186 protein-coding genes, 1 tRNA gene, 3 pseudogenes and 1 riboswitch (1 of these 191 only partly in view) are annotated in these 193,034 nt (G+C 63.4%); of the genes and pseudogenes, 95 read left to right on the forward strand and 95 right to left on the reverse strand.

Going from position 1 to position 193,034, the window contains the following annotated elements:
• The 4 genes from recF to HUK73_RS14760 form a co-directional block, all read left to right on the forward strand.
• Positions 1–510, forward strand: partial view of a DNA replication/repair protein RecF gene (gene recF / locus HUK73_RS14745; protein ID WP_176592572.1) — the 3' end only. 561 nt of this gene lie to the left of the window's left edge; only the last 510 of its 1,071 coding nucleotides appear in the window; the start codon falls outside the window, past its left edge; its stop codon occupies positions 508–510.
• A 108-nt stretch (positions 511–618) separates the two neighbouring features.
• Entirely contained in the window at positions 619–1,149 is a 531-nt protein-coding gene (locus tag HUK73_RS14750) for a CHAP domain-containing protein (protein ID WP_176592573.1), read from the forward strand.
• 86 nt (positions 1,150–1,235) lie between these two features.
• Positions 1,236–1,913 (forward strand): CHAP domain-containing protein, encoded by a 678-nt coding sequence (locus HUK73_RS14755; RefSeq protein ID WP_176592574.1) that lies wholly within the window; start codon positions 1,236–1,238, stop codon positions 1,911–1,913.
• Between the two features lie 99 nt (positions 1,914–2,012).
• A protein-coding gene (locus HUK73_RS14760; RefSeq protein WP_176592120.1) for an IS630 family transposase occupies positions 2,013–3,070 on the forward strand; the annotation gives its coding sequence in 2 pieces (ribosomal slippage) (positions 2,013–2,498 and positions 2,501–3,070; 1,056 coding nt in all).
• 76 nt (positions 3,071–3,146) lie between these two features.
• Here HUK73_RS14760 and HUK73_RS14765 read toward each other — a convergent pair.
• From HUK73_RS14765 to HUK73_RS14795, 7 genes are all read right to left on the reverse strand, one after another.
• A complete protein-coding gene (locus HUK73_RS14765; RefSeq protein WP_176592575.1) occupies positions 3,147–3,422 on the reverse strand; it encodes a DUF3297 family protein in 276 nt (91 codons plus the stop codon).
• A gap of 32 nt (positions 3,423–3,454) precedes the next feature.
• The gene (locus HUK73_RS14770; protein WP_369805496.1) at positions 3,455–4,312 is read right to left on the reverse strand and encodes a serine protease; all 858 of its coding nucleotides are present in this window, start codon (positions 4,310–4,312) and stop codon (positions 3,455–3,457) included.
• A 4-nt stretch (positions 4,313–4,316) separates the two neighbouring features.
• Positions 4,317–4,739, reverse strand: a complete 423-nt coding sequence (locus HUK73_RS14775; protein ID WP_176592982.1) for a DUF350 domain-containing protein — start codon at positions 4,737–4,739, stop codon at positions 4,317–4,319.
• Between the two features lie 101 nt (positions 4,740–4,840).
• Complete coding sequence (locus HUK73_RS14780) at positions 4,841–5,134, reverse strand: hypothetical protein (RefSeq protein WP_176592576.1); 294 nt, start codon at positions 5,132–5,134, stop codon at positions 4,841–4,843.
• Between the two features lie 117 nt (positions 5,135–5,251).
• Positions 5,252–6,493 carry a cyclopropane-fatty-acyl-phospholipid synthase family protein gene (locus tag HUK73_RS14785; protein ID WP_176592577.1) on the reverse strand — a complete coding sequence of 414 codons (1,242 nt, stop codon included), beginning with the start codon at positions 6,491–6,493 and terminating at the stop codon, positions 5,252–5,254.
• Positions 6,494–6,524: 31 nt separating this feature from the next.
• Positions 6,525–7,277 carry a molybdopterin-binding protein gene (locus tag HUK73_RS14790; RefSeq protein WP_176592578.1) on the reverse strand — a complete coding sequence of 251 codons (753 nt, stop codon included), beginning with the start codon at positions 7,275–7,277 and terminating at the stop codon, positions 6,525–6,527.
• Positions 7,274–8,032, reverse strand: a complete 759-nt coding sequence (locus HUK73_RS14795) for a cytochrome b/b6 domain-containing protein (protein ID WP_176592579.1) — start codon at positions 8,030–8,032, stop codon at positions 7,274–7,276. Before HUK73_RS14795 ends, HUK73_RS14790 begins: the two co-directional genes overlap by 4 nt.
• Before the next feature lie 292 nt (positions 8,033–8,324).
• Between HUK73_RS14795 and HUK73_RS14800 the strand changes: the two genes are divergently transcribed.
• A complete protein-coding gene (locus HUK73_RS14800; RefSeq protein ID WP_176592580.1) occupies positions 8,325–8,834 on the forward strand; it encodes an outer membrane beta-barrel protein in 510 nt (169 codons plus the stop codon).
• Between the two features lie 307 nt (positions 8,835–9,141).
• Entirely contained in the window at positions 9,142–9,654 is a 513-nt protein-coding gene (locus HUK73_RS14805; RefSeq protein WP_176592581.1) for an outer membrane protein, read from the forward strand.
• Positions 9,655–9,707: 53 nt separating this feature from the next.
• Here the strand turns inward: HUK73_RS14805 and HUK73_RS14810 are convergent, their stop codons facing one another.
• From HUK73_RS14810 to HUK73_RS14820, 3 genes are all read right to left on the reverse strand, one after another.
• Positions 9,708–10,133: a hypothetical protein gene (locus HUK73_RS14810; RefSeq protein ID WP_176592582.1), complete on the reverse strand. Its 426-nt coding sequence runs from the start codon at positions 10,131–10,133 to the stop codon at positions 9,708–9,710.
• 106 nt (positions 10,134–10,239) lie between these two features.
• Positions 10,240–11,499, reverse strand: coding sequence for a 23S rRNA (adenine(2503)-C(2))-methyltransferase RlmN (gene rlmN, locus HUK73_RS14815; protein WP_176592583.1), 1,260 nt, complete (start codon positions 11,497–11,499; stop codon positions 10,240–10,242).
• Between the two features lie 47 nt (positions 11,500–11,546).
• Positions 11,547–12,005 (reverse strand): hypothetical protein, encoded by a 459-nt coding sequence (locus tag HUK73_RS14820; RefSeq protein ID WP_218036613.1) that lies wholly within the window; start codon positions 12,003–12,005, stop codon positions 11,547–11,549.
• 205 nt (positions 12,006–12,210) lie between these two features.
• On the opposite strand from HUK73_RS14820, the gene dnaN reads away from it, so the two are divergent.
• The gene (gene dnaN / locus HUK73_RS14825) at positions 12,211–13,323 is read left to right on the forward strand and encodes a DNA polymerase III subunit beta (RefSeq protein ID WP_176592584.1); all 1,113 of its coding nucleotides are present in this window, start codon (positions 12,211–12,213) and stop codon (positions 13,321–13,323) included.
• A gap of 74 nt (positions 13,324–13,397) precedes the next feature.
• Positions 13,398–16,007, forward strand: a complete 2,610-nt coding sequence (locus HUK73_RS14830) for an EAL domain-containing protein (protein WP_176592585.1) — start codon at positions 13,398–13,400, stop codon at positions 16,005–16,007.
• A 70-nt stretch (positions 16,008–16,077) separates the two neighbouring features.
• Here HUK73_RS14830 and HUK73_RS14835 read toward each other — a convergent pair whose 3' ends face one another.
• From HUK73_RS14835 to HUK73_RS14850, 4 genes are all read right to left on the reverse strand, one after another.
• The gene (locus HUK73_RS14835; protein ID WP_176592586.1) at positions 16,078–17,439 is read right to left on the reverse strand and encodes a methyl-accepting chemotaxis protein; all 1,362 of its coding nucleotides are present in this window, start codon (positions 17,437–17,439) and stop codon (positions 16,078–16,080) included.
• A gap of 96 nt (positions 17,440–17,535) precedes the next feature.
• Positions 17,536–18,450, reverse strand: coding sequence for a DMT family transporter (locus HUK73_RS14840; protein ID WP_176592587.1), 915 nt, complete (start codon positions 18,448–18,450; stop codon positions 17,536–17,538).
• Positions 18,451–18,540: 90 nt separating this feature from the next.
• Complete coding sequence (locus HUK73_RS14845; protein ID WP_176592588.1) at positions 18,541–20,061, reverse strand: fumarate hydratase; 1,521 nt, start codon at positions 20,059–20,061, stop codon at positions 18,541–18,543.
• A gap of 92 nt (positions 20,062–20,153) precedes the next feature.
• Positions 20,154–20,801: a glutathione S-transferase family protein gene (locus HUK73_RS14850; RefSeq protein WP_176592589.1), complete on the reverse strand. Its 648-nt coding sequence runs from the start codon at positions 20,799–20,801 to the stop codon at positions 20,154–20,156.
• Positions 20,802–21,373: 572 nt separating this feature from the next.
• Between HUK73_RS14850 and HUK73_RS14855 the strand changes: the two genes are divergently transcribed.
• The 5 genes from HUK73_RS14855 to HUK73_RS14875 all read left to right on the forward strand — a co-directional run bounded on the left by HUK73_RS14855 (position 21,374) and on the right by HUK73_RS14875 (position 25,920).
• On the forward strand, positions 21,374–23,305 hold the full coding sequence (locus HUK73_RS14855) for a ribonucleoside-diphosphate reductase subunit alpha (protein ID WP_176592590.1): 1,932 nt from the start codon (positions 21,374–21,376) through the stop codon (positions 23,303–23,305).
• Positions 23,306–23,366: 61 nt separating this feature from the next.
• The gene (locus tag HUK73_RS14860; RefSeq protein WP_176592591.1) at positions 23,367–23,798 is read left to right on the forward strand and encodes an endonuclease domain-containing protein; all 432 of its coding nucleotides are present in this window, start codon (positions 23,367–23,369) and stop codon (positions 23,796–23,798) included.
• Positions 23,799–23,861: 63 nt separating this feature from the next.
• Entirely contained in the window at positions 23,862–24,914 is a 1,053-nt protein-coding gene (locus tag HUK73_RS14865; protein WP_176592592.1) for a ribonucleotide-diphosphate reductase subunit beta, read from the forward strand.
• A gap of 138 nt (positions 24,915–25,052) precedes the next feature.
• Positions 25,053–25,259 carry a hypothetical protein gene (locus tag HUK73_RS14870; protein WP_176590060.1) on the forward strand — a complete coding sequence of 69 codons (207 nt, stop codon included), beginning with the start codon at positions 25,053–25,055 and terminating at the stop codon, positions 25,257–25,259.
• 145 nt (positions 25,260–25,404) lie between these two features.
• Positions 25,405–25,920 carry a glycine zipper 2TM domain-containing protein gene (locus HUK73_RS14875; RefSeq protein ID WP_176592984.1) on the forward strand — a complete coding sequence of 172 codons (516 nt, stop codon included), beginning with the start codon at positions 25,405–25,407 and terminating at the stop codon, positions 25,918–25,920.
• Between the two features lie 40 nt (positions 25,921–25,960).
• Here HUK73_RS14875 and HUK73_RS14880 read toward each other — a convergent pair whose 3' ends face one another.
• Positions 25,961–26,494 (reverse strand): thermonuclease family protein, encoded by a 534-nt coding sequence (locus tag HUK73_RS14880; protein ID WP_176592593.1) that lies wholly within the window; start codon positions 26,492–26,494, stop codon positions 25,961–25,963.
• Positions 26,495–26,612: 118 nt separating this feature from the next.
• On the opposite strand from HUK73_RS14880, the gene HUK73_RS14885 reads away from it, so the two are divergent.
• Entirely contained in the window at positions 26,613–27,005 is a 393-nt protein-coding gene (locus HUK73_RS14885) for a globin (RefSeq protein WP_176592594.1), read from the forward strand.
• Here the strand turns inward: HUK73_RS14885 and HUK73_RS14890 are convergent.
• Positions 27,002–27,307, reverse strand: coding sequence for a hypothetical protein (locus HUK73_RS14890; RefSeq protein WP_176592595.1), 306 nt, complete (start codon positions 27,305–27,307; stop codon positions 27,002–27,004). The two genes, HUK73_RS14885 and HUK73_RS14890, sit on opposite strands and share 4 nt — an antisense overlap.
• Before the next feature lie 134 nt (positions 27,308–27,441).
• Between HUK73_RS14890 and HUK73_RS14895 the strand changes: the two genes are divergently transcribed.
• The 4 genes from HUK73_RS14895 to HUK73_RS14910 all read left to right on the forward strand — a co-directional run bounded on the left by HUK73_RS14895 (position 27,442) and on the right by HUK73_RS14910 (position 29,404).
• A complete protein-coding gene (locus tag HUK73_RS14895) occupies positions 27,442–27,822 on the forward strand; it encodes a RidA family protein (RefSeq protein ID WP_176592596.1) in 381 nt (126 codons plus the stop codon).
• Positions 27,823–27,827: 5 nt separating this feature from the next.
• On the forward strand, positions 27,828–28,184 hold the full coding sequence (locus HUK73_RS14900; protein ID WP_176592597.1) for an ArsC family reductase: 357 nt from the start codon (positions 27,828–27,830) through the stop codon (positions 28,182–28,184).
• A 99-nt stretch (positions 28,185–28,283) separates the two neighbouring features.
• Positions 28,284–28,709, forward strand: a complete 426-nt coding sequence (locus tag HUK73_RS14905) for an Rrf2 family transcriptional regulator (protein ID WP_150291242.1) — start codon at positions 28,284–28,286, stop codon at positions 28,707–28,709.
• A gap of 38 nt (positions 28,710–28,747) precedes the next feature.
• Complete coding sequence (locus HUK73_RS14910) at positions 28,748–29,404, forward strand: MBL fold metallo-hydrolase (protein WP_176592598.1); 657 nt, start codon at positions 28,748–28,750, stop codon at positions 29,402–29,404.
• On the opposite strand, the gene HUK73_RS14915 is transcribed toward HUK73_RS14910, so the two are convergent.
• Complete coding sequence (locus tag HUK73_RS14915) at positions 29,401–29,838, reverse strand: MAPEG family protein (protein ID WP_176592599.1); 438 nt, start codon at positions 29,836–29,838, stop codon at positions 29,401–29,403. The two genes, HUK73_RS14910 and HUK73_RS14915, sit on opposite strands and share 4 nt — an antisense overlap.
• Positions 29,839–30,052: 214 nt before the next feature.
• Between HUK73_RS14915 and rpmF the strand changes: the two genes are divergently transcribed.
• From rpmF to HUK73_RS14940, 5 genes are all read left to right on the forward strand, one after another.
• The gene (gene rpmF, locus HUK73_RS14920; RefSeq protein WP_150291245.1) at positions 30,053–30,232 is read left to right on the forward strand and encodes a 50S ribosomal protein L32; all 180 of its coding nucleotides are present in this window, start codon (positions 30,053–30,055) and stop codon (positions 30,230–30,232) included.
• Positions 30,233–30,300: 68 nt separating this feature from the next.
• Complete coding sequence (gene plsX, locus HUK73_RS14925; protein WP_255326369.1) at positions 30,301–31,326, forward strand: phosphate acyltransferase PlsX; 1,026 nt, start codon at positions 30,301–30,303, stop codon at positions 31,324–31,326.
• Positions 31,323–32,291 (forward strand): beta-ketoacyl-ACP synthase III, encoded by a 969-nt coding sequence (locus HUK73_RS14930; RefSeq protein ID WP_176592601.1) that lies wholly within the window; start codon positions 31,323–31,325, stop codon positions 32,289–32,291. The genes plsX and HUK73_RS14930 overlap by 4 nt, the downstream gene beginning before the upstream one ends.
• A 150-nt stretch (positions 32,292–32,441) precedes the next feature.
• A complete protein-coding gene (gene ihfA / locus HUK73_RS14935) occupies positions 32,442–32,738 on the forward strand; it encodes an integration host factor subunit alpha (protein WP_176592602.1) in 297 nt (98 codons plus the stop codon).
• Between the two features lie 78 nt (positions 32,739–32,816).
• Positions 32,817–33,182, forward strand: coding sequence for a MerR family transcriptional regulator (locus HUK73_RS14940; protein ID WP_176592603.1), 366 nt, complete (start codon positions 32,817–32,819; stop codon positions 33,180–33,182).
• Between the two features lie 122 nt (positions 33,183–33,304).
• On the opposite strand, the gene HUK73_RS14945 is transcribed toward HUK73_RS14940, so the two are convergent.
• Genes HUK73_RS14945 through HUK73_RS14960 form a run of 4 tightly spaced genes read right to left on the reverse strand, consistent with a single transcriptional unit; the run spans position 33,305 to position 37,532 of the window.
• Entirely contained in the window at positions 33,305–33,829 is a 525-nt protein-coding gene (locus HUK73_RS14945; RefSeq protein WP_176592604.1) for a GNAT family N-acetyltransferase, read from the reverse strand.
• Positions 33,830–33,833: 4 nt separating this feature from the next.
• Positions 33,834–34,376: a histidine phosphatase family protein gene (locus tag HUK73_RS14950; protein WP_176592605.1), complete on the reverse strand. Its 543-nt coding sequence runs from the start codon at positions 34,374–34,376 to the stop codon at positions 33,834–33,836.
• Positions 34,373–37,123, reverse strand: coding sequence for an ATP-dependent DNA helicase (locus tag HUK73_RS14955; RefSeq protein ID WP_176592606.1), 2,751 nt, complete (start codon positions 37,121–37,123; stop codon positions 34,373–34,375). The genes HUK73_RS14950 and HUK73_RS14955 overlap by 4 nt, the downstream gene beginning before the upstream one ends.
• Before the next feature lie 52 nt (positions 37,124–37,175).
• Positions 37,176–37,532: a PilZ domain-containing protein gene (locus HUK73_RS14960; protein ID WP_176592607.1), complete on the reverse strand. Its 357-nt coding sequence runs from the start codon at positions 37,530–37,532 to the stop codon at positions 37,176–37,178.
• 227 nt (positions 37,533–37,759) lie between these two features.
• Here HUK73_RS14960 and HUK73_RS14965 point away from each other — a divergent pair, with 227 nt between their 5' ends.
• Complete coding sequence (locus tag HUK73_RS14965) at positions 37,760–39,352, forward strand: lysine--tRNA ligase (RefSeq protein ID WP_176592608.1); 1,593 nt, start codon at positions 37,760–37,762, stop codon at positions 39,350–39,352.
• 246 nt (positions 39,353–39,598) lie between these two features.
• On the opposite strand, the gene HUK73_RS14970 is transcribed toward HUK73_RS14965, so the two are convergent.
• From HUK73_RS14970 to HUK73_RS14980, 3 genes are all read right to left on the reverse strand, one after another.
• Positions 39,599–40,069 (reverse strand): RcnB family protein, encoded by a 471-nt coding sequence (locus HUK73_RS14970; protein WP_176592609.1) that lies wholly within the window; start codon positions 40,067–40,069, stop codon positions 39,599–39,601.
• A 167-nt stretch (positions 40,070–40,236) separates the two neighbouring features.
• On the reverse strand, positions 40,237–40,914 hold the full coding sequence (locus HUK73_RS14975; RefSeq protein WP_176592610.1) for a 2OG-Fe(II) oxygenase: 678 nt from the start codon (positions 40,912–40,914) through the stop codon (positions 40,237–40,239).
• A gap of 113 nt (positions 40,915–41,027) precedes the next feature.
• On the reverse strand, positions 41,028–41,954 hold the full coding sequence (locus HUK73_RS14980) for an RcnB family protein (protein WP_255326292.1): 927 nt from the start codon (positions 41,952–41,954) through the stop codon (positions 41,028–41,030).
• Between the two features lie 214 nt (positions 41,955–42,168).
• Between HUK73_RS14980 and HUK73_RS14985 the strand changes: the two genes are divergently transcribed.
• Complete coding sequence (locus tag HUK73_RS14985) at positions 42,169–42,978, forward strand: class III extradiol ring-cleavage dioxygenase (RefSeq protein ID WP_176592611.1); 810 nt, start codon at positions 42,169–42,171, stop codon at positions 42,976–42,978.
• A gap of 3 nt (positions 42,979–42,981) precedes the next feature.
• Here HUK73_RS14985 and HUK73_RS14990 read toward each other — a convergent pair whose 3' ends face one another.
• The 3 genes from HUK73_RS14990 to HUK73_RS15000 form a co-directional block, all read right to left on the reverse strand.
• Positions 42,982–43,518, reverse strand: a complete 537-nt coding sequence (locus HUK73_RS14990) for a (2Fe-2S)-binding protein (RefSeq protein WP_176592612.1) — start codon at positions 43,516–43,518, stop codon at positions 42,982–42,984.
• The gene (locus HUK73_RS14995; protein WP_176592613.1) at positions 43,515–43,991 is read right to left on the reverse strand and encodes a DUF2721 domain-containing protein; all 477 of its coding nucleotides are present in this window, start codon (positions 43,989–43,991) and stop codon (positions 43,515–43,517) included. The genes HUK73_RS14990 and HUK73_RS14995 overlap by 4 nt, the downstream gene beginning before the upstream one ends.
• Positions 43,992–44,133: 142 nt before the next feature.
• A complete protein-coding gene (locus HUK73_RS15000; RefSeq protein ID WP_176592614.1) occupies positions 44,134–45,342 on the reverse strand; it encodes an LL-diaminopimelate aminotransferase in 1,209 nt (402 codons plus the stop codon).
• 143 nt (positions 45,343–45,485) lie between these two features.
• On the opposite strand from HUK73_RS15000, the gene HUK73_RS15005 reads away from it, so the two are divergent.
• The 7 genes from HUK73_RS15005 to HUK73_RS15035 all read left to right on the forward strand — a co-directional run bounded on the left by HUK73_RS15005 (position 45,486) and on the right by HUK73_RS15035 (position 54,216).
• Positions 45,486–47,225, forward strand: coding sequence for an alpha/beta hydrolase (locus tag HUK73_RS15005; RefSeq protein WP_176592615.1), 1,740 nt, complete (start codon positions 45,486–45,488; stop codon positions 47,223–47,225).
• A 143-nt stretch (positions 47,226–47,368) separates the two neighbouring features.
• Complete coding sequence (locus HUK73_RS15010; RefSeq protein ID WP_176592616.1) at positions 47,369–48,241, forward strand: phasin family protein; 873 nt, start codon at positions 47,369–47,371, stop codon at positions 48,239–48,241.
• Between the two features lie 146 nt (positions 48,242–48,387).
• A complete protein-coding gene (gene clpS / locus HUK73_RS15015) occupies positions 48,388–48,762 on the forward strand; it encodes an ATP-dependent Clp protease adapter ClpS (RefSeq protein WP_176592617.1) in 375 nt (124 codons plus the stop codon).
• A 72-nt stretch (positions 48,763–48,834) separates the two neighbouring features.
• Complete coding sequence (locus HUK73_RS15020; protein ID WP_176592618.1) at positions 48,835–50,328, forward strand: glycerol-3-phosphate dehydrogenase; 1,494 nt, start codon at positions 48,835–48,837, stop codon at positions 50,326–50,328.
• Positions 50,325–51,806, forward strand: coding sequence for a glycerol kinase (locus HUK73_RS15025; RefSeq protein ID WP_176592619.1), 1,482 nt, complete (start codon positions 50,325–50,327; stop codon positions 51,804–51,806). Before HUK73_RS15020 ends, HUK73_RS15025 begins: the two co-directional genes overlap by 4 nt.
• A gap of 126 nt (positions 51,807–51,932) precedes the next feature.
• Positions 51,933–53,717: a sensor domain-containing diguanylate cyclase gene (locus HUK73_RS15030; RefSeq protein WP_176592620.1), complete on the forward strand. Its 1,785-nt coding sequence runs from the start codon at positions 51,933–51,935 to the stop codon at positions 53,715–53,717.
• A 121-nt stretch (positions 53,718–53,838) separates the two neighbouring features.
• On the forward strand, positions 53,839–54,216 hold the full coding sequence (locus HUK73_RS15035; protein WP_176592621.1) for a MerC domain-containing protein: 378 nt from the start codon (positions 53,839–53,841) through the stop codon (positions 54,214–54,216).
• A 10-nt stretch (positions 54,217–54,226) separates the two neighbouring features.
• Here HUK73_RS15035 and glpX read toward each other — a convergent pair whose 3' ends face one another.
• From glpX to HUK73_RS15050, 3 genes are all read right to left on the reverse strand, one after another.
• Entirely contained in the window at positions 54,227–55,210 is a 984-nt protein-coding gene (glpX, locus tag HUK73_RS15040; protein WP_176592622.1) for a class II fructose-bisphosphatase, read from the reverse strand.
• Positions 55,211–55,395: 185 nt separating this feature from the next.
• Positions 55,396–56,700 carry a homoserine dehydrogenase gene (locus HUK73_RS15045; RefSeq protein WP_176592623.1) on the reverse strand — a complete coding sequence of 435 codons (1,305 nt, stop codon included), beginning with the start codon at positions 56,698–56,700 and terminating at the stop codon, positions 55,396–55,398.
• Positions 56,701–56,788: 88 nt separating this feature from the next.
• Positions 56,789–57,667, reverse strand: coding sequence for a hypothetical protein (locus HUK73_RS15050; protein ID WP_176592624.1), 879 nt, complete (start codon positions 57,665–57,667; stop codon positions 56,789–56,791).
• Between the two features lie 250 nt (positions 57,668–57,917).
• On the opposite strand from HUK73_RS15050, the gene HUK73_RS15055 reads away from it, so the two are divergent.
• From HUK73_RS15055 to HUK73_RS15075, 5 genes are all read left to right on the forward strand, one after another.
• A complete protein-coding gene (locus HUK73_RS15055; protein WP_176592625.1) occupies positions 57,918–58,577 on the forward strand; it encodes an energy transducer TonB in 660 nt (219 codons plus the stop codon).
• An 85-nt stretch (positions 58,578–58,662) separates the two neighbouring features.
• A complete protein-coding gene (locus HUK73_RS15060; RefSeq protein ID WP_176592626.1) occupies positions 58,663–59,418 on the forward strand; it encodes a MotA/TolQ/ExbB proton channel family protein in 756 nt (251 codons plus the stop codon).
• Positions 59,419–59,529: 111 nt separating this feature from the next.
• Entirely contained in the window at positions 59,530–60,018 is a 489-nt protein-coding gene (locus HUK73_RS15065; RefSeq protein WP_176592627.1) for a biopolymer transporter ExbD, read from the forward strand.
• Between the two features lie 19 nt (positions 60,019–60,037).
• Entirely contained in the window at positions 60,038–60,460 is a 423-nt protein-coding gene (locus tag HUK73_RS15070) for a biopolymer transporter ExbD (protein ID WP_176592628.1), read from the forward strand.
• Between the two features lie 268 nt (positions 60,461–60,728).
• On the forward strand, positions 60,729–61,046 hold the full coding sequence (locus tag HUK73_RS15075) for a PilZ domain-containing protein (protein WP_176592629.1): 318 nt from the start codon (positions 60,729–60,731) through the stop codon (positions 61,044–61,046).
• Here HUK73_RS15075 and HUK73_RS15080 read toward each other — a convergent pair.
• The 3 genes from HUK73_RS15080 to HUK73_RS15090 all read right to left on the reverse strand — a co-directional run bounded on the left by HUK73_RS15080 (position 61,036) and on the right by HUK73_RS15090 (position 64,903).
• Complete coding sequence (locus tag HUK73_RS15080; RefSeq protein ID WP_176592630.1) at positions 61,036–61,656, reverse strand: DJ-1/PfpI family protein; 621 nt, start codon at positions 61,654–61,656, stop codon at positions 61,036–61,038. The two genes, HUK73_RS15075 and HUK73_RS15080, sit on opposite strands and share 11 nt — an antisense overlap.
• Positions 61,657–61,790: 134 nt before the next feature.
• The gene (locus tag HUK73_RS15085) at positions 61,791–63,575 is read right to left on the reverse strand and encodes an ABC transporter transmembrane domain-containing protein (RefSeq protein WP_176592631.1); all 1,785 of its coding nucleotides are present in this window, start codon (positions 63,573–63,575) and stop codon (positions 61,791–61,793) included.
• A 41-nt stretch (positions 63,576–63,616) separates the two neighbouring features.
• Positions 63,617–64,903, reverse strand: a complete 1,287-nt coding sequence (locus tag HUK73_RS15090) for a class I SAM-dependent methyltransferase (protein WP_176592632.1) — start codon at positions 64,901–64,903, stop codon at positions 63,617–63,619.
• Between the two features lie 95 nt (positions 64,904–64,998).
• Here HUK73_RS15090 and dgcA point away from each other — a divergent pair, with 95 nt between their 5' ends.
• Positions 64,999–65,976 (forward strand): N-acetyl-D-Glu racemase DgcA, encoded by a 978-nt coding sequence (gene dgcA, locus HUK73_RS15095; protein ID WP_176592633.1) that lies wholly within the window; start codon positions 64,999–65,001, stop codon positions 65,974–65,976.
• Here the strand turns inward: dgcA and HUK73_RS15100 are convergent.
• The 4 genes from HUK73_RS15100 to HUK73_RS15115 all read right to left on the reverse strand — a co-directional run bounded on the left by HUK73_RS15100 (position 65,970) and on the right by HUK73_RS15115 (position 69,805).
• Positions 65,970–66,362 carry a hypothetical protein gene (locus HUK73_RS15100; RefSeq protein ID WP_176592634.1) on the reverse strand — a complete coding sequence of 131 codons (393 nt, stop codon included), beginning with the start codon at positions 66,360–66,362 and terminating at the stop codon, positions 65,970–65,972. The genes dgcA and HUK73_RS15100 overlap by 7 nt on opposite strands.
• 91 nt (positions 66,363–66,453) lie before the next feature.
• Positions 66,454–67,620, reverse strand: a complete 1,167-nt coding sequence (locus HUK73_RS15105) for a mechanosensitive ion channel family protein (RefSeq protein WP_176592635.1) — start codon at positions 67,618–67,620, stop codon at positions 66,454–66,456.
• Positions 67,621–67,745: 125 nt separating this feature from the next.
• Positions 67,746–68,447, reverse strand: coding sequence for a hypothetical protein (locus tag HUK73_RS15110; protein WP_176592636.1), 702 nt, complete (start codon positions 68,445–68,447; stop codon positions 67,746–67,748).
• Positions 68,444–69,805 (reverse strand): putative O-glycosylation ligase, exosortase A system-associated, encoded by a 1,362-nt coding sequence (locus HUK73_RS15115; RefSeq protein ID WP_176592637.1) that lies wholly within the window; start codon positions 69,803–69,805, stop codon positions 68,444–68,446. Before HUK73_RS15115 ends, HUK73_RS15110 begins: the two co-directional genes overlap by 4 nt.
• Before the next feature lie 199 nt (positions 69,806–70,004).
• On the opposite strand from HUK73_RS15115, the gene HUK73_RS15120 reads away from it, so the two are divergent.
• Positions 70,005–71,231: a TIGR04063 family PEP-CTERM/XrtA system glycosyltransferase gene (locus HUK73_RS15120; RefSeq protein ID WP_176592638.1), complete on the forward strand. Its 1,227-nt coding sequence runs from the start codon at positions 70,005–70,007 to the stop codon at positions 71,229–71,231.
• Between the two features lie 11 nt (positions 71,232–71,242).
• The gene (locus HUK73_RS15125; RefSeq protein ID WP_176592639.1) at positions 71,243–72,097 is read left to right on the forward strand and encodes a hypothetical protein; all 855 of its coding nucleotides are present in this window, start codon (positions 71,243–71,245) and stop codon (positions 72,095–72,097) included.
• Between the two features lie 15 nt (positions 72,098–72,112).
• Here HUK73_RS15125 and HUK73_RS15130 read toward each other — a convergent pair whose 3' ends face one another.
• Positions 72,113–72,460 carry a hypothetical protein gene (locus HUK73_RS15130; protein ID WP_255326372.1) on the reverse strand — a complete coding sequence of 116 codons (348 nt, stop codon included), beginning with the start codon at positions 72,458–72,460 and terminating at the stop codon, positions 72,113–72,115.
• Between the two features lie 20 nt (positions 72,461–72,480).
• Positions 72,481–72,666, reverse strand: coding sequence for a hypothetical protein (locus tag HUK73_RS15135; RefSeq protein WP_176592641.1), 186 nt, complete (start codon positions 72,664–72,666; stop codon positions 72,481–72,483).
• 115 nt (positions 72,667–72,781) lie between these two features.
• Between HUK73_RS15135 and HUK73_RS15140 the strand changes: the two genes are divergently transcribed.
• A complete protein-coding gene (locus HUK73_RS15140; protein ID WP_218036465.1) occupies positions 72,782–73,450 on the forward strand; it encodes a S24 family peptidase in 669 nt (222 codons plus the stop codon).
• Between the two features lie 10 nt (positions 73,451–73,460).
• On the forward strand, positions 73,461–74,378 hold the full coding sequence (locus tag HUK73_RS15145) for an XdhC family protein (RefSeq protein WP_176592642.1): 918 nt from the start codon (positions 73,461–73,463) through the stop codon (positions 74,376–74,378).
• 187 nt (positions 74,379–74,565) lie between these two features.
• Here HUK73_RS15145 and HUK73_RS15150 read toward each other — a convergent pair whose 3' ends face one another.
• The 5 genes and pseudogenes from HUK73_RS15150 to HUK73_RS26800 all read right to left on the reverse strand — a co-directional run bounded on the left by HUK73_RS15150 (position 74,566) and on the right by HUK73_RS26800 (position 77,791).
• Positions 74,566–74,751: a YbdD/YjiX family protein gene (locus tag HUK73_RS15150; protein ID WP_176592643.1), complete on the reverse strand. Its 186-nt coding sequence runs from the start codon at positions 74,749–74,751 to the stop codon at positions 74,566–74,568.
• A complete protein-coding gene (locus tag HUK73_RS15155; RefSeq protein WP_176592644.1) occupies positions 74,748–76,796 on the reverse strand; it encodes a carbon starvation CstA family protein in 2,049 nt (682 codons plus the stop codon). The genes HUK73_RS15150 and HUK73_RS15155 overlap by 4 nt, the downstream gene beginning before the upstream one ends.
• A 138-nt stretch (positions 76,797–76,934) precedes the next feature.
• Positions 76,935–77,357, reverse strand: a complete 423-nt coding sequence (locus tag HUK73_RS15160; RefSeq protein ID WP_255326293.1) for a DoxX family protein — start codon at positions 77,355–77,357, stop codon at positions 76,935–76,937.
• Positions 77,354–77,635: pseudogene (locus HUK73_RS26795) on the reverse strand (pyridoxamine 5'-phosphate oxidase family protein); the annotation flags it as partial. The gene HUK73_RS15160 and the pseudogene HUK73_RS26795, both read right to left, overlap by 4 nt.
• 27 nt (positions 77,636–77,662) lie before the next feature.
• Positions 77,663–77,791: a hypothetical protein gene (locus tag HUK73_RS26800; RefSeq protein WP_255326294.1), complete on the reverse strand. Its 129-nt coding sequence runs from the start codon at positions 77,789–77,791 to the stop codon at positions 77,663–77,665.
• A gap of 126 nt (positions 77,792–77,917) precedes the next feature.
• Here HUK73_RS26800 and HUK73_RS15170 point away from each other — a divergent pair, with 126 nt between their 5' ends.
• On the forward strand, positions 77,918–78,472 hold the full coding sequence (locus HUK73_RS15170; RefSeq protein ID WP_176592645.1) for a 2'-5' RNA ligase family protein: 555 nt from the start codon (positions 77,918–77,920) through the stop codon (positions 78,470–78,472).
• A gap of 6 nt (positions 78,473–78,478) precedes the next feature.
• On the opposite strand, the gene HUK73_RS15175 is transcribed toward HUK73_RS15170, so the two are convergent.
• From HUK73_RS15175 to HUK73_RS15215, 9 genes and pseudogenes are all read right to left on the reverse strand, one after another.
• Positions 78,479–78,781, reverse strand: coding sequence for an alkylphosphonate utilization protein (locus HUK73_RS15175; protein ID WP_176592646.1), 303 nt, complete (start codon positions 78,779–78,781; stop codon positions 78,479–78,481).
• Positions 78,782–78,785: 4 nt separating this feature from the next.
• Positions 78,786–79,448 carry a ribosome biogenesis GTP-binding protein YihA/YsxC gene (gene yihA, locus HUK73_RS15180; protein WP_369805497.1) on the reverse strand — a complete coding sequence of 221 codons (663 nt, stop codon included), beginning with the start codon at positions 79,446–79,448 and terminating at the stop codon, positions 78,786–78,788.
• A gap of 13 nt (positions 79,449–79,461) precedes the next feature.
• Positions 79,462–81,165 carry a membrane protein insertase YidC gene (gene yidC / locus HUK73_RS15185; RefSeq protein WP_176592647.1) on the reverse strand — a complete coding sequence of 568 codons (1,704 nt, stop codon included), beginning with the start codon at positions 81,163–81,165 and terminating at the stop codon, positions 79,462–79,464.
• A 35-nt stretch (positions 81,166–81,200) separates the two neighbouring features.
• Positions 81,201–81,413 (reverse strand): membrane protein insertion efficiency factor YidD, encoded by a 213-nt coding sequence (gene yidD, locus HUK73_RS15190; protein ID WP_176592648.1) that lies wholly within the window; start codon positions 81,411–81,413, stop codon positions 81,201–81,203.
• On the reverse strand, positions 81,410–81,823 hold the full coding sequence (gene rnpA / locus HUK73_RS15195) for a ribonuclease P protein component (RefSeq protein WP_176592649.1): 414 nt from the start codon (positions 81,821–81,823) through the stop codon (positions 81,410–81,412). Before rnpA ends, yidD begins: the two co-directional genes overlap by 4 nt.
• 32 nt (positions 81,824–81,855) lie before the next feature.
• The gene (gene rpmH / locus HUK73_RS15200) at positions 81,856–81,990 is read right to left on the reverse strand and encodes a 50S ribosomal protein L34 (protein ID WP_013848777.1); all 135 of its coding nucleotides are present in this window, start codon (positions 81,988–81,990) and stop codon (positions 81,856–81,858) included.
• Between the two features lie 132 nt (positions 81,991–82,122).
• Positions 82,123–82,893, reverse strand: coding sequence for a DsbA family protein (locus HUK73_RS15205; RefSeq protein WP_176592650.1), 771 nt, complete (start codon positions 82,891–82,893; stop codon positions 82,123–82,125).
• Positions 82,890–84,242: a M48 family metalloprotease gene (locus HUK73_RS15210; RefSeq protein ID WP_176592651.1), complete on the reverse strand. Its 1,353-nt coding sequence runs from the start codon at positions 84,240–84,242 to the stop codon at positions 82,890–82,892. The genes HUK73_RS15205 and HUK73_RS15210 overlap by 4 nt, the downstream gene beginning before the upstream one ends.
• Positions 84,243–85,227: 985 nt before the next feature.
• Positions 85,228–87,237, reverse strand: a pseudogene (locus HUK73_RS15215) (ribonuclease E/G); the annotation flags it as partial.
• A gap of 507 nt (positions 87,238–87,744) precedes the next feature.
• On the opposite strand from HUK73_RS15215, the gene HUK73_RS15220 reads away from it, so the two are divergent.
• The 5 genes from HUK73_RS15220 to HUK73_RS15240 all read left to right on the forward strand — a co-directional run bounded on the left by HUK73_RS15220 (position 87,745) and on the right by HUK73_RS15240 (position 93,737).
• Complete coding sequence (locus HUK73_RS15220) at positions 87,745–88,728, forward strand: N-acetylmuramoyl-L-alanine amidase (RefSeq protein WP_176592652.1); 984 nt, start codon at positions 87,745–87,747, stop codon at positions 88,726–88,728.
• A 50-nt stretch (positions 88,729–88,778) separates the two neighbouring features.
• Positions 88,779–91,316 (forward strand): penicillin-binding protein 1A, encoded by a 2,538-nt coding sequence (locus HUK73_RS15225; RefSeq protein WP_176592653.1) that lies wholly within the window; start codon positions 88,779–88,781, stop codon positions 91,314–91,316.
• Between the two features lie 152 nt (positions 91,317–91,468).
• Positions 91,469–92,596: a peptide chain release factor 2 gene (gene prfB, locus HUK73_RS15230; RefSeq protein ID WP_176592654.1), complete on the forward strand. Its 1,128-nt coding sequence runs from the start codon at positions 91,469–91,471 to the stop codon at positions 92,594–92,596.
• Entirely contained in the window at positions 92,596–93,330 is a 735-nt protein-coding gene (locus HUK73_RS15235) for a class I SAM-dependent methyltransferase (RefSeq protein ID WP_176592655.1), read from the forward strand. The genes prfB and HUK73_RS15235 overlap by 1 nt, the downstream gene beginning before the upstream one ends.
• A 119-nt stretch (positions 93,331–93,449) precedes the next feature.
• The gene (locus HUK73_RS15240) at positions 93,450–93,737 is read left to right on the forward strand and encodes a PilZ domain-containing protein (protein ID WP_176592656.1); all 288 of its coding nucleotides are present in this window, start codon (positions 93,450–93,452) and stop codon (positions 93,735–93,737) included.
• Positions 93,738–93,743: 6 nt separating this feature from the next.
• Here HUK73_RS15240 and HUK73_RS15245 read toward each other — a convergent pair whose 3' ends face one another.
• The 3 genes from HUK73_RS15245 to HUK73_RS15255 are packed head-to-tail and all read right to left on the reverse strand — an operon-like array spanning position 93,744 to position 95,844.
• Positions 93,744–93,899 carry a hypothetical protein gene (locus tag HUK73_RS15245; protein WP_176592657.1) on the reverse strand — a complete coding sequence of 52 codons (156 nt, stop codon included), beginning with the start codon at positions 93,897–93,899 and terminating at the stop codon, positions 93,744–93,746.
• A gap of 18 nt (positions 93,900–93,917) precedes the next feature.
• Complete coding sequence (locus HUK73_RS15250) at positions 93,918–94,628, reverse strand: hypothetical protein (RefSeq protein WP_176592658.1); 711 nt, start codon at positions 94,626–94,628, stop codon at positions 93,918–93,920.
• A 4-nt stretch (positions 94,629–94,632) separates the two neighbouring features.
• On the reverse strand, positions 94,633–95,844 hold the full coding sequence (locus HUK73_RS15255; RefSeq protein WP_176592659.1) for a toxic anion resistance protein: 1,212 nt from the start codon (positions 95,842–95,844) through the stop codon (positions 94,633–94,635).
• A gap of 226 nt (positions 95,845–96,070) precedes the next feature.
• Here HUK73_RS15255 and typA point away from each other — a divergent pair, with 226 nt between their 5' ends.
• The 3 genes from typA to HUK73_RS15270 all read left to right on the forward strand — a co-directional run bounded on the left by typA (position 96,071) and on the right by HUK73_RS15270 (position 100,444).
• Complete coding sequence (typA, locus tag HUK73_RS15260; protein WP_176592660.1) at positions 96,071–97,891, forward strand: translational GTPase TypA; 1,821 nt, start codon at positions 96,071–96,073, stop codon at positions 97,889–97,891.
• A 165-nt stretch (positions 97,892–98,056) separates the two neighbouring features.
• Positions 98,057–99,334, forward strand: a complete 1,278-nt coding sequence (locus HUK73_RS15265) for a NupC/NupG family nucleoside CNT transporter (RefSeq protein ID WP_176592661.1) — start codon at positions 98,057–98,059, stop codon at positions 99,332–99,334.
• A gap of 60 nt (positions 99,335–99,394) precedes the next feature.
• Complete coding sequence (locus tag HUK73_RS15270) at positions 99,395–100,444, forward strand: DUF1176 domain-containing protein (RefSeq protein ID WP_176592662.1); 1,050 nt, start codon at positions 99,395–99,397, stop codon at positions 100,442–100,444.
• Positions 100,445–100,503: 59 nt separating this feature from the next.
• Here the strand turns inward: HUK73_RS15270 and HUK73_RS15275 are convergent, their stop codons facing one another.
• From HUK73_RS15275 to gluQRS, 7 genes are all read right to left on the reverse strand, one after another.
• Positions 100,504–101,586 carry an FUSC family protein gene (locus HUK73_RS15275; protein ID WP_255326295.1) on the reverse strand — a complete coding sequence of 361 codons (1,083 nt, stop codon included), beginning with the start codon at positions 101,584–101,586 and terminating at the stop codon, positions 100,504–100,506.
• Between the two features lie 32 nt (positions 101,587–101,618).
• Positions 101,619–102,575: an L-histidine N(alpha)-methyltransferase gene (egtD, locus tag HUK73_RS15280; RefSeq protein WP_176592664.1), complete on the reverse strand. Its 957-nt coding sequence runs from the start codon at positions 102,573–102,575 to the stop codon at positions 101,619–101,621.
• Between the two features lie 4 nt (positions 102,576–102,579).
• Positions 102,580–103,848: an ergothioneine biosynthesis protein EgtB gene (egtB, locus tag HUK73_RS15285; RefSeq protein ID WP_176592665.1), complete on the reverse strand. Its 1,269-nt coding sequence runs from the start codon at positions 103,846–103,848 to the stop codon at positions 102,580–102,582.
• A 57-nt stretch (positions 103,849–103,905) separates the two neighbouring features.
• Positions 103,906–104,787 (reverse strand): GGDEF domain-containing protein, encoded by an 882-nt coding sequence (locus HUK73_RS15290; protein ID WP_176592666.1) that lies wholly within the window; start codon positions 104,785–104,787, stop codon positions 103,906–103,908.
• Between the two features lie 155 nt (positions 104,788–104,942).
• Positions 104,943–105,512 (reverse strand): cob(I)yrinic acid a,c-diamide adenosyltransferase, encoded by a 570-nt coding sequence (locus HUK73_RS15295; RefSeq protein ID WP_176592667.1) that lies wholly within the window; start codon positions 105,510–105,512, stop codon positions 104,943–104,945.
• A gap of 3 nt (positions 105,513–105,515) precedes the next feature.
• Positions 105,516–105,749, reverse strand: a complete 234-nt coding sequence (locus tag HUK73_RS15300; protein ID WP_176592668.1) for a twin transmembrane helix small protein — start codon at positions 105,747–105,749, stop codon at positions 105,516–105,518.
• Between the two features lie 9 nt (positions 105,750–105,758).
• Positions 105,759–106,655 (reverse strand): tRNA glutamyl-Q(34) synthetase GluQRS, encoded by an 897-nt coding sequence (gluQRS, locus tag HUK73_RS15305; protein WP_369805500.1) that lies wholly within the window; start codon positions 106,653–106,655, stop codon positions 105,759–105,761.
• Between the two features lie 97 nt (positions 106,656–106,752).
• Here gluQRS and HUK73_RS15310 point away from each other — a divergent pair.
• Positions 106,753–107,320 (forward strand): annotated as a pseudogene (locus HUK73_RS15310) (HNH endonuclease).
• 118 nt (positions 107,321–107,438) lie between these two features.
• Here the strand turns inward: HUK73_RS15310 and HUK73_RS15315 are convergent.
• Positions 107,439–108,176 carry a Crp/Fnr family transcriptional regulator gene (locus HUK73_RS15315; protein WP_176592670.1) on the reverse strand — a complete coding sequence of 246 codons (738 nt, stop codon included), beginning with the start codon at positions 108,174–108,176 and terminating at the stop codon, positions 107,439–107,441.
• A gap of 211 nt (positions 108,177–108,387) precedes the next feature.
• On the opposite strand from HUK73_RS15315, the gene murA reads away from it, so the two are divergent.
• Complete coding sequence (gene murA / locus HUK73_RS15320) at positions 108,388–109,671, forward strand: UDP-N-acetylglucosamine 1-carboxyvinyltransferase (protein ID WP_176592671.1); 1,284 nt, start codon at positions 108,388–108,390, stop codon at positions 109,669–109,671.
• Positions 109,664–111,187 carry a sensor histidine kinase gene (locus HUK73_RS15325; RefSeq protein ID WP_176592672.1) on the forward strand — a complete coding sequence of 508 codons (1,524 nt, stop codon included), beginning with the start codon at positions 109,664–109,666 and terminating at the stop codon, positions 111,185–111,187. Before murA ends, HUK73_RS15325 begins: the two co-directional genes overlap by 8 nt.
• On the opposite strand, the gene HUK73_RS15330 is transcribed toward HUK73_RS15325, so the two are convergent.
• The 3 genes from HUK73_RS15330 to HUK73_RS15340 all read right to left on the reverse strand — a co-directional run bounded on the left by HUK73_RS15330 (position 111,126) and on the right by HUK73_RS15340 (position 112,510).
• Positions 111,126–111,569, reverse strand: coding sequence for a response regulator (locus HUK73_RS15330; RefSeq protein WP_176592673.1), 444 nt, complete (start codon positions 111,567–111,569; stop codon positions 111,126–111,128). The genes HUK73_RS15325 and HUK73_RS15330 overlap by 62 nt on opposite strands.
• An 87-nt stretch (positions 111,570–111,656) precedes the next feature.
• Positions 111,657–111,887 carry a DUF2188 domain-containing protein gene (locus HUK73_RS15335; RefSeq protein ID WP_176592674.1) on the reverse strand — a complete coding sequence of 77 codons (231 nt, stop codon included), beginning with the start codon at positions 111,885–111,887 and terminating at the stop codon, positions 111,657–111,659.
• Positions 111,888–111,892: 5 nt separating this feature from the next.
• Positions 111,893–112,510 carry a DNA-3-methyladenine glycosylase gene (locus HUK73_RS15340; protein ID WP_176592675.1) on the reverse strand — a complete coding sequence of 206 codons (618 nt, stop codon included), beginning with the start codon at positions 112,508–112,510 and terminating at the stop codon, positions 111,893–111,895.
• A gap of 77 nt (positions 112,511–112,587) precedes the next feature.
• Here HUK73_RS15340 and HUK73_RS15345 point away from each other — a divergent pair, with 77 nt between their 5' ends.
• Positions 112,588–112,905 carry a 2Fe-2S iron-sulfur cluster-binding protein gene (locus tag HUK73_RS15345; protein WP_176592676.1) on the forward strand — a complete coding sequence of 106 codons (318 nt, stop codon included), beginning with the start codon at positions 112,588–112,590 and terminating at the stop codon, positions 112,903–112,905.
• A gap of 20 nt (positions 112,906–112,925) precedes the next feature.
• On the opposite strand, the gene HUK73_RS15350 is transcribed toward HUK73_RS15345, so the two are convergent.
• Both HUK73_RS15350 and HUK73_RS15355 read right to left on the reverse strand, forming a co-directional pair.
• On the reverse strand, positions 112,926–113,675 hold the full coding sequence (locus tag HUK73_RS15350) for a hypothetical protein (protein ID WP_176592677.1): 750 nt from the start codon (positions 113,673–113,675) through the stop codon (positions 112,926–112,928).
• A gap of 36 nt (positions 113,676–113,711) precedes the next feature.
• Positions 113,712–114,464, reverse strand: coding sequence for an RNA methyltransferase (locus tag HUK73_RS15355; RefSeq protein WP_176592678.1), 753 nt, complete (start codon positions 114,462–114,464; stop codon positions 113,712–113,714).
• Between the two features lie 99 nt (positions 114,465–114,563).
• Between HUK73_RS15355 and HUK73_RS15360 the strand changes: the two genes are divergently transcribed.
• Positions 114,564–114,650, forward strand: a tRNA-Tyr gene (locus HUK73_RS15360).
• 202 nt (positions 114,651–114,852) lie between these two features.
• Here HUK73_RS15360 and HUK73_RS15365 read toward each other — a convergent pair.
• Both HUK73_RS15365 and galU read right to left on the reverse strand, forming a co-directional pair.
• Positions 114,853–116,154, reverse strand: coding sequence for a UDP-glucose/GDP-mannose dehydrogenase family protein (locus HUK73_RS15365; RefSeq protein WP_176592679.1), 1,302 nt, complete (start codon positions 116,152–116,154; stop codon positions 114,853–114,855).
• Positions 116,155–116,191: 37 nt separating this feature from the next.
• Entirely contained in the window at positions 116,192–117,076 is an 885-nt protein-coding gene (gene galU, locus HUK73_RS15370) for a UTP--glucose-1-phosphate uridylyltransferase GalU (RefSeq protein ID WP_176592989.1), read from the reverse strand.
• A gap of 299 nt (positions 117,077–117,375) precedes the next feature.
• On the opposite strand from galU, the gene HUK73_RS15375 reads away from it, so the two are divergent.
• Positions 117,376–117,885 carry a PilZ domain-containing protein gene (locus HUK73_RS15375; RefSeq protein WP_176592680.1) on the forward strand — a complete coding sequence of 170 codons (510 nt, stop codon included), beginning with the start codon at positions 117,376–117,378 and terminating at the stop codon, positions 117,883–117,885.
• A 22-nt stretch (positions 117,886–117,907) separates the two neighbouring features.
• Here HUK73_RS15375 and HUK73_RS15380 read toward each other — a convergent pair whose 3' ends face one another.
• Positions 117,908–118,102, reverse strand: coding sequence for a hypothetical protein (locus HUK73_RS15380; RefSeq protein ID WP_176592681.1), 195 nt, complete (start codon positions 118,100–118,102; stop codon positions 117,908–117,910).
• Between the two features lie 269 nt (positions 118,103–118,371).
• On the opposite strand from HUK73_RS15380, the gene galE reads away from it, so the two are divergent.
• Complete coding sequence (galE, locus tag HUK73_RS15385) at positions 118,372–119,376, forward strand: UDP-glucose 4-epimerase GalE (RefSeq protein WP_255326296.1); 1,005 nt, start codon at positions 118,372–118,374, stop codon at positions 119,374–119,376.
• Positions 119,377–119,410: 34 nt separating this feature from the next.
• Here the strand turns inward: galE and HUK73_RS15390 are convergent, their stop codons facing one another.
• Positions 119,411–120,952 (reverse strand): lipopolysaccharide biosynthesis protein, encoded by a 1,542-nt coding sequence (locus tag HUK73_RS15390; RefSeq protein ID WP_176592682.1) that lies wholly within the window; start codon positions 120,950–120,952, stop codon positions 119,411–119,413.
• A gap of 195 nt (positions 120,953–121,147) precedes the next feature.
• Here HUK73_RS15390 and HUK73_RS15395 point away from each other — a divergent pair, with 195 nt between their 5' ends.
• Positions 121,148–122,371, forward strand: coding sequence for a right-handed parallel beta-helix repeat-containing protein (locus HUK73_RS15395; RefSeq protein ID WP_218036466.1), 1,224 nt, complete (start codon positions 121,148–121,150; stop codon positions 122,369–122,371).
• Positions 122,372–122,414: 43 nt separating this feature from the next.
• On the opposite strand, the gene HUK73_RS15400 is transcribed toward HUK73_RS15395, so the two are convergent.
• A complete protein-coding gene (locus tag HUK73_RS15400; protein WP_369805501.1) occupies positions 122,415–123,419 on the reverse strand; it encodes a glycosyltransferase family 4 protein in 1,005 nt (334 codons plus the stop codon).
• 207 nt (positions 123,420–123,626) lie between these two features.
• Between HUK73_RS15400 and HUK73_RS15405 the strand changes: the two genes are divergently transcribed.
• Positions 123,627–124,652: a glycosyltransferase family 2 protein gene (locus HUK73_RS15405; protein ID WP_176592685.1), complete on the forward strand. Its 1,026-nt coding sequence runs from the start codon at positions 123,627–123,629 to the stop codon at positions 124,650–124,652.
• Positions 124,653–125,188: 536 nt separating this feature from the next.
• On the opposite strand, the gene HUK73_RS15410 is transcribed toward HUK73_RS15405, so the two are convergent.
• On the reverse strand, positions 125,189–125,719 hold the full coding sequence (locus HUK73_RS15410) for a calcium-binding protein (RefSeq protein ID WP_176592686.1): 531 nt from the start codon (positions 125,717–125,719) through the stop codon (positions 125,189–125,191).
• 519 nt (positions 125,720–126,238) lie between these two features.
• On the opposite strand from HUK73_RS15410, the gene HUK73_RS15415 reads away from it, so the two are divergent.
• Positions 126,239–128,239, forward strand: a complete 2,001-nt coding sequence (locus tag HUK73_RS15415) for a right-handed parallel beta-helix repeat-containing protein (RefSeq protein ID WP_176592687.1) — start codon at positions 126,239–126,241, stop codon at positions 128,237–128,239.
• 84 nt (positions 128,240–128,323) lie between these two features.
• On the opposite strand, the gene welK is transcribed toward HUK73_RS15415, so the two are convergent.
• Positions 128,324–129,358, reverse strand: coding sequence for a beta-1,4-glucuronosyltransferase WelK (gene welK / locus HUK73_RS15420; RefSeq protein WP_176592688.1), 1,035 nt, complete (start codon positions 129,356–129,358; stop codon positions 128,324–128,326).
• A 261-nt stretch (positions 129,359–129,619) separates the two neighbouring features.
• On the opposite strand from welK, the gene HUK73_RS15425 reads away from it, so the two are divergent.
• The 7 genes from HUK73_RS15425 (at position 129,620) to HUK73_RS15455 (ending at position 137,964) form a co-directional block, all read left to right on the forward strand.
• Complete coding sequence (locus HUK73_RS15425) at positions 129,620–130,897, forward strand: polysaccharide pyruvyl transferase family protein (RefSeq protein WP_176592689.1); 1,278 nt, start codon at positions 129,620–129,622, stop codon at positions 130,895–130,897.
• Positions 130,894–132,111: a Coenzyme F420 hydrogenase/dehydrogenase, beta subunit C-terminal domain gene (locus tag HUK73_RS15430; protein ID WP_176592690.1), complete on the forward strand. Its 1,218-nt coding sequence runs from the start codon at positions 130,894–130,896 to the stop codon at positions 132,109–132,111. Before HUK73_RS15425 ends, HUK73_RS15430 begins: the two co-directional genes overlap by 4 nt.
• Positions 132,112–132,185: 74 nt before the next feature.
• Positions 132,186–133,388: an outer membrane beta-barrel protein gene (locus tag HUK73_RS15435; protein WP_176592691.1), complete on the forward strand. Its 1,203-nt coding sequence runs from the start codon at positions 132,186–132,188 to the stop codon at positions 133,386–133,388.
• Between the two features lie 35 nt (positions 133,389–133,423).
• The gene (locus tag HUK73_RS15440) at positions 133,424–134,248 is read left to right on the forward strand and encodes a polysaccharide biosynthesis/export family protein (protein WP_255326298.1); all 825 of its coding nucleotides are present in this window, start codon (positions 133,424–133,426) and stop codon (positions 134,246–134,248) included.
• 23 nt (positions 134,249–134,271) lie between these two features.
• A complete protein-coding gene (locus tag HUK73_RS15445; protein ID WP_176592692.1) occupies positions 134,272–135,603 on the forward strand; it encodes a Wzz/FepE/Etk N-terminal domain-containing protein in 1,332 nt (443 codons plus the stop codon).
• A gap of 41 nt (positions 135,604–135,644) precedes the next feature.
• Positions 135,645–136,379, forward strand: coding sequence for a CpsD/CapB family tyrosine-protein kinase (locus tag HUK73_RS15450; protein ID WP_176592693.1), 735 nt, complete (start codon positions 135,645–135,647; stop codon positions 136,377–136,379).
• A 187-nt stretch (positions 136,380–136,566) separates the two neighbouring features.
• The gene (locus HUK73_RS15455; protein ID WP_176592694.1) at positions 136,567–137,964 is read left to right on the forward strand and encodes a sugar transferase; all 1,398 of its coding nucleotides are present in this window, start codon (positions 136,567–136,569) and stop codon (positions 137,962–137,964) included.
• A 76-nt stretch (positions 137,965–138,040) separates the two neighbouring features.
• Here HUK73_RS15455 and HUK73_RS15460 read toward each other — a convergent pair whose 3' ends face one another.
• Entirely contained in the window at positions 138,041–139,756 is a 1,716-nt protein-coding gene (locus HUK73_RS15460) for a type I secretion system permease/ATPase (protein ID WP_176592695.1), read from the reverse strand.
• Between the two features lie 408 nt (positions 139,757–140,164).
• Between HUK73_RS15460 and HUK73_RS15465 the strand changes: the two genes are divergently transcribed.
• The 8 genes from HUK73_RS15465 to HUK73_RS15500 all read left to right on the forward strand — a co-directional run bounded on the left by HUK73_RS15465 (position 140,165) and on the right by HUK73_RS15500 (position 149,377).
• Positions 140,165–141,751, forward strand: a complete 1,587-nt coding sequence (locus HUK73_RS15465; RefSeq protein ID WP_176592696.1) for an O-antigen ligase — start codon at positions 140,165–140,167, stop codon at positions 141,749–141,751.
• A 147-nt stretch (positions 141,752–141,898) separates the two neighbouring features.
• Entirely contained in the window at positions 141,899–142,876 is a 978-nt protein-coding gene (locus HUK73_RS15470; RefSeq protein ID WP_176592697.1) for a UDP-glucuronic acid decarboxylase family protein, read from the forward strand.
• Positions 142,877–143,023: 147 nt separating this feature from the next.
• Positions 143,024–143,287 carry a hypothetical protein gene (locus HUK73_RS15475; protein ID WP_176592698.1) on the forward strand — a complete coding sequence of 88 codons (264 nt, stop codon included), beginning with the start codon at positions 143,024–143,026 and terminating at the stop codon, positions 143,285–143,287.
• Between the two features lie 29 nt (positions 143,288–143,316).
• Positions 143,317–145,383 (forward strand): hypothetical protein, encoded by a 2,067-nt coding sequence (locus HUK73_RS15480; protein ID WP_176592699.1) that lies wholly within the window; start codon positions 143,317–143,319, stop codon positions 145,381–145,383.
• Positions 145,384–145,610: 227 nt separating this feature from the next.
• Positions 145,611–146,906, forward strand: coding sequence for an ATP-binding protein (locus tag HUK73_RS15485; RefSeq protein WP_176592700.1), 1,296 nt, complete (start codon positions 145,611–145,613; stop codon positions 146,904–146,906).
• Between the two features lie 49 nt (positions 146,907–146,955).
• The gene (locus tag HUK73_RS15490; protein ID WP_176592701.1) at positions 146,956–147,579 is read left to right on the forward strand and encodes a CatB-related O-acetyltransferase; all 624 of its coding nucleotides are present in this window, start codon (positions 146,956–146,958) and stop codon (positions 147,577–147,579) included.
• A 2-nt stretch (positions 147,580–147,581) separates the two neighbouring features.
• Positions 147,582–148,454: a glycosyltransferase family 2 protein gene (locus HUK73_RS15495; RefSeq protein ID WP_176592702.1), complete on the forward strand. Its 873-nt coding sequence runs from the start codon at positions 147,582–147,584 to the stop codon at positions 148,452–148,454.
• A 5-nt stretch (positions 148,455–148,459) separates the two neighbouring features.
• Positions 148,460–149,377, forward strand: coding sequence for a glycosyltransferase (locus HUK73_RS15500; RefSeq protein ID WP_176592703.1), 918 nt, complete (start codon positions 148,460–148,462; stop codon positions 149,375–149,377).
• 4 nt (positions 149,378–149,381) lie between these two features.
• Here the strand turns inward: HUK73_RS15500 and HUK73_RS15505 are convergent, their stop codons facing one another.
• From HUK73_RS15505 to HUK73_RS15520, 4 genes are read right to left on the reverse strand one after another with little or no spacing between them, the layout of a single operon-like run.
• Entirely contained in the window at positions 149,382–151,223 is a 1,842-nt protein-coding gene (locus HUK73_RS15505) for an ABC transporter ATP-binding protein (RefSeq protein WP_176592704.1), read from the reverse strand.
• The gene (locus HUK73_RS15510) at positions 151,220–152,236 is read right to left on the reverse strand and encodes a glycosyltransferase family 2 protein (protein WP_176592705.1); all 1,017 of its coding nucleotides are present in this window, start codon (positions 152,234–152,236) and stop codon (positions 151,220–151,222) included. Before HUK73_RS15510 ends, HUK73_RS15505 begins: the two co-directional genes overlap by 4 nt.
• Positions 152,233–155,268, reverse strand: coding sequence for a trifunctional glycosyltransferase/class I SAM-dependent methyltransferase/polysaccharide deacetylase (locus HUK73_RS15515; protein WP_176592706.1), 3,036 nt, complete (start codon positions 155,266–155,268; stop codon positions 152,233–152,235). Before HUK73_RS15515 ends, HUK73_RS15510 begins: the two co-directional genes overlap by 4 nt.
• Positions 155,261–156,409, reverse strand: coding sequence for a glycosyltransferase family 2 protein (locus HUK73_RS15520; RefSeq protein WP_369805504.1), 1,149 nt, complete (start codon positions 156,407–156,409; stop codon positions 155,261–155,263). Before HUK73_RS15520 ends, HUK73_RS15515 begins: the two co-directional genes overlap by 8 nt.
• A 145-nt stretch (positions 156,410–156,554) precedes the next feature.
• Here HUK73_RS15520 and HUK73_RS15525 point away from each other — a divergent pair, with 145 nt between their 5' ends.
• Entirely contained in the window at positions 156,555–157,436 is an 882-nt protein-coding gene (locus HUK73_RS15525) for a glycosyl hydrolase (RefSeq protein WP_176592707.1), read from the forward strand.
• On the opposite strand, the gene HUK73_RS15530 is transcribed toward HUK73_RS15525, so the two are convergent.
• The 5 genes from HUK73_RS15530 to HUK73_RS15550 form a co-directional block, all read right to left on the reverse strand.
• Positions 157,366–158,472: a hypothetical protein gene (locus HUK73_RS15530; RefSeq protein ID WP_176592708.1), complete on the reverse strand. Its 1,107-nt coding sequence runs from the start codon at positions 158,470–158,472 to the stop codon at positions 157,366–157,368. The two genes, HUK73_RS15525 and HUK73_RS15530, sit on opposite strands and share 71 nt — an antisense overlap.
• 9 nt (positions 158,473–158,481) lie before the next feature.
• Positions 158,482–159,699, reverse strand: coding sequence for a beta-ketoacyl synthase (locus tag HUK73_RS15535; RefSeq protein ID WP_176592709.1), 1,218 nt, complete (start codon positions 159,697–159,699; stop codon positions 158,482–158,484).
• On the reverse strand, positions 159,696–159,953 hold the full coding sequence (locus tag HUK73_RS15540; protein ID WP_218036467.1) for an acyl carrier protein: 258 nt from the start codon (positions 159,951–159,953) through the stop codon (positions 159,696–159,698). The genes HUK73_RS15535 and HUK73_RS15540 overlap by 4 nt, the downstream gene beginning before the upstream one ends.
• Before the next feature lie 116 nt (positions 159,954–160,069).
• The gene (locus HUK73_RS15545) at positions 160,070–161,413 is read right to left on the reverse strand and encodes an HlyD family type I secretion periplasmic adaptor subunit (protein WP_176592710.1); all 1,344 of its coding nucleotides are present in this window, start codon (positions 161,411–161,413) and stop codon (positions 160,070–160,072) included.
• 1 nt (position 161,414) lies between these two features.
• Positions 161,415–163,154, reverse strand: coding sequence for a type I secretion system permease/ATPase (locus tag HUK73_RS15550; protein WP_176592711.1), 1,740 nt, complete (start codon positions 163,152–163,154; stop codon positions 161,415–161,417).
• Positions 163,155–163,283: 129 nt separating this feature from the next.
• Here HUK73_RS15550 and HUK73_RS15555 point away from each other — a divergent pair, with 129 nt between their 5' ends.
• From HUK73_RS15555 to HUK73_RS15565, 3 genes are all read left to right on the forward strand, one after another.
• On the forward strand, positions 163,284–164,384 hold the full coding sequence (locus HUK73_RS15555; protein WP_176592712.1) for an acyltransferase: 1,101 nt from the start codon (positions 163,284–163,286) through the stop codon (positions 164,382–164,384).
• 599 nt (positions 164,385–164,983) lie between these two features.
• A complete protein-coding gene (locus HUK73_RS15560) occupies positions 164,984–167,263 on the forward strand; it encodes a glycoside hydrolase family 3 N-terminal domain-containing protein (RefSeq protein WP_176592713.1) in 2,280 nt (759 codons plus the stop codon).
• Positions 167,264–167,404: 141 nt separating this feature from the next.
• Positions 167,405–169,273 carry an ABC-F family ATP-binding cassette domain-containing protein gene (locus HUK73_RS15565; protein WP_176592714.1) on the forward strand — a complete coding sequence of 623 codons (1,869 nt, stop codon included), beginning with the start codon at positions 167,405–167,407 and terminating at the stop codon, positions 169,271–169,273.
• A 6-nt stretch (positions 169,274–169,279) separates the two neighbouring features.
• Here the strand turns inward: HUK73_RS15565 and HUK73_RS15570 are convergent, their stop codons facing one another.
• Together HUK73_RS15570 and HUK73_RS15575 are read right to left on the reverse strand one after the other, a co-directional pair.
• Positions 169,280–170,389: an AI-2E family transporter gene (locus HUK73_RS15570; protein WP_176592715.1), complete on the reverse strand. Its 1,110-nt coding sequence runs from the start codon at positions 170,387–170,389 to the stop codon at positions 169,280–169,282.
• A 43-nt stretch (positions 170,390–170,432) separates the two neighbouring features.
• Positions 170,433–171,665: a YceI family protein gene (locus tag HUK73_RS15575; protein ID WP_176592716.1), complete on the reverse strand. Its 1,233-nt coding sequence runs from the start codon at positions 171,663–171,665 to the stop codon at positions 170,433–170,435.
• Between the two features lie 219 nt (positions 171,666–171,884).
• On the opposite strand from HUK73_RS15575, the gene HUK73_RS15580 reads away from it, so the two are divergent.
• A complete protein-coding gene (locus tag HUK73_RS15580; protein ID WP_176592717.1) occupies positions 171,885–172,322 on the forward strand; it encodes a thioesterase family protein in 438 nt (145 codons plus the stop codon).
• Between the two features lie 3 nt (positions 172,323–172,325).
• Here the strand turns inward: HUK73_RS15580 and HUK73_RS15585 are convergent, their stop codons facing one another.
• Positions 172,326–172,709 carry a DUF983 domain-containing protein gene (locus tag HUK73_RS15585; RefSeq protein WP_176592718.1) on the reverse strand — a complete coding sequence of 128 codons (384 nt, stop codon included), beginning with the start codon at positions 172,707–172,709 and terminating at the stop codon, positions 172,326–172,328.
• 88 nt (positions 172,710–172,797) lie between these two features.
• Here HUK73_RS15585 and HUK73_RS15590 point away from each other — a divergent pair, with 88 nt between their 5' ends.
• From HUK73_RS15590 to msrA, 5 genes are all read left to right on the forward strand, one after another.
• Positions 172,798–173,976, forward strand: coding sequence for an aminodeoxychorismate synthase component I (locus HUK73_RS15590; protein ID WP_176592719.1), 1,179 nt, complete (start codon positions 172,798–172,800; stop codon positions 173,974–173,976).
• Between the two features lie 24 nt (positions 173,977–174,000).
• Complete coding sequence (locus HUK73_RS15595) at positions 174,001–174,624, forward strand: aminotransferase class IV (protein WP_176592720.1); 624 nt, start codon at positions 174,001–174,003, stop codon at positions 174,622–174,624.
• A 191-nt stretch (positions 174,625–174,815) separates the two neighbouring features.
• Entirely contained in the window at positions 174,816–176,018 is a 1,203-nt protein-coding gene (locus HUK73_RS15600; RefSeq protein ID WP_176592721.1) for a pyridoxal phosphate-dependent aminotransferase, read from the forward strand.
• 319 nt (positions 176,019–176,337) lie between these two features.
• Positions 176,338–176,508 carry a hypothetical protein gene (locus tag HUK73_RS15605; protein ID WP_176592722.1) on the forward strand — a complete coding sequence of 57 codons (171 nt, stop codon included), beginning with the start codon at positions 176,338–176,340 and terminating at the stop codon, positions 176,506–176,508.
• Entirely contained in the window at positions 176,495–177,166 is a 672-nt protein-coding gene (gene msrA, locus HUK73_RS15610) for a peptide-methionine (S)-S-oxide reductase MsrA (RefSeq protein ID WP_176592723.1), read from the forward strand. The genes HUK73_RS15605 and msrA overlap by 14 nt, the downstream gene beginning before the upstream one ends.
• A gap of 61 nt (positions 177,167–177,227) precedes the next feature.
• Here the strand turns inward: msrA and HUK73_RS15615 are convergent, their stop codons facing one another.
• From HUK73_RS15615 to thrS, 3 genes are all read right to left on the reverse strand, one after another.
• Entirely contained in the window at positions 177,228–177,563 is a 336-nt protein-coding gene (locus HUK73_RS15615) for a hypothetical protein (protein WP_176592724.1), read from the reverse strand.
• A 165-nt stretch (positions 177,564–177,728) separates the two neighbouring features.
• Positions 177,729–178,262, reverse strand: coding sequence for a translation initiation factor IF-3 (gene infC, locus HUK73_RS15620; RefSeq protein WP_021238112.1), 534 nt, complete (start codon positions 178,260–178,262; stop codon positions 177,729–177,731).
• Between the two features lie 127 nt (positions 178,263–178,389).
• Complete coding sequence (gene thrS, locus HUK73_RS15625; RefSeq protein ID WP_176592994.1) at positions 178,390–180,387, reverse strand: threonine--tRNA ligase; 1,998 nt, start codon at positions 180,385–180,387, stop codon at positions 178,390–178,392.
• 233 nt (positions 180,388–180,620) lie between these two features.
• Between thrS and HUK73_RS15630 the strand changes: the two genes are divergently transcribed.
• The 4 genes from HUK73_RS15630 (at position 180,621) to coaBC (ending at position 184,676) form a co-directional block, all read left to right on the forward strand.
• Positions 180,621–181,058, forward strand: a complete 438-nt coding sequence (locus HUK73_RS15630) for a biopolymer transporter ExbD (protein WP_176592725.1) — start codon at positions 180,621–180,623, stop codon at positions 181,056–181,058.
• A 121-nt stretch (positions 181,059–181,179) separates the two neighbouring features.
• Positions 181,180–182,259, forward strand: coding sequence for a YjgN family protein (locus HUK73_RS15635; protein ID WP_176592726.1), 1,080 nt, complete (start codon positions 181,180–181,182; stop codon positions 182,257–182,259).
• 5 nt (positions 182,260–182,264) lie between these two features.
• The gene (locus HUK73_RS15640; RefSeq protein WP_176592727.1) at positions 182,265–183,338 is read left to right on the forward strand and encodes a M48 family metallopeptidase; all 1,074 of its coding nucleotides are present in this window, start codon (positions 182,265–182,267) and stop codon (positions 183,336–183,338) included.
• 93 nt (positions 183,339–183,431) lie between these two features.
• Positions 183,432–184,676 (forward strand): bifunctional phosphopantothenoylcysteine decarboxylase/phosphopantothenate--cysteine ligase CoaBC, encoded by a 1,245-nt coding sequence (coaBC, locus tag HUK73_RS15645; RefSeq protein ID WP_176592728.1) that lies wholly within the window; start codon positions 183,432–183,434, stop codon positions 184,674–184,676.
• A 64-nt stretch (positions 184,677–184,740) separates the two neighbouring features.
• On the opposite strand, the gene HUK73_RS15650 is transcribed toward coaBC, so the two are convergent.
• Positions 184,741–186,645, reverse strand: coding sequence for a TonB-dependent siderophore receptor (locus HUK73_RS15650; RefSeq protein ID WP_176592729.1), 1,905 nt, complete (start codon positions 186,643–186,645; stop codon positions 184,741–184,743).
• 203 nt (positions 186,646–186,848) lie between these two features.
• Positions 186,849–187,088: riboswitch (cobalamin riboswitch) on the reverse strand.
• Between the two features lie 168 nt (positions 187,089–187,256).
• Here HUK73_RS15650 and dut point away from each other — a divergent pair.
• The 3 genes from dut (at position 187,257) to HUK73_RS15665 (ending at position 188,975) form a co-directional block, all read left to right on the forward strand.
• Positions 187,257–187,724 carry a dUTP diphosphatase gene (gene dut / locus HUK73_RS15655; protein ID WP_176592730.1) on the forward strand — a complete coding sequence of 156 codons (468 nt, stop codon included), beginning with the start codon at positions 187,257–187,259 and terminating at the stop codon, positions 187,722–187,724.
• Positions 187,725–187,860: 136 nt separating this feature from the next.
• A complete protein-coding gene (locus HUK73_RS15660; RefSeq protein ID WP_176592731.1) occupies positions 187,861–188,622 on the forward strand; it encodes a HesA/MoeB/ThiF family protein in 762 nt (253 codons plus the stop codon).
• Positions 188,610–188,975: a DsrE/DsrF/DrsH-like family protein gene (locus HUK73_RS15665; RefSeq protein ID WP_176592732.1), complete on the forward strand. Its 366-nt coding sequence runs from the start codon at positions 188,610–188,612 to the stop codon at positions 188,973–188,975. The genes HUK73_RS15660 and HUK73_RS15665 overlap by 13 nt, the downstream gene beginning before the upstream one ends.
• 7 nt (positions 188,976–188,982) lie before the next feature.
• Here HUK73_RS15665 and ubiB read toward each other — a convergent pair whose 3' ends face one another.
• Positions 188,983–190,524, reverse strand: coding sequence for a 2-polyprenylphenol 6-hydroxylase (ubiB, locus tag HUK73_RS15670; RefSeq protein WP_176592733.1), 1,542 nt, complete (start codon positions 190,522–190,524; stop codon positions 188,983–188,985).
• 6 nt (positions 190,525–190,530) lie between these two features.
• Positions 190,531–191,262, reverse strand: a complete 732-nt coding sequence (locus tag HUK73_RS15675) for a class I SAM-dependent methyltransferase (RefSeq protein ID WP_176592734.1) — start codon at positions 191,260–191,262, stop codon at positions 190,531–190,533.
• Positions 191,263–191,397: 135 nt separating this feature from the next.
• On the opposite strand from HUK73_RS15675, the gene mutM reads away from it, so the two are divergent.
• Positions 191,398–192,210 (forward strand): bifunctional DNA-formamidopyrimidine glycosylase/DNA-(apurinic or apyrimidinic site) lyase, encoded by an 813-nt coding sequence (mutM, locus tag HUK73_RS15680; protein ID WP_176592735.1) that lies wholly within the window; start codon positions 191,398–191,400, stop codon positions 192,208–192,210.
• A 119-nt stretch (positions 192,211–192,329) separates the two neighbouring features.
• Entirely contained in the window at positions 192,330–192,593 is a 264-nt protein-coding gene (rpsT, locus tag HUK73_RS15685; protein WP_176592736.1) for a 30S ribosomal protein S20, read from the forward strand.
• Positions 192,594–193,034: the final 441 nt, after the last annotated feature.

A 193,034-nucleotide genomic window follows, 5' to 3' on the forward strand; every position in this document is an offset into this window, starting at 1 on the left:
ACCGCCGCCCGCGCCGATCTGGTCGCGCGCCTCAGCGCCTCGCTGGAGGGGCGGCCCGACCATCCCTTCGCCCGTCCCCTGTTGGCCATGGAGGGGGAAGAGGGCTGCGACGAGCCGTTGGGGCTTCGCCTTGCCCGCGAACGCCGCCGCGACGCCGCTGCCGGACGCACCCTGTCCGGACCGCATCGACAGGATTTGGCCGTCATCCACGCCGCCAAGGGTCAGGCCGCTGCGCTGTGTTCGACTGGCGAACAGAAGGCGTTGCTGCTCTCCATCCTGCTCGCCCATGCCGCGTTGGTGGCTGATCATCGCGGCCAGCCGCCGGTGCTGCTGCTCGATGAGGTGGCGGCTCATCTCGACCCGTCGCGACGAGCCGCTTTGTTCGAACGGCTGCGCGAAACCGGCGGTCAGGTCTGGATGACCGGAACAGAAGACAGTCTTTTCAGTGATTTACAGGAATCGACGCGATTCACGGTAACGGCTGGCCACGTCTATCGTTCCGCAGGTTGACGCGCCGCAACAACGGCTCGTCGCTCGCTGCTTTTCAACTCGTCTGGCGTCTGCCCTAAGACTTTATCACGGGGTTAGTTCCTAAAAAGAAGTCGGGGGTCGCAACGCATGATCGGTGGTTTTCGCGCTTTTGTCGCAGCGGCAACGCTCGCGCTCGGCGCCCTGATCACGACCCCGGCCGCTGCTGGCGTCCTCCAGTGCGCGCCCTTCGCCCGTCAGGTTTCCGGTATCGATCTGCATGGTAACGCCAACACCTGGTGGGGTCAGGCCGAGGGCCGTTATGACCGTGGCCATGAGCCGCGCGTCGGCGCCGTTCTGGCCTTCGCCGCCAGCCGCACCATGCCGGTCGGCCATGTCGCGATGGTCAGCAAGGTGATCAGCGATCGTGAAGTGCTGCTGACCCATGCCAACTGGTCCTATCGCGGTGGTATCGAGCGGAATGTGCGCGCGATCGACGTCTCGCCGAATAATGACTGGACCGATGTGCGCGTCTGGTACGGCCCGATCGGTGATCTTGGCCTGCGTTCCAACGCCGCCAAGGGCTTCATCTACGCGCACAAGTCGAACGACATGCCGGTGCAGATCGCCATGGCTGACCGTGCGACCGCCGGCAGCGACTCTGCACGCGGTGCTTTCTGACATTTTAACCAGTTTCTAAGAACCGCCGCCTAATCTCATCAGCGGTGGGGCGATTCTGACGCTTTTGGGGTCGCATGAAATTGGGAATGATGCGCTGGGCGGCCTTGCTGCTGGCCAGCCTGACAACGACGCCTGTGTGGAGCGCGACCGTGCTGCAATGCGTGCCCTATGCGCGCATCGTGTCCGGCGTTCAGCTCTATGGTGATGCGCTGACCTGGTGGGACCAGGCGGAAAATCATTACAAGCGCGGCCACGCCCCCCGCAAAGGTGCGGTGCTGGCCTTCCGTCCGGTCGGGCCGATGGTGCTGGGGCATGTCGCGGTGGTCAGCAAGGTGCTGGACGGCCGGCATGTCTTGATCCGCCACGCCAACTGGTCGGTGCCCGGCGCCATTGAGGAGGATGTGCTGGCGATCGACGTGTCGGAGGATGGCGACTGGAGCGAGGTGCGCGTCTGGCATAGCCCGACTGGCCAGATGGGCGCGCGGACCAATCCGACCTTCGGCTTCATCTATCCCGACAAGCCGCAACTGCATCCTTTCCGTTCCGATCCGTCGCTGGGCGGCGGCACGCGCTTTGCCGGCATGGACATGACCGGGGACGATCCGGAAGATGGGGGCGTGGCTTCGGCACGCAAGACGCCTGCCGTCGGCCAGCCGCGCCTTGCCATGGATATGCGCGCCATGCGCTATGCCGATGCGACGCCTTCCGTGCGTTCGCTCGGGGACATTATCGCGGATGTGAAGCGCGACGCAGCGTTGCGTTGATACCCGCCTGTAATACCAACGTCCGGAAAGCCTGACTCATAAGGGGTTGCCATGTCCGAGCGGTGCTGATTCAAGGTGGCAAACGAGCTGGAGTTTGTCATGCCGATCCCGCTTCGCGCCGACTTTGACGCTACCCTGGTGAGGGCCGCGGCCCGTAAATCGAAGGATGGCGCGCAAGCGCGGCGATTACTGGCGCTGGCGGCGATCTATGAGGGGTCGAGCCGTACCGAGGCGGCACGGATCGGCGGGGTGACGCTGCAGATCGTCCGCGACTGGGTGTTGAGGTTCAACGCGGCCGGACCCGATGGATTGATCGACCGGAAGGCGCCGGGCCAGCCCTCGCGCCTGAGCGCTGCCCACCGCGCAGCCCTCGTCGAGATGGTCGAACGGGGTCCGATCCCCGCCGTGCACGGCGTGGTGCGCTGGCGGATCATTGATCTGGCTCAGTGGCTATGGGACGAGTTTTCCGTCTCGGTTTCGAGGCCGACACTGAGCCGTGAGCTGCGGGCGCTGGGCTACCGCAAGTTGTCAGCCCGGCCCAAACATCATGCCCAGGATCCAGAGGCAATTGAGGCCTTCAAAAGGGGGGCTTTGCCGCCGAGCTGGACAAGGTCAAAGCGTGCCTCCCGCGGGGCACACCGATAGAAATCTGGTTCACGGACGAGGCCCGGATCGGACAGAAGAACAAGATCACGCGGCGCTGGGCCAAACGAGGGACGCGACCATCCGCGCCGCATGATCAGCGCACCAGCTCCGCCTATATCTTCGGCGCGATCTGCCCGCAGGAAGGCAAGGCTGCAGGCCTCATCCTGCCGTTCTGCAACACCGACACAATGAACCTGCACCTGGCCGAGATCTCACTGGCCGTCGCTCCTGACACGCACGCCGTGCTGCTCATGGACCAGGCTGGCTGGCATCTGACGCCCAAGCTCAACGTGCCCGGTAATATCTCGATCATCCCGATCCCATCGAAGTGCCCCGAGCTCAACCCGCAGGAGAATATCTGGCAGTTCCTGCGTGACAACTGGCTGTCGAACCGCGTGTTCAACTCCCACGAGGACATCGTCGATCACTGTTGCGACGCCTGGAACAGGCTCGTCGAACAGCCCGGGCGCATCATGTCGATCGGCCTGCGCGATTGGGCCCAGGGGTTCTGATCAGTGAATCTTGGTATAAGAGAAAAAAGGCGCCGCCTCGCCAGAGGCAGCGCCTTTTTCAGCTCAGGCGAAAAGCTTATTCGCCCTTTTCGGCGGCTTCGTCAGCGCCCTCGGCCGCATTTTCGAACCAGGCTTCGACCGGGCCGGACAGCTTGATCGTCAGCGGCTGGCCGTGGCGGTCGCGGGTCTTGCCCGCCGCGACGCGGACCCAGCCCTCCGAAAGGCAATATTCCTCGACATCGTTACGGACCCGGTCCTTGAACTTGATGCCGATGCCGCGCTGAAGCACGTCCATGTCGAAAAAAGGGCTTTTCGGGTTGGTGGAAAGGCGGTCGGGAGGGGTATCGCTCATGATAGTTCTGATCCTGTGAATTTCGTCGCGGACTAGCCCTTTGGTCGCCCCTGCGTCAACACTCCCGGCGTTTTGTCCACGTCGCAGAATATCCGGCGGATCACCCCCTGCGCCAGCCAGGATTCGAATCGCGCCTGCGCATCGGCTGCATCCAGGAAGGGATAGGCGACCGGTTGATCGGCGACGGCATGGCTGGCGGTGACGAGCCGCATCATCGCATCGGGCGCGGTGGTCAGGATTCGCCCCCGCCGGTCGGTGGCCGCGCTGTTGACGCCCACGACATGGCCGTCCTCGGCAAAGACCGGCCCGCCGCTGATGCCGGACAGCGTACCGTCGCCCATCGGGATCCGGCTATGTTCGGCCCAGGCAAGGACTGGCTGCGTCTCTTCCCCGGTTCCCCGCCGGGCACGGGCGGCGCCGATCAGTTCGGATATCACCAGCGTCGGCTCCCCGGCCGGGAAGCCCATATGATATCCGACCGATCCCGCCGGGGGCATGCGATCCGACAGCGGCAGGGCGTGGTCGCTCGCCAATCTGCTGCGCACCACCGCCGCATCGGCTTCACGGCTTTCGATCAGCCGCGAGACGGGCCGGGCAAAGCCGCCCGACTCGATGCCGACGCGGGTGCAGCCATGGGTGACATGCTGGGCGGTCAGCCAGGCACCGCCCCGGTCCACGGCAAAGGTCGTCCCCATGCTGTCGGAAGGGGGTTCGTTCCGTTCCTCGATCACGAAGCTCTCATCGCTCCATTGCGGCATCGGGCGGCGGGGCGAGCGTGGGTTGAAGGTTTCGACTTGCAGTGGCGGCGGCCGGGTGACTTCGCTGATCCACAGCAGGGCAAGGATGATGCCGAGCAGCCCGGGCAGACAGCCGAGGCGCGGGCGGTTCACCGGATCATCCCGCGATCGCGCCTGCGGTGAGGCAGGCGATGGCGGTCTTCATCATCGCCAGGAAGATGGCGGCGGAGCGTTCATTGGCTTCGATCCGGGCAGGCAGTTGGCCCAGCAGAAAATCGACGAAGCGAAAGGCGATAAGTTGCAGGATCAGCGTCACGCTGCCCCAGATCACGATGTCCCAGCTATTGACCGATCCCGCGAGGCAAAAGCCCAGCGGCACCGCCAGGCCGATCGCCGCGCCGCCCAGCGAGATGGCGGCGGCATCATTGCCTGCGCGGATCAGCGCGAATTCGTCATGCGGCGTGATCCACATATAAAGCGCCAGCGCCGCGATCCAGGCCAGTGTCGCGCAGGCCAGATGCAGCAGGAAGATCGGCAGGCCCGACAACAGGCTCTGGATGACGGGCATGGGATCGGTCATGGAACGAAGATGCCGCAAGCCGCCCGCCGGTTCAATCGGCGGACGGCGTAACATATCCATAATCCCCCTATGCGTTGAACACAGGGAGGATTTTATCGCTGTCAGTTACAGACGCGCACCCTCACGCGCCGGTCGCGATAATGACTGTAGCGCCATTCGGTCCAGCAACGCTGGCGATAATGACCGCGCCAACTGCGCCGGTCGCCCCGCCAATAACGGCGATCGTCATCGCGCCAGCCGCGGCGGTCGTCCCAGCGGCGATAGTCATCGCCCCGATAGCCGTCGCGATAGCCATAGTCGCCGCCATAATATTGCGCCTGCGCAGGCGCTGCGCCGATGCCCATGGCCGTGATCGCCAGCCCCAGCGCGGCCGCGCCCTTCCACAAGATGTTCATGTCTGCTTCTCCTCACATGCGCGCCCGTCGCCTGAGCAGCGGGGACATGAAGGGGAAGATGCACCGGGCCGACTGAACCGTCCGGGAACGGTTCCGTCAGCCAATATTCATGGTTAATCAGCGGCCTCGCAGTGCGGCCTCGGCCTCCAGCATATAATCGCGGGTGATCGGCAGGGATCGCCGGTCGCGGACATATTGGACCTGGTAATTCACCATGCCGCCATGTTCGAACACGGTCGCCGCGCCTGCCAGATAGAAGGTCCAGAGGCGGAAGAACCGTTCGTCGTAGAGCGCGACGATATCCGCCTTATGCGCCAGCGTCCGCCTGTACCATTCGCGGATGGTGAGGCCGTAATGCATGCGCAGCACCTCGACATCCGTGACCATCAGCCGGGTGCCTTCGCTGCCCTGGATCATCTCCGACAAGGCGGGGATATAGCCGCCGGGGAAGATATATTTCTGGGTGAAGGCGTCGGTGATGCCCGGCCCGTCGATCCGGCCGATGGTGTGGATCAGCATGACCCCCTCCGGGGTCAGCAGTTCGCGGCACTTGGTGTAGAAGGTGCGATAATCCTTGGTCCCGACATGTTCGAACATGCCGACCGACACGATGCGGTCGAACGGTCCCTCGATATCGCGATAATCGATCAGCTCGAAGCGCACATGGTCAGCCACGCCCGCGTCCTGCGCCCGTTGCCGCGCGACCTTCAGCTGTTCTTCCGACAGGGTGATGCCGGTCACGTCCACGCCGCAGGTGCGGTGCAGATAGAGCGCCATGCCACCCCAGCCGCAGCCGATGTCCAACACCTTCATGCCGGGCTTCAGGTGCAGTTTCGCGGCGATATGCGCCTTCTTGTCCTCCTGCGCCTGCTCCAGGCTGATGCCCGTTTCATTGTCGGCGTCGGGGAAATAAGCGCAGCTATATTGGCGGTCGCGGTCGAGGAAGAGTGCATAGAGCGCGCCCGACAGGTCGTAATGATGCGCCACATTGGCCTTCGACCGCGTGCGATGATTGGCGGCCCACAATTTGTGCCGGATCGTCTTGAAGCCACGTTTCAACGAGCCGAGATCGCTGACCGACTTGCCGGTTTCCCAGGCATTGTTCATGCGAACGAGCGAAATCAGTTCCATGATCCCGCCGCCCTCGATGGCCACCCGCCCGTCGATAAAGGCTTCGGCCATGCCCAGGCGCGGATCCTTGATGATGTCGAACGGCACTCGCGCATCGTGGAACTTCAGTGCCAGCGAGGGGAAGCCCGGTTCGGCCTTCCCGACCGTGATTTTTCTGCCGTCATGATAATGGATGGTAAGCTGGCCACGTGTGACCAGCCGATTGATGACCCGATCGAACAGTTTCATGCTGCTACCCTGTCAGGTCATTCCGTTGAGGTCAAATGCCGGCATACCAGTCATATCCGGCATGGTCCTCCCAGAAGCCGCCCTTGCCGTCGCCAATGCCGTCCAGGGAGGTAACCGCCTCTATCCGCATCAAATATTTCGCCTGCTTATAGCCCAATTGCCGTTCGACGCGCAGCCGCAGCGGTGCGCCGTTGGCGACCCGCAAGGGCTGGTCGTTGAGCGCGAAGGCCAGGATCGTCTGGGGGTGGAAGGCATCCATCAGGTCGATACTCTCATAATAGGCCTTGCCGCTGCCCATATCGTCGGCGCAGTGAAAGACGATATAGCGTGCCCCGTCCCGTAGCCGTGCGGCATCGAGAACCCGCTTCAACGCGACACCCCGCCATTTGCCGATGGCGCTCCACCCTTCGACGCAATCATGCCGCGTGATCTGCTGGCGATGGGGGAAGGCGTGGAGGTCGGCCAGCGACAGAGACAGCGGTCGTTCGACCAGTCCGCTGACCCGCAGCCGCCAATCGGCAAAGCCGTTGCGCCACAGTGCCCTATATTCCGGCGTGTCCGGATTGGCGGTGCCATTGGGCCGGAAGAAGGGGGAAATTTGATCGGGCCGGAATTCGTGGGCCAGTGCGTCACGCGCCATCAGGCTGCGCTGCGCCCATTTGTGGAAATTTTCGGCAGAGAACAGCACGTCCCGAAACGCCTCATTGCGTGCCAGCCGGTCGCAACCCGCCAGCGTCGCGGCGGCGCCCAGCACCAGGGTGCGGCGGGTGAGGATCAGGCTCATTCCCCATTCTCCATGCTTGGTTCCGGCACCCGGTATCGCCCGCTGATCATCGACCGGATCTCGTTCACGGGTCCCGCCAGCAGCACCATGAGGATGTGGACGAGGAAGAAGGCCACCAGCGCAAAGGCGGTGATGAAGTGGATCGACCGTGCCGATTGCCGCCCGCCGAACAGCTCGACCAGCCAGGGCCAGGCCGCGTTCATGCCCGGCGACATGGTAAGGCCGGTCAGGATGATGAGCGGCAGCGCGACGAAGATCACGCCGATATAGCTTGCCTTTTGGAGCACATTATAGCGCAGCGCCGCCTCCCCGGTCGGAAAGCGCAGACGTGCATGGTCGCGGATGTCGCGCCAGACATGACGCGGCGCCAGTTCGCCGCGCCGAAAGGCGAGGTCGCGCGTCAGATGCCGCCCGAACAGGCTCCAGAGCATGTAGAAGAACAGCGCGAAGGCGAAGATCGGCGCGGCGGTCAGGTGCCAGTGCCGCGACATCGCCAGATTATAATGCGCGGGCAGGGTGATCCAGCCGCCGAAGCGCTCCAGCTTCAGCCAGGGATGGTCGAAATTCGCGCCAAATTGGCCCCAATAGAGCCGGGGATGCGCGTTGAATATGCCGAGGCCGCTGGTGAACAGCACGTAGAGCAGCAGGGCATTCAGCCAGTGCCACAGGCGCGTCGGCAACCGGTGCCGCAGCACCAGCCTGGGCTGGGCCGGCTTTCGCTCGACCAGGGTTCGGTCCGATGGCGCGTTGTCCATAAGTGACTGTTACTCTTTTGCACCAGTCGGGTCAAAAAGGTCGTTCCTGGGACGAACATGAACGCATGACCTGATTTCGTTCATCTGGGAGCCAGCTTTGGGGGGCATAAGCGCCCCTGTCTGAGGTCAAGTAAATTTCAGGCAAGTTTAAATTCGTATGGATCGATTCCTTGAAGTTTCAAGAGGGATAAGATCAGAAATATTTTAAAGATCAGTCCCTTTTAAAAACCGATTGAGAACATAAATAAATCTCACCCGGTTCAGGGTATCGAATAATAATATGAGGAATATCATGAAGACTGCGATTTTCGCGGCGATTGCTGCTGCCGTCATTTCTGTTCCTGCTATCGCTCAGGACGCTGCGCCTTTTACTGGTCCGCGCGTTGGCGTTACCATGGGCTATGACAAGGTTCAGGGCAGCGACGGCTTCAGCTACGGCGTGTCGACCGGCTATGATCTGGCCGTGCTGCCGCGCGTCACCTTCGGTCCGGAAGTGTCGCTGAGCGAATCCACCGCCGAATTCGGCGGCGTCGACGCCAGCCGCGATCTCGCCGCTTCGGTCCGCCTGGGCTATGTCGTGACCCCGAAGGTCCTGGCGTTCGGCAAGGTCGGCTATGCCAACAGCCGCTTCGAACCCGTCGGCGCCGGTCACTATAATCTGGAAGGCGTGCGCTTCGGTGGTGGTCTGGAATATTCGGTAACCCCGCGCACCTACATCTCGGCTGAATATCAGCGCACCGAATATGAAGCCGGGTTCGGCGGCCGCGACGCAGGCGTTGTCGGCATCGGCTTCCGCTTCTAAGCGAACCCCGCTGTTCAAGGCGGAGAGGGCGGTCCTGCACGGGGCCGCCCTTTTTCGTGCGCATCGATCTGTTGCGGAAAAGCCTCATATATTCATAAAGTTCATACCCAACTTGCAACAATGACAATTGCGTTACATATGCACGCCGTCAGTGACACATATCGCTGAACGCAGGACGGGAAGGGTTCCGATCAAAATCGGTAGTCCAATGGTGATGATAGAATAAGAACGCGACACCACCCGTAAAGAGAACGAAAGCGTCTATCCTGTTCGGGGATATGGACGTTGCTCATGATATGAGGATTATATGAAGACTGTGATTTTCGCAGCGATTGCTGCTTCTGCTGCTGCCGTTTCCGCTCCCGCCTTCGCTCAGGACGCTGCGCCCTTCACCGGGCCGCGCGCAGGCGTGACGCTGGGCTACGACAAGGTCGGTGGCCAGGACGGTTTTGCTTATGGCGTCAGCGCCGGTTACGACCTGGCTGTCGCGCCGCGCATCACCTTCGGCCCGGAAGTGTCGTTCAGCGATTCCACCATTAAGGAAGGCGGCGTTGACGTCAGCCGTGATCTGGCCGCTTCGGTTCGCCTGGGCTATGTCGTGACCCCGCGCGTTCTGGCGTTCGGCAAGGTCGGCTATGCCGACACCCGCTTCGAACTGCTTGGCACCAACTTCAACTATGAAGGCGTTCGTTACGGTGGCGGCGTGGAATTCGCCGTGACCGGCAACACCTACATCTCGGCCGAATATCAGCGCACCGAGTATGAAGACGGTCTCGGCGGCCGTGACGCCGGCGTTGTCGGCATCGGTTTCCGCTTCTAATCCCTCTCGGATAGAACAGGGGAAGGGCGGTCCCATGCGGGGCCGCCCTTTTTCTATGCCCAGGGCAGGGGAGTGAGGTCCGGCTCCACCCATGCGCGACGCGCTTCCGCCGACATTAGCCGTTCGCGCGACCAATAGGCATACAGCCAGTCCTTGTCGGCCATGGGCGAATCCATCAGTGCCGCAAAGGCCTCCGCCGGCGTCACCCCTTCCGGCAAGCCTGTCAGCAGCGCCCGCGCCGCCCGCAACGATGCCTGCGTGATCGTCTCATGATAACCGGACGTATCACTGTTCACGCCCCCAACGCTTTCATTATAGGCCGCGATCATCCCCGGCATGTCGCGTTCCGGCACCAGATCGGGCCCCCGCAGCATCAGCCATAGCGCCGTCGAGAAATGGGCCATATGGGTCCATTCCTCCTTGGGCAGCGTCCGGGCGCAAAAGCCCAGGGCGATCCGTTCCATCTCTTCGTCCGTCATTCTTTTCACCCTTGATACCGCCCGGACGAAACGCACAAGAAAAACCCCGCCGTTCCGGGCGGGGTTTTCGTCTCGCGCCGCAAAGGCGCACCCAATCGGCCCCGCTCTATCCGAGCGCGGCTTGCTTCTCCGCGGCGAGGCGGTCCAGCTCCGCCCGGCTCTTCTTCTCCGACGCGGATTTCAGCTGCCCGCAGGCCGCCATGATGTCCCGCCCGCGCGGCGTGCGCACCGGCGCGCTGATCCCGCCCTCGAACACGATGTTGCTGAAAGCGCGAATCCGCTCGGGCGTCGAGCATTCATAATCCGTGCCCGGCCAGGGATTGAACGGGATCAGATTGACCTTGGCGGGCAGCTTATAGTGACGCAGCAGCCGCACCAGTTCGCGCGCATCCTCGTCGCTGTCATTCTTGTCCTTGATCATCACATATTCGAAGGTGATCCGCCGCGCATTGTTCGCGCTCGGATAGTCGGCGCAGGCCTGCAACAGCTCTTCAATGCCAAACTTCTTGTTGAGCGGCACCAGTTCGTCGCGCACATCCTTGGTCACGGCATGGAGCGACACGGCCAGGTTCACGCCGATCTCCTCGCCCGCCCGCGCCATCATCGGCACCACGCCGGAGGTCGACAAGGTGATCCGCCGCTTCGACAGGGCAAGGCCATCGCCATCCATCACGACCTTCAGCGCATCGCGCACATGGTCGAAATTATAGAGCGGCTCGCCCATGCCCATCATCACGATGTTGGTCAGCATCCGCCCGTCGGTCGTGTACTGCGAGGCATCGTCGGCCTCATCGTCATTGGCCGACGCCATGCTGCCCTTGGGCCACTCGCCCAGCGCGTCGCGCGCCAGCATGACCTGCCCCACAATCTCGCCCGGCGTCAGATTGCGCACCAGCCGCATTGTGCCGGTGTGACAGAAACGGCAGTTCAATGTGCAGCCCACCTGGCTCGACACGCACAGCGTCCCCCGGTCCGCGTCGGGGATGAACACCATCTCATAATCCTGCCCGTCGTCCGAGCGCAGCAGCCATTTGCGGGTGCCGTCGCTCGACACCTGCGCCTCGACCACCTGCGGACGGCCGACGACGAAGCGCTCCGCCATCCAGCCGCGCATGGGCTTGGCGAGGTCGGTCATCGCGTCGAAATCCGTCTCGCCACGATGATAGAGCCAGTGGAACAGCTGTTTGGAGCGCAGCTTCGCCTGCTTCTGATCGAGGCCTGCTTCCTCCAGCGCGCCCTTGATCTGCGGGCGCGACAGCCCCATCAGGTCGACGCGCCCATCCTCACGGGGCGTTACCGCACGCGGCACGGGCACAGGGTCGATAAGGCCGGGAATCGGCATCAAGGGGTTGGCGGCTGTCTGCATGGCCGCGCCCATAGCCGATTTTCGCAGATTTTGAAAGCGGCGCGATTCTAACGCAGCCGCGCGCACCCCAGGGCCGCCGCATCGATCGCCGTCGCCGCCCCGCGCAAGGCATAGGTATCGGCAAAACCCAGCCCGCGTGCATCCCGCGTCTGCACGCTCATGCTGGTGGCCGATCGCATCGCCGCGATGATCGCCGCATCGGCCCGCGCATCGGGCGCCCAGGCATCGACCTGTCCCGCCACCAGCGTAAAGCGCCGGTCGCCCACGTTCAGGATCACCGCCGCATCTTCGGCCCGCATCCGGCTCAGGCGGAAATGCACCTGTCCGCGCACCTGTTGCCGTGGCCAGCTTCCGACCGCCGCAAAGCCCTGCGACTTCGCCGCGACCGGCATGGCGATGGCGTAACAGCGCGGGCCACCGGACTGGGACACGGCCGGATCGCGAAACGCGCCCCAGGCCTCGAACACGCCCAGCGAGTCCCGCGCCTGTGCGGTCGCACCGAACATCAGCAGGGGAAGGGCGAGGGACCACAAGCGTTTCACATCCCCGGCAAAGCGCAAGCCGATCCTTTTTGCAACCCCGAGCGAAACGAAAGGCTCAGCGAATGCTTGCAGGGACCGCAACAGCGGCTATGAAGGACCATCCATCATTGTCGCCCGGATTCGACCGTCTCCGGGCTTTGCGCAGAAAAGAAACGGACAGAACAGGGACATGAAGGCCACCATCGAACGCGCAACGCTCCTCAAGAGCCTCAGCCACGTCCAGTCGGTGGTTGAGCGGCGCAACACGATTCCGATCCTGTCCAACGTGCTGATCGAAGCATCGGCCGACGGCGCGATCAAGCTGATGGCGACTGACCTCGACCTCCAGATCGTCGAAAGCGTTTCAGCGCAGGTCGAACAGCCCGGCGCGACCACCATTTCGGCGCACACCCTGTTCGACATCGCCCGCAAGCTGCCCGAAGGCAGCCAGGTGTCGCTCCACGCGGCCGAGGGCAAGATGCTGATCCAGGCGGGCCGCGCCCGCTTCAACCTGTCGACCCTGCCGCGCGACGACTTCCCGGTGATCGCGGAAGGCGATCTGCCGACCAGCTTCGAACTGCCGGCCGAGACGCTGAAGCAGATCATCGACAAGACGCGCTTCGCCATCTCGACCGAAGAGACGCGCTACTATCTGAACGGCATTTATTTCCACGTCTCGGATGACGGCCAGCCGGTGCTGAAGGCGGCCGCGACCGACGGTCACCGCCTTGCCCGCGTCACCGTACCGCGTCCCGACGGCGCCGACGGCATGCCGGGCATCATCGTGCCCCGCAAGTGCATCGGCGAACTGCGCAAGCTGCTCGATGAGGTCGAGGGATCGGTCCAGATCAGCCTGTCGGCCAGCAAGATCCGCTTTGGCCTCGGCAGCGCGATCCTGACCAGCAAGCTGATCGACGGCACCTTCCCCGATTACAGCCGCGTCATCCCGACCGCCAACGACAAGCTGCTCAAGATCGATCCGCGCAGCTTCGAGGAAGGCGTGGACCGCGTCGCCACCATTGCGACGGAAAAGACCCGCGCGGTCAAGATGACGCTGGAGCGGGACAAGATCGTCCTGTCCGTCACCAGCCCGGAAAACGGCACGGCCGCTGAAGAAGTGCCCGGCGCTTTCCAGGGCGAAGGCTTCGACATCGGCTTCAACGCCCGCTATCTGCTCGACATCCTCAACCAGATCGACAGCGAACTGGTCGAACTGCATCTGGCCGATGCCGCCGCGCCGACGCTGATCCGCGAAAATGATCGCAGCCCGGCTCTCTATGTTCTGATGCCGATGCGGGTCTAATCGACGGAGAAAAGGGCTATTCTGTCGCCGGGCAGGTAAGCTTCTTTCAATAACTCCTCGTTACGCAGGGAGGCATGGCTTCCCTGCGGACCAATCTGGCGGAACTGCACGCGCGGCGGATGGATCTCGTCGTCGCCCTTGGGCTGACCGAGGGCGGGGCGGAGGTCGATGCCTCCTGGATTTCCGGCACCTTCGTCCACATCGCCCGGCTCTGGCCATTGGTCCTGCTGGGCAAGCTGTGCATCACCGCGCTGTTGCATGTCCCCTTTTACGAACCGGGCAATATCGGCCATGCCATTGCCCTGTCCGCCATGCTGCTGGTGGATGGCGTCGCCATCGTCGTGCCGCGCGGCGTCCGCTTCCAACGGCTGCGTCCTCATCACCAGAAATGGCTGATGCTGCCCATGGTGTTGCTGTCGGGCCTGACCTTCAGCCTGATGCTGGGGCCGTCGCTGATCGCAGGCGCGCTGTCGCGCAACCTCACGGCGGAAATGGCGGTGGCGCTGATGGCGGTGTCGATTTTCGGGGATCGGCGGCTGCTGGGCGTCAGCTATTTCACCGGCCTGTTGATCGCCACCCTCGCGCACGGGGCGGGTTTTGCCCAGATCGGCCTGTTGATCAGTTGTATCGCGGTGATGCTGATCGCGGCGCTGCGTCAGGCCAATGCCGACATGAACCGCGCCATCGCCTTCTACCAGCGGGACCTGTGCGCCCAACGATCCGACCGGCTGCTGCATGAATATGAGCAGTCGGGCCGCGGCTGGTTCTGGGAAACCGATCGCCATGGCTGCATCGCCTATATTTCAGACACGCTGGCGCGCACGCTGGACCTCAGCAATGACGCGTTGATCGGCCGCCCGATCACGGAAATCATCCGCCCCGGAGACCGGCAGGACGGCGATGGCGAGCGCACTCTGGGTTTCCACCTGTCCGCCCGCACCGGCTTTGCCGAAATTCCGATCCGCGCCGCCATGGCAAAGGACGAACGCTGGTGGTCGATTTCCGGCCAGCCGGTGTTCAACGAATATGGTCAGTTCCACGGCTTCCGGGGCAGCGGCACGGACCTTACCGAAATGCGCCGCAGTCAGGCCGAGGTGCATCGCCTGGCCCAATATGATTCGCTGACCGGCCTTGCCAACCGGATGCAGATGATGCGCTCGCTGGAGCAGGCGGTGGCCGGCAGGAACGGCCAGCCCCGCGAGTGCACGCTGATGATGCTGGATCTCGACCGCTTCAAGACGGTCAACGATACTCTCGGTCATCCGGCGGGCGACGCGTTGTTGCGTCAGGTCAGCCAGCGCATCCAGCGCGTCGTCGGCGACAAGGGGCTGGTCGGGCGGCAGGGCGGCGATGAGTTCAAGATTCTGTTGCCGGGCCGCCCCGACAAGATTCAGCTCGATCATCTTGCCCGTGCGATCATCACCGACGTGTCGCAACCCTATGCGATCGAGAACACCGCCGTCGTGATCGGCGTATCGATCGGCATTTCCTTCTGCCCGCAGGATGGCGTGACCGCCGATGCGCTGATCCGCAATGCCGACCTCGCCCTCTATGCGGCGAAGGGCGGCGGACGCGGCGTTTACCGCTTCTACTCGCCCGAAATGCACGCCGATGCCGAAGACCGCCGGCAGTTGGAGGAAGATCTGCGCCGCGCCCTGGCGGACGATGGGCTGCACCTCGTCTATCAGCCGGTGGTGTCGTCCAAGACCGAACGGATCACCGGCTATGAAGCGCTGCTGCGCTGGCAGCATCCGGTGCGGGGCGCGATTTCGCCCGCGCTGTTCGTGCCGATTGCGGAGGAAAGCGGTCTCATCGGGCCGATCGGCGACTGGGTGTTGCGCACCGCCTGCCGCGATGCCGCGCAATGGGATGAGGGGGTGCGTGTCGCCGTCAACGTCTCGCCGATCCAGTTCGCCAATCACGGCTTGCCTTCCATCGTCATGAACGCGCTCGCGGCGTCGCAACTGGCGCCGGAACGGCTGGAGCTGGAAATCACCGAAAGCGTGTTCCTGAGCGACGGTGACGGTACGGAATCGATGTTCGCCCGGTTGAAGGGCCTGGGCGTACGTCTGGCGCTCGACGATTTCGGCACCGGCTATTCCTCGCTCGGCTATCTGAAGACAGCGCCCTTCGACAAGATCAAAATCGATCAGAGCTTCGTGCGCGGCGCCGCGATCCGGGGGAGCCGGAACAGCGCGATCATCAAGGCGATCGTCAGCCTGGCCGAAGCGCTGGGCATGGACACGACGGCGGAAGGGGCGGAAACCCAGGACGAACTCGACCTGATCCGCCAATTGGGATGCAGTCACATCCAGGGCTATGTTTATGGCCGCCCTTTGTCGGCGCAGGACGCGCTGGTCCAGCAGAACCGGCATGGCGGCCACGTCACTCCGCAGGGCTTCCAGTCGAGCCGGCCGGAACGCAAGACGATGCTGCGCACCGTGGCCGTGCATCATGAAGGCTATGTCTATACCGGGCGTATCCGCAATATCTCCGCCACCGGGGCGCTGCTCGAAGGGCTTTGGAACGTTCCCGAAGGCACACTGTTCGCGATTGACTTCAGCGAAGGCCAGACCGTCAACGCCGTTGCGCGCTGGTCGAAGGAAGACCGCATGGGCGTGGAGTTCGTCCAGTCGATCGACCTCGCCCAGTTAGGTCCCGCGCCGCGAGCGCTGGCGTCCTGATCCCGATCGGGCGGCGTCCGCCAGTGTCATGGACTCCCTTTCCGTCAGGAAAGGGGAAGGGCGGCCCGTCTCAACCCTGGTCCTGATAGGCCATCTGCAAAATGCCCCAATGCCGCCCCCGTACATGGATGGAGGCGATCACCTGCTTGAGCAGGACGACATCCCCCTCTGCGGTCAGGCGGCGATAGGCCTTGAGGCAGAAGGGCTGGGTGATCTTGCACTGTTCGCGCGTGTCGGGGAAATCGAAGATCACGCCCTGACGCGAATATTCCATGTTCCAGTTATCGTTGCCGGGCTGCTGGGCCAGTGAGCGTTCCGGCATGGCGACCGCGCCGAAGCTGTTACGGTCGGTGAAGGTCATGCCGAACAGCCCCTTGAACCGCCGTGCCTCTTCCTGCTGCACCCGCGCGGCGGGGATCAGCACAGGCTGGGCCGGGTGGCTGTACTGCGCCGGACGGGTGCCGGGAATGGGCGCATAAAATTCGCTGAACAGTTCGGCTTCGGTCAGGCGGCCATCGGCCAGCGCGCGTTCCAGTTCCTCGCTGACGGCCCGTGCCGCATCCAGGCAGAAGTCGATATAGGGCGAATCGGGAATGGCGACGCCGCTTTCCGCCACCAGTTGCAGCAGTTGGTTGGTATCGTCGCTGGCCGTGGTGATCCGTCCGGACAGCCGGTGCAATCCGCCCGCATTGTCGGTTGAGGTATTGGCCAGCGCCTCCAGGCCGATCCGGATTTCGCCCGCCGATCCGACCATGGAGGCAATGCGCTGCGCCACCGTATCGCTGTTGCTGGACAGATCCTCCATCAGGCTGCCCAGCCGCTCGACCAGCAACTCGATATTCTTGGTGTCGGACAGCGCCATGCGCGCGGTTTCGGCGCCATGGGTGATGCCCTCCAGCATCTTGCCTGCCTCGCCGGTCAGCGCACCGATCGACTGGTCGATGGTCTGCGTAGCCGCCGCCGTTTCCTGCGCCAGCTTCTTGACCTCCGCCGCGACCACCGCAAAGCCGCGCCCGGCATCGCCAGCCCGTGCCGCCTCGATGGTGGCGTTCAGCGCCAGCAAATTGGTCTGGCTGGCAATGCCGCTGATCACGCTGGTCACGTGGGCGACGGTCTTGAGTGCCTGACGAAAGCCGTCGAGCTGCTCATGGATGCTGCCCACCCGCTCGATCAGATCGACGAAATTGGCGTTGGCGTCCGAAAGCTGCCGTCCGGAATCATGGATGATGCCGCGCGCGGCGACTGCCTTCTCCCGCGCATCCTGCCCGGCCAGCGAGACGCTTTCGCCGTCCCGCGACAATTGTGCCGCCGCGCCGCTGATCGCGTCGATCGTGCTGGCCTGATGGGTGACGCGATCAGCCAGTTCGCTGATGTCCGCCTGCAGGTCGAGCGTGCGGATGCCGAGGTCGCCGGACAGCCTGGCCACCTTCATCACCGCTTGTTCGACGTTCCGGGTTCTTGCCTGATTTACCACGGGAAATCGGCTATCGGACGTTGGTAAAATATCCGTTAGCGATGCGCTGGGGCGTTAAAATGCTCCCATCAAGGCCAGCACGACCCCGCTTGCCACCAGCATCAGCCCCATGACCTCGCTACGCGCCATCCGCTCGCCCAGATAGAAATGGCCGAAGCCCAGCGTGAAGGCGACCTCGATCTGCCCGACGATCCGCACCAGCGCGACCGGTGCGGTGGCAAAGCCGGTGAACCAGCAGGCCGACCCCAGAGAGGAAAGCAGCCCGACCTGCCCCGACACGCGCCAACTGCGAAAGACCTTCCTCATCTGCTCCGGTTCGCGCAGCAGCAGGAAGCCGCCCTGCATCGCGGTCTGCAACGCCACCGTCACCACCAGCACGATCAGCGCCGCCAGGATCGGATCATTCCCGCCCACCTCTTGCGTCGCCCGCCGCACGCCGATGGCGGTCAACGCGAAGAAAAAGCCCGAGGCGATGCCGCACAGCGCCGCCGGCTGACCCAGCGCGCGCAGGAAATCCACCGGCCCCATCCGTTTGCCCCCGGTCGACAGCAGCATGACGCCCATCACCCCGCAACCGATCCCCGCCCAGGCAAGCGGATGCAACCGCTCCCCCATCAGCAGGAAGGAGAGGACCGCGCCCTGCACCGCCTCCGTCTTGGAATAGGCGGTGCCGACCACGAAATTGCGATGGGTAAAGGCCATGATCAGCAAATTGGTCGCAATGATCTGCGCCAGCCCTCCACCCAGGCAAAAGAGCAGGAACAGCGGATCGGGGGAGGGCAGGGGGCCGGCAAAGAGCGCCCGATACCCGCCCAGCAGCAACAGGGTGAAGGGCAGCCCGTAAAGATAGCGCACCAGCCCCGCCGCGTTGACGGACAGATCCCTGCTTACCCGCCGCTGCACGGCGGTCCGCCAGGCCTGCGTCGCCCCCGCCAGCAAGGTCGCGGGCAACCAGATCGGAAAGCTCATCGTGAATCACCAATGACTTATGGGCCAAAGAAAAACGCGCCGCTCGAAGACCGGGCGGCGCGTCCTTGTCCGTGGGAAGGAAAGAGACGCTTACGCGCCTTCGAGCAGATGCTCCTTCCTGATCTTTTCCTGCCACACCAGCGGGGCGAGGCGGTGGACATTCTGGCCTTCGCTGTCGACCGCGACGGTCACGGGCATGTCCTGCACCGTGAACTCGTAGATCGCTTCCATGCCCAGATCCTCGAAGCCGACGACCTTGGCTTCCTTGATCGCGCGGGCCACCAGATAGGCCGCGCCGCCGACCGCCATCAGATAGGCGCTCTTATGCTTGGCGATCGAGTCCGTCGCTGCCGGTCCGCGCTCGGCCTTGCCGACGCAGGCGGCGAGACCCTGTTCCAGCATCATGTCCATGAACTTGTCCATGCGCGTGGCGGTCGTCGGGCCAGCCGGGCCGACCACTTCGTCGCGCACCGGATCGACCGGGCCGACATAATAGATGACGCGGCCCTTGAAATCGACCGGCAGCTCCTCGCCGCGCGCCAGCATGTCCTGAATCCGCTTGTGCGCCGCGTCGCGTCCGGTCAGCATCTTGCCGTTCAGCAGCAGGCGGTCGCCATGCTTCCAGCTCTGCACGACTTCCGGCGTCAGATTGTCGAGGTCGACGTGGATCGCTTCCTTGCTGGGCTTCCAGTCGACCTGCGGCCATTCGGAAATCTTCGGCGCTTCCAGATAGGCCGGGCCCGAACCGTCCAGCGTGAAATGCGCATGACGGGTCGCCGCGCAGTTCGGGATCATCGCCACCGGCTTGCCCGCCGCATGGCAGGGATAGTCGTAGATCTTGACGTCGAGGATGGTGGACAGACCGCCCAGACCCTGCGCGCCAATGCCCAGCGCATTGACCTTGTCGAAAATCTCGATGCGCAGCTTCTCGATATCGTTTTGCGGTCCGCGCGCCTTCAGTTCACCCATGTCGATGGGCTCCATCAGCGATTCCTTGGCCAGCGCCACGGCCTTTTCCGCCGTGCCCCCGATGCCGATGCCCAGCATGCCGGGCGGGCACCAGCCCGCGCCCATTTGCGGGATCATCTCCAGCACCCAGTCGACGATGGAGTCGCTGGGGTTCATCATCTTGAACTTGGTCTTGTTTTCCGAGCCGCCACCCTTGGCCGCGACATCGACGGTCACCTTGTTGCCCGGCACCATCTCGACATTCAGCACGCAGGGCGTGTTGTCCTTGGTGTTCTGGCGCGAAAAGGCCGGATCGCGCAGGATCGAGGCGCGCAGGCGGTTTTCGGGGTTGAGATAGGCCTTGCGCACGCCCTCATCGACGACGTCCTGCATGGAGCGGCTATTGTCGTCCAGGCGGCAGTCCATGCCCCATTTGATGAAGACGTTGACGATGCCGGTGTCCTGACAGATTGGCCGATGGCCCTCGGCACACATGCGGCTGTTGGTCAGGATCTGGGCAATGGCGTCCTTGGCCGCCGGATTGGCTTCGGCGTCATAGGCTTTGCCCAGCGCGCGGATATAATCCATCGGATGATAATAGCTGATGAACTGGAGCGCGTCGGCGACGCTCTCGATCAGATCGGCGGTCTTGATGACGGTCATCTACCCAAAGTCCCTATATTGCGGCCCGCCCCGCACGGCGGGTCCATGCAGGGGCGGCTATAGGCCTTTGGTCGTATGAGTCCAGATGGCGTTCATCCCCCGGCATAGGGGAAAAGGTGCCACCACGGCTCCTTCTCGCGCAGCACCCGCGCGAAGCTTTCCCGCGCCTCCAGCCGGTCGAGATAGGCCGCCAGCACCGGAAAGCTCGCCCGCATCGGCTCCGCCTTGTCGGCGTAGAACAGGGCGGGCGCCGCCGCGCAATCGGCGAGCGACAGGCTGTCCCCCGCGGCCCAGGTCCGACCGGCCAGCCTTTCCTCCAGCATCGCATAGCTTTTGCGCAGCATCGCCCGCGCCTGCTCGACATCATAGGGATCGCGCGGCACGCCCTCGGGCCGGATGCGGTCGGCCACCATCGCCTGCAGCGGTGTCATCACATAATTGTCGAACAGCCGGTCCATCAGCCGTACCTCCAGCGCCGCCTCGCCATCCTCGGGGATCGGTCGGAACGGGCCGGGATAATGCTGTCCCAGATATTCGACGATGATGCTGGTTTCCGCGACGGTGCAGCCTCGCGCCTCGTCGCGCAGCACCGGGAACTTGCTGATCGGCCAGAGCTTCAGCCACTCCTCCGCGACCGCCGGGTCCTCCAGCATCCGGGGCTCGAACGCCGTCCCGTTTTCATAGAGCGCGATCAACACCTTCCAGCAATAGGAGGAGAGGGGGTGATAGTAGAGAATCATGACGGCACCTCTCTGGTCGGGGTGGGCTTTCCCCTTTTTCCGGGTGCCATTCTGCCATGCGTAGTCATCCGGGGCACCCCAAAATATGGATGCCCCTTTGCCTCGATAGGTGTCGGTCACACCATATCTTGTCATCGAACCGTCACAGCCGATCAGGGGCGGGAAGGCCCGACCAAGCATTTCCGTGGCAAGCCAAATTTATTTTACTTTCGAAATTGTTCCCCTTGCCTTTTGCGAAGCCAAGGAAAGTCCATGCGTCGCCGCGACATGATCCCCCTTTCGATCGACGGCATGCGTCGGTTCGTCGCACGTCGAGTCCCCGAACTGTCATTTACCCTCTTGAAAGCAAATGTGGCTGTGGCACTATCCCTTGTATCGGGTTAACGGGGGTTACCCAACAGATTGTGATCGCGCCAACCGGGCTGGTTTCCGGAGGGAGGGATTTTTGCCCTTGCGATCTGCTCTGCTGGGCCCATTTCCGTGCCCCGGCGGGTCGATAATGCTAAGTTCTTTCGGCCTCGCCGGCAGCGGCTTGACCGAATCGAACGAAACAGGAACATTCGGGGGCTCGTATGGATTTTCGAGATAGCGAACAGGTGAGTGAAAACGACGTGGCAACCGTGATTGACGAAGTGGTGGAAACCGTGGCGGAGAAGAAGAAGGCGGCCCCTGCCAAGCAGGCTGCGCCCAGCTCGTCCACCGTGCTGGCGCGCCGCTTCCATGTTGCGACCGACAACAGCCGCGATGCGCTGCTGACCGAATTCGGCAAGGAAACGCTGCAGGATCGCTATCTGCTGCCCGGCGAAAACTATCAGGACCTGTTCGCCCGCGTCGCCGCCGCCTATGCCGACGACGCCGACCATGCCCAGCGCGTCTACGACTATATTTCGCGCCTCTGGTTCATGCCCGCCACGCCCGTGCTGTCGAACGGCGGCACCGGCCGCGGCCTGCCCATCAGCTGCTATCTGAACAGCGTCGACGACAGTCTGGAAGGCATCGTCAACACCTGGAACGAGAATGTCTGGCTCGCCTCGCGCGGCGGCGGCATCGGCACCTATTGGGGCAATGTGCGCGGCATCGGGGAGCCGGTCGGCCTTAACGGCAAGACCAGCGGCATCATCCCCTTCGTCCGCGTGATGGACAGCCTGACCCTCGCCATCAGCCAGGGCAGCCTGCGCCGTGGCTCGGCTGCCTGCTATCTCGACATCTCCCACCCGGAGATCGAGGAGTTTCTGGAAATCCGCAAGACGTCCGGCGACTTCAACCGCAAGGCGCTGAACCTGCACCACGGCGTCCTGCTGACCGACGAGTTCATGGAAGCGATGCGCGACGGCAAGGAATTTGCCCTGCGCAGCCCCAAGGACGGCTCGGTGCGCGGCAGCGTCAACGCCCGCGCGCTGTTCCAGAAGCTGGTCGAGGTTCGCCTCGCCACCGGCGAACCCTATATCGTTTTCTCCGACACCGTGAACCGCACGATGCCCAAGCATCACCGCGATCTCGGCCTTAAGGTGTCGACGTCCAACCTGTGTTCAGAAATCACTTTGCCGACGGGTCGCGACCATATCGGCAATGACCGGACGGCGGTCTGCTGCCTTTCGTCCCTGAATCTCGAAACCTGGGACGAATGGAACAAGGACCCCCGTTTCGTCGAGGATGTCATGCGCTTCCTCGATAACGTGCTGCAGGACTATATCGACCGTGCGCCGGACGAAATGGCGCGGGCGAAATATAGCGCCGGGCGCGAACGGTCAGTGGGCCTGGGGGTGATGGGGTTCCACTCCTTCCTCCAGGCCCGGGGACTCCCGTTTGAAGGCGCGATGGCGAAGAGCTGGAACCTGCGCATCTTCAAGCATATCAACGAGAAGGTGAACGAAGCCTCGATGCAACTCGCGGTCGAGCGCGGTCCGTGCCCGGACGCCGCCGATATGGGCGTGATGGAGCGCTTTTCCTGCAAGATGGCGATCGCGCCCACGGCGTCGATCTCGATCATCTGCGGCGGCGCCTCGGCTTGCATCGAGCCGATCCCGGCGAACATTTACACCCACAAGACGCTGTCCGGCAGCTTCGCGGTGAAGAACCCCTATCTCGAAAAGCTGCTGGTCGAAAAGGCGAAGGACAGCATTGCCGTCTGGAACTCGATCCTGGAAAAGGGCGGCTCGGTCCAGCATCTCGACTTCCTGACCCAGGAGGAAAAGGACACGTTCAAGACCAGCTTCGAAATCGACCAGCGCTGGCTGCTCGAACTGGCCGCCGACCGCACCCCCTATATCGATCAGGCGCAGTCGCTGAACCTGTTCATCCCGGCGGACGTGGAGAAGTGGGACCTGCTCATGCTCCACTATCGGGCATGGGAACTGGGCATCAAGTCGCTCTACTATCTCCGCTCCAAGTCGGTGCAGCGCGCCGGCTTTGCTGGCGGGGTCGAGGCGGACAACACGATCGACGCTCCCAAATTCGAAATCGGCGAGACCACTGACTATGACGAGTGCCTCGCCTGCCAGTGATGAAATCCCCTCTCCCAGCGAGAGAGGGAGGGAGCCGCGCAGCGGCGGAAGGGTGAGGGCGATGCGCAACTACCGCGATCTCCCATCAGGCTCGGTAGACCGCGCTAAAACCCTCCGCCGCAACGCTACGGAGGCGGAAAAACGCCTCTGGAACGCCCTGCGTGAGAAATTCCCGAACCAGAAATTTCGCCGCCAGGTGCCCTACGGCCCCTATGTGGCGGATTTCCTGAATTTCGCAGGCAAGCTCATCATCGAGGTCGACGGCGCCACCCACGCGGAACGCACCCAACAGGACGCCGCCCGCACCCGCTATTTCGAAGCGCAAGGCTATCAGATCTTACGCTTCTGGAACTATGAAGTGATGGAAAATCTGGACGGAGTCCTGACCCGAATTTCCCTCTCCTTGAAGGAGAGGGAGGGAGGCGCGAAGCGCCGGAAGGGTGAGGACGGTCCAGGCGCAATCCATCCAATACCCTCACCCTCCCACGCCTGACGGCGCGGGCCCCTCCCTCTCCCGGCGGGAGAGGGGTATAAGAGAATATTCGGAGTAACCACCATGCCTCTTCTTCAAGCCAGCAAGGTCTACAAGCCCTTCGAATATCCCTGGGCCTATGAGTTCTGGAAGCGCCAGCAGCAGCTGCACTGGCTGCCGGAGGAAGTGCCGCTGGGCGAGGATTGCCGCGACTGGGCGCAGAAGCTCAGCGACCATGAACGCAATCTGCTGACCCAGATTTTCCGCTTCTTCACCCAGGCCGACGTGGAAGTGCAGGACTGCTACCACGACAAATATGGCCGCGTGTTCAAACCGACCGAAATCAAGATGATGCTGACCGCGTTCAGCAACATGGAAACGGTGCATATCGCGGCCTACAGCCACCTGCTCGACACCATCGGCATGCCCGAAACCGAATATAGCGCCTTCATGCAATATAAGGAGATGAAGGACAAACACGATTATCTGGCGCAATTCGGCGTCGATACGGACGAGGATATCGCCAAGACGCTCGCCATGTTCGGCGGCTTCACCGAAGGGCTCCAGCTGTTCGCCTCCTTCGCGATGCTGATGAACTTCCCGCGCTTCAACAAGATGAAGGGCATGGGCCAGATCGTCAGTTGGTCGGTCCGCGACGAGACGCTGCACTGCGAAGGCATTGTCCGCCTGTTCCACGCCTTCGTGAAGGAACGCGACTGCCTGACCAACGCGGTCAAGGAAGACATTATGGACATGTGCCAGAAGACGGTGCGGATCGAGGACGCGTTCATCGACCTCGTCTTCGAAATGGGTCCGGTGCCGGGCATGACGCCCAAGGACATCAAGAAATATGTCCGCTACATCGCTGACTGGCGCCTGGGGCAGCTGGGCCTCAAGCCCATCTACATGATCGACGAGCATCCGCTGCCCTGGCTGACCCCGCTGCTGAACGGCGTGGAGCACGCCAATTTCTTCGAAACCCGCGCGACGGAATATTCGAAAGCGGCGACCCGCGGTCAGTGGAACGATGTGTGGGATGCGTTCGACCGCCGCACCAAGCTCAAGAGCGGTGCCGCCGCCAATGCCGACGACAGCGACCCGGACATGTTCAAGGCGGCGGGAATCGCGGCGGAGTAAAGATTGGAAATCGGAATTGGGCGCGGCTTTCCTTGGGGAAGGCCGCGCCAAATTCATGAGAAGACGGCGGCAAATATGCCAAAGTCGGCGCCGGGCGGAATTGGCATTTCTTAACCGCTGCTGCCTTATCCTCCCGCCATGTTCGGCGTTCGCCTTTCCTCGCTTTTCACCAGCCGCTGGATGGCGCTGCTTTGGGCGGTGCTGGTGATCCTGACGGCGATCCAGTTCGTGGGCGCTTCCGACGACAGGGGGGTGAACGCCGCGCAGACCGGACAGGGCGCAACCGATCCCGCCGACAACGCCATTACCGATCAGCAGAAGGCCGCGATCAACAGCGTCTTCTGATCGCCTTCGGCGCCGTCAGATCCTGCGCGAGGGGGAGGCGCCTCAAGGCTGTCCGGCAGATGAACGGGTTGTTTTGTTCCGTTCATGCAACGTTTAGGCGCCTTGGGGTGTTGTGCTCCCAGTAAAACAGCCAAGGGAGCTAATGATGAAGTTCACCCTGAAAGCCGCCTTTGCCGCCTTTTCGCTCGGCGCCGTCGCGCTGAGCGCCGCGCCCGCCGCCGCCGATCCGCCGCCTTGGGCCGGTCACGGCCGTGACAACGACCGGGGGGATCGTGGCCGGGACGACTGGAAGCATGACGGTCGTCACGACAATGGCCGCCACGAAGGTTGGCGCCGCCCCGGTGGGGTTGTCTACAGCTATGACTGGAACCGCCCGGACCCGCGCTATGGGCGCTATTACCGCGCCGACCGCTATTATCGCGGCGGCTATGAGCCGATCCGCGTGACCCGCGCGACGCGTATCTATCGTGGCTATGACGATCGCTATTATTGCCGCCGGTCGGACGGCACCACCGGCCTCATCGTCGGCGCGGCGCTGGGCGGTCTGCTTGGCGGTCAGCTCGACCGTGGCTATTCGAACACGGCGGGCGTCCTCATCGGCGCAGGCGCAGGCGCGCTGCTGGGCCGTGAAATCGATCGCGGTGGCCTGAACTGCCGCTAAAGGAGCGAGGGAGGGAGGGCATTCGTCCTCCCTCCCCCCTTCAACACCAGGGGTGTCGCGCGCCGTCCCATTCCCGCGCCAGCCCTTCGGCGACCAGCTTCTCGCCGATCGACTTCCCGCCACGCGTCACCACCCGCAGGGCGCGCCCATAGCGGTCCGTATCCCGATCCCCTGTCTCCAGCGAGAATGGCCCGGCATTCATCAGCGCCTGCAATCGCTGCGTTGCCTGCGCGCCCAGCGCGGCCTCTTCCGGGCAACGGGGTGGGTGCGTTTCCGGCGCGTCGATGTCCATCATCCGCACCTTCTGGCCTTGAAACCAGAAAGTATCCCCATCGACCACGCAGTTGGTCCCGCCGCCCGTATGGCAAAAGCCGAATTGTGCCGACAAGCTATCGCGGGCCACAGGCGCGATTGCGTCCCGCTGGCTGAAGCGCCGCGCCACATCCGGCCCGAACCAGCCCAACCCTCCGCCGATCAGCACGCCACCGGCCAGCAGCGCCGCAAAGGAACCGTTCTTCGCCTTCCGCCGCCGCGCTTTGGCCAGCGGCGGCACCTTGTCCCATCCCCGCTTCATGGCGCCGCCATAACGAAACTTTCTCCCGTCGTCTCGCGCCAATGGCCCGGATTTGACCGCGATCAATGACAGGGCCGCCTGCTCATCCACTCTGACCGGCGACCCAGCAGGAGGCTCCATGACCACCCCTTTTGCCCGCTTAGGCGGCGAACCGACCATCGCCGCCATAACCAACCACTTCTATGACCTGATCGATCAGGACCCTGCCTATGCAGAACTGCGCGCCATCCATGCGGCGGACCTGAGCGTCGTCCGTAATGGCCTCAGCCACTTCCTGATCGGCTGGGCAGGCGGCCCCCGCGACTGGTTCGAGCGCGGCCAGTGCGTCATGTCGCTCCACCGCGCCTTTCCGGTCACGCCGGCGCTGGCGGATCAATGGTCCGCCGCCATGGCCCGCGCGATCCACGCCCAGCCCGGTATCGAGCCGGAGCTTGCCCAGGCCATGACCAGGGCGCTCGACCACATGGCCCAGGGCATGATCAACCAGACGCAGGACAGGACTGCGGCCTAATCCTCATCCTCGGTCGGGCCGAGGATATCCTCCTCATCGTCCATCTGCGGCTCGCCTGCGAAGGCGTCCATGTCGATTCGTCCCGATCGGTCCATCTCGGTCATCCGGTCGACCAGATCGGGCGTGTCATCCGGCAGAATCTGCGCGGGATTGGGCTTGCCGCCATGCTCGCTGTCCTCGGCCAGATCGGTGCCGCGAACCCGCGCATCGTCGGCTACATCCTGCGCCTGCGATCCGCGCTCATCCTGTTCGCTATTCTCTTCATCCAGGTCGGGGAAACGGTTCTTTTCGGGATGGGCCATGGCGTGTCTCCTTCTCCGCCACCAACGGACCACCCGTCCACCCGTTCCGCGAACCGCAAAAGGCGCTGGACAGCGTAGGGCCGACCGGGCAAGAGCCGCCCCGATCCTTTCCGCATCGCAAAAAAGGGAATCCCATGCCCCGCCAGCTCATTTCCTCCGGCTCGCCCTTCGAGGCGCAGGTCGGCTATTCGCGCGCCGTTGTTCAGGGCGACTGGTGCTTCGTCGCCGGCACCACCGGCACCGACCCCGAAACCAAGGCCATGCCCGAATCCGTCGTCGATCAGGGCAAGAATGCGCTGAAGGTCATCGGCAGGGCGCTGGAGGAGGCCGGTTTCTCCTTCGCCGATGTGGTGCGCGTGACCTATTATATCACCGACCCGGCCTATTGGGACGTTCTGGGCGAAGCGACCGCGCCCGTTTTCGGCGAAATCCGCCCGGCGGCCACCTGCGTTGTCGCGGGCCTCATCAAGCCGGAGATGAAGATCGAGATCGAAGTCACCGCGTTCAAAGGATAAGCCCCATGCTCACCATGTACGGCATCAAGAATTGCGACACGATCAAGAAGGCGCGCAATTTCCTCGACAATAGCGGCAAGTCCTACAGCTTCCACGACTATAAGGTGTCGGGCGTCGACGAAGCCGCCCTGCGCGGCTGGGTCGAGGAACATGGCTGGGAAACCATTCTCAACCGTTCCGGCACGACCTTCAAGGCGCTGGATGCCGGCGACAAGGCCCATATCGACGCGGACAAGGCGGTGCTGCTGATGATGAGCAACCCCTCGATGATCAAGCGCCCGATCCTGGATCTGGGCGACCGCACCATCGTCGGCTTCAAGGCGACGACCTATGAGGACGCTCTGGACGGCGTGAAGGCATGAGATCGGGGGGATGCCCCGAAATAGCGGCATCCCCCTCCTCAACGGCAGCGACGCCCTGAACGGCTTGTCAAATGCCGAGGGGAAGCGAATAACAGCCCCATGCTTTCGCAGAAGACCCGTTACGCCATCCGTGCCCTCCAGCATCTCGCAGACCGCTACCGGCAAGGCCCGGTGCCCTTGAACGAGATCGCCACGCGCCAGAACATCCCATCCAAATTCCTGACGGTGATCCTGTCGGAACTGGCACGCGAAGGGCTGGTGGCGACGCAGCGGGGGCGCGACGGCGGATATTGGCTGGCGCTGGCGCCGGTCGACATCAGCTATGGCGATATCGTGCGGCTGACGCGAGGGTCGCTGGCGCTCACGCCCTGCGCCAGCCGTTTCGCGCATGAAACCTGCACCAACTGCCTGCCCGAATCGGAATGCCGTCTGCATCGCGTGATGCTCCGCGTGCGCGACGAAACGGCAAAGGTGCTGGACAGCATCAGTCTGGCGGAACCCTTCGCGACCGAGGAAACCGGCTAGGGCTTGCACAGCGCCCGCGGCTTCGCCACATCGTCGGCATGACGACTCCGCCCCTCAAAGCCGCCCTGATTCCCGTCACGCCGCTCCAGCAGAACTGCACGCTCTTCTGGTGCACGGCGACCAATCGCGGCGCCTTCGTCGATCCGGGCGGCGACCTGCCGGTGCTGAAAAAGGCGGCGGAGCAGCATGGCGTCACCATCGAGAAGATCCTTGTCACCCACGGCCATATCGACCATTGCGGTCAGGCGGGCATCCTTGCGCGCGATCTGGGCGTGCCCATTGAAGGCCCGCATGAGGCGGATCGCTTCTGGATCGACCGGCTGGGCGAAGACGGCAGCAAATACGGCATCAATGGCGAAATCTTCGAGCCCGATCGCTGGCTGCATGACGGCGACCGGGTGACGGTCGGCAATCTGACGCTCGACGTCTATCACTGCCCCGGTCACACGCCGGGTCATGTCGTCTTCCACCATGCCCCCAGCAAGCTCGCCATTGTGGGCGACGTGCTGTTTCAGGGTTCCATCGGCCGCACCGATTTCCCGATGGGCAATCATCAGGATCTGATCGACGCGATCACCGGCAAGCTCTGGCCCCTGGGCGGGGACACCGCTTTCGTGCCCGGCCACGGCCCGATGAGCAATTTTGCCCATGAACGCCGCACCAACCCCTTCGTGGCGGACGCCGTTCTCGGCTAACCCTGCCGAATCATCGCCATGGCCGGGGGTGCCGGAACTGCCCGTGTCGCGTCATAGGCGACATAGAGCGCCGTCACGGCCAGACCGATCATCACGGCCCAGGTCAGCAGCGCGCCGCCTGCGCGCCAGATGGTCGGCTTGTCCGCGTCCATCCCGAAGCCATGTCCGATTCGCGCCACTACCAGCACCAGTGCCGCGCTCCAGAGCCACATCGACGCTCCGGTCGCCAATTCCACCAGCCCGAAGAGAATCAGCGTCATCGGCACATATTCGGTGAAATTGGCATGGGCGCGCATCCGCTTGGCCAGCAGCGCATTGCCGCCATCGCCATGCAGCGTGCTGGCCGACATCCTTATGCGCGCGCAGCGAATCCCCAGCCACATGTTGAGCAGCGCGCAGGCGGCGCCCAGGGTCAGCGTGATCGGCAACAGCATCGTTTATCTCCCCCCTCATCCTGATATCTGCAGAATAAGGAGGGCAGGCTGGGCGGCAAGGGGGCAAGAAGGACTTGCGCCCCTGCCAAAAAACGCTATAGGCGCAGGGCTTCGCGATCATCCGGGCCGCATGGGTCTGCGGCGCCGTTGGCGTCGACATCCATCGGATACGGCCAGTCGCACTAACAGATCAATTATGGAATAAGGTGCCGACATGGCTGTCCCCAAGAGGAAAACGTCCCCGTCCCGCCGTGGCATGCGTCGCAGCCACGATGCGCTGCGCGTCGAAGCGTTTCAGGAATGCTCGAACTGCGGCGAACTGAAGCGCCCGCACAATCTGTGCGACGCTTGCGGCCACTATAACGGTCGCGAAGTCATCGCCGTCGGGGCCTGATTTCCAAGAATTTCTCCTGAAAAGGGTGCGTTAACTTGTCCAGCCAACCGCGAATCGCAATCGACGCGATGGGCGGGGATGAAGGCGTGCGCGTGATGATGGCGGGCGTTGCGCTCGCCCGTCACCGTCACGAAGGACTGCGCTTCACCCTTTTTGGAGACGAAGCGCGGATCAAGGCCGCGCTCGACCATCACCCGAATCTGCGCGCCGCGTCGGAAATCGTCCACGCGCCCGACGTCGTGGATTCGGGCGACAAGCCCAGCGTCGCCATCCGCAAGAAAACCAGCTCCATGAGCATGGCCATCGCTGCGGTGAAGGTGGGCGACTGTGGTGCTGCCGTTTCGTCCGGCAATACCGGCGCGCTGATGGCCATGGCGAAACTCGCCCTGCGGACCATGAAGGGCGTCGACCGGCCTGCGCTGGCCGCCATGCTGCCGACGCTTGGCGACAATGACGTGGTCATGCTCGATCTTGGCGCCAACACCGAATGCGATGCACGCAATCTTGTGCAGTTCGCGGTGATGGGTGCGGCCTATGCCCGCATTGCCCTCGACCTTGAATCGCCCCGCGTGCGTCTGATGAACATCGGCACGGAGGAGATGAAGGGCACGGAGGAAATCCGTGACGCCGCCGCGATCCTGCGCGCCGCGACCAGCCTGCCGCTATCCTTCGAAGGTTTTGTCGAAGGCGACAAGATCGGCCGGGGCGATGTCGACGTCATCGTGTCGGACGGTTTTTCCGGCAATGTCGCGCTCAAGACGGCGGAGGGCACCGCCCGCTTCGTCACCGATCTGCTGCGCACCGCCTTCACCAGCTCGATCCGCTCGAAACTGGGCTTCCTGATTTCGAAGCCGGCGATGCATCTGCTCAGGCATCATCTCGACCCCAACAACCATAATGGCGCGGTTTTCCTGGGCCTTAACGGCGTGGTGGTGAAGAGCCATGGCAGCGCCAATGACAAGGGCGTCGCCAACGCCGTCCATGTCGCCGCGCGCCTGCTGGAAGAAGACATCACCCGGCGCATCGCCGCCGACATGCACGGGATCGAGGGGCTGACCGCCCCCGCGTCCAAGATGGAGCTGCCCGCAAAGTGATCCGCCGATCCGTTCTTCTGGGCACTGGCTCTGCGCTGCCAGTCCGCAAGGTCAGCAACGCCGAACTGGCGCAGACCGTCGACACGAGCGACGAGTGGATTGTCGAGCGCACCGGCATCCGTAGCCGCTACATCGCGGGCGAGGGCGAAACCACCGCGACCCTTGCCACCGACGCGGCCCGGGCTGCGCTGGACGCGGCCGGCCTGACCGCGCAGGATATTGACCTGATCATCCTTGCGACGGCGACCCCCGACCAGACCTTCCCCGCCACCGCGACGCTGGTTCAGGCTGCGCTGGGCATCAATGACTGCGTGGCCTTCGACGTGGCGGCGGTCTGTTCCGGTTTCCTTTACGCCATCGGCGTCGCGGACAGCATGATCCGTTCGGGTGCGGCGCGGAACGCGATCGTCATCGGTTCGGAAACCTTCAGCCGCATCCTTGACTGGGAAGACCGCACCACCTGCGTCTTGTTCGGCGACGGCGCTGGCGCGGTCGTGCTGGGCGCGGAGGAGAGCGAAGGTGGCCAGCGCGGCATTTTGGCGTCCAAGCTGCACGCTGACGGCCGTCATAACCAGCTTCTCTATGTCGATGGTGGTCCGTCGACCACCCAGACGGTCGGCAAGCTGCGCATGAAGGGCCAGGAGGTCTTCCGCCATGCCGTGACCAACTTGGCTTCGGTGCTGACCGAGGTGATGGAAACCGTGGGTATGACCGCGGCGGATATCGACTGGCTGATTCCGCACCAGGCGAATGCCCGCATCCTCGACGCCACGGCACGCAAGCTCAAGCTGTCGCCCGAAAAGGTGGTGATGACGGTCGATCAGCATGCCAATACGTCCGCTGCTTCGGTGCCTCTGGCGCTCGATCTTGCCATGCGTGACGGCCGCGTTCAGCCGGGCGATCTGCTGGTGCTGGAGGCGATGGGCGGCGGCTTTACCTGGGGGGCGTGCGTCCTGCGGGTCTGATGGCGGGTTTGGGATCGCTATCTCCCCTATTTTTCACGCTTTTTTAGGCATTTCGGTGATCCCTTATATTGCCGAATCACCCAAAAACGCGCACATTATCGCGTGATCACCCGCATTTAGGCTCGACGGGTGTCAAAGTGGGGAAGTGCGATGAGCGGTACAGGGACTCTGACCCGCGCGGATCTCGCGGAGAGCGTGAACCGTCATATTGGCCTGTCGCGGGCCGAAGCGGCAACGTTAATCGAATCCATATTGGAGCATATGTCTTCCGCGCTTGAGCGTGGGGAGAATGTGAAGATCTCCAGCTTCGGCACCTTCGTCCTGCGCGACAAGACGCAGCGCATGGGACGCAACCCGAAAACGGGCGTCGAAGTGCCGATCGAGCCGCGCCGGGTGCTGACCTTCCGCGCCAGCCAGACCATGCGGGATCGCGTCGCCCATATGTGAGGAGGGGGCACCCCCCTCCAAAATTGCCCTTTCTCCGGAGGTTGACCTTGGCGCCGCTAAGGGTGCAACATCGCGCGCATGGAAAAGGCCGAGGGTGCATTTCTGACGATCAGTGAGCTGGCGGGCGAGCTGGGTCTCCCGCAGCATATCCTGCGCTATTGGGAGACGCGTTTCACGCAGCTTCGGCCGCTCCAGCGATCGGGCAACCGGCGCTATTACCGGCCCGACGATGTGGCGCTGGTGCGCCGCATCAACCATTTGCTGAATGTCGAAGGCTTCACCGTCAAGGGCGCGCAAAAGGCGCTGGCTGATGGTGGTGGCGACCCATTGCCAGTGGAGACGGCGCAGGCACTGGTGAGCAATGGCCAACCTGCCCCAGCCGCCGACCTGCTCCCTCGTCTGGAAGCGATCCGCGCGACGCTGGCGAAGGCGATAGGGGAATAGCGCTTCGTGCGGGAAGCTAGAGCATCGTGCGGAAAAGCGGAAACGCAGTTCAGCGCAGCTGGAGCCGGGACCCGAGTCACATGCCTCCGGCGGCCCGTTTTTCCGCGCGATACTCCCGAGAATCAATCCACCTGCGCGATGTAGACCATATCCCAGAACGGCACCTCGCCGACCATGAACACCGTCTCGCCCGCTTCGGTAAAGCCGTGCCGCGCATAGAAGCGTTGCGCCCCTTCATTCGCCTCATAGACCGCGAGCAGCAATCGTTTCGCGCCCCGACGCCGGGCTTCGTCGTCCATTATCAGCGCCATCAGCCTGGCGCCATTGCCGCCGCCCTGCCAGCCGGACAATAGATAGATGCGCTTGAGTTCGAGATCGTCCGGTCCCGTCTCGACCGGCAGGTCGGGCGGCGTCAGCAGCGCATAGCCGACAGGCGCGCCCAATGGCGTTTCCCCGATCAGCAGCGTCTGCTTCGGATCGGCGAGTGCCGCCGCATAATAGGCCTCCCCATGCGCGTCCCGGACATGCGCGATCAACGCATCGCCGGGATGGTCATGGGCGAAGCTGGCAAGGAAGGTTGCACCGCCCAGCAGCGAGGGTGCCGCCGCATCACGTGGCTCTGCCCGCCGCCAGAGGATCGGAGTCATCGCTTCAGCGCGACCCCGGCCCCAGCGCCGGGTCCAGGTCGCGCGGCCGGGTGAAGCTGGCCAGATTGGCGATATTGGGCTTCGCCTCGCTCCAATGGTCGATGGGCAGTTCCATGACCGCGATGGAGGCGGTCGGGAATTTCACCTCCACATCCTCGCGCAGGGGGCTTGCGCCATTATCGGGCACGAGGTCGAGGATCAGTTCTTCCAGCCCCGGATTATGCCCCGACATCAGGACGTTGGCGGCGCCGTCGGGCAGGTCGCGGATCACGTCGAACAGCGTCGGGGCGGAGGCCAGATAGATGCGCCGGTCCCAATGCGGATCGATCACCGTTCCATAGCCGATGAAAAAGCTGTCCAGCGTTTCCACCACGCGCACGGCGGGAGAGGCGACGACCATATCGAACTGCATGTCACGCGCCTTGGCGAACTCGCCCATTACGACCGCGGCCTTTTCCCCACGGCGATTGAGCGGCCGATCGAAATCCCGTGCAACCGGATCGTCCCAATCGGACTTGGCATGACGGAACAGGATCAACCGCTTCATTTTTGCTCCAGGTCGTAGGTGCCGGATTCGACTCGCTGATGCCCTAACGCCATGCCGCCGCCAAGGCCAGCGTCGGAATGGGCGTTTACCGACAGGATCGCTTCATCCAGCGTCAGACGGCGGATCGGCGTGCCGGGCGGAAAGGCGCTGAGCAGGCGGCTGGGCATGGCGGCGGACAGGATGACGAAGCTGCCCCGATCCTCCGCCCGCCGGATCAGCCGGCCAAAGGCCTGCGCCATGCGCGCCCGGATCAGCCGGTCGTCATAGGCACTGCCGCCACCCGCCAGCTTGCGCGCAGCGTGCAGCACCGTGGGCTTGGACCATGGCACGCCCTCCATCACCACCAGCCGCAGCGAATGGCCGGGCACGTCCACGCCATCGCGCAGCGCATCGGTGCCGAGCAGCGATGCGCGCGGATCGTCGCGGAAAATATCGATCAGTGTTCCGGTATCCATCGGGTCGACATGCTGCGTGTAAAGCGGCAGCCCCGCCCGCGCCAGCCGGTCCGCGACGCGCGCATGGACCGCGCGCAGCCGCCGGATCGCGGTGAACAGGCCCAAAGTCCCGCCGCCCGCCGCCTCGATCAGCCGAGCATAGGCGCCCGACAGCGCCGCAATGTCGCCGCGCTTGATGTCGGTGACGATCAGCACTTCCGACCGGCCCGGATAATCGAAGGGGCTGCTCGCCTCGAACTGTTCCGCGCCGCGTGGGAGATGGCTGGCGCCGCTGCGGCTGATCGCATTGTCCCAATCGCCGCCGCCCTTGAGCGTGGCGGAGGTGATCAGCACGCCCTGCGCCGGTTTCAGCACCGCCTGCGCCAAGGGGCGCGACGGGTCCAGCCAGTGGCGGTGAATGCCGATGTCGAACTCCCGCCCCTCGATCCGCTCGACCGCCAGCCAGTCGACGAAATCGGCGTCTGCCGGTCCGCCGATCCGCGCCAGCAGCGCCAGCCAGGCCGTCACCAGATCGCGCCGCCAACCGAGCGAGGCGATCGCCCCCTCGACCCGAGCCCGCGCCGCGCCGTCCAGCCAGTCGGGCGCTTCCTCGATCACGGCCTCCATGCGCTTGCCGAGATGGGTGAGGGGACGCAGCAGGGCGTCCAAGGCCCGCGCCGCCTCCTGCGCGGCCTCGACCAGCGCGCCGTCCGGCTCAGCCAGTTCGGTTTCCAGCCCATAGCCCGCATCGGCCTCCCCGGTGTCGGCGGCCCGCGCGTAGACGGTTCCGCGCACCGCCGCGAGCAACTCCTCCACCGGCCCGAAAGGCTCGCCCGCGACGATGCGCTTCAGCCATTCGTCGGCGGGCAATGCTCGCGCCGCTTCCGCCGCTGCGCGGATCGCCTCGCCGCCCTGTTCGTCATAGCTGGCAAGGTCGGACAGCCGCGCCGCAAGGCCACGCCGTCGCCCACGCGAATTGCCCTCCGGTCCCATGACCCAGCGGCGGAGTTCGATCGCTTCCTGCCCCGAGAGAGCGACGGAAAAGGTCGAATCCGCCGCGTCGAACAGATGATGGCCTTCGTCGAACACGATGCGCTGCGGCGCCTGACCCGTCTCGCGACCACGCGCCGCGTTGATCATCACCAGCGCGTGATTGGCGATCACGATATCCGCATCGGCCGAGGCCCGTGCCGACCGCTCGATGAAGCATTTGCGATAATGCGGACAGCCTGCATAGATGCACTCGCCACGCCGGTCGGTCAGCGCGGTCGAGCCATTGCGCCGGAACAGGGTCGGCAGCCAGCCGGGCAGGTCGCCGCCGATCATGTCGCCATCCTTGGTGAAGGCGGCCCAGCGCGCCACCAGCTGCGCCAATATCGCCGCTCGCCCGGCAAAGCCGCCTTGCAAGGCGTCTTCCAGGTTCAGCAGGCAGAGATAATTTTCCCGCCCCTTGCGCACCACCACCCGCTTCGCCGCAACGGCGGGATCGGGGAAGAGGCGCAGACTCTCCCGGTCCAGCTGCCGTTGCAACGCCTTGGTATAGGTGGAAATCCACACCGTCCCCAGCGCTTCCCCGGCCCAGAGCGAGGCGGGGGCGAGATAGCCCAGCGTCTTGCCGATCCCGGTCCCGGCTTCGGCCAGCAGCATATTGGGCTGGTCGCGATGGGCCCTGGGCCGGAACACCTCCGCCGCCGCTGCCGCATAGGCACGCTGACCGGCGCGCGCTTCGGCGCCCGCGCCGGTCAGTTGCTCCAGCCGCGCCACCACGGCGTCGGATTGCAGGGACACCGGGCGCGGGGCAGGGCGGGGCGGCGTCTCCTCCCATTCCGGGAGCTTCGAAAAGAGCCAGCGTTCCGCCTCTTTCGGCCTGGCGATGCGGCCGGCAACCAGCGGCGCCCAGGGCCAGCGCAGCCTGTGCAGCGATTGCGCCGCGGTCCAGCCGCCCTCCCGCTCGGCCCAGCCGCTAGAATCGAGCGTCTCCAGCAACGCGCGGGTCGCCGCCTGCAACAGTTGGGGAATGTCGGCTTCGCTGGCCGGGCGGGGCAGGTTCAGCGCTTCGGCCAGCCCCTTGGGCGTGGGCACCAGAAAGCGTGCGGGATGGATGAAGGCCCACAGCTCCAGCAGATCGAGGCCATTCAAATCGGGATAGCCCAGCCGCTGCCCGGTCAGCGGGGCGTTCAGCAGCAGGGTTGGCGTTTCGGCCGTCCGCGCGATCGCCGTGCCTTTGGCAACGGCCTGCGTATCGGTCCCCTCCCTGAGCCAGATGCCGCCGTGGCTGGCGTGGAGAGCGGGCAGGGCGGCGGGATCGATCACCCGCCCGGCTTAGGCGAGCGGGAACAAAAGGGAAACCGGAAATGCGATCGATTCAGCCGAACCGGCGTCCGAATCCGCCCGCGGGCCGTGCGCCGGGAGTCCGGGGCTGGAAGGCGGTCGGCGCCAGCCTGGCGGCGCGCGCGATTTCCAGCCGGTCGAACAGCGGCCCGTCGGTCAATTCATAGGGGAAGCGGAGTCCCATCCGGTCTTCTTCCGACCATTGCACGATGGCGAAGACGACATGTCCTTCATAATCGATCTGGCACTGGCTGCGCACCGGCAGGCGGCAGCCCGCAATCTGGGCGCCGCTTTCGCTCAAATCGACGATCATTCCATCCAGACTGTCGAGCACCGTAGTCACGATCACCGGGATATCGACGGCTATTCTCTGACGGCTGCGCGGCTGCATAGTCCCTCCTGAGCCCCCTAAGCTCCCGATAAATATGACTCATCAGGGTTAATCAAAGTTAAATGGGATGGTGCAAAGCCTGCCATTCGTCTCCGTTTTGGCACCAAAAATCGTAGTCTTTCGTCCAGACCGGGCGCTTTTGCCGCCGCATTTTGGCTGGGCCGAACTGCGTTTCCGAGTCGTCAGATGTTTCCATCTGACTTGAAAATGCTTAGGGGGCTTCCATCATGACCGTGTCCGACATCATCCGCACCGCCGCGCAGGCGTCCAAGGCCTGGCCCTATGAGGAAGCCCGCAAGCTCCTGAAGCGCTATCAAAATGGCGCTCCGGAGAAAGGTTATGTCCTGTTCGAGACCGGCTATGGCCCTTCGGGCCTGCCGCATATCGGCACCTTCAACGAAGTGCTGCGCACCACCATGGTCCGCAACGCCTATCATGCGCTGTCGGACATCCCGACCCGCCTGATCGCGTTCAGCGACGACATGGACGGGCTGCGCAAGGTGCCGGACAATGTGCCCAATCAGGCGATGCTGACCGAGCATCTGGGCAAGCCGCTGACGCAGGTGCCCGATCCGTTCGAGAAGTTCGAGAGCTTCGCGCATCACAACAACGCGATGCTGCGCGAGTTTCTTGACCGCTTCGGCTTCGATTATGAATTTGTCTCGGCCACTGACCGCTACAAGTCCGGTGGCTTTGATGACGCGCTGAAGAATGTCCTGCGCCATTATCAGGACATTATGGACATCATGCTGCCGACGCTGCGCAAGGAACGGCAGGCGACCTATTCGCCGGTGCTGCCGATCAGCCCGAAGAGCGGCATCGTGCTTCAGGTGCCGGTCGAGGTGCTGGACGCCGACACCGGCCTCGTCCGCTTCGAGGACAGCTCTGTTCCTGGGGGCGAGGTGATCGAACAGTCGATCCTGTCGGGCGGCGCGAAGCTGCAATGGAAGGTCGACTGGGCGATGCGCTGGGTCGCGCTGGGCGTCGACTATGAGATGGCGGGCAAGGATCTGATCGATTCGGTCACCCAGTCGTCGAAGATCTGCCGCGCACTCGGCGCCCGTCCGCCCGAGGGCTTCAATTACGAGATGTTCCTCGACGAAAAGGGCGAGAAGATCTCCAAGTCCAAGGGCAACGGCCTCAGCCTTGAGCAATGGCTGACCTACGGTCCACAGGAAAGTCTGGCCTTCTACGCCTATCGCGAGCCGAAAAAGGCGAAGCAGCTGCATATGGGCGTCATTCCCCGCGCGGTGGACGAATATTGGCAGTTCCGCGGCAACTATCCCAAGCAGGCGGTCGAGCAGCAGCTGGGCAACCCGGTCCATCATATCCATGACGGCCAGCTGCCGCAGGGTGAATTGCCCGTCACCTTCGGCCTGCTGCTGAACCTCGTCGGCGTGATGGGTGATGCCAGCCGCGAACAGGTCTGGGGCTATCTCCAAAATTATGTCGCGGACGCCAATGCGGATACCTATCCGGAACTGGACGCGCTGATCGGCCATGCGCTGGCCTATCACCGCGATTTCGTGGCGCCCACGCTCAAGCGCCGCGCTCCGCAAGCGAACGAGGCCGCCGCGCTGCGCAAGCTGGACGAAGAACTCGCGGCTCTTCCCGAAGGCGCTTCGGCGGAGGATATCCAGAACATCGTCTATGCCATCGGCAAGGACGAGGCCTATGGCTTTGCCGAACTGCGGGACTGGTTCAAGGCGCTTTACCAGACCCTGCTGGGCGCCGATCAGGGGCCGCGCATGGGTAGCTTCATCGCGCTTTACGGCGTCGCCAACAGCCGTCGCCTGATCGAGGAAGCGCTCGCCGCCTGACAGGCTGGCAAGGGAACATTTTGGCGGGCCAAACGTTTCGGCTCATGGTCCACCCCCTTTCGGACTGATGGTGCGTTTCGCGCGTCATCGGCCGCGCTTGCCCGGAAACGAGCGGCGCGGCCAATGGGGAACCCCAGAGTGATTTGCTCGCAAATCACGGCGGAAGAGCGAGGGAATGGACCGCACGCGCCATAGCGCAAAAGGAAACGGCCCCTGAGCTACCCAGGGGCCGTTTCGTCGTTCAGCTTACCAGAAGAAGCCGCGATGGACCTCCATCACCCGGCCGTTCCGTACATTGACCAGCAGCACGTCATTATAATGCCTTACCCATTGCTGGTTCGCACCCGGACGGGGCAGCCGATAGCGATAGGGATCGGAGATATAGTAGCGCGAGCTGTAATAATTGGGTTGGAGCCGCGCGCCGACATCCCAGCGATTATAACGGAACGGGGCACGCCAGTTGCCGCCGCGATAGACGTCGCGGTGCGACTTGCGATAGTCGCGCCAATCCTCCCGCAATTCCTGCCGGGCGTCGCGCACGTCGCGACGCGCCTCACGCACATCCTGGCGGTCGCCGTAACGCTGCGCGTCCCGCAGATTTTGCTGTTCATGGCGCAGGTCGCGCGCGCTGTCGCGCACTTCGGCGCGCGACTGGGCCATGGCGGCACCCGGAAGGACAGTGGCGGCCATCAGGCCCAGTATAATCAGTTTACGCATAGGTCTTCTCCCACATCGGGCGGCTGGATGCCGATGGGAGGGAGCAACTGTCCCCCGCCCGTTCCGGTTCCGCCGGCCACGAAGCAGATATGGCCCCACGCGCCTGAACGGGTCGGGAATGAAACAGTCAGGATTCAGTCATTTATGTCGCACTTTGTATCAGCGGCTCAAGGTTTCCAGGGGCGTTCGCGGAACCATTTGGTGACGACATATTTGGTGCCCTTTTCCACCGGCCGGGCGGCGTGCAGGCTGAAGGGATTGGGTGCCCCGTCGCGGTCCATATTGTTCCAGATCAGGATCATGCCCTCGACCGGGGGCACCATGAAGCCGCATTGGGGGAAATGCGTTTCCCCACCCGCCTCGACCGGGGAGAGGTAGATCATCGCCGTCCAGCTGCGCTGTCCCCCCGTCTTCAACATCGCCGGCCAATAGCTGGCCGTCACCGGGAAATAGTCGCAATGAACCTTATATTCCTGGCCCGACTGGTAACGCTGGCCCTGCAATGTCTCGCCATGATCCGCCGGGATTCCCATCAGTGCGCAGATTCGATCGCTGACCGAGCCGACCAGCCTGTCCCATGGGCTGAGATTGCAACTCGCGCTGGTGCGGTAATCGGCATTGGCGCTGCCCGAAAACAGCGTGGATGGCTGCGCGTCTTCGTCGATCAGGGTCCGCAGGCCCGCGCATTCCTCCGGGCTGAGGAAATCCTGCCGCCCGTAAATTTCCAGGTCGGGCGCGTCGATCCGGCTCACCATCGGGTTGCGGTCCAGTCGCGCCCGCACCGTCTCGCCGATCCGCGCGCGGGCGGCCGAGGCCACGCCGCCATCGTCAACAATCTCGTTCATGCCGCCCTCCTGCCACCGCGCGGCGCCCTTGCGCAAATGAAAAGGGCCCGGAGCGCATGGCTCCGAGCCCAGTGGTTCCTGAAGGCCAATTCAGGAGCCTGTCTCTTCCGGTCCTACCAGAAGAAATCGTAGATCACGTCGACCACATAGCCGTCGCGGATATCGACCAGCAGCGCATCGTCATAATAGCGGACCCAGCGCAGCGTGCCGTAGGCGGGCGGCAGGCGGTAATAATAGGGATCGTCGATCCAGTAGCTGTTCGAATAGAGCAGGCTGTTCAGATAGATCCCGATGTTGAAACGCGAATAGCCATAGCCCCAGCCACGCGGCGCATAATAGCGGCCGATCCGGTAACGGTCGCCATAGCGCGCCCGATAGCTGGACCAGTCATAGCGCCGGTCATTGCGCCAGCCGCTGTCCCAGCGCCGCTGTCCTTCCCAACGGCTGCGGTCGTCGAAACGCCGCCCGTTGTTCCAGTTGTTGCCGCTCCAGCCCGGATTGCCGCGCCGGTCATTATTATCCCAACGCCGATCATTATTGTCCCAGCGCCGATCGTTCCGGTCGTTCCGGTCGTTGCCGCCCCGGTCGACCCGCCAGGCCGGACGGTTGTCGTTCCGGTTGCGATCATTCCCGTTGCGGTCGTTCCGGTCATCACCGCGCGGCATCGTGACCACGCGCGGCTGGCCCCCGTTCCAGCGGCTTTCATTCGCCGGACCACGCTGATCACCGCGCCATTGCGGCTGGACCTGGCGTTGGGGCTGAGGTTGGGGCTGGGGCTGGGGCTGCGCCACAGGGGCAGGCCGGTCATTGCGCTGCCATGCCTGCGGCTGGCGCGCCTCGCCGCCGCCCTGCCATTGCGGGCGTTGCGCCTGGCCGCGGTCCTGATCGCCACCGCCGCGCTGGCCGCCATCGGGCCGGCCCGACCGTTCGCCGCGTCCACGCCAGGCGCCATTATTATTATCTTGCTGGGCATAAGCAGGGGCGATGCCGCCAAGCACCGTCGCCGCCATCAAGCCCGCCAGCATCATTTTCCTCAACATGCCGATTGCCTTCATCTCTCAAGAGGCCTGATGCCCCTCATATGCTGCTTTTAAGACTCGGGCCATGACATGTTGCTGAACTTGTCTGTCAGCGATTTGAAAGAATCTTGGACGTGACTGCGAACCGGCCCATGAAACCCGCAAGACAGGCCGAAACAATCCGTTTCCACCTCCAGACTTGTTCCTGAACTGCGTTCCTCCGATCTAGACGGGCATGAAACAACCGACCTTCTTCATCCCGCATGGCGGCGGACCCTGCTTCTTCATGGATCCGAGCGACCCGGACCGTCCGCACAGCGACCCGATGTGGCATCCGATGCAGGATCATCTGGCGAACGTCGTGGCGGCCCTGCCTGAACGGCCCAGCGCGATCCTCCTGATCTCCGGTCATTGGGAGGAAAGCCGCTTCACGGTTCACACCGGCGAGCATCCCGGATTGTTGTTCGACTATTACGGCTTCCCGCCGCATACCTACACGCTACGCTGGGATGCGCCCGGCGCCCCCGCGCTCGCCCGCCGCGCGGCGGGCCTGCTGGAAGAAGCCGGTTTCCCTGCCGGTACGGAGCAGGAGAGGGGCTGGGACCATGGCGTCTTCATTCCGATGAAGGTCGCGCTTCCGCAGGCGGACATTCCCGTCGCCCAGCTTTCGCTCCGCCACGATCTTGATCCGGAAGCCCATATTGCCGCGGGCCGCGCGCTTGCTCCGCTGCGCGATGAAGGCGTCCTCATCATCGGGTCGGGGATGAGCTTCCACAATCTGCGCGTCCGGGGCATTCAGGCGACCGCGCCCTCGCAGCTTTGGGACGATGCCCTGACCCAAGCGGTCACCGATCCCGATCCGGCCAGCCGCGCGAAGCGGGTCGCGGCCTGGGCCGATCTGCCCCACGCCCATTTCGCCCATCCGCGCGAAGAGCATCTCCTGCCCCTGATGGTCGCCTTGGGCGCGGGCGGGGAAGACATGGCGGTGCGCGACCATCGCAGCACTGTGCTGGGTTGGACGGTTTCGGGCTATCGTTTTGGATAAGCCCTAAGGTTTGCGCAGCGCCGGAACCGCCTTGGCCGCCTCATCGGGGGAAATCCCCGAGGGCGGCACGGCATCCACCACTTCCTCGCCCCGCATCACCCGCCCGGCCCGCTGGATCGCGCCCCTGAGGCGCGGATAGATACCACAGCGGCAGATATTGGTGATGGCGGCGTCGATCTCCTCATCGCTTGGATCGGGGGTCCGCCGCAGCAGCACGGAAGAGGCCATGATGATGCCGGGAATGCAATAGCCGCATTGCGACACATTGTCCGCCGCGAACACCTGTTGCAGCGGATGCCCGCGATCGGGCGACAGACCCTCGATGGTGGTGACGAACTTCCCCTCCGTCGCTGCGATGGTCACGCGGCAGGATCGCACGGCCTGTCCATCGATATCGACCGTGCAGGCGCCGCAATCCCCGGTGCCGCAGCCATATTTGGTCCCGGTCAGATTGGATGCGTCCCGCAGCGCCCAGAGCAAGGGGGTTGCGGGGTCCATCCGGTACTGGACGGGCCGGTCGTTGACCGTGAATTTCGTCATGCCGCGCTCTCTTCCTCCGCCTGATGGTAGAGCACCTCATTGCGGATGTGGATGGTGCGTGAGGCCAGCCGGATTTCCTGAATGAAAGTGCCGAAGGCGGCCGCCTGCAACACCATGGCCAGGCTGAACAGAATGGCGATCGGCGTGCCCAGATGCACCCCGAACAGGTTCGCCGCGAACAGCAGGATAACGACCAGACACACCGCGCAGGCCGACGCCACCGACAGGAAGATCGCACCGTTGACCACGCTCATCCGCCGGTCGAGTACCCGGATTTCGCTCACCATCCGGTCATGTTCCTTGCCGCGCGATTTGAGGATCTTCTCCTCCACCGCCCGCGCCCGGTCGATGATCCGGGCCAGCCGCCCGACGCAGACATTCAGGAACGCGCCGATGCCCGCCAGCAGGAAGACCGGCGCCAGCGCAAGCTGGATCGTCTGCGCGACCTGCGAAACCTGTGGAAGTGCAATCATGCGCGCGCCATTTTCTCCATATTCCCAAACCAGCGCAGGCCGAGGAAAATGACAAGACCTCTCGTCGGGCCATGGTTGAAAAAGAAGAACGCCACGGCCCTGAGGCCGCAGCGCCCTTTCCCTTTTCTGCAAATCGGATGATTCAGGCCGCGCCCTTGGCTGGCGTGTTGACGCCCATGGATTTCAGATACTGCTTGATGTTGCGCGCCGCCTGCCGCAGCCGCTGTTCATTCTCGACCATGGCGATGCGGACATAGCCTTCGCCATCCTCGCCATAGCCGACGCCCGGCGCGACCGCGACCTTGGCATGGGTCAGCAGTTGCTTGGAAAATTCCAGGCTCCCCATCTCCTTGAGGGCGGGGGGCAGGGGCGCCCAGGCGAACATGGAAGCCTTGGGCGCGGGAATGTCCCAACCGGCGCGGCCGAAGGCCTCCACCATCACGTCGCGGCGCTTGTGATAGAGTTCGCGGTTCTTCTGCACGATGTCCTGCGGGCCGTTCAGCGCCGCGCAGGCCGCCGCCTGAATCGGCGTGAAGGCGCCATAGTCGAGATAGGATTTCACCCGCTTCAGCGCCGCGATCAGCTTGGTATTGCCGACCGCGAAACCGATGCGCCAGCCCGCCATGCTATAGGTCTTCGACAGCGAGGTGAATTCCACCGCCACATCCTTGGCGCCCGGCACCTGAAGGATCGAAGGCGTCGGATTGCCGTCATAATAAAGCTCGGAATAGGCAAGGTCGGACAGGACCCAGACCTTGTTCTCCTTCGCCCAGGCGACCAGCCGCTCGTAAAAGGCAAGGTCGACCGTCTCGGCGGTCGGATTGCTGGGATAGCCCACGACCAGAATCGAGGGACGCGGCACGGTGAAGGCCATCGCCCGGTCCAGCGCCTTCCAATAATGTTCGTCCGGCGTCGTCGGCACGGAGCGGATTGTCGCGCCAGCGATGATGAAGCCGAACATATGGATCGGGTAACTGGGGTTGGGCGCCAGCACGACATCGCCGGGCGCGGTGATCGCGGTGGCAAGGCTGGCGAGCCCTTCCTTCGACCCCATGGTCACGACGACCTCGGTTTCCGGGTCAAGATCGACACCGAAGCGGCGGCCATAATAGTTCGCCTGCGCCTTCCGCAGCCCCGGAATCCCCATGGACTGGGAATAGCCATGGGCGCTCGGCTTCTGCGCGACTTCGCACAGCTTGGCGATCACATGGTCGGGCGGCGGCAGGTCGGGATTGCCCATGCCAAGGTCGATAATGTCCTCCCCCGCGGCTCGCGCGGCGGCCCGCATCGCATTGACTTCAGCGATGACATAGGGCGGCAGACGCTTCATGCGGTAGAATTCTTCGGACATTTTTTGGGGCTTTCCTGAAAGCTCTCTGTAAGGAATAGTGCGTGACGCGCATTCAGCCTGTCACAATCCGGCTATAACCCGCCCGATAGCGACATGCCAGTGAAAGCGGCGGACCGGACCATGCCAGGAGGAGGAAGGTGGCCATGAAAGCAGAGAATGTCATGGAACCCCGCCTTCCCACGCTTGCAGAGATGCAGCAATGGACGCAGGTGCTGGGCCGTGCCCAGCAGTTGTTGCTGGAACAGGCGGCGGGCGCTGCCGGTCGTACCCTGCCTTTCGATCCGGCTGCCGTTTCGCGCATCCAGACCAGCTTTGCCGATGAGGGGCTGGCGCTCTGGCAGCGTTTCCTCGATTCGGGTGGCATGCTGCGCGACCAGCCTGAACCGCCGCCCCCCGGCAGTCCGGCCGCGGTCCGGGACCGGCGCTTTGCCGACCCGGCATGGACCGAGCATCCCTTTTACGACCTGATCCGGCAAAGCTATCTGCTGCTTTCCGACTATCTGTTGAAGATGGCCGATGCGGTCGATGGGGTCGATCCCAAGCAGAAGGCCAAGCTGCGCTTCGCCACCACCGGCATGATCGACGCGATGGCGCCGAGCAACTTTCCGCTCACCAATCCCATGGTCGTGCAGAAGACGATCCAGAGCGGCGGCGAGAATCTGGTCAAGGGCCTCCAGCATATGCTGGCCGACATGGAAAAGGGCCAGCTTACCCATACCGACGGGATGGCGTTCGAAGTGGGGCGCAACATCGCCTCGACACCCGGCAAGGTCATCAAGGAAACGCCGCTCTACCAGCTCATCCACTATGCGCCCGCGACCGAAACGGTGCTGGAAACGCCGCTGTTGATCTTCCCGCCGTGGATCAACCGCTTTTACATTCTCGACCTGTCGCCGGAAAAGAGCTTCGTCAAATGGGCGGTCGATCAGGGCCTCAGCGTCTTCCTCGTTTCGTGGAAGTCGGCCGATGCCTCGATGAAGGACCTGATCTGGGACGATTATATCGAAAAGGGGCAAATCGACGCGATCGACACGGTGCGCGATCTGCTCAAAGTGCCGAGCGTCCATACCATCGGCTATTGCGTCGCGGGCACCACGCTCGCCGCCACGCTGGCGTTGCTGACGGCGCGGGGAGAGGCGGAGAAGGTCGCCAGTGCCACCTTCTTCACGGCGCAGGTGGATTTCAGCCAGGCGGGCGACCTCAGTCTCTTCGTCGATGACGAGCAGATGAAGATGGTGGAGCAGCTCTCCTCCGGCGGCTTCCTTGACGGGCGCTATATGGCCGCCACCTTCAACCTGCTGCGCGGGCGGGACCTCATCTGGAACTATGTGGTCAACAACTATCTGCTGGGACAGGATTATCCGCCGTTCGACCTGCTCTACTGGAACGGCGACACGACCAACCTGCCTGCATGTTGGCACAAGGCCTATCTCACCCAGCTCTATCGCGACAATCTGCTGGTGCAGCCGGGCGCGATCAGTGTCGCGGGCACGCCGATCGACCTGCGTCAGATCAAGACGCCCGCCTATGTGCAGGCCGGGCGGGAAGATCATATCGCGCCGCTGGAAAGCGTGTGGAAACTGACCGAGCATCTGTCCGGGCCGATCCGTTTCCTGCTTGCCGGTTCGGGGCATATTGCGGGCGTGGTCAATCCGCCCGCCGCCGGCAAATATCAATATTGGGCCTGTGACGAATCGCAGCCGACTCTGGATGCCTTTCTGGACAAGGCGAAGGAGACCAAGGGCAGTTGGTGGCCCGACTGGATCGAGTGGATTCGGGGGCTCAACTCCGCCACCGTTCCCGTCAAAGGGGCGCGCGTGCCCGGCAAGGGACGACTCAAGGCCATAGAGGATGCGCCGGGCCGATATGTGAAAACGCGCTGATTCATTGCCTTAGGATATAATTGCGATCGGCTGGCTTTCCCCTACGGCAAACTGAATATTTCAGTTTTGTTGCGCTGCACAAAAAGACTTGCAATTCCTCTCGGAACTCCATATTGTGCACTGCAACAAATGGAGGATGGTCCATGGCCGTGACCCCGAAGCCAGTGCGTCGTAAGCCGGTAGTGAAAAAGGTGTCGTCCACCCTGTCAGCCAGCGAGGCGCTGAAGGCCGCCGAAGCGGCGATCGGTGTGGCCCCCAAGCCTGCGGTCAGGAAGCCTGCATCGCCCAAGCCCGCCGCGCCCAAGCCCGAGGTCAAGGCTGATCCGGTTGCGGTGGTCGCCGCGACCACTGCTGCGGACGCCGCGCCGGAACCTGAGCCGGTCAAGGAAATCACTCCCGAACCGACGCCCGTTGCGACGGCGCCCGAAGTGGAAACGCCCAAGATTGAGCCGGTGGCAAAGGCTGCGCCCCCGGAGCCCAAGGAAGTCAAGAGCCTACCGAAGGCCAGGCCGATCGAGCCCACATTGCTGCCCGCCACAGAAGGAACAAAGATGATGAACGACGTGATCGAAACCGGAAAGAAGTTCGCTGAAGAAACCAAGGCCAAGCTCGAAACGGTCTATGCCGACCTGAACGAGAAGGCGAAGGCCAGCGTCGAAAAATCGACCAAGGCGATCGAGGAATTCAGCGACATCGCCAAGGGCAATGTCGAAGCGCTGGTCGAATCCGGCAAGATCGCGGCCAAGGGCTTTGAAACCCTGGGTCAGGAAGCTGTCGACTACAGCAAGAAGAGCTTCGAAAAGGCGACTGCCTCGTTCAAGAGCTTCTCGACCGTGAAGACCCCGACCGAGTTCTTCCAGCTGCAGAGCCAGCTTTTCTCGAGCAGCTTCGACGAGTTCACCAAGGAAGCCGCCAAGAGCAGCGAAGCGCTGATCAAGCTGGCCGGCGACGTTGCCCAGCCGCTGACCGCCCGCGTGACCGTGGTGACGGATAAGGTGAAGTCGCTCGCTGCCTGATCCGGCCTTCAGGTCATTGAAATAAAAGAGACGGCCTCCGCCACGCGCGGGGGCCGTTCTTTTTTGGGGCGACTGGCGCGAAGGATGGTTTACGGCCCGCTCGCCCCCTTGCCTTGCATGGCAGAATCGCCATATCCTGTTTCATCATGAGCAGCATTTCGACAGCCGCATATCCCGTGATGATGGCGGGAAGGGATCAGGACGACCAGGGCGACGGCCCGGGCGGCCCCAATGTCGGCATCGCGACGCGGACCCGCACCCGGACGAAAAAGCCTTCGCTTTACAAGGTGCTGATGCTCAACGACGATTACACGCCCATGGAATTCGTGGTGCATGTCCTCCAGCAATTTTTCCGCATGGATATGGAGGAGGCCACCCGCGTGATGCTGCATGTCCACCAGCGCGGGGTCGGCGTGTGCGGCATATTCAGCTATGAGGTGGCGGAAACCAAGGTCAACCAGGTGATGGACTTCGCCCGGCAGAACCAGCACCCGCTGCAATGCACGCTGGAAAAGGCGTGAGCTCTGCCGGTCGTTGCCGCTATGGCGGCATGACGGTTCCGCAGACGCGAAAAGCAGGATAAGCTCTTCCCTGTGATCAGGGATGCCGAGCCTGCCATTTATGACCTCGCCATTATCGGCGGTGGAATCAATGGCTGTGGCATTGCTCGCGACGCGGCGGGGCGGGGCGCCCAGGTGCTGTTGCTGGAACGGGGCGATCTGGCGCAGGGCACATCCTCCGCCTCCACCAAGCTGATCCATGGCGGGCTGCGCTATCTGGAGCATTATGAATTCGCGCTGGTGCGGGAATCCCTGTCCGAGCGCGAACGGCTATGGGGCATTGCGCCGCATATCATTCATCCGATGCGCTTCGTGCTGCCCTGGGTGCCGGGGTTGCGGCCGCAATGGCTGTTGCGTCTGGGCCTGTTCCTCTATGATCATATTGGCGGCCGCCGCGCCCTGCCGCCGACCGAAGCGGTCGACCTGCGCCGCCACCCGGCCGGGCAGCCGCTCAAGCGCGGTTTCCGCAAGGCCTATGTCTATTCGGACGGCTGGGTGGACGATGCCCGGCTGGTGGTCCTGAATGCCCGCGACGCGGCCGACCGGGGTGCCGACATCCGCACCCGCGCCGAAGCGCTGCGGCTGGAGCGGGTGGACGGCCTGTGGACGATCCAGACCGCGCAGGCGCAATTCCGGGCGCGGGTGGTCGTCAATGCCGCCGGGCCTGCCGTGCTGGATCTTCTGCATCGCGCGCAGGAAAGCAGCGACAGCCGGATGCGGCTGGTGCGGGGCTCGCATATCGTCGTGCGGCGGCTGTTCGATCATGGCTTCGCCTATTTCTTCCAACTCCCCGATGGCCGTATCTTCTTCGCCATTCCCTATCAGCGCGATTTCACCCTGATCGGCACGACCGACCGGGACCATCACGGTCCACCTGATCATCCGCACCCGGATGCGGAGGAGATCGCCTATCTTTGCGAGGGAGCGAACCGCTATTTTGCGCGGTCGATCGGGCCTCAGGACGTGCTCTGGTCCTATGCCGGGGTGCGGCCGCTGGTCGATGACGGGTCGGGCCGGCCCGAAGCGGCGACGCGCGGCTATCGGCTGGAACTGGAGGGGCGGGAAGGGGAGCCGCCGCTGCTCAGCATCTTCGGCGGCAAGATCACCACCTATCGCCATCTCGCCGCCGAGGCGATGGAAAGACTGAAGCCTTTCCTGCCCAGCTTGGCAGGCGGCGACTGGACGGCGGACGCGCCGCTGCCCGGTGGCGATTTCCCGATGAAGGAGCGGGATCGACTCATTGCTGATCTGGGCTGCGACTATCCCTTTCTTGATTTCGCGACGGTTCAGCGGATCGGCTGCGCCTATGGCACGCGGGCGCGGGACTGGCTGGGCGGGGCGCAGGACATGGCGGCGCTGGGCCTGCATTTCGGCCATGGGCTGACACAGGCGGAAGTCGACTATCTCATCGTCCGCGAATGGGCGGTCAGCGCCGAGGATATTTTGTGGCGCCGGACCAAGCTGGGCCTGCGGCTGGACGCGGTGCAGAAGCTGCGGCTGGAACAATGGCTGGAGGAGAGGGGATGAACGACCGGCTGATCCTGGTGCTGGACGAAGGCACCACATCGACGCGGGCCATGCTCTATGCGCCGGACGGACGGCGGCTGGGCATGGCGCAGGCGGAGTTGACCCAATATTATCCGCAGCCCGGCTGGGTCGAACATGACGCCGCCGAAATCTGGAACCGGACGCTGGCCTGCGCGCGGGACATGGTGGAGCAGGCGGGCGGCGCGGATCGCATCGCCGCCATCGGCATCACCAACCAGCGTGAGACGGTGGTCGCCTGGGACCGGAGAACGGGCGCGCCGCTGGCCCGCGCCATCGTCTGGCAGGACCGCCGCACCGCCGACCAATGCACGGCGTTGAAGGCAGCGGGGCATGAAGCGGCGGTCCAGCGCCAGACCGGACTGGTGATCGATCCCTATTTCTCCGCGACGAAGATGCGCTGGCTGCTGGATCATGAACCGGCACTGGCGGATGCAGGCGATGTGCTGGCCTTCGGCACGGTCGAAAGCTGGCTGGTATGGAAACTGACCGGCGGCCTGCACGTCAGCGATGCCAGCAACGCCAGCCGCACCCAGTTGATGGCGCTGGACGGCGAGGGGTGGGACCGCGGGCTGTGCGATCTGTTCGGCGTGCCGGTGCAGGCCTTGCCGGAGATCAGCGACAATGCGGGCGCCTTTGGCGAGACGCAGGCGGAATGGTTCGGACGGCCCATCCCGATCCGGGGTCTGGCGGGCGACCAGCAGGCGGCGACCATCGGTCAGGGCTGTCTGACCCCCGGCGATGCCAAGGCGACGCTGGGCACCGGGGCCTTCGTGCTGGCCAATCGGGGCAGCCTGGTCCCCGTTTCGCAGCATCGGTTGTTGGGAACGCTGCTCTATCGGCTGTCGGGCGAGAGAACCTATGCGCTGGAAGGATCGGTATTCGTCGCGGGGAGCCTGATCCAATGGCTGCGCGACCGGCTGGGACTGATCGCCAGCGCCGGGGAGACGGAGGCGCTGGCCCGCTCCGTGCCGGACAATGGCGGGGTCATGATGCTGCCCGCGCTGGCCGGACTGGGCGCGCCGCACTGGCGGCCGGACGCGACGGGGGTGATCAGCGGGCTGACGCAGGGCACGGGCCGGGCGCATATCGTGCGCGCGGCGCTCGAATCCCTGTCGCACCAGCTTTGCGATCTGGCCGGTGCTTTTGCGGCCGATGGTGCGGCCTGGCGGATGCTGCGGATCGACGGCGGGATGAGCGCCAATGACTGGATCGTGCAGGACATGGCGGACATGCTGGATCTGGCCGTGGACCGTCCCGCCGACGTCGAGACGACAGCCAAAGGCGCGGCGATGCTGGCGGCGCTGGGCTGCGGCCTTCACCCCTCGCTGGAGGCGGCGGCGTCGGCAATGGGGGCGGCGGTGACGCGGTTCATGCCGGCCCTGCCGGCGGAGCAGCGGGCGGAGAGGCTGGCGCAATGGGATGCGCTGCTTTCCCGTGCATTGCAGAGATCGAGCTGAAGCATAGGCGGGTGCTTCATCTTGGGGCTTTGCCTCTTTTCCAACGGCCGACGCCTTCTATTGGACATTCGTAAAATATTCATCGTGAGTATATTTTAACGATAAGTCTGTAAGGCGGGGCGGAACATGCAAACGACTCCTCGTCATCCTTTTTCCAGACTGGCTCCGGTCCTGCTCGGCTGCGCCTATTTTGTGATGGCGACGTTGGCGCTCACCGGTTCGCGTTTCGATGGAGGCCTTGCCTTCATCTGGGGCGCCAATGCCCTCCTGATGGCTGTTCTGCTGACATTGCGGATCGGCGATTGGCTTCCGTCGCTGATGGCCTGCGGCGTTGCCAGCGCCGCTGCGACGAGCCTGTGGGGCATGGGACCATTGGCGGCGTTGCCGATGGCGGGCATCAACCTTCTGGAAGCGCTGATCGTTGCGCTCCTGTGCCAGCGTTTTGCGCGGGGGCGGAAATTCGCCGGGTCGATGCGTCTGCTCGTCGTCTTTACCCTGGCCCTGTGCGGGCCGGCGAACATGCTGGCGGGCCTGGCTGCCGCGCTGGTCGCGTCGCTGCTCACGCCGGTGGCCTTCGGCCCGTCCTGGCTGCAATGGTATACCGGCCATGTGCTGGGCGGCCTGACCTGCACGCCGATTCTGATGATGCTGATGCAGGGGGAGGTGCGCCGCTGGATCGTCCAGACGCCGCGCCGGGAAAAATGGGAAGCGCTGGGCCTGTTGATCGTCTTTTCGCTGGCGACGGTCTATGTCTTTTACGTCGCGCGTTATCCGATGCTGTTCGCGCTGCTGCTGCCGATGGTGGTCATCGTCTTTCGCGTGGGCAATCTCGGGGCGGCGGCATCGGTGCTGATTGTCGCCGCGATCGGCGGGACCGCCACCATCACCGGCCACGGACCGCTGTACATGCTTCCCGACGGCTCATTGGGTGAGCGGATGCAGCATTTCCAGTTCTTCCTTGCGTTCAGCTTCCTGCTGTCGATGCCGATCGCGGCGGAACTGAACAGCCGCCGGCGCCTGTTCCAGATGCTGCAGGAAAGCGAGGCGCGCTATCGCATCATTGCCGAACATAGCGGTGACGTGGTGCTCAACATCAATGTGGACGGGCTGATCGAATATGCTTCGCCTGCCGCTGCGGAGCAGATCGGCTGCGCGCCGGATCTGCTGATCGGGCAGGATGTAGCCAATCTGGTCGATCCGGAGGATCGCGATCATGTGAGCGCCGCCATCGCCCGGGCATTGGCCCATCCGGGCGATGTGCAGGCGGTCGAGTTCCGGCCCTTCATCTCCGACCGTGGGCTGGAATGGTGTGAGATGGTGGCGCGCGCCGCGGTGGATGAACATGGAATGCCCACCGGGATCGTCAGCACGATTCGCGACATGTCCCGGCACAAGGCGCGACAGCGTGCGCTGCAACAGGTGGCGGCGCTGGACTCGCTGACCGGCGCGGATACGCGGCGGGCGTTCCTGGAAAAGCTGGACGATGAGATTGCGCGCGTCCGGCGGGGCGGGCGGGCCTGCCTGCTGCTGATCGACATCGATCATTTCAAGGCGGTCAACGATTGCCATGGCCATGGCGCGGGTGACCGGGTGCTGGCCGGCTTTGTCGAGCGCCTGCGGCCGGGGCTGCGCGGCATGGACAGTATCGGCCGGCTGGGCGGTGAGGAGTTCGCCATCCTGTTGAGCGGCACGGATGTCGAGCGGGCGAGCATGATTTGCGAGCGGTTGCGCGAGATGGTGTCGGTCAATCCCGTCCATATCGATTCGGGCGAGGCGATCCGGGTGACGTTCAGCGCAGGGCTGGTCGAACTGGATGCGCTGACAGGACGCGACGCGATCCTGGAGGCTGCGGACAAGGCGCTCTATCGCGCCAAGCATAGCGGGCGGAACTGCCTGCGGCTGGCGGCCTAAGAGAGCGCTGCGGTTAAATTCGACCGGGTACGCATGCGATGCAGAGGAATCGCCTCCCACCGGAAAAATCAGGCGATGATATGTTGTAACTTTCCCCTGTCTCGCCTATGTAATTGCCACCATGCCGATCAGCCTTCGCCAGCATCTGTTCAACGGTCGTATCGACCGGATCGCGATTGCGCTGTCGGGCATGTGTGTCGCCCATTGTTTCGTGACCGCCGTGCTGTTGGGGCTGTTGGCTTCGGCGGGCGGCATTTTCGAAAGCCCGATCTTCCATGAGGCGGGGCTGGTGCTGGCGATCCTGCTGGGCGCGGTGGCGCTGGGCCATGGCGCGGTGGCGCATGGCTATATGATGCCGGCGGCGATCGGATCGCTGGGGCTGGGCATCATGGCAGGCGCGTTGACCATGGACCATGGCTTGCAGGAAAGCGCCTATACCCTGCTGGGAGTGGGCATATTGGCGCTGGGACACGACCTGAATCACCGCGCGGGGCGGTAGACCTTTCCCCTTAGACCGGCTTGCGGTCTACCCGATGCTCGCCCTTCACCCAGCGTACCGTGCCGGTGCTGGCACGCATCACCACGCTGTCGGTGGTGAGCTTGCCGCCGGGCAACCGCTTGACCCCGGCGAGGAGCGACCCGTCCGTCACCCCGGTCGCCGCGAAGATGCAGTCGCCCTTCGCCAGCTCCTTGAGGTCATAGATCTTGTCGAGATCGGTGATGCCCCATTTGCGGGCGCGGGAACGCTCATCGTCATTGCGGAACAGCAGCTTGCCCTTGAACTGGCCGCCGACGCAACGCAGGGCCGCACAGGCCAGCACACCCTCCGGAGCGCCGCCCGACCCCATATAGATGTCGATATTGGTTTCCGGATTGGTGGTCGCGATCACGCCGGCGACGTCGCCGTCCGGGATCAGCATGATGCCGCAGCCGATGGCGCGCAGCTCCGCGATCAGCTTTTCATGGCGCGGACGGTCGAGCACGCAGACGATGATCTCATGCGGATCGACGCCCTTCGCCTTGGCGACAGCCTCGACATTATCCTTCACCGGCTTGTTCATGTCGATGATGCCGTCGGGATAGCCGGGGCCGACGGCCAGCTTCTCCATATAGACGTCGGGCGCGTTGAGCAGTCCGCCTTCCTCGGAGATCGCCAGCACGGCCAGCGCATTGGGACCGGCCTTGGCGGTGATGGTGGTGCCTTCCAGCGGGTCGAGCGCGATGTCGATCCTGGGGCCGGTGCCGATCGCGTTGCCGACCTTTTCACCGATATAAAGCATCGGAGCCTCGTCGCGCTCACCCTCGCCGATGACCACGGTGCCGTCCATGTAAAGGTCGTTGAAGGCCAGGCGCATCGCTTCGACCGCGGCGGCGTCGGCGGCTTTTTCATCGCCCCGGCCGATCAGCTTGGACGCGGCGATGGCGGCGGCTTCGGTCACGCGCACCATTTCCAGCACCAGCACGCGATCGAGTATCGAGCTTGCCTGCACCATGTTCATTCCTCTTCCAGAGCGCTATTTGTGGAGCGCGATAGGATGTCGGTCGACCCTTGTCGAGGGTGCGCCTTTCAGGGACGCAATGCAACGGAGGGGCGTTTGCTCCGTCGCCGTCTGAATGAAGCGGTGGGTTTGCGCATCAGGGTCCGCAGGCCGATCACGGCCTGCGTCGGACCCGATCCTCAATCCAAAATATGCATGACCATCGGCGTCTGGAGCAGGCTGTCCGAACCCGCCAGCCGCTCCAGCGTCTCGCGCACACAGCGTTCTTCGCCCGCATGGGTGACGATCGCCACGAGCACGCCGTCCGCCTGATTCGCGCCGCGCTGGATCATGCTTTCGATCGACACGCCCGCGTCGCGGGTTGCGGCCGCGATCTCCGCCAGCACGCCGGGGCGATCCTGCACCTTGAAGCGCAGATAGGCGCGGCCGACACGCTTGCCCGCATCGGCGGGTTTCTGCTGCGCCAGCGCCGCGACCGGCATGGCGAGCGCGTCGCCATATTCATCGCGCGCCACGTCGATCAAATCGGCCACGACGGCTGAGGCGGTCGGACCGTCGCCCGCGCCGCGCCCCTGGAAGAAGAGGCGACCGACGAAATTGCCTTCCGCCACCACGGCGTTCAGCGATCCGTCGACATGGGAAAGCGGATGGTCGAGCGGCACCAGCATCGGATGGACGCGCTGGAACAGTCCGTCAGGCCCGTTCTCCGCCATGCCGACCAGACGAATGCGATAGCCCAGCGCCGCCGCTTCGGCGATGTCGGCGGCGATGACGTGACGGATGCCGGTGGTCGCGACCGCGTCGAAATCCAGCTCCGTGCCGAAGGCCAGGCTGGCAAGGATCGTCAGCTTGTGCGCGGCATCGACGCCGTCGATGTCGAAGCTCGGGTCCGCTTCGGCATAGCCCAGCTCCTGCGCTTCCTTGAGCACTTCGTCAAAGCCCCGGCCTTCCTTCTCCATGGTGGTCAGGATGTAATTGCAGGTGCCGTTGAGGATGCCGTAGACGCGGCTGATCTCGTTCGCGGCCGCGCCTTCGCGCATGCCCTTGATGACCGGGATGCCACCTGCGACGGCGGCTTCATATTTGAGTGCGACGCCTGCTTTCTCGGCCAGCGCGGCAAGGTCCAGCCCGTGATGAGCCAACATCGCCTTGTTCGCCGTGACGAAAGGCTTGCCGACGTTCAGGCATTGACGGGCGAGGGTGAGGGCGGGGCCGTCCGCTCCGCCGATCAGTTCCACCACCACGTCTATATCGTCGCGGGTCGCCAGCGTCGTCATGTCGTCCACCCATTCATAGGGCGACAGGTCGACGCCGCGATCCTTGTTCCGGTCGCGCGCGGAAATGGCGACGACCTGAATCGGACAACCGGCGCGCCGGGCAATCAGATCGGCATTGGTCTGAAGCAGCCGAATGACGCCCCCGCCCACCGTGCCGAGGCCGACCAGCGCGACGCGCAGCGGGGCATGGCGGTGCAGATTGCTCATGGCTTCTTCTTATCCTTCGTTCAGACGTGAAGCGGCGCTGATAGCCGCCTCTTCGTGTCTGTCCAAGGAAAAGGAGCCGCCTGGCCGATCATCGCACCGATCGCGTCCGGCCGCAGGGGCCAAGCGCGGCCAGCACGACCTGATAATCGGCGCGGGCTGCCTCTGCATCCGGTGCCGCAAGGGCGCGGACCGATGGGGCGGGCAACTCAGACGGCAGGCCGCAGGCGAGGCGATACCAGAGCAGGCTGCCGCGCACCGGCGGCCGGGCGGCTTCGTCGACAATCTCACCCAGTGCGACCGCCCAGCGCGGAGTCTGTCCGGGGCGGCGCAGGATCGACAGAGACACGGGATCGCCATTTTCAGTGCGCAGGAAGATCTGTGTCTCGCCCTCGCCGGCAATCGTGCCCGCGACATGGAAGGCATCGCCCAGCCCGACGATGCGCGGCGGGGCGTGGTTGGCGACCAGTTCGGAAAGAATGCCCTTCACCCGTTCGAGTTCGGAGGGCGAGGCAGCGATCTGGGCGTCGCGCGCCACGAGCTGGATTTCGCCGGGTCGCGCGCCTGCCCGCGCGAACAGGATGACGTCTGCCTTCTTCAGCTTGGGCAATTTGCCCCTTGCGTCGAGGCGTGCGTCGTAGAGGTAGCGGATGGTGGGACTGATTCCCCCTTCTCCGCGAATCAGGGCGGTGACATTTGCCTCCACAAAGACCCGCTGATAGCCTGCCGGAATGGTTCCGGCCTGCTCGGGGCGCAATTTGATGATGTTGCCAATCCGCGCCTGTGCCACCATCGGCGCCATGTCCGCCAGGTCCGCAATGTCGGCGTAGGACAGCCCTGCGGCGCGTTGCGATGGTGGCGCTGCCGTTTGCCTGTCAGGCGTCTGAGCCGCGGAAATCTGCGATTGTGCGGCGGAAATGAGGCACAGCAGGGCGAGCGTCCGCAGGTTCATGGTGGATTTTTTTTTCATCTTCGTCCTAGTGATGGCAGTCCGTGACATGATTGTCACATGCAAGTCTTTCTGGTGTGTAATGGCGGTCGCAAATGATCATATCGATAAAGCGTTTGCGTGCCACGATGCGCCGCGATAGGAGTTCGCACGGTAGCAAATGGACGGATAGGGGCCAAGATGACCGGGGTGACCCGGCCAGCTCGGGCCGTTTTTGGCTTATTTGCCGATAATCAACTGGTAAAGCTGAGTTAAGGAGTGTCGTTGCCGAATGGCCTATGCTGACCACTCGCAAGGATCGAGTCGCACGATCTCGATCATTATCGTCGCCCTGATTCACGCTGTTCTGGGTTATGCCTTCGTCACCGGTCTTGGCATGAAATATGTCAAAAAGGCGGCGGAACAGCTGAACGTGATCGACGTCAAGGAGGAACCGCCGCCACCGGATGAGGAGCCGCCGCCGCCCCCGCCGGATCAGCCCATCGAGCCGCCGCCGGTCGTCGCACCGCCGCCGATCGTCCAGACCCCTGTACAGGCTCCGCCTATCCAGACGGTTCGGACGCCGCCGCCGGTGTTCAACCCGGTTCCGGTCGCAGCTCCGCCGCCGCCCGCTCCGCCGCCGCCGCCCGAGGTGCCTGCATCTCGCGCCACGCCGCGCAGCAACCCCGGCAGCTGGCTGAGCGACGCCGACTATCCGAGCCGCGCACAGCGTGAAGAACGTTCGGGTACGGCTGGGTTCCGGCTGGAAATCGGTCCGGATGGCCGCGTGACCAACTGCACCATCACCTCGTCGACCGGCCATGCCGACCTCGATGAGGCGACCTGCCGCCTGTTGCCGAAGCGTGCGAAATTCAAGCCCGCGACTGCAGCTGGAGGTGGTCCGATGTCGGACACGTACAATGGTCGAATCACCTGGCGTCTGCCGGAATAATCTGAAAGGGCAGGCGGGCAGCCCGGATCGGTCCGGCCGCCGCCTCCCCCTTTGTTATTGATCCTTTGAGAGGGAAGTCTTGAACATGTTGATGTCTATCGCAGCGGCCGCCGCTCCCAAGTCGGCCAATCCCTATGGCCTGATGGAAGCGCTCGAGCAGGGCGGTCTCATCGCCCAGACCGTCTTCGGCATCCTCTGCCTTATGTCGGTCGGCACCTTCTACATCCTGTTCACCAAGCTGATCGAACAGCAGAAGGTCATCAACCAGGGCAAGAAGGTTCGTGCGACCTTCTGGCGCTCCGCCAACCTGAAGGAAGCTTCGGCGAAGCTGGAAAAGAACTCGGCCTACAAGCAGATCGTCGACGACGGCATCAAGGCGCAGGACGAGCATGGCAAGCTGACCGATCCGGTCGAAGCGCATGACTGGCTGCACGGCTCGCTGGCCCGTTCGGAAGCCGCGATCAACTCCAGCCTGGGTGGCGGCCTCGCCTTCCTCGCGACCGTGGGTTCGACCTCGCCGTTCATCGGTCTGTTCGGTACCGTTATCGGTATCTACCGCGCCCTGATCAAGATCGGCGCTGCCGGTCAGGCCTCGATCGACGCCGTTGCCGGCCCGGTCGGTGAAGCTCTGATCATGACTGCCCTGGGTCTGGCCGTGGCCGTTCCCGCGGTGCTCGCCTACAACTTCCTGCAGCGTCGCAACAAGTCGATCGCGGAACAGCTGAACGGCTTCACCGTCGACCTGCTGGCCTATCTGGTGTCGAATGGCGCCGTGAAGCCCGCCATTGCCGCTGCTCCGGCTGCTGCCGCCAAGCCGGCTGCTGCTGCGACCAAGGCCTGATAGGCTGGGATGCCGGTGGGGATCGGGCGGCGGCTGCGACTGTCCGCTTCCCCATCGGACGTGGGCCTCAATAGACGAGGCACCATCGACAAGCATGTTAGGAAATAATCAATGGCAATGAGTGTTGGCTCTGACGGCGGTGAAGACAAGCCGATGTCCGACATCAACACGACGCCGCTCGTCGACGTCATGCTGGTGTTGCTCATCATCTTCCTTATCGCGGTCCCGGTCGTCGTCCAGACGGTTCAGCTGCAGCTCCCCAAGGTGGCGTTTGAGCCGACCACGACGAAGCCGGAAAATGTCTCGCTGTCGGTCACTCAGGCGTCCGACGGTAGCTGTGCAGTCTACTGGAATCTGACCAGGGTGTCTTCGGACGAACTGCTCGACCGTGCGGTCGCGAAGCTCGAAGCGGACATCAAGAAGGCGGGCGGTGTTGAAAATCTGACGCCCGAGGATCTGCCTGAAGTGCATATCCGCGGCGACATCAACGTTCCCTATCGGTGCATCGGCGGCACCATCTACACGATGCAGCGCGCCGGTTTCCCGAAGGTCGGCTTCATCTCCGAACCCGAACCGGGTTCGCAGACGCAGCGACTCTAAGTTTTAGGAGTATCGCCCCATGGCAATGAGTGCCGGAAGAGACGATGGCGAGCCGATGGTGGAAATGAACACGACGCCGTTGATCGACGTCATGCTCGTTCTCCTCATCATGTTCATCATCACCATTCCGATCCAGACCCACGCGGTCAAGATCGACCTGCCGCAGAACGCGCCGCCGACCACCAGTGTCGTCGACCCGGTCAAGAACAAGGTGGCAATCGATCCCAGCGGCATCATCACCTGGAACGGATCGGCCATCGACCTGTTGACCCTGCGTCAGTATCTGCAGCAGTCGCTGCGGCTGCCGGTCGAACCCGAACTGCAGTTTCAGCCGAACGCCGAAACCAAATATGTGATCGTCGATCAGGTTTTGGCGGAGATCAAGCGGGCTGGCGTGACGAAGCTGGGCTTCGTCGGCAACGAGCAGTACGGCAAGTTCTAACCGATATCGGAACCGGGTTCTGGCAGCGCTGGAATCTGGTTTTCGAAAAGAATGAGGCGCCAGGCTCGAATACGCCGCCGCCGTCTGGCCGGGAATGTTTGACTTCCCGTTTCCGGGCGCGGGCAGGGGTGACGCAATCGGCCTGATCGCGCTGAATTTGAAGGGGCTGCTTTGGCGGCCCCTTATTTTATGTCTGCGACCTGCCCGGACTTAATGCTTCCTTTACCCTGAACCGGGATAATGGCGGCGGTCAAATCGGCATTGGATCATGGGCGCCAAACTTCAAACCGAACTCAGCAGGGCCGATGGCCGTCTGATAGACCGGCGGTCCGTGTTGATCGGCGTGCGGGTTCGCCGGCCGGGCGAAACCTGGTTCAAGAGCCAGATCACCGATGTCACCGCGATCGGCTTCCGGCTCAAAAGCTTCATGAAGCTGACGGCGGACGACGATCTGTGGGTCATGTTGCCCGGCTTTGAAGGGCGCCGCGCCCGCGTGCTGTGGAGCCGGGCCCATGAATCGGGTGGCGTGTTCGAACGTCCGCTTCACCCGGCGATTCTCGATCATATCATCAAGATCAGCCAGTAGGCGCTCGTGGTTGGCCGATGAACGGCTCGACGACCGAGATTGCGCGATGAACATATGGCTCCTTTTCACCGACGGGGGCCACGTAATGCACTGCCTCAGCCGCCGCTCGCATCGAGGCGCCGCGCGCAATGATCCATGTTGCGAGATATTGCGACGCCAGGCACCCGCCCGCTGTCGCGACATTGGCGTGGGCGGTGAAGGGCGCATCAATCACGTTGACGCCTGCCTCAATGACCCACGGCTTTGTCGTCAGATCCGTGCAAGCGGGAACAGCACCCAGCAGGCCGAGCTTCGCCAGAATGAGCGTTCCGGAACATTGAGCGCCGATTAGCTGACGTGAAGGATCGAGGTCGATGGCCGAAAGCAGATCGACGTCATTCGCGATCTCCCGAGACCTTATGCCGCTGCCGATCAAAACCGCATCCGCCTCCTTTGCGAACTCAAGCGGTTTTTGGCGGTGAACGGTTACGCCGTTCATCGAGGTAATTTGCACGGTGGGCGATGTTATATGTGCCGCCCAGCCTTGCGCCTTCATGCGGTTGAGGATCGCCGACGCAATGAACGAGTCCAGTTCATTGAACCCATCAAACGTCAAAATTGCGATCTGCACATATGGCTCCTGCGGCTGGGATGTCTCAATCCCATATAGCGCCAACAGGGCTGCGGCGCATGAGCGCATCGGATGCCAGTTGCTTCATGGAGGACTGCCCGCTTTCCACCCTTGGCCGCAAGGGCGCGGCGCAATCAGCCGGCCGGCGCGTCCTGGAACTGGAGATTCGCAAGTCGGGCATATAGGCCCTGCCGGGCCATCAGCGTCGCATGATCGCCCTGTTCGACCAGCCGCCCTTCATCGAGCACCAATATCCGGTCCGCCGCGCGCACGGTGGCCAGGCGGTGCGCGATGACGATGGTCGTGCGCCCTTCCATGAGCCGTGCCAGCGCATCCTGCACCAACCGTTCCGATTCCGCGTCGAGCGCGGAGGTCGCCTCGTCGAGCAGCAGGATCGGTGCATCGCGCAGCAGGGCGCGGGCGATCGACAGCCGCTGGCGCTGGCCGCCGGACAGGCGCGCGCCGCCTTCGCCCAGATAGCTGTCCAGCCCCTCGGGAAGAGCGCGCAGGAACGCTTCGGCATTGGCGGCGCGGGCGGCGGCCCAGACCTCCTCATCGCTCGCGTCCCATTTGCCGTAGCGCAGATTGTCACGGGCGGAGGCGGCGAAAATGATGCTTTCCTGCGGCACCATCGCCATCATCGCGCGCACCGCCGCCGGATCGGCCTGCGTCAGTGGTACGCCGTTCAGGCGGATGTCCCCCGAATCGGGATCGTAGAAGCGCAGCGCCAGCTGGATCAGCGTGGACTTGCCCGCGCCGGATGGGCCGACGATCGCGACCGTTTCGCCCGGCGCAATGTCGATGGAAATGCCGTGCAGCGCGGCCTGATCGGGCCGGGTGGGATAGCGGAAATGCACATCCTCGAACTGGAGCCGGGCGCCATGGTCGGCGGCAGGCACCGGCACGGGGCGGGGCGGGGCGGTGATCTGCGGCACGGCGCTCATCAGCTCATGCAGCCGTCCGGCCGCGCCTGCGCCGCGCAGCAGATCGCCCCAGGTTTCGGACAGGGCGCCGAAAGCCCCCGCGACCAGCCCGCCGGTCAGCACAAAGGCCGCGATGCTCCCGCCCGACAGGCGCCCGGCGGCGACGTCCAGAGCGCCCTGCCACATGACGGCGGTGATCGACCCGAACACCAGCGCGATGACGATGGCGGTCATCGCCGCGCGCAGGGCGATGCGGCGGCGGGCGGTTGCGAAACCGGATTCGACCGTGGCGTCGAAGCGGGCGGCCTCCCGCCCCTCTTGCCCGAAAGCCTGCACGATCTTCATCGCGCCCAGCGTTTCGGATGTGACGCTGCCGACTTCGGCCAGCCGGTCCTGGCTGGCGCGTGAAAGTTTGCGCACGCGGCGGCCAAGGCCGATGATCGCGACCAGAATGACGGGAATGCCCAGCAGCAGCAGGCCCGCCAGCTTGGGCGCCAATGCGAAGAGGTAGATGAGGCCACCGATCCCGGTCACCATATTGCGCAGGGCGATGGACACGGTCGATCCGACCACCTGATCGATGATCGCGGTGTCGGCGGTCATGCGGGAGGCGATTTCGGACGGGCGGTTTTCCTCGAAGAAGCGGGGTTCCTGTCGCAGCAGATTGGCCTGTGTGGCGGATCGGATGTCGGCGACGACGCGCTCGCCCAGCCAGGACACGAAATAGAAGCGGGCCGCCGTTGCCGCCGCGAGGATGACGACGATCAGGAACAGATATTCGAACCAGCGGCTGATATCGCCGCCGCCCACGAAGCCACGGTCGATCACCAGCCGGAAGCCGCTGGGGATGGCCAGCGTCGCAGCGGAGGAGACGAGCAGCGCGGCGAGCGCGCCGGCGATACGGCCGGGATAGCGGCTGGCGAAACGCCAGATCATGCCCAGGCTGCCGAGTGCGGGGCGCGCCTTGTCGCGCGATGGCTTGTCCAAGTCCTCCATGGGCGCGGGCTGTAGCAGCCCGCCGCGCGCCCGAAAAGGGATCAGATGGCGGGCGCGATTTCCGCCGCCAGCGCCATGATGCGACCGGCTTTTGCCCGGCCGGTCAGGGCATAGGCCATGTCGCCCGCTTCCCAATAGGCGATGACATCCTCCGCGCGCCGGGCCAGCAGCGGGTGCGCCTCCGCCGGGGTTTCAGCGCGGTCGGCAAAGAAGGAGAGATGCTCGCCCGCCGGGGTGGTGATGGAGACGGCAACGGCGGGGCTGTCCGGCGTGGGATAGAGCTGGACATCGTCGATGCGCCACTTTGCGGGCAGGGGCGGCAGGACGATGCCGGTGGAGCGGCGGATCTCGGCGGGGTTGAGCATGGCGCTTTCGACCTGCGACACCATCGCCTGCCGGAGCAGGCCGGTGCGGTGGGATGCGGCGGCTTCGTCGAGGAAGGTGCTGGCCTCCGCATTTTGCGGAAATTCGCCCAGTTCGCCGCGCGCGATCCAGCCGGTCGCGATCAGCCCGGCCATCGCTGCGGCGCGGGCGAGATGGCGCCAATTGCGGCCCTGTTCATTGTCGTTGGCCACGGGCACGGAGGTGTCGCGCCGCCGCCCGACCAGCGTGCCCTTGGTCCCGTCATGCTTCAGGCGGAAGTCGATATGCGGCCAGCGCTTGCGCCAGCGCCGGGCGACCAGACGCTCGCCGGGGCGGGCGGCATCGTCCAGCAGCACGACGGCATGGGGGGAGAGGCGCGCGAACAGACTGTCCGCAGCGCCGCGCACCAGCGGGTGGACGGCCCAGGGTGGACCATCGATGATGAGCAGGTCGATGCTGTCGGGCAGGGCGTCGATATCATACCAGCGGCTCGGCCAGTCCGCGCTCTCGGCTGTCAGCGGCGCGTGGCGCAGGTCGGCATGGAGACCGTGATCCGCCAGCCAGTTGCGCGTCGCATCGACAAAGCCGTCATGCTGGTCGAAGCTGGTCAGCCGTCCGCCGCCATGCAGCGCAAGCGCACGGGCGGCGATCAGGGTGGAGGCGCCTGCACCCAGTTCAACGACATTGGCGGGGCGAAGGCGCGCGATTTCGCGGACGATATGGCGCAGGAAACCGACATCGGCCTTCCAGCTTCCCAGATGCGGCAGGGCATCGTGGGGCAGGCCGAGTTCGTCCAGCAGGGCGCGCTTGTCCGCCTTGCGCCCGCCCGACAGGCTGGCCAGCAACCAGGGCCATGTGATCGCGCCGAAGCCGATGCGCCAGGCCATATCGGAAAGGCGGCGTTGCGCGGCGGCGGCATCGGCGTCGGTGAGGGACAGGAGGCCGGTCAATTCTCTGGAGGTCACGGGTGCGCCCATCCTTTATCTACGGGTGGAGAGTGGTTATGCGGCGGGATAGCCGGTTCGCATAGGCCCGTATATTCTCAGCATAGGGAACGCCGATGACACGCATCATATCCGCGACTGTTGAACGCTGGCCGGTTGCGGGGGCCTTCATCATCAGCCGGGGGGCGAAGACGGTGGTCGACGTGGTGGTCTGCACCGTGGGCGATGGCGTGCATGTCGGCCGGGGAGAGGGCACGGCGATCTATTATGAAGGCGAAACGGCGGAGGGCTGCGCGGCGGCGATCAGCGCCTATGCCGGGCCGCTGGAGCGTGAGGCATTGCTGGAATCCATGCCGCGCGGGGCGGCGCGCAATGCGCTGGACTGCGCGCTCTGGGATCTGGAGGCGAAGCGTGCCGGTGTGCCGGTGTGGAAGCTGGCCGGGCTGGAGGAGCCACGGCCCCTGCCGACCGCCTTCACCATCAGCCTGGGTGAGCCGGAGAAGATGGAGGCGGATGCGCGGGCGGCGGCGCAGCGCGGCTTCGGGCTGCTCAAATGCAAGCTGACCGGCGAGGGCGATCGGGCGCGGATTGCCGCGGTGCGGGCGGGGGCGCCCGATGTGCGGCTGATCGTGGACGCCAATGAAAGCTGGCATGATCTGGATATCGTGGCCGAGGCGCAGGCGCTGGCGGAACTGGGCGTCGAGATGGTCGAGCAGCCGGTCTTTCATGGGCAGGAGGAGCGGCTGGCCGGGATCAGGGCGCCCTTGCCGCTTTGTGCCGACGAAAGTTGTCATACCCGCGCCGATCTCGACCGGCTGGGCGATTTCGACGCGGTGAATATCAAGCTCGACAAGGCGGGCGGGCTGACCGAGGCGCTGGCGTTGTCGCGCGAGGCGAGGGCGCGCGGGTTCCGCGTGATGGTCGGCTGCATGCTGGGGACGTCGCTGGGGATCGCGCCGGCGGCGCTGGTGGCGCAGGGGGCGGACTGGATCGATCTGGACGGCGCCTTGCTGCTGGCGAAGGACCGGGAGGGCGGGCTTGTGCTGAACGACGGCCTGCTCCTGCCCGGTCCGCTATGGGGCGCCGGTCAGTAACCCAGCGTCAGGCCCAATGTGTAATATTTGGGGCCGACATTGGCCTTGGCGCGCAGCTTGGGGATCAGCGGCATGGCGATCGTGGCATAGGGGCGCGTGTTTTCGCCGCTGAAACGCACGCCCGCGCCGATGGTGGCGGAGGCAGGCAAGCTAAAGGTCGCCTCCACCCGTCCATAGAGTTTCGTGTCGCCGTCGCGCAGATAGACGCCGCCGCCGGGCGTCAGGCTGAAGCCGCCCAGATTCATGGCATAGCCCGCCCCGATTTCCGTTCCCCAATGGCCATCGGCGCGGCCATAGTTGATTTCGGCGCCGATCCCCTCGGCATGGGCGGCGGGGGCCAAGGCGATCGCTGCGGCGGCGGCCAGCAAATAGGATAGTCTGTTCATAGCCGGACAGGGCCTGACTCCCGGCGCTGCGTCAGGCAAGCGGGAGCAGGATGGGGCGAGTCCGATCTGCGGCCGGGCGAGTTCCCGTCCTTCAATTGCCCTGCTGATCGACGCGCATGACGGGCGGAACCTCCGGATAGGGCATGATCGAGCGTCCGTCCGGAGCGGCGGTGAAACTGGTCTGCGTGGGATAGGCAAATTTGATCCCTTCCGCTTTGAACCGCTTCCAGATGGCGAGGCCGACCTTGTGCCGGGAGCCGAAATAATCGTGGGTGTCGGGATCGGGCACGTCGAAATTGAGCTGATAGTCCAGTGAACTGGCGCCGAAGCTCACCAGCCCCGCATTGACGAAGATATGCCCCTGCGCCTCCACGATTTCCTTCAATATGGCGGGGATCGCCTCGGCCTTGTCCTCGGGCGTCTGGTAGATGATGCCGATGGCGAAGGTCACGCGCCGCTGCACCAGCATCTGGAGGCTGGCGATCTCCTTTTGCAGCAGATTGGCGTTGGAGATCACCTTCTTCTCGCCGCTCACCGCACGCAAATGTGTGCTTTTCAGGCCAATATGCTCAACCCGCGCGGTGGTCTGGTCATAGGTGATGACCTCGCCCAGGCGGAAAGGCTTGTCGAAGATGATCGACAGCGCGGCGAACAGGTCGGAGAAGATGCCCTGCGCCGCAAGGCCGATGGCGATGCCGCCAATGCCCAGACCCGCGACCAGGCCGGTGACATTGACCCCCAGATTGTCGAGCACGACGATCAGCGCGATGGCGAACAGGGCGACCGTCACCAGCACGCGGATCAGGCCCATGGCGTTGGCCAGCGCCTGTCCTTCGTCCGCCGTGGTGCGCCGCTCGATCAGGCCCAATATGATCTCCCGCGCCCAGATGGCACATTGGAAGACGGCGGCGATGGTGAAGAGGAAGGCTATGGTTTTCAGCACCATCTGCGGCGGATTGGCGTAGCTGACGACCAGCCGCGCGGCGACCATCGCCATGAAGAAATGGGTGGTGCGGGCAAAGGCGCGGCCCGCGACATTGGTGAAGCCCAGCGTGTCGCCGGCCGTCCCTTTCAACCGGCTGCCGACACCGCGCAGCGCCGTCAGCAGACTGTAGATCACGACGGCCGCGCCGATCGCGATCAGGATCTGCAGGGAATGGAGGGAGAACCAGTGGATCGTCGCGTGCCACATCTCCACAAGATTGGGAGGGCGGACGTCGATCTCAGGCAGGGGAGCGGAGTCTTTTGGGGCGGCCATGGATATCCTTGTGGTTATGGATGCGGATTCAGGCCGCCAATGGCAGCGCCGGAGCGGAGCCCCGGCTTTCTAGAAAGACGATCAGTCCGCGTTCGTAAACCCGTCGTCGCCTGCTTCGTTCCGTTTCAGGGCGTGTGGGCCGGGCGGCGGCCGGGCAAGCGCCAGTGCAGCGGATGACGGCGCATCACCGACAAATGGGCGAAGGTCAGCGTCAGACAGAGGGTGGCGGCGGGAATCGCAGCGCTCCGGGCTGACGGCGACAGGGCGACGATCAGTGCGGCGATGGCTCCGGCCAGCGCGGCGAGGGTGGCGCCTGCCTCGCCATCGGGGCCGCGCAGCCAGAAGACGCAGCCGCCCATGCCCAGCGCGAAGGCCATGACGAAGCGGGCGGCCTGACCCGGTTCCGCGCCCTGTCCGGCAAGCCCGCAACCGATCAGCAACAGCAGGATCGCCCCTGCCAGTCCCCGACGCGGCAGGCGGCCCAGTAGGGGGACGAGCGCGGGATAAATGAGCAATTCCCCCATCGCGACGGCGGTCAGGATCGCGACGGCGAGCCGGGCCTGATCGGAACCGGCGATGATGGCGACCACCGCAATGCCGGCCCATGGCAGCAGCCGCATCGGCGCCATGCGGATATGGCTGATCCAGCCGCGCAGCCCCGCCCGCGTTTCCCAGCGCCGGTCGGCAAGGCGCAACTGGAAGGCGGCGATCAGGAAAAGGGCTTCCACACCCCAAGGCAACAGCGCAGGCGCGATCAGCGGCGAAACCAGCACCAGCCCCAGCAGCAATCCATGGGCCATGCTCAAAATCTTCAACCCGCCCTTCATGCGGCGTTCCCCTGCGCGACTGGTGACGCGGCGAAGAACGGCTGGCGCGCCGCGACCTTGCGCCTGCGGGTCAGATAAGTGTCGAGGCCGATCTGGAGCGACAGCATCATGAAGATGAAAGGCTGATAGGCGATGCCCACGAACAGAGATCCTATCATGTAGATGACATGCCCCTGTTGCAGGGCAACGGCGAAGGGGGCGATCCAGGCTTCATCGCCCTCTCGCTTGCGGTACATGCGGCGGATCGATTCGGTGCGGATGAAGCAGATGAGGTGCAGCAGCGCCCACAGGAAGAAGCCGAAATAGCCCTGCTCACCCAGCATCTCGAAATAGGCGCTGTGATAGGCGCGGCCATGGTCGGTGACGATGCGCTTTTCCATGCGCGATCCGGCGGCGTCGGTGACGCGTTCCTGCATCACATAGGTGAAGCTGTTCTGGAGATAATTGTCGAAGCCGCCGCCGCCCGGATGGTCCTTCACATAATCCAGCGTCCACTTCCACACGGCCATGCGGGTGGAGGCGCTTTCGTCCTGGCTGTGATTCTCGATGGTGGCCATGCGCTGGGTGAAGCTGGCAGGCAGGAAGGGGATGGCCGCCAGCGCCGCGACCGCCATCAGCGGGGCGTAGAGGAAGCGTCGTTTGGACCGCATCAGCATCAGGCCCGCGAGGATGGCGATGCAGACCAGACCCGTGCGCGCCTCCGTCCCGATGGGCATCAACAGGCAGGCGGCGCAGAGTGCATAGGCGAACAGCTTCACCCGCCAATCGGGCGGAAAGATGGTGCCATGGTGGGAGAGCCAGAGGATCAGCGGGATCAGCGAAATGGCGACGGTCGATATGATGCTGCCTTCATAAAGGCCGCTATTATTGTCGACCATCAGGTTCAGCACGCCATAGCCGCCGCCCGAGAGCGCGGTCTTCATGCCGCCATTGATGATGATCGTGCTGGCGCAAAGGACCATGAACAGGGCCAGCGCCTCGATCCGCAAACGCGTGCGCAGGGTGATGGGCAGGAAGACGGCGAAGATCATCGCCTTCCACACCCAGCCCCATTTGGTCGCGGCGTTGATCGGAAAGTCCGCCGTCGCCGTGGTATAGCCGCACCAGGCGAGCAGAAGCAGCAGGATCACCTGCCGCATGGAGAAGCGGCAGTCCTTCTTGTCGTCGACCAACGCCCAGGCTCCCACCGCCAGTATGAAGGCGATGAAGGAGATGGGGATGCTGTTCAGCAGGAAATAGGAAAGCCGCTGGGGAGAAACGATGTCGATATAGGCATAGACCGCGATCAGCAGGAACGGCCGCCTCAGGCCCAGAAGGAAGAAGGCGCCGAGGAAGGCGACGAAGAACAGGTCACGCATCGCCGCTCTCCGAATCGGGATCGCGGTCGAGATCGGGGCGCGACAGCAGCCGCCACGCCGCCAGCAGGATGACGCCATGACTGATGAGAAGGGAGAGGGCGTCGATCATGCGTTGAAAGGGGAGTCCGTAACCACGGTCCTACCCCTAACCCAACAGAGTTGACGGCCCGTTAAACCTTTTCAGGCAAAGAATCGGGCCATGACACGGATTCTTCATGTGCTGGATCACAGCCTGCCGATGCACAGCGGATACACCTTCCGCACCCGCGCGATCCTGCGGGCGCAGATGGCCAAGGGCTGGGAAGTGCGCGGGATCACCGGCCATCGTCATAGCGCGGCGGGGCCGATGGAGGAGATGGTGGATGGTCTGCATTTCCACCGCACGCCGGGCGAATCGAGCGGCGGCAATCCCCTGCTGCGCGAGTGGCGGGACATTTCCGCCCATGCGGAGGCCATCGAGTCGCTGGTGCGTCAGTGGCGCCCGGACGTCATCCATGCCCATTCGCCGGTGTTGAACGCCATCGCCGCGCAGAAGGTGGCGAAGCGCCACGGCATCCCCATGATCTACGAGATTCGCGCCTTCTGGGAGGATGCGGCGGTCGGCAACGGCACCGGCACGGAAAGCAGCCCGCGCTATTGGCTGACCCGGCAGCTGGAAACCCATGCGGTGCGCGCTGCCGATGCGGTCGCGGTGATCTGCGAAGGGCTGCGCGGCGATCTGGTCGCGCGGGGGATCGACGCGGACAAGATCATCGTGTCGCCCAATGGCGTCGACATGGAGCAGTTCGGCACGCCCGTTCCGCGCGATCCGGCGCTGACCGCGAAGCTGGGCCTGGAGGGCGCCGATGTCGTCGGCTTCATCGGCAGCTTCTACGATTATGAGGGGCTGGACGACCTGATCGCCGCCTTGCCGAAACTGGTGCGGGCGCGGCCCAAGGCAAAGCTGCTGCTGGTTGGAGGCGGCCCATGCGAACAGGCGCTGCGCGATCAGGCCATGGCGTCCCCCTTTGCCGACCATATCGTCTTCGTCGGCCGCGTGCCGCACGATCAGGTCGAGGATTATTATGCGCAGGTCGACATATTGGCCTATCCGCGCAAGGCGATGCGACTCACCGATCTGGTGACGCCGCTGAAGCCGCTGGAAGCGATGGCGCAGGGCCGTCTGGTCGCGGCCTCGGGCGTTGGCGGCCATTGCGAACTGATCGACCACGGTGTCACCGGCACGCTGTTCGCGCCTGACAATCCGCCCGCCATCGCCGCCGCGCTGGCCAGAATGTTCACGGATCGCAGCTTCTGGGACGAGCGCCGGGCTGCGGCGCGGGCTTTTGTGGAGCGCGAGCGTAACTGGTCGTCAAACATTCTTCGTTACGAACCCGTCTATCAGCGGTTGCTGGCGCAGCCCCGGCGGGTACGGGCGGCGGCCTGAGAGGGCGCGGCATGGGCAGGCTGAGGAAGGCGCTGCTGGGCGCGCTGGGGGCCGGATTGGTCCTGTTGTCGCTGCCGGTCGGGCTGATCGAGACGGTGGCAGCGTCGAGCGGCCTCAGCGAGGCTCTGCCCGTCGCCGCGCCGCCGCTGGGGATGACGGCCCGCTTGATGCTCGCCGGTTTCGGTGCGCTGATGGCGCTGGGGCTGGTCTGGGCCGGGCAAAGGGAAAGGCCCGTAGGCCTGTTGACCTATCAAGAGGAAGGGCGTTCGAACAACGCCCCAGGAGTGAGCAAAATGGGTTTTGCATTGTCCAAGCTGAACTGGCTGTCGCGCAGCCGGGGCGACCGGACTTCCGGATCGGCGCGCCGCCGCGCTGACGCGCATCCCGACGCACCCGCGCGGGCGCCGATCTTCGCCAGCCGGGACTTTGGCGGCCTCGACATTTTCGCGCGCACCGCGCCGGGACGCGAAGAGGTGCAAGCCGAGGTCGAGGTGGAGGAAGCAACGCCTGCCGCCGGCCTTTCCATCCCCGCCACGCCGGAAACGACGATGGAAGAACGTGCCTTCGCCCGGCTGGAACGCGCGTTCCGGGTGGAAGCGGTCGATGCGGAATATGAGGATGTCGGGCAATCCGCGCAGCCGAAGAACGCGCCTGCCCCGATCACCCACCTTTCGCTGTCCGAACTGACCGAAAGGCTGGAGCGCGGCCTGGCCCAGCGCAAGGGGATGGGCCGGCCCGTCTCCGTGTTGGCCGACATGCCGGTGGAAGCCGCCGTGCCGGTGCGCGATCATGTCGAACAGGGCGTTGACGAAGCTCTGCGTGCCGCCCTCGGCACCTTGCGCAGCATGGCTGGCCGTACCCGCTGAAGGGACAGGTGGCGCTCACCAATCCTCGATGGTGAGCGCCGACAATTCGATCCATTCGCCGCCAGGTAAGGCGTGGTTGTCGTCGATGCTGATGTCGGCGACGAAATGGCCGGTCAGGCTCCATTCCGCCTCCTCGATCCCTTCCAGAAAGGCCGTGCGCCGCGCCGCCGCATCCGGACCGGCGAGGAGAAGGGCGACGACATGGCGCCTTCCCTGAAACAGGGCGCTGGCCCAGGGGCGGCTGGTGGCGCGCTCCACTGTGACGGGCGCCCCCGCCCGCTCCAGTAATTGCACGAGCAGCCGGGGGAGGGGATCGCGTCCCCCAGTTGTCCGCTCCCCGATTCGCACCCGATTGCCGGGCATTGCCTGAATGTCGATGCTTGTCATTCGCCGGCGCTCCTGTGATATTCGTTCATGAAATGTTCTACACGTCTTTTCATTCTGGCACCCGGTTCGCGACCCCTGCGCAGGTCGAAGACCAGTCGCGGATCGCGAACGCTGTCACGGCCGAACCTGGTCGCCGGGATGCCGTTCTCCCGCAGGAATTTCTCGACGGCGCGAAGCAACATTCCCCTGTTTCTCCTCTCATGATGCGATTCGCCCGATGCGAATACGCAGGTTTATTCCTATCTGTTACCCTATTTCCTACTTGTCTAGGAAAAATCCTATCGTTAAGGATGATGCATGATCGGTAATGGGGAAGATCCGCGAATCGCGCTGGAACGGCTGATTGCCGAGCGGGGGGAGAATTATGCCGATCTCTCCCGCCTGCTGAAACGCAACCCGGCCTATATCCAGCAGTTCATCAAGCGCGGCACCCCGCGCAAGCTGGATGAGGAGGACCGGCGTGTTCTGGCCCGCTATTTCGGCGTGGCGGAAGATCTGCTGGGCGGCCCGGTCGCCCGCGCCGCGCCGGTGAAGACGCGCTCTCTTCCGGCGGTGGTGCCCGTGCCGCGCCTGTCGCTGGGGGCGTCGGCCGGGTCGGGATCGCTGGACGAAGATGAGCGGACGACCGGCGTGATGGCGTTCGACGCTGGCTGGCTGCGCCATCTGGGCGTGCGGCCGCAAAAGGTTTCGATCATCCGCGTCGACGGCGAATCCATGGCGCCGACGCTGAATGACGGCGATGAGATCATGGTCGATCATGACGATGATGCGATTCGGCTGCGCGATGGCGTCTATGTGTTGCGGCTGGACGGCATGTTGATGGTGAAGCGGGTGGCGATGGGGCCGCGCCGGGGGCTGTTCTCGGTACTCAGCGACAATCCCCATTATCCCGACTGGATCGATATCGATCCGGCGCTGGTTGCGATCGTCGGACGGGTGGTATGGACGGGGCGGCGACTGATTTAGGAGGCAAGATTTGAACGATAATGGCGGGGTTGTCGGCAAGGCCATCGAATGGCGCGGCGCCCGCATGGCGCTGGCGACCGTGGTGTCGACCTGGGGCTCGGCGCCCCGGCCGCGCGGCAGTCATATGATCGTGCATGAGGATGGCCGGTTCGAAGGCAGCATTTCGGGCGGTTGCGTCGAAACCGACGTGCTGCAACGCGCCGCCGAAGTGATCGCCGGGCGTCCGGCGCATCTGGACCATTATGGCGTGGCCGACGGCGATGCCTGGGCGGTCGGCTTGCCCTGCGGCGGGGAGATCAGCGTCCTGGTCCAGCCGGTGGGCGCGGACGGATTCGCTCCCGCGCTGTTCGAGCGCGTCGTGGCGGAAAGCGGGAAGGGCAGGGCGCTCACCCTGTCGACCGATCTGGAAAGCGGCCTGACGCGGGAAGGCGCCATCGAAGGGCAGTTCCATAACCGCTACGATCCGCCGCGTCGGGTGCTGATCGTGGGTGCGGTGCAGATCGCGCAGTCCTTGAGCGCTCTGGCCCAGGCCATCGGCGTCGCGCCGGTCATCATCGACCCCCGAGGCCGCTTTCTGACCGAAGAGCGCTTTCCCGGCGTCGAACTGGATGATCGCTGGCCCGATGAAGCCGTCGCTGCCCGCTTTCCCGGCGAATCGACCGCTGTGGTGACGCTCAGCCACGACATCAAGATCGATGACCCGGCTTTGGCGGCGGCTCTGCGTGCGCCCACCGGCTATATCGCGGCGCTGGGATCGCGCAAAAGCCATGCCGCGCGGCTGCAACGGCTGGCCGGGGAGGGCTTTTCAGCGGAGGATCTGGCGCGGATAGACGGCCCCGCCGGACTGGACATAGGCGCTGTCGGCGCGGCCGAAATCGCCCTTTCCATCGCGGCGGGCATGATCGCCGGTTTCAACGCCCGGCGTTAGATCGGTTTGCAATCTGACCGCGCCGGATCAACCGCTCTATTCCTTTGTTTTACCGCGATTTCTTAACGAGCAATCGATTCCGATTGCTTCGAAATCGCTCTAAGCTTTTGTTGTCGCATCGTTTTAGGCGGAAAACCCGAGCTCGGAGTCACGTGCCTCCGGCTCGCCCACTTTTCCGCACGATGCTCTAACAGCACTTCCCCCCATTTTTCCCGCCATAGCGTGCTTCCTGCCGCTCGCGGAAAAAGGCGACCCGATCCATCGGCGCGCTTTCGGGATGATGGTCGGCCATGTGCCGCAAATAGGCGTCATAGTCCGGCATTCCGACCATCATGCGCGCCATCTGCCGCAGCCGGTGGAGAAACAGGCTCATTCCGCCGGGACCAGTTGCGCCGGGATTTCCCGCGCAGTGGGCGCCGCCACCTTCCGCGCCGCCAGACAGGTGCGGATGGTGAAGAACAGCACCGCGAGCACGACGAACAGGAAGATCGCGACCAGCCCGGCATCGACCCGGTCGTTGAAGATGATCGCCTCCATTTCCGCCATCGACTTGGCGGGCGCCAGCACTTCGCCCCGTGCCGCCGCCGCGCTGAATTTCGTTGCATGCGCGATGAAGCCGACCTTGGCATCGGCCGAGAACAGCTTCAGGAACCCAGCCGACAGGGTGCAGATCAGCAGCCATGCGGTCGGCAGCAACGTTACCCAGGCGAACCTGTCCTGCTTCATCCGGAACAGCACCGCCGTCCCCAGCATGAGCGCCATGGCGGCGAGCATCTGGTTGGAAATGCCGAACACCGGCCAGAGCGTATTCACCCCGCCCAGCGGATCGGTGACGCCCTGATAGAGGAAGAAGCCCCAGGCCGCGACGGTCAGCGCCGTGGCGACGATGCCCGGCGCCATGCTCTTCGTTTCCTTGAAGCCCGGCACGACCAGCGCGATCAGGTCCTGCAACATGAAGCGCCCGGCGCGCGTCCCGGCGTCGACGGCGGTGAGGATGAACAGCGCTTCGAACAATATCGCGAAATGATACCAGAAGGCCTTCATCGCCGGTCCGCCGACGATATGGGAGAATATCTCCGCCATCGCCACCGCCAGCGTCGGCGCGCCGCCCGCGCGGGAGATGATGCTATGCTCCCCCACATCCTTCGCCGTCTGGAGGATCAACTCAGGAGAGATGGGAAAGCCCATGGCCGTCACCGCCGCCGCCGCGCTCGCCGCATCCTTGCCGATCACGGCTGCCGGGCTGTTCATCGTGAAATAAACGCCCGGATCGAGGATGGACGCGCCCACCAGCGCCATGATCGCCACGAACGCCTCCATCAGCATCGCGCCATAGCCGATCATCGGCGCATGGGCTTCGCTGGCGATCAGCTTGGGCGTGGTGCCGCTGGCGATCAGCGCATGGAAGCCCGACACCGCCCCGCAGGCGATGGTGATGAACAGGAAGGGGAACAGCCCGCCGGACCAGACCGGGCCATTGCCGTTCACGAATTGGGTGACGGCGTGCATCTTGAGCGGCGGCGCCATGATGACGATGCCGATGGCCAGCGCCGCAATCGCGCCGATCTTGAGGAAGGTCGACAGATAATCGCGGGGCGCCAGCAGCAGCCACACCGGCAGCACCGACGCCACCGCGCCATAGCCGATCAGAATCCAGCACAGTTGCACCGGCGTGAAGGTGAAGATCGGCCCCGAGACCGGCGACTGCGCGATGCTCTGCCCATAGACGATTGCCGCCAGCAGCCCGATCAGCCCCAGCAGCGACACCTCCCCGATCCGTCCCGGCCTGATCCAGCGGGTATAGACGCCCATCAGCATGGCCAGCGGCACCGTCGCCGCCACGGTGAACATGCCCCAGGGACTCTCCGCCAGCGCCTTGACCACGATCAGCGCCAGCACTGCGAGGATGATGACCATGATCATGAAGGCGCCGAACAGCGCGATGGTGCCCGCGACCTGACCCATTTCCATGCGGATCAGCTCGCCCAGCGACTTGCCGTCGCGGCGCATCGAGATGAAGAGGACCATGAAGTCCTGCACCGCGCCCGCCAGCACCACGCCCGCAATGATCCAGAGCGTGCCGGGCAGATAACCCATCTGTGCCGCCAGCACCGGCCCCACCAGCGGCCCCGCGCCCGCGATCGCCGCAAAATGATGGCCGAACAGCACCGTCCTGTCGGTCGCGACATAGTCCAGCCCATCGGCCCGCCGGATCGCGGGCGTGGGCCGTGACGGGTCCAGCCGCATCACATGGCGCGCGATGTAGAGCGCATAATAGCGATAGGCGACGAGGAAGCTGCTGACCGCCGCCACCACGATCCACAGCGCATTGACTGCCTCGCCGCGTGACACGGCCACCACCGACAATGCCACCGCACCGACGATGGCGATCAGGATCCACGGAATATGTCGGGTCATTATTTTGTCAGGCCGCCTGTTTGTCTTGAAGGCGGTCACAGTAAGGCCGTGCCCTCCAAAGACAATCGCCAAGGTCGATCCCGCGACCGGAAAGCGCGCAACCTCCGCACCTTCGATCGCCTGCGCAAAGCGTGAACGTCAGGACCTGCGAGCAAATGGCCAATCGATGGCGCCGCTCGCCCAGAGCGCCCACCAGATGATGACCGGCTGCAACGCCAGCCGGGGGCCGTGATACCACCAGCTCAGATGCACGCCACTCAAGGGAATGTCGCTCAGCGCATGGTGGAAATTCGCCGGCCATACGCAGAGCGCGTAGAGCGCCAATCCCATGCCCGCCGCCTTGCGCAGCGGAGGAAGCATCAGCCCGGCGGCGCCGGCAATCTCCGCCATGCCGGTTAATGCAACCACCAGTTCCGGCATGGGCACCCATTCAGGCGTGATCGCGACGAAGCCACCAGGCCGGGCCAAATGCGCAACGCCTGCGAAGGCATAAGCCGCTGCCAGAACCACCCGCGCGATCCGTCTCCACCGGCCATCCGGCATCGTGCGGCTCAATGTCATCCAAGCTCCAGTTCAGCCTCATTCTCGTCATCCCAGACATGGGCGCGTTCGGTGTGGACCTTTATCATGACAAGGCCGGGCGTGTCCGGTCCTTCCTCGAACCAGCCCTGCAAATGGCTGTTCCAATGCACCCTGCATTCCTCGCGATCGCGGATCAGGTCGGCGCGGCCTTCAACCGCGATGAACAGGGGATTTTGCTTGAGCCATCCCGTGCGCCCCTGAAAGGAGAGGCCGACCCCCAGGTCGCGGTCGATATCCTTGACCATCAGCGTGTCCTCGGTGGTGAAATAAGTGCTGTCACCACCCTAAGCGACATCCCGCTTATTGCTCATCGGTCGGGGGCCGGCCTGGCCGTCATCCGCATGGGTCGACAGCATTGCGGAATCGATGTCCTGCATCTTCTCCGTCAGGGTGGCGAGCGTCCATTGCATCATCGTCCACTCTCCTTGTCCAATCGGGCATAAGCGCATGAAATCCTTGACGGCTTCCGAAGGATTCGCTTTACGTTCAAAAAGAACATATCATGAACATATGCATATGAGTCGCGTGGAGCAAGTGCCATGGAAATCCGTTCCGTCCAGACCCGCTTCCGGCTGTTCTTCGCCTTGAAACCCAGCCCGTTGATCGCGCGCCAGACCGATCATTATGCCAAAACCATCGCCGGAGGTGCCCAGCGCATCGCCGTGGATCATCAGCATGTGACGCTGGTGGTCACCTGTGATTATGATGACTATCCCTATGCCGTCATCAAGGCGCTGCTGCGCGCCGGGACGGGGGTGATGGCCGAACCCTTCGACCTGCGGCTGGACAAGCTCAGCATCGGCAACAGCTCGGCGGCACTGCGCCCATCGCATAGGGTGCCGTTGTTATATGCCCTTCAGCGGCAAATCGCCGCGAAGATGAGGGGGGCTGGGGTGGCCACGCATCCCGGCTGGAGCTTCAGTCCGCACCAGACGCTTTTCTATCGCAAAGGCCGCCCCGACCAGCAGAGGGTCGATGGTTTTTGCTGGCATGTCGACCAGTTCATGCTGGTGTGCAGCCATGTCGGCCGCACACATCATGAGACGCTGGCGACATGGTCGCTGAGCGGCAGCGGGCAATATAGCCTGTTTTGAGGGAGCTCAGCGCTTGCGCACGAACTCCGCGCGCAGCACCAGCCCCTTGATGCCGTCATAGCGGCAGTCGATTTCCTGCGGATCGCCGGTCAGCCGGATCGATTTGATCAGCGTCCCGCGCTTGAGCGTCTGGCCCGCGCCCTTGACGACCAGATCCTTGATCAGCGTGACCTGATCGCCATCGGCCAACAGGTTGCCGACCGCATCGCGGACCTCGACGCTATCGGCGGCGCCAGCCTTTTCGGCTGCCTCGGCCGCGCTGATCCACTCGCCGCTCGCTTCGTCATAGACATAATCATCGTCGGTCATGGCGTTATCCCTGTGTCACGCTTTCCAGCACGGCCGCGCGCAGTTCGGGAATGCCCATGCCCTTTTCGCTCGAGGTAGCGATAATGTCCGGATGCGCGGCAGGGCGCTTGCGAATGGCTTCCGCGACGGCTTGCTTCACCTCGGTCAGATGGCTGGCCTTCACCTTGTCCGCCTTGGTCAGCACGATGCGATAGCTGACCGCCGCCGCGTCCAGCATATCGAGAATATCGGTGTCGACATCCTTGATCCCATGGCGGCTGTCGATCAGCACCAGCGTGCGCTTCAGCTTCGCCCGCCCGCGCAGATAGTCATTCACCAGGAAGCGCCACTTCTTCACCATGTCCTTGGGCGCCTTGGCATAGCCATAGCCCGGCATGTCGACCAGTCGGAACCGCAGCGGATCGCCGACGTCGAAGAAGTTCAGTTCCTGCGTCCGCCCCGGCGTGTTCGACGTGCGCGCCAGCCCATTGCGGTTGGTCAGCGCATTCAGCAGCGAGGATTTGCCGACATTGGACCGGCCCGCGAAGGCCACCTCATTCACCGCCATGTCGGGCAGGAATTTAAGGTCGGGCGCGGATTTGAGGAAGGCGATCGGTCCGGCAAAGACCTTGCGCGCTTCCTCGATCAGATCGGCCAAATTCTGTCCAGTGCTTTCCTGTTCAGTCACTTATGTCGCAGCCTTATTTCGCGGTCGCCGCGCTTAGCTGCGGGTGGCGCTTGTAGAGGAACCACTGCTGCAACATCGACAGGCAGTTGTTGGTGATCCAGTAGACCAGCAGGCCCGCCGCGAAGGGCGCCATGATGAACATCATCATCCACGGCATGATCGCGAACACCTGTTGTTGCATCGGGTCCATCTGCGCCGGGTTCAGCTTGAACTGGAAGTACATGCTGATGCCGAGCAGCAGCGCCAGCAGGCCGATGCCGAGGAAGGCAGGCGGCGTGAAGGGCAGCAGACCGAACAGATTAACGATGTGCAGCGGATCGGGCGCGGAAAGGTCTTTGATCCACAGCACGAAGGGCTGGTGGCGCATTTCGATCGTCAGCTGCAACACCTTGTAGAGCGCGAAGAAGATCGGAATCTGGATGAAGATCGGCAGACAGCCGGCGAGGGGGTTCACCTTCTCGCGCTTGTACAGCTCCATCATCTCCTGCTGGAGCTTCTGCTTGTCGTCCTTATGCTTCTCCTGCAACGCCTTCATCTTGGGCTGCACGGCGCGCATCGCGGCCATGCTGGCGAACTGGCGCTGGGCGACGGGGAACATCAGGCCGCGGACCACGAAGGTCAGGCAGATGATCGCCACGCCGAAATTGCCGATGACCGTGAACAGCCAGTGCAGCAGTGCGAAGATCGGCTGTTCGAACCAGTAGAACCAGCCCCAGTCGATCGCCCGGTCGAACAGTGGAATGCCCGCACGCTCATAGGCCTGCAGCGTCTTCACTTCCTTGGCGCCCACAAAGAGGCGGTTGGTCTGCGTCACCGCCTTGCCCGGCGCGACCATGACGGGCGCCAGTGAGAAATCGGTCTGATATTGCGTGCCATCGCCCTTGCGCATCTGGCCGTTGAAGGCGGCCTTCTGGTCGGGCACCAGCGCGGAGAGCCAATATTTGTCGGTAAAGCCGATCCAGCCGCCAGTCGACTGGAAGCTCTGGCTCGACGGACCCTTGGCCAGATCCTTGTAATTCACGTCATAATTGGCAGCGCCGTTGAACACGCCCATCGGACCCACATGGATCGTCCAGGTGTCGGGATCGGCCGAGGGATGCGCCCGGCTGACATAGCCATAGCTCTTGACGCCCACCGCGCCGGCGCCGCTGTTCGACACCTTCTGCTGCGCGGTGATCATGTAATTTTCGTCGATCGCGTAGCGAATCTCGAAGGTCTGGCCCGCGCCATTGTTCCACGTCAGGGTGACGGGGCTGGTCGGGGTCAGTTCCTTGGACGAAGCGGTCCAGACAGCATTGCCGTCGGGGGTCTTCACCCCTTCGCCCTGCCAGCCGAAGCCCGCGAAATAGGCGTCCTTCGTGCCGCTGGGGCTGTAGAGGCGGATTGCGGGCGAATCCTTGGCGATGGTTTCCTTGTAGGTCGGCAGCACGATGTCATCGATGCGCGCGCCCTTCAGGTTGATCGAGCCGGTGATCTTGGGCGTGCGGATGGACACGCGCGGGCTGTCCGTGAGGACGAGCGCCAGATCGCGGATCGCGCCGGGGCCTTCGGCGGCCGGGGCCGTGCCGGAGGCGTTCAGCGGCGTGGTCTTGCCGCCCTCGACCTTGGTTGCCGGAGGATTGGCGGCGGGGAAGAAATGCTTGGCGACATAGGGCCAGCCGAACAGGATCGCCGCGGTCAGCAGCACCGCCAGAACAATATTCTTCTTGTCGTCCACGCTTATCGGCTCCGCCGTGTCTGTGAAATTCTTTGTCAGGGGACCGGGTCGTAACCCGAACCACCCCAAGGGTGGCATCGCATTAGCCGCTTCGTGGCCAGCCAGCTACCCTTCACCGCACCATATTTGCGGATCGCCTGAATCGCATATTCGGAACAGGATGGCGCATAGCGGCAGCTGGGCGGCAGGATGCGCGAGGGGCCAAGCTGCCAGAATCGCGCGATCAGGATAAGGACACGCCCGATCATGGCTTTGCTTCGCCTGTCGGGGTCGCGCTGACCGCTGCCTTGTGCTTTCCCTTGGAGGGACCGCGATTCCTGCGCGGCGCTTCACCGACCGGGCGGCTCATCACCTTGCCCAACGCCTTTTCCATCTCGGACCGGAGCAGGGTGAATTCCCGCTCAATACCTTCCGACCGGCCGATCAGCACATGGTCGGCACCCGGCACGCCATGGACTGGCAGCAGTTCGCGCGCAAGAACGCGAAAGCGGCGCTTCATCCGGTTACGGACGATAGCGCCGCCAATCTTCTTCGTGACCGTGATGCCATAACGCATCGCCGGATCGCCGTCGCCACGTTCGCGCACCAACAGGACAAAGCCCGGCATAGGCGCGCGCCGCCCGCGATTCGCCGCCAGAAAATCGGCGCGCTTGCCCATGACGGCAGGCGCGCGGCCTAGCGGCGCGTCGTTCAGGCGCTCAGGCTCTTGCGGCCGCGCGAACGGCGGGCGCGGATCACGTTGCGGCCGCCGGGGGTCGCCATGCGAGCGCGGAAACCGTGACGGCGCTTCCGAACCAGATTGCTCGGCTGATAGGTGCGCTTCATCGTTCATTCCTCAAAAACTAAAAGAATCGGGCGTGACAAAAAAGGGCCGCTGGGTGAGCGGCCGCATGTCAGGGGGCGTCCGATAGGCAAAAGGCAACCCCGAGTCAATGGCGCAGGTGGGGGTGTTGCCGCTTATTTCCCCCGCGCCGCAGTCACCGCTGTTTTCAGCGCATCATAACCCACCGCGCCGTTCAGCACCTGATTGCCGATCACGAAGGTTGGCGTGCCGCTGGCCTGCAATTTCTGGGCAAGGCCGATATTGGACTGGATCTCTTCATTATATTTGGTGCTGGCGATGGCCGCCTGCGCCGCCTTGGCGTCGATCCCGACCTTGGCGGCCGCCGCCAGGATCGTCTCCCGCGTCACCTTGCCCGCCGCGTAGAGCGCGCGGTGATAGGGCATATACTGGTTCTTCTCCGCCGCCAGCAGCGACACTCTGGCGGCATCGATGCTGGCGTCGGACAGGATCGGCAGTTCGCGGTAGACGACCTTGATCTTCTTGTCCTCGCCCACCAGCCGTGCGAGGTCGGGCAGCGACGCCCGGCAATAGCCGCAGGCATAGTCGAAAAACTCCACCACCGTCACATCGCCGTCCGCTGCGCCTTCCCAGGCGCCGGCATAGGGGGTTTCGATGGTCTTGCGGCTGGCATCGATGGTGCCTGCCATCCGCTTGGCCTGCAATTTCTCGACCGCCTGCGGAATGATCTCCGGATGCTCCAATATATAGTCGTGGACGATCTGCTCGATCGCTGCCTTGTCCGTGGCATCGACGCGAACCGTGCCCTGCGTGCCAAGGGCAGCGCCGGTCGCGGCAGCGGCGATGAAGGCGAAAACGCCAAGGGTCATCAATATGGTCCTGTTGGAAAGCGCCGCGCGAACGCCGGGGCGCGAAGGTTCGGTCATTTCTTCTTTCGCTTATGTTCGACGGCGGCGCGGGAAACCATCGCGATATCCTGCGCGCGCAGATAGTCAACCGTTCCCGGCTTCAACCCCTGCATCGCCGCGTCGGCGCTGCGCAGCGCCATCTGGTTGTCGCCCATCATCGAATAGCGCTCCGCCGTCGCCAGCGCCGCGCGGGGAATGTCGCCGCGATGTTCATAGACGACGCCCAACTGATACCAGGCGAAGGGGTTTTCCCGATCCCGCGCGATGGCGTTGCGCAACACCTTCTCCGCTTCGGCAAAGTTCGCGTCATCCTCCGTCGCGATCAGCGCATGGCCCAGCAGCGTCGCGATCAGCGGCTGGTTGGTGAGCTGCACGGCCTCGCGCAGCGGTGGGATGGCGGCGGCTGGCTTGCCGCTTTCCAGCAGCACCTGCCCTTTCAATTCCAGAAAATAGGGGTCGTGCGGCGCGGCGGTCAGTAGCGCATCGACCTCGTCCAGCGCCTTGTCGGGATAGGCGCTCTTGTGCCAGGCATAGGCGCGGGCATAATGCGCCGGGATCGACTGGTCGCTTTCGGGATATTTGATGAGCGTCTGATTGGGTTCGGAGACGAAGCCGATCAGCTTCGCCTTGATCCGTTCGAAGCGCGCCTCCAGCTTGGGGTCCATCGGCTTGTCCCAGGCCGGATCGACCGTATAGACTTCCCGCAGCACATTGATGCGCTCGCCTGACAGCGGATGGGTGCGGCCGTAGCTGTCGTCCTGCGGGATGGCGAGGCGATATTCCTGATTCTGCAGCTTCTTGAAGAATTCCAGACTGCCCTTGCCGGAAATCCCCGCCTTGCTCAGATAGCGCGCTCCGGCGAGGTCGGCGGAGCTTTCCTGCGCGCGGGAAAAGGCGAGATATTTGCCCATCGCCGCCTGCTGGCCCATGCCCAATATGCCCATGCCCGCTTCCGCGCCGCCCGCCGCGATGGCGGCAGCGCCCAGCACCAGACTGAGCAGGGTGATGCCGGTCGCTTCCTTCATCCCCTCGGCGGAGCGAATGACATGGCCGCCTTCTATATGGCCGAGTTCATGCGCGACCACGCCCTGAATCTGGTTCACATTATCGGCGGCGGCGATCAGGCCGCTATGCACCCAGACATATTGACCGCCCGCGACGAAGGCGTTGATCTCCGGATCGTTGATCACCAGCACCTGGACATTGCGCGGTTCCATGCCCGCCGCCTTGACCAGAGGCCCGGACATGTCGGCCATGAAGGCTTCGGTCTCCGCGTCGCGCAGGATTTGCTGCGCCGCGGCCGGCCGCGCCAGCAAGGCGAGCGAGGCTGCGGCAATAGCCGCCACACGGAGCCAGCGGGTTTTCATGCAAGGCCGATCGGGGGCGGGAGTTGGAACTGCATCGCTGACTGTAAATGCCTCGGACGGGGGTGGTGTGAACGAGACGTCACTAGAAAAGCAGACACACACTGCGCGCGTCAGCTCGCGCGCGTGTTATCCGTGTTAGCGGCGGTGTTGTGTCATATCAAACTACCATCTCCCGTCCTTATGCAAACCGTAATTATAGCCGTGTGCCGCCATCCATAACGAGACCAGCGAGCACAGGCTTTTTGTGTCATCGGTGCGCCCTACACAGCCAGGCGTCACGACAACAGCACCGCGCGGCCATCCTTCTTCGGCCCTTCCTGCGCGGATCGCCATTCACCGTCCTGCTGTGCGAGTTTCCGTCATTCGCTGGCGTACCGGCAAGCAGGAGCGTTTGGAAGGCGCGGCTCCTAGCAACCGGGGATTCGGCAGTCCTGAGTACGGTGTGCTCTCCCTATTAGTGGTGGTCGTGGAAAATAAGAGGTCCTGCGCGCGTAAGAGACACGACAAGAAGCAGTTACACCAACATGTACATGCATGCCGTTGTAGCATCGAAAGCGAGACTTATACGATATACGGTACGTGGAACACGTGCGCCCAGTATGAGAGAACGACACGACACGCAGAATCCCACGTCTGACTCAAATCTCTCGCAGTAGGAAGAACAATTAAAAAGAAGAGCTGACAGTCTCCTTAACTAGAATCGCTACACGTGAAGAAAAGTGACAGCAACAGTCTACCAAAGTATATAGTGCTCATCCTATGTAGACTAGTACGTGAGAGAACACAAAAAGTAAACCAGCACTGCGGCGAGAAGTGTGATAATAAAGAAATACGCAAAATAAAAAGAGGAAAATGAAAAAAAAGAAAATAATATGAGATAAGTAAAAAAAAATGTAATAGAAAAGGAGAGGAAAAAAAGAGCGAAAAAAGACAAGAAAACCCCGGACAAATAATTTTAGAAAGGAAGTGAATAGAAATGCGGGCCCTCGGCTTCATCCTCGGCCTCGACCTCGGTTTCCGCTTCAGCGGCTTCAACCTCTTCGCCAGCCTCGCCTTCAACCGGAGCCTCGGCGTGCTGCTCGTCGCGCTGGCCGCCACGGCGGCGGCGGCGACGACGGCGGCGACGGCCGCCTTCGCGGTCCTCCCCACGCTCGCTATGCTCTTCGTGCGCGGCTTCGACTTCCTCGACCTCTTCCTCGTCCAGTTCCTCGACGATATCGAGATCGTCCTCTTCCTCGACGATCGGCGTATAGTCGACCACGCGCTCCGGACGCGGGCCGCTGGCCTCGACCGACATGCGCGCGCCCTCGATCTCGCCATCGGGCAGGATCGCGATGCGCACGCCATAGCGCTGCTCGATCTCATCGAGTTCGCGGCGCTTGTTGTTGAGGACGTAGAAAGCCGCTTCCTGGCTGGCGCGCAGCGTGATGAGGCTGCCGCGACCACGCGCCGCTTCCTCTTCCAGCATGCGCAGAGCGCCCAGACCCGCCGACGAGGCGGTGCGGACCAGGCCCGTGCCTTCGCAATGCGGGCACTGGCGGGTCGACGCTTCCAGAACGCCGGTGCGCAACCGCTGGCGGCTCATTTCCATGAGGCCGAAGCCCGAAATGCGGCCGACCTGGATGCGGGCGCGATCGTCCTTCAGCGCCTCCTTCATCGCCTTCTCGACCTTACGGATGTTGGAGTTCACCTCCATGTCGATGAAGTCGATGACGACCAGACCTGCCATGTCGCGCAGACGCAATTGGCGGGCGATTTCGCGCGCAGCCTCCAGATTGGTCGCAACAGCGGTCTGCTCGATGCCATGCTCGCGGGTCGAACGGCCCGAGTTGATGTCGATCGACACCAGCGCTTCGGTCGGGTTGATGACCAGATAGCCGCCGGACTTGAGCTGCACGACGGGGTTGTACATCGCCGCCAGCTGATCCTCGACGCTGGCGCGCTGGAACAGCGACACCGCATCGGCATATTGCTTCACCCGGCGCGCATGGCTGGGCATCAGCAGCTTCATGAAGTCCTTGGCGGCCTTATAGCCATATTCGCCCTCGACGATGACCTCTTCGATATCCTTGTTGTAGATATCGCGGATCGCTCGCTTGATGAGGTCGCTGTCATTGTGGATCAGCGCGGGGGCGTCGGATTTCAGCGTCTTTTCGCGGATTTCGTCCCACAGACGGGCGAGATAGTCGAAGTCGCGCTTGATCTCCGGCTTGGTGCGCTGGAGGCCCGCCGTGCGGACGATGCAGCCCATGGTGGAGGGCAGCGCCATTTCCGCGATGATCGATTTCAAGCGCTTGCGGTCGGCGGCGTTCGAAATCTTGCGCGAAATCCCGCCGCCATGCGACGTGTTCGGCATCAGCACGCAGTAACGGCCCGCCAGCGACAGGTAAGTGGTCAGCGCCGCGCCCTTGTTGCCGCGCTCTTCCTTGACGACCTGCACCAGCAGCACCTGGCGGCGCTTGATGACGTCCTGAATCTTGTAACGGCGGCGCAGCGCCATGCGCTTGCGGCGCAGTTCGTCGGCGGCCTCGTCGCCCTTGCCGCGACGGCCGCGACCGCGATTGCCGTTCTCGGCGCTCTCGCCCCCGTTGCCTTCGCCCTCATGATCTTCATCGTCATGATGATGGGTGGCTTCGACCAGCTCCAGTCCGCCATCGGACGCATTGGGATGATCGTCCTCATCCTCGAAATCGGCGCGCAGAGCGGCTTCTTCCTCGGCATGCTCACGCTCTTCGCGCAGCAGGGCCTCGCGGTCCTCGCGCGGAATCTGGTAGTAATCGGGATGGATTTCGCTGAAAGCCAGGAAGCCGTGGCGATTGCCGCCATAATCGACAAACGCCGCCTGAAGCGAAGGCTCCACGCGGGTCACTTTGGCCAGATAGATATTGCCCTTGAGCTGCTTGTGCTCGGCCGATTCGAAGTCGAACTCCTCGATCCGGTTACCCTTGACGACCGCGACCCGGGTTTCTTCCCGGTGGCGCGCATCGATCAGCATACGCATTGTCATTTATTGTTCTCCGGCGTGGACGACCAGCGGCGCTGGGCCGGGTCGCCACGCGATAGTAGGGGGGCGGCGCGAATTGCTGCATCGCCCGGTTTTGTTGGAAAAGCTGCGTGTCTGCTGCCGGGGCAGGGCCGGACCATGTGCCGGACACCACCAACCACGCCGCATCGCCCGGAACCGGGTTCAGCGTGGATTGGAAATCATGCCTCATGCAGCGTCAACCTGTTCGCGCATCGTGTCGGACGTTTTGGGCCGCCGCCGATGCCATCGTGAAATGCCCCAAAAGGGCCAGCGCACAATATGGGCAAGCCTCTCGGGAATGTGAATGGGTAGCAGTCAAAATGCGTAGGGGCAACGGCCCCCCGAAATATTGTTGCCTGCCCGGCGCTGCTTAGTCTTTTCATGGTGAAGATGAAGTTAACCGTGCTGTTTTACCCCGCAAAAAGAGCCGATGCTTAATGCCGGATTCAGCGTGGGGACGCTGGACGGGTGGGCGTCATGAAATTTGGCTGGACGGCCATGGGCGGTACGTTGCACAAGCGGCGCATGCTCCCAACTGTTGCGCTTGCAAGCGCCTTTTTTGCGGCGACGCCCGGTCATGCCGGGGGCATTTCCGCTGTCATTCTGGACGGCGATCAGGTGATCGTGCGCTTTGACGCGCCCGCCAATATGGCGCCGCGCCCGGCCAGGCGCGTCCACAGCATCACCGTGCCGATCCCGCCGGTGGCGCGCGGCGTGACGTTGCCGCCGGTGGAGGGGCCGCGTGACGCGTCCCGCCCGTTGGTGGTGATTGATGCGGGCCATGGTGGCCATGATCCCGGTGCGATCAACCGCGAAAATGGCGAACGGGAAAAGGATGTGACCCTTGCCATCGCTCAGGCGATCCGGGACCAGCTGCTGAAATCGGGTCGGGTGCGCGTGGCCTTGACCCGTGATGACGACCGCTTCCTGGTGTTGCAGGAGCGCTATGGCATCGCCCGCAAGCTCAATGCCGACCTGTTCATCTCGATCCACGCCGATTCGGCGGACAATGACATGGCGCGCGGGGCGACCGTCTATACCCTGTCCGAAACCGCGTCCGACCGCGAAGCGGCGCGGCTGGCGGCGCGGGAAAACAAGGTGGATGTGCTGAACGGCGTCAATCTGGGCGGCCAGTCGGGCGATGTATCGTCTATCCTCATCGACCTGACGCAGCGGGAATCGATGAACATCTCCGTCAATTTCGCCCGGCTGTTGCAACGCGAGGCGGCGCCCTATGTGCCGTTTCGCGGTGCGGCGCACCGTTTCGCTTCGCTGATGGTGCTGAAGGCGCCCGATACGCCGTCGGTGTTGTTCGAGACGGGCTATATCTCCAACACCGCCGACGCGGCTTTCCTGGCGTCGAAGGAGGGGCAGGCCAATATCGCCAAGGGCGTCGCCCGCGCCGTCGAAGTGCATTTCGCGCGCAAGCTCGCCATGCGCGGGGGCGGGGCGGGCGGTTAGTCGATCCGCTCTGGCGCTAGGCGCAATTTCACCCTAGAGCCTCGGACATCATGGAAGAGGCTCGCCCAGAAAACGCCGCATCGTCCTTCACCCAGCGCCTGCGTCAGGGCGTGAGCGGGCTTCGGGAACGGTTCCATCCGCATTGGGAGCGCCGCTGGTTCCGCTGGATCGCGATCGGGCTGGGCGGACTGTTGCTTGCCTATGCGCTCTTCTGGCTGATCTTCGCGCGCGGCCTGCCCGATGCGGCGACGCTGCTGAACTATGAACCGCCATTGCCCACCATCGTGCGCGACGCCAACGGCCAGCCGGTCCACAGCTACGCCCGCGAACGGCGCGTCCAGCTGCAATATAGCGATTATCCGCCGCTGCTGATTCACGCCTATCTGTCGGCGGAGGACAAGACCTTCTTCGAACATCATGGCGTCGACTTCACCGGGCTGGCTGGGGCCGTGTTCGACTATGCGACCAAGATCGGCTCGGGGCAGCGCGCCCGTGGCGGCTCCACCATCACCCAGCAGGTGGCGAAGAACCTGTTGATCGGTGACGAATATTCGCCGACCCGAAAAGTGAAGGAGATGATCCTCGCCTATCGCATGGAAAATGTGCTGACCAAGCAGCAGATTCTGGAACTCTACCTCAACCAGATTTTCCTTGGCCGTAACGCCTATGGCGTGCAGGCGGCGGCGCGTGCCTATTTCGACAAGGATGTGGGCGATCTCAAGCTGCACGAAATGGCCTATCTGGCGATCCTGCCCAAGGGGCCGGCCAATTACCGCCCGGAAAGCCCGACCGGCCATGAGCGTGCGCTGGACCGCCGCAACTGGGCGCTGGGCGAAATGTACAAAAATGGCTGGATCACCAAGGCCCAGCGGGACGAGGCGCAGGCCCAGCCTCTGGGCACCGTGTCGGCCCATGGCTCCAGCTTCGACGCCCGCGCCGGCGGCTATTATATGGAGGAGGTGCGCCGTCGCCTGATCCAGCTTTTCGGTGAAAAGGCGCAGGATGGCCCCAACAGTGTCTATGCCGGCGGTCTCTGGGTGCGCAGCCCCTATGATCCGAAAATCCAGGACCTGACGGCGACCGCGCTGCGCAACGGCCTGCTGCGCTTCGACGCGGGCAAGGGTTGGTCCGGGCCGGTCGGCAGGATCGACATGGCGCGCGGATGGGAGCGGGAACTGGCGGCGAGCTACATCGATGTCGACTATGCCGGATGGCGCGTAGCGGTGATCGTCAACAGCGGGTCGTCATCGGCGCAGATCGGCTTTTCGGACGGTTCGACCGGGACCTTGCCAGCAGGATCGGCGCAACTGCCCTATCGCAAGACCGGCGGTCCGGCCTTTGCCGCGCTGAAGCCCGGCGACCTGATCGTCGTTGCGCGCAACGGCAATGAATGGGCGCTGCGCAACATTCCCGAAGTGTCCGGCGGCATGGTGGTGGAGGAAACCCATTCGGGCCGCATCCATGCCATGCAGGGCGGGTTCGACAGCCGCCTGTCCTCCTATAACCGCGCGACGCAGGCGATGCGCCAGCCCGGATCGACCATCAAGCCCTTCGTCTATGCCGCCGCGCTGGACAATGGCATGACCCCGGCCTCGATCATCGTCGACGGCCCGCTCTGCATTTATCAGGGCGCGGGCCTCGGCCAGAAATGCTTCCGCAACTTCTCGGGCGGCAGCGCCGGGCCGCAGACGCTGCGCTGGGGCGTTGAGCAGTCGCGCAACCTGATGACCGTGCGCGCCGCCAGCCAGACCGGCATGGATCGCGTCGTGCGCACCATCAAGGCCATGGGTATCGGCGACTATCAGCCCTATCTGTCCTATGCGCTGGGCGCCGGCGAAACCACGGTGGAGCGGATGGTGAACGCCTATGCGATGCTCGCCAACCAGGGGCGGCAGCTGACCCCCAAGCTGATGGACTATGTGCAGGACCGGCATGGCAAGGTGATCTGGCCGCAGCGCTGGCGCGCCTGCGACGGCTGCAACATGGCGAACTGGGACGGCAAGCCGATGCCGCGCTTCGGTTTCGAGGGCAAACAGGTGATGAACCCCATGACCGCCTATCAGGTCGTGCACATTGCCGAAGGCGTGATCCAGCGTGGCACGGCCACGATCCTCGCCGATCTTAACCGTCCGCTGTTCGGCAAGACCGGCACCACCAACGGTCCCACCAACGTCTGGTTCGTGGGCGGCTCGCCCGATCTCGTGGCGGGTGTCTATATCGGCTACGATCAGCCGCGCAGCCTGGGCGGCTGGGCGCAGGGCGGCCGCGTCGCCGCGCCGATCTGGAAGGCGGCGATGACCCCGGTGCTGGAAACCATGCCCAAGACGCCCTTCATTGCCCCGGCGGGCATCCGCATGGTCACGATCGACCGCCGGTCGGGCAAGCGCGTCTATGGTGTCTGGCCGACCGACGAGCCGAAGCCCGCCGTAATCTGGGAAGCGTTCAAGCCCGAATCCGAACCGCGCCGTTCGATCCGCAAGGAAGAGGTTGCTGCGCAGGACAAGGCCGCCGCCCGGATCGAGGCCACCGTCCAGCGCCGCCAGCGCACGGACAGCGATTTCCTTCAGGATCAGGGCGGTATTTATTGACATCCACGACCGCTTGGGTGGGGAGCTGCTTTTTGCTACCTTCCCGGCGATTGCCCGGTAAAGCCGGTTTTCCTTGACGCGCGCGCCGCGCCGCAAGAAAGGACCGCATCAAGACCGTTCGCGCCGCAGGCGTGAAATTTGGAGAACAGACCATGCGCGCCGAAGCGCAGCAATATATCGACCGCATCGACGCCGCGCTGGATTTGCTGCGCCGTTTCCTGGACTGGGACCGCGCGCTGCGCCGCCTGGATGAACTGAACGCCCGCGTCGAGGACCCGACGCTCTGGGACAATCAGAAACTCGCGCAGGAAGTGATGCGCGAGCGCACCCGGCTGGACGCCGCCATTGGCGCCACCCGCGCGATCGACAGCGAGAAGACCGACACCGCCGAACTCATCGAAATGGCCGAGGCCGAGGGCGATGAGGATATGGTGAACGAGGCCGTTGCGTCGCTGAAGGCGCTGGCTGACCGGGCCGATGAGGACAAGATCAAGGCGCTGCTGGCGGGCGAGGCCGACGCCAGCGACACCTATCTGGAAATCCACGCTGGCGCGGGTGGTACCGAAAGTCAGGATTGGGCCGAAATGCTCAGCCGCATGTACCGCCGCTGGGCGGAACGGCGCGGCTATAAGGTGGAACTGGTCGACTATCAGGCGGGCGATCAGGCGGGCATCAAGTCCGCGACCTTCCTGTTCAAGGGCGAGAATGCCTATGGCTATGCCAAGACGGAGAGCGGCGTCCACCGTCTGGTGCGCATCAGCCCCTATGACAGTTCGGCGCGGCGGCACACCAGCTTCTCGTCGGTCTGGGTCTATCCGGTGATCGACGACAATATCGAGATTGAGGTCAATGAGAGCGACCTCAAGATCGACACCTACCGCGCGTCGGGTGCGGGCGGGCAGCACGTCAACACCACGGACTCGGCGGTCCGTATCACCCACGTTCCCTCAGGCATCATCGTCGCGTCGCAGAATGACCGCTCGCAGCACAAGAACCGCGCGACGGCCATGAACATGCTGAAGGCGCGCCTCTACGAAGCGGAACTGCGCCGCCGGGAGGAAGCCGCTTCGACCGACTATCAGGCCAAGACCGAGATCGGCTGGGGCCACCAGATTCGTTCCTACGTCCTTCAGCCCTATCAGTTGGTGAAGGATTTGCGCACGGGCGTCACCTCCACTTCGCCCGACGATGTGCTGGACGGCGCGCTCGATCCCTTCATGGCGGCCGCCCTGTCGCAGAAGGTGACGGGCGAGAAGGTCGATGTGGAGGATGTCGACTGATGAAAAGTCCGGCGTGGCCGGCCGGAATCCTGACAGGATGCCTGCTGCTGCTGGCGGGCTGCGGCCCGTTTTCGTCGGACAAGAATAACGACCGCCCGGCGGCAGTCCGCGCTTTTCCGCGCGCCGACCGCCCGGTGGCCCCCATCGTTTCCACCCGCTGGTCGAGCGAAGAGGCCCGCGACCGTGTGAACGAGGCCGAGGACATCATGAACCGCGCGGGCATCCGGCGCGGCATGACCGTGGCCGACATCGGCGCGGGTGAGGGCTATTATACGGTGCGCCTCGCGAACAGGGTGGGTGACAGGGGGCGCGTGCTGGCCGAGGATATCATGCCCGAGGTGATCGAGGCCCTCAGCCGCCGCATCACGCGGGAGGATTGGCGCAATGTCAGCGTCAAGCTGGGCGCGCCGGAAAACCCCAGGCTGCCCGAAAACAGCTTTGACCGCATCTTCATGGTCCACATGTATCATGAGATTGCAGAGCCTTACGCCTTTCTCTGGAACCTCAGCCCTGCGCTCAAGCCCGATGGCGAACTGATCGTGGTGGATGCCAACCGGCCGACCGACCAGCATGGCACGCCGCCGCGCCTGCTCGCCTGCGAACTGGCGGCGATGGGTTTCCGGCTGGAGGAACTGGTGCCCAAGCCGACGGCGGGCGGCTATTTCGCCCGTTTCAAACGGGCCGCCGCGCGACCGGACCCCAGTGCAATCGTCCCTTGCGCCCTGCGTTCCTGACCGCATCTGTCGTTCCGCCCTTCCACTGACGCAAAATATGGTTAATGCGCAGCCAGCCGCGATTCGGTGCACGCTTTTGACCTGTTGTGGTGAACATGGCCTTCGGGGGAGGGGCAGGAATGGCTGAGCTGACGCAGCGGCGGCACGATCCGCGCCACAAAATGTTCGGGCCGGTGGCACTGAGCTTCGGCGGCATCGCGGCGCGGGCGCATTTTCTGGACCTGTCCTGCACGGGCGCGCTCGCCCATTGCGAAACGCCGCCCGAGGCCGGCACCTTCCTGACCGTCGAGGCCCTGGGGCAGGCGGCGAGCGGACGGGTGATGTGGGCCAAGGGAAAGCGCTTCGGTATCCAGTTCAGTCAGCCGTTGACCCCGACGGTGATGACCGTCTGGATCGAGGGGCACTGACCGGCTTCACCCCTTTTGCCGCCATTTGCGCAGCACCGCCACGCCCAGAAATCCACCGGCGACCAGCGCCGCGATCGCCCCGCCCGCCGTGACAAGCGCCCATGCGCCGGCCGCCAGCAGCCCGGTCAGGAAATCGACGATGATCAGCGTCAGGTGGATCATAACGACAGGAAGACGGTTCTATTGCCCGAGTTCCTTCGCCTCCTGATATTTCAGCTCAAGAAAGCGATTCTGCACCGCCAGCTTGTCGAGATCGCCGCTCGCCAGATTTTCGCTCATCCGCGCGATTTCCGCGTCGATCACGTTAAGCCCTTCGATCAACTGCTTTTCCGGCACGCGGCCATTGCGCTCCTCGCGGCGCAGCGGTTCGGGGATGGATTGATAGCCGGTGACGAGTTCGGGCAGATGATCGGCCAGCAGCTTGCGGATTTCCTGCGCCGCCGGGTCCTGTTCCCCCAGCCGTTCGAGCTGCGGGGCCAGCGTCTCCAGCTTGACGCCGATGCTGTCGACCAGCATCACGGCGGGCGCGGGCAGGGCCTTGCGCTGATTTTCCAGCCAGATTTCGGTCTGCAACGGCAAGGCGGTGATCGCCGTGCCCGCCAGCGCCTCCGTCCTGACGCGCTTTTCACCGGGCAGCGCCCCGATCAGCAGCACCGCCGCCAGCATGACGCCCAGTGCGATCATCACGCCGGTCGTGCCGATGGGCGCGATGAAGCCCGCGACCGCGCTGCCGATCAGGACCGCCGCTACTGCCCAGAAGGCATATTTGACCTTCCGCATCAGCGCCGCGTTGCGCCTTTGCCGTGCGCGGGCCGACAGGCTCTGGCCGCGCTCGCTGTGGCGGCGCAGCACCGCTTCGGCATCGGCCAGAACGCGGTCGGATCGGCTCATCGCATCATGCCTCGATCGAACTCAGCAGCGGATTGTCGGCGCGGGCCTGTTGCGCAGCCTGGGCCTGCCCCTCGGCGCGGGCGATATAGCCCTTGGACTTCTCGACTTCGGTCGACAGCGTGTTCACCGTCGTCTTCATATTCTCCAGCGCCTTCATCTTGAACGTGTCGATATTGTCCATCGTGTCGTAGATGTTCTGGAAGGCGCGCTGGAGCGTCTCAATGGGAATGGTGCTGGACGCGGCCTGCTCGTGAATCTGCGCGGTCTGGGTCTTCAGCATCTCGCCGGTCGAATCGATCATGTTCGCGGTCGTCGTGTTGAGCGCGGTGATCTGTTCCAGCACCAGGCGCTGCCCGACCAGCGCCTGCGCCACGGTGACGGCGGTGCGCAGCGCCGCGACGGTGGTGGTGCTGGCGCGGTCCACGCCCTTCACCAGCTCGACATTATTCTTCTTGACCAGATCCAGCGCCAGATAGCCCTGCACCGTCACCGCCATCTGCGTCAGCAGATCCTGCGTGCGCTGGCGGATGTAGAACAGCGCGCTCTCCCGAATCGCCTTGGCCTTGGCCGGATCGGTCGAATCCAGTTCCAGCGCCTTCGCCTCCAGCCGGGCGTCCAGCGTCTTGCTGATATGGATCATCTGCTCCAGACGGCCCATGGTCTGCCACATATTCTGCCGCTCGACATCGATGGCGGCATTGTCCTTGATCAGCACGTCCTTGCCGCTGGCGAGCGAGCCGAGGATCGAATTAATGTGGCTCTGCGCGCTTTTATAGCTGTCGAAATAGTCGCGCATCCGGTTGCCGAAGGGGATGAGGCCGAACAGCTTCTTGGGCGCGGTCAGGCTGCCGCGCTTGCCCGGATCGAGATCCTCGATGGTCCGGCGCAGTTCGGCAAGGTCGACGCCGACCTTGTTGTCGCTGTCCATCGCACGCACCGGGCGGTCGAGGAAGCGGTTGGAATGACCGGCGGCCTCCGCGATTTCCTTGCGCCCCATATTGGTGAGCTGGTCGACCCGCTGGCCGAATTCCGGCGAATTGGCGTCCTGCGCGACGAGGTCGTCGATGAAGGCATCGACCTTCTCGTCGAGCTTCGACCTTTTTGCGTCGTCCAGCGGCACCAGTCCCGCTGCCTTTTCGGGCGCGACCGGCGGCACCGGATCGGGCGGGGTCAGGTTCAGCGGGTCGGCAGTGGCGGTCGGCGCGGTTGAAGCCATATCATCTCTCAAGGGCGGTCAGGGTTCGCACTGTTATATGTATATAGAACAGTCCGGCTGCAAGCCTCCACCGCAAGCTAAAGGTCAGGCTTTCCCATTGCAATCGTTCCCGCGCCGCCACGCGCGCGACGCTTGCCGCAACGCGTCATTTCCTGTAGTGGCGCGCGCGATACTCTTGGTCAGGCGCGGTGCCGGCCGGGAAACCACCAATCCCGAAGGCAACTTCATGTCCCTGCGTAATATCGCGATCATCGCGCACGTCGACCATGGTAAGACCACGCTCGTCGACCAGCTTTTCCGCCAGTCCGGCACCTTCCGCGACAATCAGCGCGTCGAGGAACGCGCGATGGACTCGAACGACCTCGAAAAGGAACGCGGCATCACCATTCTGGCGAAGCCCACCTCGGTCGAATGGAACGGCACCCGCATCAACATCGTCGACACGCCCGGCCACGCCGACTTCGGCGGTGAGGTGGAACGCATCCTCTCCATGGTCGACGGCGTGATCCTGCTGGTCGACTCGTCGGAAGGCGCGATGCCGCAGACCAAGTTCGTGACCGGCAAGGCGCTTGCCCTGGGCCTGCGTCCGATCGTCGTCGTCAACAAGATCGACCGTCCCGACGAGCGCATCCAGGAAGTGCTGGACGAAGTGTTCGACCTGTTCGTGACGCTGGATGCCACGGACGAGCAACTCGACTTCCCGGTCCTCTACGCCTCGGGCCGCAACGGCTATGCGAACGACGATTCGTCGTTGCGTTCGGGCACGCTGGAGCCGCTGTTCCAGAAGATCGTCGACCATGTGCCGCCGCCGTCGCTGGATGTGGACGCGCCGTTCAGCTTCCTGGTGACGCTGCTCGACCGCGACAATTTCCTCGGCCGCATCCTGACCGGCCGCGTCAATTCGGGCACGCTGAAGGTCAACCAGCCGATCCACGCCATCGACGCCGACGGCAATGTGCTGGAAACCGGCCGTGCGTCCAAGATCCTGTCCTTCCGCGGCCTGGAGCGCGTGCCGGTCGAGGAAGCGCAGGCGGGCGACATCATCTCGCTGGCCGGTCTGACCGTCGCGACCGTGGCGAACACCATTGCCGATCCGTCCGTCAATACCGCGATCAAGGCGCAGCCGATCGATCCGCCGACCCTGTCGATGCGCTTTGCGGTGAACGATTCGCCCATGGCGGGCCGCGAGGGCAGCAAGGTGACGAGCCGCATGATCCGCGATCGCCTGATGCGCGAAGCGGAATCGAACGTCGCCATCAAGGTGACGGAATCGGCGGACAAGGACAGCTTCGAAGTCGCCGGTCGCGGCGAACTTCAGCTGGGCGTCCTGATCGAGACGATGCGCCGCGAAGGCTTCGAACTCGGCATTTCGCGTCCGCGCGTGCTGTTCGGCGAGGATGAGGCCGGCAACAAGACCGAGCCTTATGAAACCGTCGTCATCGACGTGGACGATGAATTCTCCAGCACGGTCGTCGACAAGATGAACCAGCGCAAGGCGGAACTGACCGACATGCGCCCCTCGGGCGGCGGCAAGACCCGCATCACCTTCTCGGCGCCGTCGCGCGGCCTGATCGGCTATCATGGCGAGTTCCTGTCCGACACGCGCGGCACCGGCATTATGAACCGGCTGTTCGAGAAATACGGGCCCCACAAGGGCAATATCGAAGGCCGCAAGAATGGCGTGCTGATCTCCAATGGCGCGGGCGAGGCGGTGGCCTATGCCCTTGGCCCGCTGGAAGAGCGCGGCGTCCTGATGGTCGGCGTGGGCGAAACGCTCTACGAAGGCATGATCATTGGCCAGAACGCCAAGCCCGAAGACCTTGAAGTCAATCCGATGAAGTCGAAGGCGCTGACCAACTTCCGCGCTTCGGGCAAGGATGACAGCATCCGCCTGACCCCGCCGTGGAAGATGACGCTGGAGCAGGCCATCGCCTATATCGACGACGATGAGATGGTCGAAGTGACGCCGAAGAACATCCGTCTGCGCAAGCGCTATCTTGATCCGAACGAGCGCAAGCGCATGTCGCGGGCCAAGGCTGCCGCCTGAGGCCTAGGGCCATTGCCATGAAGATCATGCCGCTCCGGCAACGGGGCGGCATTTTCTATGGCGGGCCGTCCCGATGTGATGCTTTTGCACCATCGTAAAGCTGCTGGTATCGCCACTGCGCGCCCTTTATGGTCGCGCCGTTTGTTCTCGCGCTGAAAGCTTTTCATGCATCTTCTCATTGGCCTAGCCGGTATCGCGCTGATCCTTGCCATTGCCTTCGCCCTGTCTTCCGATCGTCGCGCCATCCGGTTGCGGGTGGTCGGTGCGGCCTTTCTGTTACAGGCGGGCATTGCATTGCTGGTGCTCTATGTGCCGGTTGGACGTGCAGTGATTGCGGGCATGTCGCATGGCGTATCGAACCTGCTCGGCTATGCGCAGGCGGGGACGGACTTCATCTTCGGCCCGCTCGCCAAGCCGGAGATCGGCGGGGCGAGCTTCGCCATCGCGGCGCTGCCGGTCATCATCTTCTTCGCCAGCCTGGTGTCGATCCTCTATTATCTGGGCATCATGCAGCAGGTGGTGCGCTGGGTCGGCGGCGCCATCGAGAAGGTGACGGGCGTGTCCAAGGTCGAGAGCCTGTGCGCCGCCGCCAATATCTTCGTCGGGCAAAGCGAAAGCCCGCTCGTCATCCGTCCCTATCTGGCGGGCCTCACCCCGCCGCAGGTCTTTGCCGTGATGACCAGCGGCATGGCCGGGGTCGCGGGCACCATCCTGGCCGCCTATGCCTCCATGGGGATCAAGATCGACTATCTGCTGGCGGCGAGCTTCATGTCCGCGCCCGGCGGCTTGCTGATGGCGAAGATCATGATGCCGGACGAGCCGGTGCGCGAACCGGAGCTGCCGCTTGGCGATCATTCCGACGCGCAGTTCGACGGCACGGCGGGCGAACCGCTGCCGCCAGCCACCCATGATGAGGAAAAGCCTGCCAATCTGATCATGGCCGCTGCCCAGGGCGCGCAGACCGGCGTGAAGCTGGCCGTCGCGGTCGGCGCGATGGTGCTGGCCTTCGTCGCGCTGGTGGCGCTGGCGAACGGCATATTGGGCGGGATCGGCGGCTGGTTCGGCTATCCGGATCTCAGCTTCCAGCAACTGCTCGGCTATGTCTTCTCGCCAGTCATGTACCTGCTCAACATTCCGTGGAACGAGGCGCAGATCGCGGGCGGCCTGTTCGGCGCCAAGGTCGTGCTCAATGAATTCGTCGCCTATATCAATCTGGGGCAGGTTCAGGGCGCGCTGTCGCCCGCGACCATCGCCATCGTCACCTTTGCCCTATGCGGCTTCGCCAATTTCAGTTCGATTGCGATCCAGATGGCCGTCACCGGCAATCTGGCGCCCAACCAGAGGCCGGTGATCGCGCGACTGGGCCTCAAGGCACTGGTGGCGGGCAGTCTGGCCAATCTGATGAGCGCGGCGCTGGCGGGGTTGATGCTCAGCCTGCGTTGATCATTCTGAAGTCATAACAAAATTCTACCGCTCCCGTGTAAAAGCTTTTATGGTTAACATATGGGGGCGAAACGCATATTCGGGCTGGCGGCGGCGCTGTCGGCGGTCGCAGGCACGGCATTGGCGCAGGCGCCGAAGCCGGGCACATTGGAAAGCTATAAGGACTGGACCATCGGCTGCGACAATCGCGACCGGTGCGAGGCGGTGTCATTGTTGCCCGAGGGCGGCGACTGGCCCGATACGCCGGTCATGCTGGGCATCAGCCGGGATGCGGATGCAGCCGCCGACCCGGAAATCTGGGTCAGCCGCGATGCCAGAGGGCGTGAGACGCTGAGCTTCCTCATTGACGGGCGCAAGGTCGCGACCGCCAGTAGCACGGACGGCGAAGCCAGTGTGCAGGGGCCGCAGGCCTCCGCGCTTGTCATCGCCATGGCGCGGGGCGGTGCGATGGAAATCCGGTCGGGCGTCCGGCGGATCAGCCAGCCCTCGCTCGCCGGATCGGCTGCGGCATTGCGGTACATGGACGCCAGGCAGGGGCGGGCCGGGACGCAGGTGGCTTTGGTCGCGACCGGCGCGCTGGCGCGCAGCGCCGTCCGCCCGGCGCCCGCCACGCCGCAGGTGCGCCGCGCGATCATCCCCAACGGCGCCGAACCGCCCGCTCTCTGGCGGGAGGAGTTGACGGCGCTCGGCAAGTTCACGGGTTGCGCCGACGAGATGCGGAACGCTTCCTCGCCGCCGGACCTGTATCGCCTGTCCAGGACGGAAACGCTGGTGCTCGTGCCTTGCGGCGCGGGGGCCTATAATGCCTCCGCCGTCCCGGTGATCGCGACCGGCATTGCGGGACGGCGGGCCTTTCATTTCGCCAGCTTCGACTATCAGCCGGGCTGGAGCGAGGATGCGAACCATCCGATGCTGGTCAATGCCCGCTGGGCGCCGCAGACTTCCACCCTGCAAAGCTATGCCAAGGGCCGGGGTCTGGGCGATTGCGGCGGTCGGGAAAGCTATGTCTGGGACGGCACGCGCTTTCGTCTGGTGGAGGCGAGCGCCATGGGCGAATGCCGGGGCGCCTGGCGCTGGATCACCACCTGGTCGGCGAAGGTCGTCGAATAATGGCAGCCCGCGCGGCGCTTGAGCGTTTCGAGGTCGTGATGCATCAGCATCTCTAGGCGTCAGATGCCTCCGGCTTCCTCCCGCGAAAGGGAGGAGGGCCGGGGCCGGTCGGGACTGAACCAGTGCCAGCCCAGCAGCACCGGGGCCAGCGCCGCCATGCCGATCAGCGTGCCCGCCAGCCTTTCCAGCGCAGGAGCGATGGCGGCGTCGCCGTAACTGTCGGGCACCAGCGCCACCAGCACCGCCAGAGTGAACTGCGTGCCGACATAGCGATAGCCATGGTCGCCATTTTCCAGATGCCGTCCCAGCAGCACGCCCGCCACGGTCCCGGCAATCAGCACCGCCGGCGATCCATGGGCGATCAGCAACACCGCAGCGGCCAGCACGGCACCCGCGACGCCGCCCAGCACGCGATGGAGGATGCGGCGACTGACGGGGACAAGCCCGCTGCCGCCAATGCCCGCCGCCGGCATCATCATCACCGCCATGGCCGCAATCGCGCCCTGCGTCGGCGCAGGAATGGCGATCAGGGCATGGAGGACAGCCAGTGACCCCACCGCCACCCCGGTCTGCAAGGCATGGCGAAAGGCTCCGCCATGCCAGCCGAGCCTCTGCGGCGGCGGCGTCCGGCTGCCGGGCCAGCGGCGACGCAGCGTCAGGGTGGAGGCCAGGCTGACGGTCACGCAGGCCAGCGTCCCCACGCTGGTTTCCAGAATGCGCGTCGCGACGAAACTGGGCAGGGCGATGTCGGGATGCTCCACCCGGTCGAACAGCAGCATGACGAAGGTCAGGCCGAAGAACAGCCAGGCATAGGATCGCTTGCCCGTCAGCGCGCCATAGAGGCTGACCGTTGCCGCCACCAGCATCGCCAGCGTGATCAGAGGCAGGGATGGAAGGACAAGCGGAGCGACCAGCAGCGCCAGCATGCCGCCCGCGACCGTCCCGGCGATGCGCAGCAATCCCCGTACCAGCGTTTCGCCGGCGTGGCCGCGCATGACCATATAGCCGGCAAAGGCGGCCCAGGAGACATGAACAGCGCCCAGTCCATGCGCCAGCGCGATCGCCAGCAGGACGGAGGCGACGCATTCCGCCTCATCGACGGTGCGTGCCGAGATGAAACGCGTGACCGCACCCGGACTCATGCCCCCCGCATAGCGGCGGCGGCGCGGCTTGCCTATGCTGCTGCGAGGATCAGCGAAAACAGCCCGTCCGCATCGGTCCATTCCCGCAACGGTTCCCATCCGCCCGCGCGCAGCAGCAACCTTTCGTCGCGCGTGCCATATTTATGGCTGCTTTCGGTATGGATCGTCTCACCCGCCGCCATGCGGAAACATTGGCCCGCGACGTGGAAATGCAGCGGCCGAACCGCCTCCAGATGCATTTCAATCCGCGCCTTTTCGTCATTCCAGACTGCGCGATGGGCAAAGCCGTCGATCGGCATGTCGCCCTCCAGCTCGCGGTTGATGCGTGTGATCAGGTTCAGATTGAACGCTGCGGTCACTCCCGCCGCATCGTCATAGGCGGCGATCAGCCGTTCGCGGTCCTTGATCCGGTCCATGCCGATCAGCAGCATCGACCCGTCGCCCAGCAGCCGGTGCATCGCCCGCAACAGATCGACGGCGGCCTCCGGCTCCAAATTGCCGATGGTCGATCCGGGGAAGAAGCCCAGCCGGGGCAGTCCGTCCACGGCGGCGGGCAGGGACAGATCGCGGTTGAAGTCCCCGACGACTGGCAGCACCGGCAACCCCGGAAAGGCCGAAGCCAGATCACTGCTGCTGGCGTGGAGAAATTCGCCGCTGATGTCGATCGGCACATAGGCTTCCGGATCGATGGCGCGCAGCAGATGCGGCGTCTTGCGCGCACTGCCCGCGCCGAATTCGACCACCGCGCGTCCCGATCCCACCATGGCGGCGAAATCGTGCCCATGTTTTTCCAGCAAGGCGGTTTCCGTCCGCGTCGGATAATATTCGGGCAGGTCGGTGATCGCCTCGAACAGTTCCGATCCGCGGCGGTCGTAGAACCAGATGGGCGGCGTCGCCTTGGGCTCGCGGGACAGGCCTTCGACTATGTCGCGTCGGAAGGCCGGATCGGGCGCGCGCAGCGGCAGCGTGGCGTCCTCGGTCAGCAGCATCGCCTTATAAATCCTTTGCCAGCCGCAGCCCGGTGAACTGCCAGCGTTGATGGGGATAGAAGAAATTGCGATAGCTTGCCCGGACATGGCCGCGCGGGGTGGCGCAACTGCCGCCCTTCAGCACGAACTGGCCGGACATGAACTTGCCATTATATTCGCCGACGGCCCCTTCGGCGGCGCGAAAGCCGGGATGCGGGCGATAGGCGCTGCCGGTCCATTCCCAGACATCGCCGAACATCTGCGTCAGGTCCGATCCATCCTCCGCCGCGCGGGCGCGCGGGCAGGCCGGGCCGTCGAGCTGGTTGCCGCTGGTGGATGCGACATTGAGCGCCGCGCTTTCCCATTCCGCCTCGGTCGGCAGGCGAAAGCCCGCCCAACTGGCATAGGCATCGGCTTCGTAGAGGCTGACATGCGTCACCGGGGCGGCGGGATTGACCGGCTTGCGCCCATCCAGTCCGTATCGGGTCCAGCCCTGCTCATGGCGCTTCCAGTAAAGCGGCGCCTCGATCCGTTCGGCCTGCACCCATGCCCATCCGTCCGACAGCCAGTGGGCGGCGTGCGCATAGCCGCCATCCTCGATAAAGGCGATCCATTCGCCATTGGTTATCGGACGATGCGCCAGCGCATGGGGGCGCAGCACCGTCTTGTGCCGCGGCCCTTCGCAATCGAAGGCGAAATCGCCCTTTCCATCGTCGCCGATCTCGACCAGTCCCTGCCGTCCCTCGATCCAGTGGAGCGGGCCGGGCACCGGCGCGGGCAGGGCGTTGGGCGCGTCGAACAGCGCCGGTTCCAGCGGATTGAGCGAGAAAAGATGCTGGATGTCGGTCAGCAGCAATTCCTGATGTTGCTGCTCATGCTGCAGGCCCAGCAGCACCAGCGCCTGAACCTCCGGCATCAGCATCGGCAGGGCGGTGATCAGCGCCTTGTCGACATGGGCGCGATAGGCGCGGATGTCCTTCAGGCTCGGGCGCGTCAGCAGTCCCCGCATGGGCCGGGCATGGCGCGGCCCTTCGGCCTCATAATAGCTGTTGAAGAGGAAGGCGTAGCGCGGATCGAACGGCTTGTATCCCGCGACATGATCACGCAGCACAAAGGTTTCGAAGAACCAGCTGACATGGGCCAGATGCCATTTGGCCGGAGACGCGTCGGGCATGGACTGCACCGTCGCATCGGCGTCGGACAGGGGCGCGGTCAGCGCCTCGCTCAGCGCCCGGACCTCCCGATAGCGGGTGATCAGGTCGATCTGGCTGGGTGCGGTTCGGCTTCTGGCCATCCATGCCCCTTCGATACGGTTTATCCGCTCTCGTCAACCAAGCGCATGAAGGGGACCTTATGTTCCGAAAGCCATGCCGGAGGGCCGTTCCGCGCGCTGAATCTGGTCCCGGCCCGACTGCTTGGCCCGATACAGCGCTTCGTCGGCCCGGCTGAGCGCCGCCATGACCGGGTCGCCGCGCCAGGTGCACAGCCCTGCGGAAAAGCTGATCGGTTCGCCATTCACCTGGCCGATGGGTTCCTGCCGCATCCGGTCGGCAATGCGGGCGAGCGACCAGCTGGCTTCATCCTCGATCGCGTCCTGATAGAAGATGACGAATTCCTCGCCACCCCAGCGGCCGATCACGTCGATGCGGCGGGTCTGCGACGACAGGCGGGCGGCGAAGTCGCCCAGCACCCGGTCGCCCACGTCATGGCCGAGCTGGTCGTTGACCTGTTTGAAATGATCGATGTCGATGATCGCGATGCAACCCCGGCGGCGAGCCGGGGGCAGGGCGTCGAGCTGTGCCAGGAAGCCGCGTCGGTTGGCGATGCCGGTCAGCGGGTCCTCATGCGCGGCGATGTTGAGTTCGTCGATCTGCTCGCGGGTGGCGGTTGCGGCGCGGCGGACGCCCGCGAACAGGCGGGAGATGATGTCCCCGACTTCCGGCAAGGTCGGCGTATCGCCGCGTTCCCGGCTCGGCACGTCGCCCTCATGCAGCGCATCGGCCAGCGCGTGGATGGGGTTCAGCAGCGCGCCGATGCCGATCAGCGCGCCGACGGCGCCCGCCAGGGTGGCCAGGGTCAGGATGACGAACTCGGCCCAGGCAATCCGTCCCGTCGCCGCGCCCCAGCCGATATAGCCGAGCAGAGGCAGATGGGTGGTGACGAAGCAGAGCGCGAAGAGACGAACCCGCAGGGATCGCGGAAAGATGAAGGAAGTCGCGAGGTAGAACTGCATCCCTGAGGCCCGTTGTTGAAAACGGGCTCAAAATTGGGGCGAGGCGTAAATCGGCGATGAAGGAACAGGGTTAACGGGCGCCCTGTGGACGAGCCGTGCGGCGGGAGAGTCGAGCCGTGGCACAGCCGACGACTCGAAAATAGGCGATCCAAAGGCTATCGCGAGGCGCCCGGGACCCATTTGACGTCGCTGGCGCCATTGCCGTTGAGGTGCCGCGCCATCACGAACAGCAGGTCGGACAGGCGGTTGAGATAGGCGAGCGCCTGAGGATTGAGCGCCACTTCGGTCGCGGCTGCGGTGGCGGCGCGTTCGGCGCGGCGCGTGACTGCGCGGGCCAGATGCACGGCGGCAGCAGCAGGCGATCCGCCCGGCAGGATGAAACTGTCCAGCGGCGCGAGGTCGGCGTTCATCGCGTCGATCTGCTCCTCCAGACGCTTGACCTGCGAGGCGACGATGCGCAGCGCCCAGGGTTCGTCCGCGCCCTCGGGAACGGGCGTGGCGAGGTCGGCGCCCAGATCGAACAAATCATTCTGGATGGTGGTCAGCCATGCGGTTTCGGGGGCGTCGCCGATCGCTACGATGGCGAGGCCGATGCTGCTGTTCGCTTCATCCACATCGCCCACGGCCTGCATGCGCGGCGCATGTTTGGGCAGGCGCGATCCGTCGACAAGGCCGGTGGTGCCCGCATCGCCGGTGCGGGTATAGATTTTGTTGAGCTTGACCATGGGTTAGCCGTTACCCTTCATCAGCAGCAGGATGGCGACGATGATCACCGCCACCGCCTGGAACAGGATGCGGTTCATCATCATCCGGTTCTGCTTCAGGCTGGACGGGCTGGGGCCGCCCTCAGGCGAGTTCAGCTGTTCCTTGGTCGCCTGCATGAAGGCGATGATGCCCCGGATCAGCGCGACGAGGGTGGCGCCCATGGCCAGGATCAGGGCGATGACAAGCACGATATTCATGCGGTGAATCTATGCGCTTGCCAGCGAAATGCCAATCGGAAAGCGCGCATGGCGCAGGTCGTCGGCCAGCCGCTGGGGATCGGCGCCCTGCGCCCGCAGATCGGCGAGCGCGATCGACCCGTCACGCTTGGCGAGCCGCCTGCCGTCCGGCCCGACCAGCAACGGATGGTGGATGTAGATGGGGGAGGGGAGGTCCAGCAGCGCCTGGATCAGCCGGTGAATGTCGGTTGCCGCCCTTAGATCCTCGCCCCGCAGCACATGGCTGACACCCATCGCCGCATCGTCCAGCGTGCAGGACAGGTGGTAACTGGCCGGCGCATCCTTGCGGGCGAGGACGACGTCGCCGGCCATAAGGGGGCTGGCATCGACCCACTCCGTTTGCCCGGAGCGCAGGGAGGAGGCACGCCAGCGCAAGGCTCCGGCCCGGTCGACCGCCCGCGCCATGTCGATCCGCCAGGCATGGGTCTCCCCCGCCGCGATCCGTCGTGCCCGGTCCGCTTCCGTCAGTCCCCGGCACGTCCCCGGATAGACCGGCCCTTCGGGTCCATGCGGCGCGCTGGCGCTGGCCGCTATATCGGCGCGGGTGCAGAAGCAGGGATAGAGCAGTCCCATGTCCTTGAGCCGCGCCAGCGCCGCGTCATAGTGCGCCAGCCGCGCCGACTGGAAGACGATCTCGCCATCCCATTCGACGCCGATCCAGCGCAAATCCTCCACGATCCCCGCGACATGCTCGGGCCGACTGCGCGTGCCGTCAATATCCTCAATCCGCAGGCGAAAGGCGCCGCCATCGGCGCGGGCGAAGTCCATGGCCAGCAATGCCGACCAACCATGACCGATATGCAACCTACCTGTGGGGCTTGGCGCGAAGCGAGTTACCATATGCTGTGGTTCGTGCGATTGAATCATACAGGCCCTTGACGGGGTGGGGTGGTTAATGCTGTCATGCTCCCGTCACGTTTCTGGTCGATCAGAGCGGCGGCAATTGGGGGTTGAAGGGTAATATATGTACCATCCCGACCTGATACGACATCCGGAAAACTGTCCGGCCTTGGTCCTGAACGCGGACTACACGCCGCTAAGCTATTATCCGCTGAGCCTCTGGCCCTGGCAAACCGCCATCAAGGCGGTTTTTTTTGGAACGGGTGGACATTGTCTCCAGCTATGAGCGGGAGGTGCACAGCCCCAGCCTGCAGATGAAGATCCCCTCTGTGATCGCGCTCAAGCAATATGTGAAGCCGTCCGAACATCCTGCCTTCACCCGGTTCAACCTGTTCCTGCGCGACAAATTCGTTTGCCAATATTGCGGATCGCCCAACGACCTGACCTTCGACCATGTGATCCCGCGCCGGGCCGGCGGCCGCACGACATGGGAAAATGTCGCGACGGCCTGTTCGCCCTGCAATCTCAAGAAAGGCGGACGCACGCCCAAGGAAGCGCATATGCAGCTGCATGTGACGCCGATCCGCCCGACCAGCTGGCAGTTACAGGAACATGGGCGCGCCTTCCCGCCCAATTATCTGCATGAAAGCTGGCACGACTGGCTCTATTGGGATGTCGAACTGCTCGCCTGACGATAGGCGAATATTCCGCCCGGTCGGGCCTGCAAAGCGCGATTTTATGCGCTCCGGTGCCCAAAAAATCCCACTTTTCGGCTCCGCTTGAACGAAATCTCGACCTATCGTCTGGGTTTCAATTCAGCGTCGGCAGCCAGTCCAGATCCATGTCCTTGTGCCGGTTGGTATAATGGCCGATCTCCTCCAGCCGCGCCATGTCGCGCAGCGTGATGCGCCCATTGGCCCGGCTGATGAGGCTTTCCTGTTCCATTTGCCGGATCATCCGGTTCACATGGACGGAGGTGAGGCCGATGGCGTCGCCAATCTCCTCCTGCGTCAGCTTCAGGTCGAAACTGTCGGTGATGCTGTCGTCCGTCACCCGCAGGCGATCGAAAATATCGAGCAGGAAGGACGCGACCCGGGCCTTGGCTGATGTCCGTCCCAATGACGCGAGCCGGTCGGTAAGCGCGACGCGCTCCGCATTGGACAGCAGGAACAGCAATGCCGCGACGCGAGGAAATTCTTCCAGCAGGCGGCGCAGCGCATGTTTGTCGAACGGGCAGATGATCGCGTCCGACAGGGCCACCAGCGATTCCGGGGCCTTGCTGTAGATCGTGCTGGCCGATCCGATGAAATCGCCGGGGAAATAGACGCGCAATATCTGTCGGCTGCCGTCGGGCAGGATGACGAAGCTCATCACCCGTCCTTCGCGCAGTACAAACAGCTCAGTCACCGTGTCATTGACGCGCTGGATCATCGCGCCGCGCTTTACCTTGCGCGGATTTTCTTCCAGTCGTGCAAGCGCCGTCTTTTCCGCATCGGACAGGGGCACATGCTTCGCCAGCCTCTCCGCGAAACAACTTGTTGCCACCAAAAACACCTTCTTATTTGCATTGTTATTACGATGGCAAAACGCCCCACGCGTCTTTTGGCTGCATTTCCGTTGCTTGCACTAAACTCGATCAATAATGGGCGGGGGAATGAATAAATGTTTCAGCCGAGCGCGATGACATGACCGATTTTCCTGCCCTCCCGTCCTTTCAGCGACCTTGCGAAAAACGCAATTAAAGGTAAGAACCCAGTCGATGGACCGCATTCATATACGCGGCGGCAACGCGCTCAACGGCCGCCTTCCCATCTCCGGCGCAAAGAACGCCGCTCTCACATTGCTGCCTTGCGCGCTCTTGACCGATGAGCCGGTGACGCTGCGCAACCTGCCGCGTCTGGCGGATGTCGACAGCTTTGGCCATCTGCTCAACCAGCTCGGCGTCTCTACCATGATAGAGGGCGCGCGGCCGGAGGATTTCGGCCGGGTCATGACGTTGCGCGCGGGGCGTGTGACCTCGACCGAAGCGCCCTATGATATTGTGCGCAAGATGCGCGCATCCATCCTGGTGTTGGGACCGCTGCTCGCCCGCGCGGGGGAGGCGAGGGTGTCGCTGCCCGGCGGCTGCGCCATTGGCAATCGCCCGATCGACCTGCATCTGAAAGCGCTGGAAGCCTTTGGCGCGAAAATCGAGATCAACGCCGGTTATGTTCGCGCCAGCGCGCCCGATGGCGGTCTGCCCGGCGGCATCTATACCTTCCCGGTGGTGTCGGTCGGTGCGACCGAGAACGCCGTCATGGCGGCGGTGATGGCCAATGGCACCTGCATTCTGGAAAATGCGGCGCGCGAACCGGAGATCGTTGATCTCTGCAACCTGCTGATCGCCATGGGCGCCGAGATTGAGGGCGTCGGGATCGACAAGCTCACCATCCACGGCAAGCCCCGGCTGCATGGCGCGACCTATAGCGTGATGCCCGACCGGATCGAGGCAGGCAGCTATGCCTGCGCGGCCGCCATCACCGGCGGCTCGCTGGAACTGGCGGGCGCCTGCGCCGACGACATGCACGCCATCCTTGCCGCGCTGCGCGATGCGGGCGTTCATGTCGAGGAACTGAAGGACGGCATCAAGGTGTCGTCGGACGGCAAGCTGAAGCCGCTCACCATCTCGACCGCGCCTTTCCCGGCTTTCCCGACCGACATGCAGGCGCAGTTCATGGCGATGCTGACCAAGGCGGACGGGGCGTCGGTGCTGACCGAAACGATCTTTGAGAACCGCTACATGCATGTGCCCGAACTGGCGCGCATGGGTGCGGACATCGGTGTGAATGGCCGCACGGCGGTCGTGCGCGGGGTCGACCGGCTGGTCGGCGCGCCGGTCATGGCAACGGACCTGCGCGCCTCGATGAGTCTGATCCTCGCCGGCCTCGCCGCCGAAGGGGAGACCCAGGTCAACCGCGTCTACCATCTTGATCGCGGCTATGAACGGCTGGAGGAAAAACTCTCCGCCGTCGGCGCCGACATAGAGCGTGTCAGCGATGGCTGAAGGAAGCCGGCTCGAGGCGGATCGCGCAGCGCTGATTGCGCATTACGATCTCGATGCCGGCGGTTTTGCCACGCTGGACCAGATCACGGATTTCGCCGCGGCCCTGTGCGAAGCGCCGATCGCGCTGGTCAGTATCGTCGAGGCGGATCGGCAGCGTTTTCTGGCCCGGACCGGCGTGGATGTGGAGGAAACGCCCCGCGATCTTTCCTTCTGCGCCCATGCGATGCTGGACGATGCGATCTTCATTGTCCCCGATGCCAGTCTGGACCCGCGATTTGCCGACAATGCGCTGGTGACTGGCGCGCCCCGCATTCGTTTTTATGCCGGCGCGCCATTGGTCGACGGCGATGGAATGCCGCTCGGGGCGGTGAGCGTCGTCGATGACAAGCCGCGCGCGGGCCTGACCGATGTGCAGCGACAAGGTCTGTCGCTACTTGCCCGTCAGGTAATGTTGGAATTGGAAGGCCGCCGCCGTGACCGGGAGATGATCACCCGGCAGGCACGGGATGCGCAGGCCGTGGCGGACAGCGACCGCATGTTCCGCACTTTGGCGGACACCATGCCGCAAATGGTCTGGTCGGCCCTGCCCGACGGCTATAATGATTATTTCAACGCCCGCTGGTATGAATTTACCGGCGTTGCGCAGGGTATCACCGATGGCGAAGGGTGGAGCGCCATGTTCCACCCGGAGGACCAACCGCTGGCCTGGAAGCGCTGGCGGCATAGCCTGGCAACCGGCGATCCCTATGAAATCGAATATCGAATGCAGCATCATAGCGGCGACTATCGCTGGACGCTGGGCCGCGCGCTGCCGATCCGGGATGAGGAAGGGCAGGTGGTTCGCTGGATCGGCACCTGCACCGATATCAATGACCAGATTCTGATGGTGGAGGAGCGGGAGGTCATCGCGCATGAACTGTCCCATCGGATCAAGAACATCTTTTCGGTGATTTCCGGCCTGATCGGCCTGTCGGCACGCCAGCATCCGGAAATTCAGGTGGCGGCCGACGATCTGCGCGACCGGATCATGGCGCTTGGCCGCGCCCATGATTTCGTTCGTCCCCACGGGCCCAATTCGCATCCGGACCAGGGCGAGGGGCGTCTGTGGGGCATACTCGACCAGATTTTTGCGCCCTATCGCGATTCGGATGGTGCACGCATCCTCTATTCCGGGGAAAATCCGGCGATCGACGACCGTTCCGCGACACCGCTGGCGCTGCTGTTCCATGAGTTGGCGACCAATGCCGCCAAATATGGCGCGCTCTCCGAACCCGCCGGTCGCGTGCATATGCTGGTGGCGATCGATGGTAGAGAAATCCGCATCGACTGGCGGGAGGAAGGTGGTCCGCCCGCCGTTCCCGCCATGGATCACGGGTTCGGCAGCCGTCTGATGCAACTCAGTGTCGAACGGCAATTGGGGGGGCGGATGACCCGCGACTGGCGGCCCGAAGGCCTTAGCCTCTGCCTCTGGATTCCAGCTGCATCCATGAGCCGCTCGCCGGCAGGAATGGCGTAAAGCCCGCAATTTCAATGGCTTCCAGTTCCGGCCTGTCGGCGGCGGCCAGATGCAGCGTTTGGGTGATGCTGCATGCGCGGAAGGGCTTGGTGATGACGCCCAGCGCTGCTTCGGACGCATCGCCGATCTGGGCGGGGTTGGCGGTCACATAGATGACCCGCACGCCATATTGGCTCGCCAGCTCAACGCCGATGCCGGGGCCGGTAGGCCCGTCGCGCAGATTGAGGTCCACAAGGGCGATATCGCAATCGCACGCGGCATCGAGCGCCGCCTGACGATCAGCCGCGATGGCGCTGACCGTATAGCCAGCATCCTCGACGATATGCTCGATTTCCAGAGCGACGAAAATCTCGTCCTCGACGATCAGAACTTTTTTGCTCATCCCTACGCCTACGCAACTGGAGGCGATAAATGCATCACGGGGGCCATGGTTCCCGCAACTGCGAAAAAATTCCCGCCTTATGGTTGGCTATTGCGGGTCTGCGTCCGCCACGCTGGTCCACAGCGTTTCGAACTTGGTGCCCCGCATCAACAGAACCGAAGCCGGATAGCCAGCCTCACTGGCCTTTTGCGCCGTGCCGGTTGCGCTTTCCACGGCGGTCTCGCGCGTCGGGAAGGGGCCGTAATAGCGGTTGTCGAGATTGATCTTCCACACGCCCTCATGTTCCAGGACGATGTAGCGGGCATGGGGCAGCGCCATATCGGTTACAGAACCTCCGTATTATAATGATGCCAGGCCATGATCGCTGCCGCGCCGCGATAGGGGCGCCAGCGTTCCGCCAGTTCGCGCGTCAGCTTTTCGCTCGGCCGTTCGGAAAGGCCCAATATTCGGCCGATCTCGATCTGCACGGCAAGGTCGCCGGCGGGCCAGATGTCCGGGCGCCCCTCCGCGAACAGCAGATAGATTTCCGCCGACCAGCGTCCGATCCCCTTGACCTGCACGAGTTGGGCAATGGCTTCCTCATCATCGGCGGGCAGATTGTGCAGGTCGAGCGCGCCGCTCACCACCAGTTCGGCCAGGCTGCGGGCGTAACCCTGCTTCTGCCGCGACAGGCCGCATGCGCGCAGCGTATCGAAATTGCGCGCCATCAACGCTTGCGGCGCGCAGCCCTCGCCCAGTTCCGCCTCCAGCTTCCGCCACACCGCGGCGGCGGCGGCAACGCTCACCTGCTGGCCGACGATCGTGCGCAACAGGGTTTCATAGCCCGGTTCGCGGACTCGGGGGAGGGGATAGCCGACCCGGCCGATGGCGGCGGCGAAGGCAGGCTCCACCAGGGCGATATTATCCAGGCTGGACCGCAATTGTTCCGCTGTAATGACCATTGAATCGCTGTCCGGCTCTTGATTTCCCGCTGGCCGTCCGTAATGAGCGGCGAGAAAAAATTTGAGGATCTGGGTACATGGCGAAACTGATTGTGGTCAACCGTTCGGGCGAAGAGAAGGCGGTTGAGGGCGATAACGGCCTGTCGGTGATGGAAATCATCCGCGACAACGGCTTTGACGAACTGCTTGCCCTGTGCGGCGGCTGCTGTTCCTGCGCGACCTGTCATGTCTATGTCGACCCCGCCTTCGCCGACAGCCTGCCGCCGGTCAGCGAAGATGAGAACGACCTGCTCGACAGCTCGGACCATCGCAACGAAACCAGCCGCCTGTCGTGCCAGCTGACCTTCAGCGATGCGCTGGACGGCCTGCGCATCACCATCGCGCCGGAAGATTGATCCGCCTCGCCCGCGCCGCGTTACGGTTTGACCCGTAGCGTGGCGGCGGGCGCCTCATTGGTCAGCGGCGTCACTTTCCAAATGATCCGCTTGCCCTGCGGCGTGTCCTGTGCGCCGTCCTCCTGATTCTGGCTGACGATCTCAGCATTGGTGGTGAGGGTGAAGGTGCCGTCCAGCGCCTTGGCCGCGTCGTCGCTGCCGCTGCCGCCCATGGGGTTCTGGCTCTTGTCATAGCCGTTGGAATAGCCCGGCGCCTTGACCCGCACGCGGTCGTCCCCGCGCAATTCCACCGCGACGAAGGGCAGCACGATCTGCGCGTCGCTGTTGAACGGAAAGAGAAAGGCATGGGTCAGCTTGCCGCTGATCGCATAGTCGATCTCGAACCGATGATTGCCCATATAGCGGGCCGAACGGAACCCCTTCTCCTTGGCGAGGGCGGCGGCGATGCCCTGCATCTGCTGCTCGTCGCTCTTGCCCTCCTTGTTGTCGAACCGCTCCTCGGCCTTGCCCTGCTCCTTGGATTGCAAGGCCGTGTGCAGCCTGCTCGGTTGCTCTTTGGGCGGGGTGCCGTCGATTGGATCCTCGCTGGAGGGCGCCGGCCCCAGCCCCTTGCCTATATCGGACGCCAATATCTCGCCCTTATAGGTGAAGCTGAAGCTGCGGTCGGCGCGGATGTCCAGCGTCGAGTCAAACTTGCCCGGCGTCACCAGGCAAGCCGAGAGCAGCAGGCTGGCCGTCAGAACGGCGGCGGTGCGCAGAAAAGCGATCACAAGCGACCCTCCCCCTGTATTCGTGCCCCCATGCGCTTACCGGCTGGCGGCCGCGTAAAGGGCGATTGCCGCGGCATTGGAAACGTTGAGGCTTTCCATGCGCGGGCTGATCGGCAGTTTAGCCAAAATGTCGCAATGCGCCATGCTGTTGTGGCGCAGGCCTTCGCCCTCGGCGCCCAGCACCAGCGCGACCCGCGATGTGCCGATGGCCTCGCCCAGCGTCGTGTCGGCCTCGCCATCCAGACCGATGCGCCAATAGCCGGCTTCGGCAATCTCATCGAGCGCGCGGGCAAGGTTCACGACCCGGACCCAGGGTATGATTTCCAGAGCGCCCGAAGCGGCCCGCGCCAACACCCCTGATTCGGGCGGCGCATGGCGGTCCTGCGTCACGATGCAGAGCGCGTCGAAGGCCGCGGCCGACCGCAGGATCGCGCCGACATTGTGCGGGTCCGTTACCTGATCCAACACCAGCACGGGGCGCCCATAACCCGGTCCGTCGTCCTGTCCGGCCTCCAGCGCGTCGCCCAGCCAGACATCGTCCAGCGGCTCGACCTCGGCCACGATGCCCTGATGCGGTGCGTCCGACGGCACCATACGCCCCAGATCGGCGCCATCGGAATAGACGATGGGCAGGACCGTGGGCAGATCGAGCGCATTCAGCGCCTCTCGCGTCCCCCAGATCTTGCGCACCACCCGGTTCGGATTGGCGAGCGCGGCGATGACGGCATGCCGTCCATAGAAGCGGGGAAAGGTCCCTTTGGCCTTTCCAGTGCGATTTCCTCTTTTCATGTGTCGCTCTTTTCACATTGAGCCATTGACAGGCAAGTCTCCTTTCGCCATTGAGCGCCCTCCAGCCGATCGGGGCTTCCCCGAAACGGTTAGGCGACTGGACAGGTGGCCGAGTGGTTAAAGGCAGCAGACTGTAAATCTGCCCGGGTTTCCCGTACGCTGGTTCGAATCCAGCCCTGTCCACCATCGCTCCTTTGGGTGCGCTCGGCACAGAGTGCGCAAGGGGTAGCGTAAAGAGCTATGCTCCCAATTTTCCATTATCTTCTCGAAGAGAGAAAGCCGTACAATCGGCATCATAATATGGGCGGAAAGGCGAATCTTCCCGCCGATTTTCAGTGCAATGTCTTTTGGAGCGGGCGCAGCCTTCGGTCGTGCCCGTCCGGTGCCTCTAGCGGCCGACGGCCTGATAGGTGAAACCGGCCTCTTCGATCAGCTTGCGGGGATAGATGTTACGCAGGTCGACGATGATCGGCTTGTTGAGCAGCGTCTTCACCCGGTTGAGGTCAAGCGCGCGGAATTGATCCCATTCCGTCACGATGGCCAGCGCGTCCGCGCCTTCCATCGCGCCATAGGCGTCGGTGCAGTAGGTGACATTTTCCAGAACCTTCCGCGCTTGCTCAACCCCTTCAGGGTCATAGGCACGGATGACCGCGCCGGCATCCTGCAAGGCCTGGATGATGGCAATGGACGGGCTGTCGCGCATGTCGTCGGTGTTGGGCTTGAAGGTCAGGCCGAGGATCGCGATGGTCTTGCCACGCACGTCGCCGCCGCAGGCCGCGATCACCTTGCGCCCCATGGCGCGCTTGCGGTTGTCGTTGACTGCGACCACCGCCTCGACGATCCGTTGCGGCGCCTCATAGTCCTGTGCGGTCTTGAGCAGGGCCAGCGTGTCCTTGGGGAAGCAGCTGCCGCCATAGCCGGGACCGGCGTGGAGGAATTTGGAGCCAATGCGATTGTCGAGGCCGATGCCGCGCGCCACGTCCTGAACATCAGCGCCGACCTTTTCGCACAGGTCCGCAATTTCGTTGATGAAGGTGATCTTCGTGGCGAGGAAGGCGTTGCCCGCATATTTGGTGAGTTCCGCGCCGCGGCGGCTCATTTCGATGATCGGCGAACGGCCCAGCGCCAGCGGACGGTAGATGGCCCGCATCACCTCCAGCGCCCGCGGATCGTCGCCGCCGATGACGACGCGGTCGGGCCGCTTGAAATCATCGATCGCCGCGCCTTCGCGCAGGAATTCAGGGTTGGACACCACGGCGTAATCCGCGTCGGGATTGGTGGCACGGATGATTCGGTCCACCTCGTCGCCGGTGCCGACCGGCACGGTCGATTTGTCGACGATCACCGTGAAGCCGTCGATGGCCGCCGCGATCTCCTGTGCGGCGGCATAGACATAGTTGAGGTCGGCATGGCCATCGCCCCGGCGCGACGGGGTGCCCACGGCGATGAATACCGCATCGGCACCCGCCACGCCCCCGGTGACGTCCGTGGTAAAGCTCAGGCGCCCGGCGGCGACATTGTCCGCCACCAGCCGGTCGAGGCCGGGTTCGTAAATCGGCATGACGCCCGCCTCGATCTTCTCGATCTTCGAGGAGTCCTTGTCGACGCAGACGACATCATGACCGAAGTCCGCGAAGCAGGCCCCGGAAACGAGGCCCACATAGCCTGTGCCGATCATCGTGATTTTCATGGCAAGCTGCCCTTTTGCAGAATGGAAGGGAGGGGGGTCAGGTGGCGGGCGAAGCCGCCAGCAGTTTTTCGGCGATCACGCGCATCTCCGTCGCCATGTCCGGGCGTTCGAGTGCCAGCGCCAGATTGGCTTCGACATAGCCGATCTTCGATCCGCAATCGAAGCGCTGGCCGGTGAAGGTCAGCCCGTGAAATGGTCCATGTCCGATCATCGCGGCCATGGCGTCGGTCAACTGGATTTCGCCGCCGGCTCCCTTTTCCTGCCGTTCCAATATCGTCATCACTTCTGGTCGCAGGATATAGCGGCCGGGCAGGATCAGGTTGCTGGGCGCGGTGCCGGGCGCGGGCTTTTCGACCAGCCCCTTCACCTCCGTCAGCGCGCCGTTGCGGGCGCCCGGATCGATCACGCCATAGCTGGACGTCTGTTCCATCGGGACTTCCAGCGCGCAGATCAGATTGCCGCCGATATGTTGGTAAGCGTCGACCATCTGCTTCATGCAGCCGGGCGATCCATGCATGAATTCGTCGGGCAGAATGATCGCGAAAGGCTCATCGCCTATCACGTCGCGGGCGCACCAGATGGCATGGCCCAGGCCCAGCGGTTCCTGCTGCCGGATGAAAATGGCGTTGCCCGGCGACAGGCGGGTTCCTTCCAGCGCGGACAGATCCTTGCCGCGCGCTTTTTGTGTTGCTTCCAACTCGTAGGCGACGTCGAAATGATCCTCGATGGCGTTCTTGCCGCGCCCGGTGATGAAGATCATGGTCTCGATGCCGGCTTCCAGCGCTTCATCGACCGCATATTGGATCAGCGGCCGGTCGACCACCGGCAGCAATTCCTTCGGCACGGCTTTGGTTGCCGGCAGGAATCGGGTGCCCAGGCCTGCAACGGGAAACACGGCCTTACGAACAACTTTGCCCCTCATCATGAAACCCCTGTTTACAGACCCGTGGTGCGGCCCGACAATGAATCGCGTTTATCAGATCGATATTTTGCATCGCAGCATGTCGACGGACGCGTCAAGCCAATCATGATTTATCCATGATTGGTGAACGCTGTTCCGGATGTTCCAACATATTCGGCCTATGCTTCATTTCCTATTGGCAATGCTGTTCGCCCGATCATCATTTACAGCAAATTAACGCCAAGCTGGGATGGAGGCAGCATCAGCCCGGCCGTTCAAATCAATGGCACTGGCGGATGAAGCGTGCCAGTGGAGAAACGATGAAATCGCCCTATGTCATCCCCATGCAACGCCTTCAGCGGAAGTTTGATCGCCATCCCCTGAACCGTGCATCCACGCTTCGGTCCGATGACGGCAAGCCCGTCGATGTGCTGTTGGAAAACATGTCGCTGACGGGGTTCAAGATTTCCACGTCCGCCGATCTGGCTATCGGAGAAGCGGTCATCATCGGTCTTGCGGGGGTCGGCGTTCGCTCGGCACGGGTGGTCTGGTCTGAAAATGGCCAGGCGGGCTGTGCCTTCGATCAGCCCTTGACCGCACTGGAACTGGAAGAGACTGAAAAGGCGCAAACGGTCATCACGGGCGCTTTCCGGTCCGAGGCAGGCGATGATGGCGCGGTGCCGGACATGCTGTTTGCGGGGATGGCCACGCCCGTATCGCCGCGTCTGCGGTCCCGCTATCGGCTTGCCCTCATCATGTTCGCCACGGTTGCGAGCTGGGGTGTTTTCATAGCGGTGATGATATTCGGCAAGCGCATTCTGGGTTTTTGAGGCGCTTCTGCTTCCCCCGGCCTCATTTTTCCTTCCGCATTTTGAAAAATGTGCCGATGATGAATATCAGGCAGAACGGAATCCAGAAAATCGCAATCAAACGATCCGTCAGCGTAACGGAAACATGGGGGCGCGACAGATTCTGTCTGCGCCACATATGGTAAAGGCCGATAATCCAGATCAGAAAAAGGGCGGTGCCCAAGAACAACATCATCACTATATCATCGCCTCTACACTATGAACGGGCTATTAGTGCATCATTAGCTCTGGCGCCACCGTTCCATACGGACATATTGCACTGAAACGGGACAGGTTCCGGCCTATGCACCGGCGATGGGATATCCTGTTTCGGTTAATCAACCGTGGGACGTGCTGGCGTTTATTCAGGACAGTATAATCGCCAAGACGAAGTGAACCTGATCTTAAATTTGTATAATTATTTGGCCTTATGCTGTGATAGCGCAGTCACGCAAAGCAGGGGTGAGAATGAATTCGATGAAAACGGTGCTGGTTACAGGCGGGGCAGGTTATGTCGGCTCGCATTGCTGCAAGGCATTTGCTGCGGCGGGGTGGAAGGTCGTGACGCTCGACAATCTGTCCCGCGGATGGGCATCCGCCGTCAAATGGGGGCCTCTGGTCGAGGCGGACATTGCCGATCGGGGAGCGGTTGAGGCGGCCCTGCGCGAGTACAGGCCCGATGTCGTCGCGCATTTCGCGGCTTATGCCTATGTCGGTGAATCGGTGGCGCAGCCGGACATCTATTATCAGAACAACAGCGCGGGGACTTTGGCGCTGCTTGAAGCGATGCGAGCCTGCGGGCAGCGGCGCATCCTGTTCTCCAGCACCTGCGCATCCTATGGTCATCCCGTCCGGCTGCCCATTGACGAGGCGCATCCGCAATCGCCGATCAATCCCTATGGCTGGTCGAAATTCATCATCGAGCGGATGCTGGAGGATTATGCGCGCGCCTATGATTTCCATTCGATCGCGCTGCGTTATTTCAACGCGGCGGGGTGTGACCCGGACGGTGAGATCGGGGAACGGCATGAACCGGAAACCCATGCCATTCCGCTTGCCATAGCGGCGGGTATCGCCGGCGGCACCTTTAATGTGTTCGGCACCGATTTCGACACGCGCGATGGCAGCGCCATCCGCGACTATATCCATGTCTGCGATCTGGCCGATGCGCATGTGCTGGCGGCGGAGCGACTGCTGAGCGGGGAGAGTCAGGGCGCCGATATATTCAACCTCGGCACCGGTAACGGCACGAGCGTTCTGGAACTGGCTGCGGCGATCAACCGCGCGACGGGCGGCCAACTGCAACTGCTGCACGCTCCGCGACGGGAAGGCGATCCCGCGCAGCTCGTCGCATCGGCGCAGAAGGCTCGTGACGTACTGGGATGGATACCGACCCGTTCCGACATCGATTTCATCGTCGATACCGCCTTGGCCTGGCAGTTGCGGCAAGCCGTTCCCAGCGCCGCCGCCTGAGGAGGGGGCAGTGTGACGCTCTGCCGGCCTGGGCCTATCGGGGGGCGCGGCGATATATGTTCAGGACATTTCCGGCGAGGCGATGGACCTGCGCCGTAACCTTGGTTTCGGCGCCTTCCGGACGTCCTGACGCGATCCAGAGAAGTCCATGCGTGCCAAGGTAAAGACCGACGCACAACAGACCGCGCCAGGCGAGCTCCGCGGCCAATATCCATTCGGGCAGTTCGCCATAGGCTCGATCGGGTACCATCAATATGACCGCTGACATGACGCCCACACTGGCGAAGCTGCGCCATGATGCCTTGAACGGTTCGTATATCCGGCGAGAGGTCAGTATCGCGGCAAGAGAAAGCCCGTAAAGGGACTGGAAGATGCCGGAGGCCGCGCGTGCCGTCAAAAGGCCGATCAAGCCTCCATAATGATAGCCCAGATACATGGCGATGGTGCGAAGGACCATGTAGATGACGGAACGGGCGGCGAGCATCCTGACCCGGCCCAGCGCCATTGCCAATGCTTCCACGCCCGCGCCGACCGTCTGCAGCGCGAAAACGGGCGCCATGAACTGGACCACCGGAATCGCCAGATCCCAGCCGGGGCCGAAAAGCAGGCAGATCATCGGCCTGGCGAGCAAGGCCATGGTAAAGCCGATCGGCAGCGCAATCGCCAGCCCGGCGGCCTGCACCTGCGCATAGTTGCGACGAAGCCTTTCGGGATCGTTGTTCATGATCGCGAAGGCGGGAAACATCGCGCGCGTCAATGTCGGGATGACGTCGCCGGTCGCCATCGAGTTGATCTGGTTGCCGACCGTATAGGCGCCAACCGTCTTGGTATCCATGACCTTCCCGATGAAGAATATCTCGATCCGCAGCGCGAGTTGCAGGAAGAGGTTCTGCACCAACAGCCAGACGCCGAAGCCGAGCATTTCACGATAATGGGTCAGCGACAGGCGCGGGCGGCCCGGCACCCGCCAATAGGACAGCAGCAGGTTGACCAGCGCTTGGGCGATATTCCCCGCGACCAGCGCCCAGTAGGAATGCAGCAGGAAGGCGAGGCTGATGGATATGATGCTGCCCGCGAGCGTGGCGAAGGCGCGCCGCTGCGAATCCTTCTTGAAATCCAGATTGCGGGAATAAAGCATGAAATAGGGATTGTGGAGGCCGTTCAATATCGTCGTTATGGTCAGCGCATAGAGGATCGCGTCCAGTCCCGGCGCATTCATGAACCGGGCCAGCGGATAGGCCGCCGCCGCGAGCATGGTGGCCATCACCAATCCGCGCAGGAAATTGAGGGTGAACGCCGTCGACAAATGCGAATCGTCCAGGCCGCGCGTCCGCACCAGCGCGTTGCCGACCTCCACATTGGTCATGGCTTCGAGGATGATCATGATCGTCGTGGCGATCGCGACGACACCGAAATCGGCAGGGATGAGCGCGCGCGCCAGAATCGCAAGCGTAACCAGTTGAAGGCCGCGCATCGCCATGTTGAGCGACCAGAGCATCAGCGCGCTGTTGGCGACGCGCGTGCCCAGATCGGAACTGCTGCGCTCAACATCCATGGGCTGTGCTGGCTCGGTCATCTATGTCCCTAATGCTCGCGATGCTGCGCTGCGCCAGCGGCCTTACAATGTGCGCAGGGCAAGTGCGACAGAAAATCTCCACTTGATCTTGGATTTAAAGGAAGATTTTCGACGATGAATTGTTGGGCGCTTGCGATGGTCGGGCGATCCTTCATAATAATTTCGTTACCAGACATTTATCAGCGCAGGATGTCCATGACACGTCGAACCGCCAAAATGCCTTCCACGGCATCTCGTTTCCATGGACGCAAGCGCATGCCGATCGTGCTGGGGCTGGCTGGAGCGGTTCTTGCCATCGCGGGGCTCTCGCTGGCCTTCATGATTCTAAGGAAGGGCGACTGGGCGAATCCTGTCGCGTCGGCGCTGGCGAATGCTGCCGCACCCGACGCCGGTATAGACGATGCCGCCAGCCTAACCGCTGCCCTGAGGCGAGCACGGGGCAGTGAAACACTGCTGCTGGAACCGGGACGCTATGACATTCTGAACTTGAAAGGCGTAAGCTTTGCCCGGCCCGTCACCCTGGCCTCGCGTGATCCACGTCGGCCCGCGGTGCTCACCGGCTTCAGGCTCCGCAATGTCGAGGGACTGATCCTGCAGGATTTGGAGTTCGACGTGGTCGCGACGAACGGCATGTTTTCCTACGACATGACTGATTGCGCCAATATCGAACTGCGGCGGATCAACGTTCATGGATCGCTGGATGGTAATCCGGCCAATGACAAATCGCCGATCATGATCCGCGGATCGAGCCATGTGACCATTGCCGACAGCGATTTTCGGGAACTGTTCCACGGCATATCGTTTCTGGAAAGCAGCAACCTGACCTTCACCGGCAATGCTTTTCGCGATCTGCGCACGGATGGCATCCGGGGTGGAGGGTCTTCCCACCTTCTGATCCGGGGCAATGTCTTCACCGATTTCAAGCCGGAACCCAAGGACCATCCCGACGGCATTCAGTTGTGGACCACCAATACGACGGCAACTGCCAGGGACATCATGATCGAGGGTAATGTGATCATGCGCGGCAAGGGTGATCCCATACAGGGCATCTTCATCCGCGATACTTTCGACCAGTTTCCGTTCGAGGAATTGACCGTCCGCAACAATCTGGTCCTTGGCGCGATGTATAACGGCATTGCAATCGGCGGGTCGAAGGGGGCCGTGGTGGAAAACAATATGGTCGTGGCTTTTGCCGGTCAGAAAAGCTGGATACGCACCGGCGCCACCGCCGGGATGCGGATGAGCGGCAACCGTGCCACAGCCTATATCGTACCGCCAACGGCGCAGGTCGACCAAAAGGGCAATCGCACGGTGGCGACCGTTCGGGACGGGGGCAGGGCGGTACTGGCGGATTGGCTGGCGCAAGGAGACAATGCGCGCATGGTGGCGCGTCCGCTCGCAGCGGCCGGTTTGCGGTAGAGATCGGATCGGCTGGCCGTTATTTGGTCATCGGCCTTGGCGATCAACGCGCGACCACCTGCTTCACCGCGCTTTCCAGCGCCTCGCCCCAGGCCTGCCAGTTCAACCGTTGTTCGTAATCCGCCCTGGCGGCGTGGCACAGGGCGGCATAGGCCGCCTCATCCGACCAGGCCGCCAATATGCGATCGGCATAAGCGGAGGCCGATGATCCGGGAGGAAGCAGAATGCCGGTTTCGCCGTCCCTGACGATCGTGGAAACGCCACCCGTGCTGATCGCCACCGCCGGTCGGCCAAAGGCGGCCGTTTCGCAATAGACCAGTCCAAAAGCTTCCTGACGGCTGGGCATCAGGAAGAAGGACGATCCGGCAAAAAGATCAACGAAGCGCCGATAGTCTGCGGGGTCAGACTTTTTCAACAGGCCGTGGACATGCACGCCATCCAGATTGGTGGCCTCGGGTGGACGGCAGCCGACAATGTGCAATTCCGCATTTCCTGTCCGGCGACGCAGTTCGCGCCAGATGTCGAGCGCCAGAGGGCCGCCCTTGCGGTCCCATGCGTAGCCGGCGAACAGCAGTTTGAGCGGCCCGCCGCTGACCGGCTGTTGAAAGCCGGGGTCCGTTTCCAGATTGGCGCCATAGGGGACCGCCATCAGCCGATCATCGGCAATGCCATAAGCGCCGGCGGCGGAAGCGCGGCCCCATTCCGACGTCATCATCAACATGTCGCAACGATCGACCATGTTGCGCTGCATGTCGTTTCCGACCCTCCGCGTCCGGCCGTTGAGCCGTTTATACTGGTCATAATAATCGATGATCGTGTCGAACAATGCGTCGGCAATATAGACGACCGGCCATTTGGGATTGATATAGGCCAGCTTGTGGGCGGCGCCGACCGCCACGATGGCATCCGGCCGGAGGGCTTCCAACTGGCGGTCGATATGCCGGCTGAACATTCTGGCGACCAATGGTTCCCGGCTGACCAATATGCCTGCTCTTGCCAAAGGGGCCAGACGCGTAACGATCTTGTCGAGCCGTGGCGTGTCGATCACATGTGTGTCTGGAAAGCGACGCTTTACTTCTTTATGGCTATACCAGGGGACGCCACTCCAAGATGCACGATCGAAAGGGCTGGCGATGGAGATATAGCCTAGGCGCAAGCTTGACTTCCCTTGAATAGTGTCTCCAGTCTTTGGCTGGGTGTTTTGTGGAATGGTAATGAAGAATAGTTGCAAAATCGAGTGGGGATTCTCCTGGCTGTGACGGATTTTATTTCTGTCATTATTCCGGCCTATAATGCCGAGGCGACTATTGGGCACACCCTGTCGTCCGCTCTGGCGCAGACGGGTGTGGAGTTGGAAGTCGTCGTCGTTGACGATGGCTCTACGGATTGCACCGCAGAGCTGGTGGAGGCTGCTTGCGAGCGGGACGGCCGGGTGCGGCTGCTTCGGCAGCGTCAGGGCGGCGTGGCGCGCGCGCGCAATCTGGCGATCGCCTCCGCCAAGGGCAATTATGTGGCACCGCTCGATGCGGATGATATCTGGCATCCTGAGAAGCTGTTGCGGCAATCGAAGCTGTTGCGTGAATCGCCGGCCGATGTGGGTATGGCCTATAATTGGTTCCGTCGGATCGATGAGGACGACAGGGTGATTCCTGGATCGCCACGGCCCTGGATCGAGGGTTGGGCATTTCATCGCCATCTGGCATGGAACTTCATATCGAATGGCAGCACGCCCCTCATCAGGCGTGAAGTTCTGGACAGCATTCAATATGACCCGCAATTGCACGATCGCCAGTTGCAGGGGTGTGAGGATTATCTCCTCCAACTGGAGATCGCCCGGAAATATCGTTTTGCGTGCGTGCCGGCCTTTCTGACCGGCTATCGTCGGTCGCCCGGCGCCATGTCCAGCAATGTCGAGCGCATGATCCGGTCGCATATAGCCATGTTCGATATCCTTGCCGGTGATGTCGGTGAACAGGCTCGGCAACTGATCAGCCAGCAGCTGGCGCGATTGCATGTCGAACTGGCGCGGAACAGGCTGGGCAAGTTCGATGGGCAAGGTGTCGCGCGCAGCTTCCGGCGAGCATTGGCGCACGACATCGGTTGTGCGGCGCAGAGTCTGAAGGCCGAATTGATGAAGGGTGCCAGTCGCCGTACCGTCTATGGTCCTGCGGGAAAGCCCTTTCTGTCCTTCGGTGCCATGGATGTGGATGGTCCATGGACGGCTCAGAGATCGCGAGTTGAACTGGATAATCTGGAAGCCATGGACCGACAGTGGCTGTGAAGCAGAAGTTGGGCGGCAACAATCTTGATCCATTTTAAGGCGTGGTTCGAGCCGTCCGACAACAGAATTGAACGAAATCTTAACGCAAAGTATCTTATGGCGGCGGCGAAGTCAGGGATCGTAATATGCCGCAGCCAACCAGATCTTCCGTTGACCATATGTTCCTTCCGCATGGTAATTTGCGGGAAGGGGAATCGTCGGTAGCACTGGCGCGTTTGAACGCTGAGCATATGCATGCCTTGTCCATGGCGCCTATGTCCACTCAGGCGCCGACCGGACTGGCGGCTGGGGTAGTGCAGCTTTCGCGAATCGCAGGGCCGATCGCTCTTCTGGGCTGTTATATTCTGGTTGCGTTTCTGGTAATCCGTTAGAGCAAATCTCGATCCGATCGCGTCGGCTCGACGGCTTCCGCATCTCCGATCAATCGTCAAGCGGAACACCGGGCCGGAATTCAGAACTCCGTCCCGATGGACGCTATAAATGCTCCGGCAAGTCTAGTCTTGCCGGTCGATTACATGATCGAACGCAATGTATGATCAGACGGCGTGAGCGCTTGCCGCGGCCGAATAAGCAGCCCAGCCACCCGAAATGTGGATCGTCTGAGTCTGGCCTTCGCCATTGTCAATCGTCAGGATCAGAACGTCGGTCTGATTCTTGCGCGAAACGCTGACAAGATCCGAATCCTCAACCATCTTGACCAGGCCGGCCCAGGAACTGATCTGGGCAGCGGCGCCGCCGTTGAACGCGTTGATGCCGTCGCCGTCCGCGAAGTGCACAGCGCCGTAGTTGCCGAATACCAGCGTATCGCCCTCGCTGAAGTCGAGGTCGTAAATCTTGTCGAGGTCAGAGCTGCCCTCGATATTGTTACCGAAGAAACGGAACTGGTCTGCGCCATTGCCGCCCCAGAGCTGATCGTTGCCCGAGCCGCCCGTCAGAATGTCGTCGCCGCGACCGCCGCGCAGAATATCATCGCCGGCCAGACCATTGAGAACAGTGCCGTTGGGCCCCGACGACTGGATATCGTTGTTACCAGCATCGCCGCCTACATAATTTTGCAACACGCGCATCTCCTGAAAAATTGGAAGCAAAACAGATCGCTGTGCGGCCCGGCATTTTTTCTATGGAGCGGCGTTAATATATCGTAAAGTATATGTAAATAGTGAATAAATTAGCCTTGATCGCCAACTATTGCGATTTTTGCAGCCGGGATGGCAGCCTCCCCTTATGGGTCCGCGACTTGGTGTCGACAGGCTTTTCAGGTCTTCCCGTCGCTTCGATATGGCTGGAGAGGCCCGGCGGCCTCCAAGGGCGGTCGGCGAGTGAATTGTTCCATTATGGCACGGAAATTCATGAGGAAATGAGAAGTGGCCGCTTTTATGCGGCGCTGCCGCGTCGGGGCGGGGAGGTCGTTTCCGATCCGCTAAAAGGCGCTGTCGCCCTTCTTCGGGTGATAGGGCGTGAGGGTTGGCAGAAATGCGTGGTTAAAGATCGATACACCATCAACGCACATCAAAGCGCAATCCGCACAGTTTAATTCCCATGAACGGATGGGGGTCCAAATTGTTCCGAAGCGGGGCGGCTGAAATATGAGCGACATCATAGTAAAGGATTCTGCTGCGCTGGTGGCGGCAGTCAAATCGGCCAAGAATGGCGACACGATATTATTGAGCCAGGGGACGTATCAGTCTGTCGACCTTAGCGGGATCAAGATCGACGGCAATGTAACCATCAAGTCTCTCGATGTGTCGAATCAGGCCTCCCTGCTGGACCTGACGGTGAAGAGCAGCAGTGGCCTGACGTTCGAAAACCTGTGCTTTACGCCGCAATCGGCCGACAGGCTATATACGTTCAACGTTACCAGTTCATCCAACATCCATTTCGACAGCATTGAAGTGGTCGGTCCCGATGGCGCCACCGGTTACCAATCCGCGCCCTTCCTGATTCGGGGCAGCGAGAATGTCTCAGTGACGAATTCGGAATTTCATCATCTGTGGAACGGTGTCTCGGTGCTCGACAGTTCCTATGTGACCGTTACCGGGAACTATTTTCACGACATCCGGACCGATGGCTTCCGCGGCGGCGGCGTTTCCAACCTCGTCGTGTCGGGCAATTACATGACGGATTTCCATCCGGCCACCGGTGATCATCCGGACGGCATCCAGCTCTGGACAACCAATACGACGGCATCGGCGCATGATATCGTCATTACCGACAATATCATTACCCGCGGGGACGGCGCGGCCGTTCAGGGTATCTTCCTCCGTGATCAGGTGGGCACGCTGCCTTATGAGAACGTCACCATCACCGGCAATCTGGTGCTGGGGGGCATGTATAACGGCATTGCCGTAGGGCATCTGGACGGGGCGACGATTACCGGAAATACGGTGATCGGCCTGCCCGACCAGAAATCCTGGATTCGCGTCGATGACACGTCACATGCTGTCGTCAGCGACAACGTGTCGACAAGCTATATCCTGTCGTCGTCCAATGTCGGTCTGGTCACGAGCAACAATAGCACGGCGGCCGTTCCCAGCGACGGTGGCGATGCGCTTTTTGCCTCTTGGCTGCTCCAGCATCAAAGCCAGTTGGCGGGCCTGGACAACCTGTTGAGCGGAATATTGAACCTAACGGTCGTCGAGAAGCCCGCAACTCTGCCCTCTGATGCCGTCACCGTCCCGGCCGTGGAAGAACAGGTGACGGCGCCCGTAGTCGTGCCGCACAGTACGATAACGGGCACGGCCATGGGCGAAACGCTGAAAGTCGCGGCCGTCGGCGACAGCGATGTCTTTGCTGGCGCAGGGAATGACATCATCCATGGCGGCGCTGGCCATAATAATCTTTACGGCGGGACCGGCGACGACATCTATCATGTCAAGGGCACTGGCGACACCGTGATCGAACTTGCGGGTCAGGGCAGTGACACGGTTTATGCCTATATCGACTATAAGCTGACGGATAATGTCGAAACGCTGCGCATGGCCAAGGAAGGTCTTGTGGGGCAGGGCAACGACCTGGACAATCGTATCGTGGGTTCGGCGGGCGTCGACATACTTTACGGCCATGGCGGCAATGACATGATCCAGGGTGAAGGCGGTGACGACGTCATCTATGGCGGTGCAGGCGACGACAAACTGCTTGGCGGCGATGGCAACGACCGTCTCTATGGCGGCGACGGCAATGACACGCTGTCAGGCGGTGCCGGCAATGACGTGATCGACGGCGGTGCGGGCAACGACCGTATCGAGGGCGATGGCGGAGACGACATCCTGACTGGTGGCGCGGGTGCGGATCTGTTCAACTTCCGCGATGTCGGTGCTGTGGGTGCCACCGTCATCACCGACTTCAGCAGCGCGCAGAAGGACAAGATCGGTCTGTCGCTGATCGACGCCAATATCCATACGGCCGCCAATGATGCGTTCAAATTTATCGGGACAGCGGCATTTTCGAAGGTCGCGGGACAGTTGCGCTATGAAGTGGTGAATGGCGACAGCCATGTGTCGGGCGACGTCAACGGCGATGGCATTGCCGACTTCACTATTGTTTTGCAGCATGTGGACACGCTGCGGGCCAGCGATTTCATCCTGTAAAGGGGCGCGCTATCGGCCGCTCCGGAGCGGTTGTGGCGTGAAGATAAGGGCGATCCGGGGTCCGCCCGGATCGCCCTTTGCCTGTCAGGCGGCCTGCTTCGCGGCGGGCTCCAGAGAATCGCTTTCCCAGCCTGCGACCAGTTTGCTGAGATAGGCGATGAGTTCGGACGGGTCTGTTGTGGCCGCAATCGGTTCACGGGCACGCACGGCGTTCAGGGTGGCGCCGAAATCCTCATCCCTGTCGATGACCGCGATCAGGCCCCGATCGGCAAAGGCTCGGGTGATCTCGCTCTGGTGATCGTCATAATGCTCGCCGCGATCGAATCGCCGCGGCACGGCGATGACCCGGCATCCTTCGCGCAGTGCGGTGATCAACGATCCGGTGCCGCCGTGGCAAACCACGATGTCGGCATCGCGCAGCATTTGTTTCATCGCGTCGAACGATAGTGTTTCGACCGTTTCCATGCCTTCCGGCCTGATTCCGCCGGTCCCGACCTGAGCCAGAACCTTTTCGGGAATGTCACCGTTTGACTTGGCCTGAGCGACCATTTGGGTCAACCGGTCGAACGGCAATGTTGCGCCGACCGTGGCGAACAGCAAAGCCTCCTTTTCCGGACGTTTTTCTTCCAGCAGTCTGAATGGATCGAAGCATAGCGCTCCCCATTGCCGGGCTGCCTCGGCCGATTGCGCGATGCGGATATGCGCCAGCGGGCCGACCATGCGGGCAAAGGTGGAGGGCCCGGTGAAGCGTGCAAAGGAATCGATGGCCACGATCTTTGCGCCCGCCAAACGTCCCCACAGAATCGTGAAGAAGACGGAACCCGCGCCCGTGGTCACGATGATGTCGGGGCGTTTCCGCAAGATGATTGCCGCCGAGCGCGTCATGTTGCGGATGGCCGCGCGAAGCATGCGGAAGGGGGCGCCCAACCGTGCCTGCCCCAGCGCGACATGCGGCACGAAGCAGGTGTCGTGATTCGCGGCGATGGATTGACCCAGCGCCGTATCCTCCGTCACGAAGAAACAGTCGCTCCCAGCCCAAAACGGCTCCAGATCCAGCAACTGACGCACATGTCCGCCTCCGGAACCTGCGAGGCAAATGCGTAGCGAGGGTGGCGCCATAGAGAAATTCTCCGTCGAAAAGGGGGCGGGCGCAAAGTTGCAGAGTGATCGTTAATGCCCTGTTATGCGCTATAAAAATAGGTTATGGGCATTTCGCAAGTGCGAAGATTGCTAGTTTACTTTAAAAATTCCGGATCGGATGATGATCGCAAATACTCCTCATGCCCTTTGTCGGTCGGTCCTGCCCAGCAATTTGGGGATGAAGAGCAGCATTGCCGGCTTTGGCGCGGGCATGTTGTGCGTGCGAAATGGCGGTATGGCTTGATCGATACATCTTCAATGACGCCGGATGTAATCGAAGCTGACGCGCAGGCCGGTAACGTTGTGGCAAAGGAACAGAAGTCTGCATATGCGGCGGATATTCGTCCGATTCGCATCGGTCTTCTGTGGCATTCCCTCAGTTCGGGCAATCTGGGGGTCGGTGCGCTGACTCTGGCCAATCTGGCGCTTGCGTCCCAGGTTGCGCGCGACATGAAGCTGTCGCCGCGCTTCCTGGTGATGAGCATGCGGGACGGTGACGCGCCACGCATCGGTGGACCGGATATCGAAAGCTTCACGGTCGACAGCGCCCGGCTGGTGAAGCCGGGTGGCTTCCTGAAAGCCGTCAATGGCGTCGATTGCGTGCTCGATATCGGAGCGGGCGACAGCTTCGCCGATATTTACGGACCCAAGCGCTTCCTGTTCCTGTGGCTGACCAAGGTGATGACATTGGCGCGCCGCAAGCCGCTGCTGTTGTCGCCGCAAACCATCGGCCCCTTCACCAAATGGGGGTATCGCCTGCTCGGCGCATGGGCGATGCGTGGGGCCTCCAGCGTGGTTGCCCGCGACGACAAGTCGCTTGCCGTGGCCGAAGCGATGGCGCCCGGTGCGCGGATCAGGCTGGCCGTCGATGTCGCCTTTGTCCTGCCCTATGAGAACCGCCGGCATCTGGCAGGCCGGGGGGCGCTGAGGGTAGGCGTCAACGCGTCGGGACTGTTGTTCCATGAAGCGGAGAGCGGCCGGAATCGTTTTGGCCTTGGTCATGATTATGCGCAGTTCACGCGCAGGTTGATTGCGGAGCTGCTGGATCGCGGCGTGGAGGTTCATCTGGTGCCGCACGCGACCAGCAAGGGCGATCCGACCGACGATGACGGTCGGTTGGCGGACCGGCTGGCGGCGGAATTTCCTGCGGCGGTGCGGGTGCCCGAATTTGCCGGACCGAGCGAAGCCAAATCCTATATTTCCGGGCTGGATTTCCTCGTCGCCGGACGCATGCATGCCTGCATCGGTGCCTATTCGGCGGGCACGCCGGTCGTGCCCGTCGCCTATAGCCGCAAGTTCGACGGCCTGTTCGCTATGCTCGGCCATGGCTGGATGGTGCCGGTAAACGGCGTGGGTACGGATGCAGCGGTCGATTATGTGCTGGGCGCACTGGACGACAGGGACGTCATCGCCGCTGCGCAGGCCGAAGGAATGAAACGCGTGGACGCGATGCTCGACGTCTATCGCGATGAATTGCGGATGGTGTTCGCGCGCGCTCTGGGAACGGCGCGGGCATGATCGCATCCTCTCCGACCTTGCGGCGCGTCGAACGTGGCGAACTCTGCGCCGGTTGCGGCCTTTGCGTGGGCATTGCCGATGGAGCGGTGACGATGGAAACCGTGGCGCCCGGATACAGCCGCCCGCGACAGGTCGCTCCTATCGCTGATGCGGTTGAGGCGAGCATTGCCGGTTCCTGCCCCGGTTCGACGGTCGCGCCATGGCAGAGTGCACCGAACCGCCACCATAGCTGGGGTCCATGGCACCGCACGATGACCGGCCATGCCAGCGACGAGCACATCCGCCATGCCGGATCGTCCGGTGGCGCCATCTCGGCGCTGTTGATCGTTGCTCTCGAAACCGGGTTGGTCGACCGCGTTCTGCATGTCGATGCGGACCCGGACCAGCCGACGCGCAATCGTATCCGATGGTCGGACAGCGCCGACCAGATCGTTGCGGGATCGGGATCGCGCTACGCTGCTTCATCGCCGCTGGCCGCCATTGACCGGGCGTTGCGGGAGGGCGCGCGGTTCGCCTTCGTCGGCAAGCCCTGCGACGTGTCGGCGCTGCGTCAATATGTCCGGCATGATTCGCGGGTTGCCGGGCAAGTACCGTTGATGCTGTCCTTTTTCTGCGGCGGTTTGCCCAGTCATGACGGCGCCGACCGGATCATTCGCGCCATGGGGCTGGAGCCGGACGAGGTGGTGGATTTCCGCTATCGCGGCAATGGCTGGCCGGGCCTGACCCGCGCCGTCACCGCCGATGGCCGGAGCGGCGAAATGCGCTACGCCGAAAGCTGGGGCGGGCATCTGGCCAGTCAGGTGCAGTTCCGCTGCAAGATTTGCCCCGATGCGGTCGGCGGCGTCGCGGACATTGCCTGCGCCGACGCCTGGTACGGCGGCGAAAGCGGTTATCCCACATTCGAGGAACAGGCGGGGCGCAGCCTCATCATGACGCGTTCCGCCGCGGGAGAGGCGCTGCTGGACGCCGCCATGGCGCGGGGCGCCATCATTGCCGAGCCGCTGGACATAGGCGAGGTTGATCTGATGCAGCCTGCCCAGGCGCGGCGTAAGCGCATGGTGCAGGCGCGGCTGGCCGCCAGCCTCGTCACCGCGCAGCCGCGTCCGAAGGTGAAGGGGCTGGATGTGGGCAAGGCTGCGCGCACGGCAGGTTGGCGGGAAAGCCTCAGCAATTTCGCGGGCACGGCGCGGCGTATCATTCTGGGGCGGCGATGAATGGTCGGGCTATCGTCAAAACCGGAAGTTCGGCTATGAGACCGCGCCATTGCCGATCAGGGGGAATCATCGGAATGAAAATCATGAGCGCGGGAGGCGCCACGCTGCTGTTCGGTGCAGCCCTGTTGTCGCCGGCTCAGGCGCAGGAGGCCAAACGCCTCCAGTTCGATCTGGGCGGCGAGATATTATATGACAGCAACGTCACCCGCGGCAGCGAGGCCGCGGCGCAGGCCCGTGGATTGCAGCAGGAAGATACCCGTTTTTCTCCCAATGCGGCCGTGACGCTGAATTTGCCGACAGGGCCTCACCGCCTGATGCTGACGGGCTCGGCCGCTTATGATTTCTACGCCCGCAACAGCCGCCTCAATCGCGAGCGGATCAAGGCGGACGGTCATTTCTATCTGAACCTGCCGATTTGCGCAGTGGAACTGCGCGGCAGCTTCCATCGCCGGCAGAGCGATCTGGGCGATCTCGATATCACGGCGATCGATCCGAAGGGCAGTTCCAAAAATGTCGAAACTGCCAAGGGGGCAGGCGCTACGGTGAGTTGCGGCGGACAGATCGGCCTGCGCCCAGTCGCCATGATCGACTGGTATGATGCGCGCAACAGCGCGGCCCTGCGCAAGACCGCCGACAACCGATCCGTCAGCTATGGCGGCGGGTTGCTTTATGTGCATCCAGCGATCGGCAATATCACGCTCTATGTCGGCCGGCGAGAGGTGGACTATCCCAATCGTACGCCCCTGCTGACATCGGCGCTAACCAGTTTCGACGCAGACCGCTATGGATTGATGTTCAGTCGCGATGTCGGTGCGCAACTGAAGGTGGGTGGCGAAATCTTCTATACCGACGTCACGTTGAGCAATGGGCGCAGCGGATTTAGCGGCGTCAACTGGAACGCGAATGCCAAGCTCAACCTGTCCCGGATGGAGATTGAGGGCGAAACCGGCAAGTCGGTCGACACGTCGCAGGGTTTCGATGCGAATTATGTCTTGCGGCGCAATCACGAACTGAGAATCCGTTATGCTCTCGGCGCTCGCCTGACGGCCTTGCTGGCGGGTTCGATCAGTGTTCGTGACTATAATTACGAACCGGGCGTGGTCGCCTCGCGGATCGATCATGACAATATGAAACGCGTGTCGGCCGGTCTGGACTACAAGGTCAGCAACAGGATGACCATCGGTCTGGAAACGGCTTATCAACGACGAAATGCTAATGGCACGCTCTACGATTATGATTCGTATCAGGCGGGGTTGCGGGTGAGTACTGCTTTTTAAGGCAGTTGGAAGAATATGGGAAAGTTGGAGGCGTCATGCACCTGAAGGGTCTGTTCCGTTCCGCCTGGCTGATGATCGGGCTTTTGCCGGTGGCGCCTGTCGCCGCCCAACAGGCGACCGTGCCGATGGCCGCCATTCCGGCGGCGGCGCAGGCATCGCTCAGCGACGGCTATGTGCTGGGGCCGGGCGACGTGATCGAATTGAGCGTGATGGGACGCGACGATTATCGCGCGCGCCTGCAATTGCAGACGGATGGTGTGATCGAGCTGCCGTTGATCGGCAATGTCGTTGCCGCGAACAAGACCGTTCTCCAGTTGAAGGAGGAAGTCCGCAATCGGCTGAAGTCCGGGGGCTATTTCGCCAACCCTATCGTCAACGTGACGATCGCCACCTATGCGAGCCGCTATGTCGTCGTGCTGGGCGAAGTGGCGTCGCCGGGCATCGTGCCTATCGATCGCGCCTATCGCATTTCCGAAATCCTCGCCCGCGTTGGCGGCGCGAAGGACAATGGCGGCAACATGCTGACCATTACCCGGGCATCCGGTGAAGAGATCAGGCTGAACGTCAAGGATATCGCGACCGGAGGGGGCGACAAGGATCCGCTGGTCAATGCGGGCGACAAGATCTTTCTGGCGGAGGCGGCGACCTTCTATGTCTATGGTCAGGTCAATGCGCCGGGCAATTACAAGATCGAACCGGGCATGACCCTGCGCATGGCGATTGCACGCAGCGGCGGCCTGACGACAATGGGTTCGGAAAAACGCGCGAAGGTGACGCGCGACGGCCGTGAAGTCCGTGTCGGGCTGGACGACGTCATCACCGACAAGGACGTGATCGTCGTCGGTCAGAAGTTCTTTTAAGGATCGGGCCGGGGAGGCGCACAATGAGCTTTTTACAGTTTTTCCGGATACTTTGGGCGCATCGTCTGCTCATCGTCCTGACGACATTGGCCTGTGCGTCGGCCGCCTTCCTGGTCGCCAAGCTCATCCCGGAGCGCTATGATGCGCACAGCCGCGTCATGCTCGACGTGATGAAACCCGATCCGATTACCGGCGAAGTCATTTCGAACAGCTTCGCCCGGGCCTATACCAATACGCAGATCGAACTGATCACCGACTATCGCTTTGCGGGGGCAGTGGTGGATCAGCTCGGCTGGATGAAGCAGCCCAGCTTCCAGCAGGCCTATGAGGCGCAGGCGCGCCCCGGCGATGGCGGGTTCCGCCGTTGGCTGACCCAGATCGTCGTCGGCAATACGGCGGTCAAGCTGATTCCCGGCACGGCGATCCTCGACATCAGCTATTCCTCGACTTCTCCTGAAGCTGCACGGAAGGTGGCCGATGCGCTGCGCACGGCCTATGTGAATCAGAGCATCGCTTTCCGGCGCGAAGGGGCGGCGTCGAACGCGGCCTGGTTCCGTAGCCAGGGAGAGGCCCTGCGCCGGCAATTGACCGAGGCGCAGCAGCGCAAGACGGCTTATGAGAAGGCGAATGGCATCGTCCTGCAGGACGACTGGTCCGACGCCGATTCCAGCCGCCTCAAGGCGTTGTCCAGTCAGGTTCCGATGTCCGTTCCCGGCGTGGTGGTCCCGCAGGCATCGGCCGCTCAGGCGCAACTCGCGCAATTGGACGCGCAGATCGCGACGATGACGCAAACGCTGGGGCCGAACCATCCCGATCTGGTGGCGATGCGCAATAATCGAGCCACGCTGGCCGCCACGGCGGCGCGCGAGCAGGCGAGCGCTCTGGCGGCGGCGCGGGCGGCGAGCGGTGGCGGGCAGTCCATCGACGGTCAGGTCGCGGCCCAGCAGAGCAAGGTCCTCGCCAAGCGTGAGAAGATCGATGAACTGCGCAAGATGCAGGCGACGATCGACGTGTTGCGCGATCAGGCGCAAAAGGTGATGGGCCGTGCCACGGAATTGGGGACCCAGGCGAGTTCCGACGAAAGCGGCCTCACCATGCTGGGCAGCGCGGTCGCGCCGAGCCGTCCATCCTGGCCCAATATTCCGATGATTGTCGGCGTGGCAGCCATGGGCGGTCTCGCGCTTGGCCTGCTGATCGCGCTGGGCACGGAACTGCTCGCCCGGCGGGTGCGTGGTCCCGAGGATCTGGTGCTGACCGGCGCGCCGGTGATCGGCGTTATCGTCAGTCAGGCCTCTCTCCAGCAGCGCAAGGGTGTTCTGGAATGGCTCGGGTTCAATCGCCCGGCTTCGGCTTGAATGGGCCACATCGTCCAAACGCATAGATCGCGGAGATCTCAATGAGCGACAACCAAGACGGGCAACTTCTGGACAGCCCGGCAGATAGCGAGAAGCAGCCGACGGTCTCCGAAACGATCCCAACTCTGCCGGAGGTGCAATATCATCTCTCCGATCAGGTGGTGGTGTCCGTTGGCGCGGGTTCGCCCGAAGGCGAATCCATGGGCGCGTTGCGCACCCAGTTGATGTCGCAGCATCTGAAGGAAGGCCGCCGCGCGCTGGCCATCTGTTCACCCAGCAAGGCGGGACGAACGTCTTTCATTGCCGTCAATCTTGCGGTGGCGCTTACGCAGGCCGGTGTCAGGACTTTGCTGATCGATACCAATATGCGCGCGCCCAAGGTTCAGTCCTATATCGTTCCATCGCGCCCGGTACGCGGATTGGCCGATTGTCTGGAAGACGCTGCGGTCGAATTCGGCGAAGTGATCCAGGATGACGTCCTTCCTTCACTGTCGGTCGTGTTTGCCGGTGGCCCGACGGACAAAGCGCAGGAACTGCTGGCGGGGCCGCGCTTCAAGTCGCTGGTCGATCTGTGCATGCGCGAATATGACATGATCATATTCGATACGGCGCCGACCAACGCCTGTGCCGACGCTCAGATCGTGGCGATGCTGGCGCGCTATGGGTTGGTCGTGGCGCGCAAGAATCTGAGCTATGTGAACGATATCAAGACGCTGATAGCCGATATGCGGGCGAACCGGGTCGAAGTCATCGGGACCGTGATCAACGAAGCCTGATGCCTGTGGACCCTTATTGTGACTGCCAATATTGCCGGGGAAATTGCGGCCCCGGCGTGAACAACTTCGAAGCTGCTGCTTGATTGTACCAAAATGTGCATTTCCAGATGGGATTTATAGTTGATTCAATGAATTGATAAACTAGTTGCATCCTCATGGAATATTTCTCGGTTGGAGCGAAGGCCGGATGACGGTGTATAGTTCGACGGCGCCAGCAACCCAGGACGGCTCGACATTTGGGTCGTCCCGGTTATTTGCGACGACAGAGTCGGTTCGCATCGCCGTCTATTGCACCCAGATCGTTCTTGATTTGCTCGCGGTGACGGTCGCTTTCGCGGTCGCCCATATCGCCCGTACCGGTAGCCCGATCAAAGGAGATGAATCGGGTTTCTTCTTTATCGTCGTCCCGCTCTTCATGGCCGCGAGTTTCTATGCACGGTCCTATGGCTTCGAAGCACTGACTTCGGTGCGGCGGGCAATGGGACGGATTGCCGGGGCGCTCGTCATTACTCTGGCGGTCTATATTCTTCTTCTTTTTGCCTTCAAAAATTCGCAGGACATATCGCGCATCGCGTTCTTCATGGGAGCCGGCCTCAGCCTCATCTTCCTGATAGCGATCCGTCTGCCGGTGATCTGGCTGACCCGCAAGCTGGGGTCGCGCTTCTATCGTCGCATTCTGGTCGTCGACGATTCGCCGATGGAAGCGCCGCATTATTTCGAAATCATCGACGCGTCTGATCAGGGTATTTCACCCCGGCTGGACGATCCGTTCATGCTCCATAATTTTTCCACGCTGGTGGCGGGAGCAGACCGCATCGTGGTGTCATGTAGCGCAGAGCGGCGGGCCCAATGGGCGATGTATCTGAAAGGGACCGGCTGCTGGGGCGAATTGCTGGTGCCCGAACTGATCGGCGTTTCTCCGGTCAATCACGAAGCCGATCTGCCCGTGGTGGGGGTGTGCGTTTCCAACGGTCCGCTGGACCTTGGCAATCGGGCGCTGAAGCGGATGCTGGACCTGGCGCTGACGGTCCCCGCCGTCGTGCTGCTCTCGCCGCTCATGATCCTGGTCGCCCTCTTGATCAAGATCGACAGCAGGGGGCCGATCCTGTTCAAGCAGACCCGCATGGGGCGGAGCAACAGGCTGTTCCACGTCTACAAGTTTCGCAGCATGTACGACGAAAGCAGCGACCATGCCGGTGTGCGATCCGCATCGCGGGCGGATGACCGGATCACCCGCGTGGGCCGTTTGATCCGGGCGACCAGCATCGATGAACTGCCGCAGCTGTTCAATGTGATCGAAGGCGACATGAGTCTGGTCGGTCCACGTCCCCATGCCTTGGGATCGTTGGCGGGCGAGCATCTGTTCTGGCATGTCGACGAACGCTATTGGCTGCGTCATACGATCAAACCCGGCATCACCGGCCTGGCGCAGGTCAGGGGGTATCGGGGCGCCACCGTCCGAAGCGACGATCTGTCACAGCGGCTGCAGAGCGATCTGGAATATGTCGCCAACTGGTCCATCCTGGGCGATATCGCCATTCTCATCAGGACTTCCTTGGTCATCATTCACCGCAACGCTTATTGACGGGGCAAGCGGAGCGTCCGATGGCGGCCGTTGCACGACAAGGCCGCCGTGCGCCAGGCTTGAGCGGGAGAAGGGGTCAGGCCTTTTGCGCGGCCGCCGGAAGAAGGTGCGGCACCAGCCGTTCCTTGGGACCAAAAGCTTGCGCCCGCCCGTTCCGCATCAGCAGGACGATGTCCACCGCTTGCAGGATCGATGGCCGGTGCGCCACGACGATGACAACCGCGCCGCGTGTTTTTGCCATGGCGACGGCGTCGCACAGGGCTTCCTCGCCGGGTGCGTCCAGGTTGGAATTGGGTTCGTCCAGCACCAGCAGGAATGGATCGCGGTATAGCGCCCGTGCGAGCGCGATCCGCTGCCGCTGCCCGGCGGACAGGCGAGCGCCGTCAGTGCCGACCTGGGTATCATAGCCTTCGGGCAGATGCAGGATCAGGTCGTGCACTCCTGCCTGGCGGGCGGCCTCTATCACCAGATCGGCGGGCGCGTCGGGCTCGAACCGGGCGATGTTTTCGGCCACCGTGCCGGTCAATAGTTCCACATTCTGCGGCACATAACCGATATGGCGGCCCAGATTGTCGATGTCCCACTGATCGAAAGTGGCGCCGTCCAGCCGGACGCTGCCGGTGACGGCGGGCAATATGCCGACCAGTCCCCGCACCAGCGTCGACTTGCCGCATCCGCTCGGCCCCAGAACGGCTATGGCTTCGCCCGCCTGTGCCAGGAACGATATGTTGAACACGGTCCTCTCTTCCGATCCGGCGGGGCTGAGCGTCAGATCTTCGACCGACAGCGCGCGACGGGGGGCGCGCAACGGCATCAGGGCGCGATCCTCGACAAGCTGGGGTAGGCTTTCTTCCAGCCGTTGCCAGCTGTCCCGCGCGGCGACCAGCGTCCGCCAGTTGCCGATCACCAACTCGACGGGGCCGAAGGCGCGCGCCGACAGGATCGAACTGGCGAAGATCACGCCGCCGCTTGCATAGCCGTTCATGACCAGCAGGGCGCCGACGGTCAGTACCAGCGACTGGAGCAGCAGGCGCACCATCTTGCTGATCGTGCTCATGGTTGACACCACATTGCTGACCCGCTCATGCGCGCCGAGATATTGGGTGCTGATCGTCGACCAGGCCATGCGGATGCGCGATTCCATGCCCATGACGTAAAGCGCTTCGGCATGGCGCCGGGAGGTGTCGGCCAAGCGGGTGCGGATATTGCCGATCCTGGTCATGCGAACCGTCTGCGCGGCTGTCAGCTTGTTGGTGATGGCCGTTAGCGCGACCAGCACCACAGCGCCCAGCAGCACCGTGATGCCAAGATAGGGATGCAGCAGGAAAAGGACGATGATGAAGAAGACCATCCAGGGAAGGTCCATCAGCGCCATGGGACCGGCGCTGGCCAGGAAGGAGCGGATCTGGTCAAGATCGCGCACCGGTTGCAGCGGGTCGCGTCCCGGCGATCGCCGGGCAATGAGGCCGACCAGCCGGTGGATGCGATCGCTGAGGTCGACCTCCATGGAGGCGGCCAGATGCATGAAGATGCGTGCGCGCAATGCCTCGAAAAAGCCCTGGAAGCTGTAGGCGATGATGACCATCAGCAGCAGCCCCAGCAAAGTGGGAATGCTTCGGCCCGGCAGGACCATGTCATAGACCATCATCATGTAGATGGAGCCGCTGAGCAGCAGCATGTTCAGCACGGCGCTGAGCACGCCCACCCAGATCATGCCGTGCCGCAGCCGTGCCTTGATGCCGGCAAGCGGTGACGGTCCACCATCCTGCATGGCCACAAGGTCAGTCGTCATTCTGTGCAGTATCCATCACCCGCCGATCTTTCGAAAAATGGCGATGCCACGATCATGGTTAATATTTGCCTCACTGCCGCATTTGCCGTGCAGGCCGGCAGGGAAAAACGTCTGCTGGATCAATACGCATCGCTTTTACATGCGCAAGTCATAGATCAGGAATAATGATCGCCATATCACAGAGTCTTCGAGATCGGGCGAGCATCCGTATCGCCATAATTCTCCGATAGCTGCTTTGGCAGAGGTTGAAAGGGCGAGGAAAGCCAATTACAGGTCGCGCATGACGCTGCCGTCCGCTCGCTTTAATCTATGTCGGAAGGGACGGATTCATGACATCCTGGGTAGAAATAGTTGGAGCATGGACTGCGCTTCGAACATGAATGCCCGTGAAGAGGGCGATCTTTTCCGATGAGCTTGTCGAAAGCGCCTGAAGGCTTGTCGGCGGCGGGCGGTTTCGCGCTGAGCGGATATACGCCGCCGCCGAAACACAGATGGCACCGGGAAATCCATCTGGCCCTCGTCGTCTGTCTGGCTGCGGTTTATGGCGGGTTGCTTGCCTTGTTCGCGGGCAGTCTGCTGGTTGAACTGCTGGCACCATTGGCGCTTTTCGCGCTGATACTGGTGTGGATGTTGCCGGACACGGAAAATCCGCCTGCTAAACTGATGTTCGGCTGCTTCTGGGGCTTCATCGGCGCGCAATTGCTGTGGCCGGATTATCTGGCGCTCGATTTGCCGGGATTGCCTTGGATCACGGCGTTGCGGCTGTTCAGCTTGCCCCTGTTGCTCCTCTTCATGATCTGTCTGTCCGTATCGCCTTCGATGCGGGGCGAAATGGCCCGGATCCTGAAGAGCGCGCCATGGACGTGGAAACTGCTCGTTGGCTTCATGGTCATGGCGGTGCTTTCCATCGGCTATTCCGACAATCCCGGAAGTTCGGCGGACAAGGTCGTGGTCGCCGGCCTGTATTGGACGCTGATCTTCTTCGCGGGCGCCTATATCTTCGCCCAGCCGGGACGAATGACCGCCTTTGCCTGGCTGCTCTGGGCCGCCGTGCTGTTCCTTTGCGTCATGGGGCTATGGGAACAAAGGCTGGGGCGGGTGCCATGGGCCGGGCATATCCCGTCTTTCCTGGCCGTGGGCGACGAAAGCGTTCAGCGTATTCTGGGCGGGTCCGCCCGTGCCGCCACCGGCATCTATCGGGTGCAGAGCAAGTTCAGCACCAGCCTGAATCTTGCAGAGTTTCTGGGGCTTGTGACGCCTTTCATCCTGCATTTCACGGTGGTGTCGCGCAATTGGATCATCCGGGTCGCGGCGGCGATGACCTTGCCGCTGATGTTCGTGGTCATCATCGCGACCGATTCGCGCCTGGGCATTGTTGGCTTTGCCCTGTCCTTCCTTTTCTACCTGTTCTTCTGGGGCTATCGGCGGCGCGCCACGCACGGCGACAGCCTGATCGGGACTGCGGTCCTCTTCGCCTATCCGGCCCTGCTGGTCGCCTTCATGGCGTCGACCATGTTCGTCCCCCGTGTCAGCGCCATGGTCTGGGGCAACGGCGCGCAGCAGGCCAGCAACGAAGCCCGGCAAGAGCAATATCGCGCCGGTATTCCCATGGTCGTCAAACAGCCCTGGGGCTATGGCATGGGGCGGGGGTCGGTGCGGCTGGGTTTCTTCAGTCCGGCAGGCATCAACACGATCGATACCTATGTACTGGCCGTTGCGCTGGAAGTCGGCATTCCCGGCCTGATCTGCTATTTCGGTATGGTGGGCGGGGCGATCTATGCGGGGGCCAGGGCGGTCCAGAATGCGCGTGACCGAGAGACGCAATTGTTGATCCCGCTCATTATTGCGCTGGCCAATTTTATGGTCATCAAGACCATTCTCAGCCAGCTCGACAACCATCCGCTTGTCTTTGCCATGCTGGGCGCGACAGTCGCGCTTGTCTATCGCGTGAAGAACCAAGAGCCAGATGTGGATACGCCGCAAACAAATTCGTAAAAGAATCGGCGACGGGTCTGTCGATTGTTTCTGTTTTCCGTGGGAAGGCCGGTAAAGTTACGTATCGATTCTTTAAGATTCAGACGTCACAACATGGCATGATGGCATGGCCATGCGATGGGACGTTGAAGGGGGCGAATAAAGGACATGGGGCAAAAGGATTATCGGCGTAAGCGGGTTCTGGTTACTGGAGGTGCCGGTTTTCTCGGTTCCCACCTGATCGACCGCCTTCTTGCGCGGGGCGATGAGGTCTTGTGCGTCGATAATCTGTTCACGGGGGACAAGAGCAACCTCGACCATCTGTTCAACCACCCCCGCTTCGAGTTCATGCGGCACGACATCTGCTTCCCGCTCTATGTGGAAGTCGACCATATCTACAACCTCGCCTGTCCGGCTTCGCCGATCCATTATCAGCATGATCCGGTGCAGACGACGAAGACGTCGGTGATCGGCGCCATCAATGTGCTGGGCCTGGCGAAGCGGTTGAAGGCGCGCGTGTTTCAGGCGTCGACCAGCGAGGTTTATGGCGATCCGGCCATCCACCCGCAGGTTGAAAGCTATTGGGGCAATGTGAACCCGATCGGGCTGCGGTCCTGTTATGACGAGGGCAAGCGGTGCGCCGAGACACTGTTCATGGACTATCGGCGGCAGCATGGGCTCGACATCAAGATCGCGCGCATCTTCAACACCTATGGTCCGCGCATGCATCCGGGCGATGGTCGGGTGGTGTCGAACTTCATCATCCAGGCGCTGGAGGGCAGGCCGATCACCATTTATGGCGACGGGTCGCAGACGCGATCCTTCTGCTATTATGCCGATCTGGTCGAAGCGTTCATCAGGCTGATGGACACCGACAATGACTTTACCGGCCCAATCAACATCGGCAATCCGGTCGAATTCACGATCAGGGAACTGGCCGAAACGGTTCTGGAACTGACCGGATCGCAATCCGAACTGATTTTCCTGCCCTTGCCCAGCGACGATCCGACGCAGCGCCGGCCCGACATCAGCGTGGCCCGCGACAAGCTGGACTGGGAACCTCGCACGCAATTACGCGAGGGTCTCGCTGCCACGATCGACTATTTCAGCAGCCTGCGGGACAAGGCGTTGCACAACGCGCTGTGATACGGCGCGTGCACATATCTGATGAACGAGGCAGGCGCGGCCGGATGGGCGTGCTTGCCTGAAAATTTCTCGAAAAGATGGAAAAAAGACTGTCCTACAGCATCTCGTCCTGAATAAGAACAAAAAGCGAACAAATGGGAGCGGCATATGGACAAGTTCGAAGCCAATAACGATACGGCATCCTCGCCGGCGCGTCACTGTTTCATCATCCAGCCCAATGACAATCAACCCATATCGCCGCTGCCCAAGGCGCTGCGGGCCGATGGCGACGGCGTTATCATGTTGCGCGCCGTGGATAGCGTTGCGGACGTGGCCCATCCGGTCAAGGCGGGTGAGATCATCCCGGTGCGGGCGGCTTATGTCCGCGCCACGGGGACTACGGGCCAAATCAGCATCATGGGCTATGCCTGATGCGGATGGGTTTCGGATATGGGCCGGCCTTGAGGCGGCCAGGCGCGGCAAGCGGCGGCGTGCCCGCGCCGATCGGCAATGTGATGGCGAACGGGTGGCAGGCGGCCATGCCGGCTCCTGCCGATCTGGCGCTGTCGCCCGTCACGGTCCTGCGGCAGGGATTTGACGCCAATGCACAGGCCAGGATTGCATCGGAGACGATGTTCACGACCAAGCGTGTGCGAAATGCCTATCCCGATCAGGCCAGCCTGACTGCCAATATAGTCGCGATGAACGATTATATATTGGCCACCGACATGATAGCAGGAGTGGCCAACAACAGCGCGGAAACCAGTCCCAGGCCGATTGCCAATTGGGTGACGCCTGATCGACTGCTGGTGGGCAACAGCATCGGCGGCGCAGACGCGCCGGTCGAACTGGTGGCTTTCCATTATCATATGCGCGGCGGGCGGCAGGTGGCGGCGGTCAGATTCCTGATCTCCGACGGCGTGACGACCATTTCGGTTCCGGTTTCCACGCCGACCGTTTCCGGCCGGGCCGGTGATCAGAATGCGGTCATTGTTTACGCCTTGCCCGCGACCGACATCTCCTCGCTGGCGGAGGGGGCGATCTCCGTCAATGCCGAGATTTATCCCCATGTCGGAGGCGCGGCATCGGTGCTGAGGAGCGCGGACACAGCGCGTGGCAGGGATTTCTCGCCCCGCTATTTCCGCAAGGATGCAGGCCGTTGCGCGGCGCCGCCGCTCGCCTATGTTTCTGCGAGCGGGAATGATGGGACCGGCGTCGTATCCACCGTCGCTTCGGTTGCGAAGGCATCGCCTTTCCTGACGATGAGTGGTGCGCTGGACGCGATACAGGCAGCCCATGGGGCGAGCGGCAGCGGTATCGACGGATGCCGCATCCGCATCATGGCGGGCGGCGACGTCGCGCTGGGCAGCGGCACCGCTGTCGCCAAGACGCAGAAGCTGGCGGCGCTCGTCGTGGAGCGCGATCCCGAAGCCGCATATGGGGACGTTCGCCTGACCATTGGGGGGCCGCGCCCACGTCTGGGTTCGGGCGGGTCGCTCGTGGCGCCGCTTGCGACCGGGTGCATCCACATCCGCAACCTGCGCATTCAACGCACCGCCACATCCTCTTTTGCAGGCGAGGCGGCCGCGCGTCTGGAGATCGTCTTCGACAATGTCGACTATGATAATAATGGGCAGGCGGCGAGCATGTTCTCGAACAGCGACGCCTATGTCTACGGCATGACGTTGACCGGTGCGGCCAGCCAGTTCCTGGGTGCGAGTGCCAATGGTCAATGGCGGATCTGGCGGGGACTGAAGCTCGACAATAGCGGAGCCGTATTCACGATCGAAGGCTATCTGGTCGTTGGTTCGATGATCCGCAGAACCGGATCGCTGGGGTCGGTGACGGGACAGATCAATGCGTTCAACCGCTTTTACGGGGTGGAAAATCTCAACGCGCCCTTTGGCGTCACGGGCACGGACAAGGTGGCGATCCAGAATATCTATGAGTTTGTGAGTTTCACCAGCGCATCGATGACGGGGATCACGCCCGACAATGCGTCGATCGGTGCGTCGAACATTCTTTTCTGCAACAACAGTCTTGCCGGCTTCAACGATCATGGCCGATCCAATCATGTCTATGATGAGGGATCGACTCAGCGGAACAGCAAGTTCATCCGCCAGCACGGCAACATCTTCGTCCAGTTGAACTGCAAGGGCGATGTGTTTCAGGTTCAGGGCGCGCGGACCGGCAATTTCGCGTTCAAACATGGCGTCGGCTGCACCGATAATTTCACCCAGTTCCGATCCGCCAATGGAGATCTGGTGGGGCAGGGAGCGAGCTTCGCGCAGGATTTCGCAGGGTTGGGCGCGAATTTCGGGACGTCGAACAGCGTGCGCAACGATCCCCTCTATGCCGCATCTGCAGCAACGACAGCCGGGCCGACAGCCGGGGCAGGGGCGGGCGATTACCGGCTCCAGGCGGGCAGTCCGTGCAGACAATCGGCGAGCGCCGTTCTCAGCCACGATCTGGCCGGAAATATACGTCCGACCGGAATTGGCGCAGATAGCCGGGGCGCCTATCTCTAATATTTGATCGACTATGCTCCCGTCACAATTTTTCTTTAAGTTTTGTCTAGCAGTTGTGCGTTGCACCCGACATAATGGGGGCAGGTCGAAGATTTGACGGGGGCGAACGGCCTCGTCCGGTGACCAGAGCGATGGTGCCGGACTCTGTCGGACGCGCGCCATTTCTTCAGCGCGGGAGCATGAATTTGAATTGGTTCTCCAGATGGACGAAAAGATCGCCGGATGCTTTGGAGGAAGAGGGGCGGTCCCTTCGCCCGGCGATCCGTGAGGGCCTTGGCAACCGATCCCGTGGCAGGGGCAAGGACCGTCATCCCCATTTCAAGGTTCTGGCGACCGATCAGTTGCATCATGGCCGGGGCGATGAACTGGAACGGGCGCGGGCGAAGCTGCGCGAAGCCTTCACGCCATCCCAGCCGGTCTCCAACATCTCCATGTTCGCCGGACGGGGTGCGATCCTGACGCGGTTGATCCGCGCGATCGAGGATCAGCAGCTTCACGTCGTCATCTATGGCGAACGGGGCATCGGCAAGACATCCATGCTCCGCATCCTTTCAGGGCTCGCGGACGAAGCGAAATATATTGTCTGCTACACTTCCTGTGGGGAAGGCTCCTCCTTCAGCGACATGTTCCGGTCCATTGCCGGGTCGATCCCGCTGCTGTTCCATTCCGGTTACGATCCGACCCAGTCGGAGATCGAAAATGGCCGGACCATGGCGGATCTGCTGCCGCCCGGCGAGGTCACGCCGCATCAGATCAGCGCGCTTTTCGCGCACCTCTCCGGCACCCGCGTACTCATCATTCTGGACGAATTCGACCGCAGTCCCAGTGGCGCGTTCCGCCGCATGATGGCTGAACTGGTCAAGAATCTGTCCGATCGTTCCACGCGCGTGCAGATTGTTGTCGCGGGTGTCGCGGGCAATCTTTCCGAACTGGTCGAGCATATTCCTTCGATCCGCCGCAATATATTGGGCCTGCAGGTGCCCAATATGACGGCTGAAGAAGTCGGTGAACTGATCAGGCTGGGCAGTGAGAGCTGTGGGTTGGATTACAGGGATGATGCTGTCGATCTGGTGTCCCATGTGTCCGGTGGCCTTCCCTATATCGTCAGCCTCTTGAGTCAGCATGCCGGGATCGCGGCGCTGGACCGGCAGGCCACGGTGGTCGAACGGTCGGATGTCGCCTATGCACTGGACTTGGCGACGGAAGAGACGCGGCAGCGCCTGTCCGAACGCAGCCTCCGCCTGATCCAGCGGATTCACGATCAGGGTCGCCGCGCCGCGCTGATTACGCTGGCCGACCATGCCTTGCACCATGCTGGAGGCATCGATCTGGATGCCAGCCAGATCGAACTGGCCGCCGCGATCGAGATTGGCCTGAAGGGACAATTGCTGGAGCCGGTGGGCGATGAGATCGGTGAACGCTTCCGCTTTGTCGAAGAAGGCGTGCCGGTCTATCTGTGGATGCAGTTCGTGGATGAATCGCTGAAGGGCGGTCAACCGGCGCCCCTCGCCAAGGCGCGATGATGGCCTGTATCCGCGCGCGTCGCGCCGGTTTGGGGGGAGCGTTGCGTTCATGAGGCTGCTGCGTAGCCTGGCCGAACGGGCGCTGCTTTGGTATTGGCGGCGGAACCAGCATGAAAATCAGCGGTTGCGCGCCCATTTCCGCAATCGATATGATATCGATGTCGGCCTCTATTCCTATGGCTGTTTCGACCGCTGGCGGATGCCGGGGCCGATCCGGGTCGGGCGCTATTGCTCGATCGGAAGCAGCGTGCGGTCGGTGCCGATCAATCACCCCTATCAGGCGATGACGACGCATCCCGCGCTGTACGAACGCAAATTCGGCGCGGTGGACCGGGACATCCACTGGGACGAACGGCTGGTGATCGAGGATGATGTCTGGATCGGCCACAACGTCATGATCCTGCCCGGATGCAAGTTCATCGGCCGGGGCAGCATCATCGGCGCGGGCGCCATCGTCACGCGCAATGTCGACCGCTATGCCATCATGGCGGGCAATCCCGCGCGCAAGCTGCGCGATCGGTTCGACCCGGCCTTGGCAGAACAGCTGGAGGCCAGCCGCTGGTGGGAGATGGACATTCCCGAACTGCGCCAACTCATCGCCACAAAAGGCGATCTGGTCTTTCATCCGACGGCGCAAAGCGTGGCGGACTGGCGGGCGAGCGCGGGCCGATAGCCATGACCTTTCCCCGCATCAGCGTCATCATCCCGCATTATAATGACCTGTCGTCGCTGGGCGACTGCCTTGACGCGCTGGAGGCACAGAGCCAGTCGCGCGATAGCTTTGAGATCATCGTCGCGGACAATGGATCGCCCATTGACCGGGCGGCGATGGAACGGGTGACGGCAGGCCGGGCAAGGCTGGTCACGGTAGCCGAAAAGGGGGCGGGGCCTGCACGCAATGGCGGAGTGGCGGCGTCGCGAGGCCCTTATCTGGCGTTCGTGGATTGCGATTGCACACCGCATGCGCGCTGGCTGGAGGAAGGCGTCGTCGCGTTGGAACGGCATGATCTGGTTGGCGGGCGCATGGTCGTCACGGTCGACAGGAACCGCGCCATCACCGGGCCAGAAGCCTTTGAGAGCGTGTTCGCTTTCGACAATCGCCGCTATGTCGAGGAGGAGGCGTTCACCGTGACCGCCAATCTCTTCTGCCCGCGCCGCCTGTTCGACGAGGTGGGCGGCTTCCGCAACGGCGTGTCGGAGGATAAGGACTGGTGCCATCGCGCCCGCGATGCGGGCTATCGCATCGGCTATGCCGAACAGGCGATGGTCGGTCACCCCGCGCGCGTGAGCTGGGATGACTTGCGCAACAAATGGCGGCGGCTGAATGCCGAAACCTACGGCCTTTTTCGCCCGAAACCCTTTGGCACGGTCAAATGGGTAATGCGTAACTGGTTGTTGCCATTGTCCATCGCGGCGCATGTGCCCACAGTGCTGCGCAGCCCTGCACTGCGATCCATGGCCGAGCGCCGGGCAGCCTTGGCGACATTGGTGCAGATCCGGCTGTGGCGCTTCGTTCATGCGCATCAACTGGCCTTCGGGCGGGGGTGACGGGCATGCATGTCGTGGTCTGCATCGTGGGCTTCCGCAATGCCGGGGAGATCCGCACTTGCCTCCAGGCGCTGGAGCAGGGCCAGCATCGCGATTTCGAAGTCGTGATCTGCGAAAATGGCGGAGACGAAGCGTTTTCAGCATTGCGTGACCTGTTGCCCGAGCGGTTTGCCGGCGGACAGGCAGTGACGGCTTTGCTGGCGCCCGGCAATCTGGGTTATGCCGGCGGCGTCAACCAGTGCATCCAGGCGCGGCCCGATGCCGATGCATGGTGGGTGGTCAATCCTGACACGCGGCCGGAAGCGGACGCGCTCAAGGCCATGGTCGAACGGCTGGAGCGCGGCGATTGCGATGCGGTGGGCGGCACGCTCTATCATGAAAATGGGCGGGTGCAGGCGCATGGCGGCCGCTGGCGATCATGGATGGCGCGGGCGGAATCGATCGGCCATGGCAGCGCGCTCTCCGATCCCGTCGATCCGCGTCGGGTCGAGGCGGATATGCATTATCTGCTGGGCGCGTCCATGCTGATGAGCGCGCGTTTCGTGGCCGTGACCGGCCTGATGCGGGAGGATTATTTCCTCTATGCGGAGGAAGTGGAGTGGTGCTTGCGCGGCCGGGCGCGGGGCATGCGGCTGGGTTTCGCGCCGGATGCGCGGGTCATGCATGGGCAGGGCGGGACCACCGGATCGGCCGAGGCGATCGATCGGCGTCCCCGGTTGCCCATCTATCTGGACGAGCGCAACAAGCTGCATGTCGTGCGCGACAGCACGCCCGCCCGCCTGCCGGTAGCGGTCGGCCTGTCCTTTGTGTTCCTGTTCCTGCGCTTCGGTCGTCGCGGCGCCTGGCGGCAGATGGGCTATGGTCTCGCCGGTTGGGCCGCTGCCTTGCGGGGCGCGCGCGGACTGCCGCCCTGGATGCGCTGAACCTTCAGTCGATTACTTCCAGTGAATCAGGATCGCCCAGCATGGCGGCGAAACGGGACGATTGCGCCATCAGTTGAGCAGGCGGGCCGGATGCCCGCACCTTGCCGTCCTCGATCCAGACGATGTGATCCACCGTCCTGACGGTTTCCAGCCGATGGGTGATGATCACCATCGTCCGCCCTGCCATGTGGCTGTCGATGGCGTGGCGAATCCTGTTTTCCAGATCGCGGTCCAGCGCGCTCATCGCCTCGTCCAGGATCATGAAGCGTGGCTGGCGCAATATGGCGCGGGCAAGGCCGATGCGTTGGCGCTGCCCGCCGGAAAAACGCAGCCCCTCCTGCCCCACCCATTCCTCGAAGCCATAGGGCAGGTTCTCGACAAATTCGGCGACCCCGGCGCTGCGGGCGGCGGCGATCACATCCTCCTCCGACGCGTCCTCCCGCGCCATGCGGATATTGTCGACCACCGTGCCCTCGATCAAATCGACATCCTGTCCGGCAACGCTCAACATCCCCAGCCATTCCGTGCGGCGGCACTCGTTCAGCCTGACGCCATCGACCCGGATCTCGCCGGCGACAGGCGCATAGAGGCGCAGCAGCAGATTGACGATGGTGGTCTTGCCCGCCCCGCTCGCGCCGACCAGAGCGGTGGTCTTGCCCGCTGGTATGGCAAAGGACACGGCGTCCAGTACCTTGTGCTGATCCTCGCCATAAGCGAAGTCGACATCGTGAAAGCTGATGCTGTCGGCAATATCTTTCACGGGCAGCGTACCGTCGACCGGATACTCCTTGTCTTCATCCTGGATCATCGCCCGTACCGAGCGCAGTTGTGGCTGCACCTGCGCGATGTACAGCATGTTGGTTTCCAGTTCGCGGACATGCGGCATCAGCCGGTAGAGCAGCACGACCGCGCCCAATGTCACCGCGAAGCTGGTCTGCCACCAACCCGCCGCCGCGATGATCGTGCACAATATGGCGAGGTAGCCGATTTCCGTCAGCGGCGGAATCCAGGCGGACAGGCGCAGCATCGCCAGCGAGCTTTCCCGCGCGGCGGCCGAGGACTGGATGAACCGTTCATGATGGAACTGTTCCTGCCCATAGGCGCGGATCGTCCGCATTCCCTGCAAGGTGACGAGCATATTTTCGCCCAGGCTCCGGTGCGCGGCCTTCGCCTCTCCGCCATGGGCCCGCGCCGGGCTGGAGAGGAAGCGCATCGCCGTCGAGATGATGAGCGTGCCGACAATCGCCGTCAGCGTGATCGGCGCCGACATGCCCAGCAGGAAAAGGACGAAGACCAATATCGAGCAACTGTTGATGATGAGCCGGGTGAAGGCGGCATAGGCGCTGGCGATGGTCCAGCTTTCGGTGCCCAGCACCTCCATCAGTTCGGCCTGTTCATGCTGCTGCACAAAGGCGTAGGACACGGTCAGATATTGCTCGTGAATGCGGTTGCGCACCGCCTCGCTGATTTGTTCGCCGATGGCGGAACTGATGCGCGTATAGACCAGCGCCAATATGCCGCGCGCGACGATCATCACCAGGATCAGCAGTGCCAGCTCGGTCGAACTGCCGAACCAGTTGACGGCGTCGCGCAGGATCTGGCCGACCAGCCCGTCGCCTTCCGCCGCGGCGACCTGTCCGCTGGCGGTGTAGAGGAACAGCAGGATCAGGGTGATCCCCACCGTTTCGGCCAGCGAGGAAATCAGGCCCAATATGATGAGCGTCGGCGTGGTCCAGCGCGGCTTGCCCACCATCGTCAGCAGCCGGTGGAGGTCGTTCAGGGATGCGCGCGCCGCACCCGGTTCGCGCTCGTCCTGCGTCGTTTCTGGGATCGCTTCGTCCGTCATGGCGCGCAATCGCCAATCGCGAAGACATAGGGCTGGGCTGGCGGCTGCGGCCGACGGCCGTGGCGGAGGGCGCGCAGGCGCCGCCGCAGGCGTCTTGCTGCCCCCCGCGCAAGTTGCATGCCGGCACTGGGCGCGGAACGGAACAGGATGTGCGCGGCAAGGCGCGGCTGGGGCCGAGCCAGCATCGCGACCAGCGCCGTCAATTGCCGCGCATCGCGCAGGAAGACGGCCCGGCGCGCCAGCCAGATCGCATAATTGGCCAGCCCTTCCTTGAGAATTGCCTGTTTGTCGCCGTGGCGTGTCGCCATTTCATCGACGACCATCATCCAAGACCGCAACATGCGGCACATGTTGCTGGACATATTGTCGGGCAGATAGCGGTAGCCGACCAGATAATCCGGCACCACGGCGAAGCGATGCCGTTCCGCGACGCGGGCGTAGAACAATATGTCCTCGCACCCCTGTGCTCCGGCGCGCCATAATCCGCTCTCGAAACCCCGGGCATCGATCAGCGCTTGCCGCCGGACCAGCGCCGCGCTGCCATTGCCGATGAAATTGCCCCGGAACAGATGGTCGAGAACCCAGCCGTCCCGCATCGGCCGGTCGCGATTGTCGGTGACATGGCTGTGCACGTCGATCTTCGCTGACCAACAATAAACCAGGCCGCAATCGGCACCCGCCGCGTCGAGCGCCTCCAATTGCCGCTCGATCTTGCCGGGCGCCCACAGGTCGTCCGCGTCGACAAAGGCGATCAGGTCCGACCGGGCATCCTGCCAGCCACGATTGCGTGCGGCGGCGACCCCGCCATTTTGCGTTTCAATCAACCGCACGCGCGGGTCGGCGGCGGCGTGGGACCGCACGATGGCGGCCGTCTCGTCGCGCGACCCGTCGTCCACCACGATGATCTCCAGCGCGCTATGGGTCTGGCTGCGGACACTGCGCAGTGTTTCGTCAATGGTCGCCCGGGCGTTGTAGGCGGGGATGACGATGCTCACCAGTCGCTCGTCGGTCATCGCACAGCCTCCATCATTGCAGCGAAATCCGCGACCGTGCGGTCGCCGCATATCTCCATCCGGCTGAGGTCGAAGAGACAGTCGCCCAACGTCACCGCGCCCACGCCACCGCCCAGCGCCAGACCATAGCCGCACTGTTCGGCCAGCCTGCCGAAGCGGCCGTCCGTCGCGCCGAAGGGGGATGCGACGGCGCGGGGCGCCCAGCCGATCCATCGTTCGATCATTGCCCGCGAGCGCAGCAATTCGCCTGCCAGTTCCCGGCTCGACAGGCCGTCTGCTGCCCGATGCGATGCGAGATGGGAGCCGAAGAACACCCCCTCCTGCGCCAGCCGCGCTATGGTCGCGGCATCCATCAGCGGCGCGGGCGTTCCGTGCCGCGCGTCCCATTGGGACGTGCCACCGACATGATCGGTCACCAGAAACACTTCCGCCGTCAGGTCGAGGCTCCGGAGGACAGGCCAGGCGTTATCGGCAAAATCCTGAAATCCGTCATCGAAGGTGATCCAGACCGGCCGCCCGGCAAAGGGCTCGTCATGGGCGAGGTGCCATTGGACATGATCGGCGGTCACCGCATGATAGCCATGCGACCGCAACCAGCGCATCTGGTCGCGGAAATCCCTGCATGTCACGCGATAGCGCCGTAGCGCATCCGGCCCTTCGTCGCTGACCGCATGGTACATCAGCACCGGCAGGGCGGGCCGGCGTTCCCCCACGGCTTCGGCCCGCAGCGTGGGCGCGCCGTTCCATATGACCCGTCGCGCAACCGCCGGGTCCAGCGGCGCCTCTATCCGATACCGTTCGATCACCGGCGAAGCGGATATTTCCTCCTCCGCAACACGGCGGAAGCGGTCGACGCGATACAGTTCGGTCTGGATCGACCGTTCGAGGATCAGGCCGGGCACATCCTCCAGAGCCTGCGCGATCACCTTGACGCCGAAGGGATTGGCCCAGTCGAAGCCGGTCCGGCTGCGGTCGTCGCCGATCATATGGGCATGGGCGGTGATCATGACGCCGCCCGGCGCCAAGGCCGTCGTCAGCCGCGCGACCACTGCCTGCAATTCAGCGACATCATCCAGATAGTAGAGGACTTCGGAACAGACGATCAGGTCCATGTTTTGCGGTAACGGGTCACGGGACAGGTCGAGCACGGCGAAATCGATATTGTCCCTGCCCTTGCACCGTGCATGAGCGCGCATCACGGCCGGCTCGGCGATATCGGTGGCGGTCAGATGGCCGACCTTCGCCGCCAGCATGGTGGTGAAGCGCCCCTCCGCACAGGCCAGTTCCAGCGCCTTGGCCACGGGACGGTCCGGCAACAGGGACAATTGCAGGCGATATTTCTCCTGCTCATAGGGCGAGCCATAATTCCACGGGTCTTCCGTCGCGAAATAACTGTCCCAGAAAGCCTTCCGGTCGCCGTCGCGCGCCGCTTCGGCCGGCGGCTCCAGTCGGGGTGCCGCTGCCGGTGCGGGCTTTGGCGCCATCAGGGCCTCGGCGCGGGCCTCCACCGCCAGCAGAGCCAGTGCGTGATTATGGCCGCCGGGCGGATACATGTTGGGAAGGTGATCCACCAGATGCACGCCTTCCGCCAATGCCCTCCGGCGGTCATCGCCCGCGCTGAGCCTGCGCGCGATCCGCGTCATCCATCCCAATTGCGAGCGGTCCACGCCGTGCTGGCCTTCCGCGCGCCGAATGGCTGCCGGTGCGGCAAGAGCGCCGATGAAGCCGCCGATGGCCTTGCGCGTCGGATCGGGGAAGCGGCTCTGGTCCACCCATTCCAACAGGTCGAACCGCCCCAGCATGGCCGGTTCGGCAATGGCGGCGACCTCTTCGCCCTCCATGACATAGGCGTAGAGCCGATCCTGCGGGCCGACCGTTTCCGTGACCGTCGGCGCATCGGCCGCCATGCGCAGCCCCAATGTCAGGCCCAGCGGACGCGGCGCCGACAGATCGTCATGACAAAGCAGCTTGCGGTCCAGCGCATAGCGCATCCGGCGTTCCGCGACGGGATCGGCCCAGGCCTGTCCCATTTCAAGGAACAGCCGGTCCAACGCTTCCCCATAATCGGGCCAAAGCGCGGCAAGCCGCGACGGCACGGTTCGCAGGCTGACCGACAGTGCCTCGATGATCGTGTCGGCAAGCGCCTCCGCCCGGTCGGGGCCGCAGCCGAGAGCGGCCAGAACCTCCCGGTCGAGGACCAGATCGTCCCCACCGATCAGCGCGACCACCATGTTCCACAGGGCGAACCAAGCATAGGCCTCTTCCGGCGAAAGGCCGTTGGCGTCGTCCAGCCCGGCGGCATGGTGGGGCAGGGGATGGCGCACGCGCGGATCGGGTCCGAAGGCGCGGAACACCACCTTCCGTCCATCCTCCAGCATCTGGCGGCTGGCGCGGGTCAGCGATCCGGTGGAGGCGCGGTAATAGGCAAAGGGCTTGTCCACCATCAGCCATTGCGTGCCCGCGCGGGAGAGGCGTTGCCACAGATCCCAATCCTCGCACGTCGGCAGGCTCGTGTCGAAACCGCCTGCGTCCACGACCATCTGCCGGTCGATCATCAGGCAATTGATCGTGACCGCGCAGGTCCGGGCAAATATGTGGAAGGGCGCATCCTGCACCCGTGGATCGACCGTGCTGGCCGTCATCGTCCCATCGGGCATGACCCGCTGATAGCCGCAATAGGCGACGCGATAGTCCGGCGCTGCATCCAGCGCGGCCAGCATCGTCGCCATGAAGCCGGGATCGATCCAGTCGTCCGAATCCAGAAAACTCATCCACTGGCCAGCGGCCAGCGCGATCCCGCGATTCCGCGCCGCCGCCGCGCCTTCGCGCGTGCCCTGCACCAACCGGAAACGGCTGTCCTGCGCAGCGCGTCGGGCCACGATGGCGGCTGTCGCGTCGGTCGATCCGTCATCGACGATCAACGCTTCCCAATCGGTGAAGCTCTGGGCGGCAAGGCTGTCCAGTGCCGCCTCGATCGTCGCTTCCGCATTATAGGCCGGCATGATGACCGAAACGCATGGCGCCTCAGCCATGGGGGCGCTTCTGCCGCCAGTAGAATAGGAGGCCTGCGAAATAGCCGGTGACTTCCTGCTTCAGAAAGCGATCCTCGATGGTTCGGCCCTGCCACAGCCGCCGCCATATCCGCCCCGCATACCAGCGCGGCATCCACCACAATGCTTGCCGAAGGTTGCAGCGCAGCCCGGTGCGTTCGTTCTGCACCATCAGCGCCGCCGCATGACCCCGCATGTAGGAATAGATCTGGTGAGACAGCCCTTCCATCGCCCGGCGATGGAAGTGGAAGGCGATGGCTGTGGGTTCGTAACGGCAATCGATCCCCGCCGCGAGCAGGCGGTACCAATATTCCGAATCGCCCGAACAGCCCGCCTGTCCGACATCCAGCCGCTCGTCGAACAGGCCGACCCTGTCGAAAACATCGCGGCGGAAGGCCATGCTGGCCCCCGCGCCGACCTTCCACGCGGGAAAGACGGCCTGGGCGGAGGTCGCCGCAAAATCGGCGGCGCGAAAATCGATCCGGTCATAGCCCTGGCCGAAACTCCAGAAGCTTTCGAAATGGCGTTGCGCCGCCGTTTCCAGCTCGCCCGGCAGCACCAGCCCGGTCACCGCGCCGATGGACGGCTCGTCGAAGGCGGCCAGCAGATGCTCCAGCCATTGCGGGTGCAACAGCACATCGTCGTCCGTATAGGCGATGATATCGGCGGTGGCGCGCATGGCGCCGGTGTTGCGGGCGAAATCCAGCCCCGGCCGGTCCTCCCGCACATAGACGACGCCTGCCTCCAGCGCGACTTCGCGGGTGCGCCCGTCGCGCGAGGCATTGTCGACGACCACGATTTCGCTGGGCGTGACGCTTTGTTGCGGAAGCGAAGCGAGGCAGCGCTTCAGCTCTTCCGGCCGGTCGCGGGTGCAGATCACCACGCTGACGCTCAGCGGCGGCAGGGAAGCGGGGCGTGCGGGCGGGGTGCCGGTCTCCACGCGTTTTTCCCGGCCGTCGTCCAGCCGCAGAACATGGCCCACCGCATAGCCGGAACGCCAGAAAACGGTCATGGCTTCGCTTGCCGCGGCAAACGGGGCGGCGTCCGCCCTGTCGAGATCGATATGCTTGACACCTTGCACGCCGGACAGGCCCGGCAAGGATTGTGCAGGAAGATATGACACGATAGCCTGACCGTTATTGCCCCTGTCCCGTTCGACGGGATTTTTTGTTCAATGCAGCAAAAGCACGCCAGTCGCAACTATTGCCATAGGCATGACTATGACAATGATCATGAATATTGAGTATAGACAGTATCGAATTGGGGCTGTGCGCCGGTTTTTTTCGGTTGTCATGCTTTGGGGCCTGTGTTCCGCTCCTTTATCTGCCGTTGCGCGGGAAGGGGCGCGGCCCGACAGGATCGAGCAGCCCGAAAAGATCGGTGTCGGCACCTGGCCGCTCCACGGTGATGCACGGATGATCCGCGATATCGACAGGCTCGGCGCTCACTGGTTCTATAGCTGGACAAAGCGGGAACCCAAATCGGATCCGCGTTTCGTGCCGATGCATTGGGGCATGCAGGACCGGGCCGGACAAACCTATGCCGTCATGCTGGCGTTCAACGAGCCGGACGAACCGAAACAGGCCGCCATGACGGTGGAGGAGGCCCTGGCGCAATGGCCGCGCCTGATGGCGGCCGCCACCCGCCTGTCGTCCCCCGCCACATCGCGCGAACAGACGCTGGGCGAGCAATCATGGCTGGGGCGTTTCATGGCGGAGGCGGAGCGGCGGGATTATCGCGTCGATTTCATCGCAGTCCATTATTATACGCAGGACCCGGACATCGGCCTGTTCAAACGCTTTCTGGAGCAGGTCCATGCCCAATATGGCCGCCCCGTCTGGGTCACGGAATGGGCGCTGGCGGACTGGAACAGGCCGGATCGCTTTTCCGCTGCCCAGCAGCAGGCCTTTTTCGAAGGCGCGGTGCAGATGATGGACGATCTCGACTTTGTGGAACGCCATGCCTGGTTCGGCGCCTATGCCGGGCTGGACAATCTGGACCTGGGATCGGCGCTGCTGACCCGCGATGGCCGGCTGACCCCGCTTGGCGATGCGTTCCGCGCCGCCGCGCAGGGCGCCCTCAGGGGGCCGGGATGCGCATCCGGACTGAAGGGCGCAGTGTCGGGGGCAGTGCCACCAGCCCCCTGCTGAGGTTGAAGCACAGGGCGATGGCCCGGTTGAGCAGCGGGCGCAGCAAAAGGAATAGCAGCGCATGGACCGGCGCATTGAGCAGCAGGACCAGCATAAGCAGCAGCTTCTTCTCCTGATTCGCCAGCGCGTCGATCAACAGAGGATAACAGGCGGTGATGACCCATCCGTGCAGCAGCAGGAAATGCAGCGAATAGCGGCCGAACCAGCCAGCAATGCGCCGGGGCCAGGCCGGCCGTTCGAGCTGGGCCACCCAGAGAAGGAACAGCAAGAACCCAGCCTCCTGCAACAGGACCAGCGGGATGAACCCCGCTGTGCCCACCATGGGAAAGGGCAGGAAGTCCAGATTGCACGTCCAGCACAGTCCGCTGCGCCAGATGTCCGGTCCATTGAACCACGCCGCTGCCAGCGACAGCAACAGTCCGCCCGCACCCATTATTGCGGGCACGTGCCATGACCGCGATATGCGCATGCCCATCAGGAAGAACAGGGCGGCAAACGGCCAGTTGCGCCATTCGTAGAGATTATAGGGCCAGTGGCGGCTTTCCCCATAGGCGATCACGATGGCGATCACCGCCGCTGCCGCCGCAAAGCCGATCCTGCTCCGTTCGAACAGATAGACGAGGGGGCGTATGACCGCGAGTACGACGAAGAACCAGGCGACGAATGTCGAATAGCCGGTGCCGTGCAGGATTGGCCGGACCAGCGTGCGCAGCAGGTCGTGCAGCGTCGCGGGCGGCCCATAGATCAGCGCATTCAAGACGAAGCCGCCGACATGCGACAGCACCGCCAGCAGAAGCAGCATGATCGACTGCATCGCGACGGACTCGACCGTTCGCCGCTTCAGGCCCCTGGCCCCCATGCCACCCAGGAAGAAAAAGGCCGAAACATGCCCCGCCAGCATCTTGATCTGAAGCAGCGATGCGGAAAAGGCTGAAGGATCGGGCGCCACTTTCAGCAGCGCGAACAGGATATGCAGGTGAAAAACGCCCAGCAAGATATAGCCGCGTGCGGCATCGGCTCGGGCGTCGAGTGTCATGATCGGCGATCAGCCCCGCGATCCGGCCGCCGAAAATGCCAGCACCGCGTTCAACCCGCCAAAGGCGAAGCTGTTGGACAGGGCATGGCGAACGGTCGTCCGGCGCGCACCATCGGCCACGAAATCCAGCCCCAGCGCGGGGTCCGGTTCCGTGCAATTCGCGGTCGGGGGCACCAATTGTTCCTGTAGCGCCTTGACCGTCATCACTGCTTCCAGCGCGCCAGCGGCGCCCAGACTGTGCCCCAGCACCGCCTTCACCGACGACACGAGCGGCAGCGGAGCGCCATCGAACACGGCCCTTATGACGGCGCTTTCCACCTCGTCGTTCATCGCGGTCCCGGTGCCGTGGGCATTGATATAGCCGATGTCGGCGGGGGTGAGGCGCGCGTCCGCCAGTGCGGCCCGCATGGCCTCCATTGTGCTCTCCGCATTGGGAGAGGTCAGGTCGGCGGCATCGGCATTTGCGCCGAAACCCGTCAGTTCGGCCAATATGGTCGCGCCCCGCGCCTGGGCATGGTCCCATTCTTCGAGGATCAGCGTCGCCGCGCCTTCGCCGATCACCAGACCCGAACGGTTACGGGAAAAGGGGCGGCACGTGTCGTCGGACAGCACGCGCAGCGCTTCCCACCCGATCATCGTGCCCGCGGTGATGCAGGCCTCCGCCCCGCCCGCGACGGCGATCTTCGCTTCGCCCGACCGCACCATTCTGAACGCCAGACCCAGCGCATGGGCACCCGACGCGCAGGCGCTGGCGACCGCCAGTGCCATGCCGCGCAGGCCCAGATCCATGGTGATTTGGCTGGCGGGGGCGTTCGTCATTAATTTGGGCACGGAAAAGGGATGCACCCTGGGCTTGCCCTCTCCATAGAGCCGGGCGAAATTGTCATCCAGCGTCTGCATGCCGCCGACTCCGACGCCGATGATCGTCGGCGCCTGGCGCAGGGCGGGATCGTCCCGGTCGATGCCGCTGTGCGCCAGCGCCTCGCGCGCGGTGATGACCGCGAATTGCGAAACACGGTCGAGCATCGCCAATTGCCGGGCGGGAAAATGGTCGGCGGGATCATAATCCTTCACCTGCGCCGCGATGGGGCAGGTGACGAGATGGCCTCGCTCGATCTCGATCGGCCCGATGCCGCTCTCCCCCGCGGCGACGGCGCGCCAGCTTTCCGGCACGGTCTTGCCCACGGGGGTGATCGCGCCGAGTCCGGTAACGGCGACCCGTTTCATGCGCCCTGGCGTTTCGCCAGCGCGTCTTCGACGACGGTGACGATATCGCCCACCGTCCGCAACTGAATCGAATCCCCGACATTGGCGTTGAAGGGCACGTCGATGCCGAATTCTTCCTCGATGGCGAACACCGTTTCGATCACGTCCAGCGATTCATAGCCCGCCTCGGCCAGATCGGTCGTTTCATCGAGAGACGCAGGATCGCGACCGATCTGCTTGCCGACGATTTCCTTAATATGTTCCAGAACAGACATGACTTGCCCCCAAAAGCGACGGTCCCCGTTAATATTCTACCTTCGCAATCGCAGCATGTTGCTGAAAATCGTCTAGTCAGGCAAGGAGTTATATCGTCCGTAATACAACATAAGCATCAATTTTCCCGGAACGCCCGGTTGAACTGGTCACGAAGCGGCTTGGTTATATAGGAAAGCAGCGACCGTTTCTCCGTCTGGACGAAGCATTCGACCGGCATTCCGGGTTTGAGTTGCAAAGCCCCCAGCCGACGGAGCTGCTGTTCGTCAATCTCCACTTCCGCCTTGTAGAAGCTGTTGCCGGTCCGGTCGTCGACTGTCCGTTCGGGGGCGATCCGCGCCACCGTTCCGGTGAGTTCGGGCGTGGACTGGAGGTTGAAGGCGGTGAAGCGGGCCACGGCCTTCTGCCCCAGATGCAACTGGTCGATGTCATAGGGGCTGATGTGGATTTCGATGGTCAGCCGGTCGGAATCGGGAACGATCTGCATGATCGTCTGCATCGGCGGCACCACGCCGCCCACGGTCGAATAGCTCAGCTTGTCGACGATCCCGGCATAGGGCGCGCGCAGCAGGCTGCGGTCATAGCTGTCGCCGGCGGTCACGGACCGGATTTCCTGGTCGTTGAGCCGCGATTGCACATCGGCCAGCAGATTGCCCGCCTCGGCCCGTGCCGTCTGATCCGCTTGAATGGACTGTTGTCGCAATTCCGCGATTCGCGCCCGGCTCTGTGCGATCTGCGCGCCCAGTGAGGCTTCCGTGCCTTCCAGATCCGCCGCGGTGCGCTCCAGCTGGTTGAGGCGCGAAATGGTGACCAGCTTGCGTTCGTAGAGCGACTTCACGCCCTCCCGCTCCGGGGCGATGAGCCGCGACTGCTTGGTGGCTGCGGCAGCCTGCGCCTGCAAGGCGCGGATTTCTTCTCCCGCCTGCCTGATGCGTTCGGCATATTGCGCCTGTTCCCCGGCACGGGCGCGCCGGCGGGCTTCGAACAATTGCGCTTCCTGCGCCATCGCCAGCCGGGCGGCGGGCGTGGGGTTGCGCGTCATTTCGGCCGGGAAGCCCAGCGTGGTGAGGCCGTCGCGCTCGGCCATCAGGCGCACGCGCGAGGCGAGCAACTGGTCGACACTGTCGCCCATTCGGGCCGCGCTGGTGGCTGACACGGTGCTGTCCAGCCGCATCAGCTTCTGCCCCTTCTGCACCCGGTCGCCTTCCTTGACGAACATTTCCGCGATGACGCCGCCATTGGGATGGGCGATCTGCTTGACGCGACTCTCGACCGTCACCTCGCCCTGACCGATCACCGCACCGCGCGTCTGGATGACCGCCGCCAGCAGGAACAGGCACAGGAACAGCGCGGCGACCGCGATCAGGCTGATGCGGACGCTGCGGCGCAGGGCAAGCTCGGGATGGGCGAACAATTCCGTCTCGTCATCCGCGACGAAGGTGCTGGGCAACTGGTAATTCATCTCACTGCTCCTGCCCGTCCGCCGTGGGCGTCCCGGTCTTTTCCGTTCTGCCGGGCTTGCGCGCGTCCAGCAGGCGTTGCCGCACATCCTGTTTCGGCCCGAAATCCTGTACCGCGCCGTCACGCAGCACCAATATATAATCCGCCGCATCGACGGTGGCCGATGCGTTGCCGACGATGATGCAGATGGCGCCCCGCGCCCGCGCCTTGGTCACGGCTTCGCTCAGCGCCTGTTGCCCCCGCCCGTCGAGATGGGTCGCCGGTTCGTCCAGCAGCAGCAGGAAGGGTTTGCCGTACAAGGCCCTTGCCAGCGCGATCCGCTGCCGCTCGGCGACGGACAGCCTGCACCCTTCCTCGCCCACCTGCGTCAGATAACCTTCGGGCATTCGCACGATCATGTCATGGATGCCCGCCGCCGTTGCTGCCTCTATGATGTCGTCGGGCTGGGCATTGGCGGTGAAGTGCGCGATATTGTCGGCAATCGTGCCGTCGAACAGGTCGATGGTCTGCGGCATATAGCCGACATGGCGCGCCAACATGTCGTCCTGCCACTGGTCGATCGCCGCATCGTCCAGCCGCACCGTGCCGGCCAGCGTTGGCCATATCCCCGCCAGCACCTTGAGCAGGGAGGATTTGCCGGAACCGGCCATGCCGATAATTCCCAACACCGTTCCCTGCGTGAGGGTGAAACTCACGTCGCGCAGCAGAACCGTCCGGGTGCCGGGGGCCGCCACGGCGATCTGTTCGGCCCGCAGGCTGGATGTCGGCGCGGGGAGTGGCAGCCTGTCCGGCTGGGCGGGCGCCGCAGCCAGCAACTGGCCCAGATTGCGCAATGACTGCCAGCCCAGTGCCAGTCCCGGCAGGCTGTTGGCGACCGATGCAAAGGGTGCCATGGCCTTCCACCCCAGCAGCGCCGCAGCGATGACGATGCCCAGACTGGCCCGGTCGAACACCGCCAGCACGGCGCCGATCGCGATCAGTGCCGCGAACAGACTATTGATCAGCATGGTGCTGACGACACCCTGGGTCGTGGCCAGCCGGTCCAGAGTCCAGGCGGGAATGGCCACACGGCGTTCGGCCTTGCGCCGTTCCATCACCATGGTCGGGCGCATGCCCAGCGCGCGGACCAGGCCATGATGGCGGCGATAATTCTCGGTCAGAAGATGGCGCTCCGTCAGTGCCGGGAGCATGGCGGACACAAGCGATCGCGCGCGCCGCCAGCCGGACAGCAGGAACGCGCCGCCGATCAGCCCGGCAATCGCCAGCGCCAGAGCCAGCCAGCCGCTGAAGAGGAACAATATGATCAGGAATAGGGGAAAGGCGGCCAGGTCCAATGCTGCCAGCGCGCCCGGACCGCTGATCGCGGCGCGCACGCTGTCCTGCGCATGGCCGATCTGCATGTCCTGGGCACGGCTGCCGTCGGAAAAGGCGAGCCGGCCGCGCATCGCCGCCGTGGCCGCGCCTAGCCGGATGTCGACGGCATTGGCGAACTGAAGCATGATTCGCGACCGCAGCAGCGCAAGGCCGGTCGTGAAGGCCAGCGCGACCAGCATCAGCAGAACGATGCCCAACAGGCTTTCGCCGCTGCGCGCCACCATCGCCACGTCGAAAACCAGAATGCAGTAAATGGCAAGGATGATCGGGAAAAGCGCCTGCACGCCGGTAAGGAACAACAGTCCCGCCAGCGTGCTTCTGCTACCCGCCGTCAACTCGCGCAGCGCGTGATGCGTGTCGTCCTGCAAACCGGTTTACCTGCTGCTGATTCTGTTGAGAGTGCCGTTCTAATAGGCGGAAAGTTAAAGTGTTTCTAATCATTCCTTTTCGTGGCAGTGAAAAACCCGTTGGGTGCGAATTAAAGGGCGGCGGAATTCATGACGATCGACGACGAACTATTGAAACCGGAGCGGAACAATCTGACGCTGGTTCGTCTTGTTCTGGCCTCCGCCGTCATCCTGACCCATTGCTATTGGCAGGTGCATCACGTCATGGGGAAGGACCCGCTCAGCGATTGGCTCGGCGCGCCCTTGTCCGTCTATGCTGTGGACGGCTTCTTCTTCCTGAGCGGCTTTCTCGTTTACGGCAGCCTGCGGCGGCGGGCCCATGTGCGCCGCTTCATGGTGTCGCGTCTTGCCCGGATGATGCCGGCGCTGTGCGTGTCTGTCCTTTTGACGGTGGCCGTCGGAGCGTTATTCACCACCGCGCCGCTCCCGACCTATTTCGGCGGAGAGACGGCGCGCTTCGCCGCCTATAATCTGACGCTTCAGGGTGGTCATTACAGCCTGACCGGCATCCCGTGCGGCGACGCGCCCTGCGTCGTCAATGGATCTCTGTGGACGCTGCGCTGGGAATTTCTCTGCTATCTTGCGCTGGCGGTGCTGGGCCTGACCGGGCTGTCCAGGCCCCGGCTAGTGCTCACCATCGTGGCGCCCGTGACGCTGATCGTCGCGCTGATTGTTCATGTTCCGGCCATTGCCGGGCTTGTCCATTCGCTGGGCGGCAAAGGCGGCACCTATTGGGTGGAAAACGCGGATCGTCTGTGGACGCTGTTTGCCGCCGGTGTCGTGGCTGAAATCCTGCGCGACCGCATCAAACTGTCATGGCTGGTGTTGGCCTTGCTCGGCCTTGCCAATGTCGCGGCTTATCGCTGGAACGTCAATTTCCATGTCCAGACGCTGTTCGTGGGCTATGCGGTGCTGTGTTGCGGCTTTCTGTCAGCGCGCCATGGCGCCGTTTCGGGGCGTTGGCCCGACTATAGCTATGGCATGTATATCTATGCCTTCCCCGTCATGGTTTTGCTGGCGGGATTGTTGCGGACCGACAATTACCTGTTGCTGGCGCTGGCCAGCTTTGTCTGCACCCTGCCGCTGGCAGCGCTGTCCTGGCATTTTGTCGAACAGCCGGTGCTGGATCTGGTGCGAACGCGCCGCAAAGGCGCGGTTGCCAAACCGCAGCCAGCTTTCGGTACGACCTGAACTATAGGTGCGCGCCGTGACTTTAATGGGCGAGTTGAACGATCGGGATGGCGATGGCGATCCAGAGGATGGTCGAGAGCGCCACACTGAGGAAAAAGCCGCGAACGGCGCGCTGCAGCGTTGCATCAATCATACGCCCCCCCCTTTGCTTTCGGCCTTATGGTCACGACCGTTTTCTTTACCTACATTAGAAAATTCCGAAATGCCACAAATTCATGTCAGGAATTCAGGATATTTCTCCAGCTGTATTTCGCCGTAATAAATAGAGAGGAAATGGATTTTTCCATTCTCGGTTGGAAATTTCCTTAAGACGCCGGTTTGTCAGAAAATATCCTAAGGTGTATATCTTTAGTTGTAATGATTTGTGCCGGATTTAGGTAAAATTACGCGCCATTGACTTGTTGCTGATAAAGTAAAATCCTGATCTCCTCAAAGGGAGCGGTCAAAGTGCGTTCCATGCCGCTATCCTCCTGCCCGCTGACAATCCGGCTATTCACCCCCAGATAAGGTTCGGCCTGTCGTTTGCGGTGCGGCAGAGCCTTTCCTTCGCGCGATAACCGGCTAACTCCTATTCATCCGGTTTCTGTTACGCTCTTCAGATGATCATCGACCGTCGCGCTGTCCTGACTGCCGCCCTTGGGGGCTTCCTGACCCTTCCATTTCCCCGCCGTGCCCTGGCCGCGAACGAGGTGGAGCGCGTGGACGAACTGATCGCACGCATGACGATCGAGGAAAAGGCGGGCCAGATGACCTGCCTGGCCGACAGCTTCCGTCCCTATAATCCACCCAATCCGCAGGTCGGCATCCAGAATGAAAAGGATCTGGCTGACGAGATTCGCAAAGGCCGGGTCGGATGTCTGTTCAACGGCATCGGCGTGGCGGGTGCCCGCCGCGCACAAGAGATCGCGCTCAAGCAAAGCCGCCTCGGCATCCCCCTGCTGTTTGCGGGCGATGTCATCCATGGCCTCAAGACCATCTTCCCGGTGACGCTGGGCGAATCGGCCAGCTTCGATCCCGCGCTGGCCGAACGCACCGCCCGCGCCATGGCGGTGGAAGCCACGGCGGCTGGCCTCCATCTGACCTTCGCCCCCATGGTCGACGTCGCCCGCGACCAGCGCTGGGGCCGTGTGGTCGAGGGGGCAGGGGAGGACGTCATCCTCGGCAGTCTCTTCGCTGCCGCCCGCGTGCGCGGCTTCCAAGGGCGCGACCTGCGCCGCGACGACTCCTTACTCGCCTGTCCCAAGCATTTTGCGGCCTATGGCGCCGTCGCTGGCGGCCTCGAATATGGCAGCGTCGACATTAGCGACGAAACCCTGCGTGAAACCCATCTGCCGCCCTTCGGTTCGGCCTTCGCGGCGGGGGCGCTGACCACCATGGCCGCCTTCAGCGAGATCAACGGCGTGCCCGCCACCGCCGATCGCGACCTGCTCACCGACACGCTGCGCGGCGAGATGAAGTTTCGCGGCTTCGTCTTTTCCGACTACACCGCCGATGAGGAACTGATCGCCCATGGCTATGCCGAGGATGAGCGCGACGCCACCCGCCTCGCCATCCTCGCCGGCGTGGACATGTCGATGCAGAGCGGCCTCTACATCCGCCACATCCCCGATCTGGTGAAAAGCGGCGCGGTGCCGATGGAGACGGTCGACGTCGCCGTCCGCCGCATCCTTTACGTCAAGACTGCCATCGGCCTGTTCGAAAACCCCTGGCGGTCGCTCAATGAGGAAGCGGAAAAGACCCGCATCTTCACTCCAACCCATCGCGCGCTGGCCCGCGAAGCCGGTGCGCGCTCTATCGTGCTGCTCCAGAACAACGGCATCCTCCCCCTCGATCCCGCCAGGGGCCAGAGCATCGCCCTTATCGGCCCCTTTGGGGAGGACAGGGCGAATGTCTACGGCCCCTGGGCCTTTTACGGTGACAAGGGCAAGGGCGTCGACATCGCCTCCGGCCTGCGCGCTGCCATGCCCGATCCGGCGAAACTCTCCATCGCACAGGGCTGTGACATTCTCGGCCCGATCGAAGGCGGCATCGCCAAGGCCGTGGAAGCCGCCAGAGCCGCCGATCTGGTCATCCTCGCCATCGGCGAATCGCAGGACATGTCTGGCGAGGCCCAGTCCCGTACCGCCATTGAAATCCCCCCGGCGCAGCAGGCGCTGGCCGACGCCGTCGCGGCCACGGGCAAGCCCATGATCGTCCTGCTCCGCCACGGTCGCGCGCTGGCGCTCCACGATGGCGTCGCGAACGCGCAGGCGATTCTCGCCACATGGTTCCTCGGCTCCGAATCCGGCCATGCCATTGCCGACATCCTGTTCGGCAAGGAAAACCCCTCCGCCAAGCTTCCGGTCAGCTTCCCCTGGGAATCGGGGCAGGAGCCGTTCTTCTACGACCGCAAATCGACCGGCCGCCCGGTGATCGACAATCGCACCGAATATCGGTCGCGCTATGCCACCACCGACAACAGCGCCCGTTTCCCCTTCGGCCATGGCCTGAGCTACAGCGATTTCGTGCTGGAGAATCTGAAGCTGTCCGACACGGCGCTCCGCTGGGACCGCGCCATTGAAATCACTGCCCGTCTCACCAACAAGGGCTCGCGCAGGGGCAGCGAAGTGGTGCAACTCTACATGCGCGACCGCGTGGCGAGCCGTACCCGCCCGATCCGGGAACTGAAACGAATCGAGCGCGTCACCCTTGGACCCGGCGAAAGCAGGACGGTCCGCTTCTCCCTCTCCCGCACCGATCTGCAATTTGTCGGGGCGGGGAGCAGGATCATCGCGGAACCGGGCCTGTTCGACCTGTGGCTGGGGCAGTCGTCCAATGGCGGCCTCCACAGCCAGTTCACCCTTTATGCGGCGGAGCAAGGCACTATGCCCGCTAAATAAATCATCATCCCCGCGCAGGCGGGGATACACCTCCCACCCTATCCTCCGGCGCGACGGCAGGAGATGGGTTCCCGCCTCCGCGGGAACAACTAAAAAGGCCAAAGCTTGGCATCTCCCGCCATCCTGCTTAAAGGCCCCTCCATGCTTAACTTGAACGGTATCACCGTGCGCCTCGGCGGCCGCACCATCCTCGACCGCGCCAGCGCTTCGCTGCCGCCGCGCAGCCGCGTGGGCCTGATCGGCCGCAACGGCGCGGGCAAGTCGACGCTGATGAAGGTGATGATCGGTCAACTCGACCCGGATGAGGGCGGCTGCGAAATGCCGCGCGACACCCGTCTTGGCTATATCGCGCAGGAGGCGCCCTCCGGCACCGCGACCCCGTTCGACACGGTGCTGGCTGCGGACAAGGAACGCGCCGCGCTGACGGCGGAGGCGGAACATACCGAAGACCCCGACCGCCTCGGCCATATCTATGAACGCCTGAACGCCATCGACGCCTATACCGCGCCTGCCAGAGCCGCGCGCATTCTTGTCGGCCTCGGCTTCGATGAAGAGATGCAGGGGCGTCCGCTGGACAGCTATTCGGGCGGCTGGAAGATGCGCGTGGCGCTCGCCGCGCTGCTCTTCTCCAACCCCGAACTGCTGTTGCTCGACGAACCGTCGAACCACCTCGACCTTGAAGCGACGCTGTGGCTGGAGAATTTCCTCAAAAGCTATCGCGGCACGGTGGTCGTCATCAGCCACGAACGCGACCTGCTCAACAATGTGGTCGACTATATCCTCCATCTGGAAGGGGGGAAGATCACCCTCTATCCCGGTGGTTACGACGCCTTCGAACGCCAGCGCGCCGAACGCCTCGCCCAGCAGGAAGCCGCCCGCGCCAAGCAACAGGCGGAACGCGAAAAGCTTCAGGACTATGTCGCCCGCAATTCGGCCCGTGCCTCGACCGCGAAACAGGCCCAGTCCCGCGCCAAGGCGTTGGCGAAGATGCAGCCCATCGCGGCGGCCATTGAGGACCCGACGCTGCATTTCGGCTTCCCCAGCCCGCCCGAACTGCGCCCGCCGCTGATCACCATGGACATGGCGGCGGTCGGCTATAACGACACGCCCGTCCTGAAGCGCGTCAACCTGCGCATCGATCCTGACGACCGGCTGGCGCTGCTGGGCCGCAACGGCAATGGTAAGACCACGCTCGCCCGCCTGATCGCCGCGCAGCTGAAGCCGATGGAAGGCGCGATGAACGCCTCGGCCAAAATGAATGTCGGCTATTTCACCCAATATCAGGTGGAGGAACTGGACGTTGCCGACACGCCGCTCGAACATATGAGCCGCGTGATGAAGGGCGCGACCCCCGCCGCCGTGCGCGCGCAGCTTGGCCGCTTCGGCTTCTCGGGCGAGCGCGCGACGCAGAAGGTCGGCTCCATGTCGGGCGGGGAAAGGGCGCGGCTGGCGCTGGCGCTGATCACCCGCGACGCACCGCATCTCCTCATCCTTGACGAACCGACCAACCACCTCGACGTCGACAGCCGCGAGGCGCTGGTGCAGGCGCTGAACGAATATTCGGGCGCGGTGGTCATCGTCTCCCACGACCGCCATATGATCGAGTTGGTGGCCGACCGGCTGGTGCTGGTCGACGGCGGCACGGCCCAGCCCTTTGACGGCAGTCTGGAGGATTATACCGACATCATCCTGCGCAAAGCCGACGGAAATGGCAGCGGCGGCGACGCGCCAAAGGTCGATCGCAAGGCGGAAAAGCGCAACGCCGCCGAATGGCGCGAAAAGCAGAAGGCGGCGAAGAATGCCGTCAGCAAGGCCGAAAAGGAAATGGCGACGCTCGCTGCCGAGCGCAGCCGTATCGACCAGGCGCTGTTCGATCCCAAATCCGCCTCCGGCGCGGAGGCGAAAATGACCATGACGCAGCTCATGGTCAAGCGCGCCGATGTTGAGAAGAAGCTGGAAACGGCGGAAGAAGCCTGGATGGAAGCCAGCGCGGTGCTGGAGGAGCTGTAAGCCGCGTCAGGCCTGCCCCGGCTCCTCCGTCAGCGGCCCTTCCAGTCCATCGACCCCGCTCCGCATCCGCGTGACGATGTTCCACGTCGCGATGAACAGCGCCGCGATCACCGGCCCGATGACGATGCCGTTGAACCCGAACAGGTCGATCCCGCCCAGCGTCGTGATCAGCACCACATAATCGGGAATCCGCGTATCCCGCCCGACCAGAACCGGGCGCAGGATATTATCCACCATGCCGATCACGAACATCCCGCAAAAGGCAAGGATCAGCCCCTTCACCACAGCGCCCGTGACGAACAGATAGATCGCCACCGGCACCCAGACCAGCCCGGTCCCCACCGCCGGGATCAGCGAGAAGGCGCCCATCAGCACGCCCCACAGCAGCGCCCCCGGCAACCCTAGTGCCCAGAACACCACGCCGCCGATCAACCCCTGCACGATGGCGACGATGATGCTGCCCTTGATGGTCGCGCGGGTGACGACGACGAATTGCTGCATCAGCGCGCGGCGATAGGTAGTGCGCATTGGCGCCGCCGCGTCGAACCGTGCGGCCAGCAGCGCCCCGTCCCGCAACAGGAAAAAGGTCAGGTACAGCATGACCGAAAGCGCCACCAGGAAGCTGAACGCGCTTTGGCCGATGGCAAGCGCCTGCGTGGCGAGCGTGCGGAAGCTGGACGCGATGCCGGAACCCAGCATTTCCCGCACGGCATCGAAATTGGTGATGCCCAGACGCGCCAGAAATGCCGATGCCCAACTGGGGAGGCTTGCCTGAAACTGCTCGAACATCTTTGGAATATTGATCTGGCCGGACTCCACCCGCCCGTAGAAGAGCGTCGCTTCCTGCACCAACGCGATGGACAGGATGATGGCCGGCACGATCACCAGCCCGACGATCAGCAGCAGGGTCAGTCCCGCAGCGCTGTTGCGTCGCCGGGGCATCGCCTGCAACAGCGCCTGGTTGACCGGCGCGAACAATATGGCGGCGATCACGCCCCACAGGATCGCGGCGAAGAACGGTTCGATCACCATGGCGAAGGCGATGGAAACGATCAGGACGAAGCCCAGGAAAACCCCGTCTTCTATCCGCGTTGCTGGCGATGATATGCGGTCCATCAACCCGGTTTGGCAGAACTCTTACTGCAAATCTATCCGTCGCTTATTCCGCTTTGGCACTGAAACCGAAGTGCACGGTCACCTTGGGGTCCAGCCCGGTGCTGCTGTCGCCATTGCCGACGCCAAAGGACGCGCGGGTGATGGTGGCGGAACCGGCAACCTTCCGTGCCTTGCCCTTGCCGGACAGGGTGAAGCGGATGCTCTGCGGCTTGCTCACGCCCTTGAGGCTGAGCGTGCCCGAAGCGCGATAGCCGTTCGCGCCGGTCTTTTCCGCGCCCTTGGCGGTGAAGACCGCCTTGGGATGAGCCGCGACGCCGAAAAATTCATCCCCGGCCAGCATCCCGTCCTTGTAGCTGTCGCCGACGCTGGCGCTGGCAAGGTCGATCTCCACGCGGATGTCGGCGCTGTCGGGATGGTCGGGGTTCATCACGATCTTCGCGGTCCATTTGGCAAAGTTGCCGCTGATCGTCTCGCCGCTGTTGCCGACCGAAAAGCCGATGCTGCCGCCCGGTTGCACGGCCCAGTTGGGCGGCGGGCCTACAGGTTCCTCCACTGCCGCCGCATTATCAGCACTGGCGGGAAGCGCCGCATTGGCGACATTGTCGACCGCCTCCGCCACATTGGCGGCCGCTTCCTCCTCGACCGCAACAGGCGGGACCAGAGCGGCGATCGCCTTGGGTGCGGGCGTCGGCAGGATGATGCGCCCCAGCACGAACCCAACCGCTATCAATCCCGGCAAAGCCGCCAGCAATGCCGGCGATCGCACCGGCATCATCCGCCACATCAGCCCGTCGCGCATCAGGAAGTGATGCCGCAACGCCCCCGCGACATGAAGCGCGAACAATGCAATGCCGACCCATGCCAGCACCGAATGCGCGGCGAATGCCGGATCATTGACGCTCATCGGCAGGGGCAGGTGGGGCAGGGGAACGACCCCGAAGATCAGCGTCGGCACCTTGACCTTCGCGGTCGACACCAATGCCCATCCGGTCAGCGGCGCGCCCAGCATGAAGACATAAAGGCCCGCATGCACCGCCTTTGCCAGTGCGCCCTGCCAGCCGTGCTCGGTCGGAGCCGGGCGCGGCTTCCAGTAACGGATGGCGATCCGCGCCAGGGTCAGCAGCAGGATCAGAATCCCGATCGACTTGTGTAGCTGAAACAGCGCAAAGCCTCGCGCGCCCAGATCCTCCAGCGCCCATCCCACGGCGATCTGGAAGGCGAGCATGGCGGCAATCGCCCAATGCAGGAAAATGGCAATCCGACTATAGCGTTGCATGGCGGCCCTTGTGCGCGGAAACTGTGGCGCGAAAGCTATGCCGTGACCGCCATGAAGTCCATGGCCGCCCCCGGAAACGATCCGTTGCGTAAGGCCGCATGGCCTGTTCGCGCCTGTGTCAAAAAGGTCGCAGCGTCGTCAATATCCTGCCCAAAGATTTGCATCCCCGCCGACAGCGTTTATGAGCATGGGACAAACAGGACATATGGAAAGCAGGACATGGCCAAACCCGAATCCTGGCGTCTGAGCCCGGAAGCCTATCGTTTCGTTACCAGCATCGACACCCGCTTCCAGGATATCGATACCATGGGCCACATCAACAATGTGGCGATTTCCGGGATTTTCGAAACCGCCCGCATCCGCTTTCACCATCATCTGGGCCGCCATCCGCAGGAGCAGGGCGTGCGCTGGATGGTCGCCAATGTGAACCTCAATTTCGTGGAAGAGGCGCACTTCCCCTATCCGTTCGAAGTGCATTGCGCGATCGGCCATATCGGCCGCACCAGCTGGACGATCAGCTCGGCGGGCTTTCAAAAGGGCGTCTGCGTCGCCACCTGCGACACCACTGTCGTCACCCATGGTTCCGAAGGCCGCCGCAGCATCGACGAAACGCTGCGCGAGGCGATGGAACGGAATTTCATCATCCAGCCTGCCTGAGATTCAGGCAAAGCCATCCATGCGGCGGCTCCACTGAAAGGCGATGACCGCGCCCTTGACGGGCTGGATCATCGCCACCGCCAGCAGGATCGCCAGCCCCGGCCACAACACCGCCTGCACTCCCAGCGGAATCTCGAGCGAGGCATTCACCTCGATCATCAGCGGCACCAATATGTGGCCCAGCAGCAGGATGACGATATAGGCCGGGAAATCGTCCGCGCGGGACTGGTCCCAGGCCTGCCCGCAATGCCCGCAGGCGGGGCTGGGCTTGAGGAAGCGCGCAAACATCTTTCCCTCGCCGCAGGCGGGGCAGCGACCGCGCAGCGCCAGCGAGAGCGCCGGGCCGAAGGGGCGCGCCACATCGTCGGGGGAGGGGGAGGTGTTCATGCCGCCCCTCTCTATGGCCTGCGTGCGGAACGCGCAACAGACAGGATCAGACCTTCCGCCCCGGCAAAAGACTGGTAAGAGGGCGGCCATGCGCCTGCCGGGACCGACCGAAGCCTTCGCCTTGTTCGACGATGCCCGAACGCGCGCTCCCGCGCCCGCGCGCCTCTATCGCGACCCGGTATCGATCATCGCCGCGCATGCGCAGGAGGAGGTGCAGCCCGCGCTTGACCGTCTGGCCGAAGCGGCGGAAGCTGGCCTTCATGCCGCCGGCTTCATCAGCTATGAGGCCGGGCTTGCGCTGGAAGACCGGCTTCGTCCAGTCGCCGCGCGTCATCGCGCCGACGCGCCGGGCACGCCGCTGCTCTGGTTCGGCCTGTTCGAAGGGGTGCGCCTGATCGAACCCGATGCTCTGCCGGACCTTTTGCCCGATCCGGCATCGGCCCGCGTGAACTCGGTCACCCCCTTGATCGACGAAGCCGCCTATCGCGCCGCCTTCGCCCAGGTGCAGGATTATATCCGCGCAGGCGACATCTATCAGGTCAACCTGACCTTCCCGTGCGCGGCCCGGTTCAGCGGCGACCCGATGGCGCTCTATGCCGCGATCCGTCCCCGCCAGAATGCGGGCTATGGCGGCGTGATCCGCACCGGCGACCACAGCATCCTGTCCTTCTCGCCCGAACTCTTCTTCACCCATGTGCGCGGCCAACTCACCGCCCGCCCGATGAAGGGCACCGCTCCGCGCGATGCCGACCCGGCGGGCGATGCCGCCCTACGCGACTGGCTGGAAAGCGATCCCAAGCAGCGCGCCGAAAATCTCATGATCGTCGATCTGCTGCGCAACGATCTTTCCCGCGTCTCCCGCGCCGGAACGGTGACGGTGCCCGACCTGTTCAAGGTCGAAACCTATCCCACCGTCCACCAGATGGTGTCGACCGTCCGCGCCCGACTGCTGCCCGGCCTGTCGCCGGTCGATGTGCTGCGCGTCCTCTTCCCCTGCGGATCGATCACCGGCGCGCCCAAGGTCCGGGCGATGGAGATCATCGACGCGGTCGAACCCCATCCGCGCGGCATTTATACCGGCTCCATGGGCTGGATCGATCCGGAGGGCGACGCTGCCTTCAATGTTGCCATCCGCACGATTTGCGTCGAAGAAGGCAGTTCGGAAGGGCGTCTCGGTCTGGGATCGGGCATCGTCGCGGATTCGGAAGTCGCTTCCGAATGGGCGGAATGTCTGGCCAAGGGGCGCTTCCTCACACCAGTTGAATGAACGCAGGGAGCGTGACGGGTTTCAATGGCATTGGCTGACGGACGGTTCGACCTGCTGGAAACGATGGCCTTCGATCCGGTCGACGGCATCCGATTGCTGGAATTGCATATGGAACGGTTGAGGGATAGCGCCACCGCGCTCGATTTCGCCTTCGACCGCCATGATGTGCGCAACGAACTGCAAGCCGCCACCTTCCGCTTGCGCGAACGCAGCCGTCTGCGCCTGCTCGTTTCGCGCAGGGGCTCCATCGCCATCGAAGTGCGCGAGCACCGCACCTGGCCGCAGGCGATCATGCATGTGGCCTGCGTGCCCCGCAAAACACCGGCAAACGACCCGCGCCTTGCGCACAAGACCACCGACCGCGCGCTCTACCGCGATGCGCTGAAACGCGGTGGCACCTATGAAGTGGTGATGACGGATGAGCAGGGCTTCCTGACCGAAGGCAGCTTCTCCTCCATCTTCGTCGAACGTGGCGACAAGCTGCTGACTCCGCCGCTGTCGCGCGGACTGCTTCCCGGCGTGCTGCGCCGCAGCCTCATCGACATGGGGGAGGCCATCGAAGCGGATCTGCGCCCGCGCGACCTTGAAAACGGCTTTTTCATCGGTAACGCGGCGCGCGGCATGGTGGCGGCGTCGCTGGTTCGCTGACAGGATCGCCCGCCGTTACGCCGAACGGAGGCCGGGCAGGGAAAACTGGCGGTTGCCCGATCTTTCGTTGCGCACTAAAGGACGCCGCGTCCGCCTTTGTTGCGGGCCTTGGGATTCTTCATTATGCCGCGATTTCTGGGCCAGCGGGCGGTCCGCCCGCTTTGAAATCGCTCTAGAGAAAGATTGTCACAATGAGCCAGACTTCCGCTGCCCTCGGTCGCATCCAGCCCTCCGCCACCCTGGCGATGAGCGCGCGCGTGAATGCCCTTAAAGCCGAAGGCGTGGACGTGATTGGCCTCTCCGCGGGCGAACCGGACTTCGATACGCCCGACTTCGTGAAGGAGGCGGGGATTGAGGCGATTCGCAAGAATCTGACCCGCTATACCGACGTCGACGGCACCGCCGACGTCAAGGAAGCCGTCGCCTTCAAGTTCCAGCGCGACAATGGCCTCGTCTACAAGCGCAGCCAGATCAGCGTGAACTCGGGCGGCAAGCACACCCTGTTCAACGCGCTGGTCGCGACCGTCGATGTGGGTGATGAAGTCATCATCCCGGCGCCCTATTGGGTCAGCTACCCCGATATCGTGAACTTCGCGGGGGGCACCCCGGTGTTCATCGAAGGCCCGGCGTCGCAGGGTTACAAGATCACCGCCGCCCAGCTGGAAGCCGCGATCACCCCGCGCACCAAATGGGTCATGCTGAACTCGCCCTCCAACCCCTCGGGCGCGGCCTATTCGGCGGCGGAGCTGAAGGAACTGGGCGAAGTGCTGCTGCGTCATCCGCATGTGCTGGTGATGACCGACGACATGTATGAGCATGTCTGGTACGCGCCGACTCCCTTCGCCACCATCGCGCAGGTCTGCCCGGACCTGTACGACCGCACGCTGACGGTGAACGGTTGCTCCAAGGCTTTCTCGATGACCGGCTGGCGCATCGGTTTCGCCGGCGGTCCCGAATGGATCATCAAGGCGATGGGCAAGCTCCAGTCGCAGTCGACCAGCAACCCCTGCTCGATCAGCCAGGCGGCGGCCGCCGCCGCGCTGACCGGCCCGCAGGACTTTCTCGAAGACCGCAACGCTGCCTTCAAGAAGCGCCGCGACATGGTTGTCGCCATGCTGAACGACGCGCCGGGCCTTGACTGCCCGACGCCGGAAGGCGCCTTCTACGTCTACCCCGACGCCAGTGGCCTGATCGGCAAGACCACGCCCAAGGGCGAGCTTATCAGCAGCGACGAGGCGCTGATCGGCTATTTCCTCGACGAAGCCCGCGTCGCCGCCGTGCACGGGGCCGCCTTCGGCCTCTCGCCGGCCTTCCGCATCAGCTACGCGACTTCGGAAGAGGTGCTGAAAAAGGCTTGCACCCGCATTCAGGAAGCCTGCGCAGCCCTGAAGTGACGAAATGGCCCTCCTCATCGGCAAGATGGGGAGGGGCGCACTCACCATCTGAATATTGAGTGGCGGGGCTGGCGCAATGCCGGTCCTGTTTTCATCATCTCAAAATCGGAAACGGAATTTTTCCTCCGCGCCGTCTTGTAGATGGAGCGGCGGGCGCTATATCCCGTTGCGAACCGAAACTGGTCTTGTCCCCGTCATCCATCGCTCCGCATGGCGCGTTGGTCGAACCCCTTCCCAAAGGGCGTTCATTCGGGGCTAAGCCGAGCGACCTTAATTGCCCCCGCTTGTGGTGGCCAAGACGACCGAAAGGAAGAACGCCATGACGGCATTCTTGAAATCCGACCTGTTCCTGCGCTTTCTGGGTGGGTTTGTGATCGGTGCGGTCGGCATGTTCGTGCTTCAGCCGAATGACGATCATTCAGCGCTGACGCCGCCCGCCATGGCCGCTTCGGTCAGCGCGGCCCCGGCAGCGGGCAATGCGGCGCTCTGACGGCATAGCCCTTGTCTTTCTGGCGGCTTTGGCCGTCGCTTCCCCGCTGCGCGCCGAGCGGCCGGTCCTTGCTCCTGTCCCAACCATCGATGCCACTCCGAGCAGCAGGCTCGAAACCGCCGTTTTCGCGGGCGGCTGCTATTGGGGCGTGGAAGGCGTTTTTTCCCACGTAAAGGGCGTGCATCTCGCCGTCTCCGGTTTCGCGGGTGGTCCGCGCAACCGCAAGGTCGACTATGAGCGCGTGAGCGAGGGCGACACCGGCTTCGCCGAGTCCGTCCGCGTCACCTACGATCCCGAACAGGTGAGCTACGGCACGCTGTTGCGCATCTTCTTCTCGGTGATCGTCGACCCGACGACGCTCAACTATCAGGGGCCGGATCATGGCACCCAATATCGCAGCGCGCTCTTTCCATTGAACGCGGAACAGGAGAAGGCAGGCAAAGCCTATCTCATCCAACTTGGCCAATCCGGCCTCTGGCAAGGTCCGATCGTTACTCGCGTCGAGCGCTTCACCGGCTTTCAGGACGCAGCCGCCGATCATCAGAATTTCATGACGCGAAACCCACGCCACCCCTATATCCTGCGCTGGGACGCGCCCAAGCTGACGGCGCTGAAGGCCATGTTCCCGGCGTTCTACAGTGAGAAGCCCTCGGCCTGACCCCTCTGATGGGGCGGTTAGGGTGGGTGGCGGACGGTCGGCTTTCTTTCTGAAACGGCAATTAACTGACGTTTCGTCCCGCACGTCGCGACTGCCATTCCACCATGGCGACGAGAGCTATCACCAAAAGACATGCGATGCGCCAGCCGCTGGAAAGATCAATAAAGAGCAAAAATAGAGGTGCAAGAGTGGCGACGAATAGATTGCCGTGGGCGCGACCATGACGCAGCTTTTCGAGAAAAAGAGAAATGGCGATGCCGACACCTACCAAAGCCAATATCGCGTAAAGTGCCGTATAAGCTAAAGCTGAGCCACCGAAATGCCTAAAAACGGCGCAGAGGATGCTGAGCAGTGCGACTACTAACCAAATGTCACGCGAAGGTTTGAACGAAGGCATTCAAAGGCTTGTAGCGTTGAACGGTCTGTCCGCAATTGAGAAACGAAATTGATCTCGAAACCGGCGATAAATGGTTACCCTCCGTCATCCATTGCCCAAACGAGAACGGGCGGAGCCTGTCGCCAGACTCCGCCCGATTACCTGATCTCTAAAAATCGAAGGCCGTTATTTCGGCGCCAGCACCATCAGCATCTGGCGGCCTTCCATGCGCGGATAGGCTTCGACCTTGGCGATCTCGCCGACATTCTCGGCCACGCGCTGGAGCAGCTGCATACCGAGCTGCTGGTGGCTCAATTCGCGGCCACGGAAGCGCAGGGTGATCTTCACCTTGTCGCCGTCGCCGATGAAGTCATGGACCTTCTTCATCTTCGTATCATAGTCATGATCGTCGATGTTCGGACGCATCTTGATCTCTTTGAGTTCCTGCGTCTTCTGGGTCTTGCGGGCGATATTCGCCTTTTTCTGGGCTTCGTACTTATATTTGCCGATGTCGAGGAACTTGCAGACCGGCGGATCGGCGGTGGGCGACACCTCGACCAGGTCCAGCCCGATCTCATAGGCGCGCTCAATCGCCTCCTGCGTATACATCACGCCCAGATTTTCGCCTTCGTCGTCGATCACGCGCACCTTGGGCACGGTGATGAACTCATTGTAACGGGGACCGGACTTCGGCGGCGGCGCCATCGGACGGCGCATCATTGGGGGACGTATAGTAGCTTCTCCTACGGTAGTTAAAACAACGACTCTGGCGGCGCTTTAGCGCAAAGCCGAAAGGGGCGGCAAGTCCGCAGTTGCGGATTCACCAACCCCATGTGGCATTGCTGCCTCACTGCATATCGGGCGCGAGCGCCTCTTTTGCAAGACGGGCGATGACATCCTCGACAGAAAGGATGGTCTGCCCTTCCTTGCCCAGCTCGCGCAGCGCCACCGTGCCCTCATCGGCCTCACGGCGGCCGACGACCAGCAAATTCGGCACTTTTGCAAGGCTATGCTCGCGCACCTTGTAGTTGATCTTCTCGTTGCGAACATCGGTTTCCGCCCGGATTCCCGCCGCCCGCAGCTTCTCCACGACCGTCTGGGCATAACCGTCGGCGTCGGACACGATGGTCGCCACCACCGCTTGCACCGGCGCCAGCCAGAGCGGGAATTTGCCTGCATAATGTTCGATCAGTATGCCGATGAAGCGCTCATAGGAGCCGAAAATCGCGCGATGGAGCATCACCGGCCGGTGCCGCTCGCCATCTTCCGCCACATAGGATGCGTCGAGTCGCTCCGGCAGCACGCGGTCGGATTGGATCGTCCCGACCTGCCAGGTCCGCCCGATCGCGTCGGTCAGATGCCATTCCAGCTTGGGCGCATAGAAGGCGCCTTCGCCGGGCAGCTCCTCCCAGCCATATTCCGGCGTGTTCAGCCCCGCTGCCGCGACGGCGTTGCGCAGTTCTTCCTCGGCCTTGTCCCACATTTCGTCCGTGCCGAAGCGCTTCTCCGGACGCAGCGCCAGCTTGATCGAATAGGTAAAGCCAAAATCCTTGTAGATCCGATCCGCCAGCGCACAGAAAGCGCGGACTTCCTCTACGATCTGATCCTCGCGGCAGAAGATATGCGCGTCGTCCTGCGTGAACTGGCGCACCCGCATCAGCCCATGCAGCGCCCCATGCGGCTCGTTGCGATGGCAGCAGCCATTTTCATAGAAACGCAGCGGCAGGTCGCGATAGCTTTTGATCCCCTGCTTGAAGATCAGGATGTGCGCCGGGCAGTTCATGGGCTTGAGCGCCATCCAGTCGGCATCATCCGACACCAGCGGGCCTTCATCCGCAACGTTCGGCACCTCGTCGGGGATCACGAACATATTCTCGCGATATTTGCCCCAGTGACCGGACTGCTCCCACTGGCGGGCGTCCATCACCTGCGGCGTCTTGACCTCGCGATAGCCCGCGTCGTCGATGGCGCGGCGCATATAGGCCTCCAGCGCGCGCCAGATCAGATAGCCCTTGGGGTGCCAGAAGACTGACCCATGCGCCTCCTGCTGGAGGTGGAACAGGTCCATCTCCGCGCCCAGTTTGCGATGGTCGCGCTTGCCCGCTTCCTCCAGCCGCGTCAGATGCGCGTCGAGCTGCTTCTTGTTGAGCCAGCCGGTGCCATAGACGCGGCTGAGCATCGCATTCTTCTGGTCGCCGCGCCAATAGGCGCCCGACACGCGGGTCAGCTTGAACGCCGCCGGATCGAGCTTGCCCGTCGAGGCCAGATGCGGTCCCCGGCACATGTCGAGCCACTCATTGCCCGACCAGTAGACCGTCAGTTCCTCGCCCTCCGGCAGTTCGGCGGCCCATTCGGCCTTGAACGTCTCGCCTTCGGATTTCCAACGGGCGATCAGCTCCTCGCGCTTCCACACCTCGCGGCGCAGCGGCTTGTTGGCGGCGATGATCTCGCGCATCTTCGCCTCGATGGCGGGCAGGTCCTCCTCGGTGAAGGGCCGATGCTTTCCTTCGATGACTGGGGGCGCGAAGTCATAATAAAAGCCGTCGTCGGTCGACGGCCCGAAGGTGATCTGCGTCCCTGGAAACAGCGCCTGCACCGCCTCGGCCAGCACATGCGCGAAGTCATGCCGCGCCAGTTCCAGCGCGTCGGCTTCGTCCTTCGCCGTGACCAGCGCCAGCTGCGAATCCTGCTCCAGCGGCCGCATGATGTCGCGCAGTTCGCCATCGACTCGCGCGGCGATGGCGGCCTTGGCCAGACCCGGCCCGATCGCCGCCGCAATGTCCGCCGGGGTAGTGCCGGGCGCGACTTCACGCACGGAACCATCGGGCAGGGTGATCTTGAGCATGGCGGACACGGGTGGTCTTTCTGTTGAAATGAGATTGCAGCGGCCGAAAAAGCCGCGCCTTCCCCATAAATGGGCCGCCCGTGCTGTCAATAGAAGCGTTCTGAAGTCGGCCGGAATGGCCGACGGCTCGCAGAACGCGGCAAACAGACGATCCTTAAGGGTCTTGCCAGAGCCCCGCCATCAGGGCATGTGTTATGTGTTGTTATATCATTATTTCAACAGGAGGGATGCAAATGGCTTTGAGCTTCGCAAGACCTGACAGCGCCGAGGGGGAGGCGCCCCTATCCGACATGAACACCACCCCGCTGATCGATGTGATGCTGGTGCTGCTGATCATGTTCATCATCACCATCCCGATCCAGACGCACAGCGTGGGCATCGATCTGCCGCAAACGCCGAAAAAGATCGTTCAGCCACCCATCGACACGGTCAAGAACCGCCTCGGCATCGATGCGGACGGCGTCATCCGCTGGAACGGCGCGGCGGTCGACCGTCTGACGCTCCGCCAATATCTCGCCGCCTCGCTGCGGATGCCGGTCGAGCCGGAACTCCAGTTCCAGCCCGACGCCGACGCCCGCTATGTGACAGTCGATGAAGTGCTGGCCGACATCCGTCGCGCCGGGGTCAAGAAGCTCGGTTTCATCGGCAATGAACGTTACGCCAGCTTCTGACCGGCTGTAAAATAAGCTTGTTGCTCTATTTCAGCGGGATAGCCGCCAAAGCGGGCCTGATTCCCCTTGACCAACGGCCCTCGGCATAGTCTTCTTCGGCCGGGGACTACAGGGGGGAACCATGGATCAGGAACGCATTGGCGGCGACGGCTTCGCCTTTGAAGGAAACTGGCGCGCCTATGCGCCCATCGCTTTCACCAATCTGCTGCTGACGATCGTGACGCTCGGCATCTACCGTTTCTGGGCGACCACCCGGACACGGCGTTATCTCTGGGCGAATACGCGCTTCATCGACGACCGGCTGGAATGGACCGGGACCGGCAAGGAACTGTTCCTCGGCTTTCTGATGGTGGTGGTGCTGATCGGTATTCCGTTCCTGTTCCTGCAATTCGGTGCGCAGGCGCTGGTGCTTCAGGGCCATGCGGGCTTGGCAAGCATTTTGACGCTCGCGGCCTTCGTCACCATCTTCTACATGGTCGGCCTCGCCCGCTTCCGTGCGCTGCGCTATCGGCTCAGCCGGACATGGTGGCACGGCATTCGCGGCGGCAGCGATGACCAAGGCTTCGGCTACGGCATTTCCTATATGTGGAAGAGCGCGGTCGGCAGTCTCGCTTTGGGGTTGATGATCCCCTGGTCGATGATGTCGCTGTGGAACGAGCGCTGGAACAAGATGAGCTTTGGCCCGCACAGCTTCGAGGCGGCGGGCGATCACGGCCCGGTCTTCAAGCGCTTCCTGCTTTTCTACCTGCTGCCTTTCATCATCATTGCACTGGTTGGTGTAGCGGCTGTGTGGGGCGGTTCGGGCTTGCGTGGGATGGGATCGGGAGGACCAACGACCGGCATGGTCCTGGCGTTCATGTTGGTTCCTCTTCTTGCCTATATTCTGTTCGGGATCATCACGCTCGCCTTCTACGCCAAATTCTTCCGGGAAGCGGTGGAAGGCCTGTCGCTCACCGGCCTCAACTTCCATTTCCATGCCCGTACCAAGGACTGGTTCCTGCTCTTCCTGGGCGACATCGCACTGGTGATCGCAACGCTCGGCATCGGGTCGATCTTCCTGCAATATCGCCACTGGAAATTCTTCGTGATCCATATGGGCGTGACCGGCGAAATCTACACCGACGAACTGACCCAGTCGCGGACCAAGGTCAGCCGCCATGGTGAAGGTCTGCTCGACGCGCTCGATGTGGGGGCATTCTGAACGGCATGTCGGATTTCCGGCTCTGGCATTATGACGGCGTCACCGCGGTCCGGCGGAGCGTGGAACTCCGCCGGACCGGGGAGGGCTTCGCGCTGGAGGAGCCGGAAAGCGGCTGGACCGGCACGCCAGTCGACTGGCGCGACCTTACCGTCGTCAGTATGGAGGGCGAGCACTCGGCCTATGGCCATCGTGCCATTCCCGGTTGGCGCATGGGCTTTTCCGGGCAAGCGCCGCAGGACATCGCTGCGCATCTGCCCAAGGCGGAGCGCTATGGCCGCTGGATCGACCGCTTCGGCTTCTGGCGGGCGGCGGGGGTGTTCATGCTGGTCGCGGGGCTGGTCGTCTGGGGCGCGCTGGAGGCTCCCGGCGTCATCGCCCCGCTGGTGCCGCGCGGCTGGGAAAACCGCATGGGCGACGCGATGGTCGGGGATTTCGGCGGCCGCTTCTGCCACACCCCGGCCGGCGATGCCGCGTTGCGGGCACTGGCCGGGCAGATCGATCCCCGGCATGAAGCACGCGAAATCGCCCTCGCCAATATCCCTATGGTGAATGCGGTGACGTTGCCGGGTGGACGGATCATCCTGTTCGACGGCCTCGTCCAGCAGGCCAAATCTTCCGATGAAGTGGCGGGTGTACTCGGTCACGAACTCGGCCATGTCCGCCACCGTGACACGATGACCGGGCTGATCCGCCAGCTTGGTCTCAGCGTGGTGCTGGGCGGGGCAGGGGGTAATGCGGGCGGTTATCTGAACGGGGTTCTGTCCTTGAGCTATGGTCGTGGCGCGGAAAGCGCAGCGGACGGCGTCGCCATCGACCAGATGCGCGAGGCGAAGATTTCTCCCGCCGCCACCGCCGCCTTCTTCGAACGCCTCGGTGGCAAGGAAGAGGGCGCGGAAGCGCGGGCGATGAGCTGGCTTTCCTCCCACCCGCTCTCCGCAGAGCGCCGTCGCCGCTTCGCCGCCGCAGTGACGCCCGGCGCCACCTATCGCCCTGCTCTGGACCCGGCTCAATGGCAGGCGCTGCGGACCGCGTGCGCGACCGACCCGAAAGTCGCCAAATTCTGGGACAATCCCTTTTAATGCCATGTCCCGGCGGTCGGAGACGTGGTTCCGTTTTCAAATGGCGAGCGGACTGGACAAGCGCCCGTTGCTTGACCAAATGATGGACCTGTCATGACCAAGCGCATCCTTCTCATCATTTCGGGCGGAATCGCGGCTTACAAGTCGCTGGAACTGGTGCGGCTGTTGCGCAAACGGGGGATTGCCGTGCGGGCGGTGCTGACCGAGAGCGCGGAAAAGTTCGTGACGCCCCTGTCGCTGGGCGTGCTGACCGAAGATCATGTCTATGGCGACATGTTCGACCTCAAGGAAGAGCGGGAGATCGGGCATATCCAACTCAGCCGCCAGGCCGATCTGGTGGTGGTGGTGCCCGCGACGGCGAATATGCTGGCCAAGATGGCGAACGGCATTGCCGACAATCTGGCGACGACGCTGCTGTTGGCGACCGACAAGCCGGTGCTGGCGGTGCCCGCGATGAATGTGCGGATGTGGCATCATGCGGCGACCCAGCGCAATATCGCGCAACTGCGGGCCGATGGCGTGCGGATCATGGAACCGGACAGCGGTGAGATGGCCTGCGGCGAGTTCGGCAAGGGGCGTTTGCCCGAGCCGGAAGCGATCGCTGCGGAAGTGACGCGGCTGCTGGCCTTGCCCCTGCCGGTCGATCCCCTGGCGGGGCAGCCGGATTTCGAGGGGCCGGATGCGGCGCTCGCCGGGCGGCATATACTGGTGACGGCGGGGCCGACGCATGAGCCGATCGATCCGGTGCGCTATATCGCCAACCGTTCCTCGGGGAAGCAGGGCTTTGCCATCGCGGCGGCGGCGGCGCGTGCGGGCGCGCGGGTGACGCTGGTGGCGGGGCCGGTGCATCTGCCGACTCCTGCGGGCGTGCATCGCGTCGATGTCGAGACAGCGCGGGAGATGCTGGCGGCGGTGGAGGCTGCCTTACCGGCCGACGCCGCGATCATGGTGGCTGCGGTGGCGGACTGGCGCACGGCGGACGCGGCGGACCAGAAGCTTAAAAAAGATGGGTCGGGCAAGCCGGCGCCTTTGGCCCTTGTCGAGAATCCCGACATATTGGCGACGCTGGGGAAGCATCCGAAGCGCCCGGCCCTGCTGGTCGGCTTTGCCGCCGAGACGCAGAAGATCGCCGAGCATGCGCAGGCCAAGCTGGCGCGCAAGGGCGCGGACTGGATCGTCGCCAATGATGTTTCGGGCGATGTGATGGGTGGAGACACCAACAGCGTGCATATCGTTTCCGCGGACGGTATCGAAAGCTGGGACAATCTGCCCAAGAACGCCGTGGCCACGCGTCTGATGGAAAAGGTCGCCAACGCCCTTTCCGCTCGTCGTCCCTGAGATTCGGCCGTTTGACCGTCGGTCCCGCGCTGCCGAAGGGATCGGCAGCGCGGTTGGTTCCGCATCAGATGCGCACGCGCACCCCGCCATAGACCGCGCGTCCGGCGGTCAGGAAACCGACATTTTCGACATAATGGTCGTCGAACAGATTCTCTACCCGGCCATAGAGCGAGATATTGCTGGTTAGCGCGACGTCCGCGTTCAGGTTGACGACGGTATACTCGTCCAGCCTTTCGGTCGCATAGGTGGCGAAGTTGGTGTCATATTGCTTGCCATTATACCGGACGGTCGCGGTCATGCCAAAGCGGTCGTCCGTGCTGCGCCAGGTCAGATTGGCGCTGCCGATATGTTTGGCACGGCGAACGAGCGGCATGCCGAACTCATCCTTCGCATCCAGATAGGTATAGGATGCGTCGAAACGCAGCGTCGGCAGGATCTTCGCGTTGATGGAAACCTCCACGCCCTCATGCGGCGAATTGCCCGGCGCGTTCACCACCGTGTAGACCGGCGCATAGACCGATACGATCATGTCGCGCAGCTTGGCGTTGAAATAGGTCACATCGATCCGCGCATTGCCGTTGAGGAAGGCCTGTTCGACGCCGACTTCCCAGCCGGTCGATTTTTCCGCCTTGAGGTTGGGGTTGCCGACGAAGCCGCTGGTCGGCGAATAGCCGAACAGTTCGGCGAAGGTCGGCGCCTTGATCCCGGTGCCGCCCGCCGCGTGCAGCCGCGTGCCGGTGTCGAAGTGATAGCTGGCCTGCGCGCGCCAGGTCGTGGCGTTGCGGAAACGGTCGTTGTCGTCATGGCGCAGAGCGATGCCGATGCCGCCGCGATCATCCAGTTGCAGCTGATACTGGCCGACAAAACCCCAGTTCGTGATCCGGCGGCGCGGATTGGCGGCGGAAACCTCGCCGCGGTTGTGGAACTGTTCGCGCTCATAATCGATGGCGCCTGTCAGCACATGGGACAGCGGCCCGGTCGAACCCAGCTTCAGGGTCGAAACCCAGCTTGCCTTGGTGCGCTGGCCATGGGTGCCGTAGGTGATGGCGCCGTCATCGTCCAGAAAGATGCGCTTGCTGTCCTGCATCTGGGCGCTGAAATCGTTGATCCACGGCCCGTCCGCCCCGACGGTCGCACCGACCAGTCCATAGAAGGCGTCATTCCGGTAGGAGCCGCCCGCGTCGATCGCATTGCCGGTGAAGACATAGTCCTGGCTGTTGGTATCCGCGTCGATGTGATTGTAGCGCGCCACGGCCCGCAGCGCGACGGAGCCGGCCTGATAGCCGATCTTGCCGCTGACCGTGCCGATCTTCGAACCGATGTCGCGCGATCCGCCCGGCGCCACGACATAGCCGCCAATGCCGGAATAGGAGCCGGTCAGCGCATAATCCATGTCGCCCACGGTGCCCGCGCCACGGACGGCGCCCTGCAACGTGTCGAAGGAGCCGCCCTCGATCCGGCCCGAAAAGCCCGGCAGATCGCGACCGCTGGCGGTCAGGTAGCTGATCACGCCGCCGATCGCATCGGAACCGTAAAGCGCGCTCTGCTCGCCGCGCAGCACCTCGATCCGGGCGCCTTCGTCGGCAAAGAGCGTCGCGAAATCATATTCGCCATAAGTCGCGTCGGACGCTTCGATGCCATCAATGACCATCAACGTGTGATTGCTCTCCGCGCCGCGAATGCGCACCTGCGTCAACCCGCCGACCGGCCCGGTGCGGGTCACGGCTATGCCGGGCACGTCGCGCAGGACGTCCGACACGATCTGCGTCTGCCGGTCGCGCAGGGCCGTCGTGTCCAGCACGGTGACGGACGTGCCGAAGGTCGCGGTCGATATGCCGCCCGCCGCGCGGGTGCCGGTGACGATAATCTGGTTCGTGACCATGTTTTCCTGGTCCGCGTCCGAAGCCTGCGCAAAGGCAGCGCTGCTCCAGGCAAGAGCAAGACAGGAGATGGCAATCGCGTTTTTCATGAAAATACCCCCTTGGCGCCTGAGCAGGCCGGGCGGGGCGTACCGATCCGTCCGACAAGGCGTGAACCCTGCCGGACATGCGACGGTCGGCCTGCATCCATGACCGGGCGCTCGCCCACGGACGCAAAGCCGCGCGGCCCCAGCCGCTTCGTTCGTCGCTCAGACGGAGAGTTACCGTGCCCCGGCCATCCCCTGGGCCAAAGCAAGAGCGACCAGACGCCGGCAGGTCTCCTGGCTCGCGGGTCATCGCTTGATGCACGACCTTCCCAGACCTCGCAGGATTTTGCGTTGGCCCAGTGGCTGGCGGCAGGACATCATGTCCCGGCCGCCTGTGCATCGCGCTCGCCGCTCACAGTTGCAGGGACAGCCACGGTTCCGAGGATTTCCTCTTGCCGCATTCCCTATTAAGCCCCTTTCGGGACACCGGCGCGATCTGGGATCGGGCATGCCCGATCCGGGGCAAGCGCATAGGCGAAGCGCAACGCTTTGTCCATTTCCCAAACGGGAAGGCCCGTCGGGGCCGTGGCGGAGCTTCCCCTTTCAGGATCGGAAAGGATGGGCTAGCCTGCGCGCGAACGAAACGTCCACTCCGATGTCACTGAGGAACTGTCTTGAGCGCCCAATTCGAACTGAAAATTCTCGACCAACGCATTCACGAATGGGGCCTCCCGGATTTTCAAACGGACATGTCGGCGGGAATCGACATGTATGCGTGCCTCGACGCTCCGCTGGAATTGCAGCCGCAGGCCGATGCGGTCCTGATTCCGACGGGCGTGGCGATCCTGATGAACGACCCGAATGTGGTCGCCTTTCTGCTCGCGCGCTCTGGCCTCGGCCACAAGAAGGGGGTGATATTGGGGCAGTCGGTCGGGACGATCGATGCCGATTACGCCAATCAGATCTACATCAGCACATGGCTCAGGACACCGCCGGGAAGCGAGCCGGTCATCGTCAATCCCGGCGACCGAATCGCCCAGCTCGTATTCCTTCCCATTCTGCGGCCGACGTTCAGGGTCGTGCCGGAATTCAGCGCCACCACGCAGCGCGGGCTGGGGGGATTCGGATCGACGGGATCGTAGATGCCATGGGCAATGAAGCCGCCTTCATCCGGGGAGAAATCATGACCCACGGCGCCGTGCCCCTTGCCTCAGCCAAGGAACTGGACGGGGCAGTCGGGGGTTCATCCGCTTTAGGGTCGATAGGAGCGCCCTCCTCATGACCGACGAGCAGCTGGAGCGCTATGCCCGCCATATCGTGCTGAAGGAGATCGGCGGCGCGGGGCAGGCCCGGCTGCTGTCGGCGGATGTGGCGGTGATCGGCGCGGGTGGAATCGGAAGCCCGGCAATCCTGTATCTCGCGGCGGCGGGCGTGGGTACGATCCGGGTGATCGATGACGACGCGGTCGCTCTTTCCAACTTGCAGCGCCAGATCCTGTTCGGAACCCAGGATATCGGCGCGCCCAAGGCGGAGGGCGCGATGGCGGCGGTGGCGCGGCTCAATCCCGATGTGAAGCTGATTCCTATCAACGCCCGGATCGACGCGGATAATGCCGCGCTGATGCTGCGTGCGGCCGATGTGGTGCTGGATGGCTGCGACAGTTTTGCGACGCGGCTGGCCGTGGCGGATTGCGCGCAGGCGTTGCGCATTCCGCTGGTGTCGGCGGCGGTCGGGCCTTTCGAGGGGCAACTCGCCACCTATCGCGGGTGGGAGGCGGGCAAGCCTTGCTACCGCTGCCTCGTCGGATCGCCGGAGGATGCGCCGGAGCGCAATTGTTCCGAGACGGGCGTGATCGGGGCGCTGACCGGGGTGATGGGCAGTCTGGCGGCGCTTGAGGTGATCCGGTCGCTGGTGCCCTTTGGCGAGGATATGGCGGGCCGGTTGCTTCTGGCCGATTTGCTGTCGATGCGATTCCGCACCGTGGCGGTGTCCAAGGACCCGGCCTGCTCCGCCTGCGCCACAATATTATGCGCGAACTGAGGATCGTCGTTGCGACGGCCGATGCGGAGCGGCTGCGCGGGGCGCTGGTGATGGCGGCTGCGCACGCGGCGCTGGGCGGACAGGCGGCGGTTTTTCTGCAACTGGAAGCGGTAGGATTGCTGCGGACGCCGGTGGAAGCGCCCCAGGATGCGGCGCATCGGGCAGCGGGACTGCCTTCGCTCGCGGCGTTGATCGAAGAAGCCTTGGGGCTTGGTGTCGCCCTGCTGGCCTGCCAGAGCGGGCTGGCATTGTGCGGGCTGCTGGTGGAGGACTTGCCGCCCGGCGTGGAAGCCGGAGGGCCAGTCGCCTTTCTTCAGCAGACAGGGGATGAGGCTCGCCTGCTCTTTGTGTGAAGAGACTTTATAAGAAGACCTCGGCCGCAGCCATCGCTCCCGCGCCGGCCACCCCCGCGAGCAGCGCCACCACCATATAGCGCCACCCGGCTCCGACGCGAATCAGCTTCACCTCGGGAAGGGGCGGCGGCGGAGGCGCGCCGCCCTTTTCCGGGAAGGCCTCCTCGATCCGCTTCACCAGCCCCGGCAGCCGCTGCACGATCCGCCAATGCTCGATCAGCGCGTCGGCCGCCTTCGCCTCCGGTCCCAGTTCCGACCGCAGCCATTCCTTCACATAGGGGCCACTCGTCTCCCACAGGTTGATGTCGGGATCGAGCGAGGTCGCCACGCCCTCCACCATCACCATGGTCTTTTGCAGCAGCAGCAGATGCGGCTGGGTCTGCATGTCGAAATCGCGGGTGATCGCGAACAGCCCGTCCAGCATCCCGCCGACCGACAGTTCGCGCACAGGCTTGCCGCGCATCGGCTCGCCCACGGCGCGCAGGGCTGTGGCGAACTCCTCGACATTATGATGGCCCGGCACATATTGCGCCTCGAAGTGGATCTCCGCCACGCGTTTGTAGTTGCCGGTGATGAGGCCGTAGAGAATCTCCGCCAGCCACATCCGCGCTCGCCGGTCGATCCGCCCCATGATGCCGAAGTCGATCGCGACGATATCGCCATTGTCGCGCACGAACAGATTGCCCTGATGCATGTCGGCATGGAAAAAGCCTTCGGCAATCGCCTGCCGCAGGAAGGCGTTGACCAGCCGCGCCGCAATCTCCTTGACGTCATGACCGGCAGCGACCAGCGCATCGCGGTCGGAGATCTTGATCCCGTCGATCCACTCCATGGTCATGACCTTGCCGGTCGTGCGGTCCCAGTCGATGGCGGGCACGCAATAGCCCGGCATCGCTTCCATCGCCTCGCCCAGTTCGGACGCCGAAGCCGCCTCGCGCCGCAGGTCCAGTTCGCGCGCCGTCCAGCGTTTCAGATTTGCGATCACCAGCCGGGGCCGCAGCCGCGCCAGTTCTCCCCCCAGCATCTCGACATGGGCGGCGGCCCATTCATAGGTCTGGATGTCCCGGTTGAACTGATCGATGACGCCGGGGCGGATGATCTTCACCGCCACGTCGCGCCCCTCGACCGTCACCGCCCGATGCACCTGCGCGATGGAGGCTGCGCCGACCGGCTCCTGGTCGAAGCGGCTGTATATCGCCTCCAAAGGCCGTCCGAAACTCTGCTCGATCTGGGCGCGGATGATGGCGAAGGGCACCGGAGGCAGGGCGTCCTGCAACCGCAGCAGGTCGTTCGCCGCATCTTCGCCCACCAGATCGGGCCGCGTTGCCAGTGTCTGTCCCAGCTTGATTGCCGCCGGCCCGATGGCTTGAAACGCATCGGCATAGCGCGGCTGGCGGGGGACGCGTGCGCCAAAACGCGCCACCCGCACCAGTCGCCGTATCGGCGTGGGCGTCAGCGGGTCGCGCTCAATCCCAGTCAGCGCGCCATGGCGTGCCAAGGTGCGGCCCCATTTCAGCAGCCGCCAGATATGTGTCAGATGGGAAGGCACGGGACGTCAGATCTTCCAGCCCGAATGAATCGCGACCAGCCCGCCGAGGATCGGTTCGACCCTGGTCTGCACGAACCCTGCCTCGCGGATCATCCGTTCGAACTCCGGCATGGGCGGGAAGCGCCGGATCGATTCGATCAGATAACGATAGCTGTCTTCGTCATCGGCCAGCAATTTGCCCAGCTTGGGCACCAGCCGGTGCGAGTAAACATCATAGACATCCGAAAAGCCCGGCCAGGTCGTGGTCGAAAATTCCAGGCAGAAAAACCGCCCGCCAAACTTCAGCACCCGATGCGCCTCGCGCAGCGCCTTGTCGATATGAGTTACATTGCGGATGCCGAAGGCGATCGTATAGGCGTCGAAAGCCCGGTCTGCGAAGCTCAGCTCTTCGGCATTCTGTTCCGACCAGATGAGACCTTCCAGGCCCTTTTTCTGCGCCCGCTCGACGCCCACGGCCAGCATTTCCGGGTTGATATCCGACACCGTGACCTGTGCTCCATGCCGATGCATGCGGAACGCAATGTCCCCGGTGCCGCCCGCCATGTCGAGAATCTGCTCGTCCCGGCGCGGTTTCACGCGATTGATGAACTGGTCCTTCCACAGGCGATGCGCGCCGCCCGACATGGCGTCGTTCATCAGGTCATATTTGGACGCCACATTGGAGAAGACGGCACGGACCATCCCCTGCTTTTCGGCGGCTTCGACATCGCGATAGCCAAAGGAAGCGGTTTCACTCATGGCGGAGCCTCCTAGAGCGATTTCAAGGGAAATGGAAATATTTCCCGGCTCGGAAATCATGGCGGAAAAGCCTGTCCCTCACCCATATGGGAAGCCGACTGTTTCTTTAGGCCCGCGCATGACTAAATAGGCGTCATGCCTGAACTTCCCGAAGTCGAAACCACCGTCGCCGGCCTCCGCTCCGTACTGGAGGGGGCCGTCCTTACCCGCGTGGAGGCACGCCGCGCCGACCTGCGCTTCCCGATCCCGGTCGATCTGCGCCAGCGCCTTACCGGCGCGACCGTCACCGCCCTGTCCCGCCGCGCCAAATATGGGCTGATCGACACCGACCGGGGGGACACGCTGATCTTCCATCTCGGCATGTCCGGCCGCTGGAGAATCGACCCGACGGAAATCGGCGCGCACGACCATCTGCTGATCGAGACCGGGGCAGGGCGGCTGCTCTCTCTGAACGATCCCCGCCGCTTCGGTTCGCTGGACCTTGTCCGCAGCGAGGCGTGGGAAAGCTACAACCCCTTCACCCGCATGGGGCCGGAACCCCTTGGTCCCGACTTCACCGCCGCCGCTCTGGCGACGGCGCTCAAGGGAAAGGCGACCTCGATCAAGGCCGCGCTGCTCGACCAGCGCATCGTCGCGGGCCTCGGCAATATCTATGTGTGCGAAGCGCTGAATATGGCGGGCATCGCGCCGAGCCGGGAGGCAGGGAAGATCAGCCGTCCCCGACTCACCCTGCTTGTCGAGGCGATTCGCGAAGTTCTGACCGCCGCCATCGCCGCCGGCGGATCGACCTTGCGCGACTATGCCCGGCCAGATGGCGAACTCGGCTATTTCTCCAAGCAATGGCGAGTCTATGGCCGGGAAGGGGAGCCATGCCATTGCGGCACGCTGATCCGCCGGCGCGTGGATGGCGGCAGATCGACCTTTTTCTGCCCGAAATGCCAGAAATAGCGGGGGGCTCAGCGGTTGACGCCCTCTGCGATCCCCTGTATGGGGCGCACCTTCACAGGGCCCGTTGGCGATTCCGGCAGGCCCTTTTCACGAGATTTGACGAGAACCGAGGACAGTAAATGGCCAATACGCCGCAAGCCAAGAAGCGCATCCGCCGCAACGCCCGTCGCGCCGAAATCAACGGTGCCCGCATCAGCCGGATTCGTACCCTGGTGAAGAAGGTCGAAACCGCTCTCGCCGCTGGCGACAAGGCCGTTGCGACCACGGCGCTTCAGGCGGTCCAGCCGGAACTCGCCCGCGGCGTTGCCCGTGGCGTGCTGCACAAGAACACCGCGGCCCGTAAATTCGGCCGTCTGACGAAGCGCGTCAGCGCACTCGGCTAAGCCCTAGCCCTTTTACCGTCAGCTCGAATTTTTGCCCGCCCCGCATTTGCGTGGGGCGGGCTTTTCACGTTTCATTCACCGAACAGTCATTTTCGACGACCTCAGGATTCCCGCCGATTCCCACCCGATTCGGATCGTCAGCCCATAGATATGTCGAAATAAATATATGAAAAATAAGAATAATTTTCCAAAGCCGGGTTTTCCGCGCATTTGCTGAGTCAACGGCTTTATTTCACATTTTTGACCGGACATGCCCTTGATCCGGCGAAGAAGGCCTGTCTATTTTGACCCTCCGGCCGCCACTCGAATCAAATTTCCGGCGGCCATCAGAAGGTTAGTTGACGCAAGACAGTCGGATAGGCGGAAGCTTTTCCGGAAGGTGTTTCTGCGTCTTGAATCGCCCCTGCCTATGGGGGTGCAGTTGATGGGGGTCGACTGTTT

The sequence above is a fragment of the Sphingobium sp. EM0848 genome (assembly GCF_013375555.1).
Classification (GTDB): Bacteria; Pseudomonadota; Alphaproteobacteria; order Sphingomonadales; family Sphingomonadaceae; genus Sphingobium.

Coding starts and splice junctions, on each gene's coding strand:
- HUK73_RS14750 (WP_176592573.1), top strand. CDS start 619: ATGATCGGTGGTTTTCGCGCTTTTGTCGCAGCGGCAACGCTCGCGCTC.
- HUK73_RS14755 (WP_176592574.1), top strand. CDS start 1,236: ATGATGCGCTGGGCGGCCTTGCTGCTGGCCAGCCTGACAACGACGCCT.
- HUK73_RS14765 (WP_176592575.1), bottom strand. CDS start 3,422: ATGAGCGATACCCCTCCCGACCGCCTTTCCACCAACCCGAAAAGCCCT.
- HUK73_RS14775 (WP_176592982.1), bottom strand. CDS start 4,739: ATGACCGATCCCATGCCCGTCATCCAGAGCCTGTTGTCGGGCCTGCCG.
- HUK73_RS14780 (WP_176592576.1), bottom strand. CDS start 5,134: ATGAACATCTTGTGGAAGGGCGCGGCCGCGCTGGGGCTGGCGATCACG.
- HUK73_RS14785 (WP_176592577.1), bottom strand. CDS start 6,493: ATGAAACTGTTCGATCGGGTCATCAATCGGCTGGTCACACGTGGCCAG.
- HUK73_RS14790 (WP_176592578.1), bottom strand. CDS start 7,277: ATGAGCCTGATCCTCACCCGCCGCACCCTGGTGCTGGGCGCCGCCGCG.
- HUK73_RS14795 (WP_176592579.1), bottom strand. CDS start 8,032: ATGGACAACGCGCCATCGGACCGAACCCTGGTCGAGCGAAAGCCGGCC.
- HUK73_RS14800 (WP_176592580.1), top strand. CDS start 8,325: ATGAAGACTGCGATTTTCGCGGCGATTGCTGCTGCCGTCATTTCTGTT.
- HUK73_RS14805 (WP_176592581.1), top strand. CDS start 9,142: ATGAAGACTGTGATTTTCGCAGCGATTGCTGCTTCTGCTGCTGCCGTT.
- HUK73_RS14810 (WP_176592582.1), bottom strand. CDS start 10,133: ATGACGGACGAAGAGATGGAACGGATCGCCCTGGGCTTTTGCGCCCGG.
- rlmN (WP_176592583.1), bottom strand. CDS start 11,499: ATGCAGACAGCCGCCAACCCCTTGATGCCGATTCCCGGCCTTATCGAC.
- HUK73_RS14820 (WP_218036613.1), bottom strand. CDS start 12,005: ATGTTCGGTGCGACCGCACAGGCGCGGGACTCGCTGGGCGTGTTCGAG.
- dnaN (WP_176592584.1), top strand. CDS start 12,211: ATGAAGGCCACCATCGAACGCGCAACGCTCCTCAAGAGCCTCAGCCAC.
- HUK73_RS14830 (WP_176592585.1), top strand. CDS start 13,398: ATGGCTTCCCTGCGGACCAATCTGGCGGAACTGCACGCGCGGCGGATG.
- HUK73_RS14835 (WP_176592586.1), bottom strand. CDS start 17,439: ATGAAGGTGGCCAGGCTGTCCGGCGACCTCGGCATCCGCACGCTCGAC.
- HUK73_RS14840 (WP_176592587.1), bottom strand. CDS start 18,450: ATGAGCTTTCCGATCTGGTTGCCCGCGACCTTGCTGGCGGGGGCGACG.
- HUK73_RS14845 (WP_176592588.1), bottom strand. CDS start 20,061: ATGACCGTCATCAAGACCGCCGATCTGATCGAGAGCGTCGCCGACGCG.
- HUK73_RS14850 (WP_176592589.1), bottom strand. CDS start 20,801: ATGATTCTCTACTATCACCCCCTCTCCTCCTATTGCTGGAAGGTGTTG.
- HUK73_RS14855 (WP_176592590.1), top strand. CDS start 21,374: ATGGATTTTCGAGATAGCGAACAGGTGAGTGAAAACGACGTGGCAACC.
- HUK73_RS14860 (WP_176592591.1), top strand. CDS start 23,367: ATGCGCAACTACCGCGATCTCCCATCAGGCTCGGTAGACCGCGCTAAA.
- HUK73_RS14865 (WP_176592592.1), top strand. CDS start 23,862: ATGCCTCTTCTTCAAGCCAGCAAGGTCTACAAGCCCTTCGAATATCCC.
- HUK73_RS14870 (WP_176590060.1), top strand. CDS start 25,053: ATGTTCGGCGTTCGCCTTTCCTCGCTTTTCACCAGCCGCTGGATGGCG.
- HUK73_RS14875 (WP_176592984.1), top strand. CDS start 25,405: ATGAAGTTCACCCTGAAAGCCGCCTTTGCCGCCTTTTCGCTCGGCGCC.
- HUK73_RS14880 (WP_176592593.1), bottom strand. CDS start 26,494: ATGAAGCGGGGATGGGACAAGGTGCCGCCGCTGGCCAAAGCGCGGCGG.
- HUK73_RS14885 (WP_176592594.1), top strand. CDS start 26,613: ATGACCACCCCTTTTGCCCGCTTAGGCGGCGAACCGACCATCGCCGCC.
- HUK73_RS14890 (WP_176592595.1), bottom strand. CDS start 27,307: ATGGCCCATCCCGAAAAGAACCGTTTCCCCGACCTGGATGAAGAGAAT.
- HUK73_RS14895 (WP_176592596.1), top strand. CDS start 27,442: ATGCCCCGCCAGCTCATTTCCTCCGGCTCGCCCTTCGAGGCGCAGGTC.
- HUK73_RS14900 (WP_176592597.1), top strand. CDS start 27,828: ATGCTCACCATGTACGGCATCAAGAATTGCGACACGATCAAGAAGGCG.
- HUK73_RS14905 (WP_150291242.1), top strand. CDS start 28,284: ATGCTTTCGCAGAAGACCCGTTACGCCATCCGTGCCCTCCAGCATCTC.
- HUK73_RS14910 (WP_176592598.1), top strand. CDS start 28,748: ATGACGACTCCGCCCCTCAAAGCCGCCCTGATTCCCGTCACGCCGCTC.
- HUK73_RS14915 (WP_176592599.1), bottom strand. CDS start 29,838: ATGCTGTTGCCGATCACGCTGACCCTGGGCGCCGCCTGCGCGCTGCTC.
- rpmF (WP_150291245.1), top strand. CDS start 30,053: ATGGCTGTCCCCAAGAGGAAAACGTCCCCGTCCCGCCGTGGCATGCGT.
- plsX (WP_255326369.1), top strand. CDS start 30,301: ATGGGCGGGGATGAAGGCGTGCGCGTGATGATGGCGGGCGTTGCGCTC.
- ihfA (WP_176592602.1), top strand. CDS start 32,442: ATGAGCGGTACAGGGACTCTGACCCGCGCGGATCTCGCGGAGAGCGTG.
- HUK73_RS14940 (WP_176592603.1), top strand. CDS start 32,817: ATGGAAAAGGCCGAGGGTGCATTTCTGACGATCAGTGAGCTGGCGGGC.
- HUK73_RS14945 (WP_176592604.1), bottom strand. CDS start 33,829: ATGACTCCGATCCTCTGGCGGCGGGCAGAGCCACGTGATGCGGCGGCA.
- HUK73_RS14950 (WP_176592605.1), bottom strand. CDS start 34,376: ATGAAGCGGTTGATCCTGTTCCGTCATGCCAAGTCCGATTGGGACGAT.
- HUK73_RS14960 (WP_176592607.1), bottom strand. CDS start 37,532: ATGCAGCCGCGCAGCCGTCAGAGAATAGCCGTCGATATCCCGGTGATC.
- HUK73_RS14965 (WP_176592608.1), top strand. CDS start 37,760: ATGACCGTGTCCGACATCATCCGCACCGCCGCGCAGGCGTCCAAGGCC.
- HUK73_RS14970 (WP_176592609.1), bottom strand. CDS start 40,069: ATGCGTAAACTGATTATACTGGGCCTGATGGCCGCCACTGTCCTTCCG.
- HUK73_RS14975 (WP_176592610.1), bottom strand. CDS start 40,914: ATGAACGAGATTGTTGACGATGGCGGCGTGGCCTCGGCCGCCCGCGCG.
- HUK73_RS14980 (WP_255326292.1), bottom strand. CDS start 41,954: ATGTTGAGGAAAATGATGCTGGCGGGCTTGATGGCGGCGACGGTGCTT.
- HUK73_RS14985 (WP_176592611.1), top strand. CDS start 42,169: ATGAAACAACCGACCTTCTTCATCCCGCATGGCGGCGGACCCTGCTTC.
- HUK73_RS14990 (WP_176592612.1), bottom strand. CDS start 43,518: ATGACGAAATTCACGGTCAACGACCGGCCCGTCCAGTACCGGATGGAC.
- HUK73_RS14995 (WP_176592613.1), bottom strand. CDS start 43,991: ATGATTGCACTTCCACAGGTTTCGCAGGTCGCGCAGACGATCCAGCTT.
- HUK73_RS15000 (WP_176592614.1), bottom strand. CDS start 45,342: ATGTCCGAAGAATTCTACCGCATGAAGCGTCTGCCGCCCTATGTCATC.
- HUK73_RS15005 (WP_176592615.1), top strand. CDS start 45,486: ATGAAAGCAGAGAATGTCATGGAACCCCGCCTTCCCACGCTTGCAGAG.
- HUK73_RS15010 (WP_176592616.1), top strand. CDS start 47,369: ATGGCCGTGACCCCGAAGCCAGTGCGTCGTAAGCCGGTAGTGAAAAAG.
- clpS (WP_176592617.1), top strand. CDS start 48,388: ATGAGCAGCATTTCGACAGCCGCATATCCCGTGATGATGGCGGGAAGG.
- HUK73_RS15025 (WP_176592619.1), top strand. CDS start 50,325: ATGAACGACCGGCTGATCCTGGTGCTGGACGAAGGCACCACATCGACG.
- HUK73_RS15030 (WP_176592620.1), top strand. CDS start 51,933: ATGCAAACGACTCCTCGTCATCCTTTTTCCAGACTGGCTCCGGTCCTG.
- HUK73_RS15035 (WP_176592621.1), top strand. CDS start 53,839: ATGCCGATCAGCCTTCGCCAGCATCTGTTCAACGGTCGTATCGACCGG.
- glpX (WP_176592622.1), bottom strand. CDS start 55,210: ATGGTGCAGGCAAGCTCGATACTCGATCGCGTGCTGGTGCTGGAAATG.
- HUK73_RS15045 (WP_176592623.1), bottom strand. CDS start 56,700: ATGAGCAATCTGCACCGCCATGCCCCGCTGCGCGTCGCGCTGGTCGGC.
- HUK73_RS15050 (WP_176592624.1), bottom strand. CDS start 57,667: ATGAAAAAAAAATCCACCATGAACCTGCGGACGCTCGCCCTGCTGTGC.
- HUK73_RS15055 (WP_176592625.1), top strand. CDS start 57,918: ATGGCCTATGCTGACCACTCGCAAGGATCGAGTCGCACGATCTCGATC.
- HUK73_RS15060 (WP_176592626.1), top strand. CDS start 58,663: ATGTTGATGTCTATCGCAGCGGCCGCCGCTCCCAAGTCGGCCAATCCC.
- HUK73_RS15065 (WP_176592627.1), top strand. CDS start 59,530: ATGGCAATGAGTGTTGGCTCTGACGGCGGTGAAGACAAGCCGATGTCC.
- HUK73_RS15070 (WP_176592628.1), top strand. CDS start 60,038: ATGGCAATGAGTGCCGGAAGAGACGATGGCGAGCCGATGGTGGAAATG.
- HUK73_RS15075 (WP_176592629.1), top strand. CDS start 60,729: ATGGGCGCCAAACTTCAAACCGAACTCAGCAGGGCCGATGGCCGTCTG.
- HUK73_RS15085 (WP_176592631.1), bottom strand. CDS start 63,575: ATGGAGGACTTGGACAAGCCATCGCGCGACAAGGCGCGCCCCGCACTC.
- dgcA (WP_176592633.1), top strand. CDS start 64,999: ATGACACGCATCATATCCGCGACTGTTGAACGCTGGCCGGTTGCGGGG.
- HUK73_RS15100 (WP_176592634.1), bottom strand. CDS start 66,362: ATGAACAGACTATCCTATTTGCTGGCCGCCGCCGCAGCGATCGCCTTG.
- HUK73_RS15105 (WP_176592635.1), bottom strand. CDS start 67,620: ATGGCCGCCCCAAAAGACTCCGCTCCCCTGCCTGAGATCGACGTCCGC.
- HUK73_RS15110 (WP_176592636.1), bottom strand. CDS start 68,447: ATGAAGGGCGGGTTGAAGATTTTGAGCATGGCCCATGGATTGCTGCTG.
- HUK73_RS15115 (WP_176592637.1), bottom strand. CDS start 69,805: ATGCGTGACCTGTTCTTCGTCGCCTTCCTCGGCGCCTTCTTCCTTCTG.
- HUK73_RS15120 (WP_176592638.1), top strand. CDS start 70,005: ATGACACGGATTCTTCATGTGCTGGATCACAGCCTGCCGATGCACAGC.
- HUK73_RS15125 (WP_176592639.1), top strand. CDS start 71,243: ATGGGCAGGCTGAGGAAGGCGCTGCTGGGCGCGCTGGGGGCCGGATTG.
- HUK73_RS15130 (WP_255326372.1), bottom strand. CDS start 72,460: ATGCCCGGCAATCGGGTGCGAATCGGGGAGCGGACAACTGGGGGACGC.
- HUK73_RS15135 (WP_176592641.1), bottom strand. CDS start 72,666: ATGTTGCTTCGCGCCGTCGAGAAATTCCTGCGGGAGAACGGCATCCCG.
- HUK73_RS15140 (WP_218036465.1), top strand. CDS start 72,782: ATGATCGGTAATGGGGAAGATCCGCGAATCGCGCTGGAACGGCTGATT.
- HUK73_RS15150 (WP_176592643.1), bottom strand. CDS start 74,751: ATGAGCCTGTTTCTCCACCGGCTGCGGCAGATGGCGCGCATGATGGTC.
- HUK73_RS15155 (WP_176592644.1), bottom strand. CDS start 76,796: ATGACCCGACATATTCCGTGGATCCTGATCGCCATCGTCGGTGCGGTG.
- HUK73_RS15160 (WP_255326293.1), bottom strand. CDS start 77,357: ATGACATTGAGCCGCACGATGCCGGATGGCCGGTGGAGACGGATCGCG.
- HUK73_RS26800 (WP_255326294.1), bottom strand. CDS start 77,791: ATGATGCAATGGACGCTCGCCACCCTGACGGAGAAGATGCAGGACATC.
- HUK73_RS15170 (WP_176592645.1), top strand. CDS start 77,918: ATGGAAATCCGTTCCGTCCAGACCCGCTTCCGGCTGTTCTTCGCCTTG.
- HUK73_RS15175 (WP_176592646.1), bottom strand. CDS start 78,781: ATGACCGACGATGATTATGTCTATGACGAAGCGAGCGGCGAGTGGATC.
- yidD (WP_176592648.1), bottom strand. CDS start 81,413: ATGATCGGGCGTGTCCTTATCCTGATCGCGCGATTCTGGCAGCTTGGC.
- rnpA (WP_176592649.1), bottom strand. CDS start 81,823: ATGGGCAAGCGCGCCGATTTTCTGGCGGCGAATCGCGGGCGGCGCGCG.
- rpmH (WP_013848777.1), bottom strand. CDS start 81,990: ATGAAGCGCACCTATCAGCCGAGCAATCTGGTTCGGAAGCGCCGTCAC.
- HUK73_RS15205 (WP_176592650.1), bottom strand. CDS start 82,893: ATGACCGAACCTTCGCGCCCCGGCGTTCGCGCGGCGCTTTCCAACAGG.
- HUK73_RS15210 (WP_176592651.1), bottom strand. CDS start 84,242: ATGAAAACCCGCTGGCTCCGTGTGGCGGCTATTGCCGCAGCCTCGCTC.
- HUK73_RS15220 (WP_176592652.1), top strand. CDS start 87,745: ATGAAATTTGGCTGGACGGCCATGGGCGGTACGTTGCACAAGCGGCGC.
- HUK73_RS15225 (WP_176592653.1), top strand. CDS start 88,779: ATGGAAGAGGCTCGCCCAGAAAACGCCGCATCGTCCTTCACCCAGCGC.
- prfB (WP_176592654.1), top strand. CDS start 91,469: ATGCGCGCCGAAGCGCAGCAATATATCGACCGCATCGACGCCGCGCTG.
- HUK73_RS15235 (WP_176592655.1), top strand. CDS start 92,596: ATGAAAAGTCCGGCGTGGCCGGCCGGAATCCTGACAGGATGCCTGCTG.
- HUK73_RS15240 (WP_176592656.1), top strand. CDS start 93,450: ATGGCTGAGCTGACGCAGCGGCGGCACGATCCGCGCCACAAAATGTTC.
- HUK73_RS15245 (WP_176592657.1), bottom strand. CDS start 93,899: ATGATCCACCTGACGCTGATCATCGTCGATTTCCTGACCGGGCTGCTG.
- HUK73_RS15250 (WP_176592658.1), bottom strand. CDS start 94,628: ATGAGCCGATCCGACCGCGTTCTGGCCGATGCCGAAGCGGTGCTGCGC.
- HUK73_RS15255 (WP_176592659.1), bottom strand. CDS start 95,844: ATGGCTTCAACCGCGCCGACCGCCACTGCCGACCCGCTGAACCTGACC.
- typA (WP_176592660.1), top strand. CDS start 96,071: ATGTCCCTGCGTAATATCGCGATCATCGCGCACGTCGACCATGGTAAG.
- HUK73_RS15265 (WP_176592661.1), top strand. CDS start 98,057: ATGCATCTTCTCATTGGCCTAGCCGGTATCGCGCTGATCCTTGCCATT.
- HUK73_RS15270 (WP_176592662.1), top strand. CDS start 99,395: ATGGGGGCGAAACGCATATTCGGGCTGGCGGCGGCGCTGTCGGCGGTC.
- HUK73_RS15275 (WP_255326295.1), bottom strand. CDS start 101,586: ATGAGTCCGGGTGCGGTCACGCGTTTCATCTCGGCACGCACCGTCGAT.
- egtD (WP_176592664.1), bottom strand. CDS start 102,575: ATGCTGCTGACCGAGGACGCCACGCTGCCGCTGCGCGCGCCCGATCCG.
- egtB (WP_176592665.1), bottom strand. CDS start 103,848: ATGGCCAGAAGCCGAACCGCACCCAGCCAGATCGACCTGATCACCCGC.
- HUK73_RS15290 (WP_176592666.1), bottom strand. CDS start 104,787: ATGCAGTTCTACCTCGCGACTTCCTTCATCTTTCCGCGATCCCTGCGG.
- HUK73_RS15295 (WP_176592667.1), bottom strand. CDS start 105,512: ATGGTCAAGCTCAACAAAATCTATACCCGCACCGGCGATGCGGGCACC.
- HUK73_RS15300 (WP_176592668.1), bottom strand. CDS start 105,749: ATGAATATCGTGCTTGTCATCGCCCTGATCCTGGCCATGGGCGCCACC.
- gluQRS (WP_369805500.1), bottom strand. CDS start 106,655: ATGATTCAATCGCACGAACCACAGCATATGGTAACTCGCTTCGCGCCA.
- murA (WP_176592671.1), top strand. CDS start 108,388: ATGGACCGCATTCATATACGCGGCGGCAACGCGCTCAACGGCCGCCTT.
- HUK73_RS15325 (WP_176592672.1), top strand. CDS start 109,664: ATGGCTGAAGGAAGCCGGCTCGAGGCGGATCGCGCAGCGCTGATTGCG.
- HUK73_RS15330 (WP_176592673.1), bottom strand. CDS start 111,569: ATGAGCAAAAAAGTTCTGATCGTCGAGGACGAGATTTTCGTCGCTCTG.
- HUK73_RS15335 (WP_176592674.1), bottom strand. CDS start 111,887: ATGGCGCTGCCCCATGCCCGCTACATCGTCCTGGAACATGAGGGCGTG.
- HUK73_RS15340 (WP_176592675.1), bottom strand. CDS start 112,510: ATGGTCATTACAGCGGAACAATTGCGGTCCAGCCTGGATAATATCGCC.
- HUK73_RS15345 (WP_176592676.1), top strand. CDS start 112,588: ATGGCGAAACTGATTGTGGTCAACCGTTCGGGCGAAGAGAAGGCGGTT.
- HUK73_RS15355 (WP_176592678.1), bottom strand. CDS start 114,464: ATGAAAAGAGGAAATCGCACTGGAAAGGCCAAAGGGACCTTTCCCCGC.
- HUK73_RS15365 (WP_176592679.1), bottom strand. CDS start 116,154: ATGAAAATCACGATGATCGGCACAGGCTATGTGGGCCTCGTTTCCGGG.
- galU (WP_176592989.1), bottom strand. CDS start 117,076: ATGAGGGGCAAAGTTGTTCGTAAGGCCGTGTTTCCCGTTGCAGGCCTG.
- HUK73_RS15375 (WP_176592680.1), top strand. CDS start 117,376: ATGAAATCGCCCTATGTCATCCCCATGCAACGCCTTCAGCGGAAGTTT.
- galE (WP_255326296.1), top strand. CDS start 118,372: ATGAATTCGATGAAAACGGTGCTGGTTACAGGCGGGGCAGGTTATGTC.
- HUK73_RS15390 (WP_176592682.1), bottom strand. CDS start 120,952: ATGACCGAGCCAGCACAGCCCATGGATGTTGAGCGCAGCAGTTCCGAT.
- HUK73_RS15395 (WP_218036466.1), top strand. CDS start 121,148: ATGACACGTCGAACCGCCAAAATGCCTTCCACGGCATCTCGTTTCCAT.
- HUK73_RS15410 (WP_176592686.1), bottom strand. CDS start 125,719: ATGCGCGTGTTGCAAAATTATGTAGGCGGCGATGCTGGTAACAACGAT.
- HUK73_RS15415 (WP_176592687.1), top strand. CDS start 126,239: ATGAGCGACATCATAGTAAAGGATTCTGCTGCGCTGGTGGCGGCAGTC.
- welK (WP_176592688.1), bottom strand. CDS start 129,358: ATGGCGCCACCCTCGCTACGCATTTGCCTCGCAGGTTCCGGAGGCGGA.
- HUK73_RS15430 (WP_176592690.1), top strand. CDS start 130,894: ATGATCGCATCCTCTCCGACCTTGCGGCGCGTCGAACGTGGCGAACTC.
- HUK73_RS15435 (WP_176592691.1), top strand. CDS start 132,186: ATGAAAATCATGAGCGCGGGAGGCGCCACGCTGCTGTTCGGTGCAGCC.
- HUK73_RS15440 (WP_255326298.1), top strand. CDS start 133,424: ATGCACCTGAAGGGTCTGTTCCGTTCCGCCTGGCTGATGATCGGGCTT.
- HUK73_RS15445 (WP_176592692.1), top strand. CDS start 134,272: ATGAGCTTTTTACAGTTTTTCCGGATACTTTGGGCGCATCGTCTGCTC.
- HUK73_RS15450 (WP_176592693.1), top strand. CDS start 135,645: ATGAGCGACAACCAAGACGGGCAACTTCTGGACAGCCCGGCAGATAGC.
- HUK73_RS15455 (WP_176592694.1), top strand. CDS start 136,567: ATGACGGTGTATAGTTCGACGGCGCCAGCAACCCAGGACGGCTCGACA.
- HUK73_RS15460 (WP_176592695.1), bottom strand. CDS start 139,756: ATGACGACTGACCTTGTGGCCATGCAGGATGGTGGACCGTCACCGCTT.
- HUK73_RS15465 (WP_176592696.1), top strand. CDS start 140,165: ATGAGCTTGTCGAAAGCGCCTGAAGGCTTGTCGGCGGCGGGCGGTTTC.
- HUK73_RS15470 (WP_176592697.1), top strand. CDS start 141,899: ATGGGGCAAAAGGATTATCGGCGTAAGCGGGTTCTGGTTACTGGAGGT.
- HUK73_RS15475 (WP_176592698.1), top strand. CDS start 143,024: ATGGACAAGTTCGAAGCCAATAACGATACGGCATCCTCGCCGGCGCGT.
- HUK73_RS15490 (WP_176592701.1), top strand. CDS start 146,956: ATGAGGCTGCTGCGTAGCCTGGCCGAACGGGCGCTGCTTTGGTATTGG.
- HUK73_RS15495 (WP_176592702.1), top strand. CDS start 147,582: ATGACCTTTCCCCGCATCAGCGTCATCATCCCGCATTATAATGACCTG.
- HUK73_RS15500 (WP_176592703.1), top strand. CDS start 148,460: ATGCATGTCGTGGTCTGCATCGTGGGCTTCCGCAATGCCGGGGAGATC.
- HUK73_RS15505 (WP_176592704.1), bottom strand. CDS start 151,223: ATGACGGACGAAGCGATCCCAGAAACGACGCAGGACGAGCGCGAACCG.
- HUK73_RS15510 (WP_176592705.1), bottom strand. CDS start 152,236: ATGACCGACGAGCGACTGGTGAGCATCGTCATCCCCGCCTACAACGCC.
- HUK73_RS15515 (WP_176592706.1), bottom strand. CDS start 155,268: ATGGCTGAGGCGCCATGCGTTTCGGTCATCATGCCGGCCTATAATGCG.
- HUK73_RS15530 (WP_176592708.1), bottom strand. CDS start 158,472: ATGACACTCGACGCCCGAGCCGATGCCGCACGCGGCTATATCTTGCTG.
- HUK73_RS15535 (WP_176592709.1), bottom strand. CDS start 159,699: ATGAAACGGGTCGCCGTTACCGGACTCGGCGCGATCACCCCCGTGGGC.
- HUK73_RS15540 (WP_218036467.1), bottom strand. CDS start 159,953: ATGTCTGTTCTGGAACATATTAAGGAAATCGTCGGCAAGCAGATCGGT.
- HUK73_RS15545 (WP_176592710.1), bottom strand. CDS start 161,413: ATGAATTACCAGTTGCCCAGCACCTTCGTCGCGGATGACGAGACGGAA.
- HUK73_RS15555 (WP_176592712.1), top strand. CDS start 163,284: ATGACGATCGACGACGAACTATTGAAACCGGAGCGGAACAATCTGACG.
- HUK73_RS15560 (WP_176592713.1), top strand. CDS start 164,984: ATGATCATCGACCGTCGCGCTGTCCTGACTGCCGCCCTTGGGGGCTTC.
- HUK73_RS15565 (WP_176592714.1), top strand. CDS start 167,405: ATGCTTAACTTGAACGGTATCACCGTGCGCCTCGGCGGCCGCACCATC.
- HUK73_RS15570 (WP_176592715.1), bottom strand. CDS start 170,389: ATGGACCGCATATCATCGCCAGCAACGCGGATAGAAGACGGGGTTTTC.
- HUK73_RS15575 (WP_176592716.1), bottom strand. CDS start 171,665: ATGCAACGCTATAGTCGGATTGCCATTTTCCTGCATTGGGCGATTGCC.
- HUK73_RS15580 (WP_176592717.1), top strand. CDS start 171,885: ATGGCCAAACCCGAATCCTGGCGTCTGAGCCCGGAAGCCTATCGTTTC.
- HUK73_RS15585 (WP_176592718.1), bottom strand. CDS start 172,709: ATGAACACCTCCCCCTCCCCCGACGATGTGGCGCGCCCCTTCGGCCCG.
- HUK73_RS15590 (WP_176592719.1), top strand. CDS start 172,798: ATGCGCCTGCCGGGACCGACCGAAGCCTTCGCCTTGTTCGACGATGCC.
- HUK73_RS15595 (WP_176592720.1), top strand. CDS start 174,001: ATGGCATTGGCTGACGGACGGTTCGACCTGCTGGAAACGATGGCCTTC.
- HUK73_RS15600 (WP_176592721.1), top strand. CDS start 174,816: ATGAGCCAGACTTCCGCTGCCCTCGGTCGCATCCAGCCCTCCGCCACC.
- HUK73_RS15605 (WP_176592722.1), top strand. CDS start 176,338: ATGACGGCATTCTTGAAATCCGACCTGTTCCTGCGCTTTCTGGGTGGG.
- msrA (WP_176592723.1), top strand. CDS start 176,495: ATGCGGCGCTCTGACGGCATAGCCCTTGTCTTTCTGGCGGCTTTGGCC.
- HUK73_RS15615 (WP_176592724.1), bottom strand. CDS start 177,563: ATGCCTTCGTTCAAACCTTCGCGTGACATTTGGTTAGTAGTCGCACTG.
- infC (WP_021238112.1), bottom strand. CDS start 178,262: ATGATGCGCCGTCCGATGGCGCCGCCGCCGAAGTCCGGTCCCCGTTAC.
- thrS (WP_176592994.1), bottom strand. CDS start 180,387: ATGCTCAAGATCACCCTGCCCGATGGTTCCGTGCGTGAAGTCGCGCCC.
- HUK73_RS15630 (WP_176592725.1), top strand. CDS start 180,621: ATGGCTTTGAGCTTCGCAAGACCTGACAGCGCCGAGGGGGAGGCGCCC.
- HUK73_RS15635 (WP_176592726.1), top strand. CDS start 181,180: ATGGATCAGGAACGCATTGGCGGCGACGGCTTCGCCTTTGAAGGAAAC.
- HUK73_RS15640 (WP_176592727.1), top strand. CDS start 182,265: ATGTCGGATTTCCGGCTCTGGCATTATGACGGCGTCACCGCGGTCCGG.
- coaBC (WP_176592728.1), top strand. CDS start 183,432: ATGACCAAGCGCATCCTTCTCATCATTTCGGGCGGAATCGCGGCTTAC.
- HUK73_RS15650 (WP_176592729.1), bottom strand. CDS start 186,645: ATGAAAAACGCGATTGCCATCTCCTGTCTTGCTCTTGCCTGGAGCAGC.
- HUK73_RS15660 (WP_176592731.1), top strand. CDS start 187,861: ATGACCGACGAGCAGCTGGAGCGCTATGCCCGCCATATCGTGCTGAAG.
- HUK73_RS15665 (WP_176592732.1), top strand. CDS start 188,610: ATGCGCGAACTGAGGATCGTCGTTGCGACGGCCGATGCGGAGCGGCTG.
- HUK73_RS15675 (WP_176592734.1), bottom strand. CDS start 191,262: ATGAGTGAAACCGCTTCCTTTGGCTATCGCGATGTCGAAGCCGCCGAA.
- mutM (WP_176592735.1), top strand. CDS start 191,398: ATGCCTGAACTTCCCGAAGTCGAAACCACCGTCGCCGGCCTCCGCTCC.
- rpsT (WP_176592736.1), top strand. CDS start 192,330: ATGGCCAATACGCCGCAAGCCAAGAAGCGCATCCGCCGCAACGCCCGT.